The organism is Pseudokineococcus lusitanus, assembly GCF_003751265.1.
Taxonomy (GTDB): Bacteria; Actinomycetota; Actinomycetes; order Actinomycetales; family Quadrisphaeraceae; genus Pseudokineococcus; species Pseudokineococcus lusitanus.
In genome coordinates, this window is record NZ_RJKN01000001.1 from 398,952 (window position 1) to 629,637 (window position 230,686).

Below are 230,686 nucleotides of genomic sequence, written 5' to 3' on the forward strand. Positions count from 1 at the left end.
CGTACACGCTGCGAGCGCTGTTCCGCTTCGGCCTGCGCGAGGAGGTCCACGGCGCCATCAGCTGGCTGCTCGGGACCATCCGCGACCACGGCCCCGAGCCGCAGGTCTTCTACACGCTGTGCGGCGAGCTCCCGGGCGGGCACTCCGAGCGCGACGTCCCCGGCTACCGCGGCGTCGGGCCGGTCACGAGCGGCAACGCGGCGGCGGACCAGCTCCAGCTCGGCGTCTACGGCGACCTCTTCACCGTCGTCCGGCTCTACGTCGAGCACGGCAACGTCCTCGACGCCGACACGGGCCGGATGCTCGCCGGGGTCGCCGACATCGCCTGCGACCGGTGGCAGCAGAAGGACGCCGGCATGTGGGAGCTCCACGACGAGCAGCACTACACGACGAGCAAGCTCGGCTGCTGGGAGGCGCTGACCGGCGCCGTGCGCCTCGCCGAGCTGGGCCAGGTCCCCGGCGACCCGGCCCGGTGGCGTGCCGAGGCCGACCGGATCCGCGCGTGGGTCGACGAGCACTGCTGGTCGGAGGAGAAGGGCGCCTACCTCTGGTACCCGGGCAGCGACGGGCTCGACGCCTCGATCCTGCTCCACGCCATCAGCGGCTTCGACCGCGGCGAGCGCATGAGCCGCACCCTCGACGCGCTGCGCGCCGAGCTGGGCCACGGGCCGCACCTCTACCGCTACAGCGGGATGGCCGGCGAGGAGGGCACCTTCGTCGCCTGCTCGTTCTGGATGGCCTCGGCGCTGCACCTCGTCGGCCGCCGGGACGAGGCCCGGGCCCTCATGGACGAGCTCGTCGGCGAGGCCAACGACGTCGGGATCATGGCCGAGATGGTCGACCCGGTGACGGGCGACTTCCTCGGGAACCTCCCGCAGGCGCTGAGCCACCTCGCCCTCGTCGGGACGGCGATCACGCTCGCCGACGGCGAGGACGCCATCCCGCGCGTCGGCTGACGGGCGCGGCCGTCGGCGTCAGACCAGCGCGGCCGCCGTCGCGACGGCGAGCGCGCCGCCGACGACGACGAGCGCCGCCCCCACGAGGGCGGTGCGCAGCGGCGACGGGTCGGCGTCCACCCCGGCCGGCGGCCCCAGGACGCGCGCGTGCTCGGGGTCGTCCGGGTCGTGCACCAGCCGGACGGGCGTGCGCTCGACCCAGCGGCCCGTCGTCGTCGGCCCGGCGACGGTCTCGACCCGACGGCCCTGCGCGGTCGTGAAGGCGACGACCGGCCGGTAGGCCGAGGGGGCGTCGGGCCCCCGCCCGCGGCGGTGGATCTGCACGTCGACGACGACGCCCGGCACCTCCGCCCCCCGGGCGTCGAGGTCCGCCCGGCGGCGGCGCGCCCGGGCCGCCCGCGCGAGGCGCAGGACGCCGACCGCGACGACCGCGAGCCCCGCGAGGAGCCCGAGGAGGGGGACGGCGAGCGCGAGGGCGCCACCGCCCGAGGAGGTCTCCACGCCGCCAGCCTCGCACGCCGTCGGGTGACGGCCCTCCGCCGTTCGGGGGCGGTGCCTCAGACCCCGTCCTCCCCCCGCCGACAGGGCAGAGGTGGAGGCAGGAGCGTGGCGCCGGGTGCCCGAGGTGGCGACCCCGCACGCGGTCGGGAGCGCCATCGGCGTGCTCTTCGGCGCGGGCGGCCTCGCGGGCCTCGTCGTCGCCGCCGGCCTCGACCCGGCCGCGGTCCTGCCGCGCGCCGTCGTCGGCGTCGTCAGCGCCGCGGCGGTGGTCGTCGGGGCCGTCGTGTGGCGCCTGCGCGCCGACTTCCCCGTCCGCGCCTCGCACCCGCTCGTCCTCGCCGGCGTCGCCCTCATCACGACCGCGGTCGTCGTCGCCCCGACGGGGGCGGACGCACTGGCGCTGGCGGCGGTCTACACCTTCCTCGCGGTCGACGCCTTCGTCTTCTTCGCGCCCCGGACCGCGGTGGCCCACCTCGCGGTCTGCCTGGCGGCCGCGACGGGCGCGGTCGTCGTGCACCCCGACCTCACGCCCGGCCACGCGCTGGCGCTCGACGTCGTCCTCGTGGCGATCGCCGTCGTCGTGGGCGTCCTCGCGAGGAAGGCCTCCCGCGCCAGCGTCGACGCCCTGACCGGACTGCCGAACCGGCGCGGGGTCGACCAGGCGCTCGAGCGCCTCGCCCGCGCCGCCGAGCGGTCCGGCGGCACCCTCGCGGTGGCGCTGCTCGACCTCGACCACTTCAAGGAGGTCAACGACGGCGGCGGGCACGCGGCCGGCGACGCGCTCCTGCGCGAGACGGCGACCCGCTGGCGCCGCCTGCTGCCCGAGGCCGCCGTCCTCGGCCGCACGGGCGGCGACGAGTTCGCCGTCGTGCTGCCCGGCGCGCCGACGGCGGAGCTGGCGCTGCTCCTCGCCGCCCTCGTCCGCGACGAGCGCAGCCCGGCGTCCGCGGGGATCGCCCTCTGGTCCCCGCCGGAGAGCCCGTGGGACGCGGTGCGCCGCGCCGACGGGGCGCTGTACCGCGCCAAGCGCGCCGGCCGCGGCCGCTGCGAGACGGCCGTCGTCGACCCGCTGGAGGAGTCGATGGCCGAGGACCTGCTCGTGGCGGTCCGCACGGGCGGGCTCGCGGTGCACTACCAGCCGGTCGTGGCCGCCGAGGACGGCCGGCTCGTCGGCGTCGAGGCCCTCGCCCGCTGGACGCACCCGGTGCGCGGGCGGGTCGGCCCTGACGTCTTCGTCGCCGTCGCGGAGCGGCACGGCTTCGTCGGCGAGCTCGGCACCGCCGTGCTCCGGCAGGCGTGCCGCGAGCTGGCGGCCCTGCCGGGGGCCGTCGACGCCGGGGTCTCCCTCGCCGTCAACGTCTCGGGGCTCGAGCTCGTCGAGACGGGCTACGTGCGTCGTCTCGGCGAGGTGCTGCGCGGGACCGGCTGGCCCGCCCACCTGCTCGTCCTCGAGGTCACCGAGTCGGTCGTCGAGGGCGACGCGGCGCGGGCGCTCTCGACGCTCGCGGACGCCCGGGCGCTCGGCGTGCGGGTCGCCGTCGACGACTTCGGCACCGGGTACTCGGCCCTCAGCCGTCTCGACCACCTCCGCGCGGCCTACCTCAAGCTCGACGCCACCTTCACGGCCACCGTCCACACGAGCGAGCGCCGCACCCAGCTGGTGCGGGCCGTCACGGCGCTGAGCCGGACCCTCGGGCTCGGCGTCGTCGCCGAGGGCGTCGAGACGCCCGACCAGGCACGGCTCCTCGCCGACCTCGGGTGCGACTACCTCCAGGGCTACCACCTCGGCCGCCCGGAGCCGGTGGCCGCGCTCGCGGCCCGGATGGCCGGCGCGGCCGCGCCCCGGGTGCCCGACCAGCGCACGGGCACCGCCCGCGCGACGGCGGGGTCGTCGGGCGCTCCCGCGGAGGTCTAGCCTTTCCCCCGCGGACGAGTCGGCTGGGCGGCCGCGTCGTCGTCCTCCGGGACGGCGCCGAGGAACGTCCGGGCTCCGCAGGGCAGGGTGGTGGGTAACGCCCACCCGGGGTGACCCGCGGGACAGTGCCACAGAGAGAAGACCGCCACGGACCGTCCTCGGACGGCCCGCGGTAAGGGTGAAACGGTGGTGCAAGAGACCACCAGCACCCCCGGTGACGGGGGTGGCTCGGCAAACCCCACCCGGAGCAAGACCAGACAGGCAGCGTCCGAGGGCGGCCCGCCCGAGCTGCCGGGTAGGTCGCTGGAGGCGTGCGGCGACGTACGCCCGAGATGGATGGTCGCCCCCTCGCCAGTGCCGGTGACGGCGGCGGGGGACAGAACCCGGCGTACAGGCCGGCTCGTCCGCACACGAGCCCCCGGCGGGCGCAGGGCCGCAGGAGCGAGCGCGGTCGCCGCTGCGCGGCGAGCCGCCGACCTGCGGTCACGCGGCGTGCCCGAGACTTGCCCCTGCGTCCTTGCGCACCCGCCGTCGTCGTCGCCCCGAGGAGCTCTCACGTGCCCCCGACCTCCCCCCGCGTGGTCGTCGTCGGCGCGGGCGTCGGCGGCCTCGCCGCCGCCGTCGCGCTGGCGGCCCACGGCCACGAGGTCCGGGTCGTCGAGGAGGCGCCCGCCGTGCGGGCGGGCGGCGGCGCCGTGACGCTCTGGCCGGGCGCCGTCGCCGTCCTGGCCGGCCTCGGGGTCGACGTCGTGCCGCTCGGCCGGCCGCTCACCGCGATGGAGCGCCACGCCGCCGACGGGTCGCCCCAGCTCCGGCTCGACCTCGCCCGCGCCGCGCGGCGCGCCGGCTCCCCCGTCGTCACGGTGCCCCGCGGCCGGCTCGTCGAGGCGCTCGCCGCGGCCGCGACGGAGGCGGGCGTCGTCGTCCGCACGGGCGCCGGCGTCGCCGCCCTCACCGGCCGCCAGGGCGAGGGCGCCGGCGTCGCCCTCGCCGACGGGGACGTCGAGGTGGCGGACGTCGTCGTCGGCGCCGACGGCGCCCGATCCGCGGTCCGGCGGGTGCTGCACGGCGACCCGATCGTCCTCGGCCCCGGCACCACGTGGCAGCCGCCGCCCGCGCCCACCGGCACGGCGGTCGACGACGGCGCCACGTGCGTGCTCGTCGTGGGCCCCGCGGGCATGGTCGGTCTCAACCCGTGCGGCGGCGGACGCACCCAGGTGTGGTGGGACGTCCGCACCCCGCTGCCCGGCGACGACGACCCCCGCGCCGCCCTGCGCGAGCGCTTCGGCGGGTACCGCTCCCCCGCCGCCCGGGCCGCCCTCGACCTGCTCGACGACCCCCACCTGCCCCTGCTGCCCTACCCGCGGGCGGCCTACCGGGTGCACCGGCCCTGGGGGCGGGGCGCTGTCACCCTCCTCGGCGACGCCGCCCACGCCGTCCCCCCGTCGCTGGCGCAGGGCACCAACCAGGCGCTGCTCGACGCCGCGGCCCTCGCCCGCCACCTGCCGCACCCCGACGGTCCCGTGGCCGGGCTGCGGGCGTACGAGCACGACGCCGGGCGGCGCGCCCGCGTCGTCAGCGCCCTCTCGCGCGCCGAGCTGACGGGCCGCGACGCCCCGACCCCGCTCCTGCGGGCCGTGCCGGGCGCCGCCGTCCGCGCGGGGCTCGGCGCGTGGATGCGGGCCTCGGGCAGCCGCGCCTCCTGAGCCTCCCTCACGGCACGAGCGAGACCGTCTCCCCCCGCCCGACGACCCGCAGCTGCCCGGGCATCCCTCCGCGCGAGGCCCGCAGCCCCCACTCGTCGGTGAAGTGCCCGAGGGCGGAGCGGAAGACGGTGTAGTCGTCGTGGTGGACGGGCACGGTCACGCGCGGCTCGAGCATCTGGACGACGTCGGCGCCCTGCTTGGCGTCCATCGTCACGAGCAGCCCCAGCACCCGCGTCCCGCCCAGGTGGAGCACCGCGGCGTCGAGCGGCCCGCAGCGGCCCGTCACCTGCCGGAGGAACTCGCGGCGGAGGGTGTCGCCGCTGACCCAGAGCCGGTGGACGAGCTCGTCGCCGCGGAAGAGCTCGTGGACGGTCCCCATGACGTCGGGCAGCAGGCGCGCCACGGGACCGGGCCCGTGGGTGCCGGGCGTGCTCGTGATCCGCAACGTCCAGCCGTCCCGGTGCATCTCGGTGCTCGTCCACGTCGCGAGCTCGGCCGCTCCCCCGAAGCCCCAGCGCTGCAGGCGGTCCGCCGCCGGCCCGGTCGTCACGACGGGGAGGTCGCGCGCCAGGCCGCGGCGCGCGACCCGGTCGAAGTGGTCGCCGTGGAGGTGGCTCAGCACGACGGCGTCGAGCGGCGGCAGCTCGTCGACCTGCAGCGCCGGCTCGGAGAGGCGCTTGCTGACGAGGCCGTGGCCGAGCCAGGCGCGCTGGCCGCGGTGGAGGAAGTTCGGGTCGGTGAGCAGGGTGAAGGGGCCGAGCTCGAGCAGCGTCGTCGCCGTCCCGACGAAGGTCAGCCGGGCCACCGGCTCGTCCCCGCCCTCGGTCCACGGGCGCGGCAGCACCGCCCGGCCCCGCGTCGTGCCCTGCGCGCCGTCCCTGCCGTGCCCCGCCGTCGACGTCATGACGTCCCCTCGCTGGCGCGAGGACGCCGTGGCTCCACGTCCCGCACCGCCCACGCTGGGCGACGCGGCCGCCCGCGGCAACCGCGCGCGACGACGCCCCCGGTCCGCGGCGGGACCGGGGGCGTCGTCGGGACGTGCGCGCGGGTCAGCGGCTGCCGGTGAGGACGGCCGTGCGCGCGAGCGCCTCCCGCGCGGCGGCGGCGACGGCGTCGTCGTCCGCCGCGAGCGCGCGGGCCTGCAGCGGGGCGACGGCCAGCGGCGGGAAGGCCGGGACGTCCTGCCCGCAGACCGCGCCGCTCGCGGGCGCCTCGACGTCGACGAGGTAGCGGGTGACGAGCGCGTCGGCGCAGGCGCTGAGCCCGATCGTCGTGTGCCCGACGCCCTCGACGGTGAGCAGCCGGCCGTCGGGGAAGGACGCCGCGTACGGGGCGGTGAAGTCGTACGCCGTGGCCGGGTCCGACGTCGTGCCCGCGACGAGGACGGGGATCTCGGTGTCCTGGTCCCACGGGCCGAGGTAGGCGTCCGGGTCCTCCGCGCCGAGGCCCTCGCACTGCACGCCCACCCAGGCGCGGAAGCGGCCGAAGTGGGGCGCGACCTCGTCCTGGGCCTCGGCGAGGGGGGCGTAGGCGGCGCGGCTGCCCGGGCGCGCCGTCTCGGCGCAGAGGCTCGCGTAGGCACCGCCGATGGAGGGGTACTCCTCGCCGACCCGACCGGCGAGCGAGGGGGCGGCACCGCGGGTCGCCGTCAGGCCGGCGTCCTCGAGCGCCGCCAGCACGGCGCCGGTGCGGACGAGGGCCCGCTCGCGCTCCTCGGGCGTGGTGCCTGCCTGCTGCAGGACGAAGACCTCGGCGAGGGTCTGGTCGACGAGCGTGAAGGTCGCGGGGTTGTAGAGCAGCGTGAAGACCGTCGCCACGGTCGTCGCGTAGTCGAGCACGACGGGCTCGCCCTCGACCGGGATGGTCAGCGGCTCCTCGCGCAGGCCCTGCAGCGCCGCCTCGGCGACCTCGGCCGGGTCGCCGAGCTGCGCGAGGTAGCAGCCCTCGGGGCCGGCCTCGGCGCAGAGGCGCAGCAGCTCGTCGAAGGTCTCGCTCGCGGCGACGCCCTGGCCGGTACGGACGCCGACGGAGAGCGGGTCGCGGCCGCTCGGGTCGCCGACCCACGTGGCCGGGTCGAGGGTCCCGTCGATGAAGAGGGCTCGCGCCCGGGTCGGGAAGAGCTTGGCGTAGGTCGCCCCGAGGACGGAGCCGTAGCTGTAGCCGGCGTAGGTGAGGCCCTCGTCGCCGACGGCCTGGCGCAGCAGGTCCATGTCACGCGCGACGTTGGCCGTGGAGCTGGAGTCGAGGCGCTCGGACGACGTGGCACCGCAGCGCGACGTCAGGCGTGCGTTCGACGCGAGGAAGGGGGCGACCTCGGCGTCGGCGACCGGGAAGGCGATCGGTGCCTGCTGGAGGAGGAAGTCGGTCTCGGCCTGCGCCGTGCGGAAGCACGTGGCGGGCGTCGACCGGCCGACCCCCCGCGGGTCGAAGCCGAGGACGTCGAAGCGGGCGCGGACCTCGGGGGTGTACGCGACCGCCGCGCTCTGCTGGACGAAGTCGACGCCCGAGCCACCGGGACCACCAGGGTTCGTGAAGAGGGTGCCGATGCGCTGCGCGGGGTCGGACGCCGGCAGGCGGGTCAGCGCGACGGTGCTCGTGAGCCCGTCCGGACGGTCGTAGTCCTCGGGCACCTCGACGGTGGCGCACTCGAAAGCCGCGAGCGCGGGGACCGGCGCCCCGTCGGGGCCGGTGCAGGCGGCCCAGTCGATCTCGGGCACCGGCGCGCTGACACCCCCGGTGGCGAGGTCGGCGGCGGGCGCGGACGGGGCGGCCGGCGTCGTGGCGGCCGTGGTCGGCGACGCGACCACGAGCGAGACGACGACCGCGGCCACACCCCCGGCGGCGGCGGCGCGACGGCGCGGGCTGGGCTGACGGGACATGCGGGTCTCCTCGGGACGGGGACGACGGCGCCCGCGACGCTAGGGCCGCCGTCGTGCCCGGTGCGTCCCCTTGTGGGGGGACCCGCGCCTCCGCCCGGAGGGGGACCCGACCCGCCGCCCGTGGCCGTGCGGCGTCCTTCCGGGGCGTCCAGTCGGCACTTCGGCGCCCATCTGCCGCCCGAGCGGCACTCTGACGGCACTTCGGCGCCCATCTGCCACCTGATCGGCACCCTGACGGCACTTCGGCGCACATCTGCCGCCCGGGGGCGGCACCCTGTCGACACCTCGCCGCCACGGGGACGCCGCGCGGCCGCGCACGGCGTCACTCCTCGGACTCCCTACGCTGCCCCGCGTGCTCGTGCTGCTCCCGCCCTCGCAGGGCAAGGCCCCCGCGGAGCAGGGCGACCCCGTCGACCTCGCCGCGCTCTCGTGGCCGTCGCTGACCGCGACCCGCCGCCGCGTCCTCGTCGCCGCCTCCCGCCTGGCCCGCACCCGGGCCGGCCGCGAGGCCCTCGGCGCCGGCAGCGAGCAGCTCCGTCCCGAGGCCGAGCGCACGACGCGCTGGCGCACCGAGCCCGCGCGCCCCGCCGCCGAGCTCTACACCGGCGTCCTCTTCGACGCCCTCGACCTCCCCTCGCTCGACGACGCCGCGACGGCGCGCGCGCACGAGCGCGTCGTCGTCGCCTCCGCCGCGTGGGGCGCGGTGCGCCTGCCCGACCGCGTGCCGGGCTACCGCCTGTCCATGGGCGTGCCGCTGCCGGACCTCCCCCGCCTCGCGACGCTCTGGCGCGACCCGCTGCGCGCGGCGCTCGACCCGGTCGCGGAGCACGGGCTCGTCGTCGACGGGCGCTCCGCCGACTACGCCGCCGCCTGGACGCCGCGGGGCGACGCCGCCGCGCGCACCGTCTCCGTCCGCGTCCTGCGCGAGGTCGACGGGCGCCGGTCGGTCGTCTCCCACATGGCCAAGCACACCCGCGGGCTCGTCGCGCGGGCGCTCGCCGTCGAGCCCGCCGAGCCGACGACGCCGGAGGACCTCCGCGACCTCCTCGCCGCCGCCCTCCCCCCGCTCGTCCGCGACGCGACCGCCGTCTCCGTGCGCGGCGCCGAGGGCGTCGCCGTCGAGCTCGGCGAGCCGGCCCGGGACGGGCGCCGCGTGCTCGACGTCGTCCTCCGGTGAGCGCTCCCCTGCCCGAGGGCCGCGGCGCCGACCTCGTCGCCCGCGCCCGTGACCTCGCGCGGTCCCGCGCCGGGCTGTGGCTGGCCCTGGCGCTCGTCGGCGGCGTCGTCGCCGCGACAGGCCTGCTGCCCGCCGACGGGACGGTCGAGGTCGTCGGCCGCACCGCGCCGGTCCTCCTCTTCGTCCTCGGCATCACCGTCGTGGCGACGCTCGCCGACCGCGCGGGCGTCTTCGCCGTCGCCGCCGCGCGGCTGGCCGTCCTCGCCGGCGGGCGTCGCTGGGTCCTGTGGCTGGCCGTCGTGGCGCTCGCGACCGCCTGCACGGCCGTCCTCTCCCTCGACACGACGGCGGTCCTGCTGACGCCCGTCGTCCTCGCGCTCGCGCGACGGACGGGCACGTCCGGCCTGCTCCTGGCGACGACGACCGTCTGGCTCGCGAGCACCGCCTCGCTCCTGCTGCCGGTCGCCAACCTCACCAACCTGCTCGCCGTCGCGGGCCCGGAGCTGCCCGGCGGCGAGGCGCAGTTCATCGGCCTGGCGCTGCTGCCCGGCCTCGTCGCCGTCCTCGTCACCGTGGCCGTCCTGGCGGTCCTCGGCCGGTCCGCGCTGCGCGGCCGGTACGACGTCGGCGCGCTCGCCCCGCCGGAGGTCGCCGACCGCGGCCTCCTCCTGCTCGCCGCGGGCGTCTGCGTCGCCCTGGCCCCGGCGCTCGCGCTGCTCCCCCTCGTCGGCGTCCCCGTCGAGGTCCCCGCGCTCGTGGGCGCCGTCGTCCTCGTGGCCGGCGTGCTGCTGCGGCGGGGCGGGCCCACGACGACGTCGCTGCGCGGGCTCACCGACGTCCCGCTGCTGCTGGGCGTCCTCGGCCTCTTCCTCCTCGTCGCCGCCGCCACCGAGCACGGCCTCACGCAGCCGCTCGCCGCGCTCGCCGGCGAGGGGGGCGGCCTCGGCGACCTGCTGCGCCTGGCGGGCGTCGGTGTCCTCGCCGCCAACGCCGTCGACAACCTGCCCGCCTACCTCGCGCTCGAGCCCGTCGCGGGCTCGCCGGAGCGCGTCGTCGCCCTCCTCGCCGGCGTCAACCTCGGACCGCTGATCACCCCGTGGGCCTGCCTGGCGACGCTGCTGTGGGCGCGGGCGTGCCGCGAGGCCGGCGTCGCCGTCGACTGGTGGCGCTTCGCCGCCCGCGGGCTGGTGCTCGTGCCGCTCGTCGTCGTCGCCGCGACGGTGACGCTCTGGCTCGTCGCCCGCTGAGCGTCGGCCGGTCGGTCAGCCCGCGTACCGCTTGTTGCCCTCGTCCGGGTACCACCCGCGGTCGATGATCTGCCGCGACCAGCGCCCGAGCCTCTCCACGTGCCGGTCGACGTCGTCCAGCCGGTCGGTGACCACCTCCTCCGCCGCGTCGGTGAAGGCCTCGAGCGCCTCCCGGAGCGAGCGGCCGTCGTCGGTCAGCTCCTCGCCGTCGACGAGGCCGCGGTGACGGAGCCGCTCGAGCCCGGCGTCCATCTGCGCCTGCGTCCAGAAACGGGTGGCGGTGAAGGAGAACTGGTCGAAGCCGTGCCACAGCTCGTTGAGCAGGTTGGCCCCGACGCCGTCGACGCCGGCCCCGGCGAGCGCGGCGAGGTGTGCGTCGCCGCGCCGCTCGCGGACCTCGTTCGTCACGTGCCACAGCCGACCGAGGAGGTCCGGCGGCTCGGGGTGCCCGGTGAGGCCGGCGAAGAGCGGGCGCGCGACCGTCGACGTCCCGGCCACCGCCCGCTCGAGGGCGACGACGGTGTCCTCGAGCCCGTCGACCTCCTCGGGGTCGCCGAGCACCGCCCGCACGGCGTCCGTGGCACCGCGCAGGCGCACCCGACGCACCTCGGCGAGACCGACGGCGGCGCGGCCGGACTCGTACGCCGCCGTGACCGCCTCGGGCTGCCACACGCCGAAGGCGGAGACGACGACCGCCGCCGAGGGCTCCCCGAGGCTGCTCGCGCGCGGCCAGACGTAGCTCGCCGGGTGCTCGAGCCCGACGGTGGCGAGCAGGTCGAGCGCGTCGGGTGCGTGGTAGCCGAGCGTGGCGAGCGGCTCGACCGCGTCGCGCAACCGGCGCGAGGGGTGGGCGCGCCCGTCGGGCTGCGGCCGGGGGGCGAAGGCGGTGTCCGCGGTGCTCACGCGCGGATGGTGTCCCGTGCCGTCCGACGACGCCCGTCGGACGCCGGTCAGGCCATCCTGATGACGTTGCCGGTCACGCGGTCCGCTGCCTCCGAGGCGAGCCACGCGATGAGGCGCGCGGGCTCGTCCGGCTCGGCGACGCCCATCCACCGGTCGTCCGCCGCGACCGCCGCGCGCACCTCGTCGGTCACCCAGCCCGTGTCGGTGACCGGCGGGTGGACGGCGTTGGCGGTGACGCCGAAGCGCGAGAGCTCGAGCGCCGCCGACAGCGTGTAGCTGACGAGCGCGGCCTTCGCGGCGCCGTAGGAGACCTCGCCGGGGAAGCCCTCGACGCCCCCGGACGTCAGGGTGACGACACGCCCCCACGTCGCCCCTCGCCGCTGGAGGCGGAGGGCGTGCTCGGCGATGAGCAGCGCACCGGCCCGGGCGTCGACGGCGAACTGGCGGTCGACGGTCTCCGCTGTCAGCCCGTGCTGGGGCCGCCCGGCCCAGTCGTGCTCCTGCGGGCGGAAGGTGTCGAGCAGGGACGCCGTCGCGTTGTGCACGAGGACGTCGACCGGGCCCAGCTCGGCCTCGGCACGGTCGAACAGCGCGGGGACGACGGAGGCGTCGGCGAGGTCGGCGGCGACCGCGAGCGCGGTGCCGCCGTCGGCCCGGACGGCGGCGACGACGTCGTCGGCGTCCGACGCGTGCGCCCGCCGCGACCCCTCCTCGGCCTCGGGGTCGTCGAAGGCGTGGAAGGTGAGGAGGACGGCGCACCCGTCGGCGGCGAGCCGGCGGGCGGTGGCGGCGCCGATCCCGTGGTTGGCACCGGTGACGAGGGCGACGCGGCGGTGGGTCATGGGCGGACGCTAGGCGCGGGGTCGGCGACGACGCACGGGACTTCTCCGCCACGTCGGCCGAGCCCCTGGCGAGCTCGTGCGCCCAGGTCGCGGTGCACCGCGACCTGGGCGCACACACCTCGGCGCCGGAGGAGGTGGCTGCACGAGGACGCGCTCTACCGCGTTCTCGCGCAGCCACCTCCGGCGGCCGTGCCGATCAGCTGGGCGGCGCGGCCTGCGACGCGGGCTGGACGTCGCTGCGGTCGGCCTGCGCGAGGAGCTCGCGCACCGTGGCGGCGTCGCCCCGCGACGGGGAGTTGACGTCGCCGTCGCTCGCGTACGGCATGACGTAGACGGGTCGGCCGTTCTCCGAGCGCCAGCTCTCGTCGAGGGTGCCGCCGTCGTGGGCGTCGTAGCCGAGGGCGTCGAGGAAGGCCGTCACCTCGGCCTTGGCGCCCTCGTCGTCGCCGAAGAGCGGCAGCGTGGACCGCTCGTCGCCCTGCGGCCGGGCCAGCGCCGCCAGCGCGACGAAGAAGATGTTGTTGAAGACCTTGACCACGTGCGACTGCGGCAGGTGCGCCTGCAGCAGACCGCTCGTCGTGGCCGTGCCGTCCTCGAGGGCGTCGATGCGGCCGTCGCGCTCGGGGTAGTAGTTGTTCGTGTCGATGACGGTCTTGCCGGCGAGCGGCTCGACGGGCACCTGCCGGTAGGCGTGCAGCGGGACGGTGACGACGACGAGGTCGCCCGCCTCCGCGGCCTCGGCCGCCGTGGCCGCGCGCGCCCGGTCGCCCAGCTGCTCGACGAGGTCGACGAGCGTCTCGGGGCCGCGCGAGTTGGAGACGACGACGTCGTAGCCGGCGTCGATAGCCAGCCTCGCGACGGTGCTGCCGATGTTGCCGCTGCCGATGAGTCCGATGGTGGTCATGCCCGTCGAACACCCCGACGGGGCAGCACCTTCCGCCCTCAGCCCGGGAGCGCCCGCGCCAGGTCCTCGAGCAGGTCATCGACGTCCTCCAGCCCCACCGACAGCCGCACGAGCCCGTCGGTGATCCCGACGCGTGCGCGACCCTCCGTCCCGAGGCGGCGGTGCGTCGTCGTCGCCGGGTGCGTGATGAGGGACTTCGAGTCGCCGAGGTTGTTGGAGATGTCGACGACGCGCAGGGCGTCAAGCAGGCGGAAGGCCGCGTCCTTGCCGCCGTCGAGCGTCAGCGTCACGACCGTCCCGCCGGCGGTCATCTGCGCGCGGGCGAGGTCGGCCTGCGGGTGGCTGTCGAGGAAGGGGTAGACGACGCCCGTCACGCCCGGCTGGCCCTCGAGCCACTGGGCGATCCGCTCGGCCGACGCCGCCTGGCGCTGCACGCGCATCGACAGCGTCTCGAGGCCCTTGGTGAGCGTCCAGGCGTTGAAGGGCGACAGCGACGGGCCCGTGTGCCGGATGAGCGTCTCGACGCCGCCGGTCAGCAGGTCGACCGGCCCGAGGATGGCGCCGCCCATCGTCCGGCCCTGGCCGTCGATGTGCTTCGTCGCCGAGTACACGACGACGTCGGCGCCGAGCTCGAGCGGCTTCTGCAGCACCGGGGTGGCGAAGACGTTGTCGACGACGACGGTCGCGCCGGCGGCGTGCGCCATCTCGCTGACGCGGCGGACGTCGACGATCTCCTGCATGGGGTTCGACGGCGTCTCGAAGAAGACCGCCGTCGTCGGCTGCGCGAGCGCCGCCTCCCACTGGTCGAGGTCGGAGCCGTCCACGAAGACCGTCTCCACGCCCCAGCGCGGGAGGATCTCGTCGAGGATGACGAAGCACGAGCCGAAGAGGCTGCGGGCGGCGACGACGCGGTCGCCCTTCCCCAGCAGCGCCGCCAGCGCGGTGAAGACGGCCGACATGCCGGACGCCGTCGCGACGCAGGCGGGGGCGCCCTCGAGCAGGCGCAGACGCTCCTCGAAGGTGGCCACCGTCGGGTTGCCGTAGCGGGAGTAGACGAAGCGGTCGATCTCCCCGGAGAACGCCGCCTCCGCCTCGGCCGCCGACCCGTACACGTAGCCGGAGGTCAGGTACAGCGCCTCGGCGGTCTCGGAGAAGCCCGAGCGCGCGAGACCACCTCGGACGGCGAGGGTGTCAGGGCGCAGCGACCCGCCGTCGGGCCCCTCGGGCGTCGCCGTGACGTCCGCGGGGTCGAGGGGGAAGACGGCGTCGTCGGCCCCGTGGTCGGCCGGGGTCACCCCTGCCGCCAGGGCAGCCCGTCGGCCCGCCAGCCTCGCGAGCCCCGGTGGCCGGCCTCGTCGGTCGGGCCCTCGAAGCCGTCGAGCACGTTGTACGCCGGGCCGAGGCCCGCCGTCGTCGCGGCCTGGGCGGCTCCGACCGAGCGCACGCCCGAGCGGCAGAGGAAGACGAGCGGCGCGCCCTCCGCCACACCGGCGTCCACGAGCTCGGCGAGGAAGGACGGGTTCCGCTCCCCCGTCGGGAAGTGCTGCCACTCGACCGTCAGCAGGGGGCGGCCGACCGACGAGGGGTCCGGCACGCCGACGTACGCCCACTCGGCGTCCGTGCGGACGTCGACGAGCACCGCCCGCTCGTCCGCGCCGAGCAGCTCCCAGGCCTCGGTGGGCGTGAGGTCGCCGGCGTACGAGCCGTCGGCGGGCGGACGTCCGGCGGCCCCGGCCGGGGCGGCGTGCGGCGACGCCTCGGGCGCCACCTCGCCCCGGCCCGCGGCGTCGGGCGCGGTCCCGTCGGGGGCGCTCACCGCTGGTCCTCCGGCAGCACCACGGCCTGGGCGCAGTGCAGCTCGCCACCGCCCAGCGCGGTGATCACCGGCGGCCCGTGGAGGACGTAGCCCTCGTCGAGGTGGTCGCTGACCTTCTGGCAGAACGCCGACGTGTCCGGGCCGGTGAGGAGCTTGTAGCTCTTGCGGCGGGGCTTCTCGTCGGTCGGGGCGGCCGAGGCCGCGGGCAGCGCCGTCGACGCCGTTCCCACGTCCGCGGTTGCGCCTGTCTCCGTGCTCGTCACCGGGTCCTCCTCACGGGGCGACGCCGCGGCGTCGCCGTCCAGGTCCAGCAGCAGGTCGCCGAGGTGCTCGAGCTGGGCGTCGACGCCCTGCTTTACGCCGCCGGGCACCTCGTCCCGCGTCCACGTCCGCCCCGCGGCCGCGGCGTCCATCGCCTCGTTGGCGAGCCGGTCCGCGTGGCTGTTGAGCGCGCGCGGGATCCACTCGAAGCGGACCGCACCGCGCGGCCACACGGCCTGCGCCTCCTGCCAGAGGCGCTGCATGTCCGCGTGCTTGACCTTCCAGCGCCCGGACATCTGCTCGACGACGAGCTTGGAGTCCATCCGCACGAGCACCGTCGCGCCCGGGTCGATCGCCCGGGCCGCCTGGAGGCCGGCGAGCAGCCCGCCGTACTCGGCGACGTTGTTCGTCGCCCGCCCGATGGACTTGGCGACCTCCGCGAGCACCGGCCCGCCGGGCTCGCCGTCCAGCACGACGGCGCCGTAGCCCGCCGGGCCGGGGTTGCCCCGCGACCCGCCGTCGGCCTCGACGACGAGCCGGCGCCCGGAGGAGGCGGGGCTCACAGGCCGGACTCCGGCGTCCTGACGAGGATCCGGTCGCACTCCTCGCACCGCAGGACGGCGTCCTCCGGCGCGGCGCGGATACGACCGATCTCGACGTTGTTGAGCTCCATGCGGCAGCCCTCGCAGCGGCGGGCCCGCAGCGGGGCGGCGCCGAGCCCGCGGAAGTCCCGACGCGCCTGCTCGTAGATCTCCAGCAGGGCCGCGTCGACCGTGCCCGCCGTCCGCTCGCGGTCGGCGGTGACGGACTCCACGTCCGCGTCGACGGAGGCGATCGCCGCGTCCCGGGCGGTGACGGCCTCGGCCATCTCGGACTCCACGTCGGCGAGCAGCGTCTCCAGGCCGGCGAGGGCGGCCTGCGCCTGCTCCTGCCGCTCCATCACCTCGAGCTCGACGTCCTCGAGGACGGCCTGCCGGCGGGCGAGCGACTCCAGCTCGGCGACGAGGGCGGTCGCGTCCTTCGCCGAGACGGCACCCGAGTCCAGGCGCTGCTGGTTGCGCGTGGCGCGGCTGCGGACGAGCTCGACCTCCTGCTCCGCCTTCGCGACCTCACGGCCGACGTCGGTGGCGACCGTCCGGGCGCGCACCACCTCGTCGCGCAGGGACGCGTACCGCTCCTGGCGCTCGGTGACGGCCGCGCGCTCGGGGAGCGTGGCGCGGCGGTGCGCGAGCTGCGCGAGCCGCGTGTCGAGGGCCTGGACGTCGAGCAGCCGCAGCTGGTCTCGGGCGGGGGCGGTGGTGGTCAGCGCGGTCTCCCGGGTCGTCGGCACCGCTGCGGGGCAGGGCGCCGGGTGGGGCGTGCGGCGCCGCGGCGGGGTCCCCGCCGGACGGCGTCGTGCGTGCGCGGCGCGGGGCCGGCGCGCGAGGTCGTCACGCTACCGCCGGAGCCGCGGGCGCCGTGCGCGGACGGGCGGCGTCCCGGCCCGCGGACGGGGCGAGAGCGCTCCCCGGCGGACCTGCACAACTCGTGGTTCGTCGGCGGACCCGCTGGTCAGGGACGCGGCGCCGTCGGGCGTCAGGTCTTGTGCAGGTCGGCAGGGGTCAGGACCCGCGCGGCCGCAGGCGCAGGACGACCTGCCCCTCGTCGGCCCCGCGCCGTCGCAGCCGGGCCGCGGCATGAGCCAGCCCGATGAGCCGGAAGGCCACGGGGTGCTTGCGGCGCAGCAGCTCGTCGACCCGCGACCGCGCGGCGTCGTCGTCCAGCACCTCGACGGAGACCGGCGTCGTCGGCGCGCCGTCGCGCGTCCGGCCCCGCGCGTCGCACGGGGTGACCGTGCCGGTCGGTTCCCGCCGCGCGCGGCGGACCTTGGCCGACGCCGCCCCCGTCGTCACGAGCAGCGCGTCGCCGTCGCGGACCAGCCAGACCGGCGTCGGGCGCGGCGTCCCGTCGCGGCGGTACGTCACGAGGCTGACGTAGGTCTCCCCGCCGAGGTCGGCGAGGAGACGGTCACGGGCGGCGGCGTCCACGGCCGGACGGTAGCCCCGGGAGGGCGTCCGGCGGCAGGGGCCATCTGCCGGCCGGGTGCGGCCGACCCCGCCTCGGGACGGCAGGGTGCCGGCAGGGTGCGCCACCGAGGCCCTCACGGCGACGAGGTGCCGACGGGGTGCGGGTGGGGACGGTCCGCGTCAGCGGACCGGGCCGCCCGGCGCCGCGAGGCGGGTCGTCCACGGGTCGGTGCGGCGGGTGCTGACGGCCACCTCGACGGGCGCGACGCCGTCCCGCGTCGCCGCGAGGTCGGCGACGAGCCGGGAGGCCGCGCCCTGCAGCCACGGCCACTCGCTCGCCCAGTGCGAGACGTCGACGAGCGCCGGCGCCCCGCCGCGGGCGCGCTCGCGGGCCTCGGACGCCGGGTGGTGACGGAGGTCGGCCGTGACGTAGACGTCGGCGCCGCTGGCGCGGACGGCGTCGAAGAGGCTGTCGCCGCTGCCGCCGCACACGGCGACCCGCTGGACCGGCGCCGAGAGGTCGCCGGCCACGCGGACGCCGTGGTGGGTGAAGGGCAGGGCCGCCGCGACGAGGCCGGCGAAGGTCTCCAGCGGCAGCGGCCGGGCCAGGGTCCCGACCCGCCCGAGCCCGCGCGGCGAGGACCACGGCGCCAGCTCGAGGACGTCGACCGCCGGCTCCTCGTACGGGTGCGCCGCCCGGACGGCGGCGAGCACCCGCTCGCGGACCGCGCGCGGCGCGACCATCTCGACGCGCGCCTCCGTCCCGGTGTGCCGCTCCCCCGGCGTCCCGACGGCGGGGGTCGCCCGAGCACCCGGCGTGAAGGTCTGCTCACCGGTGCCCGTGAAGGCGCACCGCGCGTAGTCACCGATCTCCCCCGCGCCGGCGGCCGCCATGACGTCGACGAGCCGCTCGGCGTCCTCCGTCGGCACGAAGACGACGTGCTTGTCGAGCGGGTCGGCCGGCGAGGCCGACAGCGGCACGAGGTCGTCGAGGCCGAGCACCCGGGCCAGGGCGTCGGAGACGCCGGGCCGGGCTGCGTCCGCGTTGGTGTGCAGGACGTGCAGGGCGATGCCCGCCCTCAGGAGGCGGTGCACGACAGCACCCTTGGGGTCGTCCGCGCGCACGCTGCGGACGGGGCGCAGCAGCAGCGGGTGGTGGACGAGGAGGAGGTCCGCCCCTGTCTCCACCGCCTCGTCCACCACCTCGGCCACCGGGTCGACGGCGAGGAGGACCTTGCGCACCCGCTGCGTCGGGTCCCCGCAGACGAGGCCGACGGCGTCCCACTCCTGCGCGGACGCGGCCGGGTAGCGCCGTTCGAGGACCTCCAGGACGTCCGCGAGAGGCACGCCGTCCAGGCCCTGGGAGATCATGACGGCACCGTATCCGTCAGCGACGCTGAGTTACGTCAACTCCGGGACGGAACCAGTGGTCCACACCCGGACGGACCAGGACGACCACGCACGGATCACCACCGCGAGGTCCTCAGATCGTCTGGACGGACCCCGCGTCGACGCGCAGCGTGGCGCCGTTGACGAAGCTCGCGCGCTCCGAGCAGAGGAAGACGATCGCCGCGGCGACCTCCTCGGGCTCGCCACGACGGCCGAGCTCCATGCCCGGGCGCTCCTCCTCGAGGAAGCTGCGGATGGCCTCGTCGACGTCGGTCCCGTTCTCGTCGGCGCGCTTGGTCATCATCGCGTCGGTCATCGGGGTGGAGATGAAGGCCGGCGCCACGGAGTTCACGAGGATCCCCTCGGACGCGTACGTCTTGGACAGCCCCTTCATGAGCGCGAGGACGCCCGCCTTCGCGGCGCAGTAGGGGATCTCGTCGGCGTAGGGCTGGAAGGCGTCCTCGCTCGTGAGCAGGACGATCCGGCCCCAGCCCTTCGGCCGCATGCCGTCGATGAAGGCCTTGACCGTGCGGACGGGGCCCATGAGGTCGACCTCGACGGTCGACGTCCAGCCCTCGTCGTCGATCTCGTGGAACATGCCCTGCGCGCCGGTGATGCCGGCCGCCGCGACGATGATGTCCGGCGCGCCGCCGAGCCCCTCCTCGACGCCCCGCTTGAGGGCGGCGACGTCGTCGCGCGACGTCAGGTCGGCCGCGACCGTGACGACCTCGCCGGGCAGCCGCGCCGCGGACTCGCGCAGCGCGTCGGCGTCCTTGTCGGAGACGGCCACGCGCACGCCCTCCTCGAGCAGCAGGCGGGCGGTGTGCCAGCCGATGCCCGAGTCCGCGCCGGTGACGAGGGCGGTCTTCCCGCTGATGCCGAGGTCCATGGGTGTCCTTCCCGAGGTCTGGGGTGCCTGCCGGTGGCGGGGGCGCGGCCCCCGGCGCAGCACCGCCCCGGCAGGCGCCGGGGCGAGCAGGGCGGTCGCGCGGTGCGCGGTCCGGCCCCTGCGGGACGGTAGGCGCGCTCCACGCCGCCCGCCCGGCGAGACGGGAGCGGACCCGGCGGGCGCCTGGGGTCGGGTTTTCCCTCCCCGGGAGGAGGGCTGCCTCGGCAGCCACGGCCCCCCGCCCGTCCCTACCGTCCTCGGCATGACCTCGCCCACCGCCCCGCTCCCCGCCCGGGACGGCGCCGCGCCACCCGCGCCGGCCGCCCCCGCCGGCGCGACGCCCGCCGCCCGTCCCGGGGCGGACCGGCGCCGTCGCCCCGCGACCGTCCTGCTGGCCCTCGCCCACCTCGGCGCGCTCGGGACCCTCGGCGCCGGCGTGGGCGGCGTCCTCGTCGCCCTCCTCGGGACGGCCCTCGGGCTCGTGCCCGTCCTGGGCCTGGGGCTCGTGCTGCTCGTCGGCCTCGTCTACGTGCTCTTCGGCGTCGCCTGGCTCGAGACGGCGCGCGTGGACGGCCTGTACCGCCTGGGCCTCCCGCCGCTGCAGCTCCGGCGACGCACCGGCCCCGGCTTCTCCGGGGCCCTGCGCACGGTCGGGCGCCAGACCGTCGACGGCGCGATGTGGCGGGCCCTGGCGAGCGCCGCCGTCGCCACGCTCCTCGGGCTCCTGCTCCTCGCGCTCGCCGGGGCCGCCGCCTCGTCGCTCGCCCTCCTCGCCGCCCCGCTGTACGCCCGCGGCAGCACGGTCGACGTCCTGTGGACCGAGGTCGGCCTCGGCACCGCGCCCGTCGTCGGCCTGGTCGGCCTCGTCCTGTCCCTCGGCGGGGCGCTCGGCCTCGCCCTGCTCCACGGCGTCGTCGCCCCCGCGCTGCTGCTCCCCTCCCGCGAGGCGCAGCTCGAGGCCCGCGCCTCGGCGGCCGACGCCCGCAGCGCCGGCGCGGTCCACGCCGCGGACGTCGAGCGCACCCGGATCGAGCGCGACCTCCACGACGGCGTCCAGCCCCGCCTCGTGTCCGTGGGCATGACCCTCGGGATGGCCCGCGCCAAGATCGACGACGACCCGGCCGCCGCGCGCGCCCTCGTCGAAGAGGCCCACGTCTCCACGAAGGCCGCCATCACCGAGCTCCGGCAGCTCGCGCGGGGCATCCACGCGTCGGTGCTCGAAGACCGTGGCCTCGACGCCGCCCTGTCCGCGGTGGCCGCCCGCTCGCACGTCCCCGTGGACCTCGACGTCCGCGTCGACGGGCGCTGCTCCCGCACGGCCGAGGCGGCCGTCTACTTCGCCGTCGCGGAGTCCCTCACCAACGCCGCCAAGCACTCCCGGGCCCGCGCCTGCCGCGTCGTCGTCCGGCGGCGGCCCGACGGCGTCCTCTGGGCCCGGGTCGAGGACGACGGCGTCGGCGGCGCCCGGGTGCTGCCCGGCGGCGGGCTCGACGGCGTGACGAGCCGGGCGGCCGCGGCCGGCGGGTCCGTCCGCCTCGACAGCCCGGCCGGCGGCCCCACGGCCCTGGAGGTGGTCGTCCCGTGCGCGTCCTGATCTGCGAGGACTCCGTCCTCCTGCGCGAGGGGCTCGTCCGCCTGCTCGGCGACGCCGGCCACGAGGTGGTCGCCGCCCTCCCCGACGCCGCCGAGCTCCTGCCCGCGGTGGCCCGCACGACGCCGGACCTGTGCCTGCTCGACGTGCGGCTCCCGCCCACGTGGACCGACGAGGGCGTGCGCGCGGCGGTGGCCCTGCGGTCCTCGCACCCGGACCTGCCGGTCCTCGTCCTCTCGCAGTACGTCGAGGAGCGCTACGCCACCGAGCTCTTCACCGGGGCGGCCGGAGGGCTCGGGTACCTCCTCAAGGACCGGGTGGTCGACGTGCCGGACTTCCTCGAGGCGCTCGACCGGGTCGCCGGGGGCGGCGTCGTCCTCGACCCCGAGGTCGTCGCCCAGCTCCTCGGGCGCCGCGCGCACGACGAGCGCATGGCCTCGCTGACCGACCGCGAGCGCACCGTCCTCGGCCTCGTGGCCGAGGGGCGGTCCAACCAGGCGGTCGCGGGGCTGCTCTTCCTCTCCCCCGCGAGCGTCGAGAAGCACATCACCTCGATCTTCACCAAGCTCGGCCTCGAGCGCGACGAGCAGGGCAACCGCCGCGTGCTCGCGGCCCTGGCCCACCACCGACTGGGCGGCGAGCAGCCGCAGCGAGGAGCACCCCGATGAGCACGACCCGCCCCGCCCCCGGCGTCGCCCGCGGCGACGACCCGCGCCCTCCGTCCGCCCGGGTCGTCCACGTCGTCGTGGCGGCCGTCGGCGCCGTCGCCCTCGTCGGCGCGGGCGCCTCGGCCGCCGCGGGGACGGTCGGCGGCGCCCTGCGCCAGGACACCGCCCTCACCGCGGACGCGGCCGGCGTCACGGCGGTCGACGTCGACGTGGCCGCCGCCGAGGTCCGCGTCGTCACCGGCGGGCCCGGCACCGACGTCGGGCTCGACGTCCGCGGCGCCCGCGGCGACTGGGTCCTCGAGCGCGACGGCGGGACCCTCGTCGTCTCCTCGCCCGCGCGCTCGTCCGGCTGGGGGCTCGGGTGGGTCGGCGCCCGCGGCGAGGGCGTCGCGACCCTGACCCTGCCCCCGGACCTGGCGGGCGGGGCCCCCGACGCCGAGGTCGACGTGGCCGGCGGGGCCGTGGACGTCGACGGCACCTTCGGCTCGCTCCGCGTGGGCGCCACGGGCGGCGCCGTCGACCTCACGGGCTCGGTGGCCGACCTCGTCGTCGAGGTGACCGGCGGCGGCGTCGACGCGACGCTGCAGGACGTCGCCACGGCCGACGTGCGGACGACGGCCGGCTCCGCCGTCGTCTCGCTCGACGGCACGCCCCCCGACGCCGTGGCGGTGGACGCCACCGCGGGCTCGGTGGACCTCACGCTCCCGCCCGCCACCTACGACGTCCGGGCGGACGCGGCGGCCGGCGGGGTCGACGACCGGCTGCGGTCCTCGGCGACCTCGCCGCGGACGGTCGACGTCACCCTCTCCGCGGGCTCGGCGACGCTGCGGGAGCAGGGCGGCCGCTGAGGGCGGTGCCCGGGGTGGGCCCGGCCGGTCTCGAACCGACGACATCCGCGGTGTAAGCGCGGCGCTCTACCAGCTGAGCTACGGGCCCCCGCCGCCGTGCGTCCCCGGGAGGAGGCGCGCGGCGGCGTCGAGCGCATCATCCAGGCTGCGGGCCCGCCCGGGCGGCTGGTCGTCCCTCCACCGGACGACCAGCCCGTCGTCGAGCAGGAAGCTCGTGCGCCGCGGGGCGCCCGTCACCGGGTCGAGGACGCGCCACGCGGAGGCCAGCGCCCCGTGGGGCCAGAAGTCGGACAGCACCGGGTGGACGAGCCGCTCGGCCCGGACCCACGCCGCGAGCGCGGGGAGCGCGTCGCACGTGACGGCGACGACGTCGAGCCCCGCCGCGGAGAGGTCGCCGGCCCGGTCGCGCAGGGCACCGGCCTCCTCGCCGCAGACGGGCGAGGCGGCGAAGGGCAGGAAGACGAGCAGACGCCCGCGCCGCCCCGGGGGGAGGTCGTCCGTGACGTCGACCGACGAGCCGTCGGCCCCCACGAGGGACGGGCCGGACGGCGCGCAGGAACCCACCACGACGGCACCGGCGGGACGCCGGCGCCGCAGGGACGGCCGGGGCGTCAGCCCGCGCGGCCGCGCGAGACGAGGCGGGTGCCCGCCCAGTCGGCCGTCGCGGCGATGGAGGACGTGGAGTGCAGGCCCGCGATGGGCGCGGCGTCCTCGATGTCGGCGGGCGCCACGTGGCCGGGCCGGCCGCTCTTGGGGCTCAGCAGCCACACCACGCCGTTGTCGCCGAGCGAGGTGAGGGAGTCGACGAGGGCGTCGACGAGGTCGCCGTCGCCGTCCCGCCACCACAGCACGACGACGTCGACGGCCTCGACCGCGTCCTCGTCGAGCATCTCCTCGCCGGTGAGCGCCTCGACGTCGTCGCGGAGCTGGTGGTCGACGTCGTCGTCGTAGCCCAGCTCCTGGACGACCTGGCCGGGCTGCAGGGACAGCCGCTGCGCGGCCCCGCCCTCCGCGCTCGTGCTCTGACCCACCGTCCTGGCCTCCCCCTGCTGCTGTACCGGTCGTCACGGCGTCTCCGTGGCGCTGCCTCGTGCAGTCGCCGACCGTAGTGCACGGGTGCCGCCCCGGGCCCGGCCACCGCGACGACGGGTGCCTACGCTCGCCCGGTGAGGGCCGAGGAGCGCACGCCCGCGGACGTCGGCACGCCGCCCCCGGCGGGCTCCGGCGCCGTCGAGGTGCTGCGGGTCGACCTCTCCGACGCCGCGGCGCCGGAGGGGGTCCGCCGCGACGACGCCGTCGCCGTCGAGGAGCCGCTCGAGGTCCGCGTGGGGGGCGCGCCCGTCGTCGTGACGATGCGGACGCCCGGCGCCGGCGCCGACCACGCCGACGACGACGACCTGGCCCTCGGCTTCCTCCTCACCGAGGGGCTCCTGCCCGGGCCGGACGCGGTCCGCCGCACGACGGCGTGCCTCGACACCGACCTGCAGGGACGGCCGACGGTCGGGACGGTCGACCTCGAGCTCGTGCCCGGCGTCCCCGCCCCCGACCTCGAGGGACGCCGCACCTTCGGCATGACGTCGGCCTGCGGCGTCTGCGGCTCGGCGAGCATCGACGCCGTCCGGGCGCGCACCGGCGCGGACCTGTGGCGGGACCGCACGCAGGTCGACGCCGCCGTCCTCGCGGCGCTGCCGGACCGCCTCCGGGAGGCGCAGCGCGTCTTCTCCCGCACGGGCGGCCTCCACGCCGCGGGCCTCGCCACGCCGGACGGCGAGCTGCTCGTCGTCCGCGAGGACGTGGGGCGGCACAACGCCGTCGACAAGGTGCTGGGCCGCGCCGCCCGCGACGTCGGGTGGCCGCTGACCGGCCACGTCCTCGTCGTCAGCAGCCGCGCGTCCTTCGAGCTGGCGCAGAAGGCGTGGACGGCGGGCGTGCCCGTGCTGGCGGCCGTCTCGGCGCCGTCGTCGCTCGCGGTGCGGCTCGCGCACGAGTCCGGCATGACGCTCGCCGGGTTCGTCCGCGCGCCGCGGCTCAACGTCTACGCCGGCGCCCACCGCGTGCGGCTCCCCGCCGGCACCACCTGATGTGACGCGCGCCCCCCCGGCGCGCGAGGATGAGCCCCGTCGCGGGGACGACCCTGCCCGCGACGTGCGGCCGACCCGGCCGCGACCGACGACGGACCGGTGCCGCACGCGCCGGCGGGCGAGACGGAGACGCAGTGGCAGCAGGCAAGAACGCGATGCCCGGCCAGATCCCGGACGTCGACCCGGAGGAGACCGCCGAGTGGCTCGACTCCTTCGACGGCGCGGTCGAGGAGCGCGGTCGCACCCGGGCGCGCCACCTCATGCTCGCCCTGCAGCAGCGGGCCGCCGAGCGCGGCGTGGGCCTGCCCGTGCCCACGACGACGGACTACGTCAACACGATCGTCCCCGAGGAGGAGCCCTGGTTCCCCGGTGACGAGGAGGTCGAGCGCCGCTACCGCGCGTGGCTGCGCTGGAACGCCGCCATCACGGTGCACCGCGCCCAGCGCCCCGAGATCTCCGTCGGCGGCCACATCTCCAGCTACGCCTCCTCGGCGACGCTGTACGAGGTCGGCTTCAACCACTTCTTCAAGGGCCACGACGGCGGCACGCCGGACCAGGTCTACATCCAGGGCCACGCCTCCCCCGGCGTCTACGCCCGCGCCTTCCTCGAGGGCCGGCTCTCCGAGACCGACCTCGACGGCTTCCGCCAGGAGCTGACGGCCAAGGGCCGTGGGCTGCCGAGCTACCCGCACCCGCGCCTCATGAAGGACTTCTGGGAGTTCCCCACGGTGTCCATGGGGCTCGGCCCGATGAACGCCATCTACCAGGCGCAGTCGAACAAGTACCTCACCGCGCGCGGCATCAAGGACGTCGCCGCGAGCCACGTCTGGGCCTTCCTCGGCGACGGCGAGATGGACGAGCCGGAGAGCCGCGGCCTCCTGCAGGTGGCGGCCAACGAGGGCCTCGACAACCTCACCTTCGTCGTCAACTGCAACCTCCAGCGCCTCGACGGCCCGGTGCGCGGCAACGGCAAGATCGTCCAGGAGCTCGAGTCCTTCTTCCGGGGCGCGGGCTGGAACGTCATCAAGGTCCTCTGGGGCCGCGAGTGGGACCCGTTGCTGGCGGCCGACCGCGACGGCGCCCTGGTCCAGGTCATGAACCAGACGCTGGACGGCGACTACCAGACCTTCAAGGCCGAGTCGGGCGCCTACGTCCGCGAGCACTTCTTCGGCCAGGACCCGCGCACCCGCAAGCTGGTCGAGGGCTACACCGACGACCAGGTGTGGGGCCTCAAGCGCGGCGGGCACGACTACCGCAAGGTCTACGCGGCGTACAAGGCCGCTGTGGAGCACCAGGGCCAGCCGACCGTCATCCTCGCGAAGACCGTCAAGGGCTACGGGCTCGGCTCCCACTTCGAGGCGCGCAACGCGACGCACCAGATGAAGAAGCTGACGATGGAGGACCTCAAGGCCTTCCGCGACAGCCTCCGCATCCCCATCACGGACAAGCAGCTCGAGGCGGACCTCTACCACCCGCCCTACTACCACCCGGGCGAGGACGCCGAGGAGATCCGCTACCTCCGCGAGCGGCGCCAGAAGCTCGGCGGCGCCCTCCCCTCCCGCCGGACGACGCCGCACACGCGCATCGAGATGCCGGGCGACGACGCCTACAAGGTGGTCAAGCGCGGGTCGGGCAAGCAGACGATCGCCACGACGATGGCCTTCGTCCGCCTGCTGAAGGACCTCATGCGGGACAAGGAGCTCGGCCGCCGCGTCGTGCCGATCATCCCGGACGAGGCGCGCACCTTCGGCATGGACTCGTTCTTCCCGACCGCGAAGATCTACAACCCCAAGGGCCAGAAGTACCAGTCGGTCGACCGCGAGCTCATGCTGAGCTACAAGGAGTCCGAGTCCGGCCAGATCCTCCACGTCGGCATCAACGAGGCCGGCTCGGTCGCGGCCTTCACGGCCGCGGGGACCTCGTACGCCACGCACGGCGAGGCGCTCATCCCGGTCTACGTCTTCTACTCGATGTTCGGCTTCCAGCGCACGGGCGACAGCCTGTGGGCGGCGGGCGACCAGATGGCCCGGGGCTTCCTCCTCGGCGCCACCGCCGGACGGACGACGCTGACCGGCGAGGGCCTGCAGCACGCGGACGGCCACTCGCCGCTGCTCGCCTCGACCAACCCGGCGGTCGTCTCCTACGACCCCGCCTACGGCTACGAGATCGGCCACATCGTCCGGGCCGGCCTCGAGCGCATGTACGGCGACGGCCCGCAGGGCACCGACGCGGCCGGCCACGACGTCGACCCGAACGTCATGTACTACGTGACCGTCTACAACGAGCCCATGGTCCAGCCGGCCGAGCCGGAGGACGTGGACGCCGAGGGCATCGTCCGCGGCATGCACCTCGTCTCGGCCGGGCACGAGGGCGACCGCCCGCGAGTGCAGCTCCTCGCCTCCGGCGTCGGCGTGCCGTGGGCGCTCGAGGCGCAGGAGCTCCTCGGCACGGAGTTCGGCGTCGACGCCGACGTCTGGTCGGTGACGTCGTGGGGCGAGCTGCGCCGTGACGCGCTGGCCTGCGACGCCTGGGCCTTCGAGCGGCCCGGCGCCGCGGCCGACGAGGCGCCGGTCCCGTACGTCACGCAGCGCCTGCAGGGCCGCCGCGGCCCCGTCGTCGCCGTGAGCGACTACATGCGCTCCGTCCAGGAGCAGATCCGCCCGTGGGTGCCCGGCGGCGACTACACCGCCCTCGGCACGGACGGCTTCGGCCTCTCCGACACCCGCGCGGCGACCCGTCGCCACTTCCGGGTCGACGGCCCGTCGACGGCCTACGCCGCCCTGCGGCGCCTCGCTGCGCTCGGCGAGGTCGACGCGGACGCGCCGAGGCGGGCGTACGACCTGTGGAGGATCGACGACGCGAGCGCGGGCACGTCGGGCTCCGCGGGCGGGGACGCCTGACCGGTCCCCCCGACGACGGACGGGCGGCCACCCCTCGGGGTGGCCGCCCGTCCGTCGTCCCGGCCCGGGGCCGGCGAGGTGCGGTGCCGCGGTGACGGGCGCGGCGGCCCGTACGGCTCAGGCGCGCGGGCCGCGCTCGGCGCCCGCGATGACGCGCTCGAGCTCGGCCCGCACCTGCTCGACCCGGTCGTGGTCGGCGGCGTCGGCCTTGCTGTCCTGGAGCACCTGCAGGTGACGGCGGGCCTCGCCCACGCGCCCCGCCTCGACGGCCGCGTGCACGAGCTGCACCCCGGCGTCGACGCGGTGGTCGCGCGGGCGCCAGTGACCGACGCCCAGGCCGAGCGCGTCGCCCGGCATGCCGGCCTCGCGCAGGACGGCGATGCCCTCGGTCAGGGCGCGGCCCGAGGGGTCGCGCTCCGCCGCGGTCGACAGGCGCCGCATCGCGCCGTCGTGGTCGTCGCGCAGGGAGAGCCGGCCGAGCTCCAGCAGCGGGTACCAGGCGCGGCTGCTGCCGGCCATCTCCTCCGCCAGGGCCCACACGGCGTCGTCCTCGGCCCGGGCGGGCGCGTCCTCGGCGTGGTTCTCGGACGCGCGGCGGCGGACGATGCCGGCCAGCTCGACGAAGGCGGGCTCGTCGTTCGGGTCCTCGTGCAGCCGGTCGCGCAGGGCCTGCTCGCGGCGGTCGTCGGGGTGGCCGTGGCCGGAGGCGCGACGCGCCGCGTGGCCGGCGCGGGCCGGCGAGGTCGTGGCGGTTCCGCCCGGGGCGGTGGAGGAGGCGGGGGCCTCGGGGTCGGGAGCGCCGGGAGCACTGCCGCCGACCCGTCGACGCAGCTTGTCGAGCAGGCTCATGCGGTCCTTCCGTCAAGGGGGCGGACCGCGCCGTCGTGCTTCGCGCAAGACCTCCGGACGCTTCGACCATAGCGCCCGCCCCCCGGGCCAGCACGCCCCACGAGAGGCCCCCGGCGGCCCTCCTCGGGCTGGTCGGACGACGGCTCGGGCCGGCTCCCGGCCGCGGGGGCCGCGGGCCGGGAGCGCCTCCGTACGATCCGCCGCATGGAGCCGACGACCCGCGCCGCCCGTCGCGCGCGGCGGGTCGAGCCCACCGCCGACGACCTCGCGCGGCTGCGGGCCGCGACCGGCCTGCTGTCCACCGCCGCCCTGCGCCACCTCGACGAGGCCCTCCCCTGGTACTCGTCCATGCCCGCGCAGGACCGCTCGTGGGTCGGGCTGGTCGCGCAGGCCGGCATCGGCGCCTTCGTCACCTGGTACAGCCACCCCGACGCGCCCCTCACCGTGACGGCGGACGTCTTCGGGTCGGCGCCGCGCGAGCTGACGCGCGCCGTGACGCTGGCGCAGACCCTGGAGCTGGTGCGCGCGGCCGTCGACGTCGTCGAGGACCACGTCGACGTCGTCGCCGCCCCAGGGCGCGAGCAGCACCTCCGCGAGGCCGTCCTGCGCTACTCCCGGGAGGTCGCCTTCGCGGCGGCCGAGCTCTACGCGGGCGCCGCCGAGGCCCGCGGCGCGTGGGACGCCCGGCTCGAGGCCCTCGTCGTCGACGCGGTCGTCCGCGGCGACGTCGACGACGCCGTCCGCTCCCGCGTCGCCGCGCTGGGCTGGGGACGGCCCGCCGCGGTGGCCGTCGTCGTCGGCTCCGCCCCGGCGGGCGACCCCGAGGACGTCGTCCACCGGCTGCGGCGGGCGGCCCGCTCCGCCGCGGACGACGCCGTCGTCGGCCTCCAGGGCGAGCGGCTCGTCGTCGTCCTCGGCGTCTCCCCCCGGCCCGACGACGACGGCGCGCAGCCCGCGACGGACGCCGGGCTCGACCCCCGGTCGGTCGACCTCCGGCGTGCGACGACGGCGCTGGCCCGCCACTTCGGCCCCGGACCCGTCGTCGTCGGCCCCGCCGTCGCGGACCTCGAGCACGCCGGCACGTCCAGCCGCGCCGCGCTCTCCGGCCTCGCCGCGGCCCGCGCCTGGCCCGCGGCCCCGCGGCCCGTCCTCGCGGACGAGCTGTGGCCGGAGCGGGTGCTGGCCGGCGACGTCCGTGCGCGCCGCGCCCTGCTCGACGTCGTCCACCGCCCCCTCGCCGACGCGGGAGGAGCGCTGGCGCAGACGGTCTCGACGTACCTGGAGACCGGGCGGTCGGTGGAGGCCACCGCCCGCCTGCTCTTCGTGCACCCCAACACCGTGCGCTACCGGCTGCGGAAGGCCCTCGACGTCACCGGGTGGGACGCGACGAGCCCGCGCGACGCGCTCGTCCTGCAGGTCGCCCTCGTCGTCGGCGCCCTCGCGGACGGGCCACCACGGCCGACCGGCGCGGCCGGGAACGGCGGGAGGCCCTCCGGCTGAGGCCGTCCCGACCCGGAGCGGGGAGGGTGCCGAACCCGCCCGACGGCCGACCGGCCCCTGTCGGCGGACCCACGGGCTGTCACACCTGCCACATCCGGCGCACGACGGCCCACCGACCGGCCGCAGGGGCGTCACGCCACGGACACCGCACCGTCGTCCGCCGTTGTAGGACTCCCACAACGTCGACCCCTCGCTGCTGTGCCTGCCCGCACCGCCTCGGCCCCTCCGCCGGGAGCAAGGTCGCTGGGTGCTCGTCATCACGTGCCCCGGGCAGGGGTCCCAGAAGCCCGGCTTCCTCGCCCCCTGGCTCGAGGTCCCCGGCGTCGCCGACCACCTCCACTGGCTGTCCGCCGTGACCGGCCTCGACCTCGAGGCCCACGGCACCACCTCCGACGCGGAGACCATCCGCGACACCGCCGTCGCGCAGCCCCTCATCGTGGCCAGCGGCCTCGTGGCGCTGCGGGCGCTGACGGACGGCACGGACGACCTCGACCTCGTCGGGGCCCTGGCCGGCCACAGCGTCGGCGAGATCACCGCCGCCGCCGCGGCCGGGGTCCTCTCCGAGGAGCAGGCGGCCGTCCTCGTCCGCGAGCGGGGCCGCGCCATGGCGGCCGCGGCCGCCGCCACGCCCACCGGCATGAGCGCCGTCGTCGGCGGCGACCCCGAGGACGTGGCCGCGGTGCTCGCGCGCCACGGCCTCGTCGCGGCCAACGCCAACGGCGCGGGCCAGGTGGTCGCCGCCGGCACGACCGAGCAGCTCGAGGCCCTCCGGGCCGACGGCCCCGCCCGCGCCCGCGTCATCCCGCTGCAGGTCGCCGGCGCCTTCCACACCGAGCACATGGCGCCGGCCGTCCCCGCCCTGGCCCGGCTGGCCGGCGCCGTCGCCCCGCGCGACCCGCGCGTGCCGGTCGTCTCCAACGCCGACGGGACGGTCGTCGCGGACGGCCGCGAGGTGCTGGACCGGCTCGTGCGCCAGGTGGCGCGCCCGGTGCGCTGGGACCTCTGCGCGGAGACCTTCGCCGACATGGGCGTCACCGGCCTGCTCGAGGTGCCGCCCGCCGGCACGCTGGCCAACCTCGCCAAGCGGTCGCTGCCGGGCGTCGAGACCTTCGCCCTCACCACGCCCGACCAGCTGGACGACGCGCGCGCCTTCGTCGCCCGCCACGGCGAGCGGCGCACCTCGGGCGGTGCCGCGTGAGCGCTGACGCCGTGGGCACCAGCGGCACCGGCGGGGCGACCCCGCCGCGCCGCGAGCGCCCCACGCTGGCGACCCGCCGCGGCCCCGAGCACGCGCGGATCATGGGCGTCGGCGCCTGGCGGCCGACGCGTGTGGTCACCAACGCCGAGGTCTGCGAGCACATCGACTCCACCGACGAGTGGATCCGCCAGCGCACGGGCATCGAGTCCCGCGGGTGGGCGGACGCGGAGACGTCGGTGATCGACATGTCGGTGCACGCCGGCGCCGAGGCCCTCGCCGCGGCGGGCGTGGACGCGTCCTCGATCGGCGCCGTCATCGTCGCGACGGTGTCCCACCCCTACCAGACCCCGGCCGCCGCGACGCAGGTCGCGGACCGCCTCGGCGCGACACCCGCCGCCGCGTGGGACATCTCGGCGGGGTGCGCGGCCTTCTGCCACGCCCTCGCGCAGGCCGCCGACCTCGTGCGCGGCGGCACCGCCGAGCACGTGCTCGTCGTCGGCGTCGACAAGCTGAGCGACTTCACCGACCTCACCGACCGCTCGACGGCGTTCCTCTTCGCCGACGGCGCGGGCGCCGTCGTCGTCGGACCCTCCGACACGCCGGCCATCGCGCCGACGGTCTGGGGCTCCGACGGCTCGATGTGGGACGTCATCAAGACCCGCACCTCCTGGCTGGAGCACCGCGGCGTCACCGACCCCGCGGCCGTCGAGTGGCCGGCGCTGCAGCAGGAGGGCCAGAAGGTCTTCCGCTGGGCCGTCTTCGCCATGGCGCCGCTCGCGCTGCGGGCCATCGAGGCGGCGGGCCTGACGCCGGACGACCTCGACGCCTTCATCCCGCACCAGGCCAACATGCGGATCATCGACAAGCTCGCCTCGCAGGTGGGCCTGCCGGATCACGTGGCGATCGCCCGGGACATCCGCACGACGGGGAACACCTCCGCCGCGTCGGTCCCCCTGGCGATGCACCGCATGCTCGCCGAGGGCCAGGCGGCCTCGGGCGGCTACGCGCTGCTCGTCGGCTTCGGCGCCGGCCTGTCCTACGCCGCCCAGGTGGTCGTGCTGCCGTGACCGCCGCCGGCCGCCGCTGAGACGGCTCCCAGACCTCCCGCCGCCACCGCGGCGGGACCCGCCGGCCCCGCGGCCGGCACCCCCGACCGAGCACCACCCGAGGGCGCGCACCGCGCGCCGGACACGAGGAGCACCCATGGCCCAGAGCGAGAACGAGATCCTCGACGGCATCGCCGAGCTCGTCAACGAGGAGACCGGCCTCCCCAAGGAGTCCGTCGAGATGGACAAGTCCTTCACCGACGACCTCGACATCGACTCGCTGTCGATGACGTCGATCGTCGTCCACGCCGAGGAGAAGTTCGGCGTGACGATCCCCGACGAGGACAGCAAGAACCTCCGCACGGTGCGCGACGTCGTCGCCTACATCCAGCAGGCCCAGGGCTGACCAGCCCTCCGCTGCCCGTCCGGGGCAGCACCTCGGCGCCGTCCGCGCGCTGACCAGCGCGAGGACGCGCCGGGCCCGGCCCGGGCTCCCCGCCCGGGCCGGGCCGTCCTGCACACCCGGCACCACCCCCGCACCTCCCCCGAGGAAGGCACGCCATGACCGACCAGACCTCGACCGCCACGCACGGCCGGGCGACCACCCGCGAGGTCGTCGTCACCGGCATGGGTGCCACGACGCCCCTCGGCGGGGACGTGCCCAGCACCTGGGAGGCCGCCCTCGCCGGCCGCTCCGGCGCCCGGCCGCTGACGATGCCCTTCGTCGAGGAGCTCAAGCTCCCCGTGACGTTCGGCGGCACGCTCGCCGTCCCGGCCGCCGACGTGCTGCCCCGGCACGAGATGAAGCGGCTCGACCCGTCCGCGCAGTACGCGCTGGTCGCCGGTCGCGAGGCCTGGGCCCAGGCGGGCTCCCCCGAGGTCGAGGGCGAGCGCCTGGGCTGCGTCGTCGCCACCGGCATCGGCGGCGTGACGACCCTCATCACCGCGTACGACGTGCTGAAGGAGAAGGGCCCCCGGCGGGTCCTGCCCCTCACCGTCCCGATGCTCATGCCGAACGGCGCCGCCGGCGCCCTCGCCATCGAGTTCGGGGCGCAGGCGGGCGCGCACAGCCCCGCCTCGGCCTGCGCCTCCGGCGCCGAGGCCATCGCCTACGGCGCGGAGATGATCCGGACCGGCCGCGCCGACGTCGTCATCGCCGGCGGCACCGAGGCCGCCATCCTCGCGCTGCCCATCGCGGCCTTCGCGTCGATGCACGCCCTCTCCACGCGCAACGACACCCCCGAGACCGCCTCCCGCCCCTACGACGTCACGCGCGACGGCTTCGTCCTCGCCGAGGGCGCGGGCGTCGTCGTCCTCGAGGCGGCCGAGCACGCCGCCGCCCGCGGGGCGTCCGTGCTCGGTGTCGTGGCCGGCGCGGGCATCACCTCCGACGCCCACCACATCGCCGCCCCGGACCCCGAGGGCCTCGGCGCCACCCGGGCGGTGCGGGCCGCGCTGCAGCAGGCCGGCGCCCAGCCGTCGGACGTCGTCCACGTCAACGCCCACGCCACGTCGACGCCCGTCGGCGACGTCGCCGAGGTCGTCGCCCTGCGCGCCTCGCTCGGCAGCGACCTCGACCGGGTGTGCGTCTCGGCGACCAAGTCGATGACCGGGCACCTGCTCGGCGGCGCCGGCGCGCTCGAGACGATCTTCTGCCTCAAGGCGCTGGCCGAGGGCGTGGCCCCGCCCACCATCAACGTCACCGAGCTCGACCCGCAGGTCGACCTCGACGTCGTCCTCGACGAGCCGCGCGTCATGGTCACGGGCCCGGACGCGATCGCGCTCAACAACTCCTTCGGGTTCGGCGGCCACAACGCCGCCCTCGCCCTCACCGGCCCGCGCGGTACCGCGTGAGCCAGGCCGCGCCCGGCGCCGTCGCGGTCGCGACGGCGCCGGGCGCGGCGCATCGGCGCCTTCCTGACGGCACCGGGCCCCACCCCCGGCACATCGGCGCCCTCTTGACGGGACCGGGCCCACGCCCGGCACATCGGCGCCGTCCAGCCGTGGGTGCGCGCCTCAGGAGCAGGGGCGCCGCTGCACCGCCGGCTGACGCCTCTGCCGGCCCCCGGAGCGGTGGGCGGGAAGCCGCGTCAGCCGACGCGGTGCAGCCAGCGGACGGGGGCGCCGTCGCCCGCGTAGCGGAAGGGCTCGAGCTCGTCGTCCCACGCGGTCCCGAGGGCGAGGTCGAGCTCGGCGCGGACCTCGGCGACGGAGCCGACCGCCGCCTCGAGCGCGGCGCGCACCCGGTCCTCGGGGACGAGGACGTTGCCGTGGACGTCGGTGACGGCGTGGAAGATGCCCAGCTCCGGCGTGTGGCTCCAGCGGCCCCCGTCGACGCCGGGGCTCGGCTCCTCGGTCACCTCGTACCGCAGGTGCGCCCAGCCGCGGAGCGCCGAGGCGAGACGGGCGCCGGTGCCCTGCTCCGCCTGCCACGACAGCTCGGTGCGGTAGCTGCCGGGCGAGACCGGCTGCTCGATCCACTCCAGGGTGGCGGGCACGCCGAGCACCCCGCTGGCGGCCCACTCGACGTGGGGCAGCAGGGCACGGGGCGAGGAGTGCACGAAGAGGACCCCACGCGTCAGTGCTCCGGGCATGTCGACCCTCCAGGTCCGTCTCCGAGGTGCGTCTTCCCCAACGTCCTCGTGGCGGTCCGGCGGTGCCGTCGTGCTCGCGACGGCACGGGTGCCGTCGGGCGGCATGCTGCCAGACGCCGCCGTGCGGGGCCAGCACCCGCGGGCGCGTCGCCGGTCGCGGCGCCCGTCCGGCGTCGTCGGGCCCGCAGGAGCACCATGGACGCCGTGAGTGCCGACCACCGCCCCCGCCGCCCGACCTTCCTCGGTCCGCGGGCGATGGACAGCCTCGAGGGCCCCAGCGACCCCGCGGGCCGTGAGGCCGCCGCCCACGCCACCGCCCGGCTGCTCGTCGAGGGCGCGCAGGCGTCCGGCGACGAGGAGGTGGCGGCACGGCTCGTCCGCCTCGCCGACGAGCACGGGCTCGAGCTGCTCGCCGCGCTGTGGTCGGACGCCGCGCCGCAGTCGCTGCCCGGCGCCCTGTGGCGCCTCTACGTCCTCCGGCAGTGGGTGCACGCGGCGCCGGCCGAGGCGTCGCGGCAGTTCGACGAAGGACGCCGACGCGCCCCCGTGCTCGAGGTCGTCGCCGGCGTCGCCGACCCGCCCGGCCCGGACGAGGTCCGGCGCCAGGTGGACGCCGTGCTGGCCGGGGTGGCCACCGGCGACTTCGCCGACACCCTCGACCGCGCAGCGGCCTTCGCCCGCGTCGTCGCCGTGGGACGCGCGGACCTCGCCGACGACGTCGAGGGCGGGCCCGCGCCGGTCGGGGCGGGCGCCTCGGCGGACGACCTCACGACGTCGGCCGCCCGGCTCGTGCGGACGGCGGAGGACCTCGAGGGGTGCGCCGGGCGGTGGCGCTCCGGCGCGCTGCTCTGAGACCCGCTCAGCGGGAGCCGGTCACCGCCGCGTCGGCGGGAGCGGTGCGGGGCGAGGGCAGGGCGGCCGACCAGCTGGCCGCCTCCACCGCGTCGTCGCGGTGGACGACGAGACCCGCTCCGCCCGCGCGCTTGACGGCGTACATGGCGGCGTCGGCCCGTGCGAGCAGCTGGGCGGGGGTCGGGGTCGGCGCGTCGGCGGCGACGTGCGCCAGACCGACGCTCGCGCTGGACGTCACGGCGTGCCCGTCGAGGTCGAGCCGTGTCGTCAGCAGGTCGCCGACGACCGCCGCCACCGTCTCGGGCGGGACACCGGTCTCGACGAGCACCGCGAACTCGTCCCCGCCGAGACGGGCCAGGGTGTCGCCGTCCTTGACCCGGGTCCGCCAGCCGACGGCGAGCTGCCGGAGCAGCTCGTCGCCCGCGCCGTGCCCGAGCGTGTCGTTGACGGCCTTGAAGTCGTCGACGTCGACGAGGAGGAGGGACACCGGGCGGCCGTCGGTGCGGTGGAGGTCGAGCGCGTGCTCCAGCCGGTCCTCGAGCACCCGCCGGGTGGCGAGCCCCGTGAGGCTGTCCTGGGTGGCCAGCCGCTCGAGCTCGGCCTCGCGGACGGCGGCGCTCTCGCGGAGCGTCTCCGCGGCGAGGATCTGCCCGAGGAGCGCGGCCAGGAGCCGCAGCAGCGGCGCGAGGTGCTCCGCGTGCTCGGCGTCGACCTCGTCGTCGTGGTAGCCGCAGAGGGTGCCGAAGACCTGGCCGTCGCCCGTGTGGATGGGGGCGCCGAGGTAGGCCCGGACCCCGATGTCCGTGACCGCGACCGTGTCCCGGTAGCCCTCGACGTCGAGGACCCGCGGCGCGACGGCCGGCCCTCCGGCCGCCATCTGCCGGCAGATCGAGCCCTGCCACGGCATGACCTGGTCGGGCACGAGGCCGAAGGTGCTGCCGCGCAGGTCGAGGAAGACCTGGTCGTCGTCGTCGCGGCGGGTGACCGCCCACAGGCCGAGCGGCAGCTCCCGCTGCAGGTAGTCGAGCACCTCGCGGCTGGCCTCCTCGAAGGTCCAGGCGCGTGGAGCCGTGAGGTCGGGCGGTGTCGTGCCGCGCACGTGCCCTCCTCGGTCGACGTCGGCGGTCGCCCTCGTATCGGCAGGGGCGGGCCCGACCTGAAGGCGCCGTCGGGCCCCGACCCGGCGGGCGCCGCACGCGCCCCGGACGGGGGACGAGTCCCACCGGCGGGCGCGACGTGGCGCCCACGGCGTGGTTACAGTTGGCGTGCGCCGGGCCGCGGTAGCCCCGGGCTCCACATGAAGCCGCTTCGAGCGGCGCTCGCGCCGAGAGGCGCTCCCGGCCCGGCGCACCTACTTGTCCGACGGACCGCCGACGGGGTCGTCGGTGCGGTCGTCGAGCAGCGTGCGGAGCCACCCGGGACCCCAGCTGCTCACCGGGACGCGGGCCCGCAGGCCGCGGTCCGCCGTGACGAGCACGACCTCCCCGCCGTCGAGGACCGCGCCCAGCTGCTCGACGAGGTCGACGAGCGCGTCGTCGCCGCTCCCGGGGGCCAGGAGCACCCGGACCCCCGCGGAACTCTCCCCGCCGAGCGGCAGCGCCTGCCGCGCACGGCCCTCCAGCACGACGCCCACCGCCGCCACGACGACGGGCAGCCCGTGCGGGTCCTCGACCGTCGCCCCCGGCAGCCGTCCGAGCCCCGCCAGCAGGCGGCGGGCGGCGCCGGCGCGGTCCCGCCACCACCCGTCCGGCCGGGCGCCCACGACGTTGGCGGCGTCGACGACGAGGACCACGCGTCGCCCGCCGCCCACCGCGCCTCCCGGTCCCGCGTCCACGGCGTCCCCCTCCCCTCGCCCCCGACCGCACGTCCCTGCGGGCCGAGCCTGCCCGACGACGCGGGGGACCGGTGCCGCGGCGCGCCACCGGGTGCGCGGCGGCGGGCCCGCGGCCAGGGTGGGACCGTGACGACCTCCTCCGACCCCCGCAGCGGCTCCGACGACGGCGGCGTCCCCTTCCCCACCGTCTCGGTCAACGCCGCCGAGCAGGACCCGGACCCGGCCGCGACGACGAGCGACCCGACGGCCCAGCACAAGAGCGCCGACTACGACAACGACCGCGAGGACCTGCCGGGCGGCCGGACCGGCGACGAGGCCGTCAGCCCGGCCGACGGCGCGTCGCACGACGTGTCCGACATCGGCTCCTGACCGGCGACCCCGCCGGTCGGTAGCGTCCGCCCGACCCACCGGGGCGGCGGGCTCGAGCGCGAGGGAGCGTGGCATGGACGGGCGCGAGCAGGTCGGCCCCGGGACGGCACCGGTCGGTGGTCGGGGCGTGCTCGACGACGTCGAGGACCTCCTCGCCGACGTCTCCCCCGACCGGCGCGAGCTCTTCGCGCTGCGCGTGGAGCGGTGGTGGCCCGACGTGCACGACGGCCTCGTGGCCGTGATGCCGCCGGAAGACGTGCGGATTCTCGAGCGGCGCCTCCTGCGCTCCGCGGCCGCGGCGTACCGGGACCGCGACGCCGACCTGCACCGCCTCGACCTGCGCCGGTCGCTGGCCCCGGACTGGTTCCAGCGGCCCGGGATGCTCGGCTACGCCGCCTACACCGACCGCTTCGCGGGCACCCTCGCCGGCGTCGCCGACCGCCTGCCGCTCCTCGAGGAGCTGGGCGTCACGTACCTGCACCTCATGCCGTTGCTGCTGCCGCGCGAGGGCGACAGCGACGGCGGCTACGCCGTCGCCGACTACCGGCAGGTGCGCCCGGACCTCGGCACCACCGACGACCTCCGCGACCTCGCGGCCACGCTGCGCGGCCGCGGCGTCAGCCTCGTGCTCGACCTCGTGCTCAACCACGTCGCCCGGGAGCACCCGTGGGCGGTCGCCGCGCGGCGGGGGACGCCCGAGGAGCGTGAGCGGTACCGCCGCTACTTCCACGTCTTCGACGACCGCGAGGGCCCCGACGCCTACGAGCGGACGCTGCCGGAGGTGTTCCCCGACACCGCCCCCGGCAGCTTCACGTGGGACGAGGAGCTCGACGGCTGGGTCTGGACGACCTTCAACACCTTCCAGTGGGACCTCGACTGGTCGACGCCGGACGTCGTCGCCGAGATGGTCGACGTCGTCCTCCACCTCGCCAACCTCGGCGTGGAGGTGCTCCGCCTCGACGCCGTGGCCTTCCTCTGGAAGCGCCTCGGCACGAGCTGCCAGAACCAGCCGGAGGTGCACGCGGTCACGCAGGTGCTCAAGGCGGTGACGCGCGTCGCGTGCCCCGCGCTCCTGCTCAAGGCCGAGGCGATCGTGGCGCCGGCCGACCTCGTCCACTACCTCGGGACGGGCCGCCGCACCGGCCGCGTCAGCGACCTCGCGTACCACAACACCCTCATGGTCCAGGTGTGGTCGATGCTCGCCACGGGCGACGTCCGGCTGACCGTCCGTGCGCTGCAGCAGCTCCCGCAGACGCCGGCGTCGACGGCGTGGATCACCTACGTGCGGTGCCACGACGACATCGGCTGGGCGATCTCCGACGAGGACGCCGGCGCCGTCGGCCTCGACGGGTACGCGCACCGCGCCTTCCTCTCCGACTGGTTCGCGGGCGGCTTCCCCGGCTCCCCCGCCACGGGCCTCGTCTTCCAGGAGAACCCGGCCACCGGGGACCGCCGCATCAGCGGCGCGACCGCCGCCCTCGTCGGCCTCGAGCGGGCGACGGCGGACGGCGCCGGGCCGGGCGACGGGGCGGTGGACCTCGCGGTCGCCCGCCTCCTCCTCGTCCACGCCGTCGTCATGGCCTGGGGCGGCGTCCCCGTCGTGTGGTCCGGCGACGAGGTCGGCCAGCCCGGCGACGTCGCCTGGGCCGACGAGCCCGGCCACGAGGCCGACAACCGGTGGGTGCACCGCCCCCGCGCGGACGACGGGCGCCTCGCGCAGCGGCACGACCCCTCGACGGTCGCGGGCGCCGTCTTCGCGGGTCTCCGGCACCTGGCCCGCACCCGCGCGTCGCTGCCGCACCTGCACGCGGCGACGCCCTCCCAGGCGCTCGACGTCGAGGACCCCGGCGTCCTCGCGGTCCTGCGGCGTCACCCGGAGGGCGACCTCCTGTGCCTCGCCAACGTCACGGACGGCTGGCGACCCGTCAGCGCCGGCCGCCTCGCGGCGCACGGGGTGGCCGACGCCCTCGACGCCCTCTCGGGACGTGTCCCCGAGCGCGGCGGCGACGGGCAGCTGTGGCTGCCGCCGTACGGGACGGCGTGGTTGGTGGCGGACCGGGGCTGACCGCGGCCCTCAGCTCCAGCCCGCGGCGCGCAGGTCGGCCGCCGCGAGCCGTTCGAGCACCGCGCGCAGCTGCGCCGGGGTCAGGTACGACGGGTTGCTGCCGAACGGCGCCCGCAGCACCTCGGCGTCCGCGACCGCGGGGTCGGCGAGGAGGTCGGCGCGCGCCAACGGCTCGGCGAGCCGGTGCAGCCGGACGTGCACCGCGGGGTCGGGATCGCCGTCGACCGGAGCCTCGGTGACGACGCCGACGGCGTGGACGCCCGGGGCCTGACGGCCGCTCAGCCACAGGAGGCACCGGTCGCCCGGCTGCACGAGGTCGAGGCGGTACGTCGGGTGGACGCAGCGGCGGAGGTCGGCCCGGTCGCCGTTGCGCCAGCCGTCCGTGAGGTCGTCGAGGGGCGTGCGGGTCTTGAGGACCCAGGCGGCGACGTCGTCGGCTCGTAAGGGCACGGGGGCTCCCTCCAAGGCGGGACGGACGGCTGGGTACCCCGGTCACCGACGGAGGGGCAGCAGGTCCGACGACGGGCCCTCGGCCCCGGACGTCATCCTCCCCGGTGGTCCCGACGAAAGGCGGGACCGGGGCCGGCACCTCTCCCTACGGTGCGGGGACCGGTGGCCGGCACGGCCACCACGACCCTGGGTGGTACCGCAGATGCATGCTCGGCGACTGATGACCGCGGTGGTCACCGCACTCCTCACGACAGCGGTGGCCGCCCCCGCCACGGCCTCCGGGACGGCCCCGTCGACGGCGGAGCCCACCCGCCCGGTCGTCACCGTCGACACCCCTCTGCGGGTCGAGGTCGACGAGCACAACATGCGGCACCTCATCACGTTCACCGTCGACCGACCTGTCGACGTCGTCGGGGCCTACCTGCGCATGAGCAACGGCGAGGCCTTCGGGCCGGGGCAGGTCTCGAACAAGGAGTACGTGCTCGTGCCCGGGACGACCAGCACCTACCAGCTGGACATCCCCTGGTCGAAGTACAAGTACCCGTACTGGGGCTCGTACTACTGGAGCGTCAGCACCCAGACGCTGGCCACCGAGACCACCCCCTACATCCGCACGGGCCAGCACATCCCCGTGGTGATCCGCCTCGGCTCGAGCCAGTCGATCAACGTCACGCGGACGGACGGCGTCACGCGGGTCACCGGCGAGAGCCGTCACCTGGACGTGCGCGCCGAGCACCACGACTACCGGGTCTGGCCGGGGCAGAAGGTCACGGTCGAACGGCTCGACGCGGCCGGGGGGTGGACCCGCGTCGGCACCGCCGTCGGCGACCAGCGCGGGCGCTTCACCGTCAAGACGCTCGCGCCCGCCGGCACGCAGTTCCGGGCCGTCGTCTCCCGCACGCCCGACGTGTGGGGCTCCGTGAGCCCGACGATGGGCTCCTGACCGCAGCGCGAGCTCCGGGAGGGCGGTGGGGGCGACCTCACCGCCCGCCCGGCGTAGGGCAGGTGGGGCTCGAACCCACGACCGACGGATTATGAGTCCGCTGCTCTGACCGGCTGAGCTACTGCCCCGTGGCGGGGCGCGCCCGCGGTGATGGGTGTGGCTCCCGCGGCTGGATTCGAACCAGCAACCGTTCGATTAACAGTCGAATGCTCTGCCGTTGAGCTACGCGGGACCGTCGGGCGCCGAGGCGCCCGAGGCGTGGTCGAGGGTACACGGCGTCCCGGGTGGTCGGCGCTCCGCGTGACCGCGGGCCGGACGGGTCAGGCGCTCGCCGCCCGCAGCCGCTTGTGCTCCGCGGTGAGCTCCATGGCGCGGGCCCACAGCCGGCCGGCCTCCTCGTGGTCGCCCGACGCCTCGGCGCGCTGGGCGCGGCCGGACACCTCGGCCGACGACCGGAGGAGGACCCGCAGCTCCAGCTCGCGCAGCGCGGCCGCCGCGAGCGGGCCCACCGGGTCGCCGGGCCGCAGCGGCAGCGGGGCGACGACGAGCTCCTCGACCGAGGCGCGCAGCGACTCCCCCGCCGTGTCGTGCACGCGCGCCGTCCACGCCGCCTCGCCCCCGGACGCCGCGGCGACGCCGCCGACCGCTCGGAGCACCTCGTGCACGGCGCGGTGGAGCGGGACGGCGAAGGCGTCGTCGGGCAGGCCGTCGAAGCGCGCGGCGTCCACCTGGCCGGGCGCCTGCAGGACCGCCTGCAGGAGCTCGCGCTCCAGCCGGACGACGGGGTCGCGCAGGTCGGGGCCGGCCGGCCGCGGCGCGGGTGGCGCCGGCTCGGGCGCGCCGGCCCGCCGCCGCTGCGGCTGCTGCGGCGCCGAGGCCTTGCCGCCGGCGCCGGTGACGGCCCGGCGGACGTCGTCGACGTCCATGCCGAGCCAGCCGGCCAGCTCGCGGGCGTACTCCGGCCGCAGCGCCGGGTCCTTGATGCCCGCGACGAGCGGGGCGGCCGCGCGCAGCGCCTGGACCCGTCCCTCGGCCGTGGCGAGGTCGAAGCGCTCGAGCGTCGAGCGCAGCGCGAACTCGAAGAGCGGCACCCGGGAGGCGACGAGCGCGGCCACGGCCTCGGGCCCCTTCTCCAGCCGCAGGTCGCACGGGTCGAGGCCGCCCTGCTCGACGGCGACGAAGGTCGACGCGGTGAAGCGCTGGTCCTCGGCGAAGGCGCGCAGCGCGGCCTTCCGACCGGCCTCGTCGCCGTCGAAGGTGAAGACGACCTCGCCGCGGAAGGCGTCGTCGTCCATGAGCAGCCGGCGGACGGAGCGCACGTGCTCGGGCCCGAAGGCGGTGCCGCACGTGGCGACCGCCGTCGGGACGCCCGACAGGTGGCACGCCATGACGTCGGTGTAGCCCTCGACGAACACGACCTGGCGCCGCTTGGCGATCTCCCGCTTGGCGAGGTCGAGGCCGTAGAGGACGGTCGACTTGTCGTAGAGCGGCGTCTGCGGCGTGTTGAGGTACTTGGGCCCCTGGTCGGACTCGAGCAGGCGGCGCGCGCCGAAACCGATGGTGGCGCCGGCGACGTCGCGGATCGGCCACACGAGCCGGCCGCGGAAGCGGTCGTAGACGCGGTCGCCGGACTGGGCGCGGCTGACGAGACCCGCGGTCGCCAGCTCCTCGTCGCGGTACCCCCGGGCGCGGAGGTGCTTGAGCAGGCCGTCCCAGCCGTCGGGGGCGAAGCCCGCGCCGAAGTGCTGGGCGGCCGCACGGTCGAAGCCACGCTCGGCGAGGAAGCGCCGCGCGACGCCGGCGCCGGGGGACGCGAGCTGCTCGACGAAGAACTCGGCGGCGACCCGGTGGGCGTCCAGCATCCGCTGCCGGACCCCGACGTCCTGCCGCGACGGCCCGCCCGAGCCCTCCTCGTACCGCAGCTGGATCCCCACCCGCTGCGCCAGGCGCTCGACGGCCTCGGGGAACGTCAGGTGGTCCATCTCCTGGAGGAACCGGAAGACGTCGCCGCCCGCCTCGCATCCGAAGCACTTGTAGTAGCCGACCGCGGGTCGCACGTGGAAGGACGGCGTGCGCTCGTCGTGGAAGGGGCAGAGGCCCTTGAGCGACCCCGCACCGGCCGACTTCAGGGTGACGTACTCCCCGACGACCTCGTCGAGGCGGACCTGCTCGCGGACGGCGTCGACGTCCTCGCTGCGGATCCGACCTGGCACCGCCCGAGCGTACGTCGGGGACGAGGACGCGGCCCCCGCCGTCCACCGGCCTCCCGCCCGACGCGGAACGGGCGCCTGTTCGTCGTCGGAGGCGCCCGCGGAGCGCGAACGGGCGCCTGCTCGTCGTCGGGACCACCCGGAGGTCGCGGACGGGCGCCTGCTCGTCGTCGCACGCCCCCGCAGAGCGCGAGCAGGCGCCTGGTCGCGCGGTCGGACCGGATCAGGCCCCGGTGCCCCGCACGAGCCGCGCGTGCCAGGCCACCGCCGTCGTGTCCGTCAGCGCGGCGACCTGGTCGACGACGACGCGCAGGCGGGCGGCGTCGTCCGCGGCCTCGGCGAGGTCGGCCGCGTACGCGGGCTCGAGGGCGGCGGGGTCCCCGGTGCTCAGGGCGTCCACGAGGCCGGCCACCACCTCGCGCTGGCGGGCGTACTCCGGCTGCCGGTCCCCCGCCTCCATGACGAAGAGGGCGGCGAGCGCCTTGAGCGCGGCGATCTCCGCGAGGGTCCCGGCGGGCACGACGACGTCGGCCGCGTACCGCACGAGCGGACGGCGCCCGTGCGCCTCCTGCGTCGCGCGGCGGGCGGCGTCGACGAAGCGGCCGACGAGCTGGCTCGTCATGTCCTTGAGGGCCGCGAGCGACGCGCGGCTGCGGGTGCCGGGCTCGACCCGCCCCACCCAGGCGGGCGTCGCGGCGAGCCGCAGCAGCGCCTCGTCGACCGCCTCGGGCGCGAGGCCGTGCCAGCGCGCAGAGATCTCGCCGACCCGCCGCCGCTGCCCCGGGTCGGCGACGACGCCGAGGTCCAGCCGGCCGGAGACGACAGCGTCCTCGACGTCGTGGACGCTGTAGGCGATGTCGTCGGCGAGGTCCATGACCTGCGCCTCGAGGCAGCGCCGGTGGTGGGGGGCGCCGCGACGCAGCCAGGCGAAGACCTCCTCGTCGCCCGCCGGCCCGGCGTAGACGCCGAACTTCCGCGTGGAACGCCCCGTCCCGGCGTCCGGGTCGTCGGCGCCGCCCGTCCCGGGGATGGCGGGGCCCTCCCCCGCGCGCCAGGGGTACTTCGTCGCGGCGTCGAGGCTCGCGCGCGTGAGGTTGAGGCCGGCGCTGCGCCCGGTCGCCGGGTCGACCACCTTCGGCTCGAGCCGCGTGAGCAGCCGCAGCGTCTGCGCGTTGCCCTCGAAGCCGCCGATCGCCGCGGCGGCGTCGGCGAGCGCGCGCTCGCCGTTGTGGCCGAAGGGCGGGTGCCCGAGGTCGTGCGACAGGCAGGCGGCGTCGACGACGTCCGGGTCGCAGCCGAGCGACGTCGCCAGCTCCCGGCCCACCTGTGCCACCTCGAGGCTGTGGGTGAGCCGGGTGCGCGCGAAGTCGTCCGTCCCGGGGCCGACGACCTGCGTCTTGCCGCCGAGGCGCCGCAGCGCCGAGGAGTGCAGGACGCGGGCGCGGTCGCGCGCGAAGTCGCCCCTGGCCGCGCTCTTCGGCGCCTCGGGCAGCCAGCGCTCGCGGTCCGGCGCCTCGTAGCCGGGCACGCGGGCGTCGTCGCGCCGCACCGGGCCCGCCGAGCCCTGGTGCGGCGGTGTGGGGCGGCCGAGGCCGGTGGTGCTCACCCGCCGGAGACGGACGCCTCGGCGTCCGCGACCGCCTGCGCCGCAGCGCCGGTCAGCTCGCGCGTCGCGAGCCAGCCCTCGGGCAGCGCCACCCGCTTCGTGGCGGCGGTGCGGCCGCGGGGGCCCTCGGCGTCGTCGCCCGGCCACGGGACGTCCGCGTCGAGGAGGGACAGCGCCTCGGCCAGCTCGTCGAGCGACGTGACGAGCGCGAGGCGGCGGCGCAGGTCCGAGCCGACCGGGAACCCCTTGAGGTACCAGGCGACGTGCTTGCGGATCTCCCGGCAGGCCCGGTCCACGTCGGGCACCCCCTCGACCGCGTTCTGGTCCGCGAGGAGCACGGCGTGGCGGTGCATCATCGCCGCGACCTCGCCGAGGGTCGGGCGCACGCGGCGCGGGTCGCCGGCGAAGGCGGCGGCGAGGTCGGCGAAGAGCCAGGGCCGCCCGAGGCAGCCGCGGCCGACGACGACGCCGTCGCACCCGGTCTCGGCGACCATCCGGACGGCGTCCTCGCCCGACCAGATGTCCCCGTTGCCGAGGACGGGCACCTCGGTGACGGCCTCCTTGAGCCGCGCGATCCGGCTCCAGTCCGCGTCGCCGGAGTAGTACTGCTCCGCGGTGCGGGCGTGCAGCGCGACGGCGGAGGCGCCCTCGCCCTGCGCCGCTCGGCCCGCCTCGAGGTAGGTGTGGTGCTCGGCGTCGATGCCGACGCGCATCTTCACCGTGACGGGGATGCCCGCCGGCTCGGCCGCCCGGACGGCCTCGCGGACGACGGACGCGAAGAGCGAGCTCTTCCACGGCAGCGCCGCGCCGCCGCCCTTGCGGGTGACCTTGGCCACGGGGCAGCCGAAGTTGAGGTCGACGTGGTCCGCGAGCCCGTCCTCGACGAGCACGCGCACGGCCGCCCCGACGGTGCGGGGCGCGACGCCGTAGAGCTGGGTGCTGCGCAGCCGGACGTCGGCGCCGTGCGTGACGAGACGCATCGACTCGGGCGTGCGCTCGACGAGCGCGCGCGAGGTGACCATCTCCGAGACGAAGACGCCCTCGCCGCCGACCGACTCCATCTGCTCGCGGCACAGGCGCCGGTACGCCTCGCCGGTGATGCCGGCCATCGGCGCGAGGACGACGGGCGTGCGGACGGCGTGGGGGCCGATCCGCAGCGGCGGGGGCGCCGGGGAGGTCGCCGGGGCGCCCGCGTCGGGGCCGTCGGCGGCGCCCCGGGGCCGGGCCAGGGTGTCGGGGGCTGCGCTCACGCCCCCATGGTCCCCCATCCCCGCGCCGGCACCGCCGTCCCTCCACCGCCCGGCGGGCGGGGGGTGCCGCCGGGCGTCAGGGTGGAGGAGGTGAGCACCCCGCCGACCGCCCCGCTGCCGCCCGCCGACGACGCCCGCCCGCGCGGCCCCCTCCCCCGGCGGGCCCTGCGCGGCCTCCGCCGGCTCGTGGCGGCGCTGTCCCGGCCCCCCGCCGACGACGTGCCCACCGCCTCCGCCGCCGACGCCGCCCGGCTGCTCGTCGGGGTCCTGGCGCCCGTCGCGGCCCGCGGCGCGATCGTCCGGCGGCCGCGCGTCGTCGCCCTCGTCGCCCGGCTCGACCTCGACACCCGGGCGGTGGCGACCGTGCGCCGGCTGCGCGACACCTACGGGCCGGACCCGGTGCACGTCCGCGTGCTCGGCCGCTCCGTCGTCGTGCCGGTCGAGCCCGAGGACGTCCGACGCGTGCTCGACGGTGCGCCCGAGCCGTTCTCGCCCGCCTCCCGGGAGAAGCGCGGCGCGCTCTCGCACTTCCAGCCCCGGGGCCTGCTCATCTCCTCCCCCGCCGACCGCCGCGTGCGGCGGCCCTTCAACGAGTCGGTGCTCGACGCCGGGCAGCCGCTGCACCACCTCGCCGGCCCCTTCTCGGCCGCCGTCGCGGAGGAGGCGCGGGCGCTCTCGGCCGAGGCCCGCGCGGACGGCGCCCTCACCTGGCCGCACCTGTCGCGGGCGTGGTGGCGGGCCGTCCGGCGCGTCACCCTCGGCGACGCCGCCCGCGACGACGAGCAGGTGACCGACGACCTGCAGGCCCTGCGGCGCCGCGCCAACTGGTCCGGCCTCGTCCCCGTCGACCACCGCACGCGGGAGCGCTTCCTCGGCCGCGTCCGCGACTACGTCGACGCCGCCGAGCCCGGCAGCCTGGCCGCGCTCGTGGCCACCACCCCCGCCCGCCCGGGGCTCGCGCCGCACGAGCAGGTGCCCCAGTGGCTCTTCGCCTTCGACGCCGCCGCCTGGGCGTCGGCCCGGGCGCTGGAGCTGCTCGCCGCCCACCCCGAGCTCGCGCGGCGGGTGCGGGAGGAGGCGCCCGTGCCCTCGACGTCGCCGGACGCGGAGGTCCACCGCCGCCCCGTCGTGCGCTCGCTGCTGCTGGAGTCGCTGCGGCTCTGGCCGACGACGCCCGCGGTGCTCCGTGACACGACCGCCCCGACGGCGTGGCGGACCGGCAGCCTCCCGGCGGGCGCCTCCGTCGTCGTCCTGGCGCCGTTCTTCCACCGCGACGCGAGCCGCCTGCCGCAGGCCCACCGCCTCGCCCCCGAGCTCTGGCTCGACGACGACGGGCAGGAGCAGCCCGGGGCCGCCGTGGACTGGCCGCTCGTCCCCTTCAGCGCCGGCCCGGGCATGTGCCCCGGCCGCGGCGTCGTGCTCCTCACGACGAGCACGCTCCTGGCCACGCTCGCCGCCGACGGCTGGCGACCGCGCACGCCCCGCCTGAGGGCGGACGCGCCGCTGCCGGGCACGCTCGACCCCTTCGCGCTCGACCTCCTGCCCGCCTGAGCGACGGCGGCACGACGGGCAGGTGCCCAGAAGTCGTCGCACTCCCCCGCAGAGCGGTCGGCTGTGCCACGGTCACCCCACACCGGACATCCCGGTGGCCCCCGTGGACCGCAGGAGACCTCGTGCCCCTTTCTCGACCTCGGCGCGCCGCCGCGCGCGCCGGCCTCGGCGGGCTGGCCGCCGCCGTCGTGCTCGCCGCCTCGCCCGGCGCCGTCGCCGCCCCGTCGGCCGCCCCCACCGCCCGTGCCGCGGACGCCGCCACGCCCGCCGCGGTGGCGAGCGCCCTCGGCGACGCCGTCACCACCCAGCGCGCCACGGCCGCCGCGGCCGAGGCGCCGGCGAGCTACCCGGTGCAGCCGCAGCTGCGGGTCTACCCGGCCGACCCGGCCGACGCGTCGATCGCCCGTGGGGCCCTGCCGTACGCCGAGATCGCCCCGCGCCTGCAGGCGCTCATGGCGAGCAGCGACCTCGTCTCGACCGAGGTCGTCGGCACGTCCACCAAGGGCCGCGAGATCCTCCTCGTCACCCTCACGACGCCGGAGACCGCCGAGCAGACCGCGCAGCAGGCGGCCTGGCGGGACCTCGTCAAGGCCGACCCCGAGGCCGCGGCCGCGGACGCCGACCTCGCCGCCGGCTACAAGACGCCGGTCTGGTTCAACAACAACATCCACGGCAACGAGTGGGAGGGCACCGACGCCAGCCTCCTGTGGATCGAGGAGCTCGTGGGCCGGGCCGAGTCCGGCGACGCCGCCGCGCTCGAGCAGCTCTCGACGAGCCGCCTGTACTTCACGGTGACGAACAACCCCGACGGCCGCGTGGCCGGGGCCCGCCGCACCGCGGTGGACCTCGACCCGAACCGCGACTTCATCACCAACGAGACGCCCGAGACCGTCGCGATCCGCGACCTCGCCGGCCGCCTCCAGCCGGTCTTCTTCAGCGACATCCACGGCTACACGTCGGTGCTGCAGGTCGAGCCCTGCGGCCCGCCGCACGGCGAGAACTACGACTACGACCTCTTCCTGCCGCACGCGTACGCCTCGGCCCTGCGGATCGAGGAGGACGTGGCCGCCGCCGACATCGAGGGCAACACGTACCTCACGGACGCCGGCGCGGTCACGACGGAGAACACCGGCAAGATCCGCATCCCCTACCGCGACATCCGCGCGGGCTGGGACGACTGGCCCCCCATCTTCACGGCGCAGTACCTCGCCTTCCAGGGCTCGGTGACGTCGACGGTCGAGCTCCCCCTCGGCCGGGTGGCGACCGACACGCCGGAGGGCCTCGCCGAGAGCGCCCGCCGCACGAAGGTCAACACCGAGGTGGCCGAGCAGGTCATCACCTCGACGACGGACTACGCGCTGGAGAACGCCGACGAGCTCCTCGCCAACCAGGTCGAGGTCTTCCGCCGCGGGTCCGCCGGCGAGCCGCTGCGCACGCTCGGCGCCGACCCGGACCCGACGACGGTCCCCGGCCCCGACCAGTGGGCCGACGTGTGGGACGAGACCGACGTCTACCGCGCCGAGTTCCCCGCCGCGTACGTCATCCCGGCCGGCGGCGACCAGTCGTCCTCGAGCGCCGCCCGTCTCGTCGACCACCTCGTCGACCACGGCGTCGAGGTCGGCCGCATCGCGCAGCCCCGCGAGATCGACGGCACGACCTACGCCCGCGGCTCCTACGTCGTCGACATGCGCCAGCCCCTGCGCGGCCTCGCCAACGCCCTCCTCGCCGAGGGCAGCGACATCAGCGACCGGGTGCCGGAGATGTACGACGTCTCGGCGTGGAGCCTCTCCGACCTGTGGGGCGCCGACGTCGAGGTCGTGCAGTCCCTCCCGCGCGGCCTCCGGCCCCGTCCCGTCGAGGCCGCGACCTCGCCGGCCGCCGCGCCGGCCCGCACGGCGCTGCGGCTCGAGCTCACCGGGACCGCCGAGGTCCGGGCGCTCACCACCCTCCTCGACGACGGCGTCCCCGTCGCCCTCCTGCCCGACGGCTCGGCGGTCGTCCCCCGCGGGCAGCGCGCCGCGGCCCTCGCCGTCGCCCGGGCCGAGGGCGTCGCCTTCACGGCGACCCCCGACGTCACCGTCGGCCGGGACGGCGTCGTCGCCGCGACGGCCCTGACCGTGGCCTACACGACGGCGTCGACGACGGACGACGTGGGCGAGGACTACCTCTCCCTCGTCGAGCTGGGCGTCGACGACCCGGTCCGCGTGACGGCGGCCTCGCTGGCCGACGGCAGCACCGACCTCGACGACGTCGACCTGCTCTGGGTCGGCGCCGGCCTCACCAGCCGGGGCGCCCCCCTGACCGGCGCGGCCCTCGCCGAGCTCCAGGCGTACGCCGACCGGGGCGGCTCGATGATCGGCCGCGGGACGGCCGCCACGGCGATCGCCACGCAGCTCGGCTACCTCGACGTCACCGCCGTCCAGGGCAACTCCGCCGGCAACGGCGTCGTCGACGTGGTGACGCCGGAGGGCTCGCGCCTCGGCGCGGCCACCGACGACCGCGCCTTCGTCTACGGGGCGGTCCACTTCACCGACCTCGGCGACGGGGCGGTGGTCGAGCAGACCTACGGCGCCGAGCCGCTCGTGGCCGGCCACTGGCGGGCGCTCGAGGACGGCACCGGTGGCCCCGACGCCGCCGCCGGGCAGCCCTCGGTCGTCTCCGGCGAGAACGCGGCGGGCGGCACCGCCGTCCTCTTCGGCACCTACCCGACCTTCCGGGTGCACCCGCTGGGGATGCTCGACGACGTCGCCCGCACGGCCGTGGACGTCGCCCTCCGCTGACGCCACGCGCCGCCCGCACGACGACGGCCCCGCCACCCTCCCCGGGTGGCGGGGCCGTCCGCGTGCCGAGACGCCGTCGTCCGTCCTTGATCCGATCGACTGGGTCGGGAATGGTGGCGCAGGTGGGGACGAACCTGACGAAGCGCACGCACCTGGACCTCGGGCGCCGGACGAGCGCGGCCTGTCGACCTGCGGAGACACCCCCGCCCCCGACCACCCGACCCGCCCCGCAGGAGACCAGATGACCCGACGTACCGCGCGGCCCCGCCGCGCCCTCCCCCTCCTCACGGCCGCCGTCGTCGTGACGACCGGCCTCGTCGCGCCCGGTGCGGCAGCGGCGCCCGCCGCCCCGACAGCGCCCGATGACCACCCCTGGCCCTCGCTCGCCGAGGTGGAGGGCTGGCCCCAGCAGCACCGGCTGCGGGAGCCCGCCGACGACCCGGCCGACGTCTCGCCGACGTACGGCTCGCTCCCCTACGACGAGATCGCGCCCGCGCTCAACGACCTCCAGCGGCGCAGCGACCGCGTCTCCGTCGAGGTCGTCGGCCGCTCGACGCAGGGCCGCGACCTCTACCGCGTCGTCGTCACCGCCCCCGAGACGGACGCCGAGGCGCGGCAGCAGGAGGAGTGGCGGCGCCAGCTGCAGGACGACCCCGCGGCCGCGCAGGCCGACGAGGAGCTGCTCGCCGGCTACAAGGCGCCGGTCTTCGTCAACGGCAACATCCACGGCAACGAGTGGGAGGGCACCGACGCGGCCCTCCGCGTCGTCGACGACCTCGCGACGAGCACGGACCCGGCGGACGCCGAGCTGCTGGAGCGCACCCGTGTCGTCGTCAACGTCACGGCCAACCCCGACGGCCGCGTGGCCGGCACCCGGGCCAACGCGGCGGGCTACGACCTCAACCGCGACCTGACCATCGCCTCGCAGCCCGAGACGCACGTCATCCGCGACCTCGTCGTCGAGACCCAGCCGGTGCTCGTGCTGGACCTCCACGGCTACGTCGCGCCGACGCTGCTCCACCCCAGCACGCCGCCGCACAACGTCAACTACGAGTACGACCTCTTCATCAAGCACGGCCTGCCCAACGCCCTCGGCATCGAGGCGGGCCTCGCCGACCTCGGGTACGCCGAGACGCAGAGCGCCCGCATCCCCTTCCGGGACGACGAGCCGGGCGTGTGGGACGACTTCCCGCCGATCTACGTGCCCTCGTTCTCGCTGCTGCAGAGCAGCATCCCGTACACGATCGAGGCCCCCCTCAACCCGCGCGGCGCCACCCTCTCCCCCGCCGAGCGGCAGCGACGTGCGGACATCAACACCGACGTCCACGAGGTGGCCGTCCGCGAGTCGCTCGAGTACGTGCTCGAGCACCGCGAGGAGGTCCTCGTCGACCACGCCGAGGTGTACCGCCGCGGCCTGGCCGGCGAGCCGCAGCGCGAGCTGCCCGACGAGTACGTGCCCGGCTGGGGCCCGGAGGACGACTACCGCACGGAGTTCCCCCGCTCCTACGTGATCCCGGCCGGTCCGCAGCAGCGCTCGCTGCCCGCGGCGGCCCGTCTCGTCGACCTCCTCGTCGACAGCGGCGGCCGGGTGCGGCAGGCCGACGACGCCTTCGTGCTCGACGGGACGAGCTACCCCGCGGGCTCGTGGGTCGTCGACGTGCACCAGGCGAAGCGCGGCATCGTCAACAGCCTCCTCGAGCCCGGCGTCGACATCACCGACCGCGTCGAGGACCTCTACGCCGGCCCCGCCGCGTGGAGCCAGGGCCGCACCTGGGGCGCCGACGTCGTCACCTCCTGGGACGAGCTCCCCGACGTCGCCACCACCCCGGTGACCGACGGGACCGCCCGGGGCGACCGGCTCCCCCGCGGCCGCGGCGACCTCCTGCTCGTGGCCCGCGACGCCGCGGACCTGCAGGCCCTCGCGGCCCTGCAGGAGGACGGAGCGCGGACGCACCTGCTCGGCGACGGGTCCGTCGTCGTCCGTGCCACACCGGCGGCGCGGCGCACGGCGCTGCTGCTGACCCGGGACCTCGGCGTCTCCTTCGCGGCCGCGCCGGCCGGGTGGGACCAGGACGCGCGTCCGCTGGACCGGGTCGTCGTCGGGTACACCGGCGGTCCCACGGTGCGCGACACGCTCGCCGCGCTGGGCCTCGAGGCGCGGCCGCTCACGGCGGCCGACGCCGCGGCGGTGCTGCCCGGGGTCGACGTGCTGTACGTCGGCGCGGACCTCGACCTGGCCGCGGACGGCGTCCGCGGCGCCGTCGAGGCCTTCCTCGCCCGGGGCGGCGGCGTCGTCGGGCAGGGCACCGCGGGCGCCTCCCTCGTGGACGGCACGGACGTGCTCGCCGTGACGGCCTCGGCGGGCGCGACGCTCGCCAGCGGCGTGGCCGACCTCGAGACCCTCGGCGGCCCCGTCACCGACGACGCCCAGCCGGAGGCGTTCTTCGCGCGGCCGGTCTGGTTCACCGACCTCGGCTCGGACGCCGTCGTCGAGCAGCGGTGGGCGGCGGAGCCCCTCGTCGCCGGCTGGTGGCCGCGCGAGGGCGACGGCGGCCGCGACCTCGCGGCGGGGCAGGCCTCCGTCGTCACGAGCCGCACGGCCGCGGGCGCCGGGGTCGTGCTGCTGGGCACCGACCCGACGTGGCGCCTGCACCCCAAGGGGCTGCAGGCCCAGCTCGGCCGCGCCCTCCTGTGGGCGGCGACGCCGGCGGGCTGACCCGCCACGCACCGGAGCCCCCCACCGCCGCGGCGGTGGGGGGCTCCGGTGCGTGTCCCGGCGCGCCGGGCGGGGCGTCAGGCGCCGAGGAGGCGGGCGGCCAGGTAGCCCTCGACCTGGTCGAGGCCGACGCGCGTCTGCGTCATCGCGTCGCGGTCCCGGACGGTGACGGCCTGGTCCTCGAGGGTGTCGAAGTCCACCGTGAGGCAGAACGGCGTGCCGATCTCGTCCTGGCGGCGGTAGCGGCGGCCGATCGCCCCGGCGTCGTCGAAGTCGACGTTCCAGTGCTTGCGCAGGGCCGTCGCGAGGTCGCGGGCCTTCGGGGACAGCGCCTCCCCGCGGGACAGCGGGAGGACGGCGGCCTTCACCGGCGCGAGGCGCGGGTCGAGCTTGAGGACGACCCGCTTGTCGACGCCGCCCTTGGCGTTGGGCGCCTCGTCCTCGGTGTACGCGTCGACGAGGAAGGCCATGAGCGAGCGGGTGAGCCCGGCTGCCGGCTCGATGACGTACGGCGTCCACCGCTCGCCCTTGACCTGGTCGAAGTACGACAGGTCCGCGCCCGAGTGCTCGGAGTGGGTCCGGAGGTCGAAGTCGGTCCGGTTGGCGATGCCCTCGAGCTCGCCCCACTCGGAGCCGGTGAAGCCGAACCGGTACTCGATGTCGACCGTGCGGGTCGAGTAGTGCGACAGCTTCTCCTGCGGGTGCTCGAAGTGCCGCAGGTTGTCGCGGTCGATCCCGAGGTCGACGTACCAGTCGGTGCGCGCCTGGATCCAGTAGTCGTGCCACTGCGCGTCCGTGCCCGGCTCGACGAAGAACTCCATCTCCATCTGCTCGAACTCGCGGGTCCTGAAGATGAAGTTGCCGGGGGTGATCTCGTTGCGGAACGACTTGCCGATCTGGCCGATGCCGAAGGGGGGCTTGCGGCGGGCCGAGCCCATGACGTTCGCGAAGTTGACGAAGATGCCCTGCGCCGTCTCGGGGCGCAGGTAGTGCAGGCCGGACTCGTCCTCGACCGGGCCGAGGTAGGTCTTCAGCATCATGTTGAAGTCGCGGGGCTCGGTCCAGGCGCCGCGGGTGCCGCAGTTGGGGCAGGTGATGTCGCCGAGGCCCTCGGGCGCGCGGCCCTTCTTCTCCTCGTACGCCTCCTCGAGGTGGTCGGCGCGGAAGCGGCGGTGGCAGGACTGGCACTCGGTCAGCGGGTCCGTGAAGACGCCGACGTGGCCGGAGGCGACCCAGGTCTGCCGGGGGAGGATGACGGAGGAGTCGAGGCCGACGACGTCGTCGCGGCCGGTGACGACCGTGCGCCACCACTGGCGCTTGATGTTCTCCTTCAGCTCCACCCCGAGCGGCCCGTAGTCCCAGGCGGACCGGGTGCCGCCGTAGATCTCGCCGCTCGGGAAGACGAAGCCCCGTCGCTTGCAGAGGCTGACGACGGTGTCGATGCGGGAGGGTGCGGCCACGCTGGTCACTCCGGTGGGTCTGCGGGTCGGTGCGGCGGGGAGGGCACCCGCAGGTGCCGCGGTCCCGCGCCGTCGGGCCCCGCGAGGGTATCGGCCCGGGCACCGCGCGCCGCCCGCCCGGCACCTCCCGGTCCGTCCCCGCACGGGGCCGCGGCTTTGACCGCAGGCCGACGGCGGGTGAGAATCGTCATCATGCGTGCCGCCCCGCCCCGCCCGACCGCCCGACGGGTGGTGGCCCTCGGGGCCGCCGCCGTGCTCCTGCCCCTGGCGGGCTGCGGCTCGGCCGGCGGCGGGGCGGCGGCCGGCACCGGCGCGTCCGCCGGCGGCGCCGAGCCGGCGCTGGCCGTGGCGGCGTCCTTCTACCCGCTGCAGTGGGTCACCGAGGCCGTCGCCGGCGACCGGGCCGCCGTGACCTCGCTGACCGCGCCGGGCGTCGAGCCGCACGACCTCGAGCTCTCCCCCCGCGAGGTGGGCGCCGCCGTCGACGCCGACGTGCTCGTGACGCTCGGCGGCTTCCAGCCCGCCGTCGACGCCGCGGCCGCCGAGCGCGGCGAGGGCGCCGTCGTCGACGTCGCCGGGGCGGCCGACCTCGAGGTCCACCCCACCGCGGCGGCGGAGGACGAGCACGCCGGCCACACCGAGGACGAGCACGCGGACGCCACGGACGGGCACGACCACGCCGAGGACGACCACGCGCACGACGCCGAGGAGACGGCCGACGCGCACGACGCGGAGGAGCACGCCGCCGACGACGGCCACGACCACGGCCTCGCGGAGGACCCGCACTTCTGGCTCGACCCCCAGCGCATGGCCTCGGTGGCCGCCGCCGTCGCGGACGGGCTGTCCGCCGCCGACCCCGACGGCGCCGCGACGTACGAGGAGAACCTCGCCGCGGTGACCGCCGACCTCTCGGCCCTGGACGAGGAGTACGCCGCCGGCCTCGCCACCTGCGAGAGCCGCGACCTCGTCACCTCGCACGAGGCCTTCGGGTACCTCGCCGAGCGGTACGACCTCGTCCAGCGCGGCGTGCAGGGGGTCGGTGGGGGCGGCAGCGAGCCGACGCCCACGCGCCTGGCGGAGGTCGCCGACTTCGTCGAGCAGAACGGCGTCCGCACCATCTACACCGAGACGCTGCTCGACCCGGCCGTCGCCGAGACGGTCGCCGCCGAGACGGGCGCCACGACGGCGGTCCTCGACACCCTCGAGGGCCTCACCGACGCCTCCCCCGCCGACGACTACCCGGGCGTCATGCGGGCCAACCTCGAGGTCCTGCGCACCGGCCAGGGCTGCTCGTGAGCGTCCCGCGGTGAGCGGCTCGCCCGCCCGGGCGCACGACGCCCCCCTGCTGCGGCTCGTCGGCGCGTCCTTCGGCTACGGCGAGCGCGTCGTCGTCGACGGCGTGGACCTCGAGGTGCGCGCCGGCGAGAGCGTCGCGCTGCTCGGCAGCAACGGCTCGGGCAAGACGACGCTGCTGCGCGGCGTCCTCGGGCTCGCCGCCCGCACCGGCGGCCGGGTCGAGATGGGCGGCGAGCCCGCGCCGTCGCGCCGCAGCCGCCGCCGCACCGGGTACGTCCCGCAGGCCATGACCGTCGGCGGCGGGGTCCCCAGCACCGTGCGCGAGGTCGTCGCGACCGGCCGGCTGCCGCTGCGCCCGTGGTGGCGCCCGGCCGGCCGCGCCGACGCGGCCGCCGTGCGCGCCGCGCTCGAGGCCGTCGACATGGCCTCGCACGCCCACGAGGACGTCACCGAGCTCTCGGGCGGCCAGCAGCGGCGCGTGCTCGTCGCGCGCGCCCTCGCCGCCGAGCCGGAGCTCCTCGTCCTCGACGAGCCGCTCGCCGGGGTCGACGCCGCCAACGCCCGCCTGCTGGCCGACGCCCTCGGGCGGCTGTCCGCGCGCGGGGTGACGCTCCTCGTCGTCACGCACGAGATCGGGCCGCTGGCCGACGTCGTGCGGCGCGCCGTCGTGCTGCGCCAGGGGCGCGTCGTCCACGACGGGCCGCTGGTCCCGGAGCTGCTGGGCGCCGAGGCCGTGGGCGACGCCGACGCCGCGACGGGCGCCGCCCGCCTGCTCCACGACCACCACGTGCACCACCACGACGAGGACGAGCCCTCGCCGCGCGGCTGGGTGGACCACCCGGACACCCGCCCGGGCCCCGGCGGCCTGGCGCACCACCCCGAGGAGCACGACGACGAGCGGCCGGGCGCCGCCGCGGCCGGGGGGCAGCGCCGTGGGTGACCTCACCGCCGTCCTCGGCTACGACTTCATGGTCCGCGCGCTCGTCGCCGCGGTGCTCGTGGGGCTCGCCGCCCCCGCCGTCGGCGTCTTCCTCGTCCAGCGCCGCCTGTCCCTCGTCGGCGACGGCATCGGCCACGTCGCGCTGACGGGCGTGGCCCTCGGGCTGCTGACCGGGCAGGCACCGGTCGGCGTCGCGCTCGTCGTCACCGTCCTCGCGGCGGTCGCGCTGGAGCTGCTGCGGCGCTACGGCCGCGCCAGCGGCGACGTCGTGCTCGCGGTGATGTTCTACGGCGGCATCGCGGGCGGCGTCGTGCTCGTCGCGCGGGCCGGGGAGAGCGCCGCGACGCTCAACACGTACCTCTTCGGCGCGATCACGACGACGACGCCCGCCGACCTGCGGGTCTTCGCCGTCCTCGCGGTCGTCGTGCTGGCGGCGGGCCTGGGGCTCGGGCGCCGGCTCGCCGCGGTGAGCAGCGACGAGGAGCACGCGCGCGCGTCCGGCCTGCCGGTGACGGGGCTCAACATCCTGCTCACCGTGCTGACCGCCGTGACCGTCGTGCTCTCCATGCGCGTCGTCGGGCTGCTCCTCATCAGCGCGCTGATGATCCTGCCCGTCGCGGCGGCGCAGCAGCTGTGCCGGAGCTTCCGGGCGACGACGGCCGCCGCGATGGCGCTCGGCGTCCTCACGAGCCTGCTCGGCGTCCTCACGTCGTACTACGCCGACACCCCCTCGGGCGGCACGATCGTGCTCTACCTCATCGCGCTGTTCGTCGTCGCCGCCGGCGGCTCGGCCGTCCTGCGCGCCCTGCGCCACCGCGCGGCCCGCGGCCGCTCGGCCCACGGCGCGCCGGTGGCGCCCACGGGACCGCGGCCGGTGACGCCACGGACCGCCCCCGTCGCGGACGGTGACGCGCAGACGGCATCATCGGGGCCCGGGACGTCGCGGTGACGTCGTCGACGGGCGCCCGTCCGGGACCGGACGGGACGGCAGAGGGGAGCGTGGGGCCGGTGCCGCAGCAGCAGCGGGTGCGGCGGTCGAGCCGCCAGCGCGACGCCGTGCAGGAGTCGCTCGCGGCCAACGACGCCTTCGTCAGCGCCCAGGACCTCTACGCGGCCATGCGCGAGCGGGGCAACCCCATCGGCCTCGCGACCGTCTACCGCGCCCTCCAGGGCATGGTCGAGGACGACGAGGTCGACGTCCTGCGCACCGACGACGGCGAGGCCGTCTACCGCCGCTGCAGCCCGTCCCACCACCACCACCTCGTGTGCCGCCGCTGCGGCCGCACCGTCGAGGTGGCCGGCCCCGACGTCGAGGCCTGGGCCGCCGAGGTCGCCGCCGAGCACGGCTTCACGGCCCCCGACCACGTCGTCGAGGTCTTCGGCACCTGCGCGGCCTGCACCGCCGCCGCGGCCGACGAGGCCGCCGCCCGCTCCTGACCCGAGCCTCTGCACGGGCGGCGGGATGCATCCCGCCGCCCGTGCAGAGACTCCCCCCTCCTCCCCAGGTGCCCGACGGCACCCGGTCGTCCGACCGGGCGAGGCCCGCACGAGCGGGAGGGGCCGGGCGCGCGGAGAGCAAGTCAGGCCGGGCGCCCCGACCCGGGCGGCACCCGGCCCCGGAGCGCCCGAGGCAGTGCCGGAGCGCGCCCGGCCCCTCCCGCGGCCCCGACCACGCCGCCGGACCACCGCGTCAGGACGACGGCGCCGCCCGGTCCACGGCCCCGCCGTAGCGCCGCTCGCGCCCGCTGTAGAGCAGGACGGCGTCCCAGAGGTGACGGCGGTCGACGTCGGGCCAGAGGGTGTCCATGAAGACCATCTCGGCGTAGGCCGACTGCCACAGCAGGAAGTTGGAGAAGCGCTGCTCGCCGGAGGTGCGCAGGAAGAGGTCGACGTCGGGCAGGTCGGGCTCGTCGAGGTGACGGGCCAGGACCTTCTCGTCGACCTTGGCCGGGTCGAGGCGCCCGGCGGCGACCTCGAGGGCGACGGCGCGGGCGGCGTCGGCGATCTCGGCGCGGCCGCCGTAGTTGACGCACATCGTCAGCCGGAGCCGGGTGCCGCCGGCGGTGACGCGCTCGGCCTCCTCGAGCTCGCCGATGACGCTGCGCCAGAGCCGAGGGCGGCGGCCGGCCCAGCGGATGCGGACGCCCCAGGCCGCCATCTGGTCGCGGCGGCGGCGCAGGACGTCGCGGTTGAAGCCCATGAGGAAGCGCACCTCCTCGGGCGAGCGCTTCCAGTTCTCCGTGGAGAAGGCGTAGACGGAGATGTACTCGACGCCGATCTGGAGGGCGCCGGCGACGACGTCGAGGAGCGCGGCCTCGCCCGCCTCGTGGCCGGCGGTGCGCGGGAGCCCGCGGGCGTTGGCCCAGCGGCCGTTGCCGTCCATGACGATCGCGACGTGCCGCGGCACGGTCCCCGGCGGGAGGTCCGGGGGCTCGAGCCCCTCGGGGTGCGGCGGCGGGTCCACGACGGCGACGGGCGGGGCCGCCTCGCGGCGGCGGACCCTCACGACGCCTCCCCGAGGGCGCCGACGGCCCGCAGGTGCTCGGCCAGCTCGCCGGGCGCCCGCCGCGGCGCCTCGGGCACGCCCCGCACCTCGTCGTCGTGCTCGTCCACGCCCGCTCCTCCCCGGTCGTCCGGCCCGTGCTCGTCCCGGTCGACGAGGGGCAGCGAGCGCACGGAGCGCTCGAGGTGCCACTGCAGGTGCGCCGCGGCGAGGCCGCCGGCCTCGCGGCGGTCCCGCGACGTGCTCGTCAGGGCGGCGTCCCAGTCGCCCGACAGCAGGGCGCCGAGCAGCCGCAGCGTCGACGGCGCCGGCGCGGACGCGCCCGGCGGGCGGCACGACGGGCAGACGGCGCCGCCCGCGGCCACGGCGAAGGCGCGGTGCGGGCCGGGCGCGCCGCAGCGGGCGCAGGCGTCGAAGCTGGCGCCCCACCCGGCGACGGCGAGCGAGCGGACGACGAAGGCGTCGAGCACGAGGGACGGCGGCCGGCGGACCGGCGCGTGCGGCGGGCCCACGAGCGCCCGCAGGCCGCCGACGAGCAGGAGGAACTGCTGCGGCGACGGCTCGCGCTCCTCGGGCGTGAGCCGCTCGGCGACCTCGAGCATCGCCGTCGCGGCCGTGTAGCGCGGGTAGTCGTCGGCGACCGACCGCGCGTAGGGGCCGAGGGTGACGACCTGGGTGACGGTGTCGAGGGAGCGCCCGCGGTAGAGCTGGACGTCGGCGAGCATGCACGGCTCGAGGCGGGCGCCGAAGCGGCTGCCGGTGCGGCGCACGCCCTTGGCCACGGCGCGCACGCGGCCGGAGCCGCGCGTCAGGAGGGTGACGACCCGGTCGGCCTCGCCCAGGCGCTGGGTGCGCAGGACGACGGCCTCCTCGCGGTAGAGCCTCACGGCCGTGCTGCCCCCCTCACCTCGCCTGCCGCGACCTTCTCACGGCGGCGGGGACGGACGGCGCACGCCACCCCCCGCGGGCGGCACCGGGCGGGCGGGGCTCAGGCGCCGACGGGCTCGGCCAGGGGCTCCTCGCGGGCGCCGCCGTCGGTGAGGGCCGTGGGCAGCGGCAGGCGGACGCCGTGGGGGCCCTCGTCCTCGCCGGGGCCGACGCCGTCGGCGACGGTGGGGGCCACGCCGACGACGACGCGGTCGCGCCCGGAGCGCTTGGCCGTGTAGAGCGCCGCGTCCGCGGAGGCGAGCGCCGAGGCCACGGGGGCGCTCGTCTCGACGCCGACGGAGACGGTGACCTCCAGGCCCGGCGCGACCTGGTGCCACTCGGTGGCCCGGACGGCCTCGAGCACCCGGTAGGCGATGGACTCGGCGGCCGCCGGGTCCTCCGGGACGAGGACGACGAACTCGTCGCCGCCGTAGCGGACGACGAGCTCCGACGAGCGGCACGCCGCCGTGAGCATCTCGGCGACGCGCACGAGGACCCGGTCCCCCGTCTCGTGGCCGAAGGAGTCGTTGACGTCCTTGAAGCGGTCGACGTCGACGAAGACGGCGCCGAGGGCCTCGGGCGCCCCCTCGAGCAGCTCGAGCAGCGCCCGGCGGTTGCCGAGCCCGGTGAGGGGGTCGGTGAGCGCGGCGCGGTGGACGCCGTCGCGCTCGTCGAGCAGCTGGCGCACGCGCCGGCGCGCGGCGAGCTCGGCCGTGCGGGACCGGCGGTCGCGCCGCAGCTCGCGCAGCAGCTCCCGGGCGTGGGCCCGCAGCCGGCGGACGGCGGGGTGGTCGCCGTGCTCGGCGACGTCGACCGCGGCCAGCGCGTCGACGGCCGCCCACTGCCAGACGTCGCGACGGCTGCGGCGCGCCACCCGCTCGACGACCTCGAGGCTCTCCGCGGCGGCCCGCAGCTCGCCGCGGGCGAGGAGGACCTCGCCGCGGACGAGCAGGGCGACGAGCCGCTCGGGCCCGGCGGGGCTGAGCCGGTCGAGGACCGACGGGTCCCCGAGGAGGGCCCAGGCGGCGTCGTGGTCGCCGAGGCGGGCGTAGGCCGCGGCGAGGAAGACGTCGGCGCGCACGACGCTCGTGCCGTCGCCGGCCCGGGCCGCCGCGCGACGCATGGCGAGGGCGCGCTCGGCGACGACGAGCAGGTGGTGCCGCGCCTCGGCCTCCTCGCCGAGCAGCGCGGCGACGGCGCCCCACGTGGCCCGCAGGACGCAGCACTCCTCGAGGATGGTGGCGCGGACGGCCTCGTGGCCGACGACGAGGTCGGTGAGCACGCGCTCTGCGGGGTCGTAGAGCCCCAGCGCCTCGAGCGTGATGGCGAGGGCCATGCGGGCCGACATGCGGTTGTAGCCCTCGGGGGCCGACTCGACGATGTCGAGCCCCTCGGCGACGAGGTCGAGGGCCGTGGAGCCGCGGCCCATGACGGCGCTGGCCTCGGCGAGCAGGGCGAGGGCCTTCGCCCGCCACAGGCCGTCGCCGGCCGAGAGGACGAGGAGCTCCTGGGACTGGGCGACGAGGTCGGCGTAGAGGCCGAGCTCGCGCAGCGCCAGGCCGCGGGAGTAGCAGAGGAAGAGCTCGGTGGCCCGGTCCCCCGCGGCGCGGACGACCGTGAGGGCCTCGTCGCACGCGACGACGGCCGCGGCCGGGTCGCCGTCGACGTAGAGCTGGTGGGCCCGGTCGCTGAGCAGGTCGAAGGGTCCGAAGACGTCGGGGACCACGAGCACGCCGCCCATGTCCCGCCTCCCCCCGCGGCTGCCGCCGCCTCGTCCACCGCCCGCGGGCGGCCGCGCGCCGCCGCCCGCCCCGGCGGGGCGGCACGACGAGGCGTCACCCTCCCTGTCGGGCGGCGGCCACCCTAGGTGAGCCCGCCGACGGCGAGGGGTGGTCCGCGTCACCCGACGTGGTCAACGGCGGTGGGCCGAGCGGGCGGCGTGCCGCGCCGGACGGCGCGGCACGCCCCCTCCCGGTGGCGCCCCCGGGCGTACGCCCTCAGGCCTCCCGCAGCGCGCGGTTGACGGCGCTGAGCACGGCGCGGAACGCCGCGACGACGGTGTTGGCGTCGATCCCGACCCCCCACAGCACCCGGTCGCCCACCTGGCACTCGACGAAGGCGGCCGCGCGGGCGTCGCCGCCCTCGCCCATGGCGTGCTCGCTGTAGTCGAGGACGCGCACGTCGACGCCGTCGCCGCGCAGCGCCTCGACGAGGGCGTCGATGGGGCCGTTGCCGAGCCCCTGCAGCACCCGCTGCACGCCGCCGTCGGTCACCTCGACGGACAGCCGCGAGGCGCCGTCGACCTCCGTCTGCTGCTGCAGGCCCCGCAGGGCGTAGCGGCCCCAGGTGCGCGCGGGGTCGGACGCCGGCAGGTAGGCGTCCTCGAAGATCCCCCACAGCGAGCGCGCGTCGACCTCGCCGCCGGCCTCGTCCGTGCGGGCCTGGACGATGCCGGACAGCTCCACCTGGAGACGGCGCGGCAGGTCGAGCTTGTGCTCGGAGCGCATGAGGTACGCGACGCCGCCCTTGCCCGACTGGCTGTTGACGCGGACGACCGCCTCGTAGCTGCGCCCGACGTCCTTGGGGTCGACCGGCAGGTAAGGCACGGCCCAGGTCAGGGAGCGGACGTCGACGCCCTCGGCCGCCGCCCGCCGGTCCATCGCGTCGAAGCCCTTCTTGATGGCGTCCTGGTGGGAGCCGGAGAAGGCGGTGTAGACGAGGTCGCCGCCGTAGGGGTGGCGCTCGGGGACCGGCAGCTGGTTGCAGTACTCGACCGTGCGGCGGACCTCGTCGATGTCGGAGAAGTCGACCATCGCGTCGACGCCCTGGGTGACGAGGTTCAGCCCCAGCGTGACGAGGCAGACGTTGCCGGTGCGCTCGCCGTTGCCGAAGAGGCAGCCCTCGACGCGGTCGGCGCCGGCCAGCAGGCCCAGCTCCGCGGCGGCGACGCCGGTGCCGCGGTCGTTGTGCGGGTGGAGGGAGAGCACGACGCCCTCGCGCGGCACGAGGTGCCGGCCCATCCACTCGACGGCGTCGGCGTAGACGTTGGGCGTCGACATCTCCACCGTGGCCGGCAGGTTGATGATGACCGGCCGCTCGGCCGAGGCCTCGAAGACCTCGAGCACCGCGTTGCAGACCCGCGCCGCGTACTCGAGCTCGGTGCCCGTGAAGGACTCGGGCGAGTACTCGTAGGTGATCTGCGTCTCGGGCACCGTCTCCTCGAGCTTGCGGCACAGCCGCGCGCCCTGGAGCGCGATGTCGAGGACTCCGTCCTCGTCGAGGCCGAAGACGACCTCGCGCTGCAGCACGGAGGTCGAGTTGTAGAGGTGCACGATGGCGCGCGGGGCGCCGGCGACGGCCTCGTACGTCCGCTCGATGAGGTGGTCGCGCGCCTGCGTGAGGACCTGGATCGTCACGTCGTCGGGGATGTGGCCGCCCTCGACGAGCTGGCGCACGAAGTCGAAGTCGGTCTGGCTGGCCGACGGGAAGCCGACCTCGATCTCCTTGTAGCCCATGGCGACGAGCAGCTGGAACATGCGCATCTTGCGGGCGGGGCTCATCGGGTCGACCAGCGCCTGGTTGCCGTCGCGGAGGTCGACCGCGCACCAGCGCGGCGCCTGCTCGAGGCGGCGGGTGGGCCACGTGCGGTCGGGCAGCTCCACGGTGATCTGCTCGTGGAAGGGGCGGTACCGGTGGACCGGCATCGCGGAGGGCTTCTGGTGGTGGTCGCGCATCTCGTCCTCGTCCGGGTCGGGTGACGGCGCCGGGCCCCGCGGTGCGCGGGAGGCCGGCGGAGGTGTCACCGGCGGCGGCTGCGGCACACGCAGGACTCCGCGACGAGGGGGCCGGTGACTAGTGGCCCTCGCCGCGGCAGCCGAGGAGGAGGCTCACGCGCACGGGGAGACCGTAGCGCCTGCCGCGCGGGGTGCGCGGGGCGGCGTCGCCCCGCGCCCTCCTGGGCCGCCCGGGGCCCGTCCCGCTCAGACGTAGAGGTCGGGCCGCCGGTCGCGGTGGACGTGGTTGCGCGTGCTGAGGTCGTGGCGTCCGGCGCGCAGCTCGACGTCGACGTCGAGCCGTCCCTCGGCGTCCGTGGTGCCGCGCAGCCAGCCGTCGGTCCCGACGACGGACGTCCCGCGCGTCCAGCGCTCGCCGCGCTCCTCGCCGCGCCGGTCGCAGCAGAGCACGGCGACGCCCGAGGACCGGGCCGCCGCCATGGCCTGCACGACCTCGGGCGGGTGCTCCCCCGCCGGCGTCGGGACGGCCGGCCAGTTGGTCGGCACGGCGATGATCTCGGCGCCCGCGAGGGCGAGACCCCGTGGCATCTCGGGGAACTCGAGCTCGTAGCAGACGAGCACCCCGAGCGGGCCGACCGGCGTCGGCACGACGACGGCCGCGGCGTCGCCGGGGGCGAACACCTCCTTCTCGGTGTCCCACAGGTGGCTCTTGCGGTGCACCGCGCGCACGCCGCCGGCCGTCACGACGGCGGCGCTGTTGTGGACCACCCCGTCCCCGGCCTCGGCGAAGCCGACGACGAGGACCGCGTCCTCGGGCAGCAGGCGGGCCCACCGGTCGAAGGCCGCGTCACCGGTGGGGAGGGCGGCCTCCCGGGCCTCCTCCGGCGTGAGGTGGTAGCCGCTCGTCGCCAGCTCGGGCAGGACGAGCAGGCGCCGACCGGCGGCCACCGCCCCCGCGACGGCCTCCTCGACGGCGCGGAGGTTGCCGGCGACGTCGCCGATGACGGGCGCCAGCTCGTGGCACCGCACCGGGACGACCCGGTCCCCCGCGCCCGCGCCGGGCACCTCAGGCGTCCGCGGCCAGCTGCGCGAGGCGCAGGCGCGCCGTCTCGCTGTGGGCGGCCATGCCCTCGGAGTCCGAGATGACCTGCACGGCAGGCGCGACGGCGGGCGTGGCCTCGCGGGCGACCCGCTGGAAGGTCAGCGGCTTGAGGAAGCGGGCGACGGAGAGGCCGGCGCTGTGCTTGGCGCCGCCGGCCGTCGGCAGCACGTGGTTCGTGCCGGCCATCCCCTTGTCGGAGTAGGCGACCGTGCTCCACGGCCCGAGGAAGAGCGAGCCGTAGCTCTGCAGCCGGCGGTGGTACCAGTCGTCGTCCTCGGTGATGACCTCGAGGTGCTCCGGCGCCAGGTCGTCCATGAGGACCGCGGCGGTCTCGCGGTCGGCCGCGACCGTGACGGAGCCGAAGTCGCGCCACGCGGGGCCCGCGACCCACGCGGTCTTCAGCGTCTCGAGCTGCCGCTCGACGGCCTCGACGACCGCCCGGCCCAGCGCGTCCGACGTCGTGACGAGGGCGGCGGGCGAGTTCGTCCCGTGCTCGGCCTGCCCCAGGAGGTCGGCGGCGACGACCTCCGGGTCGGCGCTGCCGTCGGCGAGGACGGCGACCTCGGAGGGGCCGGCGAGGAGGTCGATGGCGACCGTGCCGAAGAGCTGGCGCTTGGCCTCGGCGACGTACGCGTTGCCCGCGCCGACGAGCATGTCGACGGGCAGCTCGTCGAGGAGGCCGAAGGCCATGGCCGCGAGCGCCTGGACCCCGCCGAGGACGAAGAGGCGGTCGACGCCGGACACGTGCGCCGCGTACGCGACGGCCGCGTTGACGGCACCGTCGGGCTGCGGCGGCGTGCAGGCGAGGACGCTGCCGACCCCGGCCTCCCGGGCGACGCCGACCGTCATGAAGGCGCTGGCGGTGAGGGGGAAGCGGCCGGCGGGGAGGTAGGCGCCGACCCGCGGCACCGGCACGTACCGGACGCCGGTGACGACGCCGGGCACGTGCTCCACCTCGAAGTCCACGAGCCGGCCGCGCTGCTCGGCGGCGAAGCGCCGCGTGCGCCCGGCCCCCAGCTCGATCGCCTCGCGGAGCTCGGGTGCCAGCCGGTCCCCGGTCGCGGCGACCTCGGCCGCGGTCAGCTCGAAGGAGGGGCGCTCCCAGCGGTCGAGCCGGCGCGCGTGGTCGCGCACCGCGTCGAGGCCACGGGTCTCGATGTCGCGCAGCATCTCCGAGACGGTCGCCGCGACCGCCGGGTCCCGCTGGGCGGCCGGCGCGTCGACGCCGGGCGTCTTGAGGTGGTGGAACGAGCCGTCGAGCGAGGCGAGGACGCGGGGGGAGAAGCGCATGCGGCGAGGCTAGGAAGCGCGTCGCCCCTGGACAAGGGCCGACGTTCCTGGGGCAGCCATAGAGTCGACCTATGACGCTGATCCAGCTGCGCGCCTTCCTCGCGGCCGTGCGGACCGGCTCCTTCACCGCCGCCGCCCGGGAGCTGGGCACCACGCAGCCGACGATGTCCGAGCTCGTGCGCAAGCTCGAGGAGGAGGTGGCGCTCCCGCTCTTCGTCCGGGCCGGGCGGCGGCTGACCCTCACCGCGGCGGGCGAGGAGCTGCTGCCGTGGGCCCGCCGGACCGTCGACGGCGCCGCCGGCGCCGAGCACGCGCTCCGCTCGCTGCGCGGCCTCGAGGGCGGGGTCGCCTCCTTCGGCGTCCTGCGCAACGCGCCGTTCTACGTCCTGTCCGACCTCGCCCTGACCTTCCACGCCGCCCGCCCCGGCGTCCGGATCCGGCTCGTCGGGCAGAACTCGGTCGAGGTGGCGGAGGCCGTGCGCGCGGGCGACCTCGAGGCGGGCCTCGTCGTGCTGCCCGTCGACGCCACGGGACTCGAGGTGACGCCGCTCTTCCGCGACGAGGTGCTGTGGGTGAGCCGCGACCCGGCCCGGACCGCCGCCCCCGTGACGATGGAGGACGCCGCACGCGCCCCGCTCGTCCTCTACGACGCCCACTACGGGTGGGCGGACCCGACCCGGCGCCAGCTCGCCGACCGCGCCCAGGCGGCCGGCGTCCGCCTCGACCCGGTCGTCGAGGTGGAGAACGTCGAGTCCGCCCTCGCCCTCGTGGCCCGTGGCATGGGCGACACCGTCGCCTCGCGTGCCGTGACGGCGCACGCCTCGTTCCCCGAGGGCCTCACGACGGCGCCCTTCGCCGAGCCGCTGCACGACACCATCGCGCTGGTGCAGCGCGTCGGGTCGACGCTCTCCCCCGGCACCGCCGAGCTGGCGCGGACGGCGACGGAGATGCTCACCACGCGGGTGCCCGCGCTCGAGCCGGCGCCCCGCGGCCGCGAGGGGGCGCACCGGGGCGCATAGCCGGGGGCGATGACCGGCATAGGCCGAGCCCTTCTTGTCCGCCGCCGCGCCGGGTGGAAGCGTCTCGCGCTGCCCGAGCCCGCCGGCGTGACGTCGCGACCGGCCTCCCCCTGGAGCAGCGATGACCGACCTCCCGGCCAGCCCCTCGACCGCGCCGCAGACCGGCCGGGTCGAGTCCCGCTCGATCGACTGGGTGCCCCTCTCCGAGCGCGGGGGGACGGCGCGGTCGCTCTTCCCCCTGTGGTTCATGGCCAACGCCAACATCACGACCCTCGCCACCGGCATGCTCGGCGCGGCCCTCGGCGCCACGCTGGCGCAGTCGCTGCTCGCGATCGTCCTCGGCGTCGCCGTCGGCACCGTCTTCACGGCCTTCCACTCGGCCCAGGGGCCGCAGCTCGGGCTGCCGCAGATGATCCAGTCGCGGGCGCAGTTCGGGTACCGCGGCGTCCTGCTCATCTGCGCCGTCGTGGTCTTCAGCCTCGTCGGCTTCAACATGTTCAACCAGATGCTGGGCGCCGAGGTGCTCACGGCGACGACCGGCGTCGACGCGCCCGCGCTCTGGTACGTCCTCATCAGCGTGGCGGCCGTGGTCCTGGCCGTCTTCGGCTACCACTGGATCCACGCCGCGCAGCAGTGGCTGACGGTCCTCTTCCTCGCCACCTTCGGCGTCTTCACGGTGCTCGCGCTCGTCGTCGTGCCGCTGGACCCCGCGCAGCTCTCGCTCGCCGGCCTCGAGCCCACGGCCTTCCTCGTGCAGTTCGGCGCCTCGGCCGCCTACGCGCTGGGCTGGGCGCCGTACGTGTCCGACTACTCGCGCTACCTGCCCCCGCAGACGAGCCCGGCGAGGGCGCTGTCCTTCACGTACGGCGGCATCTTCGTCGGCGCGGCCTGGCTCATGGGCCTCGGCGCCTTCGTCGCGGCGACCTTCGCCGGCGCGGAGCCCGTCCAGGGCGTGCGCGACGCCGCCGACGCCGTCCTGCCCGGCGCCGGCACGTGGCTCTTGCTGGCGGCGCTGCCCGGCCTCGTCAGCGTCATCACCGTCAACGTCTACGCCGCCTCGATGGAGCTCATCACCATCGTCGACTCGGTCCGGCCGATCCGGCCCACGACGCGGGCCCGCGTGCTGGGGTGCGTCGTCGTCGGGCTCGCCGCGCTCGTCGGCTCGCTCGTCAGCACGGGCGCGTTCCTGGCGAACTTCGGCAGCTTCCTCGTCGTTCTCCTCTACGTCCTCGTGCCGTGGACGTCGGTCAACCTCGTCGACTACTACCTCGTGCGCCGCGGCCACTACGCCGTGCGGGAGATCTTCGTCCGCGACGGCATCTACGGGCAGTGGGGCTGGCAGGGGCTGGCCGCCTACGGCATCGGCGTCGTCGCGATGGTGCCGTTCGCGGTGACGGCCTGGTGGACGGGCCCGGCCGCCGAGGCCCTCGGCGGGGTGGACGTCGCCCTCTTCGTCGGGCTGCTGGCCTCCGCGGTCGCCTACCTCGCGCTGGCCCGGACCCTCGACCTGGCCCACGAGCGGGAGGTGGCCGCGCGGCTGGCCGACGACCACGCCGAGCGGGCCGTCGCCTTCGGGCGGCCGCAGGGCTGACGGGCCGGCGGCGCGGGGACGGGTCGGACCGCCCGCCCCCGCGTCGTCCTCAGAAGCCGAGCCGCGCGAGCTTGCGGGGGTCGCGCTGCCAGTCCTTGGCGACCTTGACCCTGAGGTCGAGGAAGACGGGCACGCCCAGCAGCGCCTCGATGCCCGCGCGGGCCTGCGTGCCGACCGCGCGGAGCCGGGACCCGCCCTTGCCGATGACGATGCCCTTCTGCGAGTCCCGCTCGACGAAGAGCTGCACGTGGACGTCGAGCATCCCGTCGTCGCGCACGCCGCCGTCCGACGTCGGCCGGGGCGCCATCTCCTCGACGACGACGGCGAGGCTGTGCGGCAGCTCGTCGCGGACACCCTCGAGGGCGGCCTCGCGGACGAGCTCGGCGACCATGACGGCCTCGGGCTCGTCGGTCAGCTCGCCCTCCGGGTACATGGGCGGGCCCTCGGGGAGGTGGCCCAGCAGCACGCGCTCGACGACGTCGACCTGGTCGTCGCCGACCGCCGAGACCGGCACGACGTCGGCCCACGGCAGCAGCTCCGACACCTCGAGGAGGTGCCGGGCGAGGCGGTCCGGGCGCACGAGGTCGGTCTTCGTGACGAGCGCGACGAGCGGCGTCCCGCGCCCGGCCGAGGCGGCGAGCGGCTCGAGCTGCGAGGCCACCCACCGGTCGCCCGGGCCGACGGGCTGGTCGGCGGGGAGGCAGAAGCCGACGACGTCCACCTCGGCCAGGGTGGCGAGGACGAGGTCGTTGAGGCGCTGGCCGAGCAGCGTGCGCGGCCGGTGCAGACCGGGCGTGTCGACGAGGACGAGCTGCGCCTCGGGCCGGTGGATGATGCCGCGCACCGTGTGCCGCGTCGTCTGCGGGCGGCTCGAGGTGATGGCCACCTTCTGGCCGACGAGCGCGTTGGTCAGCGTGGACTTGCCGGCGTTGGGCCGGCCGACGAGGCACGCGAAGCCGCTGCGGTAGCCGTCGGGCACGGACGGCAGGCCGAGGCCCTGGCCACCCTGACCGCCCGAGCCGCTCCGGCCGCTCACCGGCGCTCCGCCAGGTGCTCGAGGAGCAGGCGGCGCTGGAGGGCGAACATCTCGCGCTCCTCCTCCGGCTCGGCGTGGTCGTAGCCGAGCAGGTGGAGCAGCCCGTGGGTCGTGAGGAGCAGGAGCTCGTCGGCGGTCGAGTGCCCGGCCGAGCGGGCCTGCCGGACGGCGACGGGCGGGCAGAGGACGAGGTCGCCGAGCAGCCCGGGCGGGCTCGGGTCCTCGGCGCTGCCGGGCCGGAGCTCGTCCATGGGGAACGAGAGGACGTCGGTAGGACCCTCCTCGCCCATGTGCTGCTCGTGCAGGGCCGACATGGCCTCCTCGTCGACGAGGAGGACCGACAGCTCGGCCTGCGGGTGCACGTGCAGCGCGTCGAGGACGTGGTGCGCGAGGTCGACGAGGCCGCGCTCGTCGACCTCGTACGTCGTCTCGTTGAGGACCTCGACGCTCACGCCGTGCCCTCGGCGGGGCCGTCGCCGTCGTCCTCGACGGGCCGGGCCTGCCGCGGGGGCCGCGTGGGACGGGTCCCGCCCGCGCGGCGGACGTCGCGCTGCTGGCCGGCCGGGCTCACGACGGCGCGGTCGGCGTCCCACCGGGCGTACGCCTCGACGATGTCGCTGACGAGCTTGTGCCGGACGACGTCCGCGGCCTCGAGCCGGGCGAAGACGACGCCGTCGACGCCGTCGAGCACCTGCTGGACGACCTTGAGGCCGGACTCGGTGCCGCTGGGCAGGTCGACCTGCGTGACGTCGCCGGTGACGACCATCTTCGAGCCGAAGCCGAGGCGGGTGAGGAACATCTTCATCTGCTCGGCGGAGGTGTTCTGCGCCTCGTCGAGGATGACGAAGGCGTCGTTGAGGGTGCGCCCGCGCATGTACGCGAGCGGCGCGACCTCGATGGTGCCGGCGGCCAGCAGCCGCGGGACCTGCTCGGGGTCGAGCATGTCGCCCAGGGCGTCGTAGAGCGGCCGCAGGTACGGGTCGATCTTCTCGGTGAGCGAGCCGGGCAGGAAGCCGAGCCGCTCCCCCGCCTCGACGGCGGGGCGGGTGAGGACGATGCGGGAGACCTGCTTGGCCTGGAGGGCCTGCACGGCCTTGGCCATGGCGAGGTACGTCTTGCCGGTGCCGGCGGGGCCGATGCCGAAGACGACCGTCGACTCCTCGATGGCCTCGACGTAGCGCTTCTGCCCCAGCGTCTTCGGCCGGATGACGCGCCCCTTGCTCGACAGCACGTCGAGGGTGAGCACGTCGGCGGGCCGCTCGACGGTCGCCCGGCGGAGCATCGCCACGGAGCGCTCGACGGCGTCGGGCGTGAGGTGCTGGCCGGCGGCCACGACGGCGGACAGCTCGTCGACGAGCCGCTCCAGGAGGGCGACCTCGGCCGCCGGCCCGGCGGCCGTCACCTGGTCGCCGCGGACGTGCACGTCGAGCTCGGGGAAGACGCGCTCGACGACGCGCAGCAGCTCGTCGCCGCTGCCGAGCAGGGCGATCATGGGGATGCCCGGCGGGACCACCACGGTGTGCCGGGTCGTGGCGCCGCGGCGGGGCGGTGCCGTCGGGGGGACCTGCCGCTGGTCGCGCCGGGGCTGCTGCCGGCCGTGCTGCGGTGCGTCGGGCTGCGTCATGGGCGGGCCGGGGCCCCGGGCTCCTCGCGGGCGGCGCACCTCGTCCGGGTGCTCGTGGCCCCCAGGGTAGACGCCGCCGCGCGCGGGCACCGGGCGGCGCACGGGCCCGCGCCGCTCACGGCGGTGTCAGAGGTGGCCGTCGAGGCTCGCGCCGGGCGCGGCGAGGACGTGGCCGTGCGCGTGGTGGACGGTCTGCCCCGCCGAGGTACCGGTGTTGAAGACGAGCCGGTGCTCGCCGGCGGTGCACCCGCCGTCGGCCGCGACACGGGCGGCCGTCGCGACGAGGTCGGCGAGGGTGGCCGGGTCGGCGGCCCCCAGGGCCACGACGTCCGCGTGGTGGGCGCGGGGGACGACGAGCACGTGCAGCGGCGCCTGGGGCGAGAGGTCGCGGAAGGCGACGACCCGGTCGGTGCTCGCGACGAGCTCGGCGGGGACGTCCCCGCCGACGATCCCGCAGAAGACGCAGCCCTCCTCGCGGGCGCCCGTCCCCGTCGTCGCGCCGCTCGTCCCCTCGGTGCCGCTCATGGCCGCGACCCTACGGGCGCGGCCGGGGCGGGGCCCGGGCGGAGCGCCCGGGAGGCACGACGTCCCCGGCGCCGCGCGGGCGCCGGGGACGTCGGGGGACGGCGGTGGTCAGGAGACGGTCGTCGCGCCCGCGCCGTAGCCCTCGCCCGCGACGGCGGCCGCGAGGGTCTCGACGATCTCGTCGAGGCCGTAGGTCGCCGACAGGGCCGTCGGCGGGGAGACGGAGGAGACGAGCGACTGGCCCGTGACCAGCGCGATGCCGTCGCCCGCGTACTGGGGCAGCGCCTGCGTCGACGGCTTGGCGAGGAAGGTGTCCTGCGCCTCGGGGGTGTCCGCGTAGTTGAGGAGGACGTCCGCCGTCAGCTCGTCGGTGCGCTCGGGGCTCAGCGTGAAGAAGAAGGTCGACTCGCCGGTGTCGAGGTCGGTGACGCTGGGCGCCGTCTCGAAGCCGAGGTCCTCGAGGAAGCCGACCCGCGGGTCCGCCGGCAGGTAGACGTAGAAGGCGTCGAGGTCGTAGACGGCCGCGATGGTCGACCCCTCGAACTCGGGGTGCTCGGCGGCGGCCGCGGAGACCTGCTCGTCGATGTCGGCGAGGACCTGCTCGGCCTCCGCCTCGCGCCCGAGCGCCTCGCCCGCCGTCGTGACGACGTCGCGCCACGGCGTGGACCACGGCTGGTCGGGGTAGGCGACGACGGGCGCGATGGCCTCGAGCCGGTCGAACTGCTCCTGGGTGAGCCCCGAGTACTGGGCGAGGATGACGTCGGGGTCGGCCGCGAGGATCTCCTCGTACGGCGGCTCCTCGCCCTCGGTGAGCAGCGTCGGAACCTCGGCGCCGGCCTCGTCGAGCGCGGTGCGCACCCACGGCAGGACGCCCTCCTCGTCGCCGCCGTAGGTCTGCGTGGGGATGGCCACGGGCACGACGCCGAGCGCGATGGCGGCGTCCGTCGTCCCCCAGCCCCAGGTGACGACGCGCTCGGGCGCCTCCTCGATGACGGCCGGGCCGAGCGCGCTCTCGATGGTCACGGGCTCCCAGGCCGCCGCGGCCGTCGTGCCCCCCGAGGGCGCCGCGCCCTCGTCGGACGTGCCGGCGTCGTCGGAGCCGCAGGCGGGCAGGAGCAGGAGGACCGCCGCGGCGGCGGGCAGCAGGCGGAGGGTCGTGCGAGGCATGGGGGCACCTTCGGGCTCGGGCGGTGGTGAGGTCAGGCTCACCTTAGCCAGAGCGGGTGGGTGCGGACGCCCCGTCTCAGCGCGGGACGACGAGGGGCCCGCCGGTCACCGGGTCGGCGAGCACGACGGACTCGAGCGCGAAGGCGTCCCGCACGCACCGCTCGGTGAGGACCTCCTCGGGCCGGCCCTGCGCGTGGACCCGTCCCCCGGCCATGACGACGAGGTGGTCGGCGTACCGGGCGGCCATGTTGAGGTCGTGCAGCACCATGAGGACGGTCGTGCCGGCGGAGCGGTTGAGGTCGCGCAGCAGCTGCAGCACCTCGACCTGGTGGGCCACGTCCAGGTAGGTCGTCGGCTCGTCGAGGAGGAGGACGCGCGGCTGCTGGGCGAGCACCATGGCGACCCAGACCCGCTGGCGCTGGCCGCCCGAGAGCTCCTCGACGCGCCGCCCTGCGAGGTCGTGGGTCCGGGTGACCGCGAGCGCCCGCGCCACCACGCGGTCGTCCTCGGCCGACCACCGCTGGAACGGGCCGTGGTGGGGGTGCCGGCCGCGCCCCACGAGGTCGCCGACGGTGATGCCCTCCGGCGCGAGCGGGTGCTGCGGCAGCAGGCCGACGACGGAGGCGAAGGCGCGGGGCGACGTGCGGGCGACGTCGCGGCCGTCGAGCGTGACGCGGCCGGTCGCGGGGCGCTGCAGCCGGGCGAGGGCCCGCAGCAGCGAGGACTTGCCGCAGCCGTTGGCGCCGACGACGACGCTCACCTGCCCGGACGGCACCTCGAGGTCGACCTCGTGGACGACGCGGCGGCCGGAGTACTCGACGGACACGCCCCGGGCGACGAGGGCGGGCGGCGGGGTGCCGTCGCCGCCGAGGGCGCCGAGCGGGTCGACCGCGGCGGGCGCGGCGGGCGGGGCGGTCGTCGGGGCCATCAGGCACCTCCGGGGCGGGGGCGGACGGTGGTGAGGAGCCAGAGCAGGTACACGCCGCCGACGACGCCCGTCACGAGGCCGACGGGCACCTGGCGCCCGTCGAGCGCGTGCTGGGCGAGGACGTCGCAGGCGGTGACGAGCGTCACCCCGACCGCAGCGGTCGGGAGCAGCGCCGCCCGCCCGTCGCCGACGAGGCGCCGGGCGACCGGGGCCGAGGCGAGGGCGACGAAGGCGACGGGACCGGCCGCCGCGGTGGCGGTGGCCGCGAGCCCCACGGCGAGGAGCACGGCCACGAGCCGGGTCGCGCCGGCCCGGACGCCGAGCGCCGTCGCGGCCTGCTCCCCCAGCGCGAGGACGTCGAGCCGCCGCGAGAGGGCGAGCGCGAGGGGGACGAGGACGACGAGGGCGACGGCCAGCCGGGCGTTGCCCTCCCACGAGGCGGAGGCGACGGAGCCGCTGATCCACGTCAGGGCGGTCTGGGCGTCCTGGACGTCGCTGCGGCTGAGGAGGTAGCCGAGGACGCTCGACGCGGCGAAGGCGAGGCCGATGCCGCAGAGGACGAACCGGCGGCCGTCGAGCCCGCCGCGCCAGGCCAGCGCGAGCGTGGCGCCCGCGGCGACGAGGGCGCCGACCAGCGCGCCGAGCGGCACCCACGCGGCGTCGAGGCGCAGGACGAGGAGGACGGCCACGGCGCCGACCGCGGCGCCCTGGGTGACGCCGATGACGTCCGGCGAGGCCAGCGGGTTGCGCAGCACGGACTGGAACAGCCCGCCCGACAGCGCGAGCCCGACGCCGACGAGCGCGCCGAGCGCCAGCCGCGGCCCGCGGAACTCGCCGAGGACGAGCTCCGTGATCTCGTCGCCCTGCCCGACGAGGCCCAGCGCCACCTGGCGCAGCGGGAGGGGGAAGTCGCCCACGGACAGGCTGACGCCCGCCACGACGAGCGACAGCAGCAGGAGGGCGCCGGTGACGCCGGCCGAGCGGCGACGCCTCCGGCGCGACGCCCCCCGCAGGAGGTCGAGGGCGACGCGCTCGGCGTCGGCGACCTCGGCCGGGCCGGGCGGCACGGCGGGGCCCGGCCGCTGCGCGACGTCCGCGCTCACGCCGTCACCGCCCGCGAGCGCCGCACGACGGCGACGAGCACCGGGGCGCCGACGAGGGCGACGACGAGCCCGGCCTGCAGCTCCGACGGCGGCACGACGACACGACCGACGACGTCCGCGACGAGGAGGAGGACCGGGCCGGCGAGGACGGAGCACGGGAGGACGAGGCGGTGCCCCTGCCCGACGAGCAGCCGGACGGCGTGCGGCACGACGAGGCCGACGAAGACGACCGGGCCGGCGAGGGCGGTCGCCCCGCCCGCGAGGAGCACGGCGGCGACGAGGACGACGGCCCGGCCGAGCCCCACCCGCTGGCCGAGCCCGCGGGCGAGGTCGTCGCCGAGCGCCATGGCGTCGAGGAAGCGCGCGGAGCCGAGCGCCAGCACGACGCCGACGGCGACCAGCGGCCCGGTGGCGAGGACGACGTCCCACCCGCGGCTCGACAGCGAGCCGACGGACCAGAAGCGGTAGACGTCGAGCGTGGTCCGGTCGCCGAGCACGACGAGGGTCAGCAGCGACGTCGCGACGGCGTTGACGGCGGCGCCGACGAGGGCCAGCTTGACCGGCGTCGCCCCGCCCCAGCCGAGCGAGGCCACGACGAGCACGACGGCCCCCGCGACCGCGGCGCCCGCCACGGCGAACCACACGAGGCCCGACGCCGCGGTGACGCCCGTCGTGGCGATCGCCGTGACCACCGCCAGCGACGCCCCGGCGTTGATGCCGAGGAGTCCGGGGTCGGCCACGGGGTTGCGCGTGAGGCCCTGCAGGAGGGCGCCGGACAGCCCGAGCGCCGCGCCCGCGACGAGCCCGACGACGGTCCGCGGCAGCCGCAGGTCACGGACGACGAGGTGGTCGTTGTCCCCGGCGACCGGCGACCAGAGCGCCTGCCAGACGGTGCCGAGGGAGAGCGGCCGGCTGCCCACCGCGAGGCTGGCCGCCACGGCCAGGACGAGCAGCGCGACGAGGACGGCCACGACGACCACCCGGCGCGACGCCGTCCGCGGCCGGGCGGCGTCGGCGGTGCCGGGCGTCAGGGCCGGCGCGTCCGGGGTCGCGGCGGCGCCGGGCGCGGTCGCCGACGAGGGCTCCACGGGCGGGCCTCCGGGTGCTCGACGACGGTGCGCGGACGTTAGGAGAGCCTAACCGTCCACGCGCCCGTCGACGCCACCCCCGGAGGGGTCGCCCGCTCGCCCGCTCGCCGCCCGGGTCAGCGCCCGGAGATGAGGTCCCGCAGCCGCCCGAAGACGCCGCCGCCCGCGCTCGTCAGGCGCCCCTCGGGCGCCTGCTCGCCGCGGAGGTCGGCGAGCTCGCGGAGCAGCTGCTCCTGGCGCTCGTCGAGCCGGGTCGGGGTCTGCACGTCGACGTGGACGAGCAGGTCGCCGCGGCCGCCGCCGCGCAGGTGGCCGACGCCGAGCCCGCGGAGGGTGTGGACCTCGCCGGACTGCGTGCCGCCCCGGACGTCGACCTGCTGGCCGCCGTCGAGCGTGTCGACCGTCAGCGTCGTGCCGAGCGCGGCGGCCGTCATGGGGACCTGCACGGTGCAGTGGAGGTCGTCCCCGCGGCGGGTGAAGGTCTCGTGCGCCTTCTCGACCACCTCGACGTACAGGTCGCCGGGGGGACCGCCCGCGACGCCCACCTCGCTCTGGCCCGCGAGCTGGACCCGCGTGCCCGTCGAGACGCCCGCGGGGATGCGGACGGTGAGGGTGCGGCGCTCCTGGACGCGGCCCTCGCCGGCGCACTCGGGGCACGGCGACGGGATGGTCGTGCCGAAGCCGCCGCAGCCGGGGCACGGCATGGCCGTCGTCACCTGGCCGAGGAAGCTGCGGACCTGCCGCTGGACCTGGCCGCGGCCGCCGCAGACGTCGCAGGTCCGCGGCGAGGTGCCGGGCTGGCAGCACGAGCCGGAGCACGTGGAGCAGACGACGGCCGTGTCGACGGAGATCTCCTTGTCGACGCCGAAGACGGCGTCGTGCAGCTCGACCTCGACGCGCAGGAGGGCGTCGGCACCGCGGCGGGCCCGGCTGGCCGGGCCACGGGCGCCCGCACCGCCGGCGGCGCCGCCGAAGAAGGTGTCGAAGATGTCGCTGAAGCCGAAGCCCCCGGCCGCGCCCCCGCCGCCGAAGCCCCCGAGGGTCTCGCCGCGGTCGTAGGCGCGGCGCTTGTCCGGGTTGGACAGCACGTCGTAGGCCGCCGAGACGTCCTTGAACCGGTCCGCGGCGTCGGGGTTGACGTCGGGGTGGTACTTGCGCGCCAGCTTGCGGTAGGCCTTCTTGATGTCCTCCGTCGACGCGTCGCGGGAGACGCCGAGGGCCTCGTAGTGGTCGCTCACCGGGGTGCTCGCTCCTGTCGGTCGGGGTGCTCGGGCGGGGTGCTCGCTACGGGGGCGGGCGGCGCGGGCCGCCCGGCGGCGGGGTCAGCCGCCGATGATGCGCGAGACGTAGCGGGCGACCGCCCGCACCGCCGCCATCGTCGTGGGGTAGTCCATCCGGGTCGGCCCCAGGACGCCGAGGTGGGCCACCACCTCGCCGCCGGTGCCGTAGCCGCTCGTGACCACGGAGGTCTCGAGCAGCCGGTCGTGCGCCAGCTCGCGGCCGATCCGCACCTGCACGCCGCCGGTGGCGGCACCGGCGTCGTCGGCCATCTCGCCGAGCAGCCGCAGCAGGACGACCTGCTCCTCGATGGCCTCGAGGACCGGCGAGATCGACTGCGGGAAGTCCAGGCCCGAGCGGGCGAGGTTGGCCGTCCCCGCGAGGACGACGCGCTCCTCGCGCTGGCCGGCGAGGGACTCCTCCAGCACGCGCAGGACGGCGCGGACGACGTCGCGCTCGTGCGGCGGGAACTCCTCGGGGAGGCTCGGCAGCCGGGCCACGAGCGCGTCGAGCCGGGCGCCCGCCGACACCGCGGCGATGCGGGTGCGCATCGACGCGACGAGGTCCTCGGGGACCTCCTGGCCGACGTCGACCGTGCGCTGCTCGACGCGTCCGGAGTCCGTGATGAGCACGAGCAGCAGCCGCGGGCCGCCGAGCGGCACGAGCTCGACGTGCCGCACGGTCGCCCGGCTCAGCGACGGGTACTGCACGACGGCGACCTGGCGCGTCAGCTGCGCGAGCGCCCGGACGGTGCGGGTGAGCACGTCGTCGAGGTCGGTGGCGTCGTCGAGGAGGGTCGAGATGGCACGGCGCTCGGCGAGCGACAGGGGCTTGACCGTGGCCAGCCGGTCGACGAACGCCCGGTAGCCCTTGTCCGTGGGGACGCGGCCGGCGCTCGTGTGGGGCTGGGCGATGTAGCCCTCCTCCTCGAGGACGGCCATGTCGTTGCGGATGGTGGCGGGCGAGACGCCGAGGCTGTGGCGCTCGACGAGGACCTTGGAGCCGACGGGCTCCCGGGTGGCCACGTAGTCCTCGACGATGGCCCGCAGGACCGCCAGCCGTCGCTCGTCGCTCATCCGTGGTCCTCCTCGCCGCCCGGGTCCGAGCCCGTGGCGCCGCGCTGGCACTCGGGCAGATCGAGTGCCAAGCCTACGCCTCGCCGCGGGCCTGCCCGGCTCCGTCGGGGGTGCGGGCTAGCGTCCCGCGCATGCCCGAGCGCCCCGCCGGCCGTCCTCCCGCCCGCCCCCTCCCGCGGACCGGGACGCCCGCCGCGACCACCGGCCGACCGGGCGACCGCTACGGCGCCGACGTCCTCGCCGGGGGCCGTGCGGCCTGGGCGACGCCGCCGCGCGGGCGCAGCACCGACCTCGCGGCCGAGCGCGGCGTCGTCGTCGAGGACGTCGACACCGGCTGGGTGGGGGCCGTCGTCCGCGTCGAGAAGGCGGGCGGGGTCCACGTCGTCCACCTCGAGGACCGCCGCGGGCGCACACGGGCCTTCCCGCTCGGTCCCGGCTTCCTCCTCGACGGCCGGCCCGTGCGCCTCGTGCCGCCGCGCCCGGCCGCCCCCGCACGCCCCGCCGCCGGCGGCGTCGCGCCCGGGCGGACCGCCAGCGGCTCCGTCGCCGTCGCGGGGCACCGCGCCCGCGTGGCCCGCGGCAGCCGGATCTGGGTGGAGGGCCGCCACGACGCCGAGCTCGTCGAGAAGGTGTGGGGCGACGACCTGCGCGTCGAGGGCGTCGTCGTGCAGCCGCTCGACGGCGTCGACGACCTCTCGGGCGCGCTCGAGGACTTCGCGCCCGGGCCGGGCCGCCGGGTCGGCGTGCTCGTCGACCACCTCGTGCCGGGCACGAAGGAGCAGCGGCTCGTCGACGCCGCGCTCGCCGACCGGCGGTGGCGGGGGCTCGTGCACGTGGTCGGCCACCCCTACGTGGACGTGTGGCAGGCCGTCCGCCCCCAGCGGCTGGGGCTCGAGCGGTGGCCGGTGATCCCCCGCGGGACGTCGTGGAAGCACGGCGTCCTGGCCCACCTCGGCTGGGCGCACGAGGACCAGCGGGACGTCGCCCACGGCTGGAAGCGCATCCTCGGGACGGTCCGCACCATCGCCGACCTCGAGCCGACGCTCTCCGGCCGGGTCGAGGAGCTCATCGACTTCGTCACCGAGCCCGGCACCTGAGCCGTCGGTAGCCTGGCCGGACGGCCGCCGACCGGTGGTCGTGCGGAAGGAGCCCCTCGTGAGCCAGCAGCCCGGCGACCCCGGCGACGCGCCCCGGTACGACGGACCGCCCCCGGGCGACCGGCAGCCCTCCTACGGCCAGCAGCCGCCCTCCGGCCAGGCCCCGTCGTCGGGGCAGCAGCCCTACGGCCAGCAGCCGTCGTACGGCCAGCAGCCGTCGTACGGCCAGGCGCCGTCCGGTCAGCAGCCCTACGGCCAGCAGCACGGCCAGTACCGCGGCGAGGAGCCGGGCCGCGGTCCCGCCCCCCGCCCGACGGGCGGCGACGACCTCTCCCCCGCCGACCAGCGGCTCTGGGCGACGCTGACCCACCTCGGAGGCATCTTCCTCTACGTCCTGGCGCCGCTCGTGGCCTTCCTCGTCCTGCGCGACCGCGGCATCTTCGTGCAGGACCAGACGCGCGAGGCCCTCAACTTCCAGATCACCGTCCTGGTCCTCTGGGCGGTCGTCGGGTTCCTCAACCTCATCAGCTTCGGCTTCCTCTTCCTCCTGGTGCTGCTTCTCCCCGTCTACGTCGCCGTCCTGGCGATCATCGCGGCGGTGCGGGCCAACCGCGGCGAGCGCTACCGCTACCCGCTCACCCTGCGCCTCGTGCGCTGACCCCCTCCTCCGGCGCGAGCAGGCGCCTGTTCGTCGTCGAAGGGCCTCCCGGGACGCGAACAGGCGCCTGCTCGTCGTTGTGGGGCTTCCCGGGACGCGAACAGGCGCCTGTTCGTCGTCGAGGAGCCCTGCCGATCACGAGCAGGCGCCCGGTCGTCCGAGAGCCGGCTACCAGCCCAGCAGGCGGCGCACGACGCCGTCGGCGAGGAGCCGGCCGCGGTCGGTGAGGACCACGCGGGACGGCGGCGCGCCGTCGAGGCCCGGCGCGACGAGGCCCTCGGCCACGACCTCGGGCAGGCGCGGGAGCCCGTCGGGGGGCAGGGCCGCGACGTCGAGGCCCTCGGCCAGGCGGACGCCGAGCAGGACGCGCTCGACCTCGCGGGCGTCGTCGTCGAGGACCTCCCGCGCGTGGGCGGGCGAGCGACCGGCGAGGAGGCGGGCGCTGTAGGCGCCGGGGTGCTTGACGTTCCACCAGCGGACGCCGCCGACGTGGCTGTGGGCGCCCGGGCCGACGCCCCACCAGTCGTCGCCGCGCCAGTACGAGACGTTGTGGCGGCAGCGGGCCTCCGGACGGGCCGCCCAGTTGCTCACCTCGTACCAGGACATGCCCGCGGCGGTGAGGGCGGCGTCGGCCACCTCGTACTTGGCGGCGAGGTCGTCGGGGTCCGGGAGCGTCAGCTCCCCGCGCCGCACCTGCCCCGCCATGCGCGTGCCCGCCTCGACGACGAGGGCGTACGCGGAGACGTGGTCGGGGGCGCAGGCGAGCGCCGCGTCGAGGCTCGCGCGCCAGTCGTCGTCCGACTCCCCCGGCGTCCCGTAGATGAGGTCGAGGCTCACCTGCAGGCCGGCGTCCCGGGCCCAGCGGACGACGTCGGGCACCCGTGCCGGGTCGTGGGTGCGGTCGAGCGTCGCCAGGACGTGGGGCACGGCCGACTGCATCCCGAACGACACGCGCGTGAAGCCGCCCGCCGCCAGCTCGGCCAGCGAGGCGGGGGTGACCGAGTCGGGGTTGGCCTCGGTCGTCACCTCGGCGCCGTCGGCCAGGCCGTGGGTGCGGCGGACGACGTCGAGCAGGCCGACGAGGTCGGCGGCGGGCAGCAGCGTCGGCGTGCCGCCGCCGACGAAGACGGTGCCCACCTCCCGCGGCGGCAGGCCCGCGGCGGCGAGCACCCGGCCGGACATCTCGACCTCGCGGGCGGCGACGGCGGCGTAGCCGGCCCGCGACGACCCGCTCCCGGCGCCGCCGAGCTCCTCGGCCGTGTACGTCGTGAAGTCGCAGTAGCCGCAGCGCACCCGGCAGAAGGGCACGTGGAGGTACATCGCGAGCGCCCGGTCGGCCGCCCCCACCGCGGCGGACGCCGGGAGGGCGCCGTCCTCCGGGACGGGCTCGCCGTCGGGCAGGGCAGGGCTCACGCCCCCATGGTCCCCCGCCGCGGACCCTCCCCCGCACCACCCCCGAGGACCGCGACATGTGGCCATGACGCGCCCCGCGTCGGCCCCCGCACCGCGACGTGCGGCCGTGACGCCGCCGGCGCCCGCACCGCGGGCCGCGGCCGCGTCCGGCCGGGAGCGCGGGCAGCGGGCCAGGATGTCGCCGTGGACGCGGAGGCAGCAGCCGGGCGGTACGACGTCGTCGTCGTGGGCGGCGGGCACAACGGGCTCACGGCGGCCGCGTACTGCGCCCGCGCCGGCCTGTCCGTGCTCGTCCTCGAACGGGCGGCCGGCGTGGGCGGGGCGGCGGTCTCCGCCGAGGTCTTCCCCGGGACGGGCGCGCGGCTGTCGCGCTACTCCTACCTCGTGAGCCTCCTGCCGGCGCGGGTGGTGCGGGAGCTGGGGCTCGACGTCCGGCTCGTCCGGCGACGCTGGTCGAGCTGGACGCCGGACCCCGACGACCCCGCCCGCGGGCTGCTCGTCGACGGCGGGGACGCCGCCGCGACCCGGGCCTCGCTGGTGGCCGTCGGCGGCACCGCGGACGCCGACGGCTGGGAGACCTTCTCGCGCAGCACCGCCACGCTCGCGCGCGGGCTGTGGCCGACCCTCGTCGAGCCGCTGCGGACGCGCGCCGAGGCCCGGGCTCTCGTCGGGGACGACGCCGTCTGGGACGCGCTGGTCGAGCAGCCGCTGGGGGCGGCCCTCGCCGCGGCGGTCCCCGGCGACCTCGCCCGCGGCGTGCTGGCGACCGACGGCCTCATCGGCGTCTCGCGCCCGCTCGACGACGAGACGCTCGAGGTCAACCGCTGCTTCCTCCTCCACGTCGTCGGCGGCGGCACCGGCCACTGGGACGTCCCGGTCGGCGGCATGGGCGCCGTCTCGGGCGCGCTCGAGCGCGCCGCCCGCACCGCGGGAGCGCGGCTCGTCACCGGCGCCGAGGTCACCGCCGTGACGCCCGACGGCGAGGTGACCGCCGTCGTCGGCGGCGAGGAGGGGACCGCCACCGCCCGGTGGGTGCTGTCCGGCGTCGCGCCGTCGGTGCTCGAGGGCCTGCTCGCGGCCGGCGGGGCGGACGCGCCCGCCGCGCCCGTCGTCCGGCCGGAGGGCGCGCAGGTCAAGACGAACCTGCTCGTGCGCCGGCTGCCGCGTCTCCTCGACGCCGGCGTGGCGACCGGGGCGGCGTTCGGCGGGACCTTCCACGTCCACGAGACGGCGAGCCGGCTCGACGCCGCCTTCGCCGAGGCCGCCGGCGGACGACTGCCGTCGCCGCAGCCGTGCGAGGTCTACTGCCACACGCTGGCCGACCGCAGCATCCTGCCGCCGGACCTCGACGCCGAGGGCGCGCACACGATGACGGTCTTCGGGCTGCACGTGCCGGACGCCCTCGTGCCCGCCGACGGGCCGGAGCACGACGCCGTCCGGGACCGCCTGCAGGAGAACGTCCTGCAGGCGCTCGGTTCCGTCCTCGCCGAGCCGGTCGAGGACCTCCTCCTGCGCGACGCCGACGGCCGGCCGTGCGTCGAGACGCGGACGACCAAGGACCTCGAGCGCTCCCTCGGCCTGCCCGGCGGCCACATCTTCCACGGGCCGCTCGCGTGGCCCTTCGTCGAGGACGACGACCCCCTGGGGACGCCCGCCGAGCGCTGGGGCGTGGCGACACGGCACCCACGGGTGCTGCTGGCGGGCTCGGGCGCGCGCCGCGGCGGGGGCGTCAGCGGGCTGGGCGGCCACGGCGCGGCCATGGCCGTGCTGGAGGCCGAGGGCCTGCCGCGCCCCTGACCGTCAGATCGGCGCCCATCTGCCGCCGTCCTCCCCCCAGGACGGCACATCGGCGCCCATCTGACGCCACCCACCCGTAGGACGGCACTTCGGCGCCCTCCTGCCGCCGCCCACCCCCAGGACGGCACATCGGCGCCCGTCTTACGCCACCCACCCGTAGGACGGCACTTCGGCGCCCTCGTGCCGCCGCCCACCCCCCAGGACGGCACATCGGCGCCCATCTGCCGCCGTCCTCCCCCCAGGACGGCACATCGGCGCCCTCCTGCCGCCGTCCGTCCCCGGCGCCCGGGGTCGGGAGCGGGGCGTCAGGCGCGGGCGAGCGCCCGGTCGACGTACCGCAGGAGCGCCTCGGCCACGTCGAGCTCGCCGGCGTCGTGCAGGTCCCGCAGCACGCGCGCCCGCTCCGGCGTCGGGTCGGTGAAGAAGGCCGACGTCGTCACGCCGTGGCCGGGCCGGGAGAGGACCTCGACGGCGTCGCCCGCCGCGACCGGTCCCGGGACGAGGACCCGCAGGTAGGCGCCGGGGCGGCCGTGCTCGGCGAAGCGTCGGACCCAGCGCTGCTCGTCGAGGTGCCGGGCGAAGGTCATGCAGGGCGTCCGGGCCATCGTCACCTCGACCTCGAGGCGGTCGCCGACGCGCCAGCGCTCCCCCACCTCGGCGCCGTCGACGTCGACGCCCGCGGTGCGGAGGTTCTCGCCGAAGAGGCCGGGCACGACGTCGCGCTCGAGGACGCCGGCCCAGTGGTCGGCCTCCTCCTGCGCGTAGGCGTAGAGCGCCTTGTCGGGACCGCCGTGGTCGACCCGGTCGGCCTGGACGTCGCCGCGCAGCCCCACGGGCCCGGCGTCGACGGCCCCCTCGACGGGCCGCTTGTCGATGCCGGTGACGTCGCCCCGGTCGCCGTCCGGCTGCAGCCGGTGCACCCGGCAGACCGCCAGGACACGACCGGCCGAGGGCTCGCGCGTGGGCTGCACGGGGGCAGTGAAGCAGGCCGGCCGGGCACGGCGTCGGCGGCGCGGCTCAAGCGCCCCGTGCCCGCTGCCGATGCAGGGCCGTGACCACCCCCGGCTCCCGCGGCCTCGACGCGATCATCGCCACCCTCCCCCGGCAGCGCGCCGCGCACGACGCCCCCGACGCGCAGGAGCGGCACGCGCACGTCCAGGACGCCGCCGCGGCGCTGTCCTGGCGGGCGGTCGACCACCGCCGGGTCCCGCAGCCCCGCCACCGCTGACGGCGGGCGTCGCGGCCGCTACTTCTTGGCGGCGTCCTTGGGGGCGTCCGCGTCCGAGGACAGCGCCGCGATGAAGGCCTCCTGGGGCACCTCGACGCGGCCGACCATCTTCATCCGCTTCTTGCCCTCCTTCTGCTTCTCCAGCAGCTTCCGCTTGCGCGTGATGTCGCCGCCGTAGCACTTGGAGAGGACGTCCTTGCGGATCGCGCGCACCGTCTCGCGGGCGATGACGCGGGCGCCGATGGCCGCCTGCACGGGCACCTCGAACTGCTGGCGCGGGATGAGCTTCTGCAGCCGCCCCGCCATCATGAGGCCGTAGGGGTACGCCTTGTCCTTGTGGACGATGGCGCTGAAGGCGTCGACCTTCTCGCCCTGCAGGAGCACGTCCACCTTGACGAGGTCGGCCGCCTGGTCGCCCGTGGGCTCGTAGTCCAACGACGCGTAGCCGCGCGTCCTCGACTTCAGCTGGTCGAAGAAGTCGAAGACGATCTCCGCGAGCGGCAGCGTGTAGCGCAGCTCGACGCGCTCGGGCGACAGGTAGTCCATGCCCTGGAGCTCGCCGCGCCGGCTCTGGCACAGCTCCATGACGGCGCCGATGAAGTCGCTGGGCGCGAGGACGGTCGCCTTGACGACGGGCTCGCGCACCTCCTTGACCTTGCCCTCGGGGAACTCGCTGGGGTTGGTCACCGTGACGACGTCGCCGTCGTCCATCCGCACCTCGTAGACGACGCTCGGGGCGGTGGCGATGAGGTCGAGGTCGAACTCGCGCTCCAGCCGCTCGCGGACGATCTCGAGGTGCAGGAGGCCGAGGAAGCCGACGCGGAAGCCGAAGCCCAGGGCCACCGACGTCTCCGGCTCGTACTGCAGCGCGGCGTCGTTGAGCTTGAGCCGGTCCAGGGCGTCGCGGAGCACGGGGTACTCGGAGCCGTCGATGGGGAAGAGCCCCGAGAAGACCATGGGCTTGGGGTCGCGGTAGCCGCCGAGGTCCTGCGTGGCCGGCCGCTGCGCGCCCGTCACCGTGTCGCCGACGCGGGACTGCCGGACGTCCTTCACGCCGGTGATGAGGTAGCCGACCTCGCCGACGCCGAGCCCCTTGCTGGGCGCCGGCTCGGGCGAGCTGACGCCGATCTCGAGGAGCTCGTGCGTCGCCTTCGTCGACATCATGGCGATCTTCTGCCGCGGCTCGAGGCGGCCGTCGACGACGCGGACGTAGGTGACGACGCCGCGGTAGGTGTCGTAGACCGAGTCGAAGATCATCGCGCGGGCGGGGGCGTCGGGGTCGCCCACCGGCGCGGGGACGCGCGCGACGATGCGGTCGAGCAGCTCGCTGACCCCCTCGCCGGTCTTGCCGGACACGCGCAGGACGTCGGCGGGGTCGCAGCCCACGAGGCCCGCGAGCTCCTCGGCGTACTTCTCGGGCTGCGCGGCGGGCAGGTCGATCTTGTTGAGGACGGGGACGATCTCGAGGTCGCCCTCCATCGCCAGGTAGAGGTTGGCGAGGGTCTGCGCCTCGATGCCCTGCGAGGCGTCGACGAGGAGCACCGCCCCCTCGCACGCGGCGAGCGACCGGGAGACCTCGTAGGTGAAGTCGACGTGCCCCGGCGTGTCGATCATGTTGAGGGCGTGCTGGACGCCGTCGACCGCCCACGGCATGCGCACGGCCTGGCTCTTGATGGTGATGCCGCGCTCGCGCTCGATGTCCATGCGGTCGAGGTACTGCGCGCGCATCGCCCGCTGGTCGACGACGCCCGTGATCTGCAGCATCCGGTCGGCGAGCGTCGACTTGCCGTGGTCGATGTGGGCGATGATCGAGAAGTTGCGCAGCTGCGCCGGCGCCGTCGAGGCGGGCTGCAGGTCCGCGGGACCGGCGCTCACGGGCAGGTTCCCTCCGTCAGGTCGGTCGGGCGGGGTGCGTCGCGCCGGGGAGGCCGGTCACGTCCGACCGCCCATGGTGTCACGCGCCGCCCCGCCGTCCGGCCGCGCCGCCGTGACCGGCCGGGGGCCCGACCGGGGCACGCCCGCGCGGCGGCGAGACGCGCGCGGGGGCGCTGCTAGTCTTGGTGGCTGCGTCCGCGGTGAGCGATCCCCGCGGCCGGCGCACCGGGCGACCGGTGCACCGCGGCCGGGGCCCCGCCCCAGGCCGGGGCCGTCCCGCCAGACCCGGACGCCTCACGAGCACCGCACGAAGCACCACCGCACGGCACCGAGCACGCACCCGCACGCGACCTTCCTGGAGCAACCACCCGTGGCGAACATCAAGAGCCAGATCAAGCGCATCGCGACCAACGAGAAGGCGCGCCTGCGCAACAAGGCCGTCAAGTCCGAGCTCAAGACGGTCGTCCGCCAGTTCCGCGAGGCCGCGGAGGCCGGGGACCGCGACAAGACGCAGGCCGCCCTCCAGCACGCCTCGCGCCGCCTCGACAAGGCCGTCACCAAGGGCGTCATCCACAAGAACCAGGCCGCGAACCGCAAGGCCAGCATGGCCAAGCGCGCCGCGGCGGTCTGAGGCCGACGCCTCCCCCGGCCCCCGGGCCGGGACACGCACGACGAGAAGGGCACGACCTCCGCGGAGGTCGTGCCCTTCGTCGTCCGTGCGGACGGTCGGCGTGCGGCGGCCGCCGGCGGCGCTCACCCGCCGACGACGACGTCCCACTCCCGGACGGACAGCACCTCGACGACGTCGTCGCGGCGGAACGGGTCCTCCTCGAGCATCGTGCGCACCTCGGCCTCGTCCTCGGCGCGGTAGACGAGGCACGCGCCCGAGCGGTCCGCCCACGGGCCCGACAGGACGAGCCGCCCCGCGGCGTGCAGCCCCTGCAGGTACGCGCGGTGCTCGGCGCGCGAGGCGGCGACGACGTCCGGCTCGGCGGTGTAGCGGATCTCGGCGACGAAGTGGGTCACGGGGTCCTCCGGGGTGCGGGGTCGGCCGGTCGGCGGGTGGGTCGGGACGCGGCGCGCCGCCACGGGCGGCCGGCGGCCGAGGGTGTCACGGCTCGCGGCTGCCGCAGAGCGCGAGGACGGCGCGCTCCAGCGCGTAGACCGGGTCGCGACCACCGCCCTTGACGTCGGCGTCGGTCGCCGCGAGGGCCACGAGGCCGGCGCCCAGCGCCGTCGCGCTCCAGCCGCGCAGCTCGCGCCGGCGCATGCCGACCATCCAGGGCTGCATGCCGAGGGCACGCGCGACCTCCTCGTCGCGCCCGCGCGACCCGGCGACGAGCGCCATCTGCCGCAGCCGCATGGCGAGGGCCGCGACGACGAGGACGGGCTCCACCCCGGTGGCCAGGGCCTGGCGCAGCATGGCGAGCGCCTCCGCGGCGCTGCCCGTGACGACGGCGTCAGCCACCCGGAAGCTCGTGGCCTCCACCCGGCCCCCGTGGTAGCGCTGCACGTCCTCGGGCTCGACGGTGCCGCTGGTGTCGGCGACGAGCTGGGCGCAGGCGGCGGCCAGCTCGCGCAGGTCCGAGCCGACGGCGTCGACGAGGGCACGGGCCGCCGGGGCGGAGATGCGGCGGCGCGCCGTCTCGAGCTCGGCCCCGACGAAGGCGATCTTCTCGGCGTCCTTCTTCAGCGGGGGGCAGTCGACCGACAGGGCGCCGGGGACGGCACGCGCGGCGTCGAGCACCTTCTTGCGCTGCCCGCCGCCGTGGCGCAGGACGAGGACCACCTCGTCGTCGGGCTGGGACGCGAGCGCGGCGAGGTGCGCCACGACGTCCTTCTCGACGGCCTCCGCGGCCGCCTCGACGCCCGTGACGACGACGACCCGCGGCTCGTCGAAGAGCGACGGGCTGACGGCCGTCTGGAGCCGCCCCGCCTCGTCGGCGACGGCGTCGACGGTGACGACCTCCACGGACGGGTCGTCGAGCCGGCGCAGGGCCACGACGCGGGCGACGGCCCGCTCGGCCAGCAGCTGCTCGGCGCCGGTGACGACGACGACGGGCGCGACCCGGGCCTCGGACCAGGCGACGGTCCTGACGGCGCCCTTGGCCTTGCTGCCGCCGGCACGCGAGCCCGCCCGCGCCCCGGTCCCCGTCCTCTGCGCCGCCACGCGGGCAGCGTGCCACGCGCCACCGACGGCGCCGCGCGCCCGTCCTCAGCACGGCCCGGAGGCCGGGACCCGGCGCCGGGGCACGACGACGAGCTCCCCGGCGCCGGCGGTGGCCACGGCCACGTCGCCGGTGACCGTGGTGCACGCGACGACGGCGCCGCCCGCCCCGGCCAGCGCCAGGGCCCGGTCGGACGGGTGGCCGTACGTGTTCTCCCCCACGCCGACGAGCGCGGCGCGCGGGGCCGCGAGCGCCGCCAGGTCCGGGTCCTGGTCGGCCGAGCCGTGGTGGGCGACCCCGAGGACGTCCACGGGCCAGGCCGCCGCGTCGTCCGCCGTCCGCCGGCGCAGCGACGCCTGCGCCTCGGCGCCGAGGTCGCCGAGCGCCGTCACCCGCAGTCCGTCGCCCCTGGTGAGCGTGACGACGACGCTCGCGTCGTTGGCGCCGTCGTCCTCGCCGCCCGGCGCGGCGCCGGACGGCGAGCCGCCGGGCGCGCCCGCCGACGGCCACAGCACCCGCCAGGCGACGTCGCCGGCCCGCCCCGCGAGCCCGGCCGTCCCGGCGGCGACGGGGACGCCGGCCTCGTCGAGCAGCCGGGCCGAGGCGGCCGCCGCCGGGGCCGGCTCGGCGAGCGGGCTGACCAGCGCCGCCGTCACCTCCCGGCCCTCGAGCACCCCTCCGAGCCCGTCCACGTGGTCGGCGTGGAAGTGGGTGAGCACGAGGAGGTCCACGCGCTCGACGCCGAGGCGGTCGAGGCACCGCCGGACGGCGCCCGGGTCCGGCCCCGCGTCGACGACGACGGCGGCCTCCTCGCCGCTGCGGACGGCCAGGGCGGCGCCCTGGCCGACGTCGCACTGGACGGCCGCCCACCCCGCGGGCGGCCAGGAGCCGGCCGAGCGCCACCGCGGCAGCCCGACCACCGCCACGAGGAGGAGCACCGCCGCACCGGCGAGGGCAGCCACGGCCCGGGACCACCCCGGCCCCGGACGGACGGCCCGCGGGCCGGCGCCCCGTCGGCCGGTCGCCCGACGACGAGCACGGGCGCGGGCGGCCCGCGCCCGCTCCACGACGACCCGGACGAGCGCCGGCACGGCGACGAGACCGAGCAGCAGGAGGCCGGCCAGCAGCGCGGCGCCGGCCCAGCCGCCCGGGAAGGGCACCGCGGCACCGGGGACGCCGGCGCCCGTCCGTGCGACGAGAGCGACCCAGCCGACGGCCCAGCCCGCCGGGACCGCGACCAGTTCGGCGAGCGCCGGCGAGGCGGGGGCCAGCGCCAGGGCGACGACGCCGAGGACCGTCGCGGGGGCGACTGCGGGCGCTGCGAGGAGGTTGGCGGGCACCGCCGCGAGGGACAGCTCGGGCGCCAGCAGGAGCAGCACGGGCGCGCAGACGACCTGCGCGGCGGCGGGCACCGCCAGCGCGGCGGCCAGCCGGCGGGGCAGCCCGCCCTCGAGCGCCTGCGCCCACGGCCGCGCGAGGACGAGCAGGGCGCCCGTGCCGAGCACGGACAGGGCCAGCCCGGGAGACCGGGCCGAGGCCGGGTCGGCGACGACGAGCACGACGACGGCCACCGCCAGCAGCGGGACCCCGCGGCCCGGCCGGCCGGCGAGGAGGCCGACGAGGGCCGCCGCCGCCATGACGCCGGCACGCAGGACGCTCGGCTCCGGGCCCGCGACGCCGACGAAGGCCACGAGCGCCGTGAGGGCGGCGCCCGTCCGCACCCGTCGCCCGGCGCCGAGCACGGCCGCTCCCCCGGCGACGGCGGCGACGAGGACGGCGGTGTTGCCGCCGCTCACCGCGGTGAGGTGGGCGAGCCCCGTCGTCCGCATCTCGTCCTCGAGGTCCTCCGGGAGGCGGCTCGTGTCCCCTACGACGAGCCCCGGCAGCAGACCGCGCCGGTCCGGCGGCTGCGCCGCGACGGCGGCGTGGAGGCCGCCGCGCAGGTCGGCGGCCGCACCGCGCCAGCCGGTCGGCGGCGTCACGGCGTGCGGCGGCGCCTGCACGCGCAGGAGCGCCAGCAGGTCGTCCCCGGCCGGCAGCGGCTCGAGCCGGCCGACGAGGACCACCTCCTCGTCGCGCCGCAGCGCCGCCAGCCCCGCGCCGCCGACCGCGAGGACGCCGGCGCGGGCGCCGCCGACGAGCCCGCGACCCGTGACCTCCGCGACGTGGACCCGGACGACCCACCGCTCGCCCCGCGCGACGGCGCCGGGCGGGGGCCGGACGCGCGACGGCTCGGCCGCGACCCGGGCCTGCACCTCGACGACCGCCCGGTCGCCGGCCAGGTCGGCGACGAGACCGCTGCGGGCCTGCGCCACCTGCAGCGCCCCCGACGCCACGGCAGCGCTCCCCGCGACGGCCGCGAGCGCCAGCACCGCGGACCACCGCGCGGCCGCCGGCCCCCCGGGACCCCCCGGTGGGCGTCGCGTGCGGCGGCGGGTGGGCCGTCGCGGCCGCAGACCGAGGAGCGCCGCCCCGAGCAGGACCCCCGCCAGCACCAGCGCGACGCCCGTCGGGAGCCCGACGGCGAGCGCCGCCCCGGCCCACGCCACCGCGGCCGCGGGCACGAGGCGGAGGTCGTGCACGGCCGGCCGGTCCGGCACGGGCACCGGGGCGACGTCCGCCGTCGGCGCCGTGGCCGTGGTGGCCGCGGCGGCCGTCACCGCACGACCACCCGGTCGCGCAGGTCGGCCAGCCGTGCCTCGCCGATGCCGCTCACCTCGCCGAGCTCCTCGACGCTGGTGAAGGCGCCCATCTCCGCCCGCACGTCGAGCACGCGCTGGGCGAGGACGGGACCGATGCCGGGCAGGGCGTCGAGGTCCGCCAGCGTCGCCGTGTTGAGGTCGACCGGCGCGGCCCCGCCCGGGCCGCCGCCAGCGCCACCGGCACCCGGGGCCGCACCCGGGGCGGTGCCCGTCGCCCCGCCCGCCGACGCCCCGGCGCCGCCCGCCGGGGCGGCCTCCGGCGCCGGCAGCTCCTCGCCCGGCGCGGGCACCACCACCTGCTCGCCGTCGACGAGGAGCCGCGCCAGGTTGACGCGCGCGAGGTCGGCCCCCTCGCTCGCACCCCCGGCCGCGGCGACGGCCTCGGCCACCCGCGAGCCCTCCGGCAGCCGGACGACGCCCGGTGCCCCCACCTGCCCGACCACGTGCACCACCACCACGGCGGCGGCCGCGCCGCCCGACGCCGTGCCGGTCGCGGGCGGCACCGTCGTCGGCGCGAGCGAGCCCGTCACCCCCGTCATGCCCGGCGCGCCGACGGGCGCCGGCGGGGCACCGGTCGCGGGCGGCGGCCCCGTCGTCGGGGACGCCGCACCCGGCGCCCCGGCGGCGGCGGTCGTCGACCCCGCGACGGCCACGGGTGCCCGCGCCGGCACCGGCAGGCCCGGCGCCCCGGCGGTCGCCCGCACGGCCAGCACGAGGACGACGGCCGCGGCGAGGACGAGCGCCGCCACCGCTGCCGGGGCGGAGGCGCGCCACCGCCCGCCGCGCAGGGGCGCGGGGACGCGGTCGGCCAGGGCCCCCCACAGCTGCGGCCACAGGCCCAGGCCCTCGGCGAGGTCGGCGTCGGCCAGGTGACCGCCGCGCCCTCGCCGGTGCGGGGGACGGGCCTCCCCGTCGAGGTCGTCGGCGTCCGCGCAGGGCCCGGCACCGGGCCCGTCGGCACCGCCGAGCACCGCGTCGAGCCGCCGGCGCACGAGGTCCGCGTCGGTCGCCCCACCTCGCTCGCTCCGCACCCCGGCACCCTCCGGGACCGGTCGTCCTGGACGCCCGCGCGACCACGGCGTTGGGGACGGCGTCCGTCGCCGGGCCCCTGTGCGCGCCGGGCCCGACCGGCCGCGGGTGCGACGAGGACCACAGCCCGCCCTCCCCGTGCCCGCCGACGACGGCCCTAGCCTCACGGGGCCCGGCGACGACGCCGGGACCGCCGCACGAGGGAGCCCCCGTGACCGACGCCCGTCCCGACCTCGGGACCGACGACCTGCCGGGCGGCCCTGCCGCCGACGTCCCGGACCGCGGCCCCGGCGCCGACGCCCCCACCCGCCGGCCGTCGTGGCGGCGCGTCGGCCCGGGCATCGTCGTGGCCGCCACGGGCGTCGGCGCTGGCGACCTCGTGGCGACGCTCGTCGCCGGCCAGGCCTACGGGTACGCCCTGACCTGGGCGGTCGTCGTGGGCTGCGTCGTGAAGATCGCCCTCGCCGAGGCGACGGGTCGCTTCCACCTCGCCACGGGCACGACCGTCGTCGAGGGCTGGCGCTCGCTGTCGCGCTGGGCCACCGGCTACTTCGGCGTCTACGTCGTCGTGTGGGGCTTCGTCTACGGGGCGACGGCGATGACGGCCAGCGCCCTGCCCCTCGCCGTGCTCTTCCCCGACGTCCTGCCCCTGTGGGGCTGGGGGCTGCTCTGCGGCGTCGCCGGGCTCGTCCTCGTGTGGACGAGCCGCTACGCCGTCTTCGAGGTCCTCATGACGGTCCTCATCGGCGTGATGTTCGTCGTCGTCGTGGGGCTCGCGGTGCTCGTGGTCCCGGACGTGCCCGCGATCCTCGCCGGGCTCGTCCCCCGGGTGCCGGACGGCTCGGTCATCTACACGCTCGGCCTCGTGGGCGGCGTCGGCGGCACCATCACGATGGCCGCCTACGGGTACTGGGTGAACGCCAAGGGCTGGCGCGACCGCGGGTGGCTGCGCGTGATGCGCTGGGACAACCGCATCGCCTACCTCACGACGGGCGTCTTCGTCCTCGCCATGCTCGTCGTCGGCGCCGAGCTGCTGTCGACCCTGGCCCCGCTGACCGAGGGCGACCGCGGCCTGCTCGACCTCGGGGCGGTCCTCGAGGAGCGCTTCGGCCGCGCCGTCTCCGTCGTCTTCCTCGTCGGCTTCTTCGCCACGGCCTTCAGCTCGGTCCTCGGCGTCTGGAACGGCGTGAGCCTCCTCTTCGCGGACTTCGTGACGGTCGTCCGCTCGGGCCAGGGCTCGCCCGCCCGCAGCGAGCACCCCGAGCGCGGCCTGCCCTTCCGCCTCTACGCCCTGTGGCTGACCTTCCCGCCGGTCGTCCTCGTCGTCGTCGGCCAGCCGTTCCAGCTCGTGCTCGCGTACGGCGTCCTCGGGGCGCTCTTCATGCCCTTCCTCGCGCTGACGCTGCTCCTGCTGCTCAACTCCCCGCGGGTGCCGCAGGGGTGGCGCAACGGCGTGCTGAGCAACGTCCTCCTCGCGGCGGCGGGCCTGCTCTTCGTCGTCCTCTGCGTGGCGCAGGTCCGCAGCCTCCTCGCGGGCTGACGGCGCGCGCGCCCTCGCGACCCGGCGCGGCGACGGCGGCGGGCCCCGGTCACGCGCCCACTACCCTCGGGACCCGTGGCACCCGAGAGCACCTCCCCCGCCGAGACGTCCGCCGGCAGCCCCCCCGGGGCGCCCCTCGCCCGCTACGACGCCGCGCTCGCCGCCGAGGTCGAGCGCCGCTGGCAGGACCGCTGGGACGAGCTCGACGTCTACGCCACGCCCACGCGCCCGGCGGTCGACGACGGCCGCACGTCCTTCGTCATGGACATGTTCCCGTACCCCTCCGGGGCGGGCCTGCACGTCGGGCACCCGCTCGGCTACATCGCCACGGACGTCCACAGCCGCTACCTGCGGATGTCCGGGCGGCGCGTGCTCCACACGCTCGGCTACGACGCCTTCGGCCTGCCGGCGGAGCAGTACGCCGTCCAGACCGGCACGCACCCGCGGACCTCCACGCTGTCGAACATCACGACGATGCGCGCCCAGCTGCGCCGCCTCGGCCTCGGGCACGACCCCCACCGCTCGGTCTCGACGATCGACCCGGCGTACTACCGCTGGACGCAGTGGATCTTCCTGCAGGTCTTCGACTCCTGGTACGACCCCGAGGCCCCCGCGCGGTCGGGCACGGGACGCGGACGGGCCCGCCCCGTGCGCGAGCTCGTCGCGTCCTTCGCGGACGGCAGCCGCGCCACGCCGGACGGCCGGCCCTGGGCCGACCTCTCCCCGGCCGAGCGCGACGCCGTCCTGCAGACCTACCGCCTGGCCTACGTCGACGAGGCGCCGGTCAACTGGTGCCCGGGCCTGGGCACGGTCCTCGCCAACGAGGAGGTCACCGCGGACGGCCGCTCGGAGCGCGGCAACTTCCCCGTCTTCACCGCTTCGCTGCGCCAGTGGAAGATGCGGATCACCGCCTACGCCGACCGGCTGCTCGACGACCTGGCGCCGCTGGACTGGCCCGAGGCCATCAAGATCCAGCAGCGGCACTGGATCGGCCGGTCCGAGGGCGCCCACGTCCGCTTCGCCGTCTCCGGCGGCGAGCAGGCGGGCGGCGGCACGGTCGAGGTCTTCACGACCCGGCCCGACACCCTCTTCGGCGCCACCTACGTCGTCCTCGCCCCCGAGCACCCGCTCGTCGACGTCGTCGTCCCCGCCGCCTGGCCCGCGACGGCGCCGGGCGGCGGCCCGCTGCCGGAGACCTGGACCGGCGGCGCGGCCACCCCGCGGGAGGCGGTGCAGGAGTACGCCCGTCGCGCGGCGGCCCGCAGCGACGTCGAGCGCCAGCAGGAGACCCGCACCAAGACGGGCGTCTTCACCGGGGCCACCGCCACCAACCCGGCCACGGGCGAGCAGGTCCCCGTCTTCGTCGCCGACTACGTCCTCATGGGCTACGGCACCGGCGCGATCATGGCGGTGCCCGCCCACGACCAGCGCGACTTCGACTTCGCCCGCGCCCTGTCCTTGCCGCTGCGCGGCGTCGTCGCGCCGGCCGACGGGCGCGGCGACGACGCCACGACGTGGGACGACGCGTGGACGGCGAAGGACGGCACCGTCGTCGCGTCCGACGCGTCGGCACGGGGCGGCGCCGTCCTCGACGGCCTGGGCGTCGCCGAGGCCGGCGAGCGGATGACGGCGTGGCTGGCCGAGCACGACCTCGGCCGCCCGACGACGACGTACCGCCTGCGCGACTGGCTCTTCAGCCGCCAGCGCTACTGGGGCGAGCCCTTCCCGGTCGTCTACGACGCCGACGGCGTGGCCCACGCGCTGCCCGAGAGCATGCTGCCCGTCGAGCTGCCGGAGGTGGACGACTACTCGCCGCGGACCTTCGACCCGGACGACGCGGACACCTCCCCCGAGACGCCGCTCTCGCGCCGGGAGGACTGGGTCGAGGTCGAGCTCGACCTCGGCGACGGCCCCCGCACCTACCGCCGCGAGACGAACACCATGCCCAACTGGGCCGGCTCGTGCTGGTACGAGCTGCGCTACCTCGACCCCGACAACGCCGAGCGGCTCGTGGACCCCGACGTCGAGCGCGAGTGGATGGGTCCGCGCCAGGGCAAGCCGCTGGGCGGCGTCGACCTCTACGTCGGCGGCGCCGAGCACGCCGTCCTCCACCTGCTCTACGCCCGCTTCTGGCACAAGGTGCTCCACGACCTCGGGCACGTGAGCTCGGCGGAGCCGTTCCACCGGCTCTTCAACCAGGGGATGATCCAGGCGTACGTCTTCCGCGACGCCCGCGGCATCGCCGTGCCCGCCGCCGAGGTCGAGGAGCACGCGACCGACGGTGCCCCCGGCGCCACCACGTACACCTGGCAGGGGCAGCCCGTCACCCGCGAGCTGGGGAAGATGGGCAAGTCGCTGCGCAACGCCGTGGCGCCCGACGAGATCGCCGCCGAGTACGGCGCCGACACCCTGCGCCTCTACGAGATGGGCATGGGCCCGCTCGACGCCGCCCGCCCCTGGGAGACGCGGGCCGTCGTCGGCTCGTTCCGCTTCCTGCAGCGCCTGTGGCGCAACGTCGTCGACGAGCAGACCGGCGGGCTCGCCGTCACCGACGAGCCCGCGGACGACGCGACGGCCCGCCTCGTCGCGCGGACCGTCGACGGCGTCCGCCACGACTACGAGGCCCTGCGCTTCAACACCGCGCTCGCCAAGGTCATCGAGCTCAACAACCACCTCGTCAAGCGCGGCAGCACGCCGCGCGCGGTGGCCGAGCAGCTCGTCCTGCTCGTCGCCCCGCTCGCCCCGCACGTGGCCGAGGAGCTGTGGGAGCGGCTCGGGCACAGCACGTCCCTCGTGCACGAGGCCTTCCCCGAGGTCAACCCGGCCCTGCTCGTCGAGGACGAGGTGACGGCCGTCGTCCAGGTCCGCGGCAAGGTGCGCGCCCGCCTGCAGGTGCCCGCGGGCATCGGCGAGGACGAGCTGCGCGAGCGCGCCCTGGCCGACCCGGCCGTGCAGCGGGTGATCGGCGACGCCGAGGTCCGCAAGGTCGTCGTGCGGCCGCCGACGCTCGTCAACGTCGTCGTCTGAGCGCCCCGTCCGGCGCGGTCCCCGGGGACCGCGCCGGACGCGGCCGGGCGTCAGCCCCGCGGGACCATGACGCCGGCCAGCTCGTCCGCGTAGCCGGCCAGCGCCGCCGTCGCCGCGGGCAGCACCGCCCGCGCCCGCTCCCGGGCCTCCTCGGTGAGCGCCTCGGCGAGCGCCGCGTGGACCCGCTCCGTCGTCACCTCGTGCGGCAGCAGCACGGGCCAGCCGAGCGCCTCCGCCTGCGCGGCCACCTTGGCGCCGCCGTCGACGGGGTCGAGCGCGACGACGGGCACGCCGTTCTTCAGCGCGAGGACCATGCCGTGCAGCCGGCTCGAGACGACGGCGTCGAAGCGGCGCAGCAGCGACTCGACCTGGGCGGCCGTCGAGGGCACGTGCGGCTCCCCCGTCGCGAGCCGGGTGTCGAACGCCACGACGGCGGGCGGCCCCGCCGGCCCGGGCGCCGACGCCAGCGCCGGACGGACGACGTCGTGGACGAGGTCGTGGCGCTGGCGGTCGGCGTACTCGTCCTGACGGTTGGCCGTGCAGAGCCCGACGACGGGGACGGCGGGGACGGGCACGAGCAACGAGGTGTCGGGACGCGGCGGGCCGTCGCCGTCCCGGGCGAGGGCCGCGTGCAGCGGCGCGAGCCCGCCGACGAGGGACACGTCCACGCCGACGAACCGGGCGTGCGCGAAGCGGTCGGCCACGCGCTGCAGCTGGCGTCCGCGGGCGGGCCCGCACACCCACAGGACGACGTCGTAGCGCCGCGGGTCGACGGCCAGGAGGTCCACGCTCTCGGCGTCGTCGGGCGCGAAGGTGCGCGTCATCGCGACGTCGTGCGCGACGCCGAGGGCCTGCAGGTGCGCGACGGCCGCGTCCCGGGCGAGCAGGTCGCCCGCGGTGATCTCGCCGTCGGGGACGCTGAACCAGCCGGTGACGAGGACGCGACGGGGCGGGGCGGGGGTGCTCACGGCGGGCACGCTCCCACGGGCGCGGGCCCGCGGCACGACGGGCCCTCGGACGCCCGTGGGCCGGGACCGCCTGCGGCAGCGGGTGTCCGGTCGTCCGCCCCGGGCGACGGTGCCCGGGGCGGACGTCGGCGGTCAGGCGAGGGTGAGGATGCGGCCGCGGACGGCCTCGACGAGCTCGGCAGGCACCTCGGCCAGGCCGTGGTCGTCCCGGGCGTGGGCGCCGACGGAGCCGAGGATGTCGGCCTCGGTCGGGGCGGTGAAGGTCTTGCGACAACCGGGGACGACGTCGCCGCACGCGAACTGCTTCATGGCTGGTGCCTCCTGACGGGGGCCGACCCTCGGCCCCACCTCCCGCTCATCGGCCGGCGGACGCCCCGGCCATGGCGGCGAGGCGGCCGACCACCCGTTCGGCGCGGACGAGGCCGACGGCGCGGCCGACGTCGTCCACGACGACGACGGGGTCGAACCGGCAGCCGGCCGGGCGGGCGACGAGGCGCAGCGCGAGCTCGACGACGTCGTCCGTCGCCCGCGTGCGCAGGGAGACCGGCGCGACACGGTGGCCGTCGCCGTCCGGCAGCAGCAGCTCGGCCGGGTGCGCGTGGTCGTCGAGCCGCAGGCCCGCCTCCCCCACGGCGAGGACGAGCGGCAGGCCGGCGGTCGGGTCCTCGCAGCGGACGGCCTCGACGAGGCTCGCGACGCTCTCCACGAGGGACTGCCGAGCGGCCGACGCCCGCAGGCGGGCGGCGACGGCGGGGTCGAGGGACGCGAAGCCCGGCGTCGGGCGGCCCAGGAGGTAGCCCTGCGCGAGGGGGACGCCGAGGCGGACGAAGGCGTCCATCTCGTCCCACGTCTCGACGCCCTCGGCGAGGAGCCACGCGTCGAGGCGGCCGGCCAGCTCGCCGAGCATCTCCGCGAGCGCGAGCTTCGCTTCGTCGAGGTGGACGTCGGCGACGAGCGCCCGGTCCAGCTTGACGACGTGCGGGCGCATGGACGTCAGCTGCTGCAGGCCGGAGTACCCCGAGCCGGCGTCGTCGAGCGCCACGAGCGCGCCGCGGGCGTGCAGCACGTCCCGCAGCTCGACGACGGGCGTGAGGTCGGTGACGGCGGTGTGCTCGGTGAGCTCGAGGACGAGGGGCGACAGGTCGCCGGCGGCCAGGAGCAGGTCGCGCAGGGCGGGCTCGACGAGCAGGTGCGGGCTGACGTTGACGGTGAGGAAGCAGTTGTCCGGCAGGTCGGCCCGCATCTCCAGGGCCCGGGCGACGACGACGGCCTCGAGCTCGGCGCCCACGCCGAGGCGGTCCGCCGCGGCGAACCACAGGTCCGGGGTGAGGTGCCGCGGGCCCGCGAAGCGCGACAGCAGCTCGTAGCCCGCGACGACGGCGCCGGCGACGTCGACGATCGGCTGGGCGACGAGCGTGAGGCGGGACGGGTCCGCCAGCACCTCGGCGACGAGCGCCGGCCAGTCGGGCCCCAGCCGCTCGCCCGCCGGGGCGGTGGGCTGGGACGGCACGCCGGGCACCGCCGCGGCGGGCGCCGCCGCCGGCACCGGGCCCCCGGCCGAGGGGGCGGGCGGGCCGGGGACGGTCGTCATGCCCGCCCATCGGCACGGAGGGGGCCGGACCGGAGGGCTCCGGGCGACGTCCGCCCGGTCGGGCGCCCGCCGGGCCTCAGCCGCCGGGCGTCGCCGGCGGTGCCGTGGCCCCCGCGCCGTCGGCCCCCGGCTCCCCCGTGCCGTCGTCGAGCGGCTGCCCCTCCTCGTCGAGCGCCGGCTGCCCCGGGGCGCCCGCCACGTCGTCCGGGTCGACGGGCTCGCCGTCCTCGGTCGCCGGCGGCAGCAGCGAGGGCGGCGCCGCGGCGACGTCGGTGGCCTGCGCCTCGGGCTCGGGCCAGGCCTGCCACGGGCTGACGGTCACCTCGGCCTGCGGCGAGGCGGTGACGAGGCGCCAGGACAGCAGGCGTCCGTCCTCGCGGTCGAACCGGAGCAGCGTCGCCTCGGCCGTGCCGTTGAGCGGGCCGACCGTCAGCTGGTTGAGCACGGCACCCGCCGTGCTCGAGCTGATGTAGCGGATCCCCCGGCCGACCTGCTCCGGGTCCGTGCGCACGTGGTAGTGCCCGGAGACCGACGCCGGGACGCAGCCCTGCTCGAGCGACGGGGCGGCGATGGAGGCGTCGTGGATCAGCAGGAGGTCGACGTCGCCGTCGTCGCACGCCCTCGTCGCGAGCTCGTCGGCGAGCCCGCCGGCCGTCGGGGCCTCGGCGGTCGCCTCCGTGCCGGCGAGCAGCCGGGTGGCGCGGGGGTCCGGCGCCCCGAGCAGGCGCAGCCCCTCGACCTCGACGACGTCGCCCTCGAGGACGGTCCAGCCCGCCGCGCGCTCCTGCGCGGCCGTGTCGGCGCTGTCGTGGTTGCCGTCGGCGACGACGACGGGCAGGTCGCCCAGCGCCGAGGCGAAGGCGGTGACGCAGGTCTGCTCGACCGACGAGCCGTTCATCGTCGTGTCGCCGGCGTTGAGCACGAGGTCGGCGCCGCCCAGGGCCGCCACCCGGGCGACCGGGCCGGCCATGCCGACGTTGCAGTGGAGGTCGCTGATGACGAGGGCCGTGACGACCTCGTCGTCGAGGGGGTCCTCGACCTCCCCGGCCGGCAGCTCCGCGTCCTCGACGAGGTCGTCCTCGTCGCCGTCGGACGAGCCGGTGGCGGTGGGGGCCGTGGCCGTCGTCGGCGACGCCGTCGGCTCCTCCACGCCCCGGGCCGCGAGCGCCGCCGCGACGGCCGGGTCGTCGGGCGACGCGGCCGCCCAGGCCCGCTCGAGGTCGGTCGTCACCGCCGCGTAGAAGGCGTCGTTCTCCTCGACCTGCTCGGTGACGAAGCCCGCGACGAGGTCGACGACGCCGGCCAGGCGGCCGGTCACGCGGGCGCCCTCGAGCGGGGTCCCGTCGAGGACGGGGAAGGCGCCGCTGCCCGCGGCGTCGCGCTGCGCCTGCGGGCGCAGGCCCGCGGCGACGACGGCGCCCACGAGGGCGACGACGAGGACGACCGCGAGCCAGACCCGGTGGCGCCGCCCGAGCGCGAGCAGCTCCGCGCGCCGCCCGCGGCCGAGCAGGGCCCGGCCGACCAGCGTGACCGCGACGAGGCCGCCCCAGGTGAGCAGCCAGCGCTGCACCGCGTCGGCCACGAGGCCCTGGGTGACGACGTCGAGGGTCGCCTGGGGCGCCGTGAAGAGCTGCAGGTACCCCTGGAGGTCACCGCCGAGCAGCTCGACGACGCTCGTGGAGGCGCCGACCTCCGTGAGGTCGGCGGGGATCTCGGCGACGGCGACATCGACGCCCAGGTGCAGCGGCAGCGGGGCGTCGAGGACGAGCGCCCCCAGCGGCCCGAGGTCGACGGAGACCTCGCCGTCGGTCGTCACGGCGTAGGTGGCCACGTGCGGCCCGAGGCTGGCCGTCGTCCGCGCGGACGTCACCCCGAAGACGGCGGCGACGAGGCCCAGCGCCGCGACGAGCGCGACCCACCCGGCGACGACCCGCCCGCGGGGGCGGCGCCACCGGCGGGACCGCCCCGGGAGGGCGCCGTCGTCCGCGGCGTCGCCCTCCGGGACGTCGGGGGCGCTGGGGTCGGGAGCGGGCGAGGCGGGTGGCACCGCCCGATGGTGGCGTGCCGCCGTCGCGCAGGCCACCTCGCCCCGGCGGGTGCGCGTCACGCCGCGTCCGCGGCGGCCACCTCCCGCGCCAGCCGCGCCGCCCGGGCGGTCGCCCCGTCCGCCAGCGCCCGCCACAGGCCCGCCGCCGTGCGCGGGTGGTCCCGCCCGAGGTCGTCGAGCGCCGCCGCGTCGAGGACGAGGAGCCGCACGTCCCCGTCCGCCGTCGCGGGCACGCCGCCGTCGTCCACCGGCGGCAGGGGCAGGCCGGGGCCGCCCGCGCAGGTCCCGGCGCCGAAGGACGCCGGCGCCCCCGGCGCCGGGGGGCCCGCGGGCCGCACCGTGCCCGCCAGGACGAGGTGGAGCGCCGCGGGGTCGAGCGCCACCGCCTCGCCGTCGGCGGCGGTCACCGCCGTGCCCGCCGCGACGACGGCCGCGGCGTCGTCGAGGGCGGTGAGGAGGGGGTGGTCGCCGGGCCCAGGCGCCGCCGACGTGCCGTCCTCCCGTGCCGCGTGCCGGCGCAGCAGCTCCTCCTCGGCGGCCACGACGGCTCCCTCCCGGTCCCCGTGCACGGCCGCGGCCGGCTCCCGCCCGTCGAGGGCCGCCGCGAGGAGGCCCTCCGGGTCGACGACGAGCACGCGCCGCCCGTCCTCGGCCAGGACGGCGGCGAGGTCGTCGAGGAGGCGGGCGGCGGCGGGCAGCAGCTCGTCGACGGCCCGGAGGTCGAGCACGACGACGTCGAGGTCCTCCCCCGCCCTCTCGACGAGGCGGACCGCCCGCTCGGCGGCCGCCACCCCCACGTCGCCGTGGAGCACGTGGACGGGCGCCCGCGGTCCGACCCGGGTCAGCAGCCGGGCGTCCTCCACCGGGCGCGGGCGCAGGGAGGGCCGGCGCGCCACGTCGGTCGAGGTCCGCAGCGGCGCTCGCGCCGCCCGTCGCACGTGGAGCGCGTGCAGGTCGAGCCCGCCCGACAGGCGTCGGACGGCCTCGAGCCCGCGGACGCTGCGCCCGTGCGGGTCCAGGCGCGGCGACCAGGCGGCGAGCCCCACCTCGGCGGGCGCGACGGCCAGGAGGCCGCCGCAGATGCCGCTCTTGGCCGGCATGCCGACGGTCGCCGCCCAGTCCCCGGCGGCGTCGTACATGCCGCAGGTGAGCATGACCGCCAGCACCTGACGGACGACGTCGACCTCGAGCACCCGCTCCCCCGTCGACGGGTGCACGCCGCCGGCCGCGAGGGTCGCCCCGACGACGGCCAGGTCCCGGGCGTCGACGAGGACGGCGCACTGCCGCGCGTACGCCGCGACGGCCTCCTCCGGGTCGTCGACGCCGAGCATCCCGTGCGCCGAGAGCAGGTGCGCCAGCGCGCGGTTGCGCCGCCCGGAGGCGAGCTCGGCCGCGGCGGCCTCCTCGTCGACGACGAGCTCGTGCCCCGCCAGCCGGGACAGCAGGTCCCGCAGCCGCTCCGAGCGCTCGGCGGCGTCGCCGGCGCGGACGAGGGACGTCGTCGCGAGGGCCCCCGCGTTGATCATCGGGTTGCGGGGCCGGTCGGTGCCGGCCTCGAGGCTGATGGCGTCGTAGGCCTCCCCCGACGGCTCGACGCCGACGTGGGCGGCCACCTCGTCGGCGCCGCGGTCGGCGAGCGCGAGGGCGTAGGCGAAGGGCTTGGAGAGCGACTGCACCGTGAAGGGCCGCCGGCTGTCGCCGACCTCGTGGACGTGCCCGTCCAGCGTGGCCAGCGCGACGCCGAAGAGCTCCGGGTCCGCGTCGGCGAGCTGGGGGACGTCGTCGGCGACCTCGCCGGTGCGGTGCCCGCGGCAGGCCTCGAGCGCGTCCTGCAGGCGGGCCGTGACGAGGGGCGGCCGGTCGGACCGGGCCGGGGGAGGGACGGGGGGCGACGCGGCGGGTGGCACCCCCGATGGCACCACGGCCCGTCCGGCGGGACATCTCGGGCGTGCCCGCCCTCGGGCCGGCCGTCCCCGCACGCGACGGAGGCCCGCCCCCCGAGGGGGACGGGCCTCCGTCGTCCGGTGGAGCTGAGGGGACTCGAACCCCTGACCCCCTCCATGCCATGGAGGTGCGCTACCAGCTGCGCCACAGCCCCGGACCGCCGCTCGGACCGGCCGGAGCCGCTCGCGAGGACGGGAGGAAGAGTAGCCCGGCACGAGCCGAGCGGCCAAATCACCACGCGCACGGGCGGCATCCGGCGTCCGTCGGGTCCCGGCCCGCGCCGATCGGCCACATCACCGCACGGGCCCGCGCGGCGTCAGGCGCCCGTCGCGCCCCGGCCCGCGCCGACCTGCGCCGGCACGACGTCGCCCGTGGGCCACGCGCCGGCGTTGTGCTCGAGCAGGCGCCACGGCACGTCCGTGCCGTCGCCGCGCACGAGGGTGGTCCAGCGGGCGTTGCGCAGGCCCGTCACGAGCGGCGCGGTGCCCACCGGGAGACCGAGCAGGCGCAGCAGCGCCGAGCCCAGGGAACCGCCGTGGCCCACGCAGACGAGCACCTCGCCGTCGGCCAGGTCCGCCGCGTGCTCCTCGACGGCCTCGGCCACACGGGCACCGGCCGCGGCGCGGCTCTCCCCGCCCCCGGCGGCCACGTCCTCCCCCGCGAGCCAGGCGCGGTGCAGGTCCGGCCACCCCTGCTCGATCTCGCTGCGGCGCAGGCCCTGCCACTCGCCGCCGTGCACCTCGCGGAGCCGCGGGTCGACCAGCACGGGCATCCCGGCGGCCAGCGCCAGCGCGCCGGCCGTCCCGCTCGCCCGCTGCAGGTCCGAGCTGACGAGCCGCACGGGCCGGCGGTGCAGCAGCACGGCGGCGGCCTCGCGCGCCTGCTCGGCCCCGAGGTCGGTGAGGGGGATGTCGCTGTGGCCCTGCCACCGGCCCTCGGCGTTCCACGCCGTCTGGCCGTGGCGCCACAGCACCACCTGCGGCGGGGCGCCGCCCCCGCTCACGCCTCGTCGCCGGCGCCGCGGCCCGCGGTGACCGAGGCGGGCAGCTCGACGACGGGGCAGTCCTTCCACAGCCGCTCGAGGGCGTAGAAGCGACGGTCCTCCGTCTGCTGCACGTGCACGACGATCTCGGCGTAGTCCAGCAGGACCCAGCGGGCCTCGGCCAGGCCCTCGCGGCGCAGGGGCTGGACGCCCATCCCGCGCAGCCGCTCCTCGACGGCGTCCACGACGGCGCGGACCTGCCGGTCGGAGTCGGCGGAGGCGACGACGAAGACGTCGGTGATGACGAGCTGCTCGCTGACGTCGAGCGCCAGCACCTCGTCGGCGAGCTTGTCGGCCGCTGCCTCGGCGGCGGCCCTGGCCAGCTCGAGGGCCCGGTCGGTGGCGGTCACGTGTGTCCTCCTGACGGGCCGCGGCGTCCGCCGCGGCAGACCCCCAGGGTCTCACGCAGCGCTCAGGCGCCCGGTCCCTCGCCCGTGGGGACCTCGGGGTCGGTCCCGGGGGCCACGTCGTCCGGGTCGACCACCCGGGCCGGGGCGCCGGACCCCGGGGCGTCCGGCGCCTCGTCGGGGCCCTCGGCGACGACGGCGGCCAGCTCGTCGGCGGCGCGGTCGAGCGCCGCCCGGGTCGCGGCGGCGTCCGTGGGCGCCCCGTGGTCGGTGCTCACCGTCCCACCTCCTCGAGCAGCCCGGCGGGCTCGTCGCCGAGCCTGGGGCCGAGCGGCCCGCCCCGGTAGAGGCGGTGCTTGGCGATGTACTGGACCACCCCGTCCGGGACGAGGTACCAGACCGGCTCCCCGCGGGCGACGCGGTCGCGGCAGTCGGTCGAGGAGATGGCGAGCGCAGGGATCTCCAGCAGGCTGACGCGCTCGTGCGGCAGGCCCGTCGCGGCGAGCTCGTGGCCGGGCCGGGTGACCCCGACGAAGTGCGCCAGCTCCCACACGTCGTCGGCGTCCTTCCACGACAGGATCTGCTGGAGGGCGTCGGCGCCGGTGATGAAGAAGAGCTGGGCGTCGCCGAGCAGCCGGCGCAGGTCCCGCAGCGTGTCGACCGTGTAGGTCGGGCCGGGCCGGTCGACGTCGACGCGGCTCACCGTGAACGAGGGGTTGGAGGCCGTCGCGACGACGGTCATGAGGTAGCGGTGCTCCGCCCCGGTGACCTCGCGGTGGTCCTTCTGCCAGGGGCGCCCCGTGGGGACGAAGACGACCTCGTCGAGGTCGAAGACGCTGGCGACCTCGCTGGCCGCCACGAGGTGGCCGTGGTGGACGGGGTCGAAGGTGCCGCCCATGACCCCCACCCGACGGCGGCCGGGCGAGGGCACGGGGACGCCGCTCTCGCGCAGCTCCTCCGCGCGCAGGGCGCGCCGCGGCGTCACGGCGGACCGGTCGACGGGCTCGGGGGCCTGGTGGCGGGCCGTCAGTGCCGGTCGCCGGCGTCGTGGGGGCCGTCGTGCGGCCCGTCGTGGAGGCCGTCGCGGCCCGCGTGGCGGAAGCCGACGCTGCGGAACGCGAAGGTCACCGAGAGCAGCACGAGCAGCGCCACGAAGGCGGTGAGGCCGAAGAAGAACGGGTCCATCGGCAGCTCGTTGACGACGTGGTGCTCCCCGGCGGCGGCCAGGACGGCGGTGGACGGCATGGGCGCTCCTCGGGCGGTCCGGCGCGCCCGGGGCCGGGACGCGGCGGCGAGTCTGCCACGCCGGGGCGCTCAGCCCCGCACGTGGCCGTCCCCGGTGACGACCCAGCGCGTCGTCGTCAGCTCGGCGAGCCCCATCGGGCCCCGGGCGTGGAGCTTCTGCGTCGAGATGCCGATCTCCGCGCCGAGGCCCATCTGCGCCCCGTCGGTGAAGCGCGTGGACGCGTTGACCATGACGGCCGCCGAGTCGACCTCGGCCGCGAAGCGCTCCGCGACGGCGAGGTCCCGCGTGACGACCGCCTCGGTGTGGCCGGTCGACCAGCGGTCGACGTGCGCGAGCGCCGCGTCGAGGTCGGGGACGACCCCGACGGCCAGCTCGAGCGCGAGGTACTCGGTGGCCCAGTCCTCGTCCGTCGCCGGCTCGACGTCGACGCCGTCGAGCGGCTCGGCGGCGGCCCGGACCGCGTCGTCGCCGTGCAGGCGGACGCCGGCCGCGCTCATGGCCGTGAGCAGCGACGGCAGGAAGGCGTCGGCGACGGCGGCGTGGACGAGCACCGTCTCGGCGGTGTTGCAGGTGCTCGTGCGCTGCGTCTTGCTGTTGAGGGCGACGGCGAGCGCGACGTCGAGGTCCGCCGCGGCGTCGACGTAGACGTGGCAGTTGCCCGTGCCCGTCTCGATGACCGGGACGGTCGACGAGCGCACCACCTCGGCGATGAGCCCCGCGCCCCCGCGGGGCACGAGGACGTCGACGAGGCCGCGCGCCCGCATGAGCGCCCGGACGCCCTCGCGCCCGTACGCGTCGACGGTGCTGACGAGGTCCGCCGGCAGGCCCGCGGCGGCGAGCGCCTCGCGGACGACCTCGACGACGAGGGCGTTGGTCTCCCGGGCCGCCGAGCCGCCGCGCAGGACGACGGCGTTGCCGCTCTTGAGGGCGAGCGCCGCGGCGTCGACGGTGACGTTGGGGCGCGCCTCGTAGACGACGGCGACGACGCCCATCGGCACGCGCAGCTGGCGCAGGCGCAGCCCGTTGGGCAGCGTCTGCCCGCGGACGACCTCCCCCACCGGGTCGGGGAGCGCCGCGACGTCGCGGACGGCGTCGGCGATGGCCCCGAGCCGGTCGGCGTCGAGCCGCAGCCGGTCGAGCAGGTTGGCCGGGAGGCCCTCGGCGGCACCGCGCTCGAGGTCGCGCCCGTTGGCGGCGACGACCCGCGGGGCCTGCGCGACGAGCGCGTCCGCGACGGCGAGGAGCGCGGCGTCCTTCGTGGCCCGGGTCGCCGTCGCGAGGGCCTTGCTCGCGGCACGGGCCGCACGGCAGACGTCGAGCACGGCCTCCGCGACGTCGACCTCCGGCGGGACGCCGGGCGCGGCGGCGCGGGCGTCGGTGCCGACGGGGGTGTCCGCGGTCAGGCTCATGGCCCCAGGGTAGGCGCGCGGGAGCCCGCCACCCAGCGACATCTCGGCGGGTGGCGGGCTCCCGTGGGTCGTCCCGTGCGGGGCGGGGCCGGTCAGGCGCCGTGGCGCCCCGGGCCGGCGTCCGGCGTCGTGCCGCCGTCGCCCGTCGGCGGGGCGGGCGGGGCGGCCGGCGCCGCGTCGTGCGCCCGATCCCCCGCCTGCTCGGGGGTGACGGCGGGGAGGTCGGGGCTCGCGCCGGCGACCGGCGGGACGTCCCCGCCCTCGCTCGGCGCCCGGCGGCCCGTGCGCGTGCCGGCCTCGGTGTGGGCGGCCTCCTGCGTCGCCCCCTCGGCCTCGGCCCGGGCCCGCCGGAGCGCCTCGGAGGGGTCCTCGAGCGTGGGGGCGTCGAGGTCGGCGGCGATGCCGCCGGCGTCGACCTCGTGCACGCCGTCCTCGTCGTCCCGGCCGCCGTCGCGGCGCCCGAGCACGTCCCCGATGCCCTTGAGCGCGTCGTTGAGCTCGCTGGGCACGATCCACACCTTGTTGGCGTCGCCCTGGGCGATCTGGGGCAGCGTCTGGAGGTACTGGTAGGCCAGGAGCCGCGGCGTCGGGTTGCCCCGGTGGATGGCGCCGAAGACCTCCACGATGGCCCGCGAGCGGCCCTGGGCCTCGAGGATCGCCGCCTGCGCCTGGCCCTCCGCCCGCAGGACGGCCGACTGCTTGTCGCCCTGCGCCGTGAGGATCTGGCTCTGCTTGACGCCCTCGGCGTTGAGGATGGTGGCCCGCCGGTCGCGCTCGGCGCGCATCTGCTTCTCCATCGAGTCCTGCACGCTCGCGGGCGGGTCGATGGCCTTGAGCTCGACGCGGTTGACGCGCACGCCCCAGCGGCCGGTCGCCTCGTCGAGGACGCCGCGCAGCTGGCCGTTGATCTGGTCGCGGCTCGTCAGCGTCTGCTCGAGGTCGAGCGAGCCGACGACGTTGCGCAGCGTCGTGACCGTGAGCTGCTCGATGCCCTGGATGTAGTTGGCGATCTCGTAGGTCGCCGAGCGGGGGTCGGTCGGCTGGAAGTAGATGACCGAGTCGATGCTCACGACGAGGTTGTCGGAGGTGATGACCGGCTGCGGCGGGAAGGAGACGACCTGCTCGCGCAGGTCGACCGTGGCGCGCGGCTTGTCGATGAAGGGCACGAGGAAGTGCAGGCCGGCGTCGAGGGTCCGCGAGTAGCGGCCGAGCCGCTCGATGATGACCGCGCTGGCCTGCGGCACGATCCGCACCGCCTTGACGACGGTGGCGACGACGAAGACGACGAGCAGCAGCAGGACGACGTACAGGGCGAGCGTGCCGGGGGTCATGAGGGGCTCCAGGGGCTCGTCGGGGACGGGCCGCCGGGCGCGGGTCCGTCGGGGGCGGGTCGTTCACGGCGGTCGGACGGGTCGGTCGGGGGCAGGGCGCGGACGACGGCGGTGGCGCCGTCGATCCGGACCACCTCGACGTCGGCGCCGGCGGGCAGGACGCCGCCCGCCTCGGTGCGGGCGCTCCAGACCTCGCCGCGGAGCTTCACGCGGCCGTCGCGCGGCCCCACGGGCTCGAGGACCTCGGCGCGCTGCCCGATGCCGCCGTCGGTGCCGGTGGCCACGAGCGGCACGCGCGGCCGGACGTACCGAAGGACGACGGGACGGGCGACGGCCAGCAGCAGCGCCGCGGCCACGGCGAAGGTGATGACCTGCAGGGGCAGCGAGAGCCCCAGCGCTGCACCGGCGGCCGCGACGAGCGCCGCCGCGGCGACCATGGCGAAGACCAGGTCGAGCGACGCGATCTCGACCGCGCCCAGCGCGAGCGCCAGCCCGATCCAGAGCAGCCACTGCAGGTCCGCCCAGCTCTCCACGTGCGCCCCCCGCCGTCGCGCGCGGGCCCCCGGCGTCCGGGGCAGCCCGTCGCTGCCGGTCCGGACGTCCGCGTGGTGGACCGTCCGGCGTCTCCCGACCCTAGCCGCCGCGGCCCGCCGGGGGTCGGGGACCTCGCCGCCGCCCCGGCGCCGACGTCGACCCCTACGGCGCCGTCCGACCGACGTCGGCAGCGAGGTCGGCACCCCAGGGATCTCCGGCACCTCCTGCGGCGACGAGGTCGGCAGGCGTCCGGCCGTCCTGGGCCGGGTCCACGTCGTCGGCCGCCGGGGGGTGGCGGCGCCGTCCGGCGGTGGCGCCGCGCCGTCCCGGGGCGCAGGCTCGGGGGCACCGACGGCGGCCGCGGGGCCGCCCACGCCCCCGGGAGGACCGCCGTGATCTCCGTGCCCACCGCCCGCGCCCTGCGCACCTCCGGGGTGACGTGGGACCCCGCGTCCGGGGACCGCTTCGTCATCGCGGACCGCGACATGGACGACGAGGTGTTCGTGCTCTCCGAGCTCGTCGTCGAGGCGCACGAGCACTCCACCGGCCGCTTCCTCGGCTTCAACGGGACGACCGAGTGGGCGCTGGACTCCGTCGACGTCGAGCAGGCCGTCTGGCTCCCCCGCGAGGGGCAGCTGCGGGAGCTCCTCGGCGCGGCGTTCGTGGCGCTCGAGCAGCGCGCGGACCAGCTCGTCGTCCGCACGCGCGACGCCGAGGGCGAGCACGCGAGCGCCGCGGACGACGCCGAGGAGGCCTACGCCCTGGCGGTCCTCGGCGCACGGGCGCGCACGGCCCGCGCGGGCTGAGGAGCCCGCGGAGGACCCCGTGGGGCGCCCGCGGACCACCCGGTCGACGCCGGGCCGGGAGGCCGTCGCCTCCTGCCGCCGGCCCCCTGGCGCTCGGCCGCGGCGTGGGGGGCGGCGTCGGCGAGGTGGGCGCCGTCCGTGCCGACGACCCGGGTGGGCGCTCGAGCACCCACGCGGGCGTGCTGTGTGCGAGCATCGACGCGCTTCCCCGGCCGGTCGCCCGGGTGGGGCAGCTGCCCGGGACCCGGTGGCGCATCCGACGCCGATGTGCTGAGACCCGGGAGCCCCGATGGACCTCGACCGCACCGCCCCCCGTCCCGACGAGCGCGCCGTGCGGCCGCGCCCCCAGGACGTCGACGCCCCTTCCCGCCCGCGGGAGCCCGACGACGAGGTGGTGCTCGACGTCGTCGGCGACCTCGACCTCGCGACGGCCGGTCGGCTGCGGGAGCGGCTGGGACGGGCGGGGCGCCGGGCGTCCTCGCACGTCGTCCTCGACCTGTCGCGCGTGGACTTCGTCGACTGCCACGGCCTGGGCGTGATCCTCGCCGCCCGGGCCGCGATGGGCGCACGGCTGCGGGTGCGGGCGACGTCGCCGTCGGTGGACGCCCTCGTGGCGGCGACCCGCACGCCGCTGCACGACGGCGCCCCGGGCCCCGCGCCGCCCGTCGCCGGCGACCCGACGGACGACTGGACCGCGGCGTCCCGGCTGGACCTCGTGCGCCGCGCCCGCTCGGCCGGCACGGGCCCCGCCCAGGTCCGGGGGGCCCTCGTCTCCCGGCTCACCCGGACCCCGCCCAGCCGTCGGCTGCAGCAGCTGCTGGGCCCCCGCCCCTGACGCCTCCCGGGCGGACGCACCGGGGCGCCCGCCCCGCGCCGCGGGACGTCTCAGCGCGGGACGACGACGAGGTCGTCCCGGTGCACGAGGACCCGGTCGCGGCCCGGGCCGAGGTCGCGGGCCAGGTCGCCCGTCGAGCGCCCGAGCATCGGCGGCACCTCGCCGGCCGCGTAGCCGACGAGCCCCCGCGCCACGAGCGTCCCCGCCTCGTCGAGGAGGTCCACCGGGTCGCCCGCCTCGAAGGTGCCGCGCACCTCGCGGACGCCCGCGGGCAGCAGCGAGGCGTCCCGCTCGCGGACGGCCCTGACCGCGCCGGCGTCGAGGACGAGGGCGCCGTCCGAGCGGGCGGCGTGCGCGAGCCAGAGCAGGCGGGTGCGCACCCGCCGCCCGGTCACCGCGAACCACGTGCCGACGTCCTCCCCCGCGAGGCCGGGCCCCGCGAGGGCCGCGCTCGTGAGGAGGACCGGGATGCCCGACGACGACGCGATGCCCGCGGCGGCGATCTTCGTGGCCATGCCGCCGGTCCCGACCCCCGCCCCGCCGGTCCCGCCGACCTCCACGCCGTCGAGGTCGGCGGGCGAGGCCACGAGCGGCACCCGCCGGCTGCCGGGGCGCGAGGGCGGCCCGTCGTGCAGGGCGTCGACGTCGGACAGGAGGACGAGGGCGTCCGCGCGGACGAGGTGCGCGACGAGCGCGGCCAGGCGGTCGTTGTCGCCGAAGCGGATCTCGTCGGTGGCCACCGTGTCGTTCTCGTTGACGACGGGCAGCACCCCGAGCGCGAGCAGCCGCTCCAGCGCGCGGGAGGCGTTGCGGTAGTGGGTGCGCCGCACGACGTCGTCGGCCGTGAGGAGCACCTGGCCGACGGGGGTCGCGGGCGCCAGCGCCGCGGCGTAGGCGGCCACGAGCAGCCCCTGGCCCACGCTGGCGGCGGCCTGCTGGGTGGCGAGGTCGCGCGGTCGCCGGGCCAGCCCGAGCGGGGCGAGCCCCGCCGCGATGGCCCCCGAGGAGACGAGCACCACCTCGGTGCCGCGGGCGCGGGCGGCCTGCAGGACGCCGACGAGGCCCTCGAGCCGTGCGGCGTCGAGGCCGCCGGCGGCGCTCGTCAGCGACGAGGAGCCGACCTTGACGACGACGCGGCCGGCGCGCGGCAGGTCCCCGCGCCCGCCGACCGCGCCGGCCGTCCCGCCGTCCGGCGCGGCCCGTCCGGTCGGCTGCGTCGTCGCCACGACGTCAGGCGTCCTCGCGGCCGGCGGCCTCCGCGCGGCGGTCGGCCAGCCGCTCGGCCTCGAGCTCGGCCTGCGTGCCGGCGCGGGCCGCCTTGCGCTCCTCCTGCAGCCGCCGCCGGTCGCCGCGCGTGGGGCGCGAGTCCTCGGACAGCCGCAGGTCCTCGCCGCGCGGGCCGGCCAGCAGCTCGGCACCGCCGACGAGCGTGGGGTCCCAGTCGAAGACGACGGCGCCGCGGGGCGAGGAGTCGTCGCCGATGACCACCTCGGAGCCGGAGACGGCGCCCTTCGCGAAGAGCTCCTCCTCCACGCCCAGCTTGGCGAGCCGGTCGGCGAGGTAGCCGACGGCCTCGTCGTTCGTGAAGTCGGTCTGGCGCACCCAGCGCTCGGGCCGGTTGCCGCGCACGCGGAAGCGCACGCCGTCCGTGGCGTCGACGGCCTCCTCGCGGGTGACGGTGAAGCCGGTCTCGTCGACCGCCCGGGGGCGCAGGACGACGACGGGCGCCTCGCGTCGCGGGGCCTCCTCGCGGGCGCGCCGGACGAGCCGCGCCATGGCGAAGGAGAGCTCGCGCAGGCCCTCGTGCGAGGCGGACGACGCGACGAGCACATCGTGCCCGCGCGCCTCGAGCTCCGGACGGACGAACTCGGCGAGCTCGCGGGCCTCGGGGACGTCGCTCTTGTGGAGGACGACGAGCGTGGGGCGCTGCTCGAGGGGCAGGCCGGGCTCGCCCGTCGCGGTGAGGTCGACGGCGTACCGCGCCAGCTCCGCCTCGATGACGTCGAGGTCGCTGACCGGGTCGCGGCCCGGCTCGAGGGTCGCGCAGTCGAGCACGTGGACGATCGCCGCCGTCCGCTCGACGTGGCGCAGGAACTCCAGCCCGAGGCCTTTGCCCTCGCTGGCCCCCTCGATGAGCCCGGGCACGTCGGCCACGACGAAGCGCTCGTCCCCCGCGACGACGACGCCGAGGTTCGGCACCAGCGTCGTGAAGGGGTAGTCGGCGATCTTCGGGCGGGCCGCCGAGAGCGCGGCGACCAGGCTCGACTTGCCGGCGCTCGGGAAGCCGACGAGGGCGACGTCCGCGAGCGACTTGAGCTCGAGGACGACGTCGCCCTCCCAGCCGGGCTCGCCGAGGAGGGCGAAGCCGGGCGCCTTGCGCTTCGTCGTCGCCAGGGAGGCGTTGCCGAGGCCGCCGGCGCCGCCGGGGGCCAGCTCGACGGAGGTGCCGTCCGCGACGAGGTCGGCGAGCAGCTCGCCCGTCCTGGCGTCCTTGACGACGGTGCCGGCGGGCACGCGGAGGACGAGGTCCTCGCCCTTCGCGCCGTGCCGCATCGAGCCCTGGCCCGGGCGGCCGTTCCCGGCGCTGCGGTGGGGGACGTGGTGGAAGTCGAGCAGCGTCGTCGTCGACGGGTCGACCTCGAGCCGGACGCTGCCGCCGCGGCCGCCGTTGCCGCCGTCGGGCCCGCCGAGCGGCTTGAACTTCTCCCGGTGCACGGACACGCAGCCGTGGCCGCCGCTGCCCCCGGCCACGTGCAGGACGACACGGTCCACGAACAACGGCACGGCGGGCTCCTCGGGTGGTGCTGGTGGGTCTGGCGGGGTGGTGCGGGACGTCGCGGGCGCGGGGCCCGGACGCACGAGAGGGGCGAGCCGACCGGCTCACCCCTCTCGTGGCGCCGGCACCGCAGGGGCGCCGGCCGTGGTGCTCGTCGTCAGTCGGCGACGGCCTCGAGGGCCACCGGCGCGACGATGTTGACGGTGCGGCGACCACGACGGGTGCCGAAGAGGACCGCGCCCGGGGTGAGGGCGAACAGCGTGTCGTCCTTGCCGCGGCCGACGTTGTCGCCGGGGTGGAAGTGGGTGCCGCGCTGACGGACGATGATCTCGCCGGCCTTCACCTCCTGGCCGCCGAAGCGCTTCACGCCCAGTCGCTGCGCGTTCGAGTCGCGGCCGTTGCGGCTGGAGCTCGCGCCCTTCTTGTGTGCCATGGCTGTGCCTCCGGTCGGCGGTGGTGCTGAGGTCTGGTGGACGAGCGGTCGTGCGGCCGACGACGTGGTCGGCGGGAGGGGGCGGCGGGGCCGCCCCCGCGCGTCAGCTGTCGATCGCGGTGATGCGGACGCGGGTGTGCTTCTGGCGGTGGCCCTGACGCTTCCGGTACCCGGTCTTGTTCTTGTACCGGAGGATCGTGATCTTCGGGCCCTTGACCTCGTCGACGACCTCGGCCGTGACGGTGACGCCGGCCAGCGCCGCTGCGTCGCTCGTGACGGTCGTGCCGTCGACGAGGAGGAGGGGGGCGAGCTGGAGAGCGGTGCCCGCCGCGGGGGTGCCGCCGCCGACGCGGTCGATGAGCAGCTCGCTGCCCACCGACACCTTCTCCTGACGGCCGCCGGCGCGGACGATGGCGTACACCACGGGGAACTCTCCTGACGTCGACCGGTCCGGGGACCGGCGTGAGGCGCCGCTCGCTGCGAGGCGCCTGGGGCGTGTTCGGGCTGGACTGCGGGTGTTGCGGGTGGCCGGCGCGGCGACCCACCGCACGGGGTGGGGGGCGCGCACGGCGCACGGGTGCACCGGTGGCGCGACCGGGCCACAGTACGGACGCCGCGACGCGCCGGTCAAACCAGCGCCCGGCGCGCCGCCGTCAGACCGGCCAGCCCTCCCGGCGCCAGGCGGCGTCCCAGAAGGCCCACTCGTACCGGGTGGCGAGGACCGCCGTCGCCACGGCCTCGTCGGCGTCGCCCGGGGCGTCGGCCACGGCCCGCTCGACGACGTCGGCGGCGGCCGCCGAGGCCGCCTGGAAGGCCGGGTCGGCGTAGGCCGCCGTCCACCGGGCGAAGGGGTTGTCCGGCACCTCGGACGAGCGGGCGGCGAGCGCGCGGCCCACCTCCGCGTAGACGGTGAAGCACGGCAGCACCGCGGCGGCGGCCACGGCGTAGGGCGCCGTCGCGGCGCGGGCGACGAGCCACGAGGCGTAGCCGAGCGTCGTCGGGGACGGACGGACGGGCACGGACGGGCCGGACGGACCGTCGCCGGGCTCCCCCGTCCGGGACAGCAGCGGGTGCCCGAGGAGGTCGGCGTGCAGCTCGCGCTCGGCGACGACGGCCGCGGCGGCCGACCCCGCCCACACCTCGGCGTCGTCGGTGCGGGGCGCCCGCGCCGCGAGCAGCGCGAGCGCCCGCGTGTACTCCCGCAGGTAGCAGCCGTCCTGCTCGAGGTAGTGGCGGAAGACGGCCGGGTCGAGCGTGCCGTCGCCCAGCGCGGCGAGGAACGGCAGCGCGTCGACGGCGGCCCGCACGTCCGCCGAGGCGGCGGCGACGCGCGCGCGGAAGCCCACGGGGCCGTCCGTGCCGTCCGCGCCGTCCCGGGCGGCGCTCACGGCCCCACCCGGCTGCCGAGCGGGGCGCCGGTGCCGGCGTCCCACCAGCCGGCGTGGTGGTGCACGGGGCCGTGGCCGCGGCCGGAGCGCGCGGCGCGGCCGACGCCGAGCCGCTCCCCCTCGGCGATGGCCCGGGCCAGGTGCTGCCGTGCGTCCCGGACCGTCGCCGACCAGCCGTCGCGGCGCGGCCGGAGGGCGGCGCAGGCGGCCGACAGGACGCAGCCGGTGCCGTGGGTCGACCGCGAGCGCAGGCGCGGGGACGTCAGCACCTCGAGGCCGTCCTCGGTCGCGAGGACGTCGACGACGTCGCCGCCGCCGTCCGGCCCGGCCGGCAGGTGGCCCCCCTTGAGGAGCACGGCCCGGGCGCCGAGCGCCCGCAGGGCGAGCGCCTGCTCGCGCATGCCGTCGACGTCCGCGGCCTCCTCGCCGCCGAGGAGGACCGCCGCCTCGGGGAGGTTGGGGGTGAGGAGGTCGGCGAGGGGGACGAGCCGGTCCCGCACGGCCGCGACGGCGTCGTCGGCGAGCAGCCGGTCCCCGCTCGTGGCGACCATCACCGGGTCGACGACGAGGTGCGGCAGCGGGCGCCGCTGCAGCACCTCCACGACGGCCTCGACGACCGCGGCCTCGCCGAGCATGCCGGTCTTGGCGGCGTCGACCTCGACGTCGTCGAGGAGCACCTCCAGCTGCTGCGCCACGAACGCGGGCGGCACGCCGTGGACGCCGGCCACGCCGGCGGTGCTCTGCGCCGTCAGCGCGGTGAGGACCGCTGTGCCGAAGGCGGACAGGGCCCCGAAGGTGGCGAGGTCGGCCTGGACGCCGGCCCCGCCGCTGGGGTCGCTGCCCGCGACGGACAGCGCGACGACGCTCACCGCGCCACCGCCGTCGTCGCCGGCGCGTCGAGCGCCGCCGTGGCCGCCCGCGGGTCGTCGGCCCGGCAGATCGCCGAGACGGCGCAGATGCCGTCGACCCCCGTCGCGCGGACGGCGGCGACGCGGGCGAGGTCCACGCCGCCGATGGCCACGGAGGGCAGGTCGGCGTCGCGGGCGGCGACGACGAGGTCGGCCAGCCCGTCGAGGCCGAGCGGCGCGGCGGCGCGGGGCTTCGTGGCCGTCGCCCACACGGGGCCGAGGCCGAGGTAGTCGACGACGGGGCGGCCGCCCGGCTCCTCCACGCCGACGACGGCCGCGGCGGCCACCTCGGCGGCCGTCGAGGCGGACAGGCCCAGGACCGCGCCCGGCCCGAGCAGCTCGCGCGCCCGGCGGGGGTCGCCGTCGCCCTGGCCGACGTGGGCGCCCGCCGCCCCGGCGGCGACGGCCAGCTCGACGTCGTCGTCGACGAGGACGAGCGCCCGCTCCCCCACGGCCGCGACGACGGCGCGGACGAGCTCCCCGCGCACCGCGTCAGAGCCCTTCTCGCGGACCTGGACGACGCCCGCCCCGCCCGCGACGGCCTCGCGGACGACGGCGAGGACCCCCCGGTCGCCGCACTGGGCGGTGTCGGTGACGAGGTAGGTGCGCAGGACCCGCGCCGGGTCGGCCCGCAGCCGCTCCCGCGGCGTGGCCGTCGTGGCGGTGCTCACGCCGCGGCGCCGGGACGGACGAGCGCCGCGACGTCCTCGGCGGTCACCGCGTCGAGCTCGTCGAGCCACGCGACGGCGAAGGAGCCGGGGCCGCGGGCGCCCTCGGCCGCGCGCCCGGCGGCGGCCGAGACGTGGGCGTGGGCGGCCGCGACGGCGACGAGCGGGTCGCCCTCCGGCGGGGTCGTGGCGAGGTAGGCGGCGACGACGCCGCCGAGCGCGCAGCCGAAGCCGGTGACACGCGTGCCGAGGGCGGAGCCGCCCGTGACGCGCAGCGACCGGCCGTCGGGGGCGACGACGAGGTCCACCTTCCCCGAGACGGCGACGACCGCGCCGGAGGTGGAGGCGAGGTCCGCCGCGGCGGCCGCGGCGTCGTCGACGCCGTGGGTCGTGTCGGTCCCGCGGCCGCCGGCACCGACGCCGGCCAGGGCCATGACCTCGGAGGCGTTGCCGCGCACCGCGGTCGGGGCCCGGCGGACGAGGTCGCGGGCGATGGCCGTCCGGTGGTCGAGGACGCCGACGGCGACGGGGTCGAGGACCCACGGCACGTGGGCCGCGGCGGCCGCGCCGACCGCGCGCCCGGCGGCGTCCTCCTGGACGTCGTCGACCGTGCCGAGGTTGACGAGCAGCCCTCCGGACAGCCCGGCGAGCTGGGCGGCCTCGACGGGGTGGCGCGGCATCGCGGGCGAGGCGCCGGCGGCGAGCAGCGCGTTGGCCGTGACCTGGACGACGACCTCGTTGGTGAGGCAGGCGACCAGCGGCCGCCCGGCGCGCAGGGCCCCGTGCGCGGCGACGACGGCCGCGGCGAGGTCGCCGTCGGGGCCGGTCGGGCCGGGCTCGCGACCGGTCGTGGTGGTGCCGTGGCGCGCGGCCATGGGGACATCCCTTCGCTCGTGCTGACGAGAGCAGGTTCGACGGGTGTGTTCTCAGCCCTCGTCCGCGGACGACGGGCACCCCGTGCCGCGGCCGACCCTAGTGCGCCCGGCGGCCGCGTCGCTCGGCGCGTGGCGGCACCACCGGGGCGCCGGGGCGGGCGCCGCACCGACGACGAGGGCCCCGCCGCGGTGCGCGGCGGGGCCCTCGTCGGGCGCGGCGGGCGGGGCCCGCCGCGGCGTGCGTCAGCGGTCGGTCGTCCCGCCCTCGTCCGCGGCCGGCAGGTCCGTCGCGTCCGCCGGCTCGGCGCCTGCGGCGGGCCCGCCCTCGGCCGGCGCGTCGGCCTCGGCCGGCGCGTCGCTGCCGGCCGCGTCCACGGCGGTCCCGTCCGCCACCTCGGTGGCGCCCGCGCCGTCGTCGGCGGCGACGTCCGCCCCGGCCCCCGTGGGCTCCTCGACGGGCGCCGACGGGTCGGTGCCCGGCTCCTGGGCACCCACCTGCTGCACGGCGCCGTCGTCCTCGCCGGCCGCGTCGGCCAGCGCCACGTCGACCCCGTCCCCGACGGGGGCGGGCCCGGAGGCCGCGGCCACCGCGGCGTCGAGGGCCGCGGCGGTGCCGGCGGCGTCCACGGCGGGCGCGTCGTGCTCGTCCTCGTGGTCGCCGTCGTGGTCGTGCCGGGTGGCGCGGGCCACCCGGGCGATGGCCTCGGCGACCTCGCGGGCGGAGGCCGCCCGGCGCTCGGGACCCTCGTCCCCGGTCCCCTCGGCCGCGGGCGCCGCCGCCGGCTCCTCGGCCGCCGCCGCGCCCTGGCCGCCGCCCGAGCCGCTGCCACGACCGCGGCGCGAGCGCCGGGAGCGCCCTCCGCCCTCGCCGTCGTCGGAGGGCTGCTCGCCGCCGCCGCGCCGGCCACCGCGGCCCTCGTCGGGGGTGCCACCGCCGCCGTTGCCACCGCCGGTGCCACCGCCGCCGTTGCCGCCGCCCGAGCGCCCGACGAGGGGCTCGTCGTGGAGCAGGACGCCCCGTCCGCCGCAGTGCTCGCACGGCTCGCTGAAGACGTCGATGAGGCCCTGGCCGACGCGCTTGCGCGTCATCTGGACGAGGCCCAGCGAGGTGACCTCGGCGACCTGGTGCTTCGTGCGGTCGCGGCCGAGGCACTCGACGAGGCGTCGCAGGACGAGGTCCCGGTTGCTCTCGAGGACCATGTCGATGAAGTCGACGACGATGATCCCGCCGACGTCGCGCAGCCGGAGCTGGCGCACGACCTCCTCGGCGGCCTCGAGGTTGTTGCGGGTGACCGTCTCCTCGAGGTTGCCGCCCGCGCCGGTGAACTTGCCGGTGTTGACGTCGACGACCGTCATGGCCTCGGTGCGGTCGATGACGAGCGAGCCGCCGGAGGGCAGGTAGACCTTGCGGTCCAGCGCCTTGGCGATCTGCTCGTCGACGCGGTAGGTCGCGAACACGTCGACGTCGTCGCTGCGGACGACCCGCTCGGCGAGGTCGGGGGCGACGCCGCCGACGTACTCGCTGACGACCCGCCAGACGTCCTCGCCCTCGACGACGAGGCGCGAGAAGTCCTCGTTGAAGACGTCGCGGACGACCTTGACGGCGAGGTCGGGCTCGGTGGACAGCGCCGCGGGCGCGCTGACCGCCGTGGAGCGCTGCTGGATCGACGCCCACTGCTCCTGCAGCCGCTCGACGTCGCGGCGCAGCTCGTCCTCGCTGGCGCCCTCGGCGGCCGTGCGGACGATGACGCCGGCGCCCTCGGGCACGACGGCCTTGAGGATGCGCTTGAGGCGCGTGCGCTCGGTGTCGGGCAGCTTGCGGCTGATACCGGTCATCGAGCCGTTCGGCACGTAGACGAGGTAGCGGCCGGGCAGCGAGACCTGGCTCGTGAGGCGGGCGCCCTTGTGGCCGACCGGGTCCTTCGTCACCTGGACGAGGACGGGGTCGCCGGCCTTGAGCGCCAGCTCGATGCGGCGGGGCTGGCCGGACAGGCCGGCGGCGTCCCAGTTGACCTCGCCCGCGTAGAGGACGGCGTTGCGGCCGCGGCCGCAGTCGACGAAGGCGGCCTCCATGCTCGGCAGCACGTTCTGGACCTTGCCGAGGTAGACGTTGCCGACCATCGAGGTCTGGGTGCGCCGGGCGACGTAGTGCTCGACGAGCAGGCCGTCCTCGAGCACGGCGATCTGCGTCCGGTCGCCGCGCTCGCGGACGACCATGACGCGCTCGACGCTCTCGCGCCGGGCGAGGAACTCCGCCTCGGTGAGCACGGGACGACGACGGCCGCCGTCACGCCCGTCACGGCGGCGCTGGCGCTTGGCCTCGAGGCGCGTGGACCCCTTGAGGCCCGTCACCTCGTCCTCGGCGCGGCGGCGCTGGCGGTCCGCGCGGGACTCGCCCGCGTCGCCGCCCTCGGCGTCGTCCCCGCCGGAGGAGCCGCGACGGCGACGGCGACGGCGACGGCTCGAGCCGCGCTCCGCGTCGTCGTCGCCCTCGTCGTCCGCGTCGTCGGCGGTGCCGGACGGGGCGTCGGCGGTGCCGGAGGGCGCGTCGGCGTCGCCGCGGTCGTCGCCCTCGTCACCGTCGTCGCCGGTCTCGTCGGCCTGCTCGCCCTCGGGGGCGCCGTCGTCCTCGCCCCCGCGGCGGCGGCGGCCACGGCCTCCCCGACGACGACGGCGACGGCCGCCCTCGTCGTCGCGGCCGGACGCGGTGTCGTCGCGCTCGTCGTCCTCGTCCGTCGCGGCCGCGGCGGGCTCGGCGTCGACCTCGGCCGTCGGCACGGCGACGTCGGCGGGCTCGGCGTCCTCGTCGGCGGCCCCGCCGCGACGGCGTCGGCGCGAGGGGCGCCCGCGGCGGCCCAGCTCGTCGAGCGCGGCGGTGACGGCGGCCCCGGCGTCCGGGCGGGCGGTCGCCCCCTCGTCGTCGACGTCGGCGCTCGGGACGGTGCGCTCGCTCGGCGCGGGCGCCGGCTCCTCGCGCGGGACGTCCTCGCGGACCGGCGCCGCGGCGGGGGCCGTGGTGCCGGTGGGGGTCTCGGTGCCGGGCGCCGCGGCGGCACCGGGCTCGACGTGGACGGGTGGGCCGGCGGGCCGCGAGGCGGCACGACGGCGGCGGGGCGGCGCCGCGGTGACGGGCGCCTGGAACAGCGCGGCGGGCACGGCGGACGGCGCCGCGGCGGGCTCGTCGGCGACGGCGGGGGGCTCGTCGGCGACGGCGGGGGTCTCGTCGGCGACGGGCTCCTCGACCGGTGCGTCCGCGGCGGCCGGCTCCTCGGCCGACGCGGGGGCGGTCGTCGCGTCCACGGGCTGCGGCTGCTCACCGACGACGTCCGCGAGTGGCGCGGCCTCGGCGGCAGCGGCCTCCGCGGGCGTGGCGTCGGCCGAGGTGGCGTCAGCGGGGGTGGCGTCGGCGGGGGTGGCGTCGGCGGGGGTGGCGTCAGCGGGGGTGGCGTCGGCGGGCGCTGCCTCGACGGGCGCTGCGGCCTTGCGGGTGGCCCGACGGCGACGCGGCGCCCTCGGCGCGCTCTCGGCCGGGACCTCGTCCGTGCCCGCGACCGGCTCGGGGGTCGTCGGGGCCGGCGCGGCGTCGGGCGCGGCGTCCGCCGCGTCGGTCGTCGGGGCCGTGTCGGCGACGGGCTCGGTCTCGGCGGCGGGGGCGGCGGCCTTGCGACGGCGCGGGGCGCGCTTGCGGGGCGCCGGCGCGGCGTCGGGGGCCGGCTCGGCGACCGGGCCCGCGTCCTGCGCGGGGGCCGGCTCGAGGACTGGCTCGGCGACCGGGGCCGCCGGTGCCGGGTCGGCGGCCAGGGCAGTCGGTGCCGGGTCGGCGGCCAGGGCAGTCGGTGCCGGGTCGGCGGCCGGGGCCGTCGGCTCCGCGGGGGCGGCCGCCGTCGTGCCCGTCGTCTCGCCCGCCGGCGGGCCGGCCGGGCGGGTGGCCGCGCGACGGCGGCGGGGGCGGGTGGCGGGCGCCGCGGCGCCGTCGTCCTCGCCGGGGCCCGCGGTGGTGCCGTCGACCGGGCCGGAGGTGTCCTGAGGTGCCACGGGGGCGCTCCCGTTCCTGCGCCGAGGGGTCGGCCGCACCATCCCGCGCCGGCGGTTCGTCGTCGCCCGGGGGCGACGGAAGTCAGGGGTGTGCCGGGCCTCGCGGCGCTCGTGCGCGCGGTGGACCCGGGCACCGCCGGCGGCTCGTCCGGCGGCCGGCGGATCTGCCGCGGCCACCGGGGCCCCTCGGGCGTCCTCCGCGTCGGCCCTCCCCGCGCTGGACGCGGACGGCGGCGCGCGTCGGGCGCCCGTCGAGGGCGGTGAGACGTCGTCGGGCCGGTCGGCAGGTGCGGCCTGCCGGTCGACCGCTCGGAGTATCGCACAGCGGGACGTGACCGCCCGGCGACGACGGGCCGTCAGTCGAGGGGGTGCTGGTCCAGCGGGTGCACGAGCTCGTCGAGGTCCGGCGTCGGCTCGTCGTCGACCGTGTCGAGCGGGTGCACGAGGAGCTCGCGGGCGTCCCGGAACCCGGCCCGGCGGAACAGGCGGCCCGCCCGCACGCCGTTCGGCGAGAGCACCACGCGCGCCATCCCCTGGCCGCGGGCGTGGTCGAGCACCGCCTCGAGCAGCGCGCCGCCCGTGCCGCCGTCGCGGTGGTCGGGCAGCACGAAGAGGTTGCCCACGTACCCCCACGTGCTCGTCGGCTCGCCGGGGCTGGGCAGACGCTCGTAGCGGTGGAGCCCGACCATGCCGACGGGCAGGCGCATCCCGGCCGGCCGGGAGGCGCCGTCCTGGCCCCGCGACTCCGCGAGCCAGAAGGTGCGGTGGGCCGCCTGGGCCCGCACCCAGGCGGCGAAGCGACGGCCGAAGTCGTCCTCGGCGGGGGCGGGCCCCTGCTCTGAGGCCGCGGCCCGCCGCAGCAGCGCGAGGGCGGCGATGTCCCCGGCGGCCTCGAGGACGGCGGGCCGGATGCGCACGGCGGTCACGGCCGGGCCGCCGCGGCGGGGGCGAGGACGGCGCGGCGGGCGCGCACGGGGCGGTCGGCGGGCGGCATGGGGGTCTCCCGGCGACGGGCGGGTGCTGCGGACCGGCCCGAGGCTACCCACGCCCCGGCGAGCGGCCACCGCGCGCGCCGACGGCACCCGGGGGCACCGCCCCGCCCGGCCCCTCGCCGGACCGGGCGGAGGGTGACGAACCCGGACCCATCCGGCCGTGCGGGCGTCCCGAAGCGGGTGGACGGGGAGTCGCGGGCGCCGTGCCGCCGTCGCCCGGAGCGACCGGGTGGCGCGTCGGGGGGGACGGCGCCAGGCTCTCCGTCACGCGCAGCCACGACGACCGTGCTACGCCACCCCTCCGGCGCCCCCGTGACGCCGCAGGGTGGTGGGGCCGGGACCGGGGCGGCGCCGACCGCGCAGGACCCGCCAGGCCCAGGAGGCCCGCATGACCAGCCAGCCGCCCGCCGCCCGCGCCACCGCGCAGGCCCTGCCCGTGCCGCGTGCCCACCGCACCGGTGTCCTCGCGCTCGCCGCCCTCGTGGCCGCCGCCCTCGTCGCGTGGGCCGCCCCGGCGCCGACCGCCGCGGCCGCCGCCCCGGCCTCGGACGCCTGGGTGCGCGCCGCGCACCTCGTCCCCGGCCTCGGCGCCATGGACATCAGCGTCACCCCGGTGGACCGCGTCTCCGGGGAGGCCGCCGAGGGTGCCGAGCCCGCCGTCGAGCTCGCCTTCGGCGCCACCTACGGCGCCGTCGGCGAGTACGAGGCCCTGCCGCCGGGCGCCTACGTCGCCGAGCTGAGGACCGCCGGCGCCGACCCGTCGAGCGAGCCGCTGCTCACCACGGGCCTCGAGGCGCGCGCTGGTGCCGCCTCCACGGTCGCCGGGCTCGGCACGACCGACAGCCCCCGCCTCGCCGTCCTCTCCGACGACCTCACCCCGCCCTCCCCCGGCACGGCGCGCGTGCGCCTGCTGCCGGCGGCGCAGAGCAGCCCCACGGTCGACGTGACCGCGGTGGACGGCCCCGTCGTCGCCCGCGGCGCTGCGTTCGGCCGGCCGACCGGCTACGCCGAGGTCCCCGCCGGGCCGTGGACGCTCGACGCCGTCGGCGAGGGCACCCGGGGCACGACCGAGGTGCAGATGGAGGCCGGCACGGTCTACACGCTGCTCGTCCTCGACGGCGACGACGGCCTGCGCCTGCAGGGCGTCGTCGACGCCGCGGGCACGACGACGACCCCCGTCGGCGGCGCGGCCACCGGCACCGGGGCCGTGGAGCCCGCCGCGACCGGGACCACGTCCGGCCCGGCGCTCGTCGGCGCCGGCGCCGCCCTGCTCCTCGCCGTCGGCGCGGCCGGCGTCGTCGTGCGGCGTCGCCGGGCGTGACGCCGCCCCCCGGGCGGCGGGCGGCGGGCGTCGGCGCCCGCCGTCCCGCCGCCGCGGCGTGCCTGGGCCTCGCCCTCCTCGCCGTGACCGCCTGCGGCGCGCCGGCCACGCCGGGACCCGGCCGTGCGGCCGCCGAGCCCGCGCCCTCGGCCTCGGCGGCCCCCACGACGCCCCCGGCGACGACCCCGGCGCCGACCTTTCCCACGGCCGAGCCCGGTGCCGCCCCCGGCGTCGTCGCGGCCCCCATCCCGACCCCCGCGGGCACGAGCGCGCCGCAGGCCGAGGTGTCCGGCGCGCAGGCCGTCCCGGGCCCCGCCGGCGAGGCGCCCGCCGTGCCCGAGGGCCGGCGGCCCGTCGCGGTCCGCGTGCCCGCCATCGGCGTCGACGCCCCGCTCGTCGACCTCGGCGTCGGCGGCGACGGCGCGATCGAGGTGCCCACGGCCGCGGGCGACGCCGGGTGGTTGACGACGAGCAGCCTGCCGGGCGAGCGGGGGCCTGCCGTCGTGGCCGGGCACGTGGCGCTCGGCGGCGTGCCGGCCGTCTTCGCCGACCTCGACGAGCTGGCACCGGGCGACGACGTCGTCCTCGTCCTCGAGGACGGCACCGAGGTGCCCTTCTCCGTCGACGCCGTCGAGTCCTTCCCCAAGGACGCGTTCCCCACCGACCGGGTCTACGGCCCCACGCCCGCCCCGGTGCTGCGCCTCGTCACGTGCGGGGGCGACGTGGACCCGCGCACGGGGCACTACGTCGACAACGTCGTGGCCTACGCCTCCTGAGCGGCGGTCGGGAGGCGGCACGGGCCGCACGACGCACCGAGGGCGGGCGTCGACGGCGCGGTCCGCGTCGTCGACGCCCGCCCTCGTCAGCGGGTGCAGGGGCTCAGAGGCCGGGGAACCACAGCCCGATCTCGCGGGCGGCCGACTCCGGCGAGTCGGACCCGTGGACGAGGTTCTGCTGGACCTTCAGGCCCCAGTCGCGGCCGAGGTCGCCGCGGATGGTGCCCGGCGCCGCGGTCGTGGGGTCGGTCGTGCCGGCGAGGCTGCGGAAGCCCTCGATGCTGCGCTCGCCCTCGACGACGACGGCGGCCACGGGCCCCGACGACATGAACTCGAGGAGCGGCTCGTAGAAGGGCTTGCCCTCGTGCTCGGCGTAGTGGGCCCCGAGGACCTCGCGGTCGGGGGTGCGCAGGTCGAGCGCGACGAGGCGGTAGCCCTTCGCCTCGACGCGGCGGAGCACCTCCCCGACGAGGCCACGGGCGACGCCGTCGGGCTTGACGAGCACGAGCGTCCGCTCGCGCTCCTTCTCCGGGGCGTCGGTCTGCTGGTCGGCCATGGGGGTCCTCCGGGTCGTCGGCCGGGACGACCCGGCGCGGCGGCGCGGCGCCGACGGGTTGCCGGGCCGCGCCGAGACTAACGAGCGGCGGGCGGCGCCTCGTCGTCCCACGTGTCCGGGTGCCCCCACCGCTCGACGAAGGCGGCGCGGTCGCGGTCGACCTTCCGGCCGAGGCGGAGCATCCCGAACCAGACGGCGACGAAGAGGGCGCCGAGGCCGAACATCGCCGGCAGCACGAACCCCCCGAGCACGACGACGACCTGCAGGACCCACCCGAGGGTGATGCCCCACGGCCGGCGCACCAGCCCCGAGGCGAGGACGAGGACGACCGCGAGGCCGAGGCCCCCGCCCCAGACGAGACCGGTCGGCGCGGACGAGAGCTGCGACGCCGCGAGGACGGCGAAGAAGACGAGGAAGGCCTCGAGGACGAGCACCGAGGCGGCGAGCCGCGCCGTCACGGGCGCCCGCCCGACGGGCCGCCGCGGTCGTCGCGCTCGTCGCGGGCGCGGTCGGCGAGGTCCTCGGCGTCCTCGCCGTCGAGGTCGTCGTCGAGCGCCAGGGGGTCGCCGAGCAGCGCGAGCGGGTCGCGGTCGTCGTCGGCACCGTCGTCGCCGCCCCACGTGCCGTCGGCGTCCCGCGACGCCCGGTCGACGACCGGCGCGCCGAGGAGCTGCCGGGCCTCGGCGGCCACGGTCACGGACCCGGTGACGAGGACCCCGCCCCCGCCCTCGCCGTCGCCGCCGACGTCCGCGAGCTCCACGGCCCGGGTGAGCGCCTCGGGCAGCTGCGTCGCCACGTGCACGCGCTCCTCGCCGAAGACGTCGCGCGCCAGGTCGGCCAGGTCGTCGACGTCGAGGGCCCGCGGCGAGGACGACCGCGTGACGACGACCTCGGCCAGCACCGGCTCGAGGAGCGCGAGGACCCCCTCGGCGTCCTTGCCCTCGAGCACCCCGACGACGCCGACGGCGTGCGAGACGGAGAACGCCTCGTCCATCGCCGCGACGAGGCTCTCGACGCCGGCGGGGTTGTGCGCGGCGTCGACGACGACGAGCGGCGACGGCCGCAGGACCTCGAGCCGCCCGGGGGCGGCGACGTCGCCGAGCGCCGCCTCGAGGACGGCGCCGTCGAGCGCCCGCTCCCCGCCGCCGAGGAGCGCTTCGACGGCCACGACGGCCAGGAGGGCGTTGTGCGCCTGGTGCTCGCCGTGCAGCGGGAGGAAGACGTCCTCGTAGCGGGCGGCGAGGCCCTGCAGCGCCACGACCTGCCCGCCGACAGCCGTCGTCCGGCCGGCGACCGTCACGTGCTCGCCCTCGGCGACGTACCGGGTGCGCAGCGCCGCGGCGCGCTCGCGCAGGACGTCCGCGGCACCCTCGGGCTGGAGCCCGACGACGGCGATGGCGTCCCGGCGGAGGATGCCGGCCTTCTCCCCCGCGATCTCCTCGACGGTGTCGCCGAGGAGGTCGGTGTGGTCGAGCGAGATGGGCGTGAGCACCTGGACGGCGGACTCGACGACGTTCGTCGCGTCCCACGTGCCGCCGAGGCCGACCTCGACGACGGCGACGTCGACCGGCGCCTCCGCGAAGGCGGCGAAGGCCATGACGGCGAGCGTCTCGAAGTACGTCAGCGGCACCTCGTCGGCCGCGCGCAGCTCGCCGTCGACGAGCGCGAGCACGGGGGCGACGTCCTCGTGGAGGTCGGCGAAGGCGTCGTCGGCGAGCGGGAGCCCGTCGACGCAGATGCGCTCGGTGACGCTGTGCAGGTGCGGGCTCGTGAAGCGGCCGGTGCGCAGGTCGTGCTCGCGCAGCAGGCGCTCGGCGATCCGCGCCGTCGACGTCTTGCCGTTGGTGCCGCCGACGTGGACGACGGGGTAGGCGAGGTGCGGGTCGCCGAGGAGCTCGAGCGCCCGCCGCACGGGTCCGAGGCGCGGCTGGACCGCGTTCTCGGGGGTGCGGGCGAGCAGCTCGGCGTACGCGGCGCGCAGCCGCGGCGAGGGCGCGCTCATCGCTGCTCCACCCGGACCCGCACGGACGCGCCGTCGCCGACGGTGCCGTCGGAGACGCCGCCGCCCGGGTCGGCCGCGGCGTCGGCGAGCGCCCCCGCGGCGCCGCCGAGGTCCCGGGCCGTCGCGAAGGACGCGACGCCCACGGACGTCGCGAGGGTCTCGCGCTGGAGCAGCCCCTGGTGCGTCGACACCGCGGCGACGACGGCGTCGTCGCCGAGCACCGTGAGGCGGATCCGGTCGCCGACCGCGAGGCCCGCGTCCCGGCGCGCCTGCTGGACGAGGCGGACGACGTCGCGGGCGACGCCCTCGGCCGCCAGCTCCGGCGTGACGTCCGTCGAGAGGACCACCCAGCCCTGCCGGCCGGGCAGCAGCTGCGTCGCCGTCCCGGCCTCCTCCTCGCCCACGACCCGCTGCACCTCGTACTCCCCCTCCTGCAGGGCGATCCCGCCGGCGACGACGGAGCCGTCCTCGCCGACGACGACGTCGCCCGCCTTCGCGGCGCGGAGCGCCACCTGCACCTGCTTGCCGAGCCGCGGGCCGGCGGCCCGGGCGTTGACGACGACGCGCTCGGTGACGCCGCTCGTGGCCTCCGCCACGTCGCGCACGACGACCTCGCGGACGTTGACCTCGTCGCGGACGACGTCGGCGAAGGCGGCGACGTCGGCCGCGCGCTCGACGACGACCTCGAGCCGCGCGAGCGGGAGCCGCGTGCGCAGCCCGTGCGCCTTGCGCAGCGCGAGCGCCGCCGAGCACACCGCCCGCACGCGGTCCATCGCCGCGACGAGGTCGGGGTCGGCCGTGAGGCCGTGGCCGCCGTCGGCGCGGGGGCCGGCGACCGGCCAGTCCTCGAGGTGGACGCTGCGCCCGCCGGTGAGGCCGCGCCAGACCTCCTCGGTCGTCAGCGGCAGCAGCGGGGCCGCGACCCGGCAGACGACCTCGAGCACGCCCGCGAGCGTGTCCATGGCCGCCGGGTCCTCCGCCCAGAAACGCGCGCGGGACCGGCGCACGTACCAGTTGGTGAGGACGTCGACGTACTCGCGCACCGCCTCGCACGCGCCGGCGACGTCGACGACGTCGAGCGCCGCGGTGACGTCCTCGACGAGCGTCGCCGTCCGCGCGACGACGTAGCGGTCGAGCGGGTCCTCCGACGCGGGGGCGTCGAGCCGGGCGCGCCGGCCCTGCCCGCCGTCGGCCGAGCCGGCGTAGAGCGCGAGGAAGGACCACGCGTTCCACAGCGGCAGCAGGACGGCACGGACGCCCTCGCGGATGCCCGCCTCGGTGACGACGAGGTTGCCGCCGCGCAGGACGGGCGAGGCCATGAGGAACCAGCGCATCGCGTCCGAGCCGTCGCGGGCGAAGACCTCGCCGACGTCGGGGTAGTTGCGCAGGCTCTTGCTCATCTTCTGGCCGTCGTCGCCCAGGACGATGCCGTGGCTGACCACGCGCCGGAACGCGGGGCGGTCGAAGAGCGCCGTCGCGAGGACGTGCATCGTGTAGAACCAGCCGCGCGTCTGGCCGATGTACTCGACGACGAAGTCGCCCGGGAAGTGGTGGTCGAACCACTCGCCGTCCTCGAACGGGGCGTGCACCTGGGCGAAGGGCATGGAGCCCGAGTCGAACCAGACGTCGAGGACGTCCGGCACGCGGCGCATCGTCGACCGGCCCGTGGGGTCGTCGGGGTTCGGCCGCGTCAGCCCGTCGACGAAGGGCCGGTGGAGGTCCGTCGGTCGCACGCCGAAGTCGCGCTCGAGCTCGTCGAGCGAGCCGTAGACGTCGGTCCGGGGGTACGTGGGGTCGTCGGACACCCAGACGGGGATCGGGCTGCCCCAGAAGCGGTTGCGGCTGATCGACCAGTCGCGCGCGCCTTCCAGCCACTTGCCGAACTGGCCGTCCTTGACGTGCGCCGGCACCCACTCGACCTGCTGGTTCAGCTCGACCATGCGGTCGCGGAAGGCCGTCACCTCGACGAACCACGACGAGACCGCCTTGTAGATCAGCGGGTTCCGGCAGCGCCAGCAGTGCGGGTAGGAGTGGACGTAGGAGTCGGCGCGCAGGACGTGGCCCCGCTCGCGCAGCGCGCGGGTGATGGGGGTGTTGGCCTCGAAGACGTGCTGGCCCTCGAAGTCGGGGACGACGGACGTGAAGCGGGCCCGGTCGTCGACGGTGAGGACGACGGGGATGCCGTGCTCGGCGCAGACCCGCTGGTCGTCCTCGCCGTAGGCGGGCGCCATGTGGACGACGCCGGTGCCGTCCTCGGTCGTCACGTGGTCGCTCGGCACGACGACGTACGCCTCGCCCGTGCCGAAGGTGTCGGCGTCGACCAGGTAGTCGAAGAGCGGCGTGTAGCGGCGGCCGACGAGCTCGGAGCCCGCGAGCCGCCCGACGACGCGGGATGCCGGCTCCTCGCCGAGGTCGAGCACCTCGGCGTACGCCGCGAGGCGTGCCTCCGCGAGGACGTAGCGCTCGCCCGCGCCGCCGTCGGCCGCCGCGGGGCCCGCCTCCACGACGACGTAGTCGACGTCGGGGCCGACGGCGACGGCGAGGTTGCTCGGGAGGGTCCACGGCGTCGTCGTCCAGGCGAGCAGCCGCTCGCCCGTCTCGAGGCCGAACCAGACGGTCACCGCCGGGTCCTGCCGCTGCTGGTAGACGTCGTCGTCCATCCGCAGCTCGTGGTTGGACAACGGCGTCTCGTCGCGCCAGCAGTACGGCAGCACGCGGCGGCCCTCGTAGACGAGGCCCTTGTCGTGCAGCCGCTTGAACGCCCACATGACGCTCTCCATGTAGGAGAGGTCGAGCGTCTTGTAGTCGTGGTCGAAGTCGACCCAGCGCGCCTGGCGGGTGACGTACTCCTGCCACTCGTCGGTGTAGCGCAGGACGCTCTCGCGGCAGGCCTCGTTGAAGACCTCGATGCCCATCTCGAGGACGTCGCGCTTGCCGCCGATGCCCAGCTGGCGCTCGGCCTCGAGCTCGGCCGGCAGGCCGTGGCAGTCCCAGCCGAAGCGCCGCTCCACCCGGCGGCCGCGCATCGTCTGGAAGCGAGGGACGACGTCCTTGACGTAGCCGGTCAGCAGGTGGCCGTAGTGCGGCAGGCCGTTGGCGAAGGGCGGCCCGTCGTAGAAGACGTACTCGTTGGCGCCGTCCTCGCCCGCCGGCCGCTGCTCGACGCTGGCGCGGAAGGTGTCGTCGTCGGCCCAGTAGCCGAGGACGCGCCGCTCGAGGTCGGGCAGCGACGGCGACGCCGGCACCCCGCCCCCGGAACCGGTGCGCCCGGCGGACGGGAGCGGGTACACGCCGCGGGGGGTCGCGTCGTCGGTGGTGGGTCCCGTGCTCCCCGTCGGCCCTGCGGCCTCTGCCGTGGTCATCGCGGTCCTCCTCGCCCCGGGCGCACGCACGCGCGCTCCGGACCGCGAGGACGAGCGTCCGGCGTCCGGCCGGGCACCCGCGGTACCACCTCGCTTGCCGCGGACGCCCTCACGGGCACCACGGCCGCTCCTTCGTCCAGCGCTGACGGGCTGGTCCCGTCCGGGTCTACTGGGGCCGCCGGGGCGACCTGTTCTTCCGGAGGCTCGCCGGTGATGGCCGGGTCGGTGCCTGTGCGCGCCAGGTTACGCGCCGGGCGGCGTGGGGCGCCATCGCCGTTCCCGGCGAGGGCCGAGGGAGAACGGCGCGGTCTCCGCCGGACGGGTGCGGGCATCCGGGTCACAGCGGACCCGGGACGTGTCGCCGGGGCACCGGCTGCCGATGGCAGTGGGGGCGGCGCCCGGGGAGGCCCCGTCCCAGACCACGGGGGAGACACCGATGTTCACCATGCCCAGCCGCCGTCCCGCCGGCGGGCGGCGGACGACCGCGCTGCTGGCGGCGCTCGTCACGCTGCCCGCGCTCGTCGCCTGCTCGGCGCCGTCCGAGGTCGTGCCCGTCGCCGCCGTCTCGGCCCGACATGCCGCCCCCGCCGACCTCGCGGTGACGACGGAGGGCGACGCCCTCGTCGCCACGTGGGCCGCTCCCCCCACCGCGACCTCGATGGACCTCACGGGCTACGAGCTCTACGTCGACGACGCCGCCGTCGTGCCCCTCGACGCCGGCACGACGTCGCACCGGCTCGCCGGCGTGCGCCCCGGCGACCGCGTGTACGTCCAGGTGCGCGCCGTCGGCGTCGACGGCCCGGGGCAGCTGGCCGAGGCGAGCACCGAGCAGGTGTGGGCGACGCCGACGGCGAGGTCGCGGAGCGCGGTGGTCGAGGAGCCGCAGGCCGTGGCCGCGACGCCGACGGTCGCGCCCACCGCCGCTGCGCCGGTCCCCACGCCGACACGGACCAACGATTTCGCAGCCACACCGGCTCCCTTCGTAACGGTCACCACCGCGCCGGAGCCCGCCCCCACCGTCACCCGCGAGGTGGTGCAGAAGGTCGAGGTGGACAGCGACACCGACTGGAGGGCTGTCTACGACCAGTACCAGGACTCTGTGGTTCAGGTCCGTCGCTACTCGTGCAGCGGCCTCTTCACCGGCCACGGCACGGCCTTCTTCGTCGGCCCGTCCCTGCTGGCGACTGATGCTCACGTGGTCGACGGCGACGCTCGTAGCACCGTGGAGGTCGACAGCGCCGAGGTCGAGACGACGCTGGTGGGCATCGACCGTTCGAAGGACCTGGCACTCCTCCGCATCGACGCGTCGTACCCCGACCGGGTGCTCGACCTGTCGCCCACCTTCCCCGCCGTGGGCACGGAGCACGCAGTCATCGGCTTCGCCTCCATCGACACCGAGGACGATCCGTACGACCTTTACGACGAGGACCAGCAACCGTCGACGGGCAAGAGCTTGCAAGTGGGGGTCATCTCCGCCGTCGGCATCGACTACCACCTCGGCGCCGGACGGATCAGGACGGGGATGGTCCAGAGCGACGCGCAGACGGAGGGCGGCGCCAGCGGAGCGCCCTACATCACCGCCGACGGTCTCGTCGTCGGGATGGACGACCTTTACGCAGGGCCGAGGTCGCAGGTGACGCTGGGCCTGGGCATGCCCACGGTCGTCCCGACACTGGCGGCCTGGGTCGCGTCGGGACAGGAGCTCTACCCAACCTGCTGATGCCTCGAGTGCCACGAAGCGCACCTCGAGTGCCGCGAAGTGGTGGTCCCAGCCCGGCCACGACCACCACTTCGCGGCACTCGCCGCTCACCCCGGCAGCAGCGAGACCTTGACCGAGCGCGACGAGTCGGCCACGAGGTCCAGGCCCTCCTGGAAGCGGGAGATGGGCAGCTGGTGGCTGCAGATGTCGTCCATCGGCAGCACGCCGGACTCGATCATCGCGATGGCGGCCGGCCACGTGTACGGGCCGAGGTGGGCGCCGAGGACGTCGAGCTCCTTGTCGTCGCTGATGACGGACCAGTCGACCGAGACGGGCTCCTTGAAGACCGAGTACTCGACGAAGGTGCCGCACTTGCGCAGCAGCGCCAGGCCCTGGCCGACGGCCGAGGGGTGGCCCGTGCCCTCGATGTAGACGTCGGCGCCGTAGCCCTCGGTGAGGCCGCGGACCACCTCGCCCACGTCCTCCGTGGTGATGTCGACGACGACGTCCGCCCCGCACCGCCGGGCCAGCTCGAGCTTGGCCGGGACGGCGTCGAGCGCCACGACGACGGCCGGCCCCTTGGCCTTCGCGCCCGCGACCATGCCGAGGCCGATGGGCCCGCAGCCGGCGACGACGACGACGTCGCCGAACTGGATCCCCGCCCGCTCGACGGCGTGCAGCGAGCACGCCAGCGGCTCGGCGAAGGCGGCGTGCTGCGCCGGGATCGACGGGTCGACCGTGTGCACCCGCGCCCCCGCCGGGAAGACCATGTACTCGGCCATCGCGCCCGGCGTCGCGCGCTTGAAGCCGAAGATGTCGTGCGGCGCGCACATGTGGTACTGCCCGCGGCGGCAGTAGCGGCACTCCCCGCACGGGACGATCTGCTCGGCGACGACGCGGTCGCCCACCGCGACGCCCCAGCGCGCGGCGGCCTCCTCGTCGAGGGCGACGACCTCGCCGACGAACTCGTGGCCCGGCACGACCTCGGTCTCCGCCCAGGCGGGGCGGTCGTCGTCGCCCCAGAACTTCGCGGCCCCGTGGTAGCACTTGAGGTCGCTGGCGCAGATGCCCACGGCCTGCACGCGGACCAGCGCCTCGCCCGGTCCCGGCGTCGGGACGGGGACCTCCTCGAGCCGGTAGTCCTGCGGGCCGTGGCAGACGACCGCCTGCATCGTCGTGGGCACCTGCTGGTCGGTCTGGCTCACCGTGACCTCCTCGTCGCGGCGCCGCCGCGTCCTCGCGTCGTCCGGCCCGTCGTCGGCCCGGCCGTCCGCCGACCGTAGTGACGACCACCGCGGGCGGCGAGGCCGCGCCGGGCCGGACGTCCGGGACCGCCCCGCGGTTCTGGGAAGATCGGCACCATGTCCGACGCACGCACGCCGCAGGTCCCCGACAAGCCCACCCTCGACGGCGTCGAGGACCGCTGGGCGCAGGTGTGGGAGGAGCGGGGCACCTACCGCTTCGACCGTTCGGGCGACCCGGTCCGCGAGGACGTCTACTCGATCGACACCCCGCCGCCGACGGCGTCCGGCTCGCTCCACGTCGGCCACGTCTTCTCCTACACGCACACCGACCTCGTGGCGCGCTACCAGCGCATGCGCGGCAAGCGGGTCTTCTACCCGATCGGCTGGGACGACAACGGCCTGCCGACCGAGCGCCGGGTCCAGAACTACTTCGGCGTCCGCTGCGACCCGTCGCTCCCCCACGACCCCGACTTCGTCCCGCCGCTGCGCGGCGCCGAGGGCAAGAGCGTCAAGGCGGCGGACCAGGTGCCCGTCGGGCGGCGCACCTTCACCGAGCTGTGCGTCGAGCTGACGCAGGAGGACGAGAAGGCCTTCGAGGCGCTCTTCCGCCGCCTCGGCCTGTCCGTCGACTGGTCGCACCAGTACCAGACCATCGACGCGCGCTCCCGCGCCGTCTCCCAGCAGGCCTTCCTGGCCGAGCTCGAGCAGGGCCTCGCCTACCAGGCGCAGGCGCCGGGCCTGTGGGACGTCACCTTCCAGACCGCCGTCGCGCAGGCCGAGCTCGAGGCCCGCGACTACCCGGGCGCCTACCACCGCGTCTCCTTCGCCCGCACGGACGGCGAGGGCGCCGTCGAGATCGAGACGACGCGCCCCGAGCTCGTCCCCGCCGTCGTCGCGCTCATCGCGCACCCCGACGACGAGCGCTACCAGCCGCTCTTCGGCACGACGGTCCGGTCGCCGCTCTTCGGCGTGGAGATTCCCGTCCTCGCCCACCCCGCGGCCGAGCCCGACAAGGGCGCCGGCATCGCGATGTGCTGCACGTTCGGCGACCTCACCGACGTCACCTGGTGGCGCGACCTCGACCTGCCCACCCGCCCGGTCGTCGGGCGCGACGGCCGGCTCGTCCGCGAGACGCCGTCGTGGCTCGAGGGCGACGCCGCCCGCGAGGTCTACGGCCGCCTCGCCGGCAAGACCTCCTTCTCCGCGCGCGAGGCCGTCGTCGCCGCGCTGCGCGAGAGCGGCGAGCTCGTCGGCGAGCCCGTGGCCACGCAGCGCAAGGCCAACTTCTTCGAGAAGGGCGACAAGCCCCTCGAGATCGTCACGAGCCGCCAGTGGTACGTCCGCAACGGCGGCCGCGACGACGCCCTGCGGCAGCGCCTCCTCGACCGCGGCGCCGAGCTCGACTTCCACCCGGCCTTCATGCGGGCCCGCTACGAGAACTGGGTCGGCGGCCTCACGGGCGACTGGCTCGTCAGCCGCCAGCGCTCCTACGGCGTGCCGATCCCGGTCTGGTACCCGGTGGGCGACGACGGCGAGCCCCGCTACGACGCGCCGCTCGCCCCCGCCGTGGCGGACCTCCCCGTCGACCCGTCGAGCGACGTCCCGGCGGGCTACTCCGCGGACCAGCGCGGCGTGCCCGGCGGCTTCGTCGGCGAGCCCGACGTCATGGACACGTGGGCGACGTCGTCGCTGAGCCCGCAGGTCGCCGGCGGCTGGGGCGAGCACGGGGGCGACGCCGACCTGTGGGCGCGCGTCGCGCCGTACGACCTGCGCCCGCAGGGCCAGGACATCATCCGCACCTGGCTCTTCTCGACGGTCGTCCGCGCCGAGCACCAGACCGGCGCGCTGCCGTGGCGCAACGCCGCCATCAGCGGCTGGATCCTCGACCCGGACCGCAAGAAGATGAGCAAGTCGAAGGGCAACGTCGTCACGCCGCTCGACCTCCTCGAGCAGCACGGCAGCGACGCCGTCCGCTACTGGGCCGCCTCGGCGCGGCTCGGCACGGACGCCACCTTCGACGTCGCGCAGATGAAGGTCGGCCGCCGCCTGGCGATCAAGGTGCTCAACGCCAGCAAGTTCGTGCTCGGCTTCGGCTCGGCGCCGGCCGAGGACGTCACGCTGCCGCTGGACCGGGCGCTGCTCGCCGGGCTGGCCGACGTCGTCGACGAAGCCACCGCGGCCTTCGACGCCTACGACCACCAGCGCGCGCTGGCAGTCACCGAGACCTTCTTCTGGCGCTTCTGCGACGACTACCTCGAGCTGGTCAAGGACCGTGCGTACGCGGGCGGCGCCGAGGACGCCGACGCGGGAGCCCGCTCGGCCCGCGCCGCGCTGTCGACGGCGCTCGACGTCCTGCTGCGGCTGCTCGCCCCGGCGCTGCCCTTCGCGACGGAGGAGGTCTGGTCGTGGTCGCACGCCGACGGCTCCTCCGTCCACGCGGCGGCGTGGCCGACGGCGGCACCCCTCCGGGGGCTCGCCGCCGACGCCGACCCGCGCGTCCTGCCGCTGCTCGGTGCCGCCCTCGCGGGCGTCCGCAAGGCGAAGTCGCAGGCCAAGGTGTCGCAGCGCACCGACGTCCTGCGGGCCGTCGTCACGGCGCCGGCGGCCGACGTCGCCCTGGTGCGCCCGGCGGTCGACGACCTGCGGGGCGCCGGCCGCGTCGCCGACCTCGTCCTCGTGGAGGGCGGCGACGTCCTCGGCGTCGACGAGGTCGAGCTGGCCGAGACCCCCGCCGGCTAGGCCGGGGTCGGCGCCCGCCGCCGACGCGATGGGCCGTTCGGTGGACGTCCGTGGGAGGGCGACCGGCCGCGCGGGTGAGCGCTCCTCCGGTCGGTGCCCGGGGCGCCGATGAGCACCCCGTGGGCATCCCGACGCAGCGGCGTCTCCCGGACGCCCCCGTCGGCGACCGACGGGGGCGCCGTCCGGCGTGGCCGTGGCTGCTCGCGGCCCTGCCGGTCGTCCTCGTCCTGCTCGGCGAGCCCGTCCGCCGGGTCCTCGGCCTCCCGCCCGTCGTCGCGACCGCCGTCGGCGACCTGACCCAGTGCGCGGTCGCCGTCACGGCGACGGTCGTGTGCACCCTGCGCGCCCGGGCCGGCCACCGGCGCCGCGAGGCCGGGACGCCCGGCTGGGCCCTGCTGTCGGTGGCCCTGGCGGGCTTCGCCGGCGGGCAGTCCGTGTGGGCCTACCACCAGGTGGTGCTGGGCGACGCGGGCCCGTCCTTCTCCCTCGCCGAGGTCGGCTTCCTGCTCTACGCCGTGCTGGCGCCCCTCGCGCTCCTGCTGCTCGCCCGCGGCAGCACGCACGCGGGCAGCTGGGTGCGCACGATGCTCGACGGCGTCGTCGTGGCCGGCGCCCTCGCCGTCGTGAGCTGGCTGCTCGTGCTGCAGGCCCTCGTCGCGCAGGCGGAGTCCTTCGCCGCGCTGGCGCTGGCGGCGGCCTACCCGATCTCCGACGCCGTCGCCCTCACCGTGGCCATCACCCTCGTCGCCCGCACCCGCCTCACGGCCCCCGTCGCGGCTCTGGCCGTCGGGGCCGCCCTCATGGCCGTCGCCGACTCGACGTACGTGTACGTCGGTGCGACCGGGGCCTACGACCCGGGGGGCCTGCTCGACGCCACGTGGACCGCCGCCCTCGTCGCGGTCACCGCGGCGTGCCTCCTCCGTCCGGGCCGCGCCGTCACCGAGCGGCGCCTGCGCGGCGGGCTCCTCCTCCAGCTCCTCCCCTACCTGCCGCTGGCCCTGGCCCTCGCCGTCGTCGCGGGCGTCGCCGCCGGTGGTGAGGTGAGCGCCGGCGCCGTCGTCGCGCTCGGCGGCCTCGGCGGCCTCGTCCTCGTGCGGCAGTGGCTCGTCGTCGTCGACAACGCCCGCCTCACGCAGCAGCTCCGCGCGCAGGCGTCGGCGCTCGCGACGCTCGCCTACACCGACCCCCTCACCGGGCTCGCCAACCGCGCCGCCTTCACCGAGGCGCTCGAGCGGACGACGGCGTCCCGCACCCCGCTCGTGGCCGCCTTCTGCGACCTCGACCGCTTCAAGGCGGTCAACGACGTCTGCGGGCACGCCGTCGGCGACGCCCTCCTCGTGGCGGTCGCGGCGCGGCTGCGGGAGGTGGTGCGCGCGGACGACGTCGTCGCCCGCCTCGGCGGGGACGAGTTCGCCGTCCTCGCGGTGACCGCCGACGCCGAGGACGAGGCCGCCTGCGCGGCGGCCCTCCGCTCCCGCCTCGTGACGGCGCTGTCCGTCCCCTTCGACCTCCCGGCGGACGTGACGACGTCGACCACCGTCGACGCCCGCCGCGACGCCGTCCTCCAGGCCGTCTCCGCCAGCGTGGGCGTCGTCGCCTCCGCCGAGGTGCCGGGCGGCGACGCCGACGCCCTCCTCCAGGAGGCCGACCGCCGCATGTACACGCAGAAGCGCGGCCGCCGCGCGGCGGTGGCCGCCGGCTGAGGTCGGCTCCGTCCGTCCACAGGGCAGCCGACGCGGTGCCACCCGGTGCGCCACGCTCCCGCCGTGAGCGGGGAGGCGGCGGACGCCGCGGTTCAGCACGGGGGCGCGGTGACGCGGCAACAGCTCGGGGCGGTCGGCCGGGGTCGGCTGGCCCGCGACCTGGCCGCCGGGCGGGTACGCCGCGCCCTGCCGTCCACCTTCGTCGCGCCCGGCAGGGTGGACGAGAACACCCGGCTACGAGCGGCACTGGCCTGGGCGGGCGACGGGGCGGCGCTCAGCCACGGCACCGCACTCGCGCTCTGGGGGCTGCCGGTGCCCGAGGACGCGGTGGTCGACGTCCTCGTGGACCACCGGGTCCGTCGCTCGGCCGACGTCGGCGACAGGGTGCGGCTGAACCGGTCGCGACGCCCGGCCGTCCCCGTCCGTCGGGCAGGCCTGCCCGTCGTGGGCCTCGAGCGCGCCGTCGTCCAGGCGTGGACCTGCTTGGACGACGAGGACCGACGTGCTGCGGTGCTGACGGCCCTCCGGGAACGACGGACGACGGCCGGTCGTCTGCGTGACGAGGTGCTGCTCCACCCCCGCCTGGCCGGACGGGCGCAGCTGCTCGCCCTCCTCGACCTCGTCGCGGGTGGCTGCGAGAGCGAGCTCGAGATCTGGGGGCACCGGCGCGTGTTCACCGGCTCTGCCTTCCAGGGGTGGCGGTGGCAGGTACCGGTCCGCCTCGACGGCCGGACCGTGCGGCTCGACCTGTACGACGAGGAGGCCCGCCTGGCCGTCGAGCTGGACGGACGGCGATGGCACGGCGGCGTCGCCGACCGCGAACGGGACGTGCGGCGCGACGCCGGGCTCGCCGAGCAGGGCATCCAGACGGTGCGCCTCACCTCGCTCCGCCTGCGCACCGACCCCGACGGCTGCCGTCGACAGGTGCTGCGGATCAGTGCGGCGAGGCGTGCCGGCGGTCCGTGAGGCCGACACGGGAACGCCGTGCACGGCCGAGGCCCGACCGAGGGACGCGGTGCTCGACGACGAGGCTCGCAGCCGTGCACCGTGCACCCCGGACGGCGCTCTACCGTGCCTCACGCTCCCCGGATGCGACCGGGGAACGTCCGGCACGCGGGAGCGCCGACCGGGGAGCGTCGAGCACGGCTCTACGGGTTCGAGCCGTGCACCACGCTCCCCAGACCGTGGGTGACCGTGCGGCACGCTCCCCAGAGTGGGTCGGTCCCCGCCGGGAGGTGCGGGCACGAGGCGCAGGCGTTACCTGGGGCGCGCCCGACGGGTCGTGCTGCTCGAGATGACCGGTACGGACGGGGGTGATCCCGGTCGGTCAGGCGCTCTTCTCGCGCCGTTCCCGCTTGCGCGGGGCGCTCGTGCCGGCGGCGCGGGGGACGAGCGTCGGCAGCACGTTCTCCAGCACGACCTCGCGGGTGATGACGACGCGGGCGACGTCCTCGCGGGAGGGGATGTCGAACATGACCGGCATCAGCACCTCCTCCATGATGGCGCGGAGGCCACGGGCGCCGGTGCCGCGGAGGATGGCCTGCTCGGCGACGGCGCGCGTGGCGTCCGGCGTCAGCTCGAGCTCGACGCCGTCGATCTCGAACATCCGCTGGTACTGGCGCACGAGCGCGTTGCGCGGCTCGGTGAGGATCCGGACGAGAGCGTCGGCGTCGAGCTTCGCGACCGTCGTGATGACGGGGAGGCGACCGATGAACTCGGGGATGAGGCCGAACTTCGTGAGGTCCTCGGGCATGACCTGCCCGTAGACGTCGACGTCGTCGTTCTTCGTGTGCAGCTGGGCGCCGAAGCCGACGCCGCCCTTGCCGACGCGCGCCGAGATGATCTCCTCGAGGCCGGCGAAGGCGCCGCCCACGACGAAGAGCACGTTGGACGTGTCGATCTGGATGAACTCCTGGTGCGGGTGCTTGCGCCCGCCCTGCGGCGGCACCGACGCCGTCGTGCCCTCGAGGATCTTCAGCAGCGCCTGCTGCACGCCCTCGCCGGACACGTCGCGGGTGATCGACGGGTTCTCGCTCTTGCGGGCGATCTTGTCGACCTCGTCGATGTAGATGATCCCCTGCTCGGCCTTCTTGACGTCGTAGTCGGCGGCCTGGATGAGCTTGAGGAGGATGTTCTCGACGTCCTCGCCGACGTAGCCCGCCTCGGTGAGGGCCGTGGCGTCGGCGATGGCGAACGGCACGTTGAGCATCCGCGCGAGGGTCTGCGCGAGGTACGTCTTGCCGGTGCCGGTGGGGCCGATGAGGAGGATGTTCGACTTCGCCAGCTCGACCGTCTCGTCACGGGGGCCGGCGGCGGGCGTGGCCTGCACGCGCTTGTAGTGGTTGTAGACCGCCACGGCGAGGGCCCGCTTGGCGGCGTCCTGCCCGACGATGAACTCCTCGAGGAACGAGTAGATCTCGCGCGGCTTGGGCAGCTCGCCCAGGCCCATCTCGCTGGCCTCGGCCAGCTCCTCCTCGATGATCTCGTTGCAGAGGTCGATGCACTCGTCGCAGATGTAGACGCCGGGCCCGGCGATGAGCTTCTTGACCTGCTTCTGGCTCTTCCCGCAGAAGGAGCACTTCAGCAGGTCGCCGCCGTCCCCGATGCGCGCCACGGTCCGGCTCCTCCCTGCTCGGTCCCGGCGGGCGCCGGGCACGGGTCCATCACACACCACCCGGCACCGTGGCGCGTGCCGACACCGCCGGTCGGGGTGGCGCCGTCGGGCCCCGCGCGGGTGCGCGGGGCCCGACGGCGGGCCGTCCGCGGCCCCGGCGTCGCCGGGGCCGCGGACGGGTCAGGCCGAGACCTGCAGCCGGCCCTTGCGGCTGGGCAGGATCTGGTCGACGAGGCCGTACTCGAGCGCCTGGTCGGCCGTGAGGATCTTGTCCCGCTCGATGTCGAGCCGGACCTGGTCCACGGTGCGGTTGCTGTGCTTGGCCGTCGTCTCCTCGAGCCAGTTCCGCATCCGCAGCGCCTCGGCCGCGTGGATCTCGATGTCCGAGGCCTGCGCGTAGTCGCCGCTGGACAGCGACGGCTGGTGGATGAGCACGCGGGCGTTGGGGAGCGCGAGGCGCTTGCCCGGGGCCCCCGCCGCGAGCAGCACCGCCGCCGCCGACGCCGCCTGCCCGAGGCAGACGGTCATGATGTCCGGCTTGACGTACTGCATCGTGTCGTAGATCGCCGTGAGCGCCGTGAAGGAGCCGCCGGGCGAGTTGATGTACATCGTGATGTCGCGGTCCGGGTCCATCGACTCGAGGACGAGGATCTGGGCCATCACGTCGTCGGCGGACGCGTCGTCCACCTGCACCCCGAGGAAGATGACGCGGTCCTCGAAGAGCTTGTTGTAGGGGTCCTGCCGCTTGAAGCCGTAGGCCGTGCGCTCCTCGAACTGCGGGAGGATGTAGCGGCTGCCCGGCATCTGCGGGGCGCGGCCGCCGGCCGCACGGGCCATGGCTCCGTGGTCGACGAAGTCGGTCATCGGGTGGCTCCTCAGCTCGTGCCGCCGCCGCCGCGGACGTCCGCGGCGTGGGCCTCGACGTGGTCGATGAAGCCGTACTCGAGCGCCTCCGCGGCCGTGAACCAGCGGTCCCGGTCGTTGTCGAGGCTGATCTGCTCGACCGTCTTCCCGGTCTGCTCCGCGGTGATCTCGCTGAGCGTCCGCTTCATGTTGTTGATGAGCTCCGCCTGGATGCGGATGTCGCTCACCGTGCCGCCGAAGCCGCCCGACGGCTGGTGCATCATGATCCGCGCGTGCGGGGTCGCGTACCGCTTGCCCTTCGCGCCCGAGGAGAGCAGGAACTGCCCCATCGAGGCCGCGAGGCCCATGCCGTACGTGGCGACGTCGGGCTTGACGAACTGCATGGTGTCGTAGATCGCCATGCCCGCCGTCACCGAGCCGCCCGGCGAGTTGATGTAGAGGTGGATGTCCTTGTCGGGGTCCTCCGCCGCCAGCAGCAGCATCTGCGCGCAGATGGCGTTGGCGTTGTCGTCCCGGACCTCCGAGCCCAGCCAGATGATGCGCTCGCGCAGCAGCCGCTGGTAGATGTGCTCGTCGAGGCCGACGCTCCCGCCGGGTCCCCGGCCGATGCCGGGACCGGTGCCGTGGCCCGTCCCGCCTGGTGTGCTCACCACGCTGTTCGCTCCGTCCTCGCCGTGGGCGGGTGCACCGGTCGGCGCCCCGCCGTGGTCGCTTGCGTCCTGCACCAGCCCGCCCGCCGGCCCGGCGGGGGCCGCGTGGTGGGCCCGCGGGCCCGGTGCGGCAGCCGCCCGACGGCGCTGCGAGGAGGTCTGGCACCGACCCTAACCCCCTGCCCCCGGCGCCCGTTCCGGCGCCGGAGGGGTGTTCGCCGTGGGCGCACCCGGGCCGCGGACGGCACCCGGACGGCCCCGCCGCGGCCGCCGTCGCCCGGCGGGCCGGGTCCGGGGACGACGACGCCCCGGCCTCCGCGCGGGAGGTCCGGGGCGTCGTCGTGCCGCGTCGGCGGCGGGGTGCTCAGGCCTTGGGGGCCTCGGCGTCGGTCGTGGCGTCGTCGGCGGGCGCCTCGGCGGTCGTGCCCTCGGCGTCGTCGGCGGCCGGCTCCTCGCCGCCCTCCTCCTCGGAGAGGTCCACCGTGTTGCCGGACGCGTCGGTGATCGTCGCGCCCTCGAGGACGACGGCGAGCGCCTTGCGGCGGGCGACCTCGGAGACCATGGCCGGGACCTGGCCGGCCTCCTGGATGGCCTGGGCGAAGGCGCTCGGGTCCATGCCGGCCTGCGGGGCGGCCTGGACGAGGTACTCGACGAGCTCCTCCTGGGAGACCTGCACGCCCTCCTTCTCCACGACGGCGTCGAGGAGGAGCTGGGTGCGCAGCGCCTGGCGGGTCTCCTCGGTCACCTCGGTGCGGTGCGTGTCGTCCTCGAGCCGGCCCTCGCTCTCGAGGTGACGGTGCACCTCCTGCTCGACGAGGCCCTCGGGGACGGGCACCTCGACGGTCTCGCGGAGGACCTCGAGGACCTTGTCGCGCGCCTGCACGCCCTGCTCGAGGACGGCGGCCTGGCGGGCCTGCTCGCGCAGGTCGGCCATGAGCTCGTCGACGGTGTCGTGCTGCGAGGCCATCGAGACGAAGTCGTCGTCGACCTCGGGCAGCTGGCGCTCCTTGACCGAGCGGACGGTGACCGTGACGGTCGCGTCCTGCCCGGCGCGGTCCCCGCCGGCGAGCGGCGCGGTGAAGGTGGCCTGCTCGTCGACCGAGAGGCCGGTGACGGCCTCGTCGGTGCCGTCGAGCATCGTGCCGGAGCCGACCTGGTAGCTGACGCCCTCGGCGGTGTCGATCTCCTCGCCGTCGATCTCGGCGCGGATGTCGACGGAGAGCAGGTCGCCGTCGGCCACGGGGCGGTCGACGGGCGCGAGGGTGCCGAAGCGCGCGCGGAGCGCGTCGAGGCGGGTGGTGACGGCCTCGTCGGAGAGCGCGAGGTCGTCGACGGAGACCTCGATCGACGCGTAGTCGGGGAGGTCGATCGTCGGGCGGACGTCCACCTCGGCCGTGAAGACGAGCTGGCCGCTGCCGTCGACGGGCACCTCGGTGACGTCGACCGTGGGCTGGCCGAGGACGCGGAGCTCCTGCTCGCGGGCGGCGCGGCCGTAGTACTCGGGCAGCGCCTCGTTGACGGCCTCCTGGAGGACGGCGGCGCGGCCGACGCGCTGGTCGACGATGCGCGGCGGCACCTTGCCGCGGCGGAAGCCCGGGACCGTGACCTGCTGGCCGATGGTCCGGTACGCCTTGTCGAGGCTCGGCTTCAGCTCCTCGAGGGTGACCTCGACGGACAGCTTGACCCGGGTGGGCGTGAGGGTCTCGACGGCGCTCTTCACTGCGCGGGCTCCTGGTGCGGTTCGACGTGCGCCCCTTGCTCCCGCCGGCAGGCGGGGCTCCTCGCCTCGGACGGCGGGACGGGCACGGGCCGCACCACGATAGCCGGGCGGGACGCCGTGCCCCCACCCGCGGGCCCGCAGCAGGGGCGGGGCGGCAGAGCGGTCGGGGTACCCGGATTCGAACCGGGGGCCTTCCGCTCCCAAAGCGGACGCGCTACCAGGCTGCGCCACACCCCGTGGCGCGGAGGACCGGCCCCCGTGCCGTCGTGCCCGACGTCCGCGCGCGACGTCGCGGCGAGCCTAGTGCCGCAGGCGGACGGGCGGCGGGGACCGCGGGCGGAGGTCGCTAGGCTGCACCCCGCACGGCCTCGTCGCCGTCGCTGCGGGTGTAGCTCAATGGTAGAGCCCCAGTCTTCCAAACTGGCTACGCGGGTTCGATTCCCGTCACCCGCTCCACGCCGTGGACGCTCACGGCCGCACGAGGCCACGCAGCGCCACCCAGGCCGCCGGGGCGTACGCCGTCACCACCGGCGCCGGCCCGGTCAGCGCCAGCGTCGTCCGCGCTCCCCCGGCCCGGCCGGGCAGGACCGCGTGGTCCAGCCGCATCCGCACCCCCGGCACGCGGGGCCGCGCGAGCGTCACCTCCCACGCCCACGTCCGCGTCGCCTCGTCGACGTCGAGGACCACGACGTCGAGGCGCAGCCCGCCGACGCCGTGGACGACGCCGCGGGCGCCGGTCGTCAGCCGGTCCGGCAGCTCGACGCCCGTGATCTGCGGCGACCAGGTCGGCCAGAGCGCGGGCCGCGCGTACCGCTCCCACGCGAGGTCCGGCGTCGCCCCGCCCCGGGCGGCGACGCGCAGGGTGAGGGCCGTGGCGCTCACGCCCCGGCGGTGGCGCCGGGCGCCACGTGCCGTCCCTCGACGCCGGCGCGCCAGAGGACGACGACGGAGCGGTCGTCGTCCTCGGCAGCCACGGCGTCGACGAGACGACGGGCGCTGCCGCGCAGGCCGGGCCCCTGCGTGAGCTCCGACGCGGCCCGCGACAGCATGTCGATGCCGGTGGCCAGGTCCCGGCCCGGCGCCTCGACGACGCCGTCGGTGTAGAGCAGGAGCGCGTCGCCGGGCTCGAGGACCCCGCGCGAGGAGGGGAAGGCCACGTCGGGGAGGAGCCCCAGGGCCGGCCCGCCGTCCTCCTCGGAGACCGACCAGCGGTCCGACCCGAGCCCCGCGCGGTGGCGCAGGAGCGGCGGGTGGCCGGCGCTCGAGGCCTCGAAGGCGCCGGTGCGGAGGTCGAGCGTGACGTGGACGGCCGTGGCGAAGCCCTCGGTCCACCCCTGCTCGAGGAGGTAGTCGTTGGCGGCCGGCAGCAGCTGCGCGCTCGGCACGGCGCCGACCAGCCCGCCGTAGGCGCCCGACAGCAGGAGGGCGCGGGTGCCGGCGGCGGTGCCCTTGCCGGAGACGTCGACGAGGAGCACGTCGAGGCGCTCCTCCCCCACCTTCCGGGCGAGGACGAAGTCCCCGGCGAACCCGTCGCCGTACGCGGAGCGGATGGCGTGCTCGAGGTGCCACGGCTCGGGCAGCCCCGTCACCCGGCTCTGCGCCCGGAGGCGGTCGCGGAGCTCGACGAGCATCGACTCGCCCTGGGCCCCGTGGACGCCGAGGCGCTCGCGGCTGCGGGCGATGAGCACGACGACGCCCGCGACGGCCGCGAGCACGAGGAGGGCGGCGGGCGAGATCGACGCGGCGTCCTCGGCGTTGCGGCGGGGCACCACGTAGGCGAGGGCCGTCGCGACGAGGAAGAGCAGCATCGTCAGCTGGCGCAGGCGCAGGAAGTAGCCGCCCAGCACGATGACGACGGCCAGCGCCGAGGCGGGCGTGAGCGTGGGGACGGCCTGGGCGGCGACGACCCACACGAGGACCATCGCCGTCGCGACGCCGAGCCGGAAGGTCTGCGACGGCAGCAACCTCAGCTGCAGGAGCCACGTCAGCCGGCGGCGGCGCTCGTCGATCCACCCGCCCGCGGCAGAGGGGACCCAGGTGGGGGCTGCTGCCCGGGCACCGGTGCCCGGCCGGCTGTCCGTCGGCACGGCGCGAGGGTAACCCGGCGCCGGGGCCGCCCGCGGGCGCCCCGACCGGTCCGTCCGGCGCGTCGTCGTCGCGCACCGCCGGTGACCGACGGTGATCTGCCGCGTCAGCCCGTGAGCAGGGGCAGCCGAGACGTGGCCGCGGTCCGGGTCCGCCGCGAGGCGGCGGGGGGCGCGGGCGGGAGGGTGCCCACCTCGGGCAGGCCGGCCTGGCACACGGGGCACCAGTAGAGGTTCCGCGCCACCATCTCGGCCGTGAGCACCGGTGTGCCGCACCACCGGCAGGGCTGCCCGGTCCGCTTGTAGACGTAGTGGGCGTCCTCGCGGCGGACCCGGCCGCGCCGGTGCCCCTCGGGACGGTCGGCGGGCGCCGTCGTGACGATGGAGCCGCGCCGCACCCCGTCGTGGAGGAGGACGACGAGGTCGTCCCACATCGTCAGCGCCCGCTCGTGGCCGACGTCCACACCGCGGGCGTAGGGATCGGTCCGGGCACGGAAGAGGGCCTCGGCGCGGTAGACGTTGCCGACGCCCGCGACGACCGCCTGGTCCATGAGGAGCGCCCCCACGGCCACCCGGCTGCGCGCGACCCGCTCGGCGAAGACCCCGCCGTCGCCGTCCCGGCGCAGCGGGTCGGGCCCGAGGCGCGCGCGGACGGCCTCCTTCTCGGCGGTCGTGACGACCTCGCAGGCGGTGGGGCCGCGGAGGTCGGCCCAGACCCCCTCGCCGTCGGCACCGGGCCCCTGCAGCCGCAGGCGGATCGCGCCCCGCGGCTCGGGCGGCTCCCCCGTGCCGAAGACCCACTTGCCGTAGAGGCCCAGGTGGACGCGGACCCAGCGGCCCCCGGCGAAGCCGAGGAACATCTGCTTGCCGTGGGCCTCGGCGCGCCGCAGGACGGTGCCGTCGACCAGCGCGGCGCCCTCGGCGAAGCGGCCCTGCGGGCTGCCCGCGCGGAGCTCCTGCCCGGCGAGGTCGCGCACGAAGACGTCGGCGAGCCGCCGGATGCTGTGGCCCTCGGGCACCTCAGGCGACCGGGTCCCCGCCCGCGGCGGCGGCGCCCCGGGACGTCTCGTAGGCGGCGACCTGGCCGATGCGCCGGGCGTGGCGCTCGTCGCCCGAGAAGGGCTCGGCGAGGAAGGCCTCGACGAGGGCGACGGCCTCCTCGACGGAGTGCTGGCGGGCACCCACGGCGACGACGTTGGCGTCGTTGTGCTGGCGCGCCAGCCGCGCGGTGTCGAGGTTCCAGGCGAGCGCGGCGCGGACGCCCACGACCTTGTTGGCGGCGATCTGCTCGCCGTTGCCCGAGCCCCCGACGACGACGCCGAGGCTCCCCGGGTCGGCGACGACCGCCTCGCCCGCCGCGATGCAGAAGGCCGGGTAGTCGTCCTGCGCGTCGTAGGCGGACGGGCCGTGGTCGACGACCTCGTGACCGGACTCCCGCAGGTGCGCCGCGAGCGCGCGCACGAACTCGAAGCCGGCGTGGTCGGTGGCGACGTGGACGCGCATGGGGCCGATCTCAGCACACGGCCCGTCGCCCCGCCGGTGCGGCCGCGACGGGCAGGCCGGCCCGCGGTGCGCGAGGCTCCCGGCCGTGGCGGTGGTGCTGGGCGTCGACGGGTGCGCGGGCTCGTGGGCCGTGGCGGTGGGCGCCGACCGGCCCGACGCCCGCGCCCCCGAGCTGCACCTCGTCGGGACGCCGGAGGACGTGCTGGCGCTGGCCCGTGCCGCCGGCGCCTCCGTGGTCTGCCTCGACCTGCCGCTCGGCCTGGCGCCGTCGGGCCCGCGGGCGGCGGACGTCCTGGCCCGGGCGCGGCTGCGCGGCCCCGGCGGCTCCGCCTCCCGGGTCTTCGGCACGCCCCCGCGCCCGCTCGTCGAGGCCGCCGAGCAGCTCGACCACGCCGGCGTCGTGGCGCTCGCCGAGCCCGGCGCCCGGCCCTCGGCGCAGGCCTACGCCCTCCTGGCGCACGTGCGGGCCTGGGACCGCACCGCGCGGGCGCTGGCCGCGGCGGGCGACGGGCCCCGCCTCGTGGAGGCGCACCCCGAGGTGAGCCTCGCCGCCGCGGCCGGCCGGGTCCTCGCCCGCAAGCGCTCGGCCCGCGGGGTCGGCGAGCGCCTCGCGGTCCTCGGCGGCGTCCTCGGCTGCGGCACCGACGCGCTCGTGGCCGCCCTCGCGCAGGCGCCTCCCGGCGTCGCGCCCGACGACGACCTCGACGCGGCCGCGCTCGTCTGGACGGCGCGGCGGGTCGCCGCGGGGACGGCCGAGACGCTGCCGGCCGACCCGCCCCGCGACGACGCGGGCCTCCTCATGGCGATCCACGTCTAGGTCGACCGCCGTCCCGCGGTCAGCCGGCCAGGTGGCCCCAGTCCCCCGCCAGCTCCCGCCACCGGCCGGTGGCGGCCACGTGCCCGTCCTCGAGGACGACGACCCGGTCGGCCCGCTCGAGCGCCGAGCGCTTGGACGTCGAGCCGATGACCGTCGTGCCGCGGCCGCGCAGCGCCTCCCAGAGCTCCACCTCGGTCCGCGCGTCGAGCGCCGACGAGACGTCGTCGGCGACGAGCAGCTCGGCCTGCGTGGCGAGGGCCCGCGCCAGCGCCAGGCGCTGGACCTGCCCGCCCGACAGCCGGACGCCGCGGTGCCCCACGAGGGCGCCGTGGCCGCCGGCGCGCTCGACGTCCACGGACGTCCGGGCGTCGGCCAGTGCGTCGTCGGGGTGCCGGGCGTGGTCGAGCACGACGTTGTCGGCGAACGTGCCCGAGAGGACCCGGGGCACCTGGGCGACCCAGGCCACCTGGCCCGGCCGCAGGAAGGTCTGCGGGTCGTCGACGTCGACGTCGTTCCAGAGCACGCGGCCCTCGTGGTCCACGAGGCCCGCGAGCGCGGCCAGCAGGCTCGACTTGCCCGAGCCGACGCGCCCGAGGAGCAGCACGAGCTCGCCGGCCCCCACCTCGAGGTCGACGTCCCGGACACCCACGGTGCCGTCGTCGTGGACCGCCGTGACGCCCTCGAGCCGGAGCCGGCGCAGCGGGGTGCGCGGCACCGGCCGCGGGGCCGGCGCCGTGCCCTCGACGAGGTCGACGCCCGGCGGCACGGCCAGGAGGTCGCCGCGCCCGGCGAGGAGGGCGGCGGCGCCGAGCCAGCGCCGCGCGACGGGCATCTCCGTGACGACGGCGCCCGCGACGGTCCCGAACCACGCGGAGCCGGTGACCGCCGTCGTGACGAGCACGGCCGTCCGCAGGTCCCACGCGCCGGCGAGGTACAGCGCCCAGCCCGCGGCCACGCCGAGCTGGACGAGGACGACGGGCACGCCCTCGAGGAGGGCCTTGGTCCGGTTCTCGCGCACCGAGGCCGCGACCCGCACGTCGTCGACCGACGCGAGGTGCCGCCGCACCGACGGGACGGCCGCGGCGAGCTTGACGGTCCGCACCGCCTCGAGCGCCGAGACGAGGGCGGCGCCGAAGACGGTGCGCTGGTCCCCCGCCAGCCGGGCGGTGCGGCCCATGACGGGCGCGCCGAGGGCGGACACGAGCGCGGAGCCGAGGAGGACGGCCGCGACCACCCCGCCGGCGAGGAGGCTGCGCTCGGCCGCCAGCGCCGTGGCGCCGACGACGAGCACGCCCATGAGCACGTCCACCCACCGGTCGACGTAGATCATCAGCCGGTCGCTGTCGAGCGCCCGGGCGGTCACCTCGCCGGGGCTCGTGCGCAGCAGGCGCCGCTGCATCGTCTGCCCCCGGAGCACCGCGAGGCGCAGCCGCAGCGTCGTCCCCACCCACCACAGCGGGTAGACGCGGAAGGCCACGAGCAGGCACACCGGCGACGCGACGACGCTGACGACGAGGCCGGCCACGAGCCACCACGGCTGCTCGCCGCGCTCGAGCCCGGCGACGACGCCGCCCCACAGCCAGCCGGAGACGGCGCCCGAGGAGCCGAGGAGCGAGACGCCGAGGAAGCCGAGCGCGCCGACGGCGAGCCAGCGGCGGTGCGTGCCGACGGCCCGCAGGACGCTGCGCGGCAGGGAGGTCCGCGGCGCCGGGGCGGCCGCGCGCGGCTCGCGGCGCTCGACCCTCCGCACGGGCGGCCGGGCCCCGCCGACCGGCTCGTCGACGGGCCGGCGGGACTGCGCGGGGACGGCCGCCGCGACGGGGGCGCCGACCGGACCCGTGGGGGCGGCCGCGGCGTCGCCGGCGGACGGCCCGGTGCCGGTGGGCTCGCCCGCGGCACGCAGGAGCTCGCGGAAGGGGCCGGGCGCCGCGGCCACCGCCGCACGGGGGCCGTGCTGGACGAGCCGGCCGCCGTCGAGGACGGCGACGGCGTCGCACCGCCGGGTGGTCGAGAGGCGGTGGGCGATGACGACGCCGGTGCGCCCGGCCAGCAGCCGGTCGGTCGCCCGCGTCACGCGGGCCTCCGTCTGCGGGTCCATCCGCGCCGTCGCCTCGTCGAGGACGACGAGTCCGACGTCGCGGACGAGCAGCCGCGCCACGGCGACGAGCTGCTCCTCGCCGGCGGACAGGGTGACGCCGCCGACGCCGAGCCGGGTGGCCAGCCCGTCGGGCAGCCCGGCGACCCAGTCGTCGAGCCCCAGCTCGCGGACGGCCCGCTCCACGGCCCCGTCGGGGACGTCGGCCAGGAGCGTGATGTTGTCGGCGAGGCTCGCGGCGAGGAGCTCGGTGCGCTGGGTGACGACGCCCACCGCCCGCCGGAGCTGCTCGACGTCGGCGGCGACGACGTCGGTCCCGCCGACGAGCACGGAGCCCGGCGCCGGCTCGACGGCGCGCGAGAGCGCCTTGGCGAGCGTCGACTTGCCCGAGCCGCTGCGCCCCACGAGCGCGCACGTCGTCCCCGCGCCGACGACGAGGTCGACGCCCTGCAGCGCGAAGCCGCCCTCGTACCCGACGGACAGCCCCCGCAGCTCGACCGCCAGCGGCCCGGCGGGGACCGCGGCGCCGCCGACCGGCTCCTGCGGCGAGGAGAGCAGCTGACGGATGCGGGTGAGGGCGCCCAGCCCCTCCTGGATCTCGGGGAGGTTGTTGCTGACCTGGGCCAGCTGGCCGACGAAGGAGGAGACGAGCAGCCACAGGGAGAGGAGCTGCCCGACGCCGAGCGTCCCGCCCGGCACGAGCGCCACGCCGACGACGGCGACGCCCGCGAGCATGAGGTGCAGGACGAGGCCCGCCCGGCCGGCGAGCCCGGACGCCGCGGCCGCGGTCGCGCGGACCCGGCGCAGGAGGTCGGCGGAGCGCACCGCGTACTGGCGGAGCACGTGGGGCTGGCCGAGCGAGGTCCGGACGTCGTCGCGGCCGGCGACGGACTCCTCGAGGTGCGAGGAGTGCTCGGACCAGGCGACCTCCTCGAGGACCTTCAGCCGTGCCACCTCGGGCGCCCGACGGCGCACGGCCAGCCACGCGAGCAGGGCGACGAGCGGGAAGACGACGAGGGCGGGCCACCAGATGACCGCCGCGGCGACCCAGGCGGCGACGCTGCGCAGGGCCGCGCGGAGCGTCCCCCAGCCGACGGTCCGCAGGAGGGTGGAGAGCTGCCAGGCGTCGTCGTCGACGCGGTCGAACAGCTCTCCGACGCCCTGCTCCTCCAGGACGGGCACGGGCTGGCCCAGCACCCGGTCCACGAGGTCGCCGCGCAGGCGGCCCTCGGCCCGGCCGACGACCCCGGAGAAGAGGGTCCGGCCGGCCGTCTCGAGGAGGCCCGCCCCGACGAGCAGGGCGGTCAGCGCGACGACGAGGGCCGCCGTGGGGCCCTCGGCCAGCCGGCCGGCGACGACGGCCCCCACCGTCTCGGCGACGGCGGCGACGACGGCGGCGCCCAGCGCCGCCCACGAGCCGGCGGCCGCCAGCCGCCGCAGGTCCAGCGGGGCCGCGCGCGCCGGGCCCGCGGACGTCCTGCTCGCACCGGTGCACACGGCTGCCCCTCGTCCCTCGGCGACCGGGGGCGGCGCCGACGGCGCCGGCTCGAACGCCGGTCGCCCCACGCTAGACCGGAGGTCCGACGGGGCCCGAGCGCTTTTCGCCGGGCCCCGCGGCCGTCACCGGCCCCGCGCCGCGAGGGGCGTCAGGAGAAGTCGGGCGAGGCGTCGCGCGTGCGCTTGAGCTCGTAGAAGCCCGGCGTCGAGGCGACGGCGAGCACGCCGTCCCACAGCTTCCCGGCCGCCTCGCCCTTGGGCGCCGGCGTGACCACGGGGCCGAAGAAGGCGACCCCGGCTGCTGCGACGACGGGCGTGCCGACGTCCTGGCCGACCCGGTCGATGCCCTCGGCGTGGCTGGCGCGCAGCGCGGCGTCGTGGGCGTCCGCGTCCCCCGCCTCGACGAGCTCTGCGGGCAGGCCCACCTCGGCGAGCGCCTCGACGACGACCTCGCGCCAGTCCTTGCGGCCCCCGAGGTGGATGCGGGTGCCGATGGCGTCGTACAGCGGCTTCACGTGCTCGGCGCCGTGCTGCTCCTTCGCCGCCGTCACGACGCGGACCGGCAGCCACGCCTTGTCCATCATCGCGCGGTACTCCTCGGGCAGGTCACGCCCCTCGTTGAGGACGGCGAGGCTCATGACGTGCCAGTCGACGTCGACGGGCCGCACCTGCTGCACCTCCATCATCCAGCGGGAGGTCATCCACGCCCACGGGCAGATGGGGTCGAACCAGAACTCGGCCGTCTCGCGGGCGGGGGTGGCCGGGGCGTCGGTGCTCGTCGTCGTCATGCCGCGACCAGCGCCGGGGCGCGTGGCAGCATTCCGCGGGGCCCGCCCGACGGGGGGCCGCAGCACCCGGCCTGCAGCACAGCGGCCCGGGCCGAGAGCAGCGCGAGGCCCGCCCGGCGGGCCGAGGGGGGACCACCGTGCCCGGCACCAACCTCACGAGGGACGAGGCGCGGCAGCGCGCCGAGCTCGTGGCCGTCGACTCCTACGACGTGACGCTCGACCTCACGCGGGGCGCCGACGTCTTCACCACGACGACGGTCGTCCGCTTCCGCGCGGCCGAGGGCGCCTCGACCTGGCTCGACCTCGTCGCCCCCTCGGTCACCGAGGTCGAGGTCAACGGCGAGCGCCGCGACCCGTCCGCCGTCGCCGACGGCGCCCGCGTGGCCCTCGACGGGCTCGCGGAGGAGAACGTCGTCCGGGTCGTCGCCGACGGCGCGTACATGACGACGGGCGAGGGCCTCCACCGCTTCGTCGACCCGGTGGACGACGAGGTCTACCTCTACAGCCAGTTCGAGGTGGCCGACGCCCGCCGCGTCTTCGCCGTCTTCGAGCAGCCCGACCTCAAGGCGACCTTCCGCTTCACCGTGACGGCGCCGGACCACTGGACCGTGGTCTCCGTGCAGCCGACGCCCGAGCCGACGACGGCCGGGCCCGGCCGCGCCACGTGGTCCTTCGAGCCGACGCCGCGCCTCGCCCCGTACGTCACGGCGGTCGTCGCCGGGCCGTACCACCGGGTCGACGGCGAGCTGACGAGCAGCGACGGGCGCACCGTCCCCCTCGGGGTCCTCTGCCGCGCCTCGCTGGCCGAGCACCTCGACGCGGAGGAGGTCCTCGACGTCACCCGGCGCGGGTTCGCGCATTACGAGCGCCTCTTCGACCTGCCGTACCCCTTCGCCAAGTACGACCAGCTCTTCGTGCCGGAGTTCAACGCGGGCGCGATGGAGAACGCCGGCGCGGTGACCTTCCTCGAGGACTACGTCTTCCGCAGCCGCGTCCCCGAGGCGATGGTCGAGCGGCGCGCCGTGACGATCCTCCACGAGCTGGCCCACATGTGGTTCGGCGACCTCGTGACGATGCGCTGGTGGGACGACCTCTGGCTCAACGAGTCCTTCGCCGAGTACGCCTCCACCCAGGCGACGGCCGAGGCCACCCGCTGGTCCGACGCCTGGACGACGTTCTCGATCATGGAGAAGTCGTGGGCCTACCGGCAGGACCAGCTGCCGTCGACGCACCCCGTCGTCGCCGACATCCGCGACCTCGAGGACGTCGAGGTCAACTTCGATGGGATCACCTACGCCAAGGGCGCCAGCGTCCTCACCCAGCTGGTCTCCTGGGTCGGCCGCGAGCACTTCGACGAGGGCGTCCGCCGCTACTTCCGCCGCCACGCGTACGGCAGCACCCAGCTCGCCGACCTCCTCGTCGAGCTGGAGGCCACCTCCGGCCGCGACCTCCGCTCGTGGTCGCGGGTCTGGCTGGAGCAGGCCGGCGTCACCACGCTGCGCCCGGAGATCACCGTCGACGACGAGGGCCGCATCGCCTCCCTCGCCGTCCTCCAGGAGGCCCCCGCCGAGCACCCGGTCCTGCGCCCGCACCGCCTCGCCGTCGGCTGCTACGAACGCGTCGACGACCGCCTGCGGCGCACCCACCGCGTCGAGCTCGACGTCGACGGCGAGCGCACCGAGGTGCCCGACCTCGTCGGCGTCCCCCGCCCGGACCTGCTGCTGCTCAACGACGACGACCTCGCCTACGCGAAGGTGCGGCTCGACCCGACGTCGCTCGCGACCGCCGTCGCCGACCTCCCCCTCGTGGAGGACGGCCTCGCCCGCGCCCTCGTCTGGGGCGCGGTGTGGGACATGACCCGGGACGCCGAGACGCCCGTCGCGGACTTCGTCGAGCTCGTCCTGCGCGGCGTCACCGCCGAGCAGGCCTCCTCCTCCGTCGTCCTCGTCCTCCTCCGCCAGCTGGGCAGCGCGCTGCGCCAGTACGTCGCCCAGGAGCACCGCGAGGCCGTCCGGGCCGAGGTCGCCGGCCGCCTCCTCGAGCTCACCCGCTCGGCGCCCCCCGGCAGCGACCTCCAGCTCCAGCTGCTGCGCGCCTCGGCCGCCCACGCCGCGACGCCCGACCAGCTGTCCGCCCTCCGCGGCGTCCTCGACGGCCGGGCCCCGCTCCCCGGCCTCGCGGTCGACGTCGACCTCGGCTGGGAGCTGCTCACCGCCCTCGTCGCCGCCGGCGACGCCGGCGAGGACGAGGTCCGTGCCATGGCCGACCGCGACGACACCGCCCGCGGCCGCCGCCTCGCCGTCACCGCCCTCGCCGCCCGGCCGGAGCCGGCCGTCAAGGAGGAGGTGTGGGCGTCGGTCGTCGACCGCGGCGACACCCCCGTCGTCCTCCAGGGCGCTGCCATCGACGGCTTCACCCGCGTCCGCGACGTCGCCCTCCTCGCCCCCTTCGTCGACCGCTACTTCGACGCGGTCGAGCGGGTCTGGGCCGAGCGGACGAACGAGACGGCCCAGCAGGTCGTCCTGGGCCTGTTCCCCGACCAGGGCGACGGCGCCGACGTCGTCGCGCGGACGACCGCCTGGCTGGACGCCCACCCCGACGCGCCGTCGGGGCTGCGGCGCCTCACCGCCGAGAACCGGGACGGCGTGCTCCGGGCCCAGCGCGCGCAGGAGCTCGACCGGCGCTCGCGGGCCTGACCCGGCTCCGCCCCACGACGAGAGCCTCTGCACGGGCGGCGGGATCGATCCCGCCGCCCGTGCAGAGGCTCCTCGCGTCACCACCACCGTCGACGCCGACCGGCACGCCCTCCGCGCGCCGGTCACCCGCCCGCGCACGATCGGTGACAGCCGGCCGACGCGACGGCGACACCGCCACCATGCCCACCACGGCCGCGGGACGCGCGACCCCCCGACGACGCCTCGCCCTGCCCATCAGCGCCGGTCTGGCGATGTGGTTCTCCGCGCAGTACCTCCTGGCCCTGCCCGCGGCTCACGACACCGACGGCTTCCGGACGTGGGCCCTGGCCGCCCGGTGGGGCATCAGCACCACAGGGGCGGTGCTCGCACTCGGGTGCGCCTACCGGCTGGCGCGCCGCCTCGAGGACCACCTCACGTCCCGGGCGGGTGCCTCGCAGCGGCAACAGCTCGCCCGGCCGGACGCGCCGCGCCGCAGTCGCCGGTCGGCCGCCCCCGTCCTCATCGCCGTCGGCGCCGCGGCGACCGCGGCGTCCGAGCTGCTGTGGGTCTCGGCCGGCCCGCTGCCGTCGTGGGCCTTCGTCCTCGTCGACCTCGTCGGCCTCGTCGTGGCCCCCGCGGCGATCACCCTGGGCGTCTACCTCGCCCTGCGCCGGCTCGAGGACCACCTCGCCGGCCGCCACCGCACGAGGGCGCCGACGGCGCCCGAGGCCGGGAGGGAGCGCCACGCCTCGGGCATGACCACCCCGTACGTCAGGGGCTGACGCCCGCACCTCGAGGCTCCCGGGGCACCGGCGCAGCCCAGGTCCACGACCGGTGGCGCTCGCCCGGACGTCGTCGGACGCCCGGGCGGTGCCGGCCCCGGACGCCGGAGAGGCGCCCCCCACCGGGACCGGGCGTCGACGACGTCACGGCCCGTCCGGCTCAGCGGATCGGGTGGTCCGTCAGCAGCGCGTCGAGGAGCGAGCGGACCCGGGGGTGGCGGGGCAGGTCCTCGAGGAGGACCGGGTCGCCCGCGCCGTCGCCGAGGGGCACGCGCCAGTTGGGGTACTGCTCGTGGGTGCCCGGCTGGTTCTGGGTGCGGCGCTCGCCGACGGCGTCGGGGAGGGAGACGCCGAGGAGGCGGCTCGGGGACGCCCGGAGGAGGCGGTGGAGGCCCTCGACGAGCTGGCGCTCGGTCGGGTCGTCCGGGACCAGGCCGCGCTCGGCGAGCTGGGCGACGACGGACGCTCGGTCGGCCTCGTCGACGCGGCGCTCCTCCTCGACCGGGCGGGTCAGCAGGCCGAGGCGGTCGCGGAGGTCGATGTGCTCGCCGGCGAGGTAGCCCGCGGTCGGCGGGAGGTCGTGCGTCGTCACGGTCGCCATGCACAGCTCGCGCCAGCGCTCGGGGGGCAGCGGCGCGCCGTCCTGCGTGCGCTCGAACCACAGGACGGACGTGCCGAGCACGCCGCGCTCGCGCAGGTGGTCGCGCACCCACGGCTCGACGACCCCGAGGTCCTCGCCGACGACGACGGCGCCCGCGCGGTGCGCCTCCAGGGCGAGGACGCCGACCATCGCCTCGTGGTCGTAGCGCACGTACGTGCCGGCGTCCGGGCCGAGGCCGGCCGGGACCCACCACAGGCGGAACAGACCCATGACGTGGTCGACGCGCACGCCGCCCGCGTGCCGCAGGACGGTGCGGACCATGTCGCGGTACGGCGCGTAGCCCAGCTCCGCGAGGCGGTCCGGCCGCCACGGCGGCTGGCTCCAGTCCTGGCCCTGCTGGTTGAAGGCGTCCGGCGGGGCGCCCACCGTGATGCCGCGGGCCAGGGCCGCGCCCAGCGTCCACGTGTCGGCACCGACCGGGTGCACGCCGACGGCGAGGTCGTGGACGACGCCGAGCGCCATGCCGGCGCGGGTCGCCGTGCGCTGCGCGGCCTCCAGCTGCTCGTCGACGACCCACTGCAGCCACTCGTGGAAGCGGGCGCCGTCGGCGACCTCCCCGACGAGGCGGCGCTGCTCCGCGCTGCCGTGGTCGTGCGCGGCGTCCGGCCACCGCGAGGACGGCAGGCCGTACCGGTCGGCGAGCGCGCACCACGTCGCGAAGTCCGCGAGCCCCTGCCCCTCGCGCGCCCGGAAGGCGGCGAAGGCGGCCTCGCGGGCGTCGCTGCGCCCGGCCTCGAAGACCGTCCGCAGCGCGGACCGCTTGGCGGCCCACACGGCGTCGCGGTCCACGAGCGCACCGGAGGCGGAGGCCGCGCGCAGCTCCTCGGCCGCCCACTCGAGGACCGCGCGGTCGGTCGAGGGCAGGTACGCCGTCTCGCGGACGTCCTCGACCCTGATGTAGACGGGGTTGACGAAGCGCCGGGTCGTCGGCAGGTACGGCGAGGGCTCCATCGGCGCGACCGGCTCGGCCGCGTGCAGCGGGTTGACGAGGACGAAGTCGGCGCCGAGACCGCCGCTCCAGGAGGCGAGCTCGGCGAGGTCGGCGGTGTCGCCGAGGCCCCACGAGCGGCGCGAGCGCACCGAGTACAGCTGCGCCATGAGGCCCCAGTGCTGCCCGTCGCGCACCCCCTCGGGCAGCTCGAGCCGCGAGGGCGTGACCGCCAGCGGCGCCGTCGCGGTGGGGGCGTCGTCGCCGGCGTGGTCGCCCACCCACGCGCGCAGCTCGTGCCACCCGAGCGGGGTGTCCGCCGGCACCGCGAGGACGGCCCGGCCGACGAGCGCGCCGTCGACGGTGCGGGGCTCGGTCCAGCGGTCCAGCTGGGCCAGCGGCACCGTGCGCCCGTCCTCGCGGACGAGCTCGCAGCGCACCGTCTCCCCGTGGGGCACGTGGACCTCGACCTCGCCGACGCGGCCGTCGCGCAGGACGACGACCGGCGGGAGGGTGCGGCGCCAGGGCGCCTCGTCCACGGCCACGAGGGCGGCCTCGACGGCGTCGTCGCCGTCGGCGTCCACGTCGAGGGCGGCGAGGACGGCGACGACGGTGCTGGCGGGCACGTGCACGTGCCGTCCCTGCCAGTCGTGGTACTCGACGGCGACGCCGTACCGACGGGCCAGCTCCTGCAGCCGCTCCGAGGGGGCGGCGGCAGCGGTGGAGGTGTCGGGGGCGTCGGGCATGGTGCTCCGTCCGGGGGGAGTGCACGGGGGCGCGGCGGTCGGCTCCCGCGGCGGCGGCGGGCGGCCCCGCGAGGGGGCCGAGGGCCGCTCGGATCCTGCCAGAGCGGGCACCGCCCGGCCCGTCGACGGAGCAGGGTCCGACCTCGGGCTGACGACCAGGGGCGACGCCGCTCCTACAGTCGACGTCGTGACCCAGCACGACCTGACGAGGACGACGACGGGGCCGCCGGCACCGGGCCGCCCGCCGACCGCCGGCGCGCGGCCGCCCGCCGTCGACCCCCCTGGCCCCGTCGAGCGGGCGGCGGGCTGGGCGCGGTCCCACCGGTTCCTCCTGGACGCCGCCGCCGCGGTGGCCGGGACGGGTGTCCTCGTGCTCCTCAGCAGCGGTGCCCTCGGGACCGGCTCGCTCCCGCTCACGGTCCAGGTCGCGCTGCTCGTCCTCCCCCTCGCGTGGCGCCGCGTCGCCCCCCGCCTCACCTTCGCCCTCGTGGCGGCCGCCGGCCTCCTCGTGCTCGCCGTCGGCGACCTCTTCAACCCCGGTCTCGTCGCCGTCCTCGTCACGGTGCACGCCGTCACCGCCTACGGCTCGCGGCGCGACGGACGGCTCGTCCTCGTGGTGGGCCTCGTGGCCGCCGTGGCGGCCTCCGCCCGCTTCCTCCTGCTGCTGAGCCGGGACCCGTTCGTCTCGGCCGCCTTCGCCGCGGCCATGGGCCTGCTCGTCGTGGCCGCCTGGTCGGTCGGCGTCCTGTCGCGCGTGCGGGTCTCGCACGAGGCCGCGCTCACCGAGCGGGCCCGGCTGCTCGAGGCGGAGCGGGACCAGCAGGCCGTCATCGCCGCGGCGGCCGAGCGCGCCCGCATCGCGCGGGAGATGCACGACGTCGTCGCGCACTCCCTCTCCGTCGTCGTCGCGCAGGCCGACGGGGGGCGCTACGCCGCGCGGGCGGACCCGGCGGCCGCGGTCCGGGCGCTCGAGACCATCGCCGGGACGGGCCGGCAGGCCCTCGCGGACATGAGGGGCCTGCTCGGCGTGCTGCGGCAGGACGACAGCGCGCGCCGCACGCCGCAGCCGGGCGCGGGTGACGTCGACCAGCTGGTCGAGGACGTGCGCCGCAGCGGGCTCGACGTCACGCTCCACGAGGAGGGCGACCGGCGGCCGCTGCCCCCGTCGCCCGGCCTCGCCGTGTACCGCATCGTCCAGGAGGCCCTCACGAACGTCATGAAGCACGGCGGCCCCCGGGCGAGCGCCGTGGTGCACCTGCGGTGGCGGGCGGGGGCCGTCGAGGTCGAGGTCGTCGACGACGGCCGCGGCGCCGGCGCCACCCCCGCGCCCGCCGGGGGCCAGGGGCTCGTCGGGATGCGCGAGCGGGCCGCCCTCGCGGGCGGCGCCGTCGAGGCGGGCCCGGTCCCCCGCGGCGGCTGGCGGGTGGTGGCCCGGGTGCCCGACGAGGCGCCGGCGGCCGACCGCCGTCCGCCCGCCCCGCCGTCCCCCTCCGACCGCCGCGCGGGGGCGACCCGGTGACCGGCGACGGGAGCGCCCCCGTGCGCGTCGTCCTCGTCGACGACCAGCCCCTCGTCCGCACGGGCTTCGCCATGGTGGTCGGCAGCCAGCCGGACCTCGAGGTCGTCGGCCAGGCGGGCGACGGCGAGGCGGCGGTCGCGCTGCTCGAGGAGGTGCAGGCCGACGTCGTCCTCATGGACGTCCGCATGCCGCGCATGGACGGGCTCGAGGCCACCCGCCGGCTCACGAGCCGCCCCGGGGCCCCGAAGGTGGTGGTGCTCACGACCTTCGACCTCGACGAGTACGTCGTCAGCGCCATCAGCGCCGGCGCCAGCGGCTTCCTGCTCAAGGACTCCGAGCCGGAGGAGCTCCTGCGGGCCGTCCGCACGGTGCACGCCGGGGACGCCGTCATCGCCGCCCGCGCGACCCGCGCGCTGCTGCAGCACGTCGGGCCGATGCTGGCGGGCGCCGCGCCGGATGCGCCGCCCCCCGGCGGGCCCGCGGCGCCGTCCCCCCTGCCCGCGGACGTGGCGGCCCTCGCGACCCTCACCCCCCGCGAGCGCGAGGTCCTCGAGCTCATGGCGCGCGGGGCGAGCAACGCGGACCTCATGCAGCGGCTCGTCGTCTCCGAGGCGACGGTGAAGACCCACGTCGGCCGCGTGCTCGCCAAGACCGGCTCGCGCGACCGCGTCCAGGCCGTCGTCCTCGCCTACCGGTGCGGGCTCGTCCTCCCGGAGGACCTCCTCCGCGACGCCGGCGACTGACACCGGGACCGCGGGACCGAGGGCTCCCGCGCACCGACCACGGCGGGGCGTCAGACCACGGTCTGACGCCCCGTCGCCGTCCGGCCGCCGGCGTCGTCGTCACGGTGGATACCGCCCCGCCCCGCGGCCCGCGGGAAGCAGACCGGCGGACGACGCGGAGGCCCACGCCGCCGACCTAGCGTCGAGACGTCAACCGGCACAGCCCCTCGGGGCCGTCCGACCGCCGTCGCCAGGAGGCACCGTGCACCCCGCCCCGTCCGTCCCGACCCCCGACCTCGGCCCCGGCCCGCGCGCCGGCGAGGCCACGACCGCGGCCGTCCGCGCCGAGGGGCTCACCAAGGTGCACGGCCGTGGCGACGCCGCCGTGACCGCGCTGGACGGGGTGGACGTCTGCATCGGCCGTGGCACCTTCACGGCCGTCATGGGCCCCTCCGGCTCGGGCAAGTCCACGCTGCTGCACTGCCTCGCCGGTCTCGACACCGCGACGGGCGGCCGGGCCTGGGTCGGTGCCACCGAGATCACCGGGCTGCGCGAGAAGCAGCTGACCCGGCTGCGGCGCGACCGCATCGGGTTCGTCTTCCAGTCCTTCAACCTCGTCCCGGTCCTCACCGCGCAGGAGAACGCCGTCCTGCCCCTGGCGCTCGCGGGCCGCCGGCCGGACCCGGCGTGGTTCGAGGAGGTCGTCTCCCGCCTCGGGCTCGGGCAGCGCCTGCACCACCGGCCCTCGGAGATGTCCGGCGGCCAGCAGCAGCGCGTCGCCGTGGCCCGGGCGCTGCTGCCGCGCCCCGACGTCGTCTTCGCCGACGAGCCCACCGGCAACCTCGACTCGCGGACCGGCGCGGAGGTCCTGTCGCTGCTCCGCAGCGCCGTCCGCGAGACGGGCCAGACGGTCGTCATGGTCACCCACGACCCCGTCGCCGCGTCCTACGCGGAGCGCGTCGTCCTCCTCGCCGACGGCCGCCTGGCCGGCGAGGTGCACGACCCCACCGCCGAGACCGTCCTGTCCGCCCTCGCGGCGCTGGGGGGCTGAGACGTGCTGCACCTCACCCTCGCCCAGGTCCGCCACCACTGGGGCCGTCTGCTCGCCAGCGCCACCGCCGTCGTCATCGCCGTCACCTTCGTCGTCGTCACCCTCGTGGGCGGCTCCACCGCCGCCGCGACGGTGCGGTCGGCGCTGGCGGCGCCCTACGTGCCGGCGACGGCCGTCGTCGAGGCCCCGACCGAGCTGCTCCCCGCGGACGCCGACGACCCGTACGCCTCCGCGCCCTCGTTGGCCGGCGCGGTGGAGGCGGTCCGCGCCGTCGACGGCGTCACGGACGTCGCCCTCGACACCACCTCCTACGCCGCCGTCTCCGTCGGCGAGGACGGCGCCGCCACGACCGCGCAGGTCGTCCCCGTCGAGCCCCCTGGCTCGCCCCTGCGCTGGCAGCAGCTCGTGACCGGCCGCCTCCCCGAGCGGCCGGGCGAGGTGGCGGTCACCGACCGGCTCGACGTCGCCCCCGGCGGCGTCGTCACGGTGACGCCCGACCCGCCCGGCGCGACCTCCGAGGACGACGTCCCGGCGACGCCGGCCGCGGAGCAGCTCGACGTCGTGGGCGTCGTCGACACCGGCGGCGACCCCACCGCCTCCTTCGCCCCGCGGGTCTTCGTCACCGCCGACCAGGTGGGCGCCTGGGGCTCCTTCGTCTCCTCCGAGCAGCTGCGCGTCGCCGCGGCGCCGGGCACCGACGCCGCCGCGCTCGCGGACGCCGTCGGCCGCGCCGCCACCGGCGCGCTCGGCGTGCCGGTCACCGCGCAGACGGCGTCCGACGCGACCGACGCGCTCGTCGAGTCCCAGACAGGCGGTGCGCTGCAGCTGGTCTCGGTGCTGTTGGCCTTCGCCGTCGTGTCCGTCCTCGTCGCCGGCCTCGTCATCGCCAACACCTTCGCCGTCCTCCTGGCGCAGCGGACCCGCGAGCTCGCCCTCCTGCGCTGCGTCGGCGCCTCCCGCCGTCAGCTCCGGCGGGGCGTGCTCCTCGAGGCCCTCGTGACGGGCCTGGCCGCCTCGGCGCTCGGCACCGCGCTCGGCATCGGCATCACGGCCGTCGGCTCCGCCGTCGTCGCCCGCACCGACGCGCCGGTCCCGGTCCAGGGGCTCTCGGTGCCGTGGTGGGCCGTCCTCACCGGCCTCCTCCTGGGCACGGTGGTCACCGTCCTCGCCGCGACGAGCCCGGCCCGTGCGGCCACCCGGGTCGCGCCGCTCGCCGCCCTCCGGCCGCTCGACCCCGCACCGCTCCGCTCGCGCGGCGGCGTCCTGCGCCTCGTCGGCGGCCTCGTGCTGCTCGTGCCGGGCGCGGCCGTCCTCGTCTGGGCCTCCCTCCTGGGGAACCTGCTCCTGGGCCTGGCCGCCGGCGTGCCGACGTTCCTCGGCGTCGTGCTCCTGTGCCAGCGGGGCATCCCCGCGGCGGTCGGCCTCGTCGGCCGGCTCCTGGCCCGGGTGGGCGGCGTGCCCGGCCGGCTGGCGGCCCGCAACTCCGTCCGCGTGCCCCGACGCACCGCGGCCACGGCCACGGCGCTGCTCGTGGGGGTGACGCTCGTCAGCACCTTCGTCGTCGGCGCCGCCTCGGTGCGCGCGACGACGACCACCGAGCTCGAGGCGCAGTACCCCGCGGACGTCCAGGTCGTCGACACCGGCTTCTTCGACGGGCCCGGCCTGCCGGCCGACCTCCTGCCCGCCGTGGCGACGACCCCGGGCGTGACGGGCGCGGCCGCCGTCCGCGGGGCGCTCGTCGACCTCGGCGACGTCACCGAGCAGCCGCTGCTCGGCCTGCCCGCCGACGTCGACGGGGTGGTCCGCTCGACCACCGCCGGTGCACCGGCCGCCGGGGAGGTGCGCGTGGGCCCCGGCTACGCCGAGGTCAACCGCCTCGCGGACGGCGACGTGGTCACCGCCACCGGGCCCTCCGGCTCGTCCGACCTCGTCGTCCGGGTCGACGGGCGCAACGACTACCCCGTCGTCGCCGCGGCCGAGCTCGAGCGCCTGTCCGCCGCACCGCCGGTCGTCGAGGTGTGGGCCTCGGTGGCCGACCCCGAGGGGCGGGGCGCCGGCGGCACGGTCGACGCCCTCACCGCCACCGCCTCCGCCGCCGCGCCGGACTCGTACGTCGCCGGGGCCGTCCTCGTGCGCCAGGGGCTCGACGAGGTGCTCGACGTCCTCCTGCTCGTCGTCACCGCCCTCCTCGGCGTCGCCGTCGTCATCGCCCTCGTCGGGGTCGGCAACACGCTCGCGCTGTCCGTGGTCGAGCGCCGCCAGGAGCTCGGCCTCCTGCGCGCCCTCGGCCAGCCCGCCCGCGACGTGCGCCGGACCCTGCTCTGGGAGGCCGGCCTCGTCGCCGGGGTCGCCTCCGTCCTCGGCGTCGGGCTCGGCATCGCCTTCGGCCTGGCGGGCACCTCGTCCGCGCTGGCCTCCACGGCGCCGGTGGTCCTCGACGTCCCGTGGCTGCAGGTGGCCGCCGTGGTGGCGGTCGCCACCCTCGCCGGGATGGTGGCGTCCCTGCTCCCGGCCCGCCGGGCCGCCTCGACGCCGCCGGTGGCCGCGATGGCCGGCTGAGCGGGGAGCCCGGACGGGGCGGTGGTGCGGCGCAGCGGGCCGCACCCCCGCCCCGCGGCACGTCCGCGCGCCCTAGCCTCCGCCGGATGACGAGCGCGATGCCCGCGGGGCTGCGGACGACGACCCTGGCGGCCCGCCCCGACCTCGTCGACGCCTTCTGGACCCTCCCGAGCACCTGGGCCCCCTTCTCCGAGGCCGACCCCGTCGGCGAGCGCCTCTTCGGGCTCGCCGTCGGCCGTTCCCCCGGGCTGCAGCTGCTCCTCCTCGACGAGGCAGACCACGTGCTCGCCCGGCTCGTCGCCACGCCCTTCCCGTGGTCGGGCGAGGACGACGACCTCCCCGCCCGTGGGTGGGACGCCGTCCTGGAGCGGTCCGACGCCGCCGCCCGCCGGGGCGCGCCGGCCTCCGCGGTGTCCCTCCTCGAGGCGCGGGTGCACCCCGCGCACCAGGGCCGGGGCCTGTCGGGCCACCTCGTCCGCGCCGGCCGGGACACCGTGCGCGCCACCGGTGTCTGCGACCTCGTCGCCCCCGTGCGGCCCACGGGCAAGACCTCCGCCCGGACGACCGTCGCCGCGCACGCGGCCGCCCTGCGCGACGACGGGCTGCCCGTGGACCCGTGGCTGCGCACGCACGTCCGGGCGGGCGGCCGGGTCGTCGGGGCCTGCCCCCTCTCCATGACCGTCCCCGGCACGCTCGCGCAGTGGCGGGCGTGGACCGGCCTGCCCTTCGACGCCTCCGGCGACGTCGAGGTGCCCGGCGCGCTGGCCCCCGTCCACGTCGACGTCGAGCAGGACCACGCCGTCTACGTCGAGGCGAACGTGTGGGTGCACCACCGCCTCGCCCGGTGACCGTTCCCGACGACGGCTCCCCGCGGCGGGGCGCTCGCGGCAGGATGCGGCCGTGACGACGCAGGAGCAGCGGTCGGGGGGCGGGTCGGCCGGTGCCGACGGCGAGGTCGTCGAGGTGGCCGACGAGGCGGAGCTGAGGGCGCTGGTCGGCGAGCCGTCCGCGGGCGCCGTCCGCAAGGAGCGGACGCGGCTGCACGACCTCGACCGCGCGTGGCTCGCGGCGTCGCCGTTCTGGCTCCTCGCGACCTCCGGGGCCGACGGCACCTGCGACGTGTCGCCGAAGGGCGACCCGGCCGGGTCGGTCCTGGTGCTCGACGACCGCACCGTCGCGCTCGCCGAGCGGCCGGGCAACCGACGGGTCGACGGCTTCCGCAACGTCCTCGCCAACCCGCACGTGGGCCTGCTCTTCGTCGTCCCGGGCCGCGGCGACACGCTCCGCGTCAACGGCCGGGCGCGGCTGGTCCGCGACGCGCCGTGGTTCGACGACCTGGTGGTGAAGGGGCACCGACCGCTGCTCGCGCTGCTCGTCGAGGTCGAGCAGGTCTTCCACCACTGCTCGAAGGCCTTCCTCCGCTCGGGCCTGTGGGACCCCGCCACGTGGGACCCGGAAGCCGTCCCGGCGCGCCCGACCATCGCCCGCACGCTCGAGCGCCCGGACGCCTCGCTCGAGGAGCTCGCGGCGTACTACGGCCCCTCCTACGCGGACGGGCTGTACCGCAGCACCTGACGCGCCCCCGCGCCGCGGCCCGGTCGTACGGTGCGGCCGTGAGCGACGCCGCAGACCCGGACCACGGACCCGTCCACGGCCCCACGGCCGCCGCCGCACCGGTGCCGGGCTACCCGCCCGCCCGCCGCGGCGACGACGTCGAGGACCTGCCCGCCGGTGCGCCCGTCGCCCGGGTGGCCGACCCCTACCGCTGGCTCGAGGACGCGTCCTCGGAGGAGACCGCGGCCTGGGCGGCGGCGCAGGACGCGCTCCTGGCCGAGCACCGCGCCGGCTGGGAGGGCCGCGACGCCGTCGTCGGCCGGCTCGCCGGGCTGCTCGGCGCCGGCTCCGTCGGGGTCCCCGTCCACCGGGGTGCCCGCCGCTTCTCCACGCGCCGGGAGCCCGGGGCCGAGCACGCCGTCCTCCTCGTCCGCGAGCCCGCCGACGCCGCCGACCCGGACGGCGCGCAGGTGGAGCGCGTGCTCGTGGACCCGGTCGCCGTCGACCCGTCCGGGCTCACCACGCTCGACGCGTGGCAGCCCAGCCTCGAGGGGGACCTCCTGGCGTACCAGCTGTCCGAGGGCGGCTCGGAGGAGAGCGCCCTGCGCGTCCTGGACGTCGCGACCGGCGAGGTCGTCGACGGCCCGCTCGACCGCACCCGGTACTCCCCCGTCGCCTGGCTGCCGGGCGGCACGGCCTTCTACTGCGTGCGCCGCCTGGCGCCCGACCTCGTGCCCGACGGGGAGGAGCAATTCCACCGCCGCGTCGTCCTCCACGAGGTGGGCGGCGCCGAGCTCGACGAGGTCGAGGTATTCGGCGCCGGCCGCGACCTGCGCACCTACTACGGCGTCTCCGTGTCCCGGGACGGGCGCTGGCTGTCCGTGACCGCCGCCGTCGGCACCGACCCGCGCACCGACGTCTGGCTGGCCGACCTCGGGGAGGGGTCCACCGCCGCGGCCGCGCCCCCGCTGCGCGAGGTGGTCGTCGGCGAGGACGCCGCGACGTCCGCCGGCGTGCGCCGGGACGGCCGGCTCTACGTCAGCACCGACCTCGGCGCCCCGCGGGGCCGGCTGGCCGTGGCCGACCCGCACGACCCCCGTCCCGACCGCTGGCGCGACCTGCTGGCCGAGCGCGACGACGCCGTCCTCGAGGGCTGGACCGTCCTCGACGGGCCGGGGCTGGGCGACGCCCCCGTGCTCCTCGCGGCGTGGACGACGCACGCCGTCAGCCGCCTCACCGTCCACGACCTCGCCGACGGCGCCCTGCGGGGCGAGGTCGCCCTGCCCGGCACCGGCACGGTCGGCGGGCTCGTCTCGCGGCCCGAGGGCGGGCACGAGGCGTGGTTCGTCGTCACCGACCCGACGACGCTCCCCCACGTGCACCGCTACGACGCCCGGACCGGCGAGGTGGCGGTCGTCGAGGGCCCGCCCGGCGACGCCGCCGACGCCGTGGGCGGCGACGTCCCGACGCGCACCCAGCAGCTCGAGGTGACGAGCGCCGACGGCACGACGGTCCGCGTCCTGGTCACCGCGCGCACCGACGCCCTCGACGCCGACGGTCGGCCGCTCGCCCCGGCGCCCCTCGTGCTCTACGGCTACGGCGGCTTCGGCATCTCCCTGCCGCCGACGTGGTCCGCCGGGACGCTCGCGTGGGTGCGCTCGGGCGGCGTCTGGGCCGTCGCCGGCCTCCGCGGCGGCGGCGAGGAGGGCGAGGAGTGGCACCGGGCCGGCATGGGCCCGCACAAGCCGCGCGTCTACGAGGACCTCGAGGCGGCCGCGGACGCCCTGACGGACCGCGGGTGGACGACGACGGACCGCCTCGGCATCTACGGCGGGTCGAACGGCGGTCTCCTCGTCGGCGCCGCCCTGACCCGCCGCCCGGCCGGGTACCGCGCCGTCGTCTGCTCGGCCCCCCTGCTCGACATGGTCCGCTACCAGCTCCACGGCCTCGGCCGGACGTGGGCGGGCGAGTACGGCGACGCCGAGGACGCCGAGCAGCTCGGCTGGCTGCTGGCGCACTCGCCCTACCACCACGTCCGCGCGGACGAGCCCTACCCGGCGACGCTCTTCACCGTCTTCGACGGCGACAGCCGGGTCGACCCGCTGCACGCCCGCAAGCTCTGCGCCGCGCTGCAGGCGGCGACGTCGCGGCCCGTCGAGGAGGCGCCGGTGCTGCTGCGCCGCGAGGCCGACGTCGGTCACGGGGCCCGCTCGGTCACCCGCTCGACCGCCCTCACCGCCGACGTGCTGGCCTTCCTCGGCCACGAGCTGGGTCTCGACGTCGCCGCCGTCCCGCCGGCGGTCTCGAGGAGGTGACGCCGCGGGGTGAGCGCGACGAAGGGCAGGTCATCCGGACCGGGTGACCTGCCCTTCGTCGCCCTCGCCGTCCCGGCCGTCCCCGCTGCCGGCGACGGCCGACGCCCGGGCCACCGCCTCCTCGACCCGGCGCCGCAGCAGGAGGGCCTGCTGCTCGTCGAGGCCCCACAGCGTCACCGGACCGCCCCTCAGGTGGAGCAGGCGCGGCGTCGCCTCCCACCGGGACGGGAGGACCACGTGCGTGCGGGTCGACCACGGCCGCTCCCGGTCGTCAGGTGCTCCGTCGGGGACGACGCCGGTGGGGCGGAGGAGGACGCGCTGCCGTCGGCGGAGCACGAGCCCCTGCACGCCCTGCCAGAGGGCGAGGGCGCCGACGACGACCGGCCAGGGCTCCGCCGGACGGTCCCCGAGCAGCCAGGACAGCAGCTGCCACACCAGCAGCGTGGTCCCGGCGGCGACCGCCACCACCGACCACGTCCGCCACCGCCTGGCGCCCATCGGCGCGACGAGGCGCCCGGGCAGCCCGTCGAGGTCGACGACGACCTGCCCCGCGGCGGCCGGTCCCGGCGCGTCCGGCAGGCGCCTCGGGCGACCGACCGGAGGACCCGCCGCCGCGCTCCGGGCGGCGGCGAGCCGCCGCCCGAGCTCGCGCACGTCGTCGTCCGACCACCCGGCGAGCGGCACCGGCGGCACGGCGGCACGGGCGCCGCCCCACAGCTCCGGCTGGTCGTTCCACCGGCTCGAGGGCCTGACCTCGCTCAGCGTCGACCACGGCGTGACCTCGCGCTGGTACCGCAGGCCGTCGTGCCTCCGGAGTCCCTCCGGCTCGAGGCGCACGTGGGCGCGCGCGCCGAGCAGGCCGAGCCCGAGGGCGCCGAGGGCCGTCACCACCCCGGCGAGCACGGCGAGCAGGACACCGACGCCGCCGACGGTGGCCCAGACGAGGCCCTGCACACCGACGGTGGAGGCCATGAGGGCCACCACCTGCGGCCCTCCGAAGGAGGTGTCGACCGCGAGACGTGAGGGCAGCCCCTCGACGTCGATGACGAGCGGAGCCCGCTCGTCGCTCACCGGGACACCCCGCCGTCCGACCGCTCGCGCGCGGCCTCGAGCCTCCGCTGCAGCTCGCGGGCGACCTCGGGCCGGACGCCGAGCAGGTCGACGTGCCCGCCGGGACCCGGCTCGTCGAGGATCAGGACGGCGTGCGGCGAGGTCGGCGTCGGCGGCTGGACGGCGACGACGTCCGACCACGGCGTCAGGGCCCCCGGGCGCAGACCGTCGTGGGTGCGGACACCGCCCGTCTCGAGGACGAGCCGAGCGCGACGGGCCAGGACCGTCAGGGCGAGCCCGGCGACGAGCACGACGACGTCGAGGGAGGCGCGCAGGACCGCACCACCGTCGTCTGCGGGAAGGTCCCGGACCAGGCCGAGGGCCCCACCGATGGTCAGCCCTCCTGCGCCGATCACCTGCCACCGCTGCGCACGGGTCCGCACGGCGGTCGGCAGACCCGTGAGGTCGAGGAGGGTCGACGGGGCGGCCGCCGGGCCGACGGGACCAGCGCTCACAGGGTCACCCCGCGCCCCGCCCGGGCGCGCCCGTCGACGAGCCGTACCCGCAGCCGCTCCGCCTGCTCGGCGTCCATCCCGACGAGCGGGACGGGGCGGTCCGAGGCGCGGGAGCCGAGCAGCTGCGGGTGCGCGCTCCACGGGCCGGCGGGCTGGACGTCACGGACGCGCCACCACGGACGCAGGCGACCCCGCCACAGCGGGTCGCCGCGGCGAAACCCCCACTCCTCGAGCCGGACCCGTGTCTGCAGCGCGCCAGCGAGGGTGCCGACCGCCATCACCGTGTAGAGCGTCCACACGACGAGCAGCCAGCGGTCCTCGTCCTCGCCCCACCGCAGGGACAGCTGCACCACCCCGATCAGCACCATGAGGCCGCCGAGCCACCGCCGGCCCACGCTGACGGGCTCGACCCACTCGCGGGGCACGCCCTCCAGGTCGACGGGGAACGGCGGGTCGGCCGAGCGCCTCACGCGTCGGCCCCCGTCCCGGCCCGTGCCGCGTGCAGCCGACGGCGCAGCTCCTCCGCCTGCTCACGGCTCATCGCCGCCAGCGGGACCGCGCCCACGCCCGCGTCCCCGAGCCGGAGCTCGGCCGGTGTGCTCCACCGGGGGTTGCCCGGGTCGACGTCGTGCACGCTCGACCAGGGGCGCAGGCGTCCGCGCCGCCACCCGCACAGACGGAAGCCGGTCGGCTCGAGCTCGACCCGGGTGCGCCGCGCGGCGGCGGTGGAGATGACGCCCAGCACGACCCAGCCCGTGGCGAGCCACGGTCGCAGGGGGTCGTCGCTGCTGGCGACGGCGACGCCCAGCCACAGGAGACCCACCAGCACCATCGCCGGCCCGGACCACCGGGCCACCCGCCCGGTCGACAGCGACGACCGCGTCGGCAGACCGTCCAGCTCCACCTGCACCGCGCCGTCCCCCGTGCGCACGTCGTCGTCGTCGCTCCGCCCCCCGGCCATCCCGCGATCATGGCGAGCGCCCTGGTCCCCCGCCCGCCCGACCCCCGCGGCCACCCGGACGAGTGATCCGGCGACCGCCGCGCGCACCCGACCGGGCGGGGCCAGCATGGTCGCCATGACGACCCCCGACGGCACCGCGCAGCACGTCCCTGCCACCGCCCACGGGGTCCACGGGCCGGGTGACGGCGACCTCGGCGGCACCGACCACATCGGGGCCGACGTGGCGATGGACACCACCGCCGTCGACGAGCGCGTCCACGCCGTCGTGCGGGACGACGGCACGACCCCGCGCGTCCTCGTCACGGGCGTCACGGGCTACATCGGCGGCCGCCTCGTCCCCCAGCTGCTCGCCGCGGGCTACCGCGTGCGCGCCATGGCCCGCCACCCCGAGCGGCTGGCCGACCGCCCGTGGGCGGACGACGTCGAGCTCGTCGAGGCCGACGCGAACGACGCCGACCAGCTGCGGCGGGCCATGGACGACGTCGACGTGGCGTACTACCTCGTCCACTCGCTGGGGTCGGGCAGCGACTTCGAGCAGCTCGACCGCTACACGGCCCGGACCTTCGCCTCGTCGGCCCGCGCGGCCGGCGTCAGCCGCATCGTCTACCTGGGCGGGCTCTACCCGGAGGGCGAGCACCTCTCCAAGCACCTCGGCTCGCGCAAGGAGGTCGGCGACATCTTCCTCGCCTCCGGCGTCCCGTCCGTGGTGCTCAAGGCAGCCGTCATCATCGGCTCCGGGTCCGCGTCCTTCGAGATGATGCGCAACCTCACCGAGATGCTGCCGGCGATGGTGACGCCCAAGTGGGTGCGCTCGCGCATCCAGCCGATCGCCGTCCGCGACGTCCTGCGGTACCTCGTCGGTGCCGCGCGGCTGCCCGGGGGCACCAACCGCGGCTTCGACATCGGCGGCCCGGACGTCCTCACCTACCGCGACATGATGCAGGGGTACGCCACCATCGCCGGCCTCAAGCCGCGCGTCATCGTGCCCTTGCCGGTGCTCACGCCCCGCCTGGCGTCCCGCTGGGTCGGTCTCGTCACCCCGGTGCCGAAGAAGATCGCGGCGCCGCTCGTCGGCAGCCTCGTGCACGACGTCGTGTGCAAGGAGAGCGACATCCGCACGTTCGTGCCCGACCCCGTGGGGGGCCTCATCGGCTTCCAGGAGTCGGTCCGCCTGGCGCTCACCCGGATCCGCGAGTTCCAGGTCGAGACGTCCTGGCGCTCGGCGAGCCTGCGGGGAGCCCCGAGCGAGCCGCTGCCCACCGACCCCGACTGGGCCGGTGGCGTCCTCTACGTCGACGACCGCAGCACCGTGGTCCACGCGCCGCCGGAGCACCTCTGGGCCGTGCTGCAGGGCATCGGCGGCGAGAACGGCTGGTACTCCTTCCAGCTCGGCTGGTGGACGCGCGGCGTCATGGACCAGGTCTTCGGCGGGCCGGGCCTGCGCCGCGGGCGCCGTGACCCGCTGCACCTCTCGGTCGGCGACGCCCTCGACTGGTGGCGCGTCGAGGCCGTCGAGCGCGGACGGCTCGTGCGGCTCCGCGCGGAGATGCGCCTGCCGGGCCTCGCCTGGCTCGACCTCTCCGTCGAGACGGGCGCCGAGGCGAAGGAGGCCGGTCGGCTGGGGGCGGACACCCCGGACGACGCCGTCGTCTTCCACCAGAAGGCGCTGTTCCACCCGCGCGGGCTGCCCGGCCGCCTCTACTGGACCGGCATCGTCCCGTTCCACGCGGTCGTCTTCGGCGGGATGCAGCGCAACGTCGCCCGGGCCGCGGAGAACGCCTACCGCGCCAACCCCGACGCCGACGCCCTCATGCGCGACCAGGCGGAGGCCGTCCGCACGCGCGACCGGGCCGCCTGAGGCGGCGCCCGTCGGTCGCCCCCGCGGGCTGGGGGAGACTGGGGCCGTGCGCATCCAGGGGCCCGGCGGGCAGGAGACCTTCTACGACGCCGTGGGCGGCCACGACACCTTCGTCCGTCTCGTCGACCGCTTCTACGACGGCGTCGCGCAGGACGAGGTGCTCCGGCCGCTCTACCCCGAGGAGGACCTCGGGCCCGCGAAGGACCGGCTCCGGATGTTCTTCGAGCAGTACTGGGGCGGCCCCACGACCTACTCGGACACCCGCGGGCACCCGCGGCTGCGGATGCGCCACGCCTCCTTCCCCGTGGGACCGGTGGCCCGCGACCGGTGGCTGCTCCACATGCGCGAGGCCGTGGACTCCCTCGACCTCCCGCCCCTGCTGCACGGCGAGCTGTGGGACTACCTGGAGCGCGCGGCGCACAGCCTCCTCAACACCATGGACGGCTGACGGGGGCCTGCACCGACCGGGCGACGACGCCGGCCGCGGTCGCCCCGAGGCCGTCGGAGGGGCCCCGCGGCGCGGGTAGCGTCCTCCCTCGATGTCCTCGACGCCCAGCCCCGGCCCCTCGACCACCACGGACGCCGACGTCCCCGACCTCCTCGCCGTGCCCGCCACGAGCGACCCCGACGCCCGCTCCCCCTGGTGGCGCTCCGCCGTCATCTACCAGGTCTACCCGCGCTCCTTCGCCGACGGCGACGGCGACGGCATCGGCGACCTGCCGGGCATCACCGCCCGCCTGCCGCACCTCGTCGAGCTCGGCGTCGACGCCCTCTGGCTGTCGCCCTTCTACACCTCGCCCCAGCACGACGCGGGCTACGACGTCGCGGACTACCGCGACGTCGACCCGCGCTTCGGGACGCTCGCGGACGCCGACGCCCTCGTCGCCCGCGCCCACGAGCTCGGCCTGCGCGTCGTCGTCGACCTCGTGCCCAACCACACCTCGTGGGACCACGCCTGGTTCCGCGCCGCCCTCGCGAGCGCCCCCGGCAGCCGCGAGCGCGGCCGCTACCTCTTCCGCGACGGCCGCGGCGAGCACGGCGAGCTGCCCCCGACGAGCTGGCGGTCGGTCTTCGGCGGCCCGGCGTGGACCCGCGTCACCGAGCCGGACGGCACGCCGGGCCAGTGGTACCTGCACCTCTTCGACGTCTCGCAGCCCGACCTCGACTGGTCGAGCTCCGAGGTCGTCGAGGAGTTCCACGACGTCCTGCGCTTCTGGCTGGACCGGGGCGTCGACGGCTTCCGCGTCGACGTCGCGCACGGGCTCGTCAAGGCCGACGGCCTCCCCGAGTGGGACGCCGCCCTCGAGATGATCTCCGGCAGCCTCGCCGGCGAGGGCGAGGCCCGCACGCCCCCGCCCATGTGGGACCAGGAGGGCGTCCACGAGATCTACCGCGGCTGGCGCAAGGTCCTCGACGACTACGACGGCGACCGCATGCTCGTGGCGGAGGCCTGGGTGCAGCCGCTCTCCCGCCTGGCGCGGTACGTCCGCGCGGACGAGATGCAGCAGGCCTTCAACTTCGCCTACCTCGTCTCCCCGCTGCGCGCGCAGGACCTCCGGGACGCCGTCGACGCCACGCGGGCTGCGCTCGACGCGGTCGGCGCACCCGCGACGTGGGTGCTCAGCAACCACGACGTCGTCCGCCACGCCACCCGCCTCGGCCTGTCGACCGACGGCGGCAACCCCGACGGCCTGTCGACGTCGGACCCGCAGCCCGACGCCGCCACCGGTCTGCGCCGTGCTCGCGCGGCCACGCTGCTCATGCTCGCGCTGCCCGGCGGGGCCTACCTGTACCAGGGCGAGGAGCTGGGCCTGCCCGACGTGGCGGTCCCGGACGACGCGCGCCAGGACCCGACGTGGGAGCGCTCGGAGCACGCGGTCAACGGGCGCGACGGCTGCCGCGTGCCGATCCCGTGGGAGAAGGACGCGCCGTCCTTCGGCTTCGGGCCGACCGACGCGTCGTGGCTGCCGCAGCCGGCCGTCTACGGCGAGCTGGCCCTCGACCAGCAGCGGGACGTGCCCGGCTCGACGTACGAGATGTACCGCGCCGCCCTGCGGCTGCGCCGAGAGCTGGCCCTCGGGACCGCCGACGACCTCGCGTGGACGGACCTCGACGGCGCCGCCCGGGTGGAGGACGGCGTGCTGGCCGCCCGCACCGGGGCCGCCGTCGTCGTCGCCAACCTCGGCGAGCAGGACGTCGTCCTGCCGACGGGCGCCGAGGTGCTGCTCGTCAGCGGCGACCTCGGCGCGGACGCCACCGACCCGGGGCGTCGTCTCCTGCCGCCCATGACGACCGCCTGGCTGCGGGGCGCCTGACCGCCCCCCGCCGAGCCCCGACGTCGCCCGTCCCGGTCCACCGGGGCGGGCGACGTCGTCGTCGGGGGGCGCTACAGTGCGGCGATCGCTCACCTGAGCGAGGCCCTCTCACGGATGAGCAACGCGGTGATCCCCGACGACGTGCGACCCGCCCGCAGCAGCGCCCGCCCTCCGGCGGCGGCGCCCCCCGGCGCGCCCGGGCCCCGCCCGGGGACCCGCGTGAGCCGACGCGGCCCCGGCCAGCGTCCGACCGAGCACCCGCCCGGCCCCACGGGCCTCGTGCTCCTCGGCGAGGTGGCGCGGCGCTTCCACGTGCTCGGCGACAGCAAGGTGCAGATCGCCGCCGACCTCGGGATCAGCCGCTTCAAGGTGGCCCGCCTGCTCGAGGAGGCGGCGGAGCGCGGCGTCGTCCGCGTCGTCGTCGAGGTCCCCGGCGGCACCGACCCCGCCCGGTCGGTCGCGCTCGCCGACGCCCTCGGCCTCGAGCGCGCGGTCGTCGTCGAGACGCCGGGCACCTCCAGCCGGGAGGAGTCCGTGGCCCGCCAGTGGCTCGGCGAGGCCGTGGCGGGGCTGCTCGAGGAGCTGCTCGTCGAGGGCGAGGTCCTCGGCCTCACGTGGAGCCGCACGCTCTCGCACGCCTCCGCCGCGCTGCAGCGGCTGCCCGCCTGCACGGTCGTCCAGCTGGCCGGCGCGCTGCACGACGAGACCGCGGCGGCCGGGACCGTCGAGATCGTCCGCAAGGCGGCCGCCGTCGGCGGCGGCCGTGCGCTGCCGATGTACGCGCCTCTCGTCACCGCCGACGCCGTGACCGCCGAGGCGCTCCGGCGCGACCCGGGCATCGCCGCCGCGCTCGGCCGCATCGACGACCTCACGACCGCCGTCGTGGCCGTCGGCGCCTGGGGCGAGGGCACGTCGACCATCTGGCCGATCGTCTCCGCGGCCGAGCGGGAGGCCGGCGTCGCCGCCGGCGCCGTGGCCGAGGTCAGCGGCCGTCTCCTCGCCGCGGACGGCAGCGTCGTGCCGAGCCGCTTCGACGACCGGGTGATGGCCCTCCGGCTCGAGCAGCTGGCCCGCGTCCCGGAGGTCGTCGCCGTCGCCTACGGCGCCGACCGGGCCGCGGCGGTGCTGGCCGTCGTCCGCACGGGCTGGGTGACGACGCTCGTCGCCGACGACGCCCTGGCCGACGCGCTCCTGGCGCTGCCGCCCGCCGACCTCGCCCCCGCGGACGAGGAGGCCGGGGAGGCCGGGGAGGCCGGGGAGGCCTGACGGCACCCCCGGCGTCGTGGGCCGGGCCCGGGCGTCGTCGGGCCCGTCAGCCCTCGGCCCGGGGCCGGCGGCGGAAGGCGACGGGCGGTCCGGACATCTCCGCGAACGCCTCCCGCTCCCCCGGCGTGATGCGCCGCGGGCGGCCGGTGCCCACGTCGACGAGCACGATGGTGGACTCGGCACGCGCGTAGACGACCCAGCCGTCCGCGTCGGCGGGCAGCCCCTCGTCGGGCGCGTCGGCGGCGAGACCCCGCACCTCGTAGGCGATGTCGAGGCTGGCGCCCGCGACCCGGCTGACCCACAGCCGCACGGTCACCGGGTCGTACTGGTACTTCAGCGGCACGAGGTACTCCACCTCGTTGCGGGCCACGATGGTCCCGGTGCCGCGCGAGGTGTCGTCGTCGCCGCGCCAGCCGCGCCAGCCGAGGATCCGGGCCTCCTCCATGAGGCGCACGTACTGCACGTTGTTGACGTGGCCGTAGGCGTCCATGTCGGACCAGCGCAGCGGGACGGGGATGTCGCGGACGGGCATGGCCCGATCGTCCCAGGCGCTCGGGGGTGCTCGCGGCCGCGCCGACGGCCGCGGGCGGACGCGGCCGCCCGCACGGGTCCCCCGGGCGGCCGCGGCGGCGCCGGTACCGTCGTCCACGTGGTGAGCACGGACGGCCGGGGCGACGGCGCGCGGCAGGAGACGGTGGCCGCCGTGCCGGACGCGGCGGGGGTGCCCTCGTGGCCCGAGCCGACCGGGCCCGGGGACGGGGCCCCCGGGCGCCTGCTCGAGCAGCTCCTCGACGTCCTCGACCTGCGCGCCGACGGCGTGGACGACCGGGGCCAGGACGTGTTCCAGGGGCAGACGCTCCCCCAGCCGCACGGACGGGTCTTCGGCGGCCAGGTGCTCGCGCAGGCCGTCGTCGCCGCGACCCGCACGGTCGGGGACGGCCGCGCGGGGGCGCCGGCACCCGGCGACCCGCCGCCCCCCGCCGCGGGCACCGCCCGGCCCATCCACTCGATGCACGGCTACTTCCTGCGCGCCGGCGACTCGCGGCTGCCCATCACCTTCGCCGTGGAGCGGCTCCGCGACGGGCGGTCCTTCACGGCACGCCGGGTCCACGCCCTCCAGCACGGGCGCCCGCTGCTGTCGATGATCGCCTCGTTCCAGACGCCGGCCGACGGCGTCGACCACCAGGTCGCGATGCCCGACGTCCCCGGGCCCGAGGACCTGCGGTCCACCGTCGACCTGCTCGGCAGCCCCCAGGCCCCGCCCGCGTGGCAGCCGCCCCCCGGGGACGAGCTCGACGAGGGCGCCCGCGCCTGGGCGGAGCGGTGGGCCCGCTCACGACCCATCGACCTCCGGCACGTCCCCGTCGCCGACCTGCCTCCCGATGTCGGGCAGGCGGTCTGGCTCCGGACCACCGCGCCCCTGCCCGACGACGACGCCCTGCACCGCGCCGTCCTCGCCTTCGCCAGCGACGACTCGCTCCTCGAGCCCGTCCTCGTCTCGCACGGCCTCACCTGGGCCACCCGGGGCCTGCGGATGACGAGCCTCGACCACGCCCTCTGGTGGCACCGGCCCGCCCGGGTCGACGAGTGGCTCCTCTACGCGCAGTCCTCCCCCACGGCGTCGGGCGCCCGCGGCCTCGCCACGGGCCGCCTCCACCGCCGGGACGGCGTCCTCGCCGCCACGGTAGCCCAGGAGGGGCTCGTCCGCCCGCCCCGCCCGGGCGCGGGCGCCGGCATCGCCACCTGACCCGCTGCCCCTCCCCCTTCCGGTCTTCGTGCGCCTCCACCGCCGGAAGCGGCCGTCAGGGCGGTGGAAGCGCACGAAGACCCGGGAGGGGCGGGGGTCAGGTGCCGGGGCGGGCCCGGTCGAGCAGGCGGGACAGCACGATGACCGACTCGGTCGCGGCGACGTCCAGCTCGTCCCGCACGCGCTCCAGGGCCCGCTCGAGGTGCTGGACGTCCGCGGCGAGCAGCCGCAGGAGCGCGTCCGCGCGGCCCGTCACGGTGACGGCCTCGACGACCTCGGGGATCTCCACGAGGCGGCGGCGCAGCTCGGCCGGCGCGACGGGCCCGTCGCAGCGGACCTCCACGTAGGCCTCGGTCCGCCACCCCAGCGCCGCGGGGTCGACGACGGCCGTGAAGCCACGGAGCGCCCCGCTCTCCACCAGGCGGTCCACCCGCCGTTTCACCGCGGACGCCGAGAGCCCCACGGCGTCGCCCACCTGGGCGAAGGTCGCCCGGCCGTCCCGGACGAGGTGGCGCAGCACCTTCTCGTCGAGCTCGTCCACGGGCTCCTCCTCGCGCAACGGATCGTCGTCGTGGGCACCGTAGACGCACGAGACCCGCGTCTGTGCGCAGGGCGGCGGCGTTGTGCCGTACGGCGCCACGCTCCTACCGTCCGGCTGGACGGTCCGGTCCCGCGGTCGTCCCCTCCGCGGCGCCCCGGCGCCCCGAGCCCAGGAGCGCCGTCCGTGACGCAGACCTCCGCCGAGCCCGCCGGCGTCGGCACCCCGCCGGTCGTCCCGGCGCCCCGTCCCGCCCCGATCGCGGGGACCGTCCGCGTGGCCCGGCGGCGGCGGTACGTGATGTGCCGGCCGGAGCACTTCGCCGTCCGGTACGCCATCAACCCGTGGATGGACGTCGACGTCCCCGTGGACCGCGCGCTCGCCCTGCGGCAGTGGGAGGAGCTGCGCCGCACCTACGTGTCCCTCGGCCACGAGGTGCTGCTGCTGCCGCCGGAGCCCGGCCTGCCGGACATGGTCTTCGCGGCGAACGGCGCCGTGGTCGTCGGCGACCGGGCGCTGGGCGCCCGCTTCGCCCACGCCGAGCGCGCGGCCGAGGCAGGCCACCACCGGGCCTGGCTGAGCGCGCACGGCGTCGCCGTCGAGACGCCCGAGCACGTCGGCGAGGGCGAGGGCGACCTCCTCGTCGTCGGTCGGACGCTGCTGGCGGGCACCGGTTTCCGCACGGCACCCGCCGCCCACGAGGAGGCCGCGCGGACGCTCGGGCTGCCGGTGGTGCCCCTGCGGCTCGTGGACCCGCGGTACTACCACCTCGACACGGCGCTGGCCGTGCTCGGCGACGACGACGTCGCCTACCTCCCGGAGGCCTTCGACGCCGAGGGCGTCGCCACGCTGCGACGCCTCTTCCCCGACGCGCTCGAGGTCGCCGCGGACGAGGCGGCGCTGCTCGCCCTCAACGCCGTCTCGGACGGGCGCCACGTCGTGCTGCCGGCCGCGGCCGTCCGGACGGCGGACGCCCTGGCCGCCCGCGGCTACTCCCCCGTCCCCGTCGACCTGTCGGAGCTGCTCAAGGCCGGGGGCTCGGTCAAGTGCTGCACGCTGGAGCTGCACGCCCGTCCGGCCTGAGGGGTCCGGGACGACGACGTCCCACGCCCCCCGCCGTCGTGCGGCGGGGGGCGTGGGACGGGTCAGCGGGCTCGCCGTGGTCAGCGGGCGTCGGTGCCGTGGTCGTAGTCGGTCTGGTCGTGGTCGTCGCCCTCGATCTCCTTGGCGAGCAGGCCGGAGCCGAGGGCCCACAGCGCCGCGCCGACGATCGCCACGTAGACGCCGATCTGCGCCGACAGGTCGTCGCCGCGCTCGAGCCCGCCCATGGGGTTGAAGGAGAAGGCCACCGCCTGGACCGTCACCGCGAGGGCGACGGCCATGGACACGAGCGTGAGGCCGCGGTGCTGGCCGTGGTCGGAGCGCCCACGGGCGTAGACCATCGCGAGGAGCAGGCCCAGGCCGAGGTAGGCCATGAAGGGCACGAGGGAGTCGGTCTCGTAGCCCGTGCGGCGGGGCTCCTCGTCGGCGCCCAGGCCGACCCAGTTCATGAACGGCGAGACGTTGAGGACGACGACGCCCAGCGCCGCGACGGCCAGGCCCGTGGACTTGGCCTTGCGGGGCGTGCTGGGGGCCGGGCGGGAGCTGCGGGGTGCCGTGCCGGAGGCGGCGCGGTCGGTCGAGTTGGCGTTCGCCATGGGGATGTCCTTGTCGGGAGTGGCGCTGGTGCGCGCCGTCGAGGGTGCGGCGACCGCGGGTGCGCGGGCAGCACTGGAGCCAGGAGGTCTGGGGCGGGAGCGACCAGGGCCGGTCGACCGCACGGGGCGGGACCACGGCTCTCCTGCGTCGTCTGTCTACAACGTAGGCTCCGCTGTAGACGGTAGGGGCGGTCGGGGGATGGTGCAACACGGGCGGACGCGGCACGCGCGCCGGCCCGACGACGGGACGCGGAGGAGGCGGTGCACGTGGTGGTCGACGACCCCGTGGCGGCGGACGGTGACGCCCGTCGAGGGGGGCGTGCCGGGGCGAGGGGCGAGCGGCGGCCGACGTCGCGCCGCCCCGCGTCCGGGCGCCGGGGCGCGCTGGACCGCGAGCGCGTCGTGCGGACCGCCCTGGCCGTGGTCGACGCGGAGGGCCTGGACGCGCTGACGATGCGGCGCCTCGGGGCCGAGCTGGGCTGCGACCCCATGGCGGTCTACCGGCACACGCCCAACCGCGACGCCGTGCTCGACGGCATCGCCGAGCTCGTCGTGGAGCAGCTCGCGACGCCGGCCGGGTCCGGCGACTGGCAGGAGGACCTCCGCGCGTCGGCCCACGCCTTCCGCGCCCTCGCCCTGGCGCACCCGCACGTCGCCCCGCTCGTCATCACCCGCCCGCTGTCCACCCCCATCGGGCTGCGCCCGCTCGGCACCCTCCGCCCGTTGGAGCGAACCCTCGCGCTGCTGGAGGACGCCGGCTTCGCGCCGGAGGACGCCCTGCACGTCTACCGCGCCGTCACGTCCTTCGTCGCCGGCCACGTCCTCACCGAGCTCCAGGAGCTCGTCGTGGACCCCGAGGAGACCGACGACCTGCTGCGCCTCGGGCTCTACCGCCTGCCCCCCGGCGAGTTCCCCCGCACCCGGGCCCTGGCCGGCGCCCTGGCGCGCTACGACGGCGGCGCCGAGCTCGACCAGGGCCTGGACGTCCTGCTGTCCGGGCTGCGGGCGCAGCTGCTCGGCTGACGCCGTCGCGCGGCGGCGACGCCTCAGCCGGCGGCGTGCACGTCGGGGTCCGGGGCCGCGCGGTCGAGGCCCTCGGGGGCCTCCGCCGTGCCGAGGACGACCCGACGGCCCGCGGAGATCTCGGACGCGGAGGCCCGCATCCACGAGGGCGGCTGGTCCGGCAGGTGCGCCGCGACGAGCGCCCGCTGCAGGGCCGCCACGACGTCGACGGGGCGGGCCCCGCGGTGCGTCGCCGTGGTCGCGGTCACCACCCCCTGGAGCCGGTGCTGGAGGTCGAGCAGCGACTCCGGGTGCGTCTCGGTCACCCGTGCCGCCGACCGAGCGCCGTGCGGACGAGGCCGCGCGACTGCTCCTCCGGCTTCTGCTGCTCGCCCTGCTGCGCCGTGAGGGCGACCAGCGCACCGGTCAGCGCCGGCGTCACCCACTGCCAGACCCGCAGCTGCTGCAGGAGCGTGGCGACGTCGCCCGGCGTCGACGGGAGCGGCACGACGCCGTCGCGCGTGGGGACGGGCCCCACCGCCGCGGTGCGGGCGCCGAGGGCGCCCGTCCGCGCGGCCGCCAGGAGGGCCGCACCGGTGAGGACGAGCTTGGCGTTGGTGTTCGCCCGCACCCCCTGCTGGGCCGCGACGCGGCCGCGGTTGCGGTAGAGGATCACCGCGCCGCCGAGCAGGTGGGCGCCGATGGCGGCCGCCTGGACGGGGGCCCACCGGGCCCAGCCCTCGGTCGCGACGGGGAGCCGGTCGGTGGGGTCGCCCACGCGGCGGGAGGCCCCGTTGAGGCCGACGGCCCCCATGAGGGAGCCGCCGAACCAGACGGCCAGCCCGGCGTCGTGCAGGGTCCGGACCACGGTGCTGCGCGGGGTGGTGGTGCTCGTCGAGGGCATGTCGGCTCCGGGGGAGGTGGCGCGGCGCGGGTGCCCGACGCCGGCGGGGGGACGACGGCACGGGTCGCGCCGTCGGTGCGGGAGCGGTCCCCGGGAGGGCGCACCGGCAGGCGGCGTCCCGTCGGGGGCCGCGGGGCTCACGCGGGGGTCCGTCGGTCCCGCTGCCGCGGGAGGGCGGCGCGGGTCCCGGCCGGTCCGTCCCGGTGGGGGTCGCGGTGGCCCGCGGGGGCGTCGGTGCCGTCGGAGGGCGACCGTCCGGCGGGGATCCCGGGCAGGCCGGGGAGCGCGGGGTCGGTGCTGGTCATGAGGTCCCGTCGGCGAGCACGTCGAGGTCGGGCGGACGTGCGGCCGGGACCGGGGCAGCACGTCGATGCTCGCAGACCTGCGCCGGTGCCGCGCGGCCGGCGCGGGCCCCGGGGACGGCAGAGGGGCAGGTCGCCGTCGGCGACCTGCCCCTCTGCCTCGTGCTGCGCGCGCTCAGTCGCGCGTGAGCCGGCGGTACGTCACACGGTGCGGGCGGGCCGCGTCCGGGCCGAGGCGCTCGACCTTGTTCGCCTCGTAGGCGTCGAAGTTGCCCTCGAACCAGTACCAGCTCGACGGGTTCTCCGGCGTGCCCTCGTAGGCGAGGATGTGGGTGCAGACCCGGTCCAGGAACCACCGGTCGTGGGAGATGACCACGGCGCAGCCGGGGAACTCCAGCAGCGCGTTCTCGAGGCTGCCGAGGGTCTCGACGTCGAGGTCGTTCGTCGGCTCGTCGAGGAGCAGCAGGTTGCCGCCCTCCTTGAGCGTCATGGCGAGGTTGAGGCGGTTGCGCTCGCCGCCGGACAGGACGTCGGCCGGCTTCTGCTGGTCCGGCCCCTTGAAGCCGAAGGCCGAGACGTACGCCCGCGAGGGCATCTCGACGTTGCCGACGTGGATCCAGTCGAGGCCGTCGGACACGGTCTCCCACAGCGTCTTGCTGTGGTCGAGGCCCTGCCGGCCCTGGTCGACGTAGGAGATCTTCACGGTGTCGCCGACCTTGACCGTGCCGGAGTCCGGCTCCTCGAGGCCCACGATCGTCTTGAAGAGCGTCGTCTTGCCGACGCCGTTCGGGCCGATGACGCCGACGATGCCGTTGCGCGGCAGCGTGAACGACAGGCCGTCGATGAGGACGCGGTCGCCGAAGCCCTTGCGGAGGTCCGAGACCTCGATGACCTGGCTGCCCAGGCGCGGGCCCGGCGGGATCTGGATCTCCTCGAAGTCCAGCTTCCGCGTGCGCTCGGCCTCGGCCGCCATCTCCTCGTAGCGGGCCAGGCGGGCCTTCGACTTCGTCTGCCGGCCCTTGGCGTTGGAACGCACCCACTCGAGCTCGTCCGCCAGGCGCTTGGCCATCTTGACGTCCTTCTTGCCCTGCACCTGCAGGCGGGCCTGCTTCTTCTCGAGGTACGTCGAGTAGTTGCCCTCGTAGGGGTACAGGCGGCCGCGGTCGACCTCGGCGATCCACTGGGCGACGTTGTCGAGGAAGTACCGGTCGTGCGTCACCGCGAGGACGGCACCGGGGTACGCGGCGAGGTGCTGCTCGAGCCACGTCACGCTCTCGGCGTCGAGGTGGTTGGTGGGCTCGTCGAGCAGCAGCAGGTCCGGCTTGCTCAGCAGCAGCTTGCAGAGGGCCACGCGGCGCTTCTCGCCGCCGGAGAGGACGGTGACGTCGGCGTCGCCGGGCGGGCAGCGGAGGGCGTCCATCGCCTGGTCGAGCTGGGAGTCGAGGTCCCACGCGTCGGCCGCGTCGATCTCCTCCTGCAGCGCGCCCATCTCGGTCATGAGGGCGTCGAAGTCCGCGTCGGGCTCGGCCATCTCGAGGCCGATGGCGTCGAAGCGCTCCTTCTTGGCGACGATCTCGCCGAGGCCGTCCTTGACGTTGCCGAGGACGTCCTTGGTCTCGTCGAGCTGCGGCTCCTGCATGAGGATGCCGACGCTGTACCCGGCGGACAGGCGCGCCTCGCCGTTCGAGGGCTGGTCGAGCCCCGCCATGATCTTGAGGATGGTCGACTTGCCGGCGCCGTTGGGCCCCACGACGCCGATCTTGGCGCCGGGGAAGAACGACATGCTGACGTCGTCGAGGATGACCTTGTCGCCGTGCGCCTTGCGCGCCTTGGTCATGGTGTAGATGAACTCGGCCATGCCCCCAGGCTAGTGGGCGCGCCCGCGCCGTCCCGACGCCGAGGACGCGCGACCGCCCCCGCCCGGCAGCAGGCCCGCCCGGACCCGCTCGTGCTCGGCCAGCACCGCGGCGACCGGCGCGAGCACCGCCCCGTCCGCCACGGTCCGCACGGCGGCGTCGAGCCGTTCCTGCGCCGTCCGCCGCGCGCGCCGCGCCGTGACCGCCGCCACCCGGGCCGTGACGGCGGACAGGAGCAGCCCGCCGAGCAGCCCTCCGACGAGCAGCACGGTCGGCAGCGGGAGCACCCGGGTGCCGTCCGTGCGCTCCGGGCCGACGGCCGGCACCGGGACGGGCGGCAGCTGGAGCCAGGCCGCGGCACCGAGCAGCACGAGCCAGAGCAGCCCCGCGAGGGCGGCCGCGGCGAGCAGCGCCTGGAGGACCCCGGCGACGGCCCACCACCGCGGCGTCGGGCGCGGCAGCTCGACGCCGACGAGGGCGCGGTCGAGCGCGTCGGCGACGTCGCCGCCGGCCGGGGCGGCGGCCGCGCGGACGGCGCCGCGCCACCGCTCCGGCAGCGGTCGCCCGGCCTCGGCGGCGACGTGGCGCCCGGCCAGGTCGACGGCGGCACGCTGGGACGGCGTGGGCGCGGGCACGCTGCTGACGACGAGCTCCGCACCTCCGGGCGCCCCGCCCGCGTCCTCGCGGGGCGCGAGGCCGAGGCGGCGCAGGGGCTCGCGGCGCAGCCGGCCGGTCCAGCGCAGCGGCAGCCAGCCGGTCCGGCGGGCCGCGCGGCGACGGGTGTCGGCCTCGACGGCGTCGACGACGGCGGGCACCCCGGCCGCCGCCCCCAGCGCCCGGACCAGCTCCCCGGCGCCGGGCACCTCCCCCGCCGTCGGGACGACCACGCCGTCGGCGGTCCCGGCCAGGAGCGCGCCGCGGACCTGCTCGAGGTCCGCGGCGGTCCGGCGGAGCGCGACGGCGCGGGCGGCCACGGCGTCGGCCAGGCGCTCCCGCAGCGCCGGGACGCCCTGCCCGGTGCGCGCCGAGACGGCCAGCACGTCCGCGCCGGGGAGGCCGTCCTCGACGAGCAGGCGCCGCAGGTCGCCCTCGGCGGCGGCGGCGTCCTCGGCGCCGAGCCGGTCGACCTGGTTGAGCGCCATCAGCACGACGTCGTCGTGGCCCGCGAGCCGCCGCAGGTACCGGGCGTGGAGGGCGTCGTCGGCGTACTTCTGCGGGTCGACGACCCACACGAGGAGGTCGACGAGCCGCACGAGACGGTCCACCTCGAGGCGGTGGGCGTCCGCCGTCGAGTCGTGGTCGGGCAGGTCGAGGAGGACGAGCCCGTGCAGGTCGGCCTCGTCGTCGCCGTCGAGGGCGCTCTCCCGCTCGGTGCGGTGACGGCGCGGCACCTCGAGCCACGCCAGCAGCTCCTCGGCGGGCTCCGGGCCCCACACGCAGGCGGTGGAGACCGAGGTCGTCGGCCGCCGGGCCCCGACCTGGGCGATCGGGAGCCCCGACAGCGCGTTGAAGAGGCTGGACTTGCCGCTGCCCGTCGCGCCCGCGAGGGCGACGACGGTGCGGTCGCTGCCCAGCCGGAGGCGCTCGTCCGCACGGTCGAGCACCGGCCCGGCGGCGGCGACGGCGGACGGGTCCAGCCGCTCCCCGCCGAGCGCGACGGCCTCCCGCAGGGCGGCGAGCCGCTCGGCGAGCGCCGGCGCGTCGACGGGCACCTCCTCCTCGGCCCGACGGCCGCGGAGGGCGCCGACCCGGTCGCGGAGCCCGCTCACGCCGTCGCCCGGCGGGCGGCGACGACGGCGGCCACGGCCCGCTCCAGCCGGGCCGGGGCCTCCTCGTCGACGCCGGTGGCGGCGAGGACCTCCAGCAGCCGCACGCGCGGCCCGTCCACGAGCTCGTCGACGCGGCGGAGCAGGTCGGCCCGGGCCCGGTCGGCGAGCGCGCGCACGGCGGCGTCGCCGAAGACGGCCTCGAGCAGCCGCTGGCCGACGGCGGCCGCGCCGACGCCGACGCCGACCTCCGCGCCCGTGGGGATGAAGGCGGTGCTCGCGAAGACGACGACCATGAGCGCGACGCCCAGCGCGTTGACGCCGAAGGAGAGGACCCGGGCGCGGGAGCGGCGGCCCGCCCCCTCCTCGCGGACGAGCTCGAGGACGCCGCGCTGCCAGTCGCGCACGAGCCGGGCGACGCGCTCGTCGAAGTCCGCGGGCAGGTCGAGCAGGTCGCCGGCGGTGCCGGCCGAGCCGGCCAGCGCCACGGCCTGGGCGCCGGCGGGACGGGCGAGCCAGCGGTCGCGCGTGCGGTCCAGCGCGCCCGCGCAGCGGGCGCGGACGAGGGCGACCACCCCGGTGCGGACGGCGTCGCCCACGGGCTCCGGGCGCGGCGCGGGGCGCCCGCGGACGGCGGCCGAGACCCGGTCGCGCAGCCGCCCGACGGCCGAGTCGAGGTTGCGCAGGAGCTCGCCGGTCCCGACGAACTCCTGCCAGCGCGCGAGCACCTCGCCGCGCAGGAGCGTCCCGTCGGTCAGCTCGCCCTCGAGCTCCTCGCGCCCCTGCGCGAAGGCGGCGACGACGTCGGACCGCAGCGCCTCGAGCGCGGCCGTCTGGGCGGCGGCCGCGCCGAGCGCCGGTGCGGCGGAGGCCGGCACGGCCTCGAGCGCCCCGGTGAGGGTGCGCCGGACGACGGTGGCGCGCCGCCGGGCGTCGCCGGCGAGGTCCTCGAGCCAGCGGCGCAGCGGCGCGACGGCGGCGGCGGGCAGGAGCCCGTCCTCCCCCGTTGCGCCCTCGAGCACGGTGAACAGCGGCGCCGCGCCGAGGCCGCCGTCGCGGAGCATGCCGGCGAGGTCGCCCCGGACCTCGCGCAGGACGTCGGCGTCGCCCGGACCCGAGGGCACGCGGTCGAGCACGACGGCGACGGAGGCGCCCCGCGCGGCGGCGTCGGCCAGCAGCGCCCACGGGACGGCGTCGGCGTAGCGCGACGCCGTCGTCACGAAGAGCCAGAGGTCCGCCGCGCCGAGCAGCTGGGCGGCGAGCGCACGGTTCGCGTCGACGACGGAGTCGACGTCGGGCGCGTCGAGGAGGGCCAGGCCCTGCGGCACCCCGGCGGACGCCACGAGCCGCAGCTCGGCGGGCCCCGGCGCGTCGGCCGACGGCGGGGCGACCTGCTCCTCGGCCCCGGTGGCCCGGGCCAGCGCCGGCAGGACGCGGTCGCCGGTGAACCAGCGCGCGTCCTCGGGGTGGTGCGCGAGGACGGGGGCCCGCGTCGTCGGTCGCAGGGCCCCGGCCACCGAGACCCGCTCGCGCAGCAGCGCGTTGACGAGCGTGGACTTGCCGGCACCCGTCGAGCCGCCGACGACGGCGAGCAGGGGCGCGTCGACGGCCCGCAGCCGCGGGAGGAGGTGGTCGTCGAGCCGGTCCCGCAGGGCGGTCGCGGCGGCACGGCCGCGGGCGCCGTCCGGCAGGTCGAGCGGGAGCCGGAGGTCGGCGAGGCCGGCCCGCAGCTCCTCGAGGGCGCGGACGAGGTCCTCGGTGCCCTGCGCCTCGCTCACGGACCCAGCGTGCCAGCCCGGGGTCGCCCGCCGCTCGCCCACCGGTCCGCCGGGGCCGACCGGGACGGCGTCGCCCTCACCCGTCCGGGCGACGTCCCGGCGTCGACCCCATCCGTCGACGGAAAGGTGCCGAAAGTTCCCGTGCGCACCGCGCCGCTGCCCCCCACACTGGGCGCGCGGGGTGCCGCACCCGGGCGGGGGGCCCGGGGTCGAGCACCGCAGGGGGACGACATGGCACTGCGCTTCACCGGGCCGTCGAGCTGGCCGCGGCCGCGGGACCGGGGGGCACCGCGCACGCCCCCGCCCGGCGCCACCTGCCCGGACGCGCCGCCGCCCGCGCCGCTCGGCGGCTCGACGCACCCGTGGCGGGGGGCGTGGCACCGCATGCGGTCGGGCGTGCGCGCCTGGCGGACGACGGGCACGTGGGCGGACGACAGCGGTGCGGCGGTGCGCCCCCGGCAGGATTCGAACCTGCGACCAAGAGATTAGAAGGCTCCTGCTCTGTCCCCTGAGCTACGAGGGCCGGCACCGGCGAGGGTAGCCGCGCGCCGCGCCCGGCTCAGGCGGGGACCGGTGCCCGGCCGAGGACGGTCGGCCCGCCCGACGGCGCGAGGAAGCGGCGCCGCAGCAGCCACAGGCTGGCGAGCACCCGCTCCTCCTCCGTGCGTGCCTCCTCGTCGACCGGGCGGCCGCGGTGGCGCTCCCGGGCGAAGGCGAGCTCGCAGGCCAGCTCCTGGAACTCGACCATCGCGGCCTCGGCCCCGGGGCCGCCGGCGGCGCGGGCCCACCGCCGCGCCCGACGCCGCTCGGGCAGCGAGGCGACCATCGCCGCCTCCGGCCCGGTGATCCACCCGGCGGCGGCGTACGTGTCGAGGTGCCGCCGCACGACGCGCGACTCGCGGCGGCGGGCCAGCACCGCCAGCACCACCGCGCCGACGAAGACGGGCACCTGCAGGAGCACGTAGACGAGCGGGAACCCGAGACCCCCGGCGACGTCGACGAACGTCGACCCGTTCCACAGCCCGTGCAACGTCACGGCGACGAGCAGGCCGGCGACCGGGAAGAGCCAGCGGGCGGGCCCGCGGCGCGTGAGCGCGAGGCCGATGCCCACGCCGACGGCCATCGTGAAGAGCGGGTGCGCGAAGGGCGACACGACGGCCCGCAGGACGAAGACGACCGCCAGCTCGTCCGTGCCGCCGCCCACGAGCGACCGACTGAAGTAGAGGACGTTCTCGACGAAGGCGAAGCCGATGCCCACCATGCCCGCGTAGACGATGCCGTCCACGACGCCGTCCAGCTCGCGCCGGCGCAGGAGCAGGACGCCGACGACGCCGAGCGCCTTCGCCACCTCCTCCGTCAGCGGTGCGACGACGGCGAGCGTCACGAGCCCGGGCGGGCCGGCGTCGTCGAGCAGCACCGACGCCTGCGTGTTGACCGCCAGCGCGATGGCCGTCGCCACGCCCCCGCCCCAGCCGAGGGCGAACAGCAGCAGGCCCGGCGGCTCGGCCTCGAAGCGGTCGAGCCACAGGAAGGCGGCGCCGACGAGGAGGACGGGCAGCAGCGCGAGGACGAGGGCCACGAGGACCGCCGACGGGCTGGTGTCCTCGACGATGATCCACAGCACACGGGACAGACCGGCGACGATGACGACGGCCAGCACCGTGCCGACGAGGAGCGCCCGAGCGCGGCGGCGACGGCTCCTCGGGGGCCGCGGGGAGGGGACGACGGGTCCGACCGGGGCGACGTCCTCGGCCTCCGCGGCGGTCCCCGCCGGGGCGGGGCCGTCGGCGCCGACCGGGCGGACGTGGTCGCCGCCGGGGGCGCCCTGCTGGCTCATGACGGGGACGCTAGCCGCTGCCGCGGCGACCCTCCCGGCGACGGCGGGACCGCCGCCCTAGCATCGCCGGATGGCCACCTCACCCTCCTCCCAGCGCATCGTCTGGATCGACTGCGAGATGACCGGGCTCGACCTGGTCGCCGACGCCCTCGTCGAGGTGGCCGTGCTCGTCACGGACTCCGACCTCCAGGTCGTCGGGGAGGGCCTCGACGTCGTCATCCGCCCCCCGGAGGCGGCCCTCCTGCAGATGCGCGACGTCGTGCGCGAGATGCACACCTCCTCCGGCCTCCTCGAGGAGCTGGCGGAGGGCACGACCATGGAGGACGCCGCGGAGCGGGTGCTCGCGCACGTCCGCGACCTCGTGCCCGAGGCGCGCAAGGCGCCGCTGGCCGGCAACTCGGTCGGCACCGACCGGGGCTTCCTCGCCCGCGACATGCCGGACCTCGTCGACCACCTGCACTACCGGATCATCGACGTGTCGTCCGTCAAGGAGCTCGCCCGCCGCTGGTTCCCCCGGGCGTACTTCGCCTCCCCGGAGAAGAAGGGCGGGCACCGGGCCCTCGCGGACATCCGCGAGAGCATCGACGAGCTGCGGTACTACCGCGAGGCCGTCTTCGTGCCCGCGCCCGGCCCCGACTCCGCCACCGCGCGGGCGGCGGCGGCCCGGGTGGCGCGCGCCTGACGCCCGTCCCGCACCGGCCCGGAACCGTCTCGACCGCCGCCCGGCAGCGGGTACAGTGGTCCCGCTCGACGGCGTCCCCGTGACGTCGGCGCAGCGATGGTGGGTGTAGCTCAGCTGGTAGAGCACCGCGTTGTGGTCGCGGTGGCCGCGGGTTCAAGTCCCGTCACTCACCCCATCCGACGCCCCGTCGGCCCCTGCGGCCGGCGGGGCGTCGTCGTCCCGGGCCGCGGCCGGCGGCGCTTCGGCGTCACGGGCTCCCCGGTCTGCCCGCGTCACCCGGACGGCCCCGCGCTCGCGTCCCCCTCCCGCCGCCGGCGTCCGGTCTGACAGACTTCGCCCTGTCGTGCCCACCCGACGGGGCCCACCGCCGGGCAGCGGGACGCGACCGGCACGTCCCGCAGGAGGACCTCATGGCCAGCGAGCCCACCACCCCGCCCGAGGGCGTCGACGTCGTCGGCCAGGGCGACGAGGACAGCACGAGCGGCAGCGACCACGTCATGGACATGCTCGGCGAGCACGTGCCCCTGTCGCTGCTCATGGACCTCACGGCGCCCAAGGGCCCCGACAGCGAGACGATCCTCGGCGACGAGGGCCTCCCCGAGGACAGCTGGTGGGCGCTCGGCGGCAGCGCCGACGGCGAGGTCGCCTCCGACGAGGACGCGGCCGACGACGACGCGGAGGGCACCACCCGCTGACCCGCGAGGCCGGTGGGCGCCGGTCGACGGCCTCGATTTCGCACGTCCCGCGCCCGCTGGTACCTTCGTCCTCGCACCCGCGCTGCTAGCTCAATTGGCAGAGCAACTGACTCTTAATCAGTGGGTTCCCGGTTCGAGTCCGGGGCGGCGCACTCGGAGGCAACCTGGCCCCCGTCCGGTCCATCCGGGCGGGGGCCTCGTGCGTCCACGGCTCCAACGAAGTAGCCGACCGGCACGTTGAGCAGGCCCGCCAGCTGCTCGAGGTCGTCGACGTCGAAGGCCGTCTGCCCCGTCGCCCGCCTGCTCCAGTAGGCCGATGACTGCCCCAGCAAGTTGCCCAGCGACCGCACGCTGATGCGCGCCCGCGCCAGCTCAGCGCGGACCTGGCCGGCGACGAGGTCCCGGGCGCTGCCTCGCCTGGGCAGCGGAGTGACTGTGCTCATGCGGTGAGCGTATAGAGCACCCGCTAGGCGTGTCACGCCAATCGCGCGACTTCACCCTCTAGAGACGACTCAGCACGATCACCGACGCGTTGGGGTTGACACCGCGTCGCTGAGCGACGCACCATCCCGGCATGCCCCGCGTCGCTGAGCGAGTCGCCGCATCGGTGAGAGCCGAGATGGCACGTCGCAAGATCAGCCAGGCCACTGTCGCACGCCATCTCGGCATGTCGCAGCCCGCCGTCTACCGCCGCCTCGCCGGCGTCGTGCCCTTCGACGTCAACGAGCTGCAGGCCGTCGCCGACCTCCTCGAGGTCCCCACCAGCACCCTGCTCGCCGACGAGCCGACGGCCGCCGCGGTGACGTCGTGACCGCGCTCGCCGTCGTCGGAAGCCTCCTCGTCCTCGGTGCCCTCGCGCTGGTCGTCCTCGTGCTGGGTTTGGCCCGCACCTCGGCCGGCGCCGACGAGGACGCACTCGAGATCGACCGCCGGCAGCGGCAGGCCGCGACGGCCCCGCTGCTCGCGCTCCTGCCGACGCCCCGGGCGCCGGCCCCCTGAGCCCCGGCCGTCCGAGCGCGCCCACCCCCGTCGCGCTCGGGCGGCCGGTCCCCCACTCCCCTGCACCAGCCCGCACGACGACGACGGGCCCGCCCCCTCACGCCTGGCAGCTGCTGGGGCGGGCCCACCGACACCAGGAGAGTCCCATGGAGTCCACGACCGACACCCCCAGCAGCCTCCCGCTGCTGCTCGCGCTCAACCGCAGCGGCAAGCCGATCTACGGCGGCACCGTCCCGCTCGAGGTCGTCGCCCGCCGCCGCGCTGCGAACCGTGCCGCGCGCCGCGCCCGCCGCGTGCACCGCGTCCGGAGCGCCCGGTGAGCGCCCCGACGACGGAGGCGCCGCGCTGGGCCACGACGACGCTGGCCGAGCACGCCAGCGCGCTGACCGCCCTGCAGTGGCTCGCCGAGCAGCACCCCGACCTGCCGAGCGGCGTCGTCCACCTCTCGGCCTACCGCCGAGAGGGCCAGCCGACCGAGACGACGTCCCGCGAACTGCAGGTGCAGGTCCGCACCGTCGACGAGGTGCACGCGTGGGCCGGCGTCCTCGGCGCCACGGCCGGGCTCGCGCCGACCCGCTACACGCCCGGCCGCACCCTCGTCTTCGTCGACGGCTCCGCCCACGACGTCCACGTGCACGTCTGGGCGCTCCTCGCGGTCGAGGTCCTCGACGACGACGCCCTCGAGCGCGCCAGCACGCCGACCGCCGCCGCGGTCCGTCTCGTCAGCAAGAACGCCGGCGAGCGGCACCTGCATGTCGCCACCCGGGGCGGTGCTCGGTGACCGCGCTCGAGGCGGCCGGCCTCGCCGGCGACATCGCCGTCAAGGTCGCGACGGGCGCGCTGACCTTCGGCACCCTCGTCGTCCTGCTGCTCGTGCTCGCCCGCCCCGCGCGCGACGCCGTCCGCTACATCGCCCCGGGCGCCGAGCAGGCCGTCCGCGACGTCGTCGCCGAGGCCCGCGCTCGCCACGAGGCCGGCCGTGCACGGGTCGCGGCGTACGACGAGGCGCAGGCCCGCCGCGAGGCGCTGCAGCTGCGGAGGGTCGCGTGAGCGCCCAGCCGCGCGAGAAGCGCCCCCAGCGGCCCGCGCCGACGTCCCATCCGGAGCGGCGCACCACCGGCGACCTCACCCCGCTGATGGCGGGCAGCCTCATCGTCCGCGGCTTCGCCACGCACGCCGAGGCGATGACCGACGCCGACACCCTCGCCCGGGTCCTCGACCGGCGCCTCGAGGTGCACCGCGCCGGCTGCGGGCCCGACCGCTTCTGGGCGGTCTTCCCGCCGGACCCGGCGTGGCGCCAGCAGGTCGGCCGCTTCGGCCAGGTCCACGCGCACGTCATCGAGGCCGTCATCGTCGGGCGGCCCTCATGACCGCCACCGTCACCACCACCGGCCCCGGGGCAGTCCTCCGCAACGTCGCCATCCGCGGCGACGTCTCGATCGAGCACAACGGCGCCACCGTCTCCGGCGTCCAGCTCATCCGTGCAGCCGGCGATCTCGCGACCCCGGCCGCCTTTGTGCTCGGCGCCGTCCTCGGTGCTCTCGTGTGGCGGTGGGGCCGATGAGCGCCCCGACACCCCGCGACCTCGCCGCCGGCCGCGTCCGCGTCCCGACCGGCGAGGGCGCTTGGCTCGCTGACCAGGTCGAGGACGGCCCCACCGCCGAGGACATGGCCGCCGCCACCGCGCCCGCCAGCGACCCGCCCACGGCGGCGGACGCGCCTCCCGAGGACCTGGCCGCGGCCTGGGGCAGCCACCGCTGGCTCCGCGAAGCGCTCGCCGCCCGGGACCGCGCCCACGGCGCCGCCCTCGGAGGGCACCAGCGCGTCGCGGAGATCCACCGCTTCGAGGCCGGCCTGGCGCTCGCCGTCGACTTCGTCCGCGGCGTCCACCGCGCCGCCGCCGGCGTGAACCGCTGCGCCACCGCCCTCAACGCCATCGCGGTCGCGATCCGACCGCCCGTGGAGAGCCCGGCCGCCGAGGAGGTGCCCGATGCCCGCCAGCCCTGAGGACCGCGAGCAGCTGCGCCAGGACCACCCGGGCGCGGCCGCGCACCTGCCCGACCGCCGCGGCGGCAGCCCCGTCGTCATGACGGACGACTGCTTCGCCGGCCGCCACCAGCACGTCGGCGACGCCCGCGGCTGCCAGGGCAAGGGCTGCGCGTGCGCGTGTCACGACGTCGCCGCCACGACCGAGCACCTGCAGGCGCTCGCCGACGAGCTCGGTCACGACGTCGAGGGCTGGCCGCTGCTCGACCTGGCCGCGCACCTGCGTGACCCGGCACCGGTCACCGGGCGCCCGCAGCTGGCCGAGGAGCACGTCGAGGCCGTCGTCCGGCTCGTGCTCGACCTCGGCTGGCGCCCGGCGCGCAGGCCCGACGGCTTGCGCTACCGGACGGGCCCGATCGACGTCGACGAGCGGCGCACCGCCGACGGCGGTGCGTGATGGCCGACGACGAGCTGCCGCTCGAGGAGTCGCTGCTGCCGACGTCGCTGGCGAAGGCCGCGGCCCGGGGCGAGGAGCTCGACGAGGACGCCATCGCGATGCTCCGCGCGACGCCGAAGCGCGCGCCGCACCTGCCGACGCTCGACGAGACGATCCGCCGCGGCCGCGCCGCCGGCAAGGCCTCTCGCGGCCAGTACAAGGCGTCGGGCTACCGGAGGTTCCGGTGAGCCGGTCGCGGCACGTGCGGAAGCGGAAGGTCGGCGACCCGGTCCCGACCTGCCCCGCCGGCTGCGGCGCCCGGGTGCTCGTCGTCCGCGACGAGGCCGGGCAGGAGGTCCTCGTCGACTTCCACCGCGCCCCGGACGAGCGGCCGACCGTCGCCGCGCTGGCCGTGCGCCGGACGGGCCCGATGTCGGGCCTCGCTCGGTCGGTCGACCGCGAGGGCGCCCGCCCGCTCGAGCCCAACGAGCGGCTGCACCGCGTCCACGCCCAGGTGTGCCCCCGCAACGAGGGCTACGCCCACCGGGAGCGTCTGCGCCGCGCCCAGCAGGGCTCGGCCGCGGCCGCCGACGTCGTCGACGTCACCGTGCCCCGCTGGGGCGACGAGTGACCCGCTGCGCCACCGCGCCCGCCGGGCCGCGGCCGGCCTTCCACGTCGAGCACCGCACCGACGACGGCGCCGTCCTCGTCGGCCCCGTCGTCTACGCGCGGACCGCGGTCGCCGCGCTCGACCGGGCGGAGGCCTCCGCCGACGCCCGCCCGGGCACGTGGGAGCGCCTCGCCGGCGACGCCGTCCTCGCCTGGCTCGCCTGAGCCCGGCCCCAGCACGCAGCACTACGACCCGTCCCCGCTGAAGACCGCCAGGAGCCCCACCGTGACCGCTGCCCCCGCCGAGACCGCACCCTCGACGCACTTCGCCGAGATCCCCGCCAAGCACCTCACCCCGCACCCCAAGAACGTCCGCGTCGACGTCGGCGACGTCACCGACCTCGCCGCGTCGATCAAGACGCAGGGCGTGCTCCAGCCCCTCGTCGTCGCGCCCATGGCGCCCGCCAAGGGCAGCCGGTCGAAGCAGCAGCAGTACGTCGTCATCGCCGGCCACCGCCGCCTCGCCGCCGCCACCACCGCCCGGCTGACGGTGCTGCCGTGCGTGGTCCGCGAGGACCTCGTCGGTGAGGCCGAGCAGCTGCAGGCGATGCTCGTGGAGAACGGCCAGCGCACCGACCTCACCCCGGTTGAGGAGGGCGACGCGTACCGGGCCCTGACGCTCGACTACGGCGTCTCGGTCAAGGACCTCGCCAAGAACATCGGGCGGTCGCAGCAGCTCGTCCGCGGCCGCATCACCCTCTCCGGGTCACCCGACTCGGTCCGCACCCGCGTCATCGCCGGGCAGGTGCCGATCGAGCAGGCCATCGAGCTGGCGTCCTTCGACGGGCTCCCCGAGGTCCACGACGCGCTCGCCAAGCACCTCGGCGGTAGCAGCTGGTCCTGGGCCCTGCAGGACGCCCGCAACGCCCGGACCGGGGCGGAGGCCTTCACCAGGGACGTCCGGGACGTCGAGCGGTCGCAGACCCGCCGGGTCGAGGAGCGGCCCGACGGCGACGTCGTCGTCACCCTCGACGACCTCAGCGAGGCGGCGTCGGAGCAGGCCTTCACCGCGGTGCTGGACGCCCAGCATGAGGACGTTCCAGAGGACGAAGCCGAGCAGGCCGCCTCGGCGGCCGCGGCCGAGGCGCGCGCCGCCCTTGCCGTCGAGGGGCACGCCTCGTGCCCGGGGCACTGCGCGTACATCCAGCAGGGCCGGGCGGGCACGTACACGGGCTGGCAGCCGGGGTACGTGCAGTACTGCTGCGACCAGCCCGTGCTGCACGCCAACGTGACCGGGTGGGAGGCCCCGTCGCGGGGCAGCGACGAGGCAGCCGCCGCCGCGGCCGCCAGGGAGCAGGAGCGGCAGGACAGGGAGCGCGAGCTCGACGCCGCGCTGAAGCTGGCGGCCACCCTCCGCCGCGCCCACCTCGCCGACCACGCCAGCGCGCTGTCGCCGGCGGCGGCCATCACCGCCGCTGTCGAGGTCATCGTCGACAAGGTCGCCGGCAGCGGCCGCGGCTCCGTCGCCGCCTTCGCCGAGATCCTCGACATCGAGCTGCCCCTCCCGCCGGGCTACGGCGCCGACCTCGACTACACCGAGCGCGACCGGCTCGCCAAGAAGGCCGCGGCCGGCCAGCGCACCGCGCTCACCACCGCGCTCACCGGCCGCCCGCTGCCCGAGCTCGTCGCCCTCATCCGCGTCGCCGAGTGGCTGCCCGAAGAGGCCGGCATCGCCGACACGACCTCCCGCTGGGTGTGGCAGCGCGCCGGCGACTACCTCCGGGCGCTCGCCGGCATGGGCTACACGTGGTCACCGGTCGAGGAGCAGGCCCTCCCCGACGACGTCCGCCCCGCGGCCGAGGAGCCGCCCACCGAGGGCGCGTCGTGACGGGCGAGCGGGTCGCCCTCGTCCGCCTCGACCAGGTCGACTTCCACCCCCACAACATCCGCCGCGACCTCGGCGACCTCCGGGCCCTGTCCGACTCGCTGCTCGTCTACGGCCTGCAGTCGCCCATCAGCGTCGAGCGGTGGGGCGAGCGGCTCCGGCTGCGCGCCGGTCACCGCCGCGTCGCCGCAGCGCGCATGGCGGGCATCCCGCGGCTCACCGCCGTCATCCACCCGGAACCGCTGCCGCTGCGCGAGTGGCTCGAGGCCTCGGTGCAGGAGAACGTCCACCGCGCCGGCGTCGACGCGGCCGAGCGCGCCCACACCGTGCGGCGCCTCCGCGAGCTCAAGGCCACCTGGCCCGAGATCGCTGCCGTCTTCGGCGTCTCCGTGGGCACCGTCCAGCGCTACGCCGCCGGCGAGGCCGACGACCTTGCACCGGGCTCCGCGGTGCTCGTCGACGTCGAGGACCAGGCGCCCGACGGCGCCGCGCCCGCCCCTCACCTGTCGGCCGCCCGCCCCGCCGCCGCGACGCCCAAGCCGCCGCGCCCCCGCACCACCGTCTCCACCCGCCTGCTCGTCGAGGTTCTCGACCGGTGGGCCGACGCCGCCCCCTCCGCCCTCATCAACGAGCTCCACGCCCTCGCGGAGACCGGCCGCCTCCCTCAGCAGCCCACCCCCGACCACGACGACGCCAGGAGCACCCGATGAACGCGACCCTCGCCGACGCCCCCACCGCCACCAGCACGCCCACGGCCGCCCCGCGGAGCGGCCTCGCCGCCCAGGTCGCCCAGGAGGACCTGGCCCGTGCGCTCGCCTTCGTCCGCACGGCAGGCGCCGGCGCCCGCCGCGGCGGCAGGCACGTGCTCCTGCAGCACGACGGCACCGCGCTGACCGTCACCGGCGGCGACCACGACCGCGACCGCACCGTCGAGGCCTCCGTCCGCCTGGTCTGCCCGGGCCGCAAGGGCCGCGTCGTCGCGCTCGCCGCGGACCTGCCCGCGCTGGTCAAGGCGATCGGGCGCCGGGCCACCGTCCACCTGTCCGTGGGCGCAGCGGCCGGCGATGACTTCGACGCGCGCACCGGCACCGGCCGGCGCCTGTTCGTCGAGGGCGCCGACGCCTCCTACGCCGTCCCCCTGGGCCACCCCGACGACGACTGGTCCGACCTGGACGCCGGCCCCGCCGTGCTCCTCGCCACCATGACGGGCGAGGCGATGGCCGCCGCCGCGCGTCCCGCCTACGCCGCCTCGCCCGACGAGACGCTGCCGATCCTCACCGCCGTCCGTGTCCACCTTGACGACGGCCACATCGTCACGGCCGCGACCGACCGCTACCGCCTCGCCCGCGCGGCCGCCCCGGCCACCGTCGCCGAGCCCGTCGCCGGGCTCCTCGTGCCCGCCCGCCCGCTGGCCGCGCTCGCGGACCGGTGGCGCGCCGAGCGGGCCGTGTGGTGGCACCGCCTCGACGGCCCGCCCGGCCAGCGCGACTACGTCCGCTGGTCCTCCGGCGAGGAGACGTGGACGCAGCTCGCCGTCGACGGCGAGTACCCCAGGATCGACCAGCTCCTGCCCGACGTGACAGGGGCGCGCGTCTGGGTCGACGTCGACCGGGTCGCCCTGCTCACCGCCTTCGCCCGCGTGTCTGTTCTGGCCGCCATGAACGACCCCCTGCGTCTGGCCCTCGTCTCCGGTCCCGACGGCGCAACCCTGCGCGTGACGTCGACGTCCCACGGCGGCGAGGCGCGCACCGCCGTCACCGTGACCGGCTGGGCCGAGCCCGACGACAACGCCGAGCGCATCACCATCGCCCTCAACCGCGGCTTCGCGCCCGGCCTGCTGCGCTCGCTGACGGCCACCACCGTCCGCCTCGTCTTCCACGAGTCCCAGCCGACGCAGAAGCCCGTCGTCGCCCTGCAGTCGCCGGTCCGGCCCGCCCCGGCCGCCGACGACCTCGCGGCGACGCCCGAGCCCGACGACCTCCTCGTCTCGCTGCTCATGCCCGTGCGCATGGCCGGCTGAGCCCACGCCGTGACCACGCCGCCCGCCGACCACCCGGCGCTCGACCTCGAGCTGCCGGCGCCCGCGTCACCCCCCACGGCGACCCGGCGGGCGGCGTCAAGCCCCACCACCTCCCGCCCGCCCCTCGGCGTCACCGCCGCCGACGTGTGGTGGGACGGCCTCAGCCCCGACCGACGAGCGCAGATCCACCGCTGGATCACCCAGCGCGCCCAGCACCACGACCACGTGGACGGCCAGCTCGACGCCCTCGACCACCTCGCCACGGAGCAGCCCACATGAGCGCCGCAGCCGTCCTCGCTGCCGCCGCCCTCGGCGTGCTCGCAGGAACCGTCGGCGCGCTCGGCGGCTGCCACGCCCTCGACGCCGTTCTCCACCGCGACGAGGAGGCAGCGCTCATCGCCGCCCTCTGCCTGGCTCTCGCCCTGCTCCTGCTCGCCGGCGCCTGCGCCGTCGGGTCCCTCGCATGACCGCCGCCAGCCGCGCTCGCGGCCCGCCCGGGCACAGAACCACCAGCCGAACCACACCCAGCGCGCAGCGCTCGCCGACAGGAGGTCCCACCCCGTGCCCTGGTCGAAGGGAGGCGACACCGGTGCAACGCACCCCGCCCTGCTCGCCGCCGACGACGCTCGCGACGAGAGGGCGCTCAACGAGGTGGCCGGCTTCGTGCTCCGCGCCTACCTGCAGTCGGCCGGTCACATGACCGACTACGTCCTCGACGAGGGGACGGCCCGTCTCCTCGGCCGCTCCCGCACGGACTGGCTCGTCAGGCGCGCGACCCGTGCCGGTCTCCTCGAGCGCGTACCCGGCAGGTCGAGGTGCTGGAAGCTCCTCGAGGATCCCGAGTTCGTGCACCTGCGGCTGCGCGCCGACGTCGAGCGCGAGCGACGCCGGAAGCGGGACAACGCCAACGAGGCGCTGACCGTGCAGGTGCGCCTTCGCGACGGCGACGAGTGCCGCTACTGCGGGAGCGTCGTGAACTGGCGCGACCGTAAGGGCGGCCGTGGCGGCACCTACGACCACAACCCGCCGGTGCAGCCCGGCCAAGCCACCACGGTCGGCGGCCTCTTCGTCTCGTGCCAACGGTGCAACGGCACCCGCGGCGCGCTCGCCGACCCCGACGGTCTCCTGCCGCTGCGTCCGCAGCCGATGGAGCCGTACTTCACCGCCCTCTCGGTCGCCTACCTCGGCGAGCGAGGGCACGTCGTCCGACCCGGTGCCCCGCGGCCCGGTGAGCAGCAGGAGCAGCAGCCAGCGCCCAGCGCCCGACCCCGCACCCAGCGGGCCCCGGAGCAGCAGGAGCAGCAGGCAGCGCCCAGCGCCACCGGGGCGGCCGGCGGAGAGGCAGGAGCAGCAGCCAGCGCCCAGCGCCCGACCCCGCACCCAGCGAGCCCCGGAGCAGCAGGAGCAGCAGGCAGCGCCCAGCGCCCGCCGGTCGCCCGCGACCACCACGGCGACGCCGACCCCGCGACGGGGCCGCCAGGCCCCGCCCAGGGCCCGCCTGCGTGGGCCGTGGACGGACCCGACCCCGGCGGCCGACCTGCAGGTCCTGCAGATCTGAGGCATTCGGCCCGGGACGGGTCGGGGCGGGACGGGTTGGAGGTCCCCCCTCCCAGCCGCCGCCTGCCCTCACCGACCCATCCCGCGCCCACCTCCGCCCAGCCCCCGCCCGACAGCCGACCCCGCGCTCGACGCCGCGGCGGCCGTGGTCGTGGCAGCAAGCGCACCTCCGAGGAGACCTGATGCCCAGGAAGAAGACCCGCCGCGTGGACCTGCCCGAGGGTCCGACGTCGTCGCCGCACCCCGACGGCGAGCAGCTGCTGCAGGACGCCATCCCGAGGGCGCTGACCCTGGCCGGGTCGATCCGCGACGAGGGCCACGAGGCCGTCGCCGCTGTCACCGCCGACCTCACTCGCGACGAGCTCGTCGCCCTGGCCGTGGCCCTGGCCGCGATGGTCGACGTCGACGCACCGGCGTCGGACCTCTTGGCGTGGGTCGACGAGCCGGAGCCGACCCCGGCGCAGCTGCGGGCCTGGCACGCCGCGTGGAAGCGCGGCGAGCAGGACGACGTCACCCGCGAGGGCGAGCGGCTCTACCAGGCGTGGCGGCACCGCGAGCAGCGGGCCCGCTTCGTGGCGGCATCGTGAGCGCCCCGACCTTGTCCGCCGCCGACCAGGCGCTGCTCGCGCTGCACGAGCCGCCGGCCGACGCCGCCGGCCGTGAGCGGTGGGTGCTGCGGGTGCAGTGCGGCGTGCAGGACCCGGCGTCGTGGCTGTCGGCCAACGACCGCTCCCGGGGCTGGCAGCGCCGGCAGCGCATCACGCTGGCCTGGCGGAGCGCCGGGACGTGGGCGTGGCGCCAGCAGCTGCGGGACGTCCGGCTGCAGCGGGCGCACATCGTCGCCGTCCTCCACCACGGCCTCGGACCGCGGCGCGACCCGGCGAACAGCGCTCCGACGGTCAAGGCGCTGGTCGACGGCCTGGTCGACGCCGGCCGCGGCCTGCTGCCCGACGACGACGACCGCCACCTGCTCGGCCCGGACCTGCGGCTTGGTGAGTCGACGAGGTGGGCCAAGCAGGTCCACACCTACCCGCCGCCCATGGCCGCGGTGACGCTGCTCATCACCGACCTCGGCGACGCCCTCCCGCCGCGCCTCAGCGCCCGGCGGCCGAGGTGAGGACGACCGCGCAGCCGTGCTGCATCGAGCTCTCCCAGGTCGCGTGCTCGGCCTGCGGCGAGCTGCTGCCCGTCCTCGACGTGCAGGAGCGCCAGACCCGCCACGCCTCGTGCGGCATGCCCCCGCCGCCGCGACGCACCAGCACCCGCACCACTCGACGGAGGACCCGATGACCGCCCCCGCCAAGCACCCCCTCGCCGCGGCCGCCGACCAGCTGCGCGGCGACTACCCCGCGCTGCTCAACCTCGTCGCCTCGATCCGCGCTAGCACCGCAGGCACCATCGGCCGCTCGTCCACCGGGCCCGGCATCCCCGGTGGCGTCGATCACCTCGCTCTCAGCCGCGAGGTCCGCGACGTGCTGTGGGCCTACGCCGAGGTCGTCGACGACCGGCGCGACCTGCCCGAGGACATCTACAGCAACGCCATCTTCGCCAACGCCCGGTGGATCGCCGCCTACGCCGGCGACCTCGACGACTTCGAGGCGCTGCCGTGCGCTGGCCACGACGAGCCGACGGCGCACGCTTCGGTCACCGCCCACCTCGAGTGCCTGGCCCGGCGAGTGCGCAACCAGGTCGAGCCGCCCGGCGCACGGGAGTTCGTCGGCCCGTGCCCCGGCGACGGCGGCAGGTGCGGCTTGGACCTGCGGGCCTACGACAACGAGCCGGCGCACTGCCCCGCCGGCCACGTGCAGGACGCGGCCGCGGTCCGGTCGCAGGCGCTGGCCGGCGTCGCCGACAAGCTGCTCACCCTGCGCCAGGTCGCGGAGGTCGCGCCCCGGCTCACCGACCGCAGCATCACCCTCGAGTCCCTGCGGCTGCGCGTGAAGCGCGACCAGCTGCCCGTCCGCGACCACGACGAGACGGGCGCGGCGCTCGTACTGTGGCCCGACGTCCGCGCCGCCTACCGCCTGGGGTGACCGAGTGACCGAGCAGAGCGACACCACGGCCGTCGACCTGGCCGACGAGGCAGGTCTGCCAGAGGGCAGCGACCAGCGCTACGACTTCCTCGACGACGCGGAAGGGCTGGACATCAGCCGCTGGGAGGTGATGACCGAGGTCAAGGTGCGGCAGCCGGGCAGCCGCCTGTCGGACGACGACATGCGGTCCGCGGTCATCGAGGACCTCCTGCACGAGGTGGCGGACAAGCTGCGCATCGTGGTCAGCGCGGTAGCCGTCGACCCGGCTGACCACCCCGACGCGTGGCGGGCCCGCACCGTCACGGCGCCCGGCCGCTTCCTCCGCCTCGACGTCGACGACGAGTAGCCGCCGGCACTGGCTGTTGACCCAGGGGTGTGCGTATGCTGCGCATGCGCGCGCGGTGTCCCCCGAGGGGGCGCCGCGCTTCTGCGTGACGGGGCAGGGGGAGGGCGGAATGCCAGCCGGCCGCGTGTGCCCGGTGCCCGGCTGCCCGACCGTCACGTCGAGCGGACGCTGCGACGCCCACCGTCGCGAGCGTGACCGCGCCCGGCCGGCCCGCGGCCGCGGCTACGGCGCAGAGCACGAGGCCGAGCGCAGACGGTGGGCACCGAAGGTGGCGGCAGGGCTGGTCCGGTGCTGGCGATGCGGTGGCCCGCTCGACCCGAGCGACTGGCACCTCGGTCACGACGACGTCGACCGCACCAGGTGGCGCGGTCCCGAGTGCCCGCCGTGCAATCTCAGTGCCGCCGGCCGCGCCGCGCACCGCTAAGAACCGGGTGCACCCATTGTTGGCATTCCCCAAACAATGCGGTGGGAATGCATTTCCGAGGGGTGGGGGGACCCCCCGAGGCGCCACCTATCCTGGACCGCCGGGGAGGTCCCTCGCAGTCCAGAGACCCGAAAAGTTCCGTGCCAGAAAGGCGGCCGGGGCGTGGCGAAAAAAACTGCGGGACAGCGGGTCAAGAAAGGCCCTGCGCTGCAACAGAGTCCGACGCGCGGCGAGCGGCTGACGCGGGACCTCACTGAGTTGCACCCGGACCTCAGCCCGGAGCAGCTGCTCGTGCTCGAGGAGGCGGCGCGCACCGCCGACCGCCTCGACCAGCTGGACGACGTCATCGCCGGCCGCGGCGTGCTCGAGCTCATGCACTTCCGGTCGGTGCCCGAGCGCGACGGCGACGAGCGGCACGTCGTCATGACGGTCGACGCCGTCCTCGCCGAGGCGCGCCAGCAGCAGACGGTGCTCAAGCAGCTGCTCGCAGCGCTGCGGCTGCCCGACGAGGCGACCGGCAAGCGCCCGCAGCATCGCGGCGGCGCCCGCGGCGCCTACAAGCCGTCCGGCGGCGTCGGTGAGCGCGCTGCGGCGCGCACCGTGTCGTCACTCGAGCGCGCCCGGGCCCGACGAGCAGGAGGAGACGCGACGTCGTGAGCGCCGGCCGCCGCAGCACCGCCGCCCGCGGCTTCGTCCCGCTCTTCGACGGCCACGTCTGCTCGCTGGGCTACGACATGCTCGACTGGTACGAGGCCTACTGCTGCCACGGCCCCGGCGACGTGCAGGGGGAGCCGCTGGACTTCGACGACGAGGTCCGAGACCTCATCGTCGAGTGCTACCGCCTCGACCCGGTCACCGGCCGCCGGCTCTACAGCGAGGTCGTCTACTCCCGCCCGAAGGGGCGGTCGAAGTCGGAGACCGCCGGCGTCGTCACGGTGGGAGAGGGCTACGGCCCGGTGCGCTTCGACGGGTGGGACGCCAACGGCCAGCCCGTCGGCCGCCCGGTGCGCTCGCCGCTCATCAAGTGCCTGGCCACCGAGGAGTCGCAGGCGGGCAACACCTTCGAGAACGCCGCCTTCATCGCCGGCGCCTGGGGCCCCGACGAGCACCCCGAGATCTACGGCGGCACCGGCGGCGTCCGCCGGGCAGAGTCCGCCACCGCCGTCTACATCCCCGGCGGCGGGGAGATCCGCGCGTGCACCGCCGGGTCGGCCTCCAAGGACGGCGGCAAGGAGACGTTCGTCGTCCCCGACGAGTCCCACCTCTACGTGCTGCGCGAGCTGCGGCAGATGTACGCCACGGTCATGCGCAACCTGCCCAAGCGGCGCCTCGCGGAGCCCTGGGCCATGCAGACCTCCACGGCGTACCGCCCCGGCGAGGGCAGCGTCTTCGAGGAGACGCTCACGGCCTGGCGCAAGAAGACGCTCGGCCCCGAGGTGCACGTCGACCACCGCGAGGCCACCGGCCCGGTGCGCATCCGCGACCGCGCGCACACCCTGCGCCAGCTGCGCGAGCTCTACGGGCCCGCCATGGACCCCGCGACCGGGTGGATGGACCCCGAGGACGTCTACAAGGTCATGCTCGACCCGCGGAAGTGCCCGGACGACGCCACCGCCGCCCGGTACTACCTCAACCGCCCGATGAGCACCCAAGACGCCTGGATCGCCAAGGACGTCCACGAGGCCCAGACCCGACCGCGGCCCGCCCGCGACGGCCACCCGGCCGAGGACCCCGCCCCGTGGGTCGTCCAGCCCGGCGAGGCCATCACCCTCGGCTTCGACGGCTCCCTCAACGACGACACCACGGTGCTGCGCGGCTGCCGCATGTCCGACGGCTACCTCTTCCGTATCGGCGCCTGGCCCAAGCCCGACGGCGCCGCCGGCATCGGTTGGGTCGTCCCGCGCAGCGACGTGCTCGCGGAGATCGACCTGGCCTTCGCCCGCTACGACGTCGTGCGCGGCTACTTCGACCCGCACGAGTGGCGCTCGGACATCGACGCGCTCGCCGACCGGCACGGCGAGTCCCGGGTCATCGCCTGGGAGACCCGGCGCGACCTCGCCATGCACGCCGCGCTCGACCGGCTCCACGCCGGTCTGCGCACCGGCGAGATCTGGCACGACAGCGACCCGCTCGCCGCCGAGCACTACGGCAACGCCTACGTGCGGCGGAAGGGCTCGGCGCGCCTGGTGCGCAAGGAGACACCCAGCAGCGACCGCAAGATCGACTCCGTCGTCGGTGACGCCCTCGCCTACGAAGCGCGCGCTGACGCCCTCGCCGAGGGCTGGGGCGCCAAGAAGGACCGCCGCGTCATCGTGCTCAGCTGAGAGGAGGTCGCGGTGCCCCTGTCGGCCGACGAGACCCGCGACAACCTCAACGCGCTCACCGGGCGGCTGGGCCGCGAGAAGTCCGTGCTCACACGCCTGGACGCCTACTACGAGGGCACCCAGCGCCTCGAGCAGATGGGCATCGCCGTCCCGCCGCAGCTGGCCCGCTTCACCACGATGGTCAACTGGCCACGGGTGACGGCCGACAGCCTCAACCAGCGCTGCGGCGTCCGCGGCTTCCGCCTTCCCGGGCAGACCGGCACGGACGGTGACCTCGCCGACGTCTGGCAGGCCAACGACCTCGACGAGGAGTCCCAGCAGGCCCACCTCGACGCGCTCGTCTTCGGCCGCTCTTACGCCGCCGTCGGCACCCGCCACCCCGACGAGCCCGACGCCGACCTGCCGCTGGTCACCGTCGAGTCACCGCTGTGCATGACCCACGACGTCGACCCCCGCACGCGCCGCGTCACCCGGGCCCTGCGCAAGGTCCGCTCCGGCGACGTCGAGCTCGCCACGCTCTACCTGCCCGACGAGACCATCTGGCTCGAGCGCTCGCCCCGCACCCGAGGGTGGGAGGAGAAGGACCGCGACGACCACCAGCTCGGCGTCGTCCCCGTCGTCCCGCTGGTCAACCGCCCCCGGCTCGGCAACCGCTACGGCGTCTCCGAGATCGCCGACGTCATCAGCCTCACCGACGCCGCGTGCCGGGCACTGACCGACGCCCAGCTGGCCACCGAGGCGCTTGCCGTCCCGCAGAAGTACGTGCTCGGCGCAGCCGAGAAGGACTTCGTCGACCCGCAGGGCCGGCCGGTGACCAAGTGGGAGTCCTACTTCGGCGCCGTCTGGACGCTGATGAACGAGAAGGCGACCGTCGGCTCCTTTCCCGCGGCCGACCTCAAGAACTTCGAGACGATCGTCAACCACTACGCCAACCTCGTCTCGGGCGTCTCCGGGCTGCCGACCCGCTTCTACGGGCAGTACACGACCAACCCCCCGTCCGAGGGGTCGATCGTCGCCGACGAGACCCGCCTCATCCAGAACGCCTACCGCGTGCACGTCCAGGCCGGCGGCTTCTGGGAGAGCGTCATGCGGCTGTGCATGCGCCTGGTCTACGGCGAGTGGGACCCCGACCTCAAGCGGATGGAGACGCTCTGGCGCTCGCCGGAGACGCCCACCCGCGCTCAGCAGGCCGACGCGGTGCAGAAGCTCGCTACCACGGTCATCAACGGGGTGCCCCTGGTGCCGCTGGAGATGGCCCGCGAGAGCCTCGGCTGGTCCGAGGCCGACCTCGCCAGGGCCCGCGAGCTGGACGACAGCGGCCTCGAGCGCGACCCCGTCATGCGGGCGACGCGCGCGCTGAGGGACACCACCACGGCTCCGGCCGGTGACCAGCCCGCCGTGACCGCCTGAGCGACGGAGGTGGCCGGTGGTGCTGCCTGACGCCGTCTCCGAGCACTACCGCACCGTCCAGCGCACCCAGCTCGTCGTGGCCACGTCGATCGCCTCGCTGTGGGCGCGTGTCGGCGAGGACTTCGACGCCGGCTGGGACCCCGTCGCCGACCAGGCCTTCGAGCTCGTCAGCGCCGGCCAGCTGGCGGCCGCAGCGTCCGGCGCCGGGTACGTCGCCGAGGCCATGGCGCAGCAGCGCGACGGCGGGTCGGTCCTCGGCCGGGTCGTACCCGACGAGCTGGCCGGCGTCGCCGGCGACGGCCGCCCCCTCGAGGGGCTGCTCCGCGCCGGCGTCATCGAGGCGAAGCGAGCCGTCGGTCGCGGCCTCCCCGCCCATCGCGCCCTGAACGTCGGCGGCGACCGGCTCGCTCGAGCCGCCCGCACGGCTGTGGCCGACGCCGGCCGGGCCGCCGCGTCGGCCGCCGTGGCCGCGACACCCGACACCGGGTGGACCCGCATGGTCAACCCGCCGTGCTGCTCGCGGTGCGCGGTCCAGGCAGGCCGCTGGTTCCGCTTCAACCAGGGCTTCCAGCGGCACCCCCGCTGCGACTGCGTGCACGTGCCCACCCGCGAGGTCGCCGCCGGCGACGTGCGCACGAGCCCCCGGGCGCTCTTCGACGCCATGACGCCCGCCGAGCAGGACCACGCCTTCACCCGCGCCGGCGCAGCCGCCATCCGCGACGGCGCCGACATCGGCCAGGTCGTCAACGCCCGCCGAGGCGCCTCCGGCATGGCCACCGCGCAGCGGCTCACCACGGCGGAGCGAGAAGCGCTGCAGGGAGGCCGCTCACGCGGCCAGCTGCAGCGCGTCGACGTCTTCGGCCGCCGGCTCGCCATCACGACCGAGGGCACCACCCGCCGCGGCGTCGCCTACAGCTCGCTGGCCCGCCGCGGCGGCCGCGGCAGCGACGTCCGCGCCGACGGCGCCCGGTACTTCAGCGCCCGCGCCCCCCGGCTGATGCCCGAGGGCATCTACGAGGTCGCCACCAGCCGCGAGGACGCCGTCCGGCTCCTGCGCGCGAACGGCTACCTGCGCTGAGGCGCACCACAGACCACCCGCCACCACGGCGGGGACGCGCCCACGCCCGGCGCTCAACGGGCGGAGCACCACCCGACGGGGTCACGGAGGCACCACATGAGCAAGCGACTCACCGGCATCCGCACTGGGCTGTTCCTGCGCCTGGTCGAGGGCGAGCCCGGCGGCGAGCCCGCCGGCGGCGGCGCGGGCAGCGGGGGCAACCCGCCGGCCTTCGAGGCCGTCACCTCGCAGGAGGACTTCGACCGGCGCATCGCCGACCGGCTCCGCCGCGAGCGGGAGAAGTTCGCCGGCTTCGACGAGATCAAGCGCAAGGCCGACGCGTACGACGCGGCCGAGGTCGAGAAGCAGTCCGACGTCGAGAAGGCGAACGCGCGCGCCGCGGCCGCCGAGCAGCGCGCCACCGAGGCCGAGGCCAAGTCGCTGCGCCTCGACGTCGCCGCGGCGAAGGGCGTCCCCGCGGGGCTCGTCCCGCGGCTGCACGGCGCCACCCGCGAGGAGCTCGAGGCTGACGCCGACGCGCTGCTCGCACTCCTGCCCCCCGCGACCGGTGGCGGCACCGGCGGCACGCCGCCGCGGCCGCGGCCGGACAGCACGCAGGGGTCGTCGACGCCCGCGCGCGACAACGGCTCCCCGGAGCGGCGCGAGCAGATGTACCGGGCCCTGGGGCGTCCCGTCCCCAGCGCCTGACCAGCCACACGCAGCGACCCGCTGACGGTGGCGCGCACGACCACCACGACCACCACAACGACAGCGAGGAGCTGACGTGGAAGGCATCGCGCAGACGCGCACGGAGTACGGCAGCGGCAACCGCCGCTGGCTCGGGGACCTCCACGGTCTCAACAGCACCGAGGGCGGCACGCTCAACGGCGCCCTCTTCCCCGCCGGGACGTTCCCCGACGGGCTCGTCCGGTCGGGCACCGACCTCGGCCGGGTGACCGCGTCGGGGCTGCTCGGCCCGTACGACAACGCCGCCACCGACGGCCGCCAGACCTGCGTCGGGCACCTGGTCTCCGACCAGGTCGTCACGGCGACCTCGCGCAACGACGCGGCCCTGCTCAACCACGGCGCCGTCGTCCGCACGTACCTGCCCACCGGCTCCGGTCACGACGCGGCCGCCGAGGCCGACCTGCCCGGCATCCGCTACCGGAACGCCTGAGGAGGGCTGAGACATGCGCATCGTCACCGACCTCGTCGACCTGCAGGGCCTCACGGTCGACATCCGCGCGCTCGCGTTCCCGGAGAACGCGCTCGAGCGGCACCTGCCCACCGTCGTCGGGGAGACCGTCGACTACCGCTTGGCCGAGGCCGGCCGGTACAACCAGGCGACCGTCGTCCGCGCCTTCGACACCCCCGCGCCGCTGATCAGCCGCCCGGGCGTCGTCGAGACGAAGGGTGGCCTGCCGGCCATCTCGGCCATGGACGTCATCACCGAGACCGACAGCATCCGCGCGCGGCGCCTCAACGGGCTCAGCAACGCGGACGCCTTCGCGCCCACGGTGCCCGGCTCGGCGGCCCGCACCACCCAGGCGGTGCAGAACAAGTACGAGCTGCTCCGCGGGCAGGCGCTGTCCACCGGCGGCATCTCCATCGCCGAGAACGGCGTCGTGCAGGCGGTCGACTTCGGTGTGCCGACGGCCAACAAGTTCGTCCGCCCCGTCGCCTGGACGAACACCTCCGCCGACATCGTCAACGACCTGGTCACCTGGCACCAGCAGTTCATCGACTCCTCCGGCGGCCCCGCCGGCGAGATCGTCACGAGCTCGCGGGTCTTCCAGCAGGTCCTGCGCAGCCCCTCGGTGCGGGCGCTGTTCTCCCCGCAGCCGTCGGTCGTCACCCCGGACGCCGCGCGCTCGATCCTCGCGGCCTACGGGCTCCCGCCGATCGTCACCTACGACCGGCGCATCGAGGACGCGGCGGGGACCCTGCAGCGGGTCATCGCCGAGGACCGGGTCGTCTTCCTGCCCGGCGACGGCGCCACCGTCGGCCAGACGCAGCTCGGCATCACCGCCGAGGCCGTCGAGCTGGCCTCGCGCGGCGTCCTCGAGGCCGACCTCGCCCCCGGCCTCACCGCGGTCACGTACGTCATCGAGAACCCGGTCAGCACCGCGGTCCTCACGGCGTCCATCGGCCTGCCGGTCGTCCAGCGTCCGCGCTCCATCGTCACCGCCACGGTCCTCTGATGGCGGCGACCGACGGCGGCGGCCAGCGGCTCAAGGGCACGCTGGCCGCCCGGCACCCCCGGACGGACGAGCTCAGCACCTTCCCGCCCGGCACGCCCCGCGAGGAGCTGCCGAGCTGGGTGCAGGTCGACGACGGCGCCTTCGACGGCGAGCCGGCCCCCGCGCCGGCACCTCGCCGCCGTCGCCGCGCCGCCGCGGCCGCCAGCCCGCCCGAGAGCGAGGCGGGCGGCCAGGACGACGTGGGCGACGCGGACGACGTGGACGACCCGGAGGGCCACGACGGCTCCGAGGGCGACGACGACGGTCAGGACCCCGCGGTCGAGGTGAGCTCGGAGGACGGCCAGGAGCCGCCCTCGGAGCCCGCGACGACCGACGAGGCCCCGCCCGCCAAGGCGACCCGCAAGAAGCGCTGAGGAGGAGCCTGTGGCCGCGCTCGCCACTGCCGAGGACGTCTCCCGCCTCTGGCGGCAGCTCACGCCCGCGGAGGGTGAGCGCGCCACGGGCCTCCTCGAGTTCGCCACCGCCAAGCTGCGCCAGCTGCTCCCCGAGGTCGACAGCTGGCTCGACCAGGGGCTGGTCGACCGCGACCTCGCCCGGATGACGGTGGCCGAGGCCGTGCGCCGCGTGCTGGCCAACCCGCACGGCGCCCGCGCCGAGAGCATCGACGACTACAGCTACACCCGCGACGGGTCGCTGGCGTCGGGCGAGCTGCACTTCACCGACGCCGAGCTGCTCTCCCTGCGCCCGACGTCGGTGACCTACGGCGGCGCGGGCGGCGCCTTCACGATCATGCCCGGGCGCTGGGCATGATCGACGGCGTCCTCATGGCCGGCCGCGCGCTCGCCGAGTCGCTCATGGAGGACCGGTGTCGCCTCGAGCGGCCGCCGGTCGAGCCGCTGGGGGACCTCGACGAGGACACGGGGGAGCACGTGCCTGCCCCCCCAACCGTGCTGTGGTCCGGGCCCTGTCAGGTGCAGCGCCCCGGCGTGGACGTGGCGACCCCGCAGGCGGGCGAGGCGCGCGCCTCCGTCGAGGCGGTCGTCGTGAAGCTCCCGGTCGCGGTGACCGCCGCCGACGTCGGCGACGTCGTAGTCGTGGTCGCTAGCCGAGACCCGGCGCTGGTCGGGCGCGAGTTCGTCGTCGAGTCCGACCCGGCGAAGACCTTCGCCACGGCCCGCAAGCTGCGCTGCTCGGAGGTGACCTCGTGAGCGTCGAGCTGGACAGCAGCGAGGTGCGGCGGCTGTCGGCCGACCTCGGCCGGCTGCCCGACGAGGCGGTCAAGAAGGTCAGGGCCACGATGAGCCGGGCCGGTGTGAACCTCACGGCGCGGATGCGGTCGGAGGCCACCGGCTCCGCCCGGCTGCGCGGTGTACCGGCGTCGATCGGCTACGACGACGTCGTCGGCTCTGGCACCGTGGTCGGCGTCGACGTCGGCCCGGAGATCGGGCGGGCGCAGGGCTCGCTGGCGTGGGTCGGCTACGACGGCACCGCGACGTCGGGCCCCGTGTTCCCCGACCCGCAGGGCGCGCTCGAGGACGAGGCCACGACGCTCGAGCAGCACATCCTCGACGCGGTCGCCGACCTGTGACGGCCACGACGGTCCCGGGCGCGGTGCTCGACCAGCTGCGCGTGCTCGTGACGAAGCCGGTGTACGACGGCCACGTCCCCAAGGACACCAAGGGGCAGCCCCGCGACGACGAGTACGTCGTCCTGTGGGCCTCGCCCGGCGTCCGCCGCAGCGACGACCTCGCCGGCCAGCTGCTCGAGCAGGACACCCGCTTCCAGGTCTCCTGCGTGGGCGTCTCCGCCGCCCAGGCCCGCTGGCTCGCGCAGCGTTGCCGCGACGGGCTGCTGACGTGGTGGCCGGAGGTCACCGGGATGCGGCTGGACCGCCCCGAACACGAGTCGTCCAGCCCGACCCGCCGCGACGACGACCTGCCGTCGCCGCTCTTCCTGGCCGCGGACACCTACGTCGTCCGCGGCTTCCGCACGTCCCCGTGAGCCAGGAGGCCACCGTGAGCACCACCGACGACTCCCCGCCGCGTGACGCCTCCGGGCGCTTCACGTCGACGCCCGAGGCGCCCCAGGACGGCCCGCCGTTCCTGCTGCAGCCGCCCCCGCCCGGCGCCCCTCCGGGGCCGCTGACCGACGACCCGCACTACCGCGACCGCGCCGACACGGCGCAGGAGGGCTGATCCCATGCCTCGTCTCCTCGACTCCGGCATCCTGCGCTACCAGTGGGTGCCCGGCACCGCCGGGCTGAGCACCCCGGCGGCGCCCAAGGTCAGCGACCTCACCGCCGGGACGACGGCGGACATCACGCCGCTGTGCGTCGCCGGTGCGACGAGCGTCGTGGCCGCCGCCTCCGACACCAACGACGAGAAGTCGCTGGCGGACACCGGCAACGGCCAGACGCCGACCTTCGACAACTACAGCGGCAACCTCACGCTCTTCCGCGACTTCGACGACCTCGCCGTCGCCACGGACGAGGACCCGCTCGAGCTGTTCCCGCGCAAGGGCATCTACGGGTGGATCGTCACCCGCGTCGGCCCGCCCCGTGCCACGGCCTTCGCCACCGGCCAGGTCGTCTCCGCCTTCCTGTTCTGCACGGACAACCCGATCGACCTGGCCACCAACCAGTCGGGCGCCGTGAAGATCCAGGTCCCGCTGCTCCCGCAGGGGCAGATGCACCAGTTCAAGAAGCTGGTCGCCTGAGACCTCCGGGAGGCGGCGCGCCTGGCGGCCGCCGCCTCCCGGAGCACCACCGTGCCGCCAGGACCCAGCCGCCAGGAGGTCCCCCATGGCCACGCTCACGCTCACGATGCCCTCGTACAACGACCGCCTGTGGCTCACCGAGCAGCCACGCTGGCTGACCTTCCTCGGCGCCAACGACCTCGACCCGAACGACGTCGTCGCGTCGGTCGACGGCATCGAGCTCTCCGTCGTCGTCGACGAGGACGCGGCCACGCTCACCGCGACGTGCTTCGTGCACGACGCCGCCGGACACCGGCAGATCGACCCCGCCGGCACCGGCTCGCTCAAGGAGCAGCGCACCGTCCCGCTGCGCTCGCACCCGCGCGACCACGCGCTCGCCTGACCCGCCCCGCCGCTCCACCCAGCCGCCAGGAGACCCCATGCCCGAGCCCGTCGACCTCGAGGCCTTCCTCGAGTCCCGCCGCCGCCTCACCCGCACCGTCCAGTTCCACCGCGCCGACGACCTTGCCGAGCGTCAGGAGGACCTGCAGCGCCGCACCGACGCCGCCGAGGCGGCCGTCCGCGCGCAGCGCACCGGCGACGCCGCCGTCGAACGCTCGATGGACGAGCCGGACCCCAACGCGCAGCTGCGGGACCTCGACGCCGAGTGGACCGCGCTCGCCGCCGAGTGGGACGAGCGGGGCAGCTCCGTCGTCGTCGAGGAGCGCACGAAGGCGGAGCTCTCGGCGCTGACCCGCCCGATGCGCCGGCAGTACGAGAAGGACCTCGCCAAGGCACGCAAGGCTGGCGGCGACGGTGCGCACCTGCGCGAGCAGCACGCCGAGCAGATGCTGCTGACCCAGCTCGTCGAGTGCCTCGTCGAGCCGGCCTTCACCGTCGAGCAGCTGACGACGCTGCGACGCTCGAGCGTCGCGGGCGAGAAGGCCGTCGACCAGATGTGGAACGCCGTCGTGGAGGTCTGCGCCATCCCGGCGGGCCCTTTCTCGCGGCAGCCCTCGCCCACCCCCGCTGGGGACTCCTCCGCGCCCAGCTGAGGACGGCGCGGGCCAACGGCATCCCGCTGTCGACGCTGCTGCACGGCGGCCGCCCGAAGTGGCGGCGGACCGACCGGGCCCTGCAGGTCGCGCTGACGCTCTACGAGGACTCCCTGTGCACGTGCGGGCACCCGCGCGACCGGGCGTGGAACGACGACAGCGACGGCCACTGGGAAGTCGCCGAGCACATCTGCCAGGCCTGCGCCGCGCGCGACCGGGCCCGCACCACCGAGGGCAAGCGCCCCGACGGCTCGCACGTCGGCATCTACGACGCCGACCCCGACCGCGAGCTGAGGCCGATGGCCTGACCCCTCTCCCGACCTCGACAGCCGGGAGGGCTCGCCCATGGCCGACCGCAGCGTCGTCCTGCGTCTCCGCGCCGAGGTCGGTGCGTACAAGGCCGCGATGGGCGAGGCCACCAAGGCCACCGACGCCTTCGGGGACTCCGCCAACAAGAACAGCGTGCAGGCCTCCTCCGGCCTCGCGCAGGTGGTCGAGTCGGCCAGCAAGCACGACGAGGCCTGGCGCACCGTCGGGACGACGCTGCTGGGCGTCGGCACGGCCACGGCCGCCGGCGTTGGCCTGGCCATCGCCAAGTACAGCGAGTTCGACGCGGCGATGTCGGCCGTGCAGGCCTCGACAGGCGCGAGCAAGACGTCCCTCGTCGAGCTGCGCGAGGCGGCCCTGCAGGCCGGCGCCGACACGCAGTTCTCCGCCACCGAGGCTGCGGGAGCCATCGAGGAGCTCGCCAAGGCGGGCGTCTCGACCGAGGACATCCTCTCCGGCGGCCTCAACGGCGCCCTGGCGCTCGCGGCAGCCGGCGGCATCAGCGTCGCCGAGGCGGCCGAGGTCGCCGCCAGCACGCTGACGCAGTTCTCGCTGTCGGGCCGCGACGTCGGCCACGTCGCCGACCTGCTCGCCGCCGGCGCCAACAAGGCGCAGGGCGGCGTCGGTGACCTCGGCGCGGCGCTCAACCAGTCCGGCCTGGTCGCCTCGCAGTTCGGCCTGTCGGTCGAGGAGACCGTCGGGTCTCTCGCCGCCTTCGCCTCCGCCGGCCTGCTCGGCTCCGACGCTGGCACGTCCTTCCGCTCAATGCTCCTGCGCCTGGCCAACCCGGCCAAGGAGACGCAGGAGACGATGGACGCGCTGGGCATCAGCGCGTACGACGCCCAGGGCAATTTCGTCGGCGTCGCCGACCTCGCGCAGCAGCTGCAGGACCGCCTCGGCGGGCTCACGCAGGCGCAGCGCGACGCCGCCCTTGCGCAGATCTTCGGCTCCGACGCCATCCGCGCGGCGAACATCCTCTACACCGAGGGCGCCGAGGGCATCAACGGGTGGGTCGCGGCCGTCGACGACAGCGGCGCGGCCGCCGAGACCGCGGCCGCCCGGACCGACAACCTCCGCGGCGACGTGGAGCGGCTCGGCGGCGCCTTCGACACCGCGCTGATCCGCATCGGCGCCTCGGCCGACGGCCCGCTACGCGCCGTCGTGCAGACCATCACCGACGTCGTCGACGCCTTCGGCTCGGCGCCGCCGGCGGTCCAGTCGACTGCCCTGGTCCTGGGCACGCTCGTCGCCGCGGCGTCGCTGGCCAGCGGCGGCTTCCTGGTGCTCGCGCCGCGGATCCTCGAGACCCGAGCCGCGGTCAACCAACTCTCGACCGACATGCCTCGGGCCACCGGGGCCCTGAAGACGCTCGGACGGGCCACCAGCATCGTCGGCGGCGTCGTGGCCCTCGCCGGCGCGCTCATCGCGCTCGGCGTCGCCACCCGCGACGCCGGAGACCCGCAGGGCGTCAACGAGCTCTCGCGCTCCCTCGACCGGCTCGCCGAGGACCGCGACTTCTCGGGTATCGACGACGCCTTCTCGGACTTCGGCTCCGGGCTCTTCGGCATCGGCGAGCTCAACAGCCAGATCAACGGACTCGACGACGCCATCACCCGCGTCTTCAACCCCACGACCGAGCAGAGCATCAACGACTTCCTCAGCGGGCTCGTGCCGTCGGCGGCCGCCTCGACGGAGCTCGGCTCCCTCAAGGCCGTCTTCGACGACATCGACGAGAGCCTCGCCGGGCTCGTCTCTTCGGGGAACGCCGAGGCCGCGGCGGAGCAGTTCGCCGTCATCGAGGAGCGGATGCGCGCCCAGGGCGTGTCCGCCGAGGACGCCGCCCGCCTCTTCCCGCTCTACGCCGACGCGCTCATCGGCGCCGAGGAGGCCGCTGCCGGGGCCGGTGAGGGCGCGCAGGCGGCCGCCGGCGGCATCGACGCGGCGGCCACATCGGCGGAGCAGGCGCAGGCCTCCCTCGAGGGCTTCCAGGACGCCCTGGACCAGCTGCTCGACCAGGCCTTCGGCGTGGAGGAGGCGACCGACTCGCTGACGGGCGCCTTCGCCGAGCTGGCGGAGAACGCCTCGGGCTACGAGCGGACGCTGTCCGGCACGTCGGAGGCCGCGCTCGCCAACCGCGAGAGCGTCCGAGGCCTGGTCGAGGGCATCTTCGAGCTGGCCGACGCGCAGGCCCGCGGCGGCGCGAGCAGCGAGGAGCTCGTCGGCTCGCTGCAGGCGCAGCGCGCCGGCCTCGAGGACGCCCTGACGGCCATGGGCTTCTCCCGCGAGGAGGTCCAGCGGTACGCCGCGGCGATCGACCCCGCGACGGTCGCGGCGCAGGCGCTGACCAAGGCGACGAAGGAGATCCCGGCGCAGGCGGCGACGGAGATCTCCCAGCCAGGCATGCCGCAGGCGCAGACCGACGCGGCCGCCCTCAAGCGGGGCACCGAGGCCATCCCCGACCAGCGGCGCACGTCGATCAGCCAGCCGGGTATGACCAAGGCGCAGGCCGACGCCGAGGACTTGCGCCGCCGCACGCAGGCCGTCCCCGACGGCCAGGCCACCCGATTCACCCAGCCGGGCATGCCCGGGGTGCTGGGCGATGCGACCGACCTGCGGCTGCGCGTCCTGCAGGTGCCCGGGTCGAAGTCGACGACCATCTCCGCGCCGGGCGCCACTGCCGCTGCGTCCCAGGCCCGATCGGTCAGGGACGCCGTCAACGGCATCCCGTCGCTGAAGACGACGACGATCCGCACGGTCCGGGAGACGGTCAACCGGACGGTGCAGGGCTCGTCGGTCCGTTCGACGGAGTTCGCCGCCGGCGGTCTGGTGCTCGGCGACCTCGAGCGTGCCGTCCGGCACTACGCAGGCGGGGGCACAGACATCGCCGACGGGCACCTGCCCGAGCTCGCCATGGCGGGCGGTCCTGTGCGGGTGTGGCGGGAGCCGGAGACGAAGGGCGAGGCCTACCTGCCGCTGGCCGACGACTGGCGGCGCCCGGGCGCCCGGGCCATCGCCGAGCAGGTCGTCGACATCTTCGGCGGCCGCGTCGAGTGGTTCGCCGCGGGAGGGCTGCGGCCGGGCGAGCAGACGAGCTACGTCCCGCCCGCGCTGGCGGCGTCGGGTGCTCGAGGGCCGTCGGGCACGTCGGTCGCCGTCCAGGTCGACGCCCGTGGCGCCTACGACCCGGAGGCGGTGGCCAGACGCACCGCGGCCCGGGTGCACGACGTCGTCCAGCTGCTGCGTCTGTGAGGGGGTGACAGGTGGTCGCTGGCCTCTTCATCGCGGCCCCGACGGCCCCGGCGCCTCCCGCGCCGGAGTCGTCGGAGGTCGGCCGCGTGTCGCACACCTGGGTCGGCTGGGACGGATCGGTCTGGGACCTCACCGGCGACCGGGTGCCCACCGGGGTGCTGCTGCAGCGCGGCGCGCGGGCGCTCGGCGCGCCGGTGGTCGAGCACCACCTCTCGCGCTCGCCGGCGCTGCACGGAGCCCGGTGGCGCGGCGGCCACGTCGACGTCCGCGAGGTCTACTGGCCGGTCAAGGTCTACGCCGGGCCCGGCCAGGAGTGGCTGGACTACGACTCGGCCTTCTGGCGGACCATGCGCGCCGACCAGCCGGGCACGTGGGTCGTCACCCAGCCCTCCGGCGAGCAGCGCTCGCTGCGCTGGCGCTTCGTCGACGACGGCGGCCACGCCGTCGAGGCGCCCGGGGAGGCCTTCGGGCAGCAGCTCTACGGCATCCGCGGCATGGCCGAGCAGCCCTTCTGGGAGGGCCGCTCCGTCGTCGTGCCGCCGCTGGGGAACCCGCCGCGCCGCAACTTCTTCGGCGGCGGAGATCCCGCGCTGCGCGGGTACGGCCCGCCCTTCTTCATCGGCTCCGGCGCCTCGGCGTCGCGGGCCCGCATCGATAACCCCGGCGACCACGACGCCTGGCCGGAGTACGTCATCGCGGGCCCGGTCACCTCGGCGACCGTCGGCCTCGGCGGTCGCCTCGTCGAGGTCCCCCTCGTGGTGCAGGCCGGCCGGGCGCTGGTCATCGACACCGCGCCGGACGCGCAGTGGGCGCTCGAGGGCGACCTGGCCCTCGACGAGTCCGGCGGCCCCCAGCTCGACGAGGAGGGCCGCATCGTGGTGACCGACCTCGCCGTCCCGGGCGGCCCGGGCGACCGCACCCGCGAGCTCGGCTCCCGCGTGGAGTGGGCGCCGGTACCCCCGGGCGCTCGGGTGCCGCTGCAGACGGCCATCGTCGGTACGGGCGCCGTGCAGCCGTCGCTCACGCCGCTGCACAACCGGGCGTGGTGAGCATGGGCTCTCCGTACCGTCAGGCCACCGCCACGGCGCTCGCAGCCCGCCCTGCGGCCCCCGAGATGACCGTGTGGGTCTACAACCGGGTCGGGCGCCGTCTCGGCTCGGTGGGCGCCCCGCGGCTGGTCTCCGGGACGCTGCGCGACGGCGTCGAGCCGTCGACCGTCCGCCTCGAGGTCGACCTCGACGACCGGCTGGCGGCCGAGCTGCAGGCGCCGGGCGCGCGCGTCGAGGTGCACCGCGAGGACCCCGCGCTCGACGAGCAGTACCTGTCCGGCGGGTGGATGAAGGCCACCGAGCCGACCAGCGGGCCGGACAGCGCGCTCGGCGTCGACATCGAGGACTACGAGGTGGTCCTGCGCGACCTGCTCGCCTGGCCCGTCCCGGCCGCCGCCCTGGCCGCGCAGAACCGTGAGCAGTGGCGGATGACCGGGTTCCTCGAGGACATCGCCAAGGCGCTGATCCGGCAGAACGTGGCCCGCTCGACGCGGCGCGTGCCGATCTTCGTGGCGCCGTCGCTCGGCCGCGGCCGCCGCACGACTGTCGTGGCCCGCATGGAGGGTGTCGACGAGGTGCTCCTCGTCCCGCTCGAGCAGGCCGACCTGCGCGTCGTCGTGCGGCCCGCCGGTCCGCCCGAGCACCGCACGGGGCTGCTCGTCGACGTCGTCCCGCGGACCGTCTACCCGAAGCGGCTGACGGAGGCGGCGGGCATCGTCATCACCTCCGCTGGGCGGGTCGAGGCGCCCGAGGCGACCCGCGTGGTCGCCGGCGGCGGCGGGGAGGGCGTCGCCCGCGACTTCCGCTCGCTCGTCGACCCCGACCGCGAGGCGGCGTGGGCCCGGGAGATCGAGCGCTTCGTCGACGCCCGCGACGCCCGCTCCGAGCTCGACGAGGCCAACCGCGAGCTCGAGCAGGCCCAGGAGGCCGAGCAGCGCGCCAACACCGCCTACGGCGAGGCGCGCAACGAGCAGCGCCACGAGGAGGGCGCGAAGTACGCCGGCGTCCAGGCCGCCGACGTCGCTCTCGTGCGCGCCGAGGCAGCCCGCGACCGGCTGCCGTCGACGGCCACCGCCGAGCAGAAGCAGGCAGCGGCCGACGTTGTCACCGAGAAGACCGAAGACCTCGCCGCCGCCCGCAAGGACTACTCCGACACCGTCACCGAGCAGACGTCCCGAGTGCGCGAGGCCATCCGTGAGCGGGACGTCGCCGCTGCTGAGACTCGCCGCGCCGCCTCGGCCGCGGCCGCGCTGGTCGCGCCCTACGAGGCCGACCTCCTCGCGCGGATGCGCGACCGCCTCGCCGAGGGTGCGCCGAAGGCGAGCGTCTCCGTGGCGCTGTCGGAGACGGCGACGTTCGCCTACGGCAAGGCGGGTCTGGTCATCGGCGCCCGCGTGACCCTCGGCCTGGCTCGTGGCGTCGACGACGTCGTCGAGCGGCTCCGCTCCGTGGAGTGGGCCTGGGCGCCCGGCGCCGCGCTGACCCTCACCCCGCAGATCGGTGAGCGGCCGCCCGACCTCGAGGACCGCTTCGTCTCGTCCATCCGGCACGTCGCGCGCGTCGTCGGAGCCGTCGCCGCCGCCGTCCGCCAGCAGCAGAGCAGGAGGTAGTCGTGGCCATCACGAGCACCGGGTACAACGGCGAGGTCGACTACGTCGCCTTCTCGCAGTGGCAGCTGGCGCTGGGCGACGAGCACGGCGTCGAGGGCAGCACCGACCTGCGCGTCACGCCCGTGGCGGGCAAGGAGCGCACCGTGGCCGTCGCGCCGGGCGCCGCGTACGGCTGGGGCGTCCGCGACGTCTCCGACGCCGTCGTCGAGCTGCAGGCACCCGCACCGTCGGGCACCGCGCTCGTCTGGCACACCGTCGCCGTCCGCCGTGACTACGCCGCCCAGAGCACGAGCCTCGTGCTCGTGCAGTCCGCCGCCGGCGACGGGCAGGCACTCGCCGCCGCGCTCGACGCCCAGAGCGTCCCGGGCGTCGTCACGCTGCAGGGGCTGGCGACCTTCTCGGTCCGTGGCGGCGTCACCGCGGTGCAGGCCGTCGTCGACCACCGCCGCCGCACCACGAAGGTGCGCACCTCCCCGACGCTGTCCGGCCTCGGCCGCCCCGGGCCCGGCCTGGTCGGCATGCTCGACGGCGAGGCCTGGCTGTGGCGCGCCGAGCTCGTCGCCGGCAGCTGGACCTGGCAGCGCCAGCGCGACCCCGTGCAGGGCTCCTTCGGCCCGACGTACGTCGGCGGCGTGCTCGAGTCGCTGCCCGCCTCCCGCACCCACCGGGTCGGCAGCGCCGGGCACCCGTCGTGGCGCTCGTGGCCCTTCCCGACGCAGTTCCTCGGCTACGTCGACGTCCCCAACCAGAACCGGCCCTACCGCCTCGTCCTGGACTTCAACTTCGTCGCCGGCACCGGCGGCACCGGCTCGCGCTTCGCCTACTTCGCCCGCGCCGGCTCGGCCGACGCGCCGAACCTCGGCGAGTCGATCATCGGCGGCGACGCCGGCCCCGAGGCCGACGTCCCCCAGACCCGCCGCCTGGTCGTGGCCACGCCCACGGCGCAGGTCTTCACCGGCGCGACCCGCGTCTACCTCGTCGCGGAGCGCTCCGGCGACACCCAGGGCGAGGTCGCCATCGTCCAGGACCTCCTGCGCGCCACCCCGGTCTACGCGGACTGACCACCGCCCCACCCCAGCGCGCCCGCGACCGCGGCCCGCGCCCCTCCGTCATGCCCAGAGGAGACCCGCGTGGCCGCGACGACCTTCGCCCCCGACGGCACCCCGCTCTACACCTACGGCGGCGGCGTCGCGCTCGCCGTCGGCGAGGACACCCTCGCCCGCGGCGCCACGTGCGTGCTGCGGGAGAGCCCCGCTGGCGCCGTCGTGCCGATGTACGACCTGCGACTGCAGCGGATCGACAGCGTGCGCACCGGCGAGGTCACCGGCGCCTTCCCCGGCTTCTACGCCGCCCGCCCCACCGGCGTCCTCGACGCCGGCTCGGTCCAGCTGCCGATCTCCTCGACCGAGGCCATCGAGGCAGGGCTCAGCGCCGAGGCCCGCGCGGCCTCGCTCGAGCAGGTCTTCGAGCGGCTGCTCGCCTCTCTCGGCGGCTACGTCACCGACGCCGAGCTCGAGCAGCGCCTGTCCGGGCTGAGCACGGGCGGCGGCACGACGACGGTCGACACCCTCGGCGGCGCCAGCGACCTCGCCAAGCTGCTGCTGCGCGACACCACCCGCGAGGAGATGCGCTCGCGGCTGGCAGCGGGCACCTCCTCGCTCGCCCTCGGCACCTCGTCGACGACGGCGAAGCGCGGCGACTACAAGCCCGCGCTCGAGGACCTCGACGGCTCGGGGACGGCCGGCCGCCAGCTGCTGGCCAGCGGCACCGTCGAGGACGCGCTGCGGGTTCTGGGCGTCACCGCCGGCAGCGGCGGGGGCACGGGCGGAGCCAGCGTCGCGGCGGTGCTCGCCGCCGTGGGCGAGGTCTCCTTCGACGAGCTCGGCGGCGACGACAACGCCCGCGTGACGGCGATGAACGCCTACCACCGGTCGCACGGCGGGCGGCCGTCGAAGACGGTGCGGCTGCCGGCCCGGCAGATCGACACCAACGTGCCGATCCTGCTCTACAGCGGCCTGTCGATGGCCGGCCGCGAGGGCCCCGCGCGGGAGTTCCAGCGCGGGACCATCTGGAACTGGCAGGGACCCGCCGGCTCGTCCTGCCTGGCCTTCCCCTCCGACGCGCAGACCAACCAGAGCTACCCGTCCGACGGCTCCCCGCGCGACATCACCATGCGCGGCATCCAGTTCCAGGGCGGCGCCTCCACGCACTGGATGCCGAAGAACAGCATGACCGGGCAGGACATCGCCGGGAAGACGCTCTGGTACTGCGAGTTCAAGGACTGCGGCTGGAAGAACTTCTCCACCGTCTGGTGGGGCTACGTCACCGGCTGTTCCTTCGCCACCGGCGTCTCGCACTTCCAGGCCATCGGCGACACGGCCATCTTCCTCGGCGGCTCCGAGACGACGGTCTTCGGCAACGACGGCTACTCCTTCGCCGCGAGCTCGACGTCGACGCAGACGGCCACGCCCTTCATGCGCTCGATGCTGTCGAAGTCGACCGTCGGCCGGTGCATGATCACCGCCCGCGGCGCCGGGTGGGGCCTGACCATCGAGGGCGGCTACAACTCCACCTTCGACCAGCTCGCCATCGACGCGCAGAACTCCTCGCGCATCAACGGCAAGGCGCTGCTGGTCACCGGCGGCGCCGGCCACGTCATCTCGTCGCTGTCGGTCAAGGGCGCCATGGCCGCGCCCTCGTCGACCGCGTCGGCGCTCGACCGGGCCTTCGTCGTCGTGACGGGCGGCTCCCAGCTGCTCCTCGAGCGGCACAAGCTCACCCGCCGCGAGACGTCCTACGCCGCCGACCAGCCCGTCGTGCACGTGGCCTCGTCGCTGGCCGACCGCGCCCTCGTCATCGGCGCCGGGACGTACGACGGCTTCATCGACCCGGCCGCCGTGCGGGTCGCCCGTGCCGACCAGGTCCTGACGACCGACCCGCGCGTGCGCTTCCTCGTCGCCGCCTGACCCGCCCGACGAGCAGGAGGAGGACCACATGGCAGGCGCTCTGCTCACCGGCTCCGGAGACACCTCGAGCGCGACGGCGGCCTCGGGCACGTCGATCACGGTGCCCCGCCCGACCTCGACGGTGGCCGGGGACCGCCTCGTCGCGGTCGTGCACGGCCGCAACAACTCCGGGCCCTACACGGCCCCGCCGTCTGGGTGGGTGCTGCTGGGCCACCCCGCCGAGACGACCGTCGGCTGGGTCGGCGTCTACGTCCACGAGGTGCCCTCCGGCGGCCCCGCAGCGTCCTGGGTCTGGGCAGGCGGCTCGGGCCGCCACACGGCCGTCGTGGCGCGCTCGCAGGACCTCGCGCCGATCAGCTCGCTGGTCGACGTCGTCGGCGCGTACACGACGCTGATCCAGGCCAGCACCGACCCGCGGGTCGTGCTGTCGGAGGTCGTGACGTCGGAGTCGCACACGCTGCTGCTGGCCGTCGCCAGCATCAACACCACCGACGCCTCCCCGACCCGGCTCGTGCCGCCGGCGGAGATGACGACGGTGGGCTCGGTCAACACGGCCACCGGCGCCTCGGACACCGGCCTGACCGTCGCGCAGGCGCTGCAGGTGCCTTCCGGGGCCACCGGCACCCGCACGTTGCGCCCGCCGGCGAACACGCCCGCCGGGAGCGTCGGCTCCGGCATGGGCTGGCTGCTCGCGCTGAAGACGGTCAACAAGCCGTCCATCGCCGACACGACGGCGCCGACCATCAGCATCGCCGAGCCGGCCAGCGGCCAGGTCGTCGCCGGGACGGTCACCATCTCCGGGCTCGTGGCCGACGACGTCGGCGTGGACTACGTCGACGTCACCGTCGGCGGCGTCGCGCTCGGCCGGGCCACCATCGCCGGGAGCACCTGGACCCGGTCGTGGGACACCACCGCCCGCGGCAACGGCTCGGTGACCATCTCGGCGACCGCCCGGGACACCGCGGGCAACACCGCCTCGGCGACCCGCTCGACGACCGTCGCCAACGGCTCCGCCGGCGGCTCCCTCACCCCGCTGGCGCTGGCACCTCGGGACCGGCCGCGCGACATCGCGCAGATGGACGCCGACCTCGACGTGGTGCTGGCCTGGCTCGACGCGAACGGGCTCTGACGTGCGCGACCTCCGCCAGCTCGACCGGCTCCTGACCGGCGCGATCGGCCGCCTGACCGTCGCCTCCGGCGGCGGCCGCGCCGCCCGCCTCGCCATGGTCTACGGCGTCGACAAGCCCCACGACGGCCTCGCGGGCATCCCCGCCGGCACGGCGATGGTCGACCACCCGAACGTCACGACCCTCTTCATCGACGAGGTGCCCGCGCGGCCCTTCGTCGGGGTCCGCTTCAACGTCCGCGTCGTCGTCCGCTGCGACGTCTCCTCGTTGGGGCAGCCGCTGTTCCAGGCCTGCGAGCTGCGCGGCTCCGCGACGGCGCCGACGTCGGACCAGGCGCTGCTCGACTGCACCCACGCGCTGTGCAAGGGCGTCGAGGTCGAGGACAGCCTCTTCCGCCCGCAGACGCCGACGATGTTCACCTCGGGCGTCCTCGGCCACGACTTCGTGATCCGCCGGTCGGTCTTCGAGCACTGCGTCGACGGCTTCAGCTCCTACAACACCAACGCCGGCACCACCGACTACGACGTCCGCGTCCAGGTGCTCGGGTGCATCGCCCGGCTCGCCGCGATGTGGAAGGTCCCCACCACCCGGCACGCCGACGGCGTCTCCCACAACGACGTCCTGGGCCAGCTGCAGGGCGGCAAGGGCGCGGTCGTCCGCGGCTGCCTCGTCGACGGCACCCCCTCGTCCACGGTCGGCGACCAGGACGCCGTCACCCCCGGCGCCGGCCGCCGGTGCCTGTCCGCGGTCCTCATCTCCTCGCTGCACCCCGCCGACGGCGCGGTCATCGACCGCAATTGGCTGTCCAACACAAAGTTCGGCGTCGAGGCCGACGGCGCGGCCGACCTCACCGGCACCGGCACGGTCACCGGCAACCGGCTGACCAACCACGTCGTCCCGATCAACCTCGACGCCACCCAGCGAGCCGGCTTCACCGTCTCGGCCAACGTCGACGGCGCCACCGGCGCAGCGATCGGCGCGACGTACCAGGGCGGCGGCACGAGCACCACCAACGGCACCTACGGCGCCACCTACGGCACCCTCACCTACTAGGAGACGACGACGTGGCGCTCATCGACCGCTTCCCGCTGCTCAAGGCCTTCCGCGACGCCGTCCCCACCCAGCGGCCCGCCGACACCGCCCCCGCCGGCGACGACCTCTTCCGCGCCCAGCGCGCCACCGACACCCTCATCACCGTCGCCGACGCGCTCGAGCTCGCTGACGTCGTCACCCTCGCCCGCACCGCCGACCTCGAGGCCTCCGTCGCCGCGCTGCGCCAGCAGGTCGCCGCCCTGCAGAACGGCACCGGCGACCGCACCTCGCCGGTCGTGGCCATCACCGCCCCCACCTCCGGTGCGACCGTGCAGGAGGTCGTCACCGTCCGCGGCACGGTCAGCGACGACGTCGCCGTCCGCGACGTCCGCGTCTTCGCCGGGTCGACCAACCTCGGCACCGCCGCCATCGACGCGGCCGCCGGCACCTGGGAGCTGCGCTGGCCCACCGCCGCCGGCGCCAACGGCGCCGTGACGCTGCTGGCCGTCGCCACCGACACCTCCGGCAACGAGTCCCGCGCCAGCATCACCACGACCGTCGACAACTCCGTCCAGGTCGGCCAGTTCTCCGCCGCCCCCTCGTGGGTCAACACCACCGCGCTCGCCGGCCCGATGGACGTCCCCGACTGGACGCCCACCCGCTCCTACACGCTGCCGAACCTGCCCGCCTCCGGCCGCGACATCACCTCGGCGTGGAACGCCGCCTTCGGCTCCTCCGGGTCCGTCCAGCACGGCGACGAGGTCCTCATCCCCGCCGGCACCTGGCTGCGGTCCAACCTCGACATCCGCAAGGAGGTCGTCGACGCCTCCGGCGCCGTCGGGCGCTACCGCATCAAGTTCGGCACCGCCTCGACGAGCGCGCCCGCCACCTTCGAGTCCTACTCCGACACCGAGCACAGCCTGCGCGTCTACTCCAAGAGCAACGTGCACGCCGTCTCGGCGGTCAAGGGCAAGAAGCTCGGCGTCTTCCGCGCCCTCGGCGTCGCCGGCCGCGGCGACAAGAACGAGGGCGGCATGGCCACCCTCGCGCTGCTCGGCGCGGCCGGCTTCCGCGGCCAGGACCTGCTCTTCGAGGGCGCCCGCGCGGCGGGCTTCTTCGCCTACGTCAAGGCCGTCAACTACCTGCTCAACCGGGTGCGGTTCGCCGGGTCCAAGGCCGACGCCATCCACAACGCCGGCGGGTCCTCCTACGGCGCCTTCGTCGACTGCGAGTCCGACGACCACGGCGACGACGGCGTGGCGATCGTCCACTACGACAAGCGCGACTCCATCGACGCCCAGCCCCACCACATCGAGGTGCACCGCCACCGCGTGGGCCCCAACGCCCACGGCCGCGGCCTGGCCGTCATCGCCGGCCGCGACGTCTTCGTCCGGGGCCTCGACGTCACCGCCTCGGCGGCCGCCGGCATCATCGTCGACCCCGAGGTGCCCGGCGGGTCCAACGCCCGCGTCGTCTCCCAGAACGTCCTCATCCAGGACGTCCGGCTCTCGGGCTGCAACTGGCACCCCAAGGTCGACCACGGCTCGGTGTTCTGCCGGAACCCCACCACCGAGACGGCCGTGACCAACGTGGTCATGGAGTCGGTCACCATCCGCGACGCGCACCCCCTGCGCAGCGCCATCCGCGTGCTCGGCCCGGGCACCTTCTCGCTGGTCATGCGGGACTTCACCTTCCTCGGGGGGAAGAGCTCGAGCCCCACCGTCGGCGGCAACAACGTCGGCTCGAACGTCACGACGTCGGGCTTCAACGAGACGGGCGCGTCGACCTCGGCCGTCTCGATCACCCCGCCGTCGCTGGTCTTCGAGACCCCGGGCGAGCGGGCCACCATCTCCGGCACCCTCGCCGGCGGCCCGAAGAACGCCGACGGGTCCGCCGCGGCGACCGACGCCACCTACCTGATGACCAACAAGGAGATTCAGGGCAAGGCCGGCGACACCCGCGGCCTGGCCCGGGTCGTCGTCACGCTGCGCCGCGCCGACGGCTCCGGCGCCACCACGACGCTGCTGGACAAGACCTCCGGCTTCGACGACAACGGCGCCTTCTCGGTGCCGTCCTTCGCCTCGACGTCGGTGGCCGACGGCGAGTACGTCATCACCGGCACGGCCTACGGCACCTCCGGCCTGTCGACGACCAAGAGCGTGCGCGTCGCGGTGCTCAACACGGTCGCCACGGCGCCCACCCCGACGCCGACCGGCGGCCGACCCTCGGTCACCGCGGCGCCGTTCTTCGACAACGACGCGGTCGCCTCCGGCACCGTGGGCGCCTCCGCCGCCGGGCTGTACGACTCCACGGGCAACGGCCGGCACTTCGTCCAGCCGTCGACCGCGCTGCAGCCGCTCGTCGTCGCCGGGCCCCGCAGCGGCCAGAAGGCCGTGCAGCTCGAGGGCGCGTACCTGCGCCTCGCAGCGTCGGGCATCGCGGCCGGCCAGCAGCGGGTCACCGTGGCCATGGTCGTCCGCTTCGACGGCCAGACCGGCCTCAACCGCCCTGGCGTCATCTCGGCCGCGGCGGCCGGCGCCGACGACTGGAACCAGACCACCGGCGCGTGGAACAGCAGCGCCCCGCGGCTGTCCACCGACACGGCGCTGACCTCCGGCACCGTCGGCGGCTCGGTCGTGGCGACCAACGACTCCGCCTACACCCCCGCCTCGCCCGTGCCCTTCGGCCGGTGGGTGCTCATGGAGTGGGAGGTCGGCACCGACGGCTCCCCGGCGCTCGTGCGCGTCGACGGCGTCCAGGTCGGCTCGCTCTCCGGCCGGACGCTGTCCGCCGGCCTCGCGCTCGCCTCGTGGTCGCTGGCCAGCCGCACCTACGCCAACGGCTTCCTGGACCGCTCGCGCATCAGCGTGACCCGGCTCATGGCCTGGCCCGGTGGCCGGTCGACGACCGAGCGGTCGGCGGTCCTCGAGTGGGCCCGCACCACCTACGGCGTCGCCAGCACCTGACGCCCAGCGCGGGGGCCGCCTCCACGGCCCCCGCGCCTCCCCTCCCACCAAACGCTCGCCGACAGGAGCACGCGCATGACCGCACCCACGTCCGTCCTCAACAACCTCGCCGACCGCTGGGCCTCGCTCGGCGCGTGGGCGTCGGCGCACACCGCGGCGCCCGGCTCGACCGGCGCCGCCGAGGTCACCGGCGGCACCTACGAGCGGCTGCAGTCGACGGTCGCGGCCGCCGTCGCCGGCACCGCCCAGGGCACCGTCGTCCGGCTGCCGATCCCCGCCGGCACGACCGTGACGCACACCGCCACCCGCACGACCAAGACGGCCACCGGCGAGGGCTCGGTCACCGACGTGCAGCTGCTCGTCAAGCGCGACGACCAGGGCCGCCTGCTCGCCGCCGACGGCACCCTGCTGCCCGCCGGCGGCACGCCCGTCCCGGCGCCCGAGGTCTTCAACTCGGCGGGCTTCCTCGACGTCACGGTGGCCTTCACCGTCACCACGAGCTGACCCGTGCCGGTCCGGACCCCGGCCGACCTCGGGGCGCGGCTGTGGTGGCGCTCCACCGAGGGCCTGGTCGCGGAGATGGGCGCGGTCGCCGGGTGGGCCGACCGCATCACCGGCGCCGTCCTGAGCCAGCCGGACGGCCTGGTCCGCCCGCAGGTGCTGGCCGCCAGCGACGCTGCGGCGGGCGGCTACCCCGCGCTGAACTTCCTCGGCAACGGCATGACGTGGCTGTCGATGGCAGCCGCCTCGATGCCGGTGCTCACCCAGCCGTACACGATCGCCGCCGTCGTCATGGTCCGCGAGGGCGGGCGGCTGCAGACCCTCACCAAGACGCTCGGCTCGGGCGGCGGGTCCGCCGGCGAGCTGGGCGTCGCCCAGGAGGCAGCGCCGGCCCGCTGGCGCCTGTTCGCCGGCGGCACCTACAACGGGGCCGAGAACCGCGCCGTGCTCGGCAACCGCACCGCCGTCCTCGGCCGCTTCGACGGCGCCGCGTCCCAGCTGATCAGCAACGGCCGACGGATGACCGCGGGCGCCGCAGGCACCCGCCGTGCCGACGGCATCCTGCACGTCGGGTGGGACCCCGCCACGGCCAGCAACGGCAACCGGGCATGGAACGGTCTGCTGTGGGACCTCGCCTTCTTCGGCAGCTTCACCGACGCCGACGTCGCGGCCTACGACACCTACGCCCAGGACCGCTACGCCGTGCAGGTCGCCGACTACAGCCGGCCCGTGCGCGGCGCCGGCACCGCCACGACCGTCGCACCGTGGCGGTCGGTGCCTCTGCGCCGCGCGGCCGCGCTGTCCCGGGCGGTCGCCGCC

At 76.8% G+C, this 230,686-nt stretch carries 212 protein-coding genes, 9 tRNA genes, 1 other RNA gene and 1 pseudogene (2 of these 223 only partly in view); 115 read left to right on the forward strand and 108 right to left on the reverse strand.

What is annotated here, in order from left to right:
- Positions 1-956: the 3' portion of a glycoside hydrolase family 15 protein gene (locus EDC03_RS01775; RefSeq protein WP_422393784.1), read on the forward strand. The gene continues 805 nt to the left of window position 1, outside the view; only the last 956 of its 1,761 coding nucleotides appear in the window; the start codon falls outside the window, past its left edge; its stop codon occupies positions 954-956.
- 18 nt (positions 957-974) lie between these two features.
- Here EDC03_RS01775 and EDC03_RS17430 read toward each other — a convergent pair whose 3' ends face one another.
- Entirely contained in the window at positions 975-1,457 is a 483-nt protein-coding gene (locus tag EDC03_RS17430; RefSeq protein WP_158674162.1) for a DUF3592 domain-containing protein, read from the reverse strand.
- Between the two features lie 115 nt (positions 1,458-1,572).
- Here EDC03_RS17430 and EDC03_RS01790 point away from each other — a divergent pair, with 115 nt between their 5' ends.
- The 3 genes from EDC03_RS01790 to EDC03_RS01800 all read left to right on the forward strand — a co-directional run bounded on the left by EDC03_RS01790 (position 1,573) and on the right by EDC03_RS01800 (position 5,078).
- A complete protein-coding gene (locus EDC03_RS01790) occupies positions 1,573-3,372 on the forward strand; it encodes a putative bifunctional diguanylate cyclase/phosphodiesterase (protein WP_158674163.1) in 1,800 nt (599 codons plus the stop codon).
- 15 nt (positions 3,373-3,387) lie between these two features.
- An RNA gene (gene rnpB, locus EDC03_RS01795) (RNase P RNA component class A) lies at positions 3,388-3,779 on the forward strand.
- A 150-nt stretch (positions 3,780-3,929) separates the two neighbouring features.
- A complete protein-coding gene (locus EDC03_RS01800; protein WP_158674164.1) occupies positions 3,930-5,078 on the forward strand; it encodes an FAD-dependent monooxygenase in 1,149 nt (382 codons plus the stop codon).
- Positions 5,079-5,085: 7 nt separating this feature from the next.
- Here the strand turns inward: EDC03_RS01800 and EDC03_RS01805 are convergent, their stop codons facing one another.
- Positions 5,086-5,982, reverse strand: a complete 897-nt coding sequence (locus EDC03_RS01805) for an MBL fold metallo-hydrolase (protein ID WP_123378465.1) — start codon at positions 5,980-5,982, stop codon at positions 5,086-5,088.
- 145 nt (positions 5,983-6,127) lie between these two features.
- On the reverse strand, positions 6,128-7,957 hold the full coding sequence (locus EDC03_RS01810) for an alpha/beta fold hydrolase (RefSeq protein ID WP_123378466.1): 1,830 nt from the start codon (positions 7,955-7,957) through the stop codon (positions 6,128-6,130).
- Positions 7,958-8,309: 352 nt separating this feature from the next.
- On the opposite strand from EDC03_RS01810, the gene EDC03_RS01815 reads away from it, so the two are divergent.
- Both EDC03_RS01815 and EDC03_RS01820 read left to right on the forward strand, forming a co-directional pair.
- On the forward strand, positions 8,310-9,134 hold the full coding sequence (locus EDC03_RS01815) for a YaaA family protein (protein ID WP_123378467.1): 825 nt from the start codon (positions 8,310-8,312) through the stop codon (positions 9,132-9,134).
- Positions 9,131-10,381 (forward strand): SLC13 family permease, encoded by a 1,251-nt coding sequence (locus EDC03_RS01820; protein ID WP_241966970.1) that lies wholly within the window; start codon positions 9,131-9,133, stop codon positions 10,379-10,381. Before EDC03_RS01815 ends, EDC03_RS01820 begins: the two co-directional genes overlap by 4 nt.
- A gap of 15 nt (positions 10,382-10,396) precedes the next feature.
- On the opposite strand, the gene EDC03_RS01825 is transcribed toward EDC03_RS01820, so the two are convergent.
- From EDC03_RS01825 to EDC03_RS01875, 11 genes and pseudogenes are all read right to left on the reverse strand, one after another.
- Positions 10,397-11,284, reverse strand: a complete 888-nt coding sequence (locus EDC03_RS01825; RefSeq protein ID WP_123378468.1) for an SCO6745 family protein — start codon at positions 11,282-11,284, stop codon at positions 10,397-10,399.
- Positions 11,285-11,331: 47 nt separating this feature from the next.
- Positions 11,332-12,126: an SDR family oxidoreductase gene (locus tag EDC03_RS01830; RefSeq protein WP_123378469.1), complete on the reverse strand. Its 795-nt coding sequence runs from the start codon at positions 12,124-12,126 to the stop codon at positions 11,332-11,334.
- A 196-nt stretch (positions 12,127-12,322) separates the two neighbouring features.
- On the reverse strand, positions 12,323-13,030 hold the full coding sequence (locus EDC03_RS01835; RefSeq protein ID WP_123378470.1) for an NADPH-dependent F420 reductase: 708 nt from the start codon (positions 13,028-13,030) through the stop codon (positions 12,323-12,325).
- 38 nt (positions 13,031-13,068) lie between these two features.
- The gene (locus EDC03_RS01840; protein WP_199719899.1) at positions 13,069-14,232 is read right to left on the reverse strand and encodes an O-succinylhomoserine sulfhydrylase; all 1,164 of its coding nucleotides are present in this window, start codon (positions 14,230-14,232) and stop codon (positions 13,069-13,071) included.
- A gap of 89 nt (positions 14,233-14,321) precedes the next feature.
- Complete coding sequence (locus EDC03_RS01845; protein WP_123378768.1) at positions 14,322-14,798, reverse strand: rhodanese-like domain-containing protein; 477 nt, start codon at positions 14,796-14,798, stop codon at positions 14,322-14,324.
- Positions 14,799-14,842: 44 nt separating this feature from the next.
- Complete coding sequence (locus tag EDC03_RS18520) at positions 14,843-15,217, reverse strand: DUF1737 domain-containing protein (RefSeq protein ID WP_422393785.1); 375 nt, start codon at positions 15,215-15,217, stop codon at positions 14,843-14,845.
- Positions 15,218-15,229: 12 nt separating this feature from the next.
- Positions 15,230-15,670 (reverse strand): annotated as a pseudogene (locus EDC03_RS18525) (reverse transcriptase-like protein); the annotation flags it as partial.
- Positions 15,667-16,437, reverse strand: coding sequence for a zinc ribbon domain-containing protein (locus tag EDC03_RS01855; RefSeq protein ID WP_241966972.1), 771 nt, complete (start codon positions 16,435-16,437; stop codon positions 15,667-15,669). The pseudogene EDC03_RS18525 and the gene EDC03_RS01855, both read right to left, overlap by 4 nt.
- A gap of 271 nt (positions 16,438-16,708) precedes the next feature.
- Entirely contained in the window at positions 16,709-17,134 is a 426-nt protein-coding gene (locus EDC03_RS01865; RefSeq protein WP_158674165.1) for a PPOX class F420-dependent oxidoreductase, read from the reverse strand.
- 159 nt (positions 17,135-17,293) lie between these two features.
- Entirely contained in the window at positions 17,294-18,484 is a 1,191-nt protein-coding gene (locus EDC03_RS01870) for a Nif3-like dinuclear metal center hexameric protein (RefSeq protein ID WP_199719848.1), read from the reverse strand.
- A 112-nt stretch (positions 18,485-18,596) separates the two neighbouring features.
- Entirely contained in the window at positions 18,597-19,391 is a 795-nt protein-coding gene (locus EDC03_RS01875; protein ID WP_123378475.1) for an SDR family NAD(P)-dependent oxidoreductase, read from the reverse strand.
- 262 nt (positions 19,392-19,653) lie between these two features.
- On the opposite strand from EDC03_RS01875, the gene EDC03_RS01880 reads away from it, so the two are divergent.
- From EDC03_RS01880 to EDC03_RS01890, 3 genes are read left to right on the forward strand one after another with little or no spacing between them, the layout of a single operon-like run.
- Positions 19,654-20,985 (forward strand): sensor histidine kinase, encoded by a 1,332-nt coding sequence (locus EDC03_RS01880; RefSeq protein ID WP_123378476.1) that lies wholly within the window; start codon positions 19,654-19,656, stop codon positions 20,983-20,985.
- A complete protein-coding gene (locus EDC03_RS01885) occupies positions 20,973-21,650 on the forward strand; it encodes a response regulator transcription factor (protein ID WP_123378477.1) in 678 nt (225 codons plus the stop codon). The genes EDC03_RS01880 and EDC03_RS01885 overlap by 13 nt, the downstream gene beginning before the upstream one ends.
- Positions 21,647-22,498 (forward strand): DUF4097 family beta strand repeat-containing protein, encoded by an 852-nt coding sequence (locus EDC03_RS01890; RefSeq protein ID WP_123378478.1) that lies wholly within the window; start codon positions 21,647-21,649, stop codon positions 22,496-22,498. Before EDC03_RS01885 ends, EDC03_RS01890 begins: the two co-directional genes overlap by 4 nt.
- A gap of 15 nt (positions 22,499-22,513) precedes the next feature.
- Here EDC03_RS01890 and EDC03_RS01895 read toward each other — a convergent pair.
- The 3 genes from EDC03_RS01895 to EDC03_RS01905 all read right to left on the reverse strand — a co-directional run bounded on the left by EDC03_RS01895 (position 22,514) and on the right by EDC03_RS01905 (position 23,487).
- Positions 22,514-22,586: transfer RNA gene (locus tag EDC03_RS01895), tRNA-Val, on the reverse strand.
- Positions 22,577-23,065 carry a redoxin domain-containing protein gene (locus tag EDC03_RS01900; RefSeq protein ID WP_158674166.1) on the reverse strand — a complete coding sequence of 163 codons (489 nt, stop codon included), beginning with the start codon at positions 23,063-23,065 and terminating at the stop codon, positions 22,577-22,579. The genes EDC03_RS01895 and EDC03_RS01900 overlap by 10 nt, the downstream gene beginning before the upstream one ends.
- Before the next feature lie 44 nt (positions 23,066-23,109).
- Positions 23,110-23,487 carry a DUF3052 domain-containing protein gene (locus tag EDC03_RS01905; protein ID WP_422393786.1) on the reverse strand — a complete coding sequence of 126 codons (378 nt, stop codon included), beginning with the start codon at positions 23,485-23,487 and terminating at the stop codon, positions 23,110-23,112.
- 246 nt (positions 23,488-23,733) lie between these two features.
- Between EDC03_RS01905 and fdhD the strand changes: the two genes are divergently transcribed.
- Complete coding sequence (gene fdhD, locus EDC03_RS01910) at positions 23,734-24,579, forward strand: formate dehydrogenase accessory sulfurtransferase FdhD (RefSeq protein WP_123378771.1); 846 nt, start codon at positions 23,734-23,736, stop codon at positions 24,577-24,579.
- Positions 24,580-24,734: 155 nt separating this feature from the next.
- Positions 24,735-27,479 carry a pyruvate dehydrogenase (acetyl-transferring), homodimeric type gene (aceE, locus tag EDC03_RS01915; protein WP_123378481.1) on the forward strand — a complete coding sequence of 915 codons (2,745 nt, stop codon included), beginning with the start codon at positions 24,735-24,737 and terminating at the stop codon, positions 27,477-27,479.
- Between the two features lie 117 nt (positions 27,480-27,596).
- On the opposite strand, the gene EDC03_RS01920 is transcribed toward aceE, so the two are convergent.
- Complete coding sequence (locus EDC03_RS01920; RefSeq protein ID WP_199719849.1) at positions 27,597-28,328, reverse strand: hypothetical protein; 732 nt, start codon at positions 28,326-28,328, stop codon at positions 27,597-27,599.
- A 204-nt stretch (positions 28,329-28,532) separates the two neighbouring features.
- Between EDC03_RS01920 and EDC03_RS01930 the strand changes: the two genes are divergently transcribed.
- From EDC03_RS01930 to EDC03_RS01950, 5 genes are all read left to right on the forward strand, one after another.
- The gene (locus EDC03_RS01930; protein ID WP_123378482.1) at positions 28,533-29,828 is read left to right on the forward strand and encodes a PucR family transcriptional regulator; all 1,296 of its coding nucleotides are present in this window, start codon (positions 28,533-28,535) and stop codon (positions 29,826-29,828) included.
- 247 nt (positions 29,829-30,075) lie between these two features.
- Positions 30,076-31,026: an ACP S-malonyltransferase gene (locus EDC03_RS01935; RefSeq protein WP_123378483.1), complete on the forward strand. Its 951-nt coding sequence runs from the start codon at positions 30,076-30,078 to the stop codon at positions 31,024-31,026.
- 101 nt (positions 31,027-31,127) lie between these two features.
- Positions 31,128-32,093, forward strand: a complete 966-nt coding sequence (locus tag EDC03_RS01940) for a beta-ketoacyl-ACP synthase III (protein ID WP_123378773.1) — start codon at positions 31,128-31,130, stop codon at positions 32,091-32,093.
- Between the two features lie 136 nt (positions 32,094-32,229).
- On the forward strand, positions 32,230-32,478 hold the full coding sequence (locus EDC03_RS01945) for an acyl carrier protein (RefSeq protein ID WP_123378484.1): 249 nt from the start codon (positions 32,230-32,232) through the stop codon (positions 32,476-32,478).
- 155 nt (positions 32,479-32,633) lie between these two features.
- Positions 32,634-33,926: a beta-ketoacyl-[acyl-carrier-protein] synthase family protein gene (locus EDC03_RS01950; RefSeq protein WP_123378485.1), complete on the forward strand. Its 1,293-nt coding sequence runs from the start codon at positions 32,634-32,636 to the stop codon at positions 33,924-33,926.
- A 236-nt stretch (positions 33,927-34,162) separates the two neighbouring features.
- Here the strand turns inward: EDC03_RS01950 and EDC03_RS01955 are convergent, their stop codons facing one another.
- Positions 34,163-34,666: a DUF3145 domain-containing protein gene (locus tag EDC03_RS01955; RefSeq protein WP_123378486.1), complete on the reverse strand. Its 504-nt coding sequence runs from the start codon at positions 34,664-34,666 to the stop codon at positions 34,163-34,165.
- Between the two features lie 195 nt (positions 34,667-34,861).
- Between EDC03_RS01955 and EDC03_RS01960 the strand changes: the two genes are divergently transcribed.
- On the forward strand, positions 34,862-35,518 hold the full coding sequence (locus EDC03_RS01960) for a hypothetical protein (protein WP_199719850.1): 657 nt from the start codon (positions 34,862-34,864) through the stop codon (positions 35,516-35,518).
- 7 nt (positions 35,519-35,525) lie between these two features.
- On the opposite strand, the gene EDC03_RS01965 is transcribed toward EDC03_RS01960, so the two are convergent.
- Both EDC03_RS01965 and EDC03_RS01970 read right to left on the reverse strand, forming a co-directional pair.
- On the reverse strand, positions 35,526-36,617 hold the full coding sequence (locus tag EDC03_RS01965) for a sensor domain-containing diguanylate cyclase (RefSeq protein ID WP_123378487.1): 1,092 nt from the start codon (positions 36,615-36,617) through the stop codon (positions 35,526-35,528).
- 252 nt (positions 36,618-36,869) lie between these two features.
- Positions 36,870-37,352: a hypothetical protein gene (locus tag EDC03_RS01970; protein WP_199719851.1), complete on the reverse strand. Its 483-nt coding sequence runs from the start codon at positions 37,350-37,352 to the stop codon at positions 36,870-36,872.
- A 126-nt stretch (positions 37,353-37,478) separates the two neighbouring features.
- Between EDC03_RS01970 and EDC03_RS01975 the strand changes: the two genes are divergently transcribed.
- A complete protein-coding gene (locus EDC03_RS01975; RefSeq protein ID WP_123378489.1) occupies positions 37,479-37,721 on the forward strand; it encodes a hypothetical protein in 243 nt (80 codons plus the stop codon).
- A 73-nt stretch (positions 37,722-37,794) separates the two neighbouring features.
- Complete coding sequence (locus EDC03_RS01980; RefSeq protein ID WP_123378490.1) at positions 37,795-39,786, forward strand: alpha-amylase family glycosyl hydrolase; 1,992 nt, start codon at positions 37,795-37,797, stop codon at positions 39,784-39,786.
- A 9-nt stretch (positions 39,787-39,795) separates the two neighbouring features.
- Here the strand turns inward: EDC03_RS01980 and EDC03_RS01985 are convergent, their stop codons facing one another.
- The gene (locus tag EDC03_RS01985; protein ID WP_123378491.1) at positions 39,796-40,236 is read right to left on the reverse strand and encodes an EVE domain-containing protein; all 441 of its coding nucleotides are present in this window, start codon (positions 40,234-40,236) and stop codon (positions 39,796-39,798) included.
- A gap of 220 nt (positions 40,237-40,456) precedes the next feature.
- On the opposite strand from EDC03_RS01985, the gene EDC03_RS01990 reads away from it, so the two are divergent.
- A complete protein-coding gene (locus tag EDC03_RS01990) occupies positions 40,457-41,179 on the forward strand; it encodes a hypothetical protein (protein ID WP_148057983.1) in 723 nt (240 codons plus the stop codon).
- Positions 41,180-41,233: 54 nt separating this feature from the next.
- Here the strand turns inward: EDC03_RS01990 and EDC03_RS01995 are convergent.
- The 5 genes from EDC03_RS01995 to dusB all read right to left on the reverse strand — a co-directional run bounded on the left by EDC03_RS01995 (position 41,234) and on the right by dusB (position 46,245).
- Positions 41,234-41,307 (reverse strand) — tRNA-Ile (locus EDC03_RS01995).
- 29 nt (positions 41,308-41,336) lie between these two features.
- Positions 41,337-41,411: transfer RNA gene (locus EDC03_RS02000), tRNA-Asn, on the reverse strand.
- A gap of 88 nt (positions 41,412-41,499) precedes the next feature.
- The gene (gene dnaG / locus EDC03_RS02005; protein ID WP_123378493.1) at positions 41,500-43,392 is read right to left on the reverse strand and encodes a DNA primase; all 1,893 of its coding nucleotides are present in this window, start codon (positions 43,390-43,392) and stop codon (positions 41,500-41,502) included.
- A gap of 220 nt (positions 43,393-43,612) precedes the next feature.
- Positions 43,613-44,938 carry a deoxyguanosinetriphosphate triphosphohydrolase gene (locus tag EDC03_RS02010; RefSeq protein ID WP_123378775.1) on the reverse strand — a complete coding sequence of 442 codons (1,326 nt, stop codon included), beginning with the start codon at positions 44,936-44,938 and terminating at the stop codon, positions 43,613-43,615.
- A 53-nt stretch (positions 44,939-44,991) separates the two neighbouring features.
- Positions 44,992-46,245 carry a tRNA dihydrouridine synthase DusB gene (gene dusB, locus EDC03_RS02015; RefSeq protein WP_241966977.1) on the reverse strand — a complete coding sequence of 418 codons (1,254 nt, stop codon included), beginning with the start codon at positions 46,243-46,245 and terminating at the stop codon, positions 44,992-44,994.
- 90 nt (positions 46,246-46,335) lie between these two features.
- Between dusB and EDC03_RS18345 the strand changes: the two genes are divergently transcribed.
- From EDC03_RS18345 to EDC03_RS02030, 3 genes are all read left to right on the forward strand, one after another.
- Positions 46,336-47,796, forward strand: a complete 1,461-nt coding sequence (locus tag EDC03_RS18345; protein WP_199719852.1) for a cytochrome P450 — start codon at positions 46,336-46,338, stop codon at positions 47,794-47,796.
- A gap of 122 nt (positions 47,797-47,918) precedes the next feature.
- Complete coding sequence (locus tag EDC03_RS02025; RefSeq protein WP_123378495.1) at positions 47,919-50,576, forward strand: M14 family zinc carboxypeptidase; 2,658 nt, start codon at positions 47,919-47,921, stop codon at positions 50,574-50,576.
- A gap of 241 nt (positions 50,577-50,817) precedes the next feature.
- Positions 50,818-53,292, forward strand: a complete 2,475-nt coding sequence (locus tag EDC03_RS02030; RefSeq protein WP_123378496.1) for a M14 family zinc carboxypeptidase — start codon at positions 50,818-50,820, stop codon at positions 53,290-53,292.
- A 77-nt stretch (positions 53,293-53,369) separates the two neighbouring features.
- On the opposite strand, the gene EDC03_RS02035 is transcribed toward EDC03_RS02030, so the two are convergent.
- On the reverse strand, positions 53,370-54,752 hold the full coding sequence (locus EDC03_RS02035) for a glycine--tRNA ligase (protein ID WP_123378497.1): 1,383 nt from the start codon (positions 54,750-54,752) through the stop codon (positions 53,370-53,372).
- A gap of 192 nt (positions 54,753-54,944) precedes the next feature.
- On the opposite strand from EDC03_RS02035, the gene EDC03_RS02040 reads away from it, so the two are divergent.
- From EDC03_RS02040 to EDC03_RS02055, 4 genes are read left to right on the forward strand one after another with little or no spacing between them, the layout of a single operon-like run.
- Complete coding sequence (locus EDC03_RS02040) at positions 54,945-56,048, forward strand: metal ABC transporter substrate-binding protein (protein ID WP_123378498.1); 1,104 nt, start codon at positions 54,945-54,947, stop codon at positions 56,046-56,048.
- 10 nt (positions 56,049-56,058) lie between these two features.
- Positions 56,059-56,988 carry a metal ABC transporter ATP-binding protein gene (locus EDC03_RS02045; protein WP_123378499.1) on the forward strand — a complete coding sequence of 310 codons (930 nt, stop codon included), beginning with the start codon at positions 56,059-56,061 and terminating at the stop codon, positions 56,986-56,988.
- Between the two features lie 28 nt (positions 56,989-57,016).
- On the forward strand, positions 57,017-57,937 hold the full coding sequence (locus EDC03_RS02050) for a metal ABC transporter permease (protein ID WP_123378777.1): 921 nt from the start codon (positions 57,017-57,019) through the stop codon (positions 57,935-57,937).
- 59 nt (positions 57,938-57,996) lie between these two features.
- The gene (locus EDC03_RS02055; RefSeq protein ID WP_123378778.1) at positions 57,997-58,425 is read left to right on the forward strand and encodes a Fur family transcriptional regulator; all 429 of its coding nucleotides are present in this window, start codon (positions 57,997-57,999) and stop codon (positions 58,423-58,425) included.
- A 253-nt stretch (positions 58,426-58,678) separates the two neighbouring features.
- On the opposite strand, the gene EDC03_RS02060 is transcribed toward EDC03_RS02055, so the two are convergent.
- The 6 genes from EDC03_RS02060 to hisD all read right to left on the reverse strand — a co-directional run bounded on the left by EDC03_RS02060 (position 58,679) and on the right by hisD (position 66,544).
- On the reverse strand, positions 58,679-59,494 hold the full coding sequence (locus EDC03_RS02060; RefSeq protein ID WP_123378500.1) for an isoprenyl transferase: 816 nt from the start codon (positions 59,492-59,494) through the stop codon (positions 58,679-58,681).
- A complete protein-coding gene (gene recO, locus EDC03_RS02065; protein WP_123378501.1) occupies positions 59,491-60,378 on the reverse strand; it encodes a DNA repair protein RecO in 888 nt (295 codons plus the stop codon). Before recO ends, EDC03_RS02060 begins: the two co-directional genes overlap by 4 nt.
- Positions 60,379-60,479: 101 nt before the next feature.
- Positions 60,480-62,159, reverse strand: a complete 1,680-nt coding sequence (locus EDC03_RS02070; protein ID WP_123378502.1) for a GGDEF domain-containing protein — start codon at positions 62,157-62,159, stop codon at positions 60,480-60,482.
- Positions 62,160-62,415: 256 nt separating this feature from the next.
- Complete coding sequence (gene leuA, locus EDC03_RS02075) at positions 62,416-64,152, reverse strand: 2-isopropylmalate synthase (RefSeq protein WP_123378503.1); 1,737 nt, start codon at positions 64,150-64,152, stop codon at positions 62,416-62,418.
- 246 nt (positions 64,153-64,398) lie between these two features.
- Complete coding sequence (locus EDC03_RS02080) at positions 64,399-65,217, reverse strand: nitrilase-related carbon-nitrogen hydrolase (protein WP_123378504.1); 819 nt, start codon at positions 65,215-65,217, stop codon at positions 64,399-64,401.
- 1 nt (position 65,218) lies between these two features.
- A complete protein-coding gene (gene hisD / locus EDC03_RS02085; protein WP_123378505.1) occupies positions 65,219-66,544 on the reverse strand; it encodes a histidinol dehydrogenase in 1,326 nt (441 codons plus the stop codon).
- Positions 66,545-66,615: 71 nt separating this feature from the next.
- On the opposite strand from hisD, the gene EDC03_RS02090 reads away from it, so the two are divergent.
- Together EDC03_RS02090 and EDC03_RS02095 are read left to right on the forward strand one after the other, a co-directional pair.
- A complete protein-coding gene (locus EDC03_RS02090; protein ID WP_123378506.1) occupies positions 66,616-67,563 on the forward strand; it encodes a LysR family transcriptional regulator in 948 nt (315 codons plus the stop codon).
- A 121-nt stretch (positions 67,564-67,684) separates the two neighbouring features.
- Entirely contained in the window at positions 67,685-69,154 is a 1,470-nt protein-coding gene (locus EDC03_RS02095) for a purine-cytosine permease family protein (protein WP_123378507.1), read from the forward strand.
- A gap of 49 nt (positions 69,155-69,203) precedes the next feature.
- Here EDC03_RS02095 and era read toward each other — a convergent pair whose 3' ends face one another.
- From era to hrcA, 10 genes are all read right to left on the reverse strand, one after another.
- Positions 69,204-70,190, reverse strand: a complete 987-nt coding sequence (gene era / locus EDC03_RS02100; RefSeq protein ID WP_241966979.1) for a GTPase Era — start codon at positions 70,188-70,190, stop codon at positions 69,204-69,206.
- Entirely contained in the window at positions 70,187-70,642 is a 456-nt protein-coding gene (gene ybeY, locus EDC03_RS02105) for an rRNA maturation RNase YbeY (protein ID WP_123378508.1), read from the reverse strand. The genes era and ybeY overlap by 4 nt, the downstream gene beginning before the upstream one ends.
- A complete protein-coding gene (locus tag EDC03_RS02110; protein ID WP_123378509.1) occupies positions 70,639-71,814 on the reverse strand; it encodes a PhoH family protein in 1,176 nt (391 codons plus the stop codon). The genes ybeY and EDC03_RS02110 overlap by 4 nt, the downstream gene beginning before the upstream one ends.
- 126 nt (positions 71,815-71,940) lie before the next feature.
- Entirely contained in the window at positions 71,941-72,339 is a 399-nt protein-coding gene (locus EDC03_RS02115) for an HIT domain-containing protein (RefSeq protein WP_123378510.1), read from the reverse strand.
- A gap of 108 nt (positions 72,340-72,447) precedes the next feature.
- A complete protein-coding gene (locus EDC03_RS02120) occupies positions 72,448-73,506 on the reverse strand; it encodes an iron-siderophore ABC transporter substrate-binding protein (protein WP_123378511.1) in 1,059 nt (352 codons plus the stop codon).
- A gap of 76 nt (positions 73,507-73,582) precedes the next feature.
- Positions 73,583-74,434, reverse strand: coding sequence for an ABC transporter ATP-binding protein (locus tag EDC03_RS02125; RefSeq protein WP_123378512.1), 852 nt, complete (start codon positions 74,432-74,434; stop codon positions 73,583-73,585).
- Entirely contained in the window at positions 74,434-75,537 is a 1,104-nt protein-coding gene (locus tag EDC03_RS02130; protein ID WP_123378513.1) for a FecCD family ABC transporter permease, read from the reverse strand. The genes EDC03_RS02125 and EDC03_RS02130 overlap by 1 nt, the downstream gene beginning before the upstream one ends.
- Positions 75,534-76,625 (reverse strand): FecCD family ABC transporter permease, encoded by a 1,092-nt coding sequence (locus EDC03_RS02135; RefSeq protein ID WP_123378514.1) that lies wholly within the window; start codon positions 76,623-76,625, stop codon positions 75,534-75,536. The genes EDC03_RS02130 and EDC03_RS02135 overlap by 4 nt, the downstream gene beginning before the upstream one ends.
- Positions 76,626-76,741: 116 nt before the next feature.
- Positions 76,742-77,863 carry a molecular chaperone DnaJ gene (dnaJ, locus tag EDC03_RS02140; protein WP_123378515.1) on the reverse strand — a complete coding sequence of 374 codons (1,122 nt, stop codon included), beginning with the start codon at positions 77,861-77,863 and terminating at the stop codon, positions 76,742-76,744.
- An 84-nt stretch (positions 77,864-77,947) separates the two neighbouring features.
- Positions 77,948-78,979, reverse strand: coding sequence for a heat-inducible transcriptional repressor HrcA (hrcA, locus tag EDC03_RS02145; RefSeq protein ID WP_123378516.1), 1,032 nt, complete (start codon positions 78,977-78,979; stop codon positions 77,948-77,950).
- Positions 78,980-79,110: 131 nt separating this feature from the next.
- On the opposite strand from hrcA, the gene EDC03_RS02150 reads away from it, so the two are divergent.
- On the forward strand, positions 79,111-80,076 hold the full coding sequence (locus EDC03_RS02150; RefSeq protein WP_123378517.1) for a DUF3097 family protein: 966 nt from the start codon (positions 79,111-79,113) through the stop codon (positions 80,074-80,076).
- Positions 80,077-80,134: 58 nt separating this feature from the next.
- Complete coding sequence (locus EDC03_RS18350) at positions 80,135-80,734, forward strand: DUF4870 domain-containing protein (RefSeq protein WP_123378780.1); 600 nt, start codon at positions 80,135-80,137, stop codon at positions 80,732-80,734.
- A 168-nt stretch (positions 80,735-80,902) separates the two neighbouring features.
- Here EDC03_RS18350 and hemW read toward each other — a convergent pair whose 3' ends face one another.
- A complete protein-coding gene (hemW, locus tag EDC03_RS02160; RefSeq protein ID WP_123378518.1) occupies positions 80,903-82,147 on the reverse strand; it encodes a radical SAM family heme chaperone HemW in 1,245 nt (414 codons plus the stop codon).
- A gap of 183 nt (positions 82,148-82,330) precedes the next feature.
- Here hemW and EDC03_RS02165 point away from each other — a divergent pair, with 183 nt between their 5' ends.
- Positions 82,331-83,944, forward strand: coding sequence for a phytoene desaturase family protein (locus EDC03_RS02165; protein ID WP_241966980.1), 1,614 nt, complete (start codon positions 82,331-82,333; stop codon positions 83,942-83,944).
- Positions 83,945-84,249: 305 nt separating this feature from the next.
- Here the strand turns inward: EDC03_RS02165 and EDC03_RS02170 are convergent, their stop codons facing one another.
- Positions 84,250-84,915 (reverse strand): MOSC domain-containing protein, encoded by a 666-nt coding sequence (locus EDC03_RS02170; protein ID WP_123378519.1) that lies wholly within the window; start codon positions 84,913-84,915, stop codon positions 84,250-84,252.
- Between the two features lie 80 nt (positions 84,916-84,995).
- Here EDC03_RS02170 and EDC03_RS17435 point away from each other — a divergent pair, with 80 nt between their 5' ends.
- The gene (locus tag EDC03_RS17435) at positions 84,996-85,172 is read left to right on the forward strand and encodes a hypothetical protein (RefSeq protein ID WP_158674167.1); all 177 of its coding nucleotides are present in this window, start codon (positions 84,996-84,998) and stop codon (positions 85,170-85,172) included.
- Positions 85,173-85,190: 18 nt separating this feature from the next.
- On the opposite strand, the gene lepA is transcribed toward EDC03_RS17435, so the two are convergent.
- Positions 85,191-87,053 (reverse strand): translation elongation factor 4, encoded by a 1,863-nt coding sequence (lepA, locus tag EDC03_RS02175; RefSeq protein WP_123378520.1) that lies wholly within the window; start codon positions 87,051-87,053, stop codon positions 85,191-85,193.
- A 364-nt stretch (positions 87,054-87,417) separates the two neighbouring features.
- On the opposite strand from lepA, the gene rpsT reads away from it, so the two are divergent.
- Positions 87,418-87,678, forward strand: a complete 261-nt coding sequence (rpsT, locus tag EDC03_RS02180; protein WP_123378521.1) for a 30S ribosomal protein S20 — start codon at positions 87,418-87,420, stop codon at positions 87,676-87,678.
- Positions 87,679-87,800: 122 nt separating this feature from the next.
- On the opposite strand, the gene EDC03_RS02185 is transcribed toward rpsT, so the two are convergent.
- The 4 genes from EDC03_RS02185 to EDC03_RS17755 form a co-directional block, all read right to left on the reverse strand.
- Positions 87,801-88,073, reverse strand: a complete 273-nt coding sequence (locus tag EDC03_RS02185; RefSeq protein WP_123378522.1) for a YciI family protein — start codon at positions 88,071-88,073, stop codon at positions 87,801-87,803.
- Positions 88,074-88,158: 85 nt separating this feature from the next.
- Positions 88,159-89,217: a DNA polymerase III subunit delta gene (gene holA / locus EDC03_RS02190; protein ID WP_123378523.1), complete on the reverse strand. Its 1,059-nt coding sequence runs from the start codon at positions 89,215-89,217 to the stop codon at positions 88,159-88,161.
- Between the two features lie 45 nt (positions 89,218-89,262).
- A complete protein-coding gene (locus tag EDC03_RS02195; RefSeq protein WP_123378524.1) occupies positions 89,263-91,875 on the reverse strand; it encodes a ComEC/Rec2 family competence protein in 2,613 nt (870 codons plus the stop codon).
- On the reverse strand, positions 91,872-92,948 hold the full coding sequence (locus tag EDC03_RS17755; protein ID WP_199719854.1) for a ComEA family DNA-binding protein: 1,077 nt from the start codon (positions 92,946-92,948) through the stop codon (positions 91,872-91,874). The genes EDC03_RS02195 and EDC03_RS17755 overlap by 4 nt, the downstream gene beginning before the upstream one ends.
- 209 nt (positions 92,949-93,157) lie before the next feature.
- Here EDC03_RS17755 and EDC03_RS02205 point away from each other — a divergent pair, with 209 nt between their 5' ends.
- Together EDC03_RS02205 and EDC03_RS02210 are read left to right on the forward strand one after the other, a co-directional pair.
- Positions 93,158-94,486, forward strand: coding sequence for an Nramp family divalent metal transporter (locus tag EDC03_RS02205; protein WP_199719855.1), 1,329 nt, complete (start codon positions 93,158-93,160; stop codon positions 94,484-94,486).
- 75 nt (positions 94,487-94,561) lie between these two features.
- Complete coding sequence (locus EDC03_RS02210) at positions 94,562-97,513, forward strand: leucine--tRNA ligase (protein ID WP_123378525.1); 2,952 nt, start codon at positions 94,562-94,564, stop codon at positions 97,511-97,513.
- 50 nt (positions 97,514-97,563) lie between these two features.
- Here EDC03_RS02210 and EDC03_RS02215 read toward each other — a convergent pair whose 3' ends face one another.
- The 14 genes from EDC03_RS02215 to EDC03_RS02280 form a co-directional block, all read right to left on the reverse strand.
- A complete protein-coding gene (locus EDC03_RS02215) occupies positions 97,564-98,481 on the reverse strand; it encodes a polysaccharide pyruvyl transferase family protein (RefSeq protein ID WP_148057984.1) in 918 nt (305 codons plus the stop codon).
- A gap of 132 nt (positions 98,482-98,613) precedes the next feature.
- Entirely contained in the window at positions 98,614-98,790 is a 177-nt protein-coding gene (locus EDC03_RS02220; RefSeq protein WP_123378527.1) for a DUF1059 domain-containing protein, read from the reverse strand.
- 46 nt (positions 98,791-98,836) lie between these two features.
- Positions 98,837-100,072, reverse strand: a complete 1,236-nt coding sequence (locus tag EDC03_RS02225; RefSeq protein ID WP_123378528.1) for an EAL domain-containing protein — start codon at positions 100,070-100,072, stop codon at positions 98,837-98,839.
- Between the two features lie 76 nt (positions 100,073-100,148).
- A complete protein-coding gene (locus tag EDC03_RS02230) occupies positions 100,149-102,119 on the reverse strand; it encodes a metallophosphoesterase family protein (RefSeq protein ID WP_148057985.1) in 1,971 nt (656 codons plus the stop codon).
- 56 nt (positions 102,120-102,175) lie between these two features.
- Complete coding sequence (glsA, locus tag EDC03_RS02235; protein WP_158674168.1) at positions 102,176-104,026, reverse strand: glutaminase A; 1,851 nt, start codon at positions 104,024-104,026, stop codon at positions 102,176-102,178.
- Between the two features lie 118 nt (positions 104,027-104,144).
- A tRNA-Ala gene (locus EDC03_RS02240) sits at positions 104,145-104,217 on the reverse strand.
- A 162-nt stretch (positions 104,218-104,379) separates the two neighbouring features.
- On the reverse strand, positions 104,380-105,066 hold the full coding sequence (locus EDC03_RS02245) for a histidine phosphatase family protein (RefSeq protein WP_158674169.1): 687 nt from the start codon (positions 105,064-105,066) through the stop codon (positions 104,380-104,382).
- Positions 105,063-105,455 (reverse strand): ribosome silencing factor, encoded by a 393-nt coding sequence (rsfS, locus tag EDC03_RS02250; protein WP_123378532.1) that lies wholly within the window; start codon positions 105,453-105,455, stop codon positions 105,063-105,065. Before rsfS ends, EDC03_RS02245 begins: the two co-directional genes overlap by 4 nt.
- Positions 105,456-105,517: 62 nt before the next feature.
- Complete coding sequence (locus EDC03_RS02255) at positions 105,518-105,730, reverse strand: hypothetical protein (RefSeq protein ID WP_123378533.1); 213 nt, start codon at positions 105,728-105,730, stop codon at positions 105,518-105,520.
- A complete protein-coding gene (nadD, locus tag EDC03_RS02260) occupies positions 105,727-106,350 on the reverse strand; it encodes a nicotinate-nucleotide adenylyltransferase (RefSeq protein ID WP_199719907.1) in 624 nt (207 codons plus the stop codon). Before nadD ends, EDC03_RS02255 begins: the two co-directional genes overlap by 4 nt.
- A gap of 128 nt (positions 106,351-106,478) precedes the next feature.
- Entirely contained in the window at positions 106,479-106,697 is a 219-nt protein-coding gene (locus EDC03_RS02265) for a hypothetical protein (RefSeq protein WP_123378534.1), read from the reverse strand.
- A gap of 69 nt (positions 106,698-106,766) precedes the next feature.
- Positions 106,767-108,107, reverse strand: coding sequence for a glutamate-5-semialdehyde dehydrogenase (locus EDC03_RS02270; protein WP_123378785.1), 1,341 nt, complete (start codon positions 108,105-108,107; stop codon positions 106,767-106,769).
- 92 nt (positions 108,108-108,199) lie between these two features.
- Complete coding sequence (locus tag EDC03_RS02275) at positions 108,200-109,438, reverse strand: SPFH domain-containing protein (protein ID WP_123378535.1); 1,239 nt, start codon at positions 109,436-109,438, stop codon at positions 108,200-108,202.
- Positions 109,435-109,971, reverse strand: a complete 537-nt coding sequence (locus EDC03_RS02280) for an NfeD family protein (protein WP_199719856.1) — start codon at positions 109,969-109,971, stop codon at positions 109,435-109,437. The genes EDC03_RS02275 and EDC03_RS02280 overlap by 4 nt, the downstream gene beginning before the upstream one ends.
- A gap of 393 nt (positions 109,972-110,364) precedes the next feature.
- Here EDC03_RS02280 and EDC03_RS02285 point away from each other — a divergent pair, with 393 nt between their 5' ends.
- Complete coding sequence (locus EDC03_RS02285; protein ID WP_123378536.1) at positions 110,365-110,778, forward strand: pilus assembly protein CpaE; 414 nt, start codon at positions 110,365-110,367, stop codon at positions 110,776-110,778.
- 289 nt (positions 110,779-111,067) lie between these two features.
- A complete protein-coding gene (locus tag EDC03_RS02290; protein ID WP_123378537.1) occupies positions 111,068-111,613 on the forward strand; it encodes an STAS domain-containing protein in 546 nt (181 codons plus the stop codon).
- A 50-nt stretch (positions 111,614-111,663) separates the two neighbouring features.
- Here EDC03_RS02290 and proB read toward each other — a convergent pair whose 3' ends face one another.
- From proB to EDC03_RS02340, 10 genes are all read right to left on the reverse strand, one after another.
- Positions 111,664-112,839: a glutamate 5-kinase gene (gene proB / locus EDC03_RS02295; protein ID WP_123378538.1), complete on the reverse strand. Its 1,176-nt coding sequence runs from the start codon at positions 112,837-112,839 to the stop codon at positions 111,664-111,666.
- A gap of 4 nt (positions 112,840-112,843) precedes the next feature.
- Positions 112,844-114,397, reverse strand: coding sequence for a GTPase ObgE (obgE, locus tag EDC03_RS02300; protein WP_123378539.1), 1,554 nt, complete (start codon positions 114,395-114,397; stop codon positions 112,844-112,846).
- Positions 114,398-114,546: 149 nt separating this feature from the next.
- Positions 114,547-114,822, reverse strand: a complete 276-nt coding sequence (gene rpmA / locus EDC03_RS02305; RefSeq protein ID WP_123378540.1) for a 50S ribosomal protein L27 — start codon at positions 114,820-114,822, stop codon at positions 114,547-114,549.
- Positions 114,823-114,925: 103 nt separating this feature from the next.
- Positions 114,926-115,243 carry a 50S ribosomal protein L21 gene (gene rplU / locus EDC03_RS02310; RefSeq protein WP_123378787.1) on the reverse strand — a complete coding sequence of 106 codons (318 nt, stop codon included), beginning with the start codon at positions 115,241-115,243 and terminating at the stop codon, positions 114,926-114,928.
- A gap of 232 nt (positions 115,244-115,475) precedes the next feature.
- Entirely contained in the window at positions 115,476-116,210 is a 735-nt protein-coding gene (locus EDC03_RS02315) for a thiaminase II/PqqC family protein (RefSeq protein WP_241966982.1), read from the reverse strand.
- Positions 116,207-117,079 carry a bifunctional hydroxymethylpyrimidine kinase/phosphomethylpyrimidine kinase gene (thiD, locus tag EDC03_RS02320; protein WP_123378541.1) on the reverse strand — a complete coding sequence of 291 codons (873 nt, stop codon included), beginning with the start codon at positions 117,077-117,079 and terminating at the stop codon, positions 116,207-116,209. Before thiD ends, EDC03_RS02315 begins: the two co-directional genes overlap by 4 nt.
- Positions 117,076-117,789 (reverse strand): thiamine phosphate synthase, encoded by a 714-nt coding sequence (thiE, locus tag EDC03_RS02325; RefSeq protein ID WP_241966983.1) that lies wholly within the window; start codon positions 117,787-117,789, stop codon positions 117,076-117,078. Before thiE ends, thiD begins: the two co-directional genes overlap by 4 nt.
- Entirely contained in the window at positions 117,786-118,661 is an 876-nt protein-coding gene (gene thiM / locus EDC03_RS02330; protein WP_123378542.1) for a hydroxyethylthiazole kinase, read from the reverse strand. Before thiM ends, thiE begins: the two co-directional genes overlap by 4 nt.
- A gap of 243 nt (positions 118,662-118,904) precedes the next feature.
- The gene (locus EDC03_RS18355) at positions 118,905-122,696 is read right to left on the reverse strand and encodes an Rne/Rng family ribonuclease (protein ID WP_199719857.1); all 3,792 of its coding nucleotides are present in this window, start codon (positions 122,694-122,696) and stop codon (positions 118,905-118,907) included.
- Positions 122,697-123,052: 356 nt separating this feature from the next.
- Complete coding sequence (locus EDC03_RS02340) at positions 123,053-123,622, reverse strand: GNAT family N-acetyltransferase (RefSeq protein ID WP_123378543.1); 570 nt, start codon at positions 123,620-123,622, stop codon at positions 123,053-123,055.
- Between the two features lie 454 nt (positions 123,623-124,076).
- Between EDC03_RS02340 and EDC03_RS02345 the strand changes: the two genes are divergently transcribed.
- Both EDC03_RS02345 and EDC03_RS02350 read left to right on the forward strand, forming a co-directional pair.
- Positions 124,077-125,009, forward strand: coding sequence for a DUF4397 domain-containing protein (locus EDC03_RS02345; protein ID WP_123378544.1), 933 nt, complete (start codon positions 124,077-124,079; stop codon positions 125,007-125,009).
- Positions 125,006-125,785: a sortase domain-containing protein gene (locus EDC03_RS02350; protein WP_123378545.1), complete on the forward strand. Its 780-nt coding sequence runs from the start codon at positions 125,006-125,008 to the stop codon at positions 125,783-125,785. The genes EDC03_RS02345 and EDC03_RS02350 overlap by 4 nt, the downstream gene beginning before the upstream one ends.
- A 103-nt stretch (positions 125,786-125,888) precedes the next feature.
- Here EDC03_RS02350 and ndk read toward each other — a convergent pair whose 3' ends face one another.
- The 4 genes from ndk to ileS form a co-directional block, all read right to left on the reverse strand.
- A complete protein-coding gene (gene ndk / locus EDC03_RS02355) occupies positions 125,889-126,341 on the reverse strand; it encodes a nucleoside-diphosphate kinase (RefSeq protein ID WP_123378546.1) in 453 nt (150 codons plus the stop codon).
- 77 nt (positions 126,342-126,418) lie between these two features.
- A complete protein-coding gene (locus EDC03_RS02360) occupies positions 126,419-126,799 on the reverse strand; it encodes a DUF4233 domain-containing protein (protein WP_158674170.1) in 381 nt (126 codons plus the stop codon).
- Positions 126,796-128,343 (reverse strand): bifunctional folylpolyglutamate synthase/dihydrofolate synthase, encoded by a 1,548-nt coding sequence (locus tag EDC03_RS02365; RefSeq protein ID WP_199719858.1) that lies wholly within the window; start codon positions 128,341-128,343, stop codon positions 126,796-126,798. Before EDC03_RS02365 ends, EDC03_RS02360 begins: the two co-directional genes overlap by 4 nt.
- Positions 128,340-131,633, reverse strand: coding sequence for an isoleucine--tRNA ligase (gene ileS, locus EDC03_RS02370; RefSeq protein ID WP_422393787.1), 3,294 nt, complete (start codon positions 131,631-131,633; stop codon positions 128,340-128,342). The genes EDC03_RS02365 and ileS overlap by 4 nt, the downstream gene beginning before the upstream one ends.
- 508 nt (positions 131,634-132,141) lie before the next feature.
- Here ileS and EDC03_RS02375 point away from each other — a divergent pair.
- On the forward strand, positions 132,142-133,425 hold the full coding sequence (locus EDC03_RS02375; protein WP_148057986.1) for a S1 family peptidase: 1,284 nt from the start codon (positions 132,142-132,144) through the stop codon (positions 133,423-133,425).
- A gap of 87 nt (positions 133,426-133,512) precedes the next feature.
- Here EDC03_RS02375 and EDC03_RS02380 read toward each other — a convergent pair whose 3' ends face one another.
- Positions 133,513-134,577: an alcohol dehydrogenase catalytic domain-containing protein gene (locus EDC03_RS02380; protein WP_123378790.1), complete on the reverse strand. Its 1,065-nt coding sequence runs from the start codon at positions 134,575-134,577 to the stop codon at positions 133,513-133,515.
- A gap of 189 nt (positions 134,578-134,766) precedes the next feature.
- Here EDC03_RS02380 and valS point away from each other — a divergent pair, with 189 nt between their 5' ends.
- The 3 genes from valS to EDC03_RS02395 all read left to right on the forward strand — a co-directional run bounded on the left by valS (position 134,767) and on the right by EDC03_RS02395 (position 140,057).
- Positions 134,767-137,388 carry a valine--tRNA ligase gene (valS, locus tag EDC03_RS02385; protein WP_123378550.1) on the forward strand — a complete coding sequence of 874 codons (2,622 nt, stop codon included), beginning with the start codon at positions 134,767-134,769 and terminating at the stop codon, positions 137,386-137,388.
- 119 nt (positions 137,389-137,507) lie between these two features.
- Positions 137,508-139,091: a sensor domain-containing diguanylate cyclase gene (locus tag EDC03_RS02390; protein WP_123378551.1), complete on the forward strand. Its 1,584-nt coding sequence runs from the start codon at positions 137,508-137,510 to the stop codon at positions 139,089-139,091.
- 63 nt (positions 139,092-139,154) lie between these two features.
- Positions 139,155-140,057, forward strand: coding sequence for a DUF559 domain-containing protein (locus tag EDC03_RS02395; protein WP_148057987.1), 903 nt, complete (start codon positions 139,155-139,157; stop codon positions 140,055-140,057).
- A 361-nt stretch (positions 140,058-140,418) separates the two neighbouring features.
- Here the strand turns inward: EDC03_RS02395 and clpX are convergent, their stop codons facing one another.
- From clpX to EDC03_RS02420, 5 genes are all read right to left on the reverse strand, one after another.
- On the reverse strand, positions 140,419-141,705 hold the full coding sequence (gene clpX / locus EDC03_RS02400) for an ATP-dependent Clp protease ATP-binding subunit ClpX (RefSeq protein ID WP_123378553.1): 1,287 nt from the start codon (positions 141,703-141,705) through the stop codon (positions 140,419-140,421).
- A gap of 180 nt (positions 141,706-141,885) precedes the next feature.
- Positions 141,886-142,569 (reverse strand): ATP-dependent Clp protease proteolytic subunit, encoded by a 684-nt coding sequence (locus EDC03_RS02405; protein WP_199719859.1) that lies wholly within the window; start codon positions 142,567-142,569, stop codon positions 141,886-141,888.
- A gap of 11 nt (positions 142,570-142,580) precedes the next feature.
- Positions 142,581-143,177: an ATP-dependent Clp protease proteolytic subunit gene (locus tag EDC03_RS02410; protein WP_123378792.1), complete on the reverse strand. Its 597-nt coding sequence runs from the start codon at positions 143,175-143,177 to the stop codon at positions 142,581-142,583.
- Between the two features lie 406 nt (positions 143,178-143,583).
- The gene (tig, locus tag EDC03_RS02415; RefSeq protein WP_158674171.1) at positions 143,584-144,939 is read right to left on the reverse strand and encodes a trigger factor; all 1,356 of its coding nucleotides are present in this window, start codon (positions 144,937-144,939) and stop codon (positions 143,584-143,586) included.
- Between the two features lie 163 nt (positions 144,940-145,102).
- Positions 145,103-145,176: transfer RNA gene (locus tag EDC03_RS02420), tRNA-Pro, on the reverse strand.
- Between the two features lie 145 nt (positions 145,177-145,321).
- Here EDC03_RS02420 and EDC03_RS02425 point away from each other — a divergent pair.
- Positions 145,322-145,395 (forward strand) — tRNA-Gly (locus tag EDC03_RS02425).
- A 12-nt stretch (positions 145,396-145,407) separates the two neighbouring features.
- Here the strand turns inward: EDC03_RS02425 and EDC03_RS02430 are convergent.
- The 4 genes from EDC03_RS02430 to EDC03_RS02445 form a co-directional block, all read right to left on the reverse strand.
- Complete coding sequence (locus EDC03_RS02430; RefSeq protein WP_241966984.1) at positions 145,408-145,821, reverse strand: SRPBCC family protein; 414 nt, start codon at positions 145,819-145,821, stop codon at positions 145,408-145,410.
- Positions 145,818-147,026: a PP2C family protein-serine/threonine phosphatase gene (locus EDC03_RS02435; protein ID WP_148057988.1), complete on the reverse strand. Its 1,209-nt coding sequence runs from the start codon at positions 147,024-147,026 to the stop codon at positions 145,818-145,820. The genes EDC03_RS02430 and EDC03_RS02435 overlap by 4 nt, the downstream gene beginning before the upstream one ends.
- A 104-nt stretch (positions 147,027-147,130) precedes the next feature.
- Entirely contained in the window at positions 147,131-148,042 is a 912-nt protein-coding gene (locus EDC03_RS02440; RefSeq protein WP_123378556.1) for an Fpg/Nei family DNA glycosylase, read from the reverse strand.
- Position 148,043: 1 nt separating this feature from the next.
- Positions 148,044-148,526, reverse strand: a complete 483-nt coding sequence (locus tag EDC03_RS02445; RefSeq protein WP_123378557.1) for a ribose-5-phosphate isomerase — start codon at positions 148,524-148,526, stop codon at positions 148,044-148,046.
- Between the two features lie 85 nt (positions 148,527-148,611).
- On the opposite strand from EDC03_RS02445, the gene EDC03_RS02450 reads away from it, so the two are divergent.
- Positions 148,612-149,343: a DUF429 domain-containing protein gene (locus EDC03_RS02450; RefSeq protein ID WP_158674172.1), complete on the forward strand. Its 732-nt coding sequence runs from the start codon at positions 148,612-148,614 to the stop codon at positions 149,341-149,343.
- A 19-nt stretch (positions 149,344-149,362) separates the two neighbouring features.
- Here EDC03_RS02450 and EDC03_RS02455 read toward each other — a convergent pair whose 3' ends face one another.
- On the reverse strand, positions 149,363-152,935 hold the full coding sequence (locus EDC03_RS02455) for an ATP-binding cassette domain-containing protein (RefSeq protein ID WP_241966985.1): 3,573 nt from the start codon (positions 152,933-152,935) through the stop codon (positions 149,363-149,365).
- Positions 152,936-153,084: 149 nt separating this feature from the next.
- Complete coding sequence (locus tag EDC03_RS02460) at positions 153,085-153,723, reverse strand: mycothiol-dependent nitroreductase Rv2466c family protein (RefSeq protein ID WP_123378559.1); 639 nt, start codon at positions 153,721-153,723, stop codon at positions 153,085-153,087.
- Between the two features lie 137 nt (positions 153,724-153,860).
- On the opposite strand from EDC03_RS02460, the gene pepN reads away from it, so the two are divergent.
- Positions 153,861-156,419, forward strand: a complete 2,559-nt coding sequence (gene pepN, locus EDC03_RS02465; protein WP_123378560.1) for an aminopeptidase N — start codon at positions 153,861-153,863, stop codon at positions 156,417-156,419.
- A gap of 179 nt (positions 156,420-156,598) precedes the next feature.
- The gene (locus EDC03_RS02470) at positions 156,599-157,180 is read left to right on the forward strand and encodes a hypothetical protein (protein WP_148057990.1); all 582 of its coding nucleotides are present in this window, start codon (positions 156,599-156,601) and stop codon (positions 157,178-157,180) included.
- Between the two features lie 160 nt (positions 157,181-157,340).
- Here the strand turns inward: EDC03_RS02470 and malQ are convergent, their stop codons facing one another.
- Positions 157,341-159,515 (reverse strand): 4-alpha-glucanotransferase, encoded by a 2,175-nt coding sequence (gene malQ / locus EDC03_RS02475; RefSeq protein ID WP_123378562.1) that lies wholly within the window; start codon positions 159,513-159,515, stop codon positions 157,341-157,343.
- A gap of 187 nt (positions 159,516-159,702) precedes the next feature.
- On the opposite strand from malQ, the gene EDC03_RS02480 reads away from it, so the two are divergent.
- The 7 genes from EDC03_RS02480 to EDC03_RS02520 all read left to right on the forward strand — a co-directional run bounded on the left by EDC03_RS02480 (position 159,703) and on the right by EDC03_RS02520 (position 169,235).
- Positions 159,703-161,034, forward strand: coding sequence for a sensor histidine kinase (locus EDC03_RS02480; RefSeq protein WP_241966986.1), 1,332 nt, complete (start codon positions 159,703-159,705; stop codon positions 161,032-161,034).
- 71 nt (positions 161,035-161,105) lie between these two features.
- Positions 161,106-161,777, forward strand: a complete 672-nt coding sequence (locus tag EDC03_RS02485; protein WP_199719909.1) for a response regulator — start codon at positions 161,106-161,108, stop codon at positions 161,775-161,777.
- Between the two features lie 241 nt (positions 161,778-162,018).
- Entirely contained in the window at positions 162,019-162,807 is a 789-nt protein-coding gene (locus EDC03_RS02490) for an ABC transporter ATP-binding protein (RefSeq protein ID WP_123378564.1), read from the forward strand.
- A gap of 3 nt (positions 162,808-162,810) precedes the next feature.
- Complete coding sequence (locus tag EDC03_RS17440) at positions 162,811-165,366, forward strand: FtsX-like permease family protein (protein ID WP_158674173.1); 2,556 nt, start codon at positions 162,811-162,813, stop codon at positions 165,364-165,366.
- 86 nt (positions 165,367-165,452) lie between these two features.
- Complete coding sequence (locus tag EDC03_RS02510; RefSeq protein ID WP_123378565.1) at positions 165,453-166,214, forward strand: N-acetyltransferase; 762 nt, start codon at positions 165,453-165,455, stop codon at positions 166,212-166,214.
- Between the two features lie 52 nt (positions 166,215-166,266).
- A complete protein-coding gene (locus EDC03_RS02515; RefSeq protein ID WP_123378566.1) occupies positions 166,267-166,941 on the forward strand; it encodes a pyridoxamine 5'-phosphate oxidase family protein in 675 nt (224 codons plus the stop codon).
- A gap of 101 nt (positions 166,942-167,042) precedes the next feature.
- Complete coding sequence (locus EDC03_RS02520) at positions 167,043-169,235, forward strand: prolyl oligopeptidase family serine peptidase (protein ID WP_123378797.1); 2,193 nt, start codon at positions 167,043-167,045, stop codon at positions 169,233-169,235.
- A 30-nt stretch (positions 169,236-169,265) separates the two neighbouring features.
- On the opposite strand, the gene EDC03_RS02525 is transcribed toward EDC03_RS02520, so the two are convergent.
- Genes EDC03_RS02525 through EDC03_RS02540 form a run of 4 tightly spaced genes read right to left on the reverse strand, consistent with a single transcriptional unit; the run spans position 169,266 to position 171,761 of the window.
- The gene (locus EDC03_RS02525; RefSeq protein WP_123378567.1) at positions 169,266-170,306 is read right to left on the reverse strand and encodes a hypothetical protein; all 1,041 of its coding nucleotides are present in this window, start codon (positions 170,304-170,306) and stop codon (positions 169,266-169,268) included.
- Positions 170,303-170,800, reverse strand: coding sequence for a hypothetical protein (locus EDC03_RS02530; protein WP_123378568.1), 498 nt, complete (start codon positions 170,798-170,800; stop codon positions 170,303-170,305). Before EDC03_RS02530 ends, EDC03_RS02525 begins: the two co-directional genes overlap by 4 nt.
- Positions 170,797-171,270, reverse strand: coding sequence for a hypothetical protein (locus EDC03_RS02535; protein ID WP_123378569.1), 474 nt, complete (start codon positions 171,268-171,270; stop codon positions 170,797-170,799). Before EDC03_RS02535 ends, EDC03_RS02530 begins: the two co-directional genes overlap by 4 nt.
- Positions 171,267-171,761, reverse strand: coding sequence for a YdbT family protein (locus EDC03_RS02540; RefSeq protein WP_123378570.1), 495 nt, complete (start codon positions 171,759-171,761; stop codon positions 171,267-171,269). The genes EDC03_RS02535 and EDC03_RS02540 overlap by 4 nt, the downstream gene beginning before the upstream one ends.
- 226 nt (positions 171,762-171,987) lie before the next feature.
- Between EDC03_RS02540 and EDC03_RS02545 the strand changes: the two genes are divergently transcribed.
- The 4 genes from EDC03_RS02545 to EDC03_RS02560 all read left to right on the forward strand — a co-directional run bounded on the left by EDC03_RS02545 (position 171,988) and on the right by EDC03_RS02560 (position 177,200).
- Complete coding sequence (locus EDC03_RS02545; protein ID WP_123378798.1) at positions 171,988-173,619, forward strand: SDR family oxidoreductase; 1,632 nt, start codon at positions 171,988-171,990, stop codon at positions 173,617-173,619.
- Positions 173,620-173,665: 46 nt separating this feature from the next.
- The gene (locus tag EDC03_RS02550) at positions 173,666-174,067 is read left to right on the forward strand and encodes a globin (protein ID WP_277872056.1); all 402 of its coding nucleotides are present in this window, start codon (positions 173,666-173,668) and stop codon (positions 174,065-174,067) included.
- Positions 174,068-174,158: 91 nt separating this feature from the next.
- Positions 174,159-175,934 (forward strand): glycoside hydrolase family 13 protein, encoded by a 1,776-nt coding sequence (locus EDC03_RS02555; RefSeq protein ID WP_123378571.1) that lies wholly within the window; start codon positions 174,159-174,161, stop codon positions 175,932-175,934.
- Between the two features lie 219 nt (positions 175,935-176,153).
- On the forward strand, positions 176,154-177,200 hold the full coding sequence (locus EDC03_RS02560; protein WP_199719862.1) for a sugar-binding domain-containing protein: 1,047 nt from the start codon (positions 176,154-176,156) through the stop codon (positions 177,198-177,200).
- 46 nt (positions 177,201-177,246) lie between these two features.
- Here the strand turns inward: EDC03_RS02560 and EDC03_RS02565 are convergent, their stop codons facing one another.
- Positions 177,247-177,732, reverse strand: a complete 486-nt coding sequence (locus EDC03_RS02565; protein WP_123378573.1) for an acyl-CoA thioesterase — start codon at positions 177,730-177,732, stop codon at positions 177,247-177,249.
- Between the two features lie 240 nt (positions 177,733-177,972).
- On the opposite strand from EDC03_RS02565, the gene EDC03_RS02570 reads away from it, so the two are divergent.
- Positions 177,973-178,947, forward strand: coding sequence for an acyl-CoA thioesterase (locus tag EDC03_RS02570; protein WP_123378800.1), 975 nt, complete (start codon positions 177,973-177,975; stop codon positions 178,945-178,947).
- 97 nt (positions 178,948-179,044) lie between these two features.
- On the opposite strand, the gene EDC03_RS02575 is transcribed toward EDC03_RS02570, so the two are convergent.
- The gene (locus EDC03_RS02575; protein WP_199719863.1) at positions 179,045-179,488 is read right to left on the reverse strand and encodes an Lrp/AsnC family transcriptional regulator; all 444 of its coding nucleotides are present in this window, start codon (positions 179,486-179,488) and stop codon (positions 179,045-179,047) included.
- 255 nt (positions 179,489-179,743) lie between these two features.
- Here EDC03_RS02575 and ddaH point away from each other — a divergent pair, with 255 nt between their 5' ends.
- A complete protein-coding gene (gene ddaH, locus EDC03_RS02580; protein WP_422393788.1) occupies positions 179,744-180,568 on the forward strand; it encodes a dimethylargininase in 825 nt (274 codons plus the stop codon).
- Positions 180,569-180,648: 80 nt separating this feature from the next.
- Here the strand turns inward: ddaH and EDC03_RS02585 are convergent, their stop codons facing one another.
- Positions 180,649-181,182, reverse strand: a complete 534-nt coding sequence (locus tag EDC03_RS02585; protein ID WP_123378575.1) for a hypothetical protein — start codon at positions 181,180-181,182, stop codon at positions 180,649-180,651.
- A gap of 402 nt (positions 181,183-181,584) precedes the next feature.
- Between EDC03_RS02585 and EDC03_RS02590 the strand changes: the two genes are divergently transcribed.
- Positions 181,585-182,205, forward strand: coding sequence for a TetR/AcrR family transcriptional regulator C-terminal domain-containing protein (locus tag EDC03_RS02590; protein ID WP_199719864.1), 621 nt, complete (start codon positions 181,585-181,587; stop codon positions 182,203-182,205).
- A 23-nt stretch (positions 182,206-182,228) separates the two neighbouring features.
- Here EDC03_RS02590 and EDC03_RS02595 read toward each other — a convergent pair whose 3' ends face one another.
- From EDC03_RS02595 to EDC03_RS02625, 7 genes are all read right to left on the reverse strand, one after another.
- Complete coding sequence (locus tag EDC03_RS02595; RefSeq protein WP_123378576.1) at positions 182,229-182,510, reverse strand: hypothetical protein; 282 nt, start codon at positions 182,508-182,510, stop codon at positions 182,229-182,231.
- Positions 182,507-183,088, reverse strand: a complete 582-nt coding sequence (locus EDC03_RS02600; RefSeq protein WP_123378577.1) for a hypothetical protein — start codon at positions 183,086-183,088, stop codon at positions 182,507-182,509. The genes EDC03_RS02595 and EDC03_RS02600 overlap by 4 nt, the downstream gene beginning before the upstream one ends.
- A 477-nt stretch (positions 183,089-183,565) precedes the next feature.
- Positions 183,566-185,248 carry an energy-dependent translational throttle protein EttA gene (ettA, locus tag EDC03_RS02605; protein ID WP_123378578.1) on the reverse strand — a complete coding sequence of 561 codons (1,683 nt, stop codon included), beginning with the start codon at positions 185,246-185,248 and terminating at the stop codon, positions 183,566-183,568.
- A gap of 9 nt (positions 185,249-185,257) precedes the next feature.
- Positions 185,258-187,015, reverse strand: coding sequence for a GTPase (locus EDC03_RS02610; protein ID WP_123378579.1), 1,758 nt, complete (start codon positions 187,013-187,015; stop codon positions 185,258-185,260).
- A complete protein-coding gene (locus tag EDC03_RS02615) occupies positions 187,012-188,790 on the reverse strand; it encodes a GTPase domain-containing protein (protein ID WP_123378803.1) in 1,779 nt (592 codons plus the stop codon). Before EDC03_RS02615 ends, EDC03_RS02610 begins: the two co-directional genes overlap by 4 nt.
- Positions 188,791-189,240: 450 nt before the next feature.
- Positions 189,241-189,313, reverse strand: a tRNA-Arg gene (locus EDC03_RS02620).
- A 36-nt stretch (positions 189,314-189,349) separates the two neighbouring features.
- Positions 189,350-190,627, reverse strand: coding sequence for a PrsW family intramembrane metalloprotease (locus EDC03_RS02625; RefSeq protein ID WP_123378580.1), 1,278 nt, complete (start codon positions 190,625-190,627; stop codon positions 189,350-189,352).
- A 70-nt stretch (positions 190,628-190,697) separates the two neighbouring features.
- Between EDC03_RS02625 and orn the strand changes: the two genes are divergently transcribed.
- The 4 genes from orn to EDC03_RS02645 all read left to right on the forward strand — a co-directional run bounded on the left by orn (position 190,698) and on the right by EDC03_RS02645 (position 192,156).
- A complete protein-coding gene (gene orn / locus EDC03_RS02630) occupies positions 190,698-191,309 on the forward strand; it encodes an oligoribonuclease (RefSeq protein WP_123378581.1) in 612 nt (203 codons plus the stop codon).
- 99 nt (positions 191,310-191,408) lie between these two features.
- Positions 191,409-191,484 (forward strand) — tRNA-His (locus tag EDC03_RS02635).
- Between the two features lie 235 nt (positions 191,485-191,719).
- Positions 191,720-192,004 (forward strand): hypothetical protein, encoded by a 285-nt coding sequence (locus EDC03_RS02640; protein ID WP_123378582.1) that lies wholly within the window; start codon positions 191,720-191,722, stop codon positions 192,002-192,004.
- 79 nt (positions 192,005-192,083) lie between these two features.
- Positions 192,084-192,156 (forward strand) — tRNA-Lys (locus tag EDC03_RS02645).
- Here the strand turns inward: EDC03_RS02645 and EDC03_RS18530 are convergent.
- Complete coding sequence (locus EDC03_RS18530; protein ID WP_123378804.1) at positions 192,118-192,447, reverse strand: helix-turn-helix domain-containing protein; 330 nt, start codon at positions 192,445-192,447, stop codon at positions 192,118-192,120. The two genes, EDC03_RS02645 and EDC03_RS18530, sit on opposite strands and share 39 nt — an antisense overlap.
- 131 nt (positions 192,448-192,578) lie before the next feature.
- On the opposite strand from EDC03_RS18530, the gene EDC03_RS02655 reads away from it, so the two are divergent.
- From EDC03_RS02655 to EDC03_RS02740, 20 genes are all read left to right on the forward strand, one after another.
- Complete coding sequence (locus EDC03_RS02655; protein ID WP_123378583.1) at positions 192,579-192,815, forward strand: helix-turn-helix domain-containing protein; 237 nt, start codon at positions 192,579-192,581, stop codon at positions 192,813-192,815.
- Complete coding sequence (locus tag EDC03_RS02660) at positions 192,812-193,003, forward strand: hypothetical protein (RefSeq protein WP_123378584.1); 192 nt, start codon at positions 192,812-192,814, stop codon at positions 193,001-193,003. The genes EDC03_RS02655 and EDC03_RS02660 overlap by 4 nt, the downstream gene beginning before the upstream one ends.
- Before the next feature lie 146 nt (positions 193,004-193,149).
- Positions 193,150-193,323 carry a hypothetical protein gene (locus EDC03_RS17760; RefSeq protein WP_199719865.1) on the forward strand — a complete coding sequence of 58 codons (174 nt, stop codon included), beginning with the start codon at positions 193,150-193,152 and terminating at the stop codon, positions 193,321-193,323.
- The gene (locus EDC03_RS02665) at positions 193,320-193,784 is read left to right on the forward strand and encodes a hypothetical protein (protein ID WP_123378585.1); all 465 of its coding nucleotides are present in this window, start codon (positions 193,320-193,322) and stop codon (positions 193,782-193,784) included. The genes EDC03_RS17760 and EDC03_RS02665 overlap by 4 nt, the downstream gene beginning before the upstream one ends.
- Positions 193,781-194,053: a hypothetical protein gene (locus tag EDC03_RS17445; protein ID WP_158674175.1), complete on the forward strand. Its 273-nt coding sequence runs from the start codon at positions 193,781-193,783 to the stop codon at positions 194,051-194,053. Before EDC03_RS02665 ends, EDC03_RS17445 begins: the two co-directional genes overlap by 4 nt.
- The gene (locus tag EDC03_RS17450) at positions 194,050-194,373 is read left to right on the forward strand and encodes a hypothetical protein (protein ID WP_158674176.1); all 324 of its coding nucleotides are present in this window, start codon (positions 194,050-194,052) and stop codon (positions 194,371-194,373) included. The genes EDC03_RS17445 and EDC03_RS17450 overlap by 4 nt, the downstream gene beginning before the upstream one ends.
- The gene (locus tag EDC03_RS02675) at positions 194,370-194,567 is read left to right on the forward strand and encodes a hypothetical protein (protein ID WP_123378587.1); all 198 of its coding nucleotides are present in this window, start codon (positions 194,370-194,372) and stop codon (positions 194,565-194,567) included. Before EDC03_RS17450 ends, EDC03_RS02675 begins: the two co-directional genes overlap by 4 nt.
- Positions 194,564-195,010: a hypothetical protein gene (locus EDC03_RS02680; RefSeq protein WP_148057991.1), complete on the forward strand. Its 447-nt coding sequence runs from the start codon at positions 194,564-194,566 to the stop codon at positions 195,008-195,010. The genes EDC03_RS02675 and EDC03_RS02680 overlap by 4 nt, the downstream gene beginning before the upstream one ends.
- Positions 194,994-195,446 carry a hypothetical protein gene (locus EDC03_RS02685; protein WP_123378589.1) on the forward strand — a complete coding sequence of 151 codons (453 nt, stop codon included), beginning with the start codon at positions 194,994-194,996 and terminating at the stop codon, positions 195,444-195,446. The genes EDC03_RS02680 and EDC03_RS02685 overlap by 17 nt, the downstream gene beginning before the upstream one ends.
- Positions 195,446-195,673, forward strand: coding sequence for a hypothetical protein (locus tag EDC03_RS02690; RefSeq protein WP_123378590.1), 228 nt, complete (start codon positions 195,446-195,448; stop codon positions 195,671-195,673). Before EDC03_RS02685 ends, EDC03_RS02690 begins: the two co-directional genes overlap by 1 nt.
- Complete coding sequence (locus EDC03_RS02695; protein WP_123378591.1) at positions 195,670-196,056, forward strand: hypothetical protein; 387 nt, start codon at positions 195,670-195,672, stop codon at positions 196,054-196,056. The genes EDC03_RS02690 and EDC03_RS02695 overlap by 4 nt, the downstream gene beginning before the upstream one ends.
- Positions 196,053-196,259: a hypothetical protein gene (locus tag EDC03_RS02700; protein WP_123378592.1), complete on the forward strand. Its 207-nt coding sequence runs from the start codon at positions 196,053-196,055 to the stop codon at positions 196,257-196,259. Before EDC03_RS02695 ends, EDC03_RS02700 begins: the two co-directional genes overlap by 4 nt.
- 61 nt (positions 196,260-196,320) lie before the next feature.
- Complete coding sequence (locus EDC03_RS02705; RefSeq protein WP_123378593.1) at positions 196,321-197,922, forward strand: ParB/RepB/Spo0J family partition protein; 1,602 nt, start codon at positions 196,321-196,323, stop codon at positions 197,920-197,922.
- On the forward strand, positions 197,919-198,629 hold the full coding sequence (locus tag EDC03_RS02710; protein ID WP_158674177.1) for a ParB/RepB/Spo0J family partition protein: 711 nt from the start codon (positions 197,919-197,921) through the stop codon (positions 198,627-198,629). Before EDC03_RS02705 ends, EDC03_RS02710 begins: the two co-directional genes overlap by 4 nt.
- Positions 198,626-199,939, forward strand: coding sequence for a DNA polymerase III subunit beta family protein (locus EDC03_RS02715; RefSeq protein ID WP_123378595.1), 1,314 nt, complete (start codon positions 198,626-198,628; stop codon positions 199,937-199,939). Before EDC03_RS02710 ends, EDC03_RS02715 begins: the two co-directional genes overlap by 4 nt.
- Positions 199,940-199,948: 9 nt before the next feature.
- Entirely contained in the window at positions 199,949-200,218 is a 270-nt protein-coding gene (locus EDC03_RS02720; RefSeq protein WP_123378596.1) for a hypothetical protein, read from the forward strand.
- Positions 200,215-200,406 (forward strand): hypothetical protein, encoded by a 192-nt coding sequence (locus EDC03_RS02725; protein ID WP_123378597.1) that lies wholly within the window; start codon positions 200,215-200,217, stop codon positions 200,404-200,406. The genes EDC03_RS02720 and EDC03_RS02725 overlap by 4 nt, the downstream gene beginning before the upstream one ends.
- 94 nt (positions 200,407-200,500) lie before the next feature.
- Complete coding sequence (locus tag EDC03_RS02730; RefSeq protein WP_123378598.1) at positions 200,501-201,679, forward strand: HNH endonuclease; 1,179 nt, start codon at positions 200,501-200,503, stop codon at positions 201,677-201,679.
- Positions 201,679-202,083, forward strand: a complete 405-nt coding sequence (locus EDC03_RS02735) for a hypothetical protein (protein ID WP_148057992.1) — start codon at positions 201,679-201,681, stop codon at positions 202,081-202,083. The genes EDC03_RS02730 and EDC03_RS02735 overlap by 1 nt, the downstream gene beginning before the upstream one ends.
- Complete coding sequence (locus tag EDC03_RS02740; RefSeq protein ID WP_123378600.1) at positions 202,080-202,613, forward strand: hypothetical protein; 534 nt, start codon at positions 202,080-202,082, stop codon at positions 202,611-202,613. Before EDC03_RS02735 ends, EDC03_RS02740 begins: the two co-directional genes overlap by 4 nt.
- Here the strand turns inward: EDC03_RS02740 and EDC03_RS17455 are convergent.
- On the reverse strand, positions 202,591-202,758 hold the full coding sequence (locus tag EDC03_RS17455) for a hypothetical protein (RefSeq protein WP_158674178.1): 168 nt from the start codon (positions 202,756-202,758) through the stop codon (positions 202,591-202,593). The genes EDC03_RS02740 and EDC03_RS17455 overlap by 23 nt on opposite strands.
- 24 nt (positions 202,759-202,782) lie before the next feature.
- Here EDC03_RS17455 and EDC03_RS02745 point away from each other — a divergent pair, with 24 nt between their 5' ends.
- The 29 genes from EDC03_RS02745 to EDC03_RS02890 all read left to right on the forward strand — a co-directional run.
- Complete coding sequence (locus EDC03_RS02745) at positions 202,783-203,529, forward strand: hypothetical protein (RefSeq protein ID WP_123378601.1); 747 nt, start codon at positions 202,783-202,785, stop codon at positions 203,527-203,529.
- 4 nt (positions 203,530-203,533) lie between these two features.
- Positions 203,534-203,875: a hypothetical protein gene (locus EDC03_RS02750; protein WP_123378602.1), complete on the forward strand. Its 342-nt coding sequence runs from the start codon at positions 203,534-203,536 to the stop codon at positions 203,873-203,875.
- 682 nt (positions 203,876-204,557) lie between these two features.
- Complete coding sequence (locus EDC03_RS02760; RefSeq protein WP_123378604.1) at positions 204,558-204,956, forward strand: hypothetical protein; 399 nt, start codon at positions 204,558-204,560, stop codon at positions 204,954-204,956.
- Positions 204,953-206,623 carry a hypothetical protein gene (locus EDC03_RS02765; RefSeq protein WP_199719866.1) on the forward strand — a complete coding sequence of 557 codons (1,671 nt, stop codon included), beginning with the start codon at positions 204,953-204,955 and terminating at the stop codon, positions 206,621-206,623. The genes EDC03_RS02760 and EDC03_RS02765 overlap by 4 nt, the downstream gene beginning before the upstream one ends.
- Before the next feature lie 12 nt (positions 206,624-206,635).
- Positions 206,636-208,033, forward strand: coding sequence for a phage portal protein (locus tag EDC03_RS02770; protein WP_123378605.1), 1,398 nt, complete (start codon positions 206,636-206,638; stop codon positions 208,031-208,033).
- A gap of 16 nt (positions 208,034-208,049) precedes the next feature.
- The gene (locus EDC03_RS02775; RefSeq protein ID WP_123378606.1) at positions 208,050-209,111 is read left to right on the forward strand and encodes a hypothetical protein; all 1,062 of its coding nucleotides are present in this window, start codon (positions 208,050-208,052) and stop codon (positions 209,109-209,111) included.
- 96 nt (positions 209,112-209,207) lie between these two features.
- The gene (locus EDC03_RS02780) at positions 209,208-209,798 is read left to right on the forward strand and encodes a capsid assembly scaffolding protein Gp46 family protein (RefSeq protein ID WP_123378607.1); all 591 of its coding nucleotides are present in this window, start codon (positions 209,208-209,210) and stop codon (positions 209,796-209,798) included.
- Positions 209,799-209,874: 76 nt separating this feature from the next.
- On the forward strand, positions 209,875-210,267 hold the full coding sequence (locus EDC03_RS02785) for a head decoration protein (RefSeq protein WP_123378608.1): 393 nt from the start codon (positions 209,875-209,877) through the stop codon (positions 210,265-210,267).
- 13 nt (positions 210,268-210,280) lie between these two features.
- The gene (locus EDC03_RS02790) at positions 210,281-211,291 is read left to right on the forward strand and encodes a major capsid protein (protein ID WP_123378609.1); all 1,011 of its coding nucleotides are present in this window, start codon (positions 210,281-210,283) and stop codon (positions 211,289-211,291) included.
- Positions 211,291-211,704 carry a hypothetical protein gene (locus tag EDC03_RS02795; protein WP_123378610.1) on the forward strand — a complete coding sequence of 138 codons (414 nt, stop codon included), beginning with the start codon at positions 211,291-211,293 and terminating at the stop codon, positions 211,702-211,704. Before EDC03_RS02790 ends, EDC03_RS02795 begins: the two co-directional genes overlap by 1 nt.
- 10 nt (positions 211,705-211,714) lie before the next feature.
- Positions 211,715-212,101 (forward strand): Gp19/Gp15/Gp42 family protein, encoded by a 387-nt coding sequence (locus EDC03_RS02800; RefSeq protein WP_123378611.1) that lies wholly within the window; start codon positions 211,715-211,717, stop codon positions 212,099-212,101.
- Positions 212,098-212,499, forward strand: a complete 402-nt coding sequence (locus EDC03_RS02805; protein ID WP_123378612.1) for a DUF6093 family protein — start codon at positions 212,098-212,100, stop codon at positions 212,497-212,499. The genes EDC03_RS02800 and EDC03_RS02805 overlap by 4 nt, the downstream gene beginning before the upstream one ends.
- Positions 212,496-212,879, forward strand: coding sequence for a hypothetical protein (locus EDC03_RS02810; protein WP_123378613.1), 384 nt, complete (start codon positions 212,496-212,498; stop codon positions 212,877-212,879). Before EDC03_RS02805 ends, EDC03_RS02810 begins: the two co-directional genes overlap by 4 nt.
- On the forward strand, positions 212,876-213,292 hold the full coding sequence (locus EDC03_RS02815) for a hypothetical protein (RefSeq protein WP_123378614.1): 417 nt from the start codon (positions 212,876-212,878) through the stop codon (positions 213,290-213,292). Before EDC03_RS02810 ends, EDC03_RS02815 begins: the two co-directional genes overlap by 4 nt.
- Before the next feature lie 14 nt (positions 213,293-213,306).
- The gene (locus tag EDC03_RS02820) at positions 213,307-213,486 is read left to right on the forward strand and encodes a hypothetical protein (RefSeq protein ID WP_148057993.1); all 180 of its coding nucleotides are present in this window, start codon (positions 213,307-213,309) and stop codon (positions 213,484-213,486) included.
- Positions 213,487-213,490: 4 nt separating this feature from the next.
- Positions 213,491-214,006, forward strand: a complete 516-nt coding sequence (locus EDC03_RS02825; RefSeq protein WP_123378616.1) for a phage tail tube protein — start codon at positions 213,491-213,493, stop codon at positions 214,004-214,006.
- Positions 214,007-214,091: 85 nt separating this feature from the next.
- Complete coding sequence (locus tag EDC03_RS02830) at positions 214,092-214,388, forward strand: hypothetical protein (RefSeq protein ID WP_123378617.1); 297 nt, start codon at positions 214,092-214,094, stop codon at positions 214,386-214,388.
- Positions 214,389-214,425: 37 nt separating this feature from the next.
- Entirely contained in the window at positions 214,426-215,040 is a 615-nt protein-coding gene (locus EDC03_RS02835; RefSeq protein ID WP_123378618.1) for a hypothetical protein, read from the forward strand.
- Positions 214,944-215,348, forward strand: coding sequence for a hypothetical protein (locus tag EDC03_RS02840; RefSeq protein ID WP_123378619.1), 405 nt, complete (start codon positions 214,944-214,946; stop codon positions 215,346-215,348). The genes EDC03_RS02835 and EDC03_RS02840 overlap by 97 nt, the downstream gene beginning before the upstream one ends.
- Positions 215,349-215,385: 37 nt before the next feature.
- The gene (locus tag EDC03_RS02845) at positions 215,386-218,616 is read left to right on the forward strand and encodes a phage tail tape measure protein (RefSeq protein WP_123378620.1); all 3,231 of its coding nucleotides are present in this window, start codon (positions 215,386-215,388) and stop codon (positions 218,614-218,616) included.
- An 11-nt stretch (positions 218,617-218,627) separates the two neighbouring features.
- Positions 218,628-219,665 (forward strand): hypothetical protein, encoded by a 1,038-nt coding sequence (locus EDC03_RS02850; protein WP_123378621.1) that lies wholly within the window; start codon positions 218,628-218,630, stop codon positions 219,663-219,665.
- Positions 219,666-219,730: 65 nt separating this feature from the next.
- Positions 219,731-221,275 (forward strand): Gp37-like protein, encoded by a 1,545-nt coding sequence (locus EDC03_RS02855; protein WP_158674179.1) that lies wholly within the window; start codon positions 219,731-219,733, stop codon positions 221,273-221,275.
- Between the two features lie 2 nt (positions 221,276-221,277).
- A complete protein-coding gene (locus tag EDC03_RS02860) occupies positions 221,278-222,336 on the forward strand; it encodes a hypothetical protein (RefSeq protein WP_123378623.1) in 1,059 nt (352 codons plus the stop codon).
- A 69-nt stretch (positions 222,337-222,405) separates the two neighbouring features.
- The gene (locus tag EDC03_RS02865; protein WP_123378624.1) at positions 222,406-224,241 is read left to right on the forward strand and encodes a hypothetical protein; all 1,836 of its coding nucleotides are present in this window, start codon (positions 222,406-222,408) and stop codon (positions 224,239-224,241) included.
- Positions 224,242-224,269: 28 nt separating this feature from the next.
- Positions 224,270-225,370, forward strand: coding sequence for an Ig-like domain-containing protein (locus EDC03_RS02870; RefSeq protein WP_123378625.1), 1,101 nt, complete (start codon positions 224,270-224,272; stop codon positions 225,368-225,370).
- A 1-nt stretch (position 225,371) separates the two neighbouring features.
- Positions 225,372-226,421, forward strand: a complete 1,050-nt coding sequence (locus EDC03_RS02875; RefSeq protein WP_123378626.1) for a hypothetical protein — start codon at positions 225,372-225,374, stop codon at positions 226,419-226,421.
- Between the two features lie 11 nt (positions 226,422-226,432).
- Positions 226,433-229,366 (forward strand): Ig-like domain-containing protein, encoded by a 2,934-nt coding sequence (locus EDC03_RS02880; protein WP_123378627.1) that lies wholly within the window; start codon positions 226,433-226,435, stop codon positions 229,364-229,366.
- Positions 229,367-229,441: 75 nt separating this feature from the next.
- Positions 229,442-229,870 carry a hypothetical protein gene (locus EDC03_RS02885; protein WP_123378628.1) on the forward strand — a complete coding sequence of 143 codons (429 nt, stop codon included), beginning with the start codon at positions 229,442-229,444 and terminating at the stop codon, positions 229,868-229,870.
- A gap of 3 nt (positions 229,871-229,873) precedes the next feature.
- Positions 229,874-230,686: the 5' portion of a hypothetical protein gene (locus EDC03_RS02890; RefSeq protein WP_123378629.1), read on the forward strand. It continues 738 nt past the right edge of the window; 813 of the gene's 1,551 nt are visible here — the first part of the coding sequence; the start codon lies at positions 229,874-229,876; its stop codon lies off the right edge, out of view.

Coding starts and splice junctions, on each gene's coding strand:
- EDC03_RS01805 (WP_123378465.1), bottom strand. CDS start 5,982: ATGACGTCGACGGCGGGGCACGGCAGGGACGGCGCGCAGGGCACGACG.
- EDC03_RS01810 (WP_123378466.1), bottom strand. CDS start 7,957: ATGTCCCGTCAGCCCAGCCCGCGCCGTCGCGCCGCCGCCGCCGGGGGT.
- EDC03_RS01830 (WP_123378469.1), bottom strand. CDS start 12,126: ATGACCCACCGCCGCGTCGCCCTCGTCACCGGTGCCAACCACGGGATC.
- EDC03_RS01835 (WP_123378470.1), bottom strand. CDS start 13,030: ATGACCACCATCGGACTCATCGGCAGCGGCAACATCGGCAGCACCGTC.
- EDC03_RS01870 (WP_199719848.1), bottom strand. CDS start 18,484: ATGATCTCCCAGGGCCTGGACGGCGTGCCTCTCGCGGACGTCCTGGAG.
- EDC03_RS01875 (WP_123378475.1), bottom strand. CDS start 19,391: ATGGACCTCGGCATCAGCGGGAAGACCGCCCTCGTCACCGGCGCGGAC.
- EDC03_RS01880 (WP_123378476.1), top strand. CDS start 19,654: ATGACCTCGCCCACCGCCCCGCTCCCCGCCCGGGACGGCGCCGCGCCA.
- EDC03_RS01890 (WP_123378478.1), top strand. CDS start 21,647: ATGAGCACGACCCGCCCCGCCCCCGGCGTCGCCCGCGGCGACGACCCG.
- aceE (WP_123378481.1), top strand. CDS start 24,735: ATGCCCGGCCAGATCCCGGACGTCGACCCGGAGGAGACCGCCGAGTGG.
- EDC03_RS01920 (WP_199719849.1), bottom strand. CDS start 28,328: ATGAGCCTGCTCGACAAGCTGCGTCGACGGGTCGGCGGCAGTGCTCCC.
- EDC03_RS01930 (WP_123378482.1), top strand. CDS start 28,533: ATGGAGCCGACGACCCGCGCCGCCCGTCGCGCGCGGCGGGTCGAGCCC.
- EDC03_RS01940 (WP_123378773.1), top strand. CDS start 31,128: ATGGGCGTCGGCGCCTGGCGGCCGACGCGTGTGGTCACCAACGCCGAG.
- EDC03_RS01945 (WP_123378484.1), top strand. CDS start 32,230: ATGGCCCAGAGCGAGAACGAGATCCTCGACGGCATCGCCGAGCTCGTC.
- EDC03_RS01950 (WP_123378485.1), top strand. CDS start 32,634: ATGACCGACCAGACCTCGACCGCCACGCACGGCCGGGCGACCACCCGC.
- EDC03_RS01955 (WP_123378486.1), bottom strand. CDS start 34,666: ATGCCCGGAGCACTGACGCGTGGGGTCCTCTTCGTGCACTCCTCGCCC.
- EDC03_RS01960 (WP_199719850.1), top strand. CDS start 34,862: ATGGACGCCGTGAGTGCCGACCACCGCCCCCGCCGCCCGACCTTCCTC.
- EDC03_RS01980 (WP_123378490.1), top strand. CDS start 37,795: ATGGACGGGCGCGAGCAGGTCGGCCCCGGGACGGCACCGGTCGGTGGT.
- EDC03_RS01990 (WP_148057983.1), top strand. CDS start 40,457: ATGACCGCGGTGGTCACCGCACTCCTCACGACAGCGGTGGCCGCCCCC.
- EDC03_RS02030 (WP_123378496.1), top strand. CDS start 50,818: ATGACCCGACGTACCGCGCGGCCCCGCCGCGCCCTCCCCCTCCTCACG.
- EDC03_RS02040 (WP_123378498.1), top strand. CDS start 54,945: ATGCGTGCCGCCCCGCCCCGCCCGACCGCCCGACGGGTGGTGGCCCTC.
- EDC03_RS02050 (WP_123378777.1), top strand. CDS start 57,017: ATGGTCCGCGCGCTCGTCGCCGCGGTGCTCGTGGGGCTCGCCGCCCCC.
- EDC03_RS02070 (WP_123378502.1), bottom strand. CDS start 62,159: ATGGGCGGCGTGCTCGTGGTCCCCGACGTCTTCGGACCCTTCGACCTG.
- leuA (WP_123378503.1), bottom strand. CDS start 64,152: ATGCGCGACCACCACCAGAAGCCCTCCGCGATGCCGGTCCACCGGTAC.
- hisD (WP_123378505.1), bottom strand. CDS start 66,544: ATGCGCTTCTCCCCCCGCGTCCTCGCCTCGCTCGACGGCTCGTTCCAC.
- EDC03_RS02090 (WP_123378506.1), top strand. CDS start 66,616: ATGACGCTGATCCAGCTGCGCGCCTTCCTCGCGGCCGTGCGGACCGGC.
- EDC03_RS02095 (WP_123378507.1), top strand. CDS start 67,685: ATGACCGACCTCCCGGCCAGCCCCTCGACCGCGCCGCAGACCGGCCGG.
- EDC03_RS02110 (WP_123378509.1), bottom strand. CDS start 71,814: ATGACGCAGCCCGACGCACCGCAGCACGGCCGGCAGCAGCCCCGGCGC.
- EDC03_RS02115 (WP_123378510.1), bottom strand. CDS start 72,339: ATGAGCGGCACCGAGGGGACGAGCGGCGCGACGACGGGGACGGGCGCC.
- EDC03_RS02120 (WP_123378511.1), bottom strand. CDS start 73,506: ATGCCTCGCACGACCCTCCGCCTGCTGCCCGCCGCCGCGGCGGTCCTC.
- EDC03_RS02125 (WP_123378512.1), bottom strand. CDS start 74,434: ATGGCCCCGACGACCGCCCCGCCCGCCGCGCCCGCCGCGGTCGACCCG.
- hrcA (WP_123378516.1), bottom strand. CDS start 78,979: ATGAGCGACGAGCGACGGCTGGCGGTCCTGCGGGCCATCGTCGAGGAC.
- EDC03_RS02150 (WP_123378517.1), top strand. CDS start 79,111: ATGCCCGAGCGCCCCGCCGGCCGTCCTCCCGCCCGCCCCCTCCCGCGG.
- EDC03_RS02220 (WP_123378527.1), bottom strand. CDS start 98,790: ATGAAGCAGTTCGCGTGCGGCGACGTCGTCCCCGGTTGTCGCAAGACC.
- EDC03_RS02225 (WP_123378528.1), bottom strand. CDS start 100,072: ATGACGACCGTCCCCGGCCCGCCCGCCCCCTCGGCCGGGGGCCCGGTG.
- nadD (WP_199719907.1), bottom strand. CDS start 106,350: ATGGGCGGCACCTTCGACCCCGTCCACCACGGCCACCTCGTGGCGGCC.
- EDC03_RS02265 (WP_123378534.1), bottom strand. CDS start 106,697: ATGCCGTCCACCGCCGTCCTGGCCGCCGCCGGGGAGCACCACGTCGTC.
- EDC03_RS02270 (WP_123378785.1), bottom strand. CDS start 108,107: ATGAGCCTGACCGCGGACACCCCCGTCGGCACCGACGCCCGCGCCGCC.
- EDC03_RS02275 (WP_123378535.1), bottom strand. CDS start 109,438: ATGACCCCCGGCACGCTCGCCCTGTACGTCGTCCTGCTGCTGCTCGTC.
- EDC03_RS02290 (WP_123378537.1), top strand. CDS start 111,068: ATGGACCTCGACCGCACCGCCCCCCGTCCCGACGAGCGCGCCGTGCGG.
- rpmA (WP_123378540.1), bottom strand. CDS start 114,822: ATGGCACACAAGAAGGGCGCGAGCTCCAGCCGCAACGGCCGCGACTCG.
- thiM (WP_123378542.1), bottom strand. CDS start 118,661: ATGGCCGCGCGCCACGGCACCACCACGACCGGTCGCGAGCCCGGCCCG.
- EDC03_RS02345 (WP_123378544.1), top strand. CDS start 124,077: ATGACCAGCCAGCCGCCCGCCGCCCGCGCCACCGCGCAGGCCCTGCCC.
- ndk (WP_123378546.1), bottom strand. CDS start 126,341: ATGGCCGACCAGCAGACCGACGCCCCGGAGAAGGAGCGCGAGCGGACG.
- EDC03_RS02365 (WP_199719858.1), bottom strand. CDS start 128,343: ATGAGCGCGCCCTCGCCGCGGCTGCGCGCCGCGTACGCCGAGCTGCTC.
- EDC03_RS02375 (WP_148057986.1), top strand. CDS start 132,142: ATGTTCACCATGCCCAGCCGCCGTCCCGCCGGCGGGCGGCGGACGACC.
- EDC03_RS02380 (WP_123378790.1), bottom strand. CDS start 134,577: ATGCAGGCGGTCGTCTGCCACGGCCCGCAGGACTACCGGCTCGAGGAG.
- valS (WP_123378550.1), top strand. CDS start 134,767: ATGTCCGACGCACGCACGCCGCAGGTCCCCGACAAGCCCACCCTCGAC.
- EDC03_RS02405 (WP_199719859.1), bottom strand. CDS start 142,569: ATGACCGACTTCGTCGACCACGGAGCCATGGCCCGTGCGGCCGGCGGC.
- EDC03_RS02445 (WP_123378557.1), bottom strand. CDS start 148,526: ATGCGCGTCCACGTCGCCACCGACCACGCCGGCTTCGAGTTCGTGCGC.
- EDC03_RS02460 (WP_123378559.1), bottom strand. CDS start 153,723: ATGACGACGACGAGCACCGACGCCCCGGCCACCCCCGCCCGCGAGACG.
- EDC03_RS02470 (WP_148057990.1), top strand. CDS start 156,599: ATGCCCACCACGGCCGCGGGACGCGCGACCCCCCGACGACGCCTCGCC.
- malQ (WP_123378562.1), bottom strand. CDS start 159,515: ATGCCCGACGCCCCCGACACCTCCACCGCTGCCGCCGCCCCCTCGGAG.
- EDC03_RS02485 (WP_199719909.1), top strand. CDS start 161,106: ATGGTGGTCGGCAGCCAGCCGGACCTCGAGGTCGTCGGCCAGGCGGGC.
- EDC03_RS02510 (WP_123378565.1), top strand. CDS start 165,453: ATGACGAGCGCGATGCCCGCGGGGCTGCGGACGACGACCCTGGCGGCC.
- EDC03_RS02540 (WP_123378570.1), bottom strand. CDS start 171,761: ATGGCCGGGGGGCGGAGCGACGACGACGACGTGCGCACGGGGGACGGC.
- EDC03_RS02545 (WP_123378798.1), top strand. CDS start 171,988: ATGGACACCACCGCCGTCGACGAGCGCGTCCACGCCGTCGTGCGGGAC.
- EDC03_RS02555 (WP_123378571.1), top strand. CDS start 174,159: ATGTCCTCGACGCCCAGCCCCGGCCCCTCGACCACCACGGACGCCGAC.
- EDC03_RS02565 (WP_123378573.1), bottom strand. CDS start 177,732: ATGCCCGTCCGCGACATCCCCGTCCCGCTGCGCTGGTCCGACATGGAC.
- EDC03_RS02585 (WP_123378575.1), bottom strand. CDS start 181,182: ATGGCGAACGCCAACTCGACCGACCGCGCCGCCTCCGGCACGGCACCC.
- EDC03_RS02600 (WP_123378577.1), bottom strand. CDS start 183,088: ATGCCCTCGACGAGCACCACCACCCCGCGCAGCACCGTGGTCCGGACC.
- ettA (WP_123378578.1), bottom strand. CDS start 185,248: ATGGCCGAGTTCATCTACACCATGACCAAGGCGCGCAAGGCGCACGGC.
- EDC03_RS02625 (WP_123378580.1), bottom strand. CDS start 190,627: ATGAGCCAGCAGGGCGCCCCCGGCGGCGACCACGTCCGCCCGGTCGGC.
- orn (WP_123378581.1), top strand. CDS start 190,698: ATGGCCACCTCACCCTCCTCCCAGCGCATCGTCTGGATCGACTGCGAG.
- EDC03_RS02640 (WP_123378582.1), top strand. CDS start 191,720: ATGGCCAGCGAGCCCACCACCCCGCCCGAGGGCGTCGACGTCGTCGGC.
- EDC03_RS18530 (WP_123378804.1), bottom strand. CDS start 192,447: ATGAGCACAGTCACTCCGCTGCCCAGGCGAGGCAGCGCCCGGGACCTC.
- EDC03_RS02655 (WP_123378583.1), top strand. CDS start 192,579: ATGCCCCGCGTCGCTGAGCGAGTCGCCGCATCGGTGAGAGCCGAGATG.
- EDC03_RS17760 (WP_199719865.1), top strand. CDS start 193,150: ATGGAGTCCACGACCGACACCCCCAGCAGCCTCCCGCTGCTGCTCGCG.
- EDC03_RS02675 (WP_123378587.1), top strand. CDS start 194,370: ATGACCGCCACCGTCACCACCACCGGCCCCGGGGCAGTCCTCCGCAAC.
- EDC03_RS02680 (WP_148057991.1), top strand. CDS start 194,564: ATGAGCGCCCCGACACCCCGCGACCTCGCCGCCGGCCGCGTCCGCGTC.
- EDC03_RS02685 (WP_123378589.1), top strand. CDS start 194,994: ATGCCCGCCAGCCCTGAGGACCGCGAGCAGCTGCGCCAGGACCACCCG.
- EDC03_RS02690 (WP_123378590.1), top strand. CDS start 195,446: ATGGCCGACGACGAGCTGCCGCTCGAGGAGTCGCTGCTGCCGACGTCG.
- EDC03_RS02715 (WP_123378595.1), top strand. CDS start 198,626: ATGAACGCGACCCTCGCCGACGCCCCCACCGCCACCAGCACGCCCACG.
- EDC03_RS02725 (WP_123378597.1), top strand. CDS start 200,215: ATGAGCGCCGCAGCCGTCCTCGCTGCCGCCGCCCTCGGCGTGCTCGCA.
- EDC03_RS02735 (WP_148057992.1), top strand. CDS start 201,679: ATGCCCAGGAAGAAGACCCGCCGCGTGGACCTGCCCGAGGGTCCGACG.
- EDC03_RS02745 (WP_123378601.1), top strand. CDS start 202,783: ATGACCGCCCCCGCCAAGCACCCCCTCGCCGCGGCCGCCGACCAGCTG.
- EDC03_RS02780 (WP_123378607.1), top strand. CDS start 209,208: ATGAGCAAGCGACTCACCGGCATCCGCACTGGGCTGTTCCTGCGCCTG.
- EDC03_RS02790 (WP_123378609.1), top strand. CDS start 210,281: ATGCGCATCGTCACCGACCTCGTCGACCTGCAGGGCCTCACGGTCGAC.
- EDC03_RS02795 (WP_123378610.1), top strand. CDS start 211,291: ATGGCGGCGACCGACGGCGGCGGCCAGCGGCTCAAGGGCACGCTGGCC.
- EDC03_RS02805 (WP_123378612.1), top strand. CDS start 212,098: ATGATCGACGGCGTCCTCATGGCCGGCCGCGCGCTCGCCGAGTCGCTC.
- EDC03_RS02825 (WP_123378616.1), top strand. CDS start 213,491: ATGCCTCGTCTCCTCGACTCCGGCATCCTGCGCTACCAGTGGGTGCCC.
- EDC03_RS02830 (WP_123378617.1), top strand. CDS start 214,092: ATGGCCACGCTCACGCTCACGATGCCCTCGTACAACGACCGCCTGTGG.
- EDC03_RS02835 (WP_123378618.1), top strand. CDS start 214,426: ATGCCCGAGCCCGTCGACCTCGAGGCCTTCCTCGAGTCCCGCCGCCGC.
- EDC03_RS02845 (WP_123378620.1), top strand. CDS start 215,386: ATGGCCGACCGCAGCGTCGTCCTGCGTCTCCGCGCCGAGGTCGGTGCG.
- EDC03_RS02855 (WP_158674179.1), top strand. CDS start 219,731: ATGACCGTGTGGGTCTACAACCGGGTCGGGCGCCGTCTCGGCTCGGTG.
- EDC03_RS02870 (WP_123378625.1), top strand. CDS start 224,270: ATGGCAGGCGCTCTGCTCACCGGCTCCGGAGACACCTCGAGCGCGACG.
- EDC03_RS02885 (WP_123378628.1), top strand. CDS start 229,442: ATGACCGCACCCACGTCCGTCCTCAACAACCTCGCCGACCGCTGGGCC.